At 34.2% G+C, this 219,671-nt stretch carries 133 protein-coding genes and 3 tRNA genes (1 of these 136 only partly in view); 110 read left to right on the top strand and 26 right to left on the bottom strand.

Features of this window, described 5'->3' with window-relative positions:
• From IEV84_RS12625 to IEV84_RS12380, 50 genes are all read left to right on the top strand, one after another.
• The coding region (locus IEV84_RS12625; protein ID WP_188494624.1) for a T9SS type A sorting domain-containing protein at nucleotides 1-312 on the top strand (312 nt) is incomplete at its 5' end.
• 8 nt (nucleotides 313-320) lie between these two features.
• Nucleotides 321-1,004 (top strand): glycoside hydrolase family 78 protein, encoded by a 684-nt coding sequence (locus IEV84_RS12620; RefSeq protein ID WP_188494623.1) that lies wholly within the window; start codon nucleotides 321-323, stop codon nucleotides 1,002-1,004.
• Between the two features lie 351 nt (nucleotides 1,005-1,355).
• Complete coding sequence (locus IEV84_RS12615; protein WP_188494622.1) at nucleotides 1,356-3,815, top strand: glycoside hydrolase family 95 protein; 2,460 nt, start codon at nucleotides 1,356-1,358, stop codon at nucleotides 3,813-3,815.
• A gap of 21 nt (nucleotides 3,816-3,836) precedes the next feature.
• Nucleotides 3,837-6,116, top strand: coding sequence for a glycoside hydrolase family 127 protein (locus IEV84_RS12610; RefSeq protein ID WP_188494621.1), 2,280 nt, complete (start codon nucleotides 3,837-3,839; stop codon nucleotides 6,114-6,116).
• A gap of 100 nt (nucleotides 6,117-6,216) precedes the next feature.
• Complete coding sequence (locus tag IEV84_RS12605) at nucleotides 6,217-8,274, top strand: hypothetical protein (protein WP_229732681.1); 2,058 nt, start codon at nucleotides 6,217-6,219, stop codon at nucleotides 8,272-8,274.
• A 73-nt stretch (nucleotides 8,275-8,347) separates the two neighbouring features.
• Nucleotides 8,348-9,304: a glycoside hydrolase family 43 protein gene (locus IEV84_RS12600; RefSeq protein ID WP_188494619.1), complete on the top strand. Its 957-nt coding sequence runs from the start codon at nucleotides 8,348-8,350 to the stop codon at nucleotides 9,302-9,304.
• Between the two features lie 3 nt (nucleotides 9,305-9,307).
• Entirely contained in the window at nucleotides 9,308-10,267 is a 960-nt protein-coding gene (locus IEV84_RS12595) for a glycoside hydrolase family 43 protein (RefSeq protein ID WP_188494618.1), read from the top strand.
• A gap of 8 nt (nucleotides 10,268-10,275) precedes the next feature.
• Nucleotides 10,276-11,847, top strand: coding sequence for a glycoside hydrolase family 43 protein (locus IEV84_RS12590; protein WP_188494617.1), 1,572 nt, complete (start codon nucleotides 10,276-10,278; stop codon nucleotides 11,845-11,847).
• 49 nt (nucleotides 11,848-11,896) lie between these two features.
• Nucleotides 11,897-14,491 carry a xylan 1,4-beta-xylosidase gene (xyl3A, locus tag IEV84_RS12585; RefSeq protein ID WP_188494616.1) on the top strand — a complete coding sequence of 865 codons (2,595 nt, stop codon included), beginning with the start codon at nucleotides 11,897-11,899 and terminating at the stop codon, nucleotides 14,489-14,491.
• Between the two features lie 44 nt (nucleotides 14,492-14,535).
• The gene (locus tag IEV84_RS12580; RefSeq protein ID WP_188494615.1) at nucleotides 14,536-17,142 is read left to right on the top strand and encodes a glycoside hydrolase family 31 protein; all 2,607 of its coding nucleotides are present in this window, start codon (nucleotides 14,536-14,538) and stop codon (nucleotides 17,140-17,142) included.
• A gap of 3 nt (nucleotides 17,143-17,145) precedes the next feature.
• Entirely contained in the window at nucleotides 17,146-18,486 is a 1,341-nt protein-coding gene (locus IEV84_RS12575; RefSeq protein ID WP_188494614.1) for a glycoside hydrolase family 43 protein, read from the top strand.
• Between the two features lie 47 nt (nucleotides 18,487-18,533).
• On the top strand, nucleotides 18,534-19,892 hold the full coding sequence (locus tag IEV84_RS12570) for a glycoside hydrolase family 43 protein (RefSeq protein WP_229732680.1): 1,359 nt from the start codon (nucleotides 18,534-18,536) through the stop codon (nucleotides 19,890-19,892).
• Nucleotides 19,893-20,072: 180 nt separating this feature from the next.
• Nucleotides 20,073-22,019, top strand: coding sequence for a glycoside hydrolase family 97 protein (locus IEV84_RS12565; RefSeq protein ID WP_188494613.1), 1,947 nt, complete (start codon nucleotides 20,073-20,075; stop codon nucleotides 22,017-22,019).
• A gap of 21 nt (nucleotides 22,020-22,040) precedes the next feature.
• Entirely contained in the window at nucleotides 22,041-23,390 is a 1,350-nt protein-coding gene (locus IEV84_RS12560; RefSeq protein WP_188494612.1) for a family 43 glycosylhydrolase, read from the top strand.
• 39 nt (nucleotides 23,391-23,429) lie between these two features.
• Nucleotides 23,430-25,157, top strand: coding sequence for a glycoside hydrolase family 43 protein (locus IEV84_RS12555; RefSeq protein ID WP_188494611.1), 1,728 nt, complete (start codon nucleotides 23,430-23,432; stop codon nucleotides 25,155-25,157).
• A gap of 117 nt (nucleotides 25,158-25,274) precedes the next feature.
• A complete protein-coding gene (locus IEV84_RS12550; RefSeq protein WP_188494610.1) occupies nucleotides 25,275-26,663 on the top strand; it encodes a glycoside hydrolase family 43 protein in 1,389 nt (462 codons plus the stop codon).
• Between the two features lie 73 nt (nucleotides 26,664-26,736).
• On the top strand, nucleotides 26,737-27,105 hold the full coding sequence (locus IEV84_RS12545; protein ID WP_188494609.1) for a hypothetical protein: 369 nt from the start codon (nucleotides 26,737-26,739) through the stop codon (nucleotides 27,103-27,105).
• Between the two features lie 162 nt (nucleotides 27,106-27,267).
• Complete coding sequence (locus IEV84_RS12540) at nucleotides 27,268-28,470, top strand: endo-1,4-beta-xylanase (protein WP_188494608.1); 1,203 nt, start codon at nucleotides 27,268-27,270, stop codon at nucleotides 28,468-28,470.
• A 217-nt stretch (nucleotides 28,471-28,687) separates the two neighbouring features.
• Nucleotides 28,688-29,848: an endo-1,4-beta-xylanase gene (locus tag IEV84_RS12535; RefSeq protein WP_188494607.1), complete on the top strand. Its 1,161-nt coding sequence runs from the start codon at nucleotides 28,688-28,690 to the stop codon at nucleotides 29,846-29,848.
• A 110-nt stretch (nucleotides 29,849-29,958) separates the two neighbouring features.
• Nucleotides 29,959-32,943, top strand: a complete 2,985-nt coding sequence (locus tag IEV84_RS12530; protein ID WP_229732679.1) for a glycosyl hydrolase 115 family protein — start codon at nucleotides 29,959-29,961, stop codon at nucleotides 32,941-32,943.
• A gap of 27 nt (nucleotides 32,944-32,970) precedes the next feature.
• Entirely contained in the window at nucleotides 32,971-34,569 is a 1,599-nt protein-coding gene (locus tag IEV84_RS12525; protein WP_188494606.1) for a glycoside hydrolase family 43 protein, read from the top strand.
• A gap of 25 nt (nucleotides 34,570-34,594) precedes the next feature.
• The gene (locus tag IEV84_RS12520; RefSeq protein WP_188494605.1) at nucleotides 34,595-35,836 is read left to right on the top strand and encodes an SGNH/GDSL hydrolase family protein; all 1,242 of its coding nucleotides are present in this window, start codon (nucleotides 34,595-34,597) and stop codon (nucleotides 35,834-35,836) included.
• A 63-nt stretch (nucleotides 35,837-35,899) separates the two neighbouring features.
• Entirely contained in the window at nucleotides 35,900-36,736 is an 837-nt protein-coding gene (locus IEV84_RS12515) for a sialate O-acetylesterase (RefSeq protein WP_188494604.1), read from the top strand.
• Between the two features lie 72 nt (nucleotides 36,737-36,808).
• Entirely contained in the window at nucleotides 36,809-38,092 is a 1,284-nt protein-coding gene (locus IEV84_RS12510) for a family 8 glycosyl hydrolase (RefSeq protein ID WP_188494603.1), read from the top strand.
• A 69-nt stretch (nucleotides 38,093-38,161) separates the two neighbouring features.
• Nucleotides 38,162-39,292, top strand: coding sequence for an alpha/beta hydrolase-fold protein (locus IEV84_RS12505; RefSeq protein WP_188494602.1), 1,131 nt, complete (start codon nucleotides 38,162-38,164; stop codon nucleotides 39,290-39,292).
• Between the two features lie 33 nt (nucleotides 39,293-39,325).
• Nucleotides 39,326-40,480 carry an alpha/beta hydrolase-fold protein gene (locus IEV84_RS12500; protein WP_188494601.1) on the top strand — a complete coding sequence of 385 codons (1,155 nt, stop codon included), beginning with the start codon at nucleotides 39,326-39,328 and terminating at the stop codon, nucleotides 40,478-40,480.
• A gap of 35 nt (nucleotides 40,481-40,515) precedes the next feature.
• Nucleotides 40,516-41,409 (top strand): alpha/beta hydrolase, encoded by an 894-nt coding sequence (locus tag IEV84_RS12495; protein WP_083189602.1) that lies wholly within the window; start codon nucleotides 40,516-40,518, stop codon nucleotides 41,407-41,409.
• 44 nt (nucleotides 41,410-41,453) lie between these two features.
• On the top strand, nucleotides 41,454-42,632 hold the full coding sequence (locus tag IEV84_RS12490; protein WP_188494600.1) for an alpha/beta hydrolase-fold protein: 1,179 nt from the start codon (nucleotides 41,454-41,456) through the stop codon (nucleotides 42,630-42,632).
• Nucleotides 42,633-42,685: 53 nt separating this feature from the next.
• Nucleotides 42,686-44,104, top strand: coding sequence for a Gfo/Idh/MocA family oxidoreductase (locus tag IEV84_RS12485; protein WP_066330095.1), 1,419 nt, complete (start codon nucleotides 42,686-42,688; stop codon nucleotides 44,102-44,104).
• A gap of 33 nt (nucleotides 44,105-44,137) precedes the next feature.
• On the top strand, nucleotides 44,138-44,878 hold the full coding sequence (locus tag IEV84_RS12480; RefSeq protein ID WP_188494599.1) for a 3-keto-disaccharide hydrolase: 741 nt from the start codon (nucleotides 44,138-44,140) through the stop codon (nucleotides 44,876-44,878).
• Nucleotides 44,879-45,431: 553 nt separating this feature from the next.
• Entirely contained in the window at nucleotides 45,432-49,637 is a 4,206-nt protein-coding gene (locus tag IEV84_RS12475) for a two-component regulator propeller domain-containing protein (RefSeq protein WP_188494598.1), read from the top strand.
• A gap of 457 nt (nucleotides 49,638-50,094) precedes the next feature.
• A complete protein-coding gene (locus IEV84_RS12470) occupies nucleotides 50,095-53,298 on the top strand; it encodes a SusC/RagA family TonB-linked outer membrane protein (protein WP_188494597.1) in 3,204 nt (1,067 codons plus the stop codon).
• Nucleotides 53,299-53,317: 19 nt separating this feature from the next.
• Nucleotides 53,318-55,096, top strand: coding sequence for a RagB/SusD family nutrient uptake outer membrane protein (locus tag IEV84_RS12465; RefSeq protein ID WP_188494596.1), 1,779 nt, complete (start codon nucleotides 53,318-53,320; stop codon nucleotides 55,094-55,096).
• Between the two features lie 25 nt (nucleotides 55,097-55,121).
• Nucleotides 55,122-56,291 carry a DUF4979 domain-containing protein gene (locus IEV84_RS12460; RefSeq protein WP_188494595.1) on the top strand — a complete coding sequence of 390 codons (1,170 nt, stop codon included), beginning with the start codon at nucleotides 55,122-55,124 and terminating at the stop codon, nucleotides 56,289-56,291.
• Nucleotides 56,292-56,361: 70 nt separating this feature from the next.
• The gene (locus IEV84_RS12455) at nucleotides 56,362-57,642 is read left to right on the top strand and encodes an alginate lyase family protein (RefSeq protein ID WP_188494594.1); all 1,281 of its coding nucleotides are present in this window, start codon (nucleotides 56,362-56,364) and stop codon (nucleotides 57,640-57,642) included.
• A 129-nt stretch (nucleotides 57,643-57,771) separates the two neighbouring features.
• On the top strand, nucleotides 57,772-59,169 hold the full coding sequence (locus tag IEV84_RS12450) for a glycosyl hydrolase family 28 protein (RefSeq protein WP_188494593.1): 1,398 nt from the start codon (nucleotides 57,772-57,774) through the stop codon (nucleotides 59,167-59,169).
• 476 nt (nucleotides 59,170-59,645) lie between these two features.
• The gene (locus IEV84_RS12445; RefSeq protein ID WP_188494592.1) at nucleotides 59,646-63,923 is read left to right on the top strand and encodes a DUF4979 domain-containing protein; all 4,278 of its coding nucleotides are present in this window, start codon (nucleotides 59,646-59,648) and stop codon (nucleotides 63,921-63,923) included.
• 445 nt (nucleotides 63,924-64,368) lie between these two features.
• On the top strand, nucleotides 64,369-67,158 hold the full coding sequence (locus IEV84_RS12440) for an endo-acting ulvan lysase-like protein (RefSeq protein WP_188494591.1): 2,790 nt from the start codon (nucleotides 64,369-64,371) through the stop codon (nucleotides 67,156-67,158).
• The gene (locus tag IEV84_RS12435) at nucleotides 67,155-69,098 is read left to right on the top strand and encodes an alpha/beta fold hydrolase (RefSeq protein WP_229732678.1); all 1,944 of its coding nucleotides are present in this window, start codon (nucleotides 67,155-67,157) and stop codon (nucleotides 69,096-69,098) included. The genes IEV84_RS12440 and IEV84_RS12435 overlap by 4 nt, the downstream gene beginning before the upstream one ends.
• Nucleotides 69,095-70,537, top strand: a complete 1,443-nt coding sequence (locus IEV84_RS12430) for a glycoside hydrolase family protein (RefSeq protein ID WP_188494590.1) — start codon at nucleotides 69,095-69,097, stop codon at nucleotides 70,535-70,537. Before IEV84_RS12435 ends, IEV84_RS12430 begins: the two co-directional genes overlap by 4 nt.
• 10 nt (nucleotides 70,538-70,547) lie before the next feature.
• Nucleotides 70,548-71,750, top strand: coding sequence for a BT3233 family polysaccharide utilization protein (locus tag IEV84_RS12425; protein ID WP_229732677.1), 1,203 nt, complete (start codon nucleotides 70,548-70,550; stop codon nucleotides 71,748-71,750).
• A 27-nt stretch (nucleotides 71,751-71,777) separates the two neighbouring features.
• A complete protein-coding gene (locus tag IEV84_RS12420) occupies nucleotides 71,778-73,433 on the top strand; it encodes a glycoside hydrolase family 43 protein (protein ID WP_188494589.1) in 1,656 nt (551 codons plus the stop codon).
• Between the two features lie 11 nt (nucleotides 73,434-73,444).
• On the top strand, nucleotides 73,445-74,869 hold the full coding sequence (locus tag IEV84_RS12415) for a hypothetical protein (RefSeq protein WP_188494588.1): 1,425 nt from the start codon (nucleotides 73,445-73,447) through the stop codon (nucleotides 74,867-74,869).
• 198 nt (nucleotides 74,870-75,067) lie between these two features.
• Nucleotides 75,068-77,017, top strand: a complete 1,950-nt coding sequence (locus tag IEV84_RS12410; RefSeq protein ID WP_188494587.1) for a glycoside hydrolase family 97 protein — start codon at nucleotides 75,068-75,070, stop codon at nucleotides 77,015-77,017.
• An 11-nt stretch (nucleotides 77,018-77,028) separates the two neighbouring features.
• The gene (locus IEV84_RS12405) at nucleotides 77,029-78,630 is read left to right on the top strand and encodes a hypothetical protein (protein ID WP_188494586.1); all 1,602 of its coding nucleotides are present in this window, start codon (nucleotides 77,029-77,031) and stop codon (nucleotides 78,628-78,630) included.
• A gap of 304 nt (nucleotides 78,631-78,934) precedes the next feature.
• The gene (locus tag IEV84_RS12400; RefSeq protein ID WP_188494585.1) at nucleotides 78,935-80,851 is read left to right on the top strand and encodes a glycoside hydrolase family 127 protein; all 1,917 of its coding nucleotides are present in this window, start codon (nucleotides 78,935-78,937) and stop codon (nucleotides 80,849-80,851) included.
• A 22-nt stretch (nucleotides 80,852-80,873) separates the two neighbouring features.
• Nucleotides 80,874-82,115, top strand: a complete 1,242-nt coding sequence (locus IEV84_RS12395; RefSeq protein WP_188494584.1) for a glycoside hydrolase family 88 protein — start codon at nucleotides 80,874-80,876, stop codon at nucleotides 82,113-82,115.
• Between the two features lie 25 nt (nucleotides 82,116-82,140).
• Nucleotides 82,141-83,520, top strand: coding sequence for a sugar porter family MFS transporter (locus IEV84_RS12390; protein ID WP_188494583.1), 1,380 nt, complete (start codon nucleotides 82,141-82,143; stop codon nucleotides 83,518-83,520).
• Complete coding sequence (locus tag IEV84_RS12385) at nucleotides 83,507-84,289, top strand: gluconate 5-dehydrogenase (protein ID WP_188494582.1); 783 nt, start codon at nucleotides 83,507-83,509, stop codon at nucleotides 84,287-84,289. The genes IEV84_RS12390 and IEV84_RS12385 overlap by 14 nt, the downstream gene beginning before the upstream one ends.
• A gap of 17 nt (nucleotides 84,290-84,306) precedes the next feature.
• Nucleotides 84,307-84,822 (top strand): cupin domain-containing protein, encoded by a 516-nt coding sequence (locus tag IEV84_RS12380; protein WP_188494581.1) that lies wholly within the window; start codon nucleotides 84,307-84,309, stop codon nucleotides 84,820-84,822.
• Nucleotides 84,823-84,894: 72 nt separating this feature from the next.
• Here IEV84_RS12380 and IEV84_RS12375 read toward each other — a convergent pair.
• The 3 genes from IEV84_RS12375 to IEV84_RS12365 all read right to left on the bottom strand — a co-directional run bounded on the left by IEV84_RS12375 (nucleotide 84,895) and on the right by IEV84_RS12365 (nucleotide 85,209).
• A tRNA-Leu gene (locus IEV84_RS12375) sits at nucleotides 84,895-84,977 on the bottom strand.
• Nucleotides 84,978-85,018: 41 nt separating this feature from the next.
• Nucleotides 85,019-85,091: transfer RNA gene (locus IEV84_RS12370), tRNA-Lys, on the bottom strand.
• A gap of 45 nt (nucleotides 85,092-85,136) precedes the next feature.
• Nucleotides 85,137-85,209: transfer RNA gene (locus IEV84_RS12365), tRNA-Lys, on the bottom strand.
• A 127-nt stretch (nucleotides 85,210-85,336) separates the two neighbouring features.
• Between IEV84_RS12365 and IEV84_RS12360 the strand changes: the two genes are divergently transcribed.
• The gene (locus IEV84_RS12360; protein ID WP_188494580.1) at nucleotides 85,337-85,855 is read left to right on the top strand and encodes a shikimate kinase; all 519 of its coding nucleotides are present in this window, start codon (nucleotides 85,337-85,339) and stop codon (nucleotides 85,853-85,855) included.
• Here the strand turns inward: IEV84_RS12360 and IEV84_RS12355 are convergent.
• Both IEV84_RS12355 and IEV84_RS12350 read right to left on the bottom strand, forming a co-directional pair.
• Nucleotides 85,847-86,347, bottom strand: a complete 501-nt coding sequence (locus tag IEV84_RS12355) for a phosphoribosyltransferase domain-containing protein (protein ID WP_188494579.1) — start codon at nucleotides 86,345-86,347, stop codon at nucleotides 85,847-85,849. The two genes, IEV84_RS12360 and IEV84_RS12355, sit on opposite strands and share 9 nt — an antisense overlap.
• 134 nt (nucleotides 86,348-86,481) lie before the next feature.
• A complete protein-coding gene (locus IEV84_RS12350; protein ID WP_188494578.1) occupies nucleotides 86,482-86,889 on the bottom strand; it encodes an RNA-binding S4 domain-containing protein in 408 nt (135 codons plus the stop codon).
• 78 nt (nucleotides 86,890-86,967) lie between these two features.
• Here IEV84_RS12350 and bamM point away from each other — a divergent pair, with 78 nt between their 5' ends.
• The gene (bamM, locus tag IEV84_RS12345; RefSeq protein ID WP_188494577.1) at nucleotides 86,968-87,993 is read left to right on the top strand and encodes a BamM family beta-barrel-assembly machinery protein; all 1,026 of its coding nucleotides are present in this window, start codon (nucleotides 86,968-86,970) and stop codon (nucleotides 87,991-87,993) included.
• 75 nt (nucleotides 87,994-88,068) lie between these two features.
• On the opposite strand, the gene IEV84_RS12340 is transcribed toward bamM, so the two are convergent.
• The 4 genes from IEV84_RS12340 to IEV84_RS12325 form a co-directional block, all read right to left on the bottom strand.
• Nucleotides 88,069-88,716, bottom strand: coding sequence for an alpha/beta hydrolase (locus IEV84_RS12340; RefSeq protein WP_188494576.1), 648 nt, complete (start codon nucleotides 88,714-88,716; stop codon nucleotides 88,069-88,071).
• A gap of 266 nt (nucleotides 88,717-88,982) precedes the next feature.
• Nucleotides 88,983-89,303, bottom strand: coding sequence for a DUF4870 domain-containing protein (locus IEV84_RS12335; RefSeq protein ID WP_188494575.1), 321 nt, complete (start codon nucleotides 89,301-89,303; stop codon nucleotides 88,983-88,985).
• A gap of 8 nt (nucleotides 89,304-89,311) precedes the next feature.
• Nucleotides 89,312-90,565 carry a dihydroorotase gene (locus tag IEV84_RS12330; protein ID WP_188494574.1) on the bottom strand — a complete coding sequence of 418 codons (1,254 nt, stop codon included), beginning with the start codon at nucleotides 90,563-90,565 and terminating at the stop codon, nucleotides 89,312-89,314.
• A gap of 12 nt (nucleotides 90,566-90,577) precedes the next feature.
• Nucleotides 90,578-92,506 carry a vWA domain-containing protein gene (locus IEV84_RS12325; protein WP_188494573.1) on the bottom strand — a complete coding sequence of 643 codons (1,929 nt, stop codon included), beginning with the start codon at nucleotides 92,504-92,506 and terminating at the stop codon, nucleotides 90,578-90,580.
• A 132-nt stretch (nucleotides 92,507-92,638) separates the two neighbouring features.
• On the opposite strand from IEV84_RS12325, the gene IEV84_RS12320 reads away from it, so the two are divergent.
• The 3 genes from IEV84_RS12320 to IEV84_RS12310 all read left to right on the top strand — a co-directional run bounded on the left by IEV84_RS12320 (nucleotide 92,639) and on the right by IEV84_RS12310 (nucleotide 96,281).
• Nucleotides 92,639-93,745: a lactonase family protein gene (locus tag IEV84_RS12320; RefSeq protein WP_188494572.1), complete on the top strand. Its 1,107-nt coding sequence runs from the start codon at nucleotides 92,639-92,641 to the stop codon at nucleotides 93,743-93,745.
• Nucleotides 93,746-94,028: 283 nt separating this feature from the next.
• The gene (locus IEV84_RS12315) at nucleotides 94,029-95,324 is read left to right on the top strand and encodes a hypothetical protein (protein ID WP_188494571.1); all 1,296 of its coding nucleotides are present in this window, start codon (nucleotides 94,029-94,031) and stop codon (nucleotides 95,322-95,324) included.
• Between the two features lie 282 nt (nucleotides 95,325-95,606).
• A complete protein-coding gene (locus IEV84_RS12310; RefSeq protein WP_188494570.1) occupies nucleotides 95,607-96,281 on the top strand; it encodes a hypothetical protein in 675 nt (224 codons plus the stop codon).
• A 373-nt stretch (nucleotides 96,282-96,654) separates the two neighbouring features.
• On the opposite strand, the gene IEV84_RS12305 is transcribed toward IEV84_RS12310, so the two are convergent.
• From IEV84_RS12305 to IEV84_RS12270, 8 genes are all read right to left on the bottom strand, one after another.
• Nucleotides 96,655-98,004, bottom strand: coding sequence for a DEAD/DEAH box helicase (locus IEV84_RS12305; protein WP_188494569.1), 1,350 nt, complete (start codon nucleotides 98,002-98,004; stop codon nucleotides 96,655-96,657).
• A 143-nt stretch (nucleotides 98,005-98,147) separates the two neighbouring features.
• A complete protein-coding gene (locus tag IEV84_RS12300) occupies nucleotides 98,148-98,564 on the bottom strand; it encodes a response regulator transcription factor (RefSeq protein WP_188494568.1) in 417 nt (138 codons plus the stop codon).
• A 177-nt stretch (nucleotides 98,565-98,741) separates the two neighbouring features.
• A complete protein-coding gene (locus IEV84_RS12295; RefSeq protein ID WP_188494567.1) occupies nucleotides 98,742-100,010 on the bottom strand; it encodes a YaiO family outer membrane beta-barrel protein in 1,269 nt (422 codons plus the stop codon).
• A gap of 4 nt (nucleotides 100,011-100,014) precedes the next feature.
• Nucleotides 100,015-101,442, bottom strand: a complete 1,428-nt coding sequence (locus tag IEV84_RS12290; protein ID WP_188494566.1) for a glycosyltransferase family 2 protein — start codon at nucleotides 101,440-101,442, stop codon at nucleotides 100,015-100,017.
• Nucleotides 101,439-102,476, bottom strand: a complete 1,038-nt coding sequence (locus tag IEV84_RS12285; protein WP_188494565.1) for a HEAT repeat domain-containing protein — start codon at nucleotides 102,474-102,476, stop codon at nucleotides 101,439-101,441. Before IEV84_RS12285 ends, IEV84_RS12290 begins: the two co-directional genes overlap by 4 nt.
• A gap of 363 nt (nucleotides 102,477-102,839) precedes the next feature.
• Nucleotides 102,840-105,626, bottom strand: coding sequence for a T9SS type A sorting domain-containing protein (locus IEV84_RS12280; RefSeq protein ID WP_188494564.1), 2,787 nt, complete (start codon nucleotides 105,624-105,626; stop codon nucleotides 102,840-102,842).
• 405 nt (nucleotides 105,627-106,031) lie between these two features.
• Nucleotides 106,032-106,796 (bottom strand): TIGR02757 family protein, encoded by a 765-nt coding sequence (locus IEV84_RS12275; protein ID WP_188494563.1) that lies wholly within the window; start codon nucleotides 106,794-106,796, stop codon nucleotides 106,032-106,034.
• A gap of 14 nt (nucleotides 106,797-106,810) precedes the next feature.
• Nucleotides 106,811-107,503, bottom strand: coding sequence for an ABC transporter ATP-binding protein (locus IEV84_RS12270; protein WP_188494562.1), 693 nt, complete (start codon nucleotides 107,501-107,503; stop codon nucleotides 106,811-106,813).
• Between the two features lie 150 nt (nucleotides 107,504-107,653).
• On the opposite strand from IEV84_RS12270, the gene msrA reads away from it, so the two are divergent.
• On the top strand, nucleotides 107,654-108,199 hold the full coding sequence (gene msrA, locus IEV84_RS12265; RefSeq protein WP_188494561.1) for a peptide-methionine (S)-S-oxide reductase MsrA: 546 nt from the start codon (nucleotides 107,654-107,656) through the stop codon (nucleotides 108,197-108,199).
• Between the two features lie 123 nt (nucleotides 108,200-108,322).
• Here the strand turns inward: msrA and IEV84_RS12260 are convergent, their stop codons facing one another.
• Both IEV84_RS12260 and gcvT read right to left on the bottom strand, forming a co-directional pair.
• Nucleotides 108,323-109,042, bottom strand: coding sequence for a YebC/PmpR family DNA-binding transcriptional regulator (locus IEV84_RS12260; protein WP_188494560.1), 720 nt, complete (start codon nucleotides 109,040-109,042; stop codon nucleotides 108,323-108,325).
• 57 nt (nucleotides 109,043-109,099) lie between these two features.
• Entirely contained in the window at nucleotides 109,100-110,182 is a 1,083-nt protein-coding gene (gene gcvT, locus IEV84_RS12255) for a glycine cleavage system aminomethyltransferase GcvT (RefSeq protein WP_188494559.1), read from the bottom strand.
• A gap of 172 nt (nucleotides 110,183-110,354) precedes the next feature.
• On the opposite strand from gcvT, the gene IEV84_RS12250 reads away from it, so the two are divergent.
• Together IEV84_RS12250 and nagB (IEV84_RS12245) are read left to right on the top strand one after the other, a co-directional pair.
• Entirely contained in the window at nucleotides 110,355-111,206 is an 852-nt protein-coding gene (locus tag IEV84_RS12250) for an NAD(P)H-hydrate dehydratase (protein ID WP_188494558.1), read from the top strand.
• A gap of 291 nt (nucleotides 111,207-111,497) precedes the next feature.
• Entirely contained in the window at nucleotides 111,498-113,411 is a 1,914-nt protein-coding gene (nagB, locus tag IEV84_RS12245) for a glucosamine-6-phosphate deaminase (protein WP_188494637.1), read from the top strand.
• Nucleotides 113,412-113,617: 206 nt separating this feature from the next.
• Here nagB (IEV84_RS12245) and IEV84_RS12240 read toward each other — a convergent pair whose 3' ends face one another.
• Nucleotides 113,618-114,331, bottom strand: coding sequence for a LytR/AlgR family response regulator transcription factor (locus IEV84_RS12240; RefSeq protein WP_188494557.1), 714 nt, complete (start codon nucleotides 114,329-114,331; stop codon nucleotides 113,618-113,620).
• A 61-nt stretch (nucleotides 114,332-114,392) separates the two neighbouring features.
• Nucleotides 114,393-115,451 (bottom strand): sensor histidine kinase, encoded by a 1,059-nt coding sequence (locus IEV84_RS12235; protein ID WP_188494556.1) that lies wholly within the window; start codon nucleotides 115,449-115,451, stop codon nucleotides 114,393-114,395.
• Between the two features lie 128 nt (nucleotides 115,452-115,579).
• Here IEV84_RS12235 and IEV84_RS12230 point away from each other — a divergent pair, with 128 nt between their 5' ends.
• The 19 genes from IEV84_RS12230 (at nucleotide 115,580) to IEV84_RS12140 (ending at nucleotide 145,892) form a co-directional block, all read left to right on the top strand.
• Nucleotides 115,580-117,823: a GH92 family glycosyl hydrolase gene (locus IEV84_RS12230; RefSeq protein ID WP_188494555.1), complete on the top strand. Its 2,244-nt coding sequence runs from the start codon at nucleotides 115,580-115,582 to the stop codon at nucleotides 117,821-117,823.
• Nucleotides 117,824-117,898: 75 nt separating this feature from the next.
• Nucleotides 117,899-119,776 (top strand): sodium:solute symporter family protein, encoded by a 1,878-nt coding sequence (locus IEV84_RS12225; protein WP_188494554.1) that lies wholly within the window; start codon nucleotides 117,899-117,901, stop codon nucleotides 119,774-119,776.
• Nucleotides 119,777-119,935: 159 nt separating this feature from the next.
• A complete protein-coding gene (locus tag IEV84_RS12220; RefSeq protein ID WP_188494553.1) occupies nucleotides 119,936-120,901 on the top strand; it encodes a glycoside hydrolase family 130 protein in 966 nt (321 codons plus the stop codon).
• A gap of 18 nt (nucleotides 120,902-120,919) precedes the next feature.
• Nucleotides 120,920-121,978 (top strand): sugar-binding protein, encoded by a 1,059-nt coding sequence (locus tag IEV84_RS12215; RefSeq protein ID WP_229732676.1) that lies wholly within the window; start codon nucleotides 120,920-120,922, stop codon nucleotides 121,976-121,978.
• Between the two features lie 33 nt (nucleotides 121,979-122,011).
• Complete coding sequence (locus tag IEV84_RS12210) at nucleotides 122,012-123,136, top strand: glycoside hydrolase family 18 protein (RefSeq protein ID WP_188494551.1); 1,125 nt, start codon at nucleotides 122,012-122,014, stop codon at nucleotides 123,134-123,136.
• 30 nt (nucleotides 123,137-123,166) lie between these two features.
• Entirely contained in the window at nucleotides 123,167-124,264 is a 1,098-nt protein-coding gene (locus IEV84_RS12205; protein WP_188494550.1) for a family 10 glycosylhydrolase, read from the top strand.
• Nucleotides 124,265-124,277: 13 nt separating this feature from the next.
• A complete protein-coding gene (locus IEV84_RS12200; protein WP_188494549.1) occupies nucleotides 124,278-125,297 on the top strand; it encodes an isoaspartyl peptidase/L-asparaginase family protein in 1,020 nt (339 codons plus the stop codon).
• A 70-nt stretch (nucleotides 125,298-125,367) separates the two neighbouring features.
• Nucleotides 125,368-127,674: a glycoside hydrolase family 20 protein gene (locus tag IEV84_RS12195; RefSeq protein ID WP_188494548.1), complete on the top strand. Its 2,307-nt coding sequence runs from the start codon at nucleotides 125,368-125,370 to the stop codon at nucleotides 127,672-127,674.
• 20 nt (nucleotides 127,675-127,694) lie between these two features.
• Entirely contained in the window at nucleotides 127,695-129,557 is a 1,863-nt protein-coding gene (locus tag IEV84_RS12190) for a beta-galactosidase (protein ID WP_188494547.1), read from the top strand.
• A gap of 30 nt (nucleotides 129,558-129,587) precedes the next feature.
• Nucleotides 129,588-131,072 (top strand): alpha-L-fucosidase, encoded by a 1,485-nt coding sequence (locus IEV84_RS12185; RefSeq protein ID WP_188494546.1) that lies wholly within the window; start codon nucleotides 129,588-129,590, stop codon nucleotides 131,070-131,072.
• Between the two features lie 11 nt (nucleotides 131,073-131,083).
• Nucleotides 131,084-133,327: a GH92 family glycosyl hydrolase gene (locus IEV84_RS12180; protein WP_188494545.1), complete on the top strand. Its 2,244-nt coding sequence runs from the start codon at nucleotides 131,084-131,086 to the stop codon at nucleotides 133,325-133,327.
• A 250-nt stretch (nucleotides 133,328-133,577) separates the two neighbouring features.
• Complete coding sequence (locus IEV84_RS12175) at nucleotides 133,578-136,223, top strand: glycoside hydrolase family 3 N-terminal domain-containing protein (protein WP_229732675.1); 2,646 nt, start codon at nucleotides 133,578-133,580, stop codon at nucleotides 136,221-136,223.
• 321 nt (nucleotides 136,224-136,544) lie between these two features.
• On the top strand, nucleotides 136,545-139,652 hold the full coding sequence (locus IEV84_RS12170; protein WP_188494544.1) for a SusC/RagA family TonB-linked outer membrane protein: 3,108 nt from the start codon (nucleotides 136,545-136,547) through the stop codon (nucleotides 139,650-139,652).
• A 10-nt stretch (nucleotides 139,653-139,662) separates the two neighbouring features.
• Complete coding sequence (locus tag IEV84_RS12165) at nucleotides 139,663-141,231, top strand: SusD/RagB family nutrient-binding outer membrane lipoprotein (RefSeq protein WP_188494543.1); 1,569 nt, start codon at nucleotides 139,663-139,665, stop codon at nucleotides 141,229-141,231.
• Between the two features lie 136 nt (nucleotides 141,232-141,367).
• On the top strand, nucleotides 141,368-142,093 hold the full coding sequence (locus IEV84_RS12160; RefSeq protein ID WP_188494542.1) for a copper homeostasis protein CutC: 726 nt from the start codon (nucleotides 141,368-141,370) through the stop codon (nucleotides 142,091-142,093).
• 25 nt (nucleotides 142,094-142,118) lie between these two features.
• Nucleotides 142,119-143,450: a sugar MFS transporter gene (locus IEV84_RS12155; RefSeq protein ID WP_188494541.1), complete on the top strand. Its 1,332-nt coding sequence runs from the start codon at nucleotides 142,119-142,121 to the stop codon at nucleotides 143,448-143,450.
• 12 nt (nucleotides 143,451-143,462) lie between these two features.
• On the top strand, nucleotides 143,463-144,515 hold the full coding sequence (locus tag IEV84_RS12150) for a sialidase family protein (protein WP_188494540.1): 1,053 nt from the start codon (nucleotides 143,463-143,465) through the stop codon (nucleotides 144,513-144,515).
• Nucleotides 144,516-144,550: 35 nt separating this feature from the next.
• Entirely contained in the window at nucleotides 144,551-144,883 is a 333-nt protein-coding gene (locus tag IEV84_RS12145; RefSeq protein WP_188494635.1) for an L-rhamnose mutarotase, read from the top strand.
• Between the two features lie 28 nt (nucleotides 144,884-144,911).
• A complete protein-coding gene (locus IEV84_RS12140) occupies nucleotides 144,912-145,892 on the top strand; it encodes a M20/M25/M40 family metallo-hydrolase (RefSeq protein ID WP_188494539.1) in 981 nt (326 codons plus the stop codon).
• A gap of 167 nt (nucleotides 145,893-146,059) precedes the next feature.
• Here IEV84_RS12140 and glmM read toward each other — a convergent pair whose 3' ends face one another.
• On the bottom strand, nucleotides 146,060-147,433 hold the full coding sequence (gene glmM, locus IEV84_RS12135; RefSeq protein WP_188494538.1) for a phosphoglucosamine mutase: 1,374 nt from the start codon (nucleotides 147,431-147,433) through the stop codon (nucleotides 146,060-146,062).
• Between the two features lie 436 nt (nucleotides 147,434-147,869).
• Here glmM and IEV84_RS12130 point away from each other — a divergent pair, with 436 nt between their 5' ends.
• Nucleotides 147,870-148,526: a sugar-binding protein gene (locus tag IEV84_RS12130; RefSeq protein WP_188494537.1), complete on the top strand. Its 657-nt coding sequence runs from the start codon at nucleotides 147,870-147,872 to the stop codon at nucleotides 148,524-148,526.
• A gap of 3 nt (nucleotides 148,527-148,529) precedes the next feature.
• Here IEV84_RS12130 and IEV84_RS12125 read toward each other — a convergent pair whose 3' ends face one another.
• Complete coding sequence (locus IEV84_RS12125; RefSeq protein WP_188494536.1) at nucleotides 148,530-149,570, bottom strand: LacI family DNA-binding transcriptional regulator; 1,041 nt, start codon at nucleotides 149,568-149,570, stop codon at nucleotides 148,530-148,532.
• A 300-nt stretch (nucleotides 149,571-149,870) separates the two neighbouring features.
• On the opposite strand from IEV84_RS12125, the gene IEV84_RS12120 reads away from it, so the two are divergent.
• The 8 genes from IEV84_RS12120 to IEV84_RS12085 all read left to right on the top strand — a co-directional run bounded on the left by IEV84_RS12120 (nucleotide 149,871) and on the right by IEV84_RS12085 (nucleotide 165,723).
• On the top strand, nucleotides 149,871-150,956 hold the full coding sequence (locus IEV84_RS12120) for a mevalonate kinase family protein (RefSeq protein WP_188494535.1): 1,086 nt from the start codon (nucleotides 149,871-149,873) through the stop codon (nucleotides 150,954-150,956).
• Nucleotides 150,957-150,974: 18 nt separating this feature from the next.
• Nucleotides 150,975-151,862, top strand: a complete 888-nt coding sequence (locus IEV84_RS12115; RefSeq protein WP_188494534.1) for a sugar phosphate nucleotidyltransferase — start codon at nucleotides 150,975-150,977, stop codon at nucleotides 151,860-151,862.
• A gap of 19 nt (nucleotides 151,863-151,881) precedes the next feature.
• Complete coding sequence (locus tag IEV84_RS12110; RefSeq protein WP_188494533.1) at nucleotides 151,882-152,805, top strand: SDR family NAD(P)-dependent oxidoreductase; 924 nt, start codon at nucleotides 151,882-151,884, stop codon at nucleotides 152,803-152,805.
• Nucleotides 152,806-152,916: 111 nt separating this feature from the next.
• Nucleotides 152,917-154,299 carry a sugar MFS transporter gene (locus tag IEV84_RS12105; RefSeq protein WP_229732674.1) on the top strand — a complete coding sequence of 461 codons (1,383 nt, stop codon included), beginning with the start codon at nucleotides 152,917-152,919 and terminating at the stop codon, nucleotides 154,297-154,299.
• A gap of 38 nt (nucleotides 154,300-154,337) precedes the next feature.
• Complete coding sequence (nagB, locus tag IEV84_RS12100) at nucleotides 154,338-156,266, top strand: glucosamine-6-phosphate deaminase (protein WP_188494532.1); 1,929 nt, start codon at nucleotides 154,338-154,340, stop codon at nucleotides 156,264-156,266.
• A gap of 595 nt (nucleotides 156,267-156,861) precedes the next feature.
• Nucleotides 156,862-161,418, top strand: a complete 4,557-nt coding sequence (locus IEV84_RS12095) for a polysaccharide lyase family 8 super-sandwich domain-containing protein (protein ID WP_188494531.1) — start codon at nucleotides 156,862-156,864, stop codon at nucleotides 161,416-161,418.
• 113 nt (nucleotides 161,419-161,531) lie between these two features.
• Nucleotides 161,532-164,582: a chondroitinase family polysaccharide lyase gene (locus IEV84_RS12090; protein WP_188494530.1), complete on the top strand. Its 3,051-nt coding sequence runs from the start codon at nucleotides 161,532-161,534 to the stop codon at nucleotides 164,580-164,582.
• A 7-nt stretch (nucleotides 164,583-164,589) separates the two neighbouring features.
• Nucleotides 164,590-165,723: a glycoside hydrolase family protein gene (locus IEV84_RS12085; RefSeq protein WP_188494529.1), complete on the top strand. Its 1,134-nt coding sequence runs from the start codon at nucleotides 164,590-164,592 to the stop codon at nucleotides 165,721-165,723.
• 160 nt (nucleotides 165,724-165,883) lie between these two features.
• Here IEV84_RS12085 and IEV84_RS12080 read toward each other — a convergent pair whose 3' ends face one another.
• A complete protein-coding gene (locus IEV84_RS12080) occupies nucleotides 165,884-169,939 on the bottom strand; it encodes a hybrid sensor histidine kinase/response regulator transcription factor (RefSeq protein ID WP_188494528.1) in 4,056 nt (1,351 codons plus the stop codon).
• A 469-nt stretch (nucleotides 169,940-170,408) separates the two neighbouring features.
• On the opposite strand from IEV84_RS12080, the gene IEV84_RS12075 reads away from it, so the two are divergent.
• The 23 genes from IEV84_RS12075 (at nucleotide 170,409) to IEV84_RS11965 (ending at nucleotide 211,913) form a co-directional block, all read left to right on the top strand.
• A complete protein-coding gene (locus IEV84_RS12075) occupies nucleotides 170,409-173,618 on the top strand; it encodes a SusC/RagA family TonB-linked outer membrane protein (RefSeq protein ID WP_229732673.1) in 3,210 nt (1,069 codons plus the stop codon).
• A gap of 19 nt (nucleotides 173,619-173,637) precedes the next feature.
• A complete protein-coding gene (locus IEV84_RS12070) occupies nucleotides 173,638-175,305 on the top strand; it encodes a RagB/SusD family nutrient uptake outer membrane protein (RefSeq protein WP_188494527.1) in 1,668 nt (555 codons plus the stop codon).
• A 166-nt stretch (nucleotides 175,306-175,471) separates the two neighbouring features.
• Complete coding sequence (locus tag IEV84_RS12065) at nucleotides 175,472-176,686, top strand: glycoside hydrolase family 88 protein (protein WP_188494526.1); 1,215 nt, start codon at nucleotides 175,472-175,474, stop codon at nucleotides 176,684-176,686.
• A 125-nt stretch (nucleotides 176,687-176,811) separates the two neighbouring features.
• Entirely contained in the window at nucleotides 176,812-178,377 is a 1,566-nt protein-coding gene (locus tag IEV84_RS12060) for a DUF4955 domain-containing protein (protein WP_188494525.1), read from the top strand.
• 12 nt (nucleotides 178,378-178,389) lie between these two features.
• Nucleotides 178,390-179,871 (top strand): sulfatase family protein, encoded by a 1,482-nt coding sequence (locus tag IEV84_RS12055; RefSeq protein ID WP_188494524.1) that lies wholly within the window; start codon nucleotides 178,390-178,392, stop codon nucleotides 179,869-179,871.
• Between the two features lie 26 nt (nucleotides 179,872-179,897).
• A complete protein-coding gene (locus IEV84_RS12050) occupies nucleotides 179,898-180,686 on the top strand; it encodes a gluconate 5-dehydrogenase (protein WP_188494523.1) in 789 nt (262 codons plus the stop codon).
• An 88-nt stretch (nucleotides 180,687-180,774) separates the two neighbouring features.
• A complete protein-coding gene (locus IEV84_RS12045; protein WP_229732672.1) occupies nucleotides 180,775-181,905 on the top strand; it encodes a BT3233 family polysaccharide utilization protein in 1,131 nt (376 codons plus the stop codon).
• Nucleotides 181,906-182,254: 349 nt separating this feature from the next.
• Nucleotides 182,255-183,232 carry an alpha/beta hydrolase gene (locus tag IEV84_RS12040; RefSeq protein ID WP_188494522.1) on the top strand — a complete coding sequence of 326 codons (978 nt, stop codon included), beginning with the start codon at nucleotides 182,255-182,257 and terminating at the stop codon, nucleotides 183,230-183,232.
• A gap of 1,213 nt (nucleotides 183,233-184,445) precedes the next feature.
• Nucleotides 184,446-185,417: a pectinesterase family protein gene (locus tag IEV84_RS12035; RefSeq protein WP_188494521.1), complete on the top strand. Its 972-nt coding sequence runs from the start codon at nucleotides 184,446-184,448 to the stop codon at nucleotides 185,415-185,417.
• Between the two features lie 61 nt (nucleotides 185,418-185,478).
• Nucleotides 185,479-187,044, top strand: coding sequence for a glycoside hydrolase family 28 protein (locus IEV84_RS12030; RefSeq protein WP_188494520.1), 1,566 nt, complete (start codon nucleotides 185,479-185,481; stop codon nucleotides 187,042-187,044).
• Between the two features lie 15 nt (nucleotides 187,045-187,059).
• On the top strand, nucleotides 187,060-187,977 hold the full coding sequence (locus tag IEV84_RS12025) for an alpha/beta hydrolase (RefSeq protein WP_188494519.1): 918 nt from the start codon (nucleotides 187,060-187,062) through the stop codon (nucleotides 187,975-187,977).
• A 130-nt stretch (nucleotides 187,978-188,107) separates the two neighbouring features.
• A complete protein-coding gene (locus IEV84_RS12020; RefSeq protein WP_188494518.1) occupies nucleotides 188,108-188,647 on the top strand; it encodes an RNA polymerase sigma-70 factor in 540 nt (179 codons plus the stop codon).
• Nucleotides 188,648-188,835: 188 nt separating this feature from the next.
• Nucleotides 188,836-190,011: a FecR family protein gene (locus IEV84_RS12015; RefSeq protein ID WP_188494517.1), complete on the top strand. Its 1,176-nt coding sequence runs from the start codon at nucleotides 188,836-188,838 to the stop codon at nucleotides 190,009-190,011.
• Nucleotides 190,012-190,108: 97 nt separating this feature from the next.
• Entirely contained in the window at nucleotides 190,109-193,474 is a 3,366-nt protein-coding gene (locus tag IEV84_RS12010) for a SusC/RagA family TonB-linked outer membrane protein (RefSeq protein ID WP_188494516.1), read from the top strand.
• 4 nt (nucleotides 193,475-193,478) lie between these two features.
• Entirely contained in the window at nucleotides 193,479-195,086 is a 1,608-nt protein-coding gene (locus tag IEV84_RS12005; RefSeq protein ID WP_188494515.1) for a RagB/SusD family nutrient uptake outer membrane protein, read from the top strand.
• Nucleotides 195,087-195,301: 215 nt separating this feature from the next.
• Nucleotides 195,302-196,108 (top strand): rhamnogalacturonan acetylesterase, encoded by an 807-nt coding sequence (locus tag IEV84_RS12000; protein ID WP_188494514.1) that lies wholly within the window; start codon nucleotides 195,302-195,304, stop codon nucleotides 196,106-196,108.
• Nucleotides 196,109-196,514: 406 nt separating this feature from the next.
• On the top strand, nucleotides 196,515-199,856 hold the full coding sequence (locus IEV84_RS11995; protein WP_229732671.1) for a SusC/RagA family TonB-linked outer membrane protein: 3,342 nt from the start codon (nucleotides 196,515-196,517) through the stop codon (nucleotides 199,854-199,856).
• Between the two features lie 11 nt (nucleotides 199,857-199,867).
• Nucleotides 199,868-201,889, top strand: a complete 2,022-nt coding sequence (locus IEV84_RS11990) for a RagB/SusD family nutrient uptake outer membrane protein (protein ID WP_188494513.1) — start codon at nucleotides 199,868-199,870, stop codon at nucleotides 201,887-201,889.
• 26 nt (nucleotides 201,890-201,915) lie between these two features.
• The gene (locus tag IEV84_RS11985) at nucleotides 201,916-203,508 is read left to right on the top strand and encodes a DUF5123 domain-containing protein (RefSeq protein ID WP_188494512.1); all 1,593 of its coding nucleotides are present in this window, start codon (nucleotides 201,916-201,918) and stop codon (nucleotides 203,506-203,508) included.
• Between the two features lie 155 nt (nucleotides 203,509-203,663).
• Nucleotides 203,664-204,662 (top strand): pectinesterase family protein, encoded by a 999-nt coding sequence (locus tag IEV84_RS11980; RefSeq protein ID WP_229732670.1) that lies wholly within the window; start codon nucleotides 203,664-203,666, stop codon nucleotides 204,660-204,662.
• Nucleotides 204,663-204,714: 52 nt separating this feature from the next.
• Entirely contained in the window at nucleotides 204,715-207,183 is a 2,469-nt protein-coding gene (locus IEV84_RS11975) for a glycoside hydrolase family 95 protein (protein ID WP_188494511.1), read from the top strand.
• A gap of 10 nt (nucleotides 207,184-207,193) precedes the next feature.
• Nucleotides 207,194-210,244: a glycoside hydrolase family 2 protein gene (locus IEV84_RS11970; RefSeq protein ID WP_229732669.1), complete on the top strand. Its 3,051-nt coding sequence runs from the start codon at nucleotides 207,194-207,196 to the stop codon at nucleotides 210,242-210,244.
• A gap of 40 nt (nucleotides 210,245-210,284) precedes the next feature.
• Entirely contained in the window at nucleotides 210,285-211,913 is a 1,629-nt protein-coding gene (locus IEV84_RS11965; RefSeq protein ID WP_229732668.1) for a glycoside hydrolase family 43 protein, read from the top strand.
• A gap of 227 nt (nucleotides 211,914-212,140) precedes the next feature.
• Here the strand turns inward: IEV84_RS11965 and IEV84_RS11960 are convergent, their stop codons facing one another.
• Together IEV84_RS11960 and IEV84_RS11955 are read right to left on the bottom strand one after the other, a co-directional pair.
• Nucleotides 212,141-216,517, bottom strand: coding sequence for a hybrid sensor histidine kinase/response regulator transcription factor (locus tag IEV84_RS11960; protein WP_188494510.1), 4,377 nt, complete (start codon nucleotides 216,515-216,517; stop codon nucleotides 212,141-212,143).
• A gap of 159 nt (nucleotides 216,518-216,676) precedes the next feature.
• The gene (locus IEV84_RS11955) at nucleotides 216,677-219,211 is read right to left on the bottom strand and encodes a glycoside hydrolase family 95 protein (protein WP_188494509.1); all 2,535 of its coding nucleotides are present in this window, start codon (nucleotides 219,209-219,211) and stop codon (nucleotides 216,677-216,679) included.
• Nucleotides 219,212-219,653: 442 nt separating this feature from the next.
• Here IEV84_RS11955 and IEV84_RS16615 point away from each other — a divergent pair, with 442 nt between their 5' ends.
• Nucleotides 219,654-219,671: the 5' portion of a DUF6922 domain-containing protein gene (locus IEV84_RS16615; protein WP_373282912.1), read on the top strand. It continues 120 nt past the right edge of the window; 18 of the gene's 138 nt are visible here — the first part of the coding sequence; its start codon is at nucleotides 219,654-219,656; the stop codon falls past the right edge of the window.

The following is a 219,671-nucleotide window of genomic DNA, read 5'->3' as shown; positions in this document are numbered from 1 at the left end:
AGTAACGGGGATGTATTAGAAGTTACAACTTCAAAAGAATGTGAGGGCATTTATGCCAAAACGATTACTTTGTTTGATTTGGTTAAAGCGGTTCCAAATCCTACAACTGGCCCGTTTGATATTTATTTACCAACGAATGACAGCTCAGTAGAAATAGGAATTTATACTGTCACTGGAATGCTAATTTCTAAATCGGTTTACACCATTGAAAATGGGAAAGTACATTTAGATTTAGGAAAAGAAGCTGCCGGAGTTTATTTTGTCAGAATACAATCGAATCCTTTAGAGACAATTAAAATCATTAAAAAGTAGTTTGCGATATGAAAAAAATAAGTTTAATTATATTGAGTTTTACACTATTTTCTTCTTGTAGCAGTGGTGGAGATGAGGGCGATGCCCAAACTCCACCGACTATTCCAGGTTTAGTTTATCCAACAAACAATTTGGTTTGTATAGACAATACAGTTGAATTTAAGTGGAATGCTTCATCAGATGCTCAAAATGATGCGATTACCTATCAACTGGATGTTGCCACAGATAATGTTTTTACTAAAAATGTAGTTACTTCAACGACTACCTTGCTCAGTAAGTCATTGTCTTTAGAGAAAGGGAAGTTTTATTATTGGCGGGTAAAAGCCATTGATTCTAAAAATAAATCAGATAAATACACAGCGGTATATACTTTTTTTACTGAAAGTCAGGGTATAGTAAACCATTTACCATTTATACCAGAAGTAAAGACACCAGTTTTGCATTCTAATGTTTCCGGTAGTTCAGCCATTTTAAGTTGGACAGCAGTAGATGCCGATAATGATAATTTGTCGTATGATGTGTATTTAGGAACTTCAAATCTCCCGACTCAAAAAGTAGCTTCCGATTTAATAACAGCTTCTTATGCAGCTTCTTCATTAACAACAGGAACAAAGTACTATTGGAAAATTGCTGTTAAAGATGGTAAAGGAGGAACTACAATCGGTCCGGTTTGGGATTTTATTGTTCAATAATCAAATTAATAACCACCAACCAATTTTTAAAAAACAATGAGGTCTTTGGCTTCATTGTTTTTTTAACCAACATAAGTTTTCTTAATTTAATTCAAGCTCACTATTGGGTTTTGCAAATAGTTTTATATAAAATTTATATTAAACATAAAAATGATTTAATTATTTTTTGTTTTGAATAAAAAAATAGCGCAACCGATTGTTTATTGTCATTTATCTGTATATATTTGTTTTATAAAAGAAAAAATTCCCGATATGGGTTTTTTTAAACAATTTTAAAAGTGTGATATTAACACTTTTGTTAATTGGTTTTAATGTATTTAAATTTCTCCTAAATATGGGACTAAAAGAGTTATGAAAAATTATTTAGTAAACATTCTGTTATTTTTTAGCATTTCGTTATTTGCTCAGGAAAGCGATTTAAAACTTTGGTATAATACCCCCTCTGGAAGTGTATGGGAAAATGCTTTGCCTATAGGGAACGGTTTTCAAGGAGCTATGGTTTATGGAAATGTGGAAAAAGAAATTTTTCAATTGAATGAAGGAACTGTCTGGAGCGGAAGTCCTAACAGAAATGATAATCCTAATGCTTTAGGTGCTTTGCCAGAAATTAGAAAACTCATTTTTCAAGGAGAATATAAGGCTGCTGAAAAATTGACGAATGAAAATATAATTACTAAAAAATCGCACGGTCAGACGTTTCAATCTGTAGGGAATTTAGAATTGAATTTTTCCGGTCAACAAAATTACACCAATTATTACCGCGAACTAGATATTGAAAAGGCTATTGCAAAAACGACTTATAAGGTAGATGGTGTTACCTATACCAGAGAAGCATTTACTTCTTTTTCGGATAGAATTTTGGTGATAAAACTTTCTGCAAATCAACCCGGGAAATTGTCTTTTTCAGCTGGATATTCCTCTCAACACAAGAAACAAAAAATAACTATTAATAGTACTAATGAAATCTCTCTAACGGGAACAACCAGTGATCTGGAAGGGGTTGAAGGAAAGGTAAAATTTAATGCACTTGCCAGATTTAAAGTAGAGGGTGGGAGTGTAAATGCTGATGTTAATTCTATACAAATTGAAAAAGCAAATTCTGTTGTTATTTACGTATCTATTGCGACAAATTTTATCAATTATAATGATATCAGTGGCAATGAAAATGAACTGGCAAAATCCTTTTTAGATAAAGCATTCGATACCAATTTTGATAAATTGAAAACGGCACACATTGCTAAATATCAAAAATATTTCAAAAGAGTAAAACTCGACTTAGGCAGTACAGCGGCAGCTAAACTACCAACAAATGAAAGATTGGCTAATTTCAGAAATGTTTCAGATCCCTCTTTCGTGGCTTTATATTATCAATATGGGCGATATTTATTGATTTCATCTTCACAACCTGGAGGTCAAGCTGCAAATCTTCAAGGGATTTGGAATAATAGTTTGAAACCTGCCTGGGATAGTAAATATACCATCAACATTAATACGGAGATGAATTACTGGCCGGCAGAGAAAACCAATTTGTCAGAAATGCACGAACCGCTTTTAAAAATGATTCGGGAATTAGCCGAAACAGGTAAAGAAACTGCCAAAGTAATGTATGGTGCTAGGGGTTGGATGGCACATCATAATACGGATATCTGGAGAATCAATGGTGCCGTTGATGGTGCCACTTGGGGAGTTTGGAATGCAGGTGGTGGTTGGTTAAGCCAACACATTTGGGAGCGATATTTATATACAGGTAACAAGGAATTCCTTAAATCTAATTACGAAGTTTTGAAAGGTGCAGCAACTTTTTATGCTGATTTTTTAGTAAAAGATCCAGTTAATGGCTGGCTGGTTGTAGCTCCGGGAAATTCACCCGAAAATGCTCCGGCAGCGCATCAAGGTTCAACAATAACCGCAGGTTCTACTATGGATAATCAAATCGTTTTTGATGTATTCAGTTCGGCGATAAGAGCATCGGAAATATTGGAAAAAGATAAAGAATTTGCCGATAGTTTAAGAACATTACGAAAAATGTTGCCACCGATGCAAATAGGAAAATACAATCAGTTACAAGAATGGATAGACGACATTGATAATCCTAAAGACAATCACCGCCATATTTCACATTTATATGGTTTGTATCCTTCCAATCAAATTTCTGCTTACAGGACTCCAGAACTTTTTGCTGCGGCAAAAAAAACGCTACTGCAACGTGGTGATGTATCAACAGGATGGAGTATGGGGTGGAAAGTGAATTGGTGGGCTAAAATGCAAGATGGGAATCACGCTTATACATTAATTCAAAATCAATTGACTCCACTTGGTGTAAATAAAGGTGGAGGAGGAACCTACAATAATCTTTTTGATGCACATCCACCATTTCAAATTGATGGAAATTTTGGTTGTACTTCAGGTATTACTGAAATGTTAATGCAAAGTTCAGATGGTGCTATTCAGTTGCTACCGGCTTTACCAGATGCTTTAAGCGAATATGGGGAAATAAGCGGTTTGAAAGCTAGAGGCGGTTTTGAAATAAAAGATTTGAAATGGAAACAGGGAAGATTAATTGCGGTAAGTATTCAATCTAATCTTGGTGGAAACTTAAGATTGAGAACTCCCAATGAGATTATTTTAAAGGATAATAAAAATTTGAAAAAAGCATCAGGAGTTAACTCAAATGTCTTTTATCAATTAGAGGAGATTGAAAAGCCTATTATTTCTAAAGAATCAGATATAAAATCTTTAGATATTAAGCCCTTTTATTTATATGATGTAACGACTGCGAAAGGTAAAACATATACTTTTTTAATTAAATAATTTTAGACTAATTCCTTTAAAATGAAATATAGAATTTTATATTGTTTGATTGTACTGTTTGCGGCTTCTTCTGTTTTAGCTCAAATGCAATCTTTTAACTTGAAAGAAGTAAGATTAAAAGACGGACCATTTAAAAAAGCACAGGATGTTGATCTTAAATATATTTTAGAACTTAATCCTGATAAACTTTTAGCGCCTTATTTATTGGCTTCGGGTATTCCTACAAAATCAGATCGATATGGGAATTGGGAAAGTATAGGGCTTGATGGCCATATTGGAGGTCATTACCTTTCTACATTATCGATGATGTATGCTGCTACGGGAAATACTGAACTTAAAAACAGATTAGATTACATGCTTTCTGAATTGGGACGTTGTCAGGAAAAAAACACTAATGGTTATGTAGGAGGAGTTCCTAATGGAAAAGTTTTTTGGGATCGAATTCATAATGGAGATATTGATGGCAGTGGTTTTGGATTGAATAATACTTGGGTTCCTATTTATAATATTCACAAACTTTTTGCAGGTTTAAATGATGCTTATCATTATACGGGTAGTGAAAAAGCAAAAGATATTTTAATAAAATTAGGAGATTGGTTTATTGAATTAATTCGTCCACTTTCTGATGAACAAATCGAAAAAATTTTAAAAACAGAACATGGTGGTATAAATGAATCTTTTGCCGATTTATATATCATTACAAAAAATAAAAAATACCTCCAAACAGCCGAGAAAATTTCTCATAAGGCTTTTTTGAATCCTCTGTTGAAAAAGGAGGACAAATTAACGGGGATGCATGCAAATACTCAAATACCTAAGGTTATTGGTTTTGAGAAAATTGCAACTCTTTCAGCTAATAGAGAATGGTCAGATGCAGTACAGTTTTTTTGGGAAAATGTTACGCAAAAGCGTAGTGTAGCTTTTGGAGGGAATAGCGTGGCTGAGCATTTTAATTCTATAGATGATTTTAGCGGTATGTTGAAGTCAAATCAAGGACCTGAAACCTGTAATTCCTATAATATGGAACGCTTGAGTAAAGCTTTGTTTTTGGATAAAAATGATGTGAGTTATCTTGATTTTTATGAGCGTACGCTTTATAATCATATTCTATCTAGTCAGCATCCTGAAAAAGGAGGATTTGTTTATTTTACACCTATTCGACCTAATCATTATAGAGTATATTCTCAACCAGAAACAAGTATGTGGTGCTGCGTAGGATCAGGACTTGAAAATCATACTAAATATGGTGAATTAATTTATAGCCATTCGGATAATGATGTTTTTGTGAATCTTTTTATTCCTTCAACTTTAAACTGGCAGGAAAAAGGAATACAGTTAGAGCAAACTACAAAATTTCCTTATGAGAACAATTCAGAACTTGTTGTAAAATTGAAGAATTCTAAGAGTTTTGCTTTGAATATTCGTTACCCAAAATGGGCTGAAAATTTCGAGATTTTGGTAAATGGAAAAGCACAAAAAATAACTACTAAACCTTCTACTTATGTTATCCTTACAAGAAAATGGAAATCAGGTGATAAGATAACGATTAAATTTAAAACTGCTACACATTTAGAAAGTCTGCCTGATGGCTCAAACTGGAGTGCTTTTGTCAATGGGCCGATTGTATTAGCAGCCAAAACTTCTACTGAAGGATTAGATGGATTATTTGCTGATAATAGCCGAATGGGACATGCAACAAGAGGAAAGTATATTCCTTTAGACAAAGCATACGCATTAGTGGGTGAAAAGTCAGCTTATGTTTCAAAGCTTAAGGAGTTGGGAAATATGCGTTTCAGTTTAGATTCATTAGAATTAGAACCTTTTTTTGAAGTACATGATGCACGTTATCAAATGTATTTTCAAACCTATTCAAAAGATGAATATAAAGAAAAGCAAGCATTATTGAAGCAACAAGAAATTGAGGCTATGGCTGTTGAGGCTAAAACAGTAGATAAAATAAATTGTGGGGAACAACAACCTGAAGTAGATCATTTTTATAAAGGCGAAAAAAGTAATTCCGGTTATGATGATGGTAAGTTTTGGAGAAGCACCCGTTCGTATATTTCGTATCAAATGCTGAATAAAAATAATCAGGGAAAGTTTTTAGAAATAAGTGTTTTAGATGATTTAAAAATAAATAAAATTGATATTCTTATTAATGAAAAGCCTGCTGATATAGTTTCTGTAGAAAAGAAAATGATTAGGATAAATATTGATAAACTTGAAGTTGTTGATGTTAAAATAACAGCTAAAGAAGGAAATAGTAGTCCGAGGTTTTATCAATTGAGAATTGTGAAATAAACGAATAAAATAGAGAGAGAAAAAATAACTGTGCCTAATCTATAATGGATTATAATAAATTAAAATTACTATGAAAAGTCGCAATATAATTTTTGCATGTATGGCTACATCATTACTCGGTGTAAGTTACGTTAATGGACAAAACAAGGTTACTCCAGAAAACAAGTCAGCCAAAAAGTTTGTACATCAATCAATAGGAAATCCATATCTTCCATTATGGGAGCATTTACCCGACGGCGAACCCCGAGTTTTTGAAGATCCGGATAAACCTGGAAAATTTCGCGCCTACATCATTGGTTCTCACGATTTGCGAATGACAAGTTATTGTGGGCCAGATATTCGAATATGGTCGGCTCCAGTAGAAGATCTTTCTAGCTGGAGAGATGAAGGACCTGCTTTTACGTATCAAATTGATGGACAATGGGATGTAATGTATGCTCCAGATCTGGTTGAGATAAAAAGAAAAGACGGCAAAAAAGAATACTATCTTTATCCGCACAGTCGTGGACAAAATAGAGAGGCAATGGTAGCCAAAGGAAGTCGCCCTGATGGCCCTTTTACTCCTGTCAATCTTACTCCTGATGGCAAACGTACTGTTCCGGGAAGCATTCTAGGTTTTGACCCTGCTGTTTATATTGAATACATTACTGACCCAAAAGATCCTGATTATAAAATTGGTTTTAGGGCTTATGGTTTCTGGGGTTTTCAGAAATCATCAGCAGCTGAATTAGATCAAAATACGATGTATTCACTAAGACCAGGAACTAAAATAATTGAACGACTATTGCCAGCCGGAAGACGTTACGGAGAAATTCGCGATCCTGAAGGAACTCAGTTTCCTCAAATTTTTAAGGGAGAAGATTTAGGAAAATTCAATTTCTTCGAAGCCTCTTCCATTCGCAAGATCGGTAATAAATATGTATCCATTTATAGCGGTTATTCTGGACCTGATTATGGAATAAGCAGTTCTAATTCTACCTTGCGTTATGCTGTTGGTGATTCGCCTCTAGGACCTTGGAAAATAGGTGGGGTTTTGGTTGATTCCCGCGCTCCAGTGTTGAATCAGGATGGTACTGCAATAACTACTTCAAATGCAGGTCACAATACACACGGTAGCATTGAACAAATAAATGGACAATGGTATGTGTTTTATCACAGGCCTCCAAGAGGTTTTGGATTTGCTCGCCAGGCTATGGTAGCTCCAGTAATGGTTACTTCAGACGAAAAATCGGTTGCTGAAGGAGGAACTGTATCCATTAGTATGTTCGATCCTTATTCAGAAAATAAATTTCCAACTGTAAAAGACAGCAAGGGAAATGAATACAAAGGGGCTGAAGTTACTTCAGAAGGTTTTCATATTTATGGGCTTAATCCGTATCAATATTATTCAGCAGGTTATGCTTCCTATCTTTCTGATAATAGTATTCAACAAGATTCTTGGGATATCTGGGACAACCATATGCCTATTACCAATGTGAAAAATGGTCATATTATAGGTTATAAATACTTCGGTTTTGGTGGACTCAAAAACAATAAAAACGGATTGAAAGCTTTTGAAGGAACAAAAAAAGGAAACAATACCGCATTCAATATTTTCCTTACTCCAAAAACAACAAAATCTTTTAAAGTTAATGTTTGGATAGATGGGCCTTGGGATAATGAAACTTGGAAAGGAAAAAAAATAGGCGAGATTATTGTTCCTGAAAATGCTTCACAAGACATTACAAAATATACAATTGATGTTTCAAAATTTGTAGATAATTTAGATAAAAAACACGCTGTTTATTTGGTAGCAGAAGCTAGTGGTACTGAATCTCTTTTTGATTTTACCGGTCTTGGATTCAGTTCTAATAAAAATAAAATTTCACGTCCAATTGCACCAAAAGTTAGCATTAATGTCGATGGAAAAGCAGTAACATTATCTGAAACTCCTGTTAGATCTACTGGAACAAATGGTATTGTAGGCTATGATGTTTATGAGGTAAAATACAAAATAGCATCTGGTACAACTGCTGTTCCTGTTGTTTCGGCTACAGCCAATAATCCTGTGGTAAAAATTACAGTTACACAGGCAGCTTCATTATCTGAAAATGCCATTGTGAAGTTTGATTATAATGGGGTAGTGAAAACCTATACTGTACAGTTTGTTTTAGAATAATGATTTTTAACAAAATGAAAACCCAAAAAAAAGTTGAACAATTAACAACCTGAATTAAGGATTTTTTATAAATATGGAATTTAAAGGTATAATTACAGCCATTGTAATTCTTGGGATGACTGTCATACAAGCTCAGAACCCAATTATAAAGGATGTTTTTACAGCAGATCCGGCACCATTGGTTTATAAAGATAAAGTTTACTTGTACGTAGGACATGATACAGCTTCAGTAGGGGTTGATAGTTATCAAATGCCTGATTGGCTGGTTTATTCTTCTTCAGATATGAAAAATTGGAAAAGCCATGGTCCACTTTTGGCACCAAAGGATTTTTCCTGGGCAGCCAAAGCGGCTAATGCAGCGCAATGTATTGAACGTAATAATAAATTCTATTGGTATATATCGGTTATCCATAAATCGGATCAAAATAGTAAAGGAGGAGTAGGAATAGGTGTAGCCGTTGCTGATAGTCCAACAGGACCTTTTAAAGATGCTTTAGGGAAAGCACTTATTACCAGTGATATGACTACCGATATGAAGCATTCCTGGGATGATTTAGATCCAACTGTTTTTATAGATGACAATGGACAGGCTTATATTTTTTGGGGAAATGGAAGCTGTAAATGGGCAAAGTTAAAAGATAATATGATTGAACTCGATGGTCCAATACATACGTCCAATCCTCAAAATTTTACAGAAGCTCCCTGGATTTATAAGCGTAAAGATATGTATTACTTAGTTTATGCTGCCGGAATGCCTGAGCGTGTAGAATATTGTACTTCTAAAAGTCCCGAAGGTCCTTGGGAATACAGGGGAATTATTCAGGATACCTCTGCTAATAGTTTTACTACACATCCGGGTATAGTAAATTTTAAAGGTAAAGATTATTATTTCTATCACAATGGTGCATTACCAACAGGCGGTGGTTACAGGCGTTCGGTTTGTATCGATTATCTCAATTATAATCCAGATGGTAGCATTCAAAAAGTGATACAAACTAAAGAAGGAGTGTTCTTGACTAAAACAAAATAAATTATGAAATTCAAAACTATTTTTACATGTCTTGTAATTTTTGGAATGACCAATATATTACAAGCTCAAAATCCAATTATCAGTGAAATTTTCACGGCTGATCCTGCCCCTTTGGTATATAAAAACACAGTATATCTTTATACCGGTCATGATGGAGCTACTTTAGAAGATACCAATTATAAAATGCCCGATTGGTATGTGTTTTCGTCTAAGGATATGGTAAACTGGACAAATCATGGTTCTAAATTATCACCGGCAACTTTTTCATGGGCTACAGGTGAAGCTTATGCCGCTCAGTGTATAGAACGAGGAGGTAAATTTTATTGGTTTGTTTCTACTTTTCATAAAAATGATGATAATAGTAAAGGTGGTGCCGCTATTGGTGTAGCAGTTTCCAATTCACCTTTAGGTCCCTTTAAAGATGCAATCGGTAAAGCATTAATTGTAAATGAAATGACTACCGATATGAAACATGCCTGGGATGATATTGATCCAACAGTTTTTATTGATGATGATGGTCAGGCTTATCTATTTTGGGGAAATGGAAGTTGTAAATGGGTAAAATTAAAAAAGAACATGATTGAGGTAGATGGAGGAATATCCACCTTTAAACCTAAGAATTATATTGAAGGTCCATGGGTGTATAAAAGAAAAAATCTCTATTATTTAGTTTATGCAAGTGCAGGAACTAAACCAGAAATGATAGAGTATTGTACTGCAACAAATATAGCAGGCCCTTGGACATACCAAGGAATTATTCAGGAAAATGTTACTAATAGTTTTACGACTCATCCAGGTATAGTAGATTTCAAAGGAAAATCTTATTTTATGTATCACAATGGATCGCTTCCTACAGGGGGCAGTTATAGACGTTCTATTTGTATCGATCAAATGTATTATAATCCAGATGGAACTATTCAAAAAATTATTCAGACAAAAGAAGGTGTAAAAGCTGTAAAATAAAGACTAAAATGAAAAAAAGATATAGTATTTTATTATTAGGTCTTATGACTCTTTTTGAAGTAAGAGCTCAGGAAAATAAGGCACATAATCCAATAATTTTTGCTGATGTACCTGATTTATCTATGATTAGAGTAGGTGATACCTATTATATGAGCAGTACTACAATGCACATGAACCCGGGTGTGCCTATAATGAAATCCAAAGATTTGGTTAATTGGAAATTAATCAGCTATGCCCACGATAAATTAGGAGATATAGATGAATTAAATCTTAATAATGGTAAAAGTACTTATGGACGTGGTTCCTGGGCTAGTAATATACGATTTCATAATAACATGTTTTATGTAACGACTTTTGCTCAAACCACTGGAAAAACTCATATCTACACCACTAAAGATATTGAAAAAGGACTATGGAAAGAAGTTACATTTAGTCCTGCTTATCATGATCATAGTATTTTATTTGATGATGATGGTAAAGTTTATATGGTCTATGGAAATGGAAAACTTTTTGTAAAAGAATTAAAGTCTGATTTATCAGGTGTTAAAGAAGGAGGATTGGATCAGGTTATGATTGAAAATGCAAGTGCTCCGGCAGGCGAGAATATCAATCTTGGAGCTGAAGGTTCTCAACTTTATAAAATAAAAGGCAAGTATTATTTGTTCAATATTGCCTGGCCAAGAGGAGGTATGCGCACTGTAATTATTCACAGGGCAGATAAAATTACAGGACCATGGGAAGGAAAAGTAGGTTTGCAAGATCAAGGTGTTGCACAAGGTGGACTTATTGACACACCCGACGGGAAATGGTATTCTTATTTATTTAGAGATGCAGGTGGAGTAGGTCGTATTCCTTATTTGGTTCCTGTTAAATGGGAAAATGGTTGGCCAATATTAGGAGAAAATGGTAAAGTCCCTGAATATTTAGATTTACCCGCCAGTAAAGGCTTAATTCCCGGAATTGTAAATTCGGATGAGTTTTCACGTAAAAATGGTGAAAAGGATTTAGGATTAGTGTGGCAATGGAACCATAATCCTAACAATTCTCTTTGGTCTGTTAAAGAGAAAAAAGGGTTTTTACGTTTAAAAACAGGAAGAATTGATACTGATTTTTTATTAGCTAAAAACACGTTAACACAGAGAACTATTGGTCCTGTATGTTCTGGTTCAACATCTTTAGACGTATCGAATATGAAAGAAGGTGATTTTGCAGGATTGGCTTTATTACAAAAAGATTATGGTTTAGTTGGTGTGAAAATAGAAAATGGACTTAAAAAAATTATCATGGTAAATGCTGTTAAAGGAAAAGCAGAGGAATTACAATCCATTCCATTGATTCAAAACACTGTATATTTTAAAGCAGAATGTAATTTTAAGGACAAAGCTGACTTAGGGAAATTCTTTTATAGCCTGGATGGGAAAAATTGGATAGCAATCGGTAAACCTATCAATATGCCATATACTATTCCTCATTTTATGGGGTATCGATTTGGGCTATTCAATTATGCAACTAAAAACATAGGAGGATTTGCTGATTTTGATTATTTCCATATTGAGGATAAAATTTCAAAGACAAATTAATTCCAACTTATTTTCCCGTAAAAATCACATTAGCAAATTCAGCTTCAATATGAAAATTAATTATTTATTCTTAATCGGGTTATGCTCTGTAATGAGATTGAGTGCACAAGATTTTCCTTTTAGAAATCCGTCGCTTAGTTCGACAGAGCGAGCAAAGGATTTAATTTCACGATTAACTCTTGAAGAAAAAGCGACATTAATGTGCGATCAATCGGATGCAATACCCAGACTAGGAATTAAAAAATTCAATTGGTGGAGTGAAGCTTTACACGGTTATGCTAATAATGATAATGTGACGGTTTTTCCGGAACCTATTGGAATGGCAGCCTCATTTGATGATCAGTTAGTTTATTCTGTTTTTGATGCCGTTTCTGATGAAGCCAGAGCTAAATACAACCAATGGATTAAAGACGGGAATGAGAATAAACGTTTTTTGAGTCTGTCGGTTTGGACGCCAAACGTGAATATTTTTCGAGATCCACGTTGGGGACGTGGACAGGAAACCTATGGAGAAGATCCTTATCTGACTTCTCGAATGGGAGTATCAGTTGTTAAAGGTTTGCAAGGTCCTGTGGATGCTAAATACCGAAAACTGTTAGCCTGTGCCAAACATTTTGCCGTTCATTCCGGACCAGAATGGAGCCGACACGAATTGAATTTGAATAATATAAATCCTCGTGAATTATATGAAACTTATTTACCAGCCTTTAAATCCTTAGTTCAAGATGCCGATGTGCGTCAGGTTATGTGTGCCTATCAACGTCTTGACGATGAGCCTTGTTGTAGTAATACCAAGCTTTTGCAGCGAATTCTTCGAGATGATTGGGGTTTTAAATATTTAGTGGTTTCTGATTGTGGTGCAGTAACCGATTTTTATACTACTCATAAAGTATCTTCAGATGCCGTTCACGCTGCATCGAAAGCCGTATTGGCAGGAACTGATGTAGAATGTGTATGGGAAAAATATCCGTTTAAAGAACTTCCAGCTGCTGTTGCCAAAGACTTAATCAAAGAATCGGATATTGATAAAAGTTTACTACGTGTTTTAGTGGGGCGTTTTGATTTGGGCGAAATGGATGATGATGCGATAGTTCCTTGGACACAAATCCCGGCATCGGTTCTTAATAGTAAGGAACATCAACAGTTAACGCTTGAAATGGCTCAAAAGTCAATGACGCTTTTGCAAAATAAGAACAACATTCTTCCATTGAATAAAGGAATAGACAAAGTAGCTGCTATTGGCCCAAATGCCGACAATGAACCGATGTTATGGGGGAATTATAACGGAACGCCTGTTAAAACAATTACCATCAAAGACGGTATCGAATCAAAAGTTAATGCTAATAAAATCTTTTTTGATAAAGCTTGTGATTTAGTTGAGGATAAGGTAACCCAATCTTATTTTGACCAATTTTCATTTGATGGAAAAAAAGGAATGAAAGTTACTTATTGGAATAATCCAAATAGAGAAGGAGCAGCTGTTATTTCTCAGCAAATTCTAAATCCAATAAAAATGACTACAGCCGGTCAGCATGAGTTTGCTTCAGGAGTTAAGTTAGAAGGATTTTCAGCTAAATTTGAAACAGAATATTTAGCCAAACAAACTGATAATCTTGTTTTTAAGACAGGAGCTGCGGGAGTTTTTGAATTGTATGTAGATGGAAAATCAATTGCAAAATATACTAACTGGCGAACCATTCCGAGTAATTTTCCTTTTGCGGTTGAAGCAGGAAAAAAATACAAGATTGAAATTCTTTATGCTCAATCAAATAATTGGCAGGCAAATTTGGAATTTGATTTTGGAAAAGAATATGATATTGATTTTACCGGATTAATTCAAAAATTGAAAGGAATTGACACTGTAGTTTTTACAGGAGGACTTTCTACCTTATTGGAAGGTGAAGAAATGCCAGTTTCGTATCCCGGTTTTAAAGGTGGAGATCGTACCAATATTGAACTTCCTGCTGTTCAAAGAATGTGTTTGAAAGCACTGAAAGCGGCTGGTAAAAAAGTAATTTTTGTAAACTGTTCCGGGTCTGCCATTGCGTTAACACCAGAAACTGAAAGTTGCGACGCCATTTTACAAGCTTGGTATCCGGGCGAAGCTGGTGGACAGGCTGTTGCTGATGTGCTTTTTGGAGATTATAATCCGGCTGGGAAACTACCCATTTCATTCTATAAAAACTCGGATAAATTAGGCGATTTCGAAGATTATTCAATGAAAAACCGTACTTACAGATATACCACAGATGTTTTGTTCCCTTTTGGTTTTGGTTTGAGTTATTCAAAATTTACAATTGGTTCAGCCAAATTGAGCAAAACCACTATAAAATCTACTGAAAATACGCAGTTAAGTTTTCCAATACAAAATGTTAGTAAACGAAATGGAACAGAAATCGTTCAGGTGTATGTTCGAAAATTAAATGATGTTGATGGTCCTTTGAAAACATTAAAAGCTTTCAAAAGAATTGATTTAAAAGCGGGTGAAAAACAAAATATAACCATCGATTTACCTTCTTCTTCTTTTGAATTTTATGATGCTAAAACGATGGAAATGGCAGTAACTTCAGGAGAATATGAAGTCTATTATGGCAATAGTTCAGATGCCAAAGATTTAAAAATGAATAAAATAGTTATTCAATAATACAAGGGAAAATCATTACGCCTAAATACTAAAATAGTATCATTATGTTTTTTAAATCAAAATTTTTTGCTCCCATTTTTTTAATGCTGCTATTCAGTTTTAAGAGCATCAATACGGGTTATACTTTATATAAAGATCGTATTTCGATACCTTTAAGTGAAGGAATATTGAATATAATTCCGTTGACAAACAATTCGATTAGAATTCAAATAAATGGAGAAAATATAAAGCAGGATGAAGAATTAATTTTAGTTAATAAATTGCCAGTGCCTGCTTTTAAAGTTACTGAAACTAACGATGAAATTCAGTTGAAAACAGCTTCTATAACGGTTTTGTACAATAAAAAAACCAAAGCATTGAACTTTAAAGATGGTAAAGGGAATGTTTTTTTAAGCGAAAAAGCAGAGAGCAGAAAAATGGCTGCAAGCAATGTAAATGGAAATCCGTGTTATATAGTCGAGCAGAGTTTTAATTCTCCTGAAAATGAATATCTTTTTGGTTTGGGACAATTTCAGGATGGACATTATAATCTAAAGGACATCAGCCAAAAATTAACTCAGGTTAATACACAAATTGCAGTTCCTTTTTTATACTCCAATAAAGGATATGGAATTCTTTGGCATCAATACGGACTTACCGAGTTTAATCCAAATGATAATTTGATTACACTTACCAAAAGTGAAAAATCATCGGATAACAATAAGGAAGTTGAGGTAACCACAACAGCAGGAACTCAAAAAATATCGCAAAGACAAGCATTATATATGGGGAAATTTAATGTAGATAAAGAAGGACAATATTCCATTATGTTGGATTTAGGCGATATGGACAGCCGTCATTTGGTTGTTATTGATGATAAAACCATTATCGATCAATCTAATTTATGGTTGCCACCGGCAGTTAGTGAGTTAGTGAATTTGAAAGTAGGAGAACACTCGGTACAAATCGTTTGTAATGCTACAAATAAGCCAAAGTTGTCTTTTAGAAAAACGGATAATTCAACCACTTTTCGTTCAGTAAATGCTAAAGCTTTAGATTATGTGGTTTTCAAAGGAAAAGATACAGATGAAGTAATAAAATCGTATCGAAGTGTTTCAGGACAAGCACCAATGTTACCTTTATGGGCTTATGGTTTTTGGCAATGTCGTGAACGTTATACGTCCAGCGAACATTTAATTAATACAGTTAAAGAATTTCGTGAAAGGAAATTGCCATTAGATGTAATTGTACAGGATTGGCAATATTGGGGAAGTAATGGTTGGGGTGTACCGCAATTCGATGAAAAAAACTACCCAAATCCCTCCGGTTTTATCAAAGAACTACACGATTTGAAATCTCATTTTGTAGTTTCTGTTTGGTCTAATCCGGATAAAAATTCTACCATTGGTAAAAAATATGTTGAAAACGGAATGTACATTCCCAACACCAAATGGCTGGATTATTTTAACCCTGAAACGGGAAAAGCTTATTGGAATACATTAAACCAAAATTTATTTTCAAATGGTGTTGATGGTTGGTGGATGGATGCAACAGAGCCGGAAAATGATGCTTTGGTTGGTACTACAACACATCAAGGTCCTGGCGATTTTTTCCGACTTACGTATCCATTATTTGTGAGTAAATCGGTTTATGAAGGACAGCGAAAAACAAATCCTGAAAAACGCGTAACGATATTAACACGTTCTGCATTTGCCGGTCAACAACGTTTTGGAACCATCAATTGGTCTGGAGATATTGGTGGAACCTGGGATGGTTTTAAAAGACAAATTGTTTCCGGAATGAATTTTACTTTAACAGGAATGCCGTATTGGACAACTGATATTGGTGGTTTTTTCCGTCCAGGCGGAGGACAATACAAGGATGAAAAATTTCAAGAGTTGCTAACCAGATGGTTTCAATGGGGAGCATTTAGTACCATATTTAGATTACACGGCTATCAAACTGAAACCGAACCTTGGAAATATGGTCAGAAAGTGGAAGGCAATATGAGAGAAATGTTGAATTTTCGTTACCAATTGATGCCGTACATCTATTCTGAAGCCTCTAAAATTAAAACGGGTTCCACTTTTATGAGACCGCTGGTAATGGATTTTCAAAATGATGAAAAAGCAGTGAATCAGCCTTATGAATATCTGTTCGGCAAATCGTTTTTAGTTGCTCCGGTTATTGAATCAGGAGTTGCTGATTGGAAAGTGTATTTGCCAAAAGGGACCAAATGGTTTGATTTCTGGTCTGAAAAAAGCTTTGATGGAGGTCAGGAAGTTAAAGTAAATGTGCCTTTAAACAGAATTCCATTATTTGTAAAAGCGGGTGCTATAATTCCTTTTGGATCAATAATGCAATCGACCAATGAGAAGAAATGGGATACTCTTGAAATTAGAATTTATGAAGGAGCTGATGGAGAATTTACACTTTATGAAGATGAAGGGGATAATTACAATTATGAAAAAGGGAAGTTTGCGACAATTACCTTTAAATGGAATGATTTGAAGAAAACCTTAAGTATCAGTGAGCAAAAAGGCTCTTTTTCCGGGATGATAAAAGAAAGAAAATTTAAAGTTGTAAAAGTTTCTTCAAACCTAAAGCTACCAAACACAACGACTGAAAAATATGTTGATTATAAAGGAAATAAAATTTCAATTAAATTATAAAAAATGAATACAAAAATAAATAGTATTGTAGCGATTTGCTTATTTACAATGACTGCTTTTAATGGAATGGCTCAAAGCAGTATCAAACAAAAGCCAATTATCCAAACTAAATATACTGCTGATCCTGCACCAATGGTACACAATGACACCGTGTTTTTATATACTTCACATGATGAGGATGATGCAAAGGGATTCAAAATGAAGGATTGGTTGCTATACACTTCAACCGATATGGTGAATTGGACTGAACACGGTGTTGTAGCCTCTCTAAAAGATTTTAGTTGGGTAAAACCTGATAATGGTGCCTGGGCGATTCAATGCATCGAAAGAAACGGTAAATTTTACCTTTATGCTCCCATGCACGGACAAGGAATAGGTGTATTAGTTTCGGATAGTCCTTATGGCCCATTCAAAGATCCATTGGGTAAAAGACTAGTCTATTCAGATCATAACATTTGGGACGATATAGATCCAACTCCTTTTATAGATGATGATGGTCAGGCTTATTTGTATTGGGGAAATCCAAGTTTGTATTATGTGAAACTAAATGAGGATATGATTTCTACTTCAGGTGAAGTTGTAAAAGAACCTACTAAACCTAAAAATTATCAAGAAGGGCCGTGGGTGTATAAACGCGCAGGACATTATTATTTATCTTATGCTTCAACTTGCTGTCCGGAGGGTATAGGATATGCAATGAGTAATTCCCCCACAGGTCCTTGGGAATATAAAGGCATGGTGGTGGAAGCCAGTGAAAAAACCAGAGGAAATCACCCAGGTATTATTGATTACAAAGGAAAATCGTATGTTTTTGGTCATAGTTATGATCTTTTAAAAAGAGAAACTTCCACTTTTTATGAAAGACGTTCTGTTGATATGGACGAAATTATATATAATCCGGATGGTACTATTCAAACGCTTTCTTATTGGTCAGTAGATGGTCCGAAAGCCGTTGGTACAATCAATCCTTTTAAACGGGTTGAAGCTGAAACAATGGCTTGGAGTGAAGGAGTGAAGTCAGATAAAAATGATAAAACAGGAGTCTTTGTAAATCAAATAGACAACAACGATTACATAGAAGTACAGGCTGTTGATTTTAATAAAGCACCAAAAAGTTTTCAAGTAAGTGCAGCTTCTTTGACCGGAGGGAAAATAGAAATCCATTTAGATACTAAAGAAGGGGAACTTCTGGGTGTTTGCGATATCAAAAGCACAGGTGATTTAAACAGTTGGAAAGAGTTTAAAACTAAAGTTAAGAAAGTAACAGGAGTACATAATGTGGTTTTTGTATTCAAAGGAGATGGAGCATCGTTGTTTAATTTAGATTGGTGGATGTTTCAATAATCGTGTCGGATAATCAGTAAATTTTCAATTAAAAAATACAAATTAATATGAATTTAAAAAAAACTAGCCTTTTATTTTTATTGGTAATTCCAATATTGGGAATGGCGCAAAATCCTATCGTCCAAACCAATTACACAGCCGATCCGGCACCAATGGTATATAATGGCAAAGTGTATTTATATACCTCTCATGATGAAGATGAATCGACTTGGTTTACCATGAACGATTGGAAATTATACACCACCGAAGATATGGTCAACTGGACAGATCATGGTTCGGTACTATCCTATAAAAATTTTAGCTGGGCTAAAATGAATGCCTGGGCTATTCAATGTATTGAGCGGGGAGGTAAGTTTTATTTGTATGCTCCAATAACGGATAATCAGGGTAAAAATGGTATTGGAGTAGCGGTTGCCAATAGTCCTTATGGTCCTTTTACAGATCCGTTAGGAAAACCACTAATTCAAAACAGTAATGCTGATATAGATCCAACTGTTTTTATAGATGACGATGGACAAGCCTATCTTTTATGGGGAAATCCGGTGTGTAATTATGTGAAATTAAATGAAGATATGATTTCTTATGATGGAGAAATACAAACATTTCCTAATACAATTGAATCTTTTGGAAAACGCGAAGGAAAAGAAGATGCTCGAAGACCTACCACTTATGAAGAAGGACCGTGGTTGTATAAGAGAAACGAATTGTATTATTTGTTTTTTGCAGCAGGCCCTATTTCCGAACATATTGGATATTCAACAAGTAAAACGCCTTTGGGGCCATGGAAATATCAAGGAGTTGTAATGCCTACTCAGGGCGGAAGTTTTACAAACCATCCCGGAGTTGTTGATTTTAAAGGGAAGTCTTATTTCTTCTATCACAATGGAGCTTTGCCCGGAGGAGGAGGATTTACTCGTTCAGTAGCTGTTGAGGAGTTGCTATTTAATCCAGATGGTACAGTCAAACAGTTGTATATGACCGAAGGAATTAAAAAAAGTCTCGCAACTGTTAATCCTTATACTAAAAATGAAGCGGAAACTATGGCTTGGTCAAAAGAGGTGAAATCAATGCAAAACGAACAAGTTGGTGTTTTTATCACAGCGATGAAAAATGATGCTTTTACAAAAGTGAAAGAGGTCGATTTCCGTAAAGATGGGGCGTCCAAATTTATGGCGCGTTTAGGTACCACTCATAATGGAAATGTGTCTATGGAAATACGATTAGATAGTATAGACGGAGAATTGATAGGAACGATAAAAGTCCCAATGACTGGTGGAAATGATCGTTGGGCAATAGTGAAAACGGAGGTCAAAAAAGTGACAGGAATACACGATGTCTATTTTGTTTATAAAGGAAAAGCTTCCAGCAAAATTATGTTTTTTGATTATTGGATGTTTTCTAAATAACTATTTATGAAAATTTATTTCATTCTATGTTGTTGAATTTTAATCTGTTGTTGTTTTTATTTTTAAATTAGTATTTCTTAATTAAACCTATCAAATAAAACAGAGTCTATTATATTTATATTTGTTTTTTAAGATATAAATATTTGAAATAAAAAAAATACGTTAATAAATAATTAATTTATGATAAATTCAGGGTATGTTTTATGTTTTTTTCTATTGAGTTTTTTTGCTTTAAAAGCGCAATCGGTTGTGGAAAGTCCGGATGGAAAACTTATGGTGTCAGTTGCTGTAAATAATGGGATGCCAACGTATAGTGTTTCTTATAATGCAAAAGCGTTTTTAGAAAAATCTCCTCTGGGTTTGAAAACCAATGTTGGTGATTTTACTTCGGGATTACTTTTAGGAGCCAATGTGATTCAAAACAAAATTGATGAAACCTATGAGTTGGCTAATATAAAGCAAAGCAAAGTACATTATGTTGCCAATGAAGCGGTATTTTCTTTTACTAAAGACGGTAAAGCTGCTATTGATGTAATTTTCAGGGTTAGTAATAATAATGTAGGTTTCAAGTATAAAATACATCCACAAAAAGAAGCTCGATCTTGTGTAGTTCAAGAAGAAGCTTCTGGTTTTTCACTACCAGAAGGAACTACTACTTTCTTGTGTCCGCAGAGTAAATCAATGGTAGGTTTTGCTAGAACAATGCCTAGTTATGAAACGTCCTATACTTTGGATGCTCCAATGGGAAAAAACGGAAATGGTGACGGATACACATTTCCTTGTCTTTTTAAAGTCAATAATAACGGATGGGTTTTAATTTCCGAAACAGGAGTTGACAGCGGTTACTGCGGAAGCAGATTGATGGGGCAAGAAAAGGGATTATATACTATAGGTTTTCCAATGGCAGGTGAAAATAATGGCAATGGTACAACAGTTCCCGGAATTCCGCTTATGGGAGAAACACCTTGGAGAACCATCACAATTGGCGAAACATTGGCACCAATAGTAGAAACAACCATTCCGTTTGACTTGGTTAAACCAAAATACGAAGCTTCTCAAAAGTACAATTATACTAAGGGTTCCTGGAGCTGGATTATGAAAATGGACAGCAATACCACTTTCCCGGTTCAAAAACAATACATTGATTTTAGTGCTGCTATGGGATATGAAACCGTTTTAATTGATGCGCTCTGGGACACACAAATAGGAAAAGATAAAATTACTGAGTTGGCTCAATACGGTGCGAGTAAAGGAGTTGGGTTGTATTTGTGGTACAATTCCAATGGCTATTGGAATGATGCTCCACAAGGTCCCAGAGGAATCATGGACAATACCATTATTCGTCGTAAAGAAATGGCTTGGATGAAAAGCATTGGAGTAAAAGGAATCAAAGTTGACTTTTTTGGTGGAGACAAACAAGTAACCATGAAGTTATACGAAGACATTCTGGCCGATGCCAATGATTTTGGCATTATGGTTATTTTCCACGGTTGTACTTTACCTAGAGGTTGGGAGCGTATGTACCCAAATTATGCGGCAAGTGAAGCTGTTTTGGCGAGTGAAAATCTATATTTTGGTCAGGGAAGTTGTAATAATGAAGCCAAAAATGCTTCGATTCATACTTTTATTCGCAATGTGGTAGGAAGTATGGATTTTGGAGGAAGCGCTTTAAATGAATTTTACAATAGTGAAAATACGCCAAACAAAGGTTCCAAACGAATGACTTCAGATGTTTATGCTTTGGCAACAGCCGTACTATTTCAAAGTGGGGTTCAACATTTTGCTTTAGCGCCAAATAATTTAACTGACGCTCCTGATTGGGCAATTAACTTTATGAAAGAAGTACCAACAATCTGGGATGAGGTTCGCTATTTAGATGGTTATCCGGGTAAATATGTGGTACTTGCCCGTCGAAAAGGAGCAAAATGGTATATCGCTGGAGTAAATGCTCAAAAAGAAACATTGAAACTTAAAATGAAATTACCAATGATTTCAGTAGGTTCGGAATTAAAGCAATACACAGATGATGAGCAATTAATCGGGAAAGTAAGTAGCATCAAAATGAACAAAAGTCAATTAGTTGAAATCACAATTCCTTGTAATGGAGGTGTGTTAATGGTCAATTAAGAAATAAATACTCAAAGTAAGATGAATTTTAAATCAATTTTTAGAATAGAAATGATGCTGATTTTTATGATTAGCAGTATTTCTTTTGCTCAAAACCCTCTTATTCAAGATCAATATACCGCTGATCCTTCTGCAAGAGTATTTGGTGACAGAGTCTATGTTTTTCCTTCGCATGATATAGTGGCTACCGAAGGAAAAGGGCGCAAAGATTGGTTTTGTATGGAAGATTATCATGTGTTTTCTTCGGCTAACTTAACTGATTGGACAGACCACGGGATGATAGTGCAACAAAATAAAGTGCCTTGGGTTAAGCCTGATAGTTATAGTATGTGGGCTCCGGATTGTATTGAAAGAAATGGCAAGTATTATTTCTATTTTCCAAGTACGCCAAAAGATACCATTAATTCTAAAAGAGGCTTTACGGTAGGTGTTGCTATTGCTAATCAACCTGAAGGATCCTATATTCCGGAACCTAATCCGATAAAAGGAATTAGTGGAATTGATCCAAATGTTTTTATTGACAAAGATGGACAAGCTTATTTGTATTGGTCTGGAGGAAATATTTTTGTTGCCAAGTTAAAAGAGAATATGACTGAGTTGGAATCAGAAGTAAAAACCATCGAAAATCTTCCAACCAAAGGGCTAAAAGAAGGGCCGTATCTATTTGAAAGAAACGGAATTTATTATTTGACTTATCCTCACGTTGAAAATAAAATTGAACGATTGGAATATGCCACCGGCGATAATCCATTAGGACCTTTTAAAGTTGCGGGTGTCATTATGGATGAATCGCCTACAGGTTGCTGGACAAACCATCATTCGATTATTGAATTTAAAAAGCAATGGTATTTGTTTTATCATCATAACGATTTATCTCCTGAATTTGATAAACTAAGATCCATTAGAGCCGATTATTTGTATTTCAATCCGGATGGAAGCATTCAAAAAGTCGTTCCAACTTTGAGAGGAGTTGGAATTACGAAAGCGACAAATCCAATTCAAATCGACAGGTATTCAAAAATAAGTGATAAAGGAAGTTCCATTTCTTTTTTAGATAATTCGAATTCCTTTGAAGGTTGGAAAACAACTTTCAATCAATCAGATGCTTGGATACAGTACAATAGCATTGATTTTGGAAAGAAAAAATTAAAGTCAGTATCTGTAAGAGCTATGTCAGAAAAAGGAGGAGTATTGCAAATTCGTACTAAAGGAATCGATGGTGCCGTCATTGCTGAGGTAACAGTTCCTAAAAATAGTGAATGGGTTGAAGTAAAATCACCATTATTACAATTTGATTCAGGAGTTCAAGATGTATTTGTTGTATCAAAAAACGACAATCAAGTTGAAGTTGATTGGGTAAAGTTTGAATAAATAAAAAAGAAGATTATTAACATACATATTTTTTAAAAAATGAAAAAAACGCAATTATTATTTTTATCCACCATTATGGGGTTGTTTTTTGGGACAGGCGTTAACAGCCAAACCAAGAAAAACACCTCTAAAAATCCAGCTGTATTTTCAAAGGTTGTTTATCAGGGTGATGATGATATTTATAAAAAAAATCCATTAAAGGCGGATGAATTTTATACTCCGATTTTGCAAGGATGTTACCCTGATCCTGCAATTACTAGAAAAGGAGATGATTATTATATGGTATGTTCTTCCTTTGCGATGTTTCCCGGAGTGCCTATTTTTCATTCTAAAGATTTAGTGAACTGGACTGATTTGGGAGGTGTACTTAATAATGTTAACGAATTCAATCCACACGATACAGGTATTAGTGCCGGAGTTTATGCACCGGGAATTACTTATAATCCGCACAATGATACTTTTTATATGATTGTAACGGCTTTTTCGGGAGGTCTTGGGAACATTATTGTAAAAACAAAAGACCCAATGAAAGGTTGGGGGAGTCCAATTAAATTAGGTTTTGGAGGAATTGATCCATCTATATTTTTTGATGATAATGGAAAAGGGTACATTGTTCATAACGATGCTCCGGACAAAGGAAAAGAATTATACAATGGACACCGTGTTATTAAAGTTTGGGAATATGATGTTGACAATGATAAAGTGATTCCGGGAACGGATAAAATTATCGTGGATGGGGGAGTAGATCTTTCAAAAAAACCTATTTGGATTGAAGCACCACATTTGTACAAAAAAGACGGAAGTTATTATTTAATGTGTGCCGAAGGCGGTACAGGAGGTAATCATAGTGAGGTAATTTTTAAAAGCAATAGTCCTAAAGGTCCTTTTATCCCTGCACCAAGTAATCCAATATTAACGCAACGTTATTTTCCGAGAGATAGAGCCAATAAATACGATTGGGCTGGACACGCCGATTTAGTTAAAGGACCTGGCGATAAGTATTATGGCGTATTTTTAGGAATTCGTCCCAATGAAAAAGACAGAGTAAATGCAGGTCGTGAAACTTTTATGTTGCCTGTGGATTGGTCTGGAGAGTTTCCTGTTTTCGAAAATGGATTAGTTCCTTTAGAGCCAAAATTGAAAATGCCTAAAGGTGTTACTGAAAACAAAACCGGAAAAGACGGATTTTTCCCGAATGGTAATTTTACGTTTGCAGAAAACTTTACTTCTCCAAGATTAGATTACAGATGGATTGGTTTGAGAGGACCGCGTGAAAACTTTGCTACAGTAACTAAAAAAGGACTGCAAATCAACCCATTTGCGGTAAGCATTAAAGAAGTGAAACCTACTTCTACACTTTTTCACAGACAGCAACACAATAGTTTTTCTTTCTCAACAACAGTTGATTACAAACCGGTATCTGAAAAAGATTTGGCAGGTATTACATGTTTGCAAAATGAAAAATTCAACTATGTTTTTGGTGTAACTAAAAAAGGAAATGATACTTATATTTTATTGGAAAGAACAGAAAAAGGTCAGTCTAAAATTATTGCAAGCACTAAAATTGACCTTAAAAAACCGCTTCGTTTACAAGTAAAAGCAACTGGAGATAATTATGAATTTAGTTATTCAACCAATGGTGTTGATTTTACAAATTTAGGTGGAGCAGTTTCAGGTGATATTCTTTCTACAAATGTGGCTGGTGGTTTTACAGGTGCATTGATAGGTTTGTATGCTACATCAGCTAATGATGCTCAGCCTAATTAACAAATAATTCTAAATCCTAACAGGTTTTTAAAACCTGTTAGGTGTCTTTTGGGATGCCAAATTTTTCAATCAACCTTGTATTTCCATAATAGAATAAAGTCATATAAAATGCAGCTTATGAAAAACATAAAATTTTCAGTATTCCTTTTCTCGTTTGCTTTTGTAGCTCACATATCAGCGCAAAATCCTTTTGTTCAAACCAACTTTTCTCCTGATCCCGCGCCAATGGTTTACAACGGAACAGTTTATACCTATACAGGAGATGATATTCCGGGTTTTGATTTTTACTATATGACCAAATGGCGCGTTTTTTCATCAAATGATATGGTAAATTGGACTAATCACGGAGTTCCTATTTCGTTAGAATCTTTCAGTTGGGCCCGAGATCGTGCTTGGGCGGCACAATGTATTGAGCGTAATGGTAAATTTTACTGGTACATCTGTGCGCAAAGTGATAAAAACGATATGGCGATTGGTGTTGCTGTTGCAGATAGTCCGACAGGTCCTTTCAAGGATGCTATTGGCAAACCATTAATTATAAATGGTAGCTGGTCAAACATTGACCCTACAGTTGCCATTGACGACGATGGTCAGGCTTATTTGTATTGGGGAAATGGTAGTTTGTTTTATGTGAAGTTAAACAAAGATATGATTTCATATTCTGGCGATATTGTTACCGTTCCCTTGAACAATGAAACTTTTGGAGGTAGTAGAGAAAACAGAAAACTGGGTATCGAAAACAAAGATACTTTTATAGAAGGGCCTTGGTTTTACAAGCGAAAAAATAAATACTACATGATGTTTGCCGGTATGGGTAAAGGAGGCGAAACGCTTTCTTACTCTATGAGCGATGGTGCAACAGGGCCTTGGAAATACCAAGGAAAAATAATGGAAGATCAAAAAACCAATAGTTTTACCAATCACGGTGGCATTATTGATTACAAAAACAATTCTTATGTTTTTTATCACACCGGACATTTACCTAATGGAGGAAGCTACGGAAGAGCGTCAAGTGTAGAGCAATTTAATTACAATGAAGACGGAACCATTCCTGCAGTTACCGCTACAAAAGAAGGTGTAAAACCAGTTGGATTCATCAACCCTTTCAAGCGTGTGGAAGCTGAAACAATGGCCTGGTCTGAAAAATGTTCCATTTCACAAAATGACAAGGTTGGCGTATTTGTTTCATCTGCTCGTCTAAAAGGGTATATTAAAGTTCGAGAAGTGAATTTTGAAAATCAGTCTCCAAAGTCTTTTTCAGCTTCGATTGCAGCAGGTCTCGATGGTGGTATTTTAGAAGTGCGTGCTGATAGTGTTACGGGGCCAATTATAGCTTCAATAGACGTGCCTCGAACTGGAGGTTGGGAGAAATTCAAGTTGCTTTCAACTAAAATTACATCAGAGATTAAAGGAACACACGATATTTATTTTTGCTTTAATGGTCACAACATTACTGCAGGGCGCGAATTATTTAATTTCGACTATTGGATATTCAATAAAGAGTAATCTCAAGTTAAAAAATACAATAGGAATACATTACATAATTTCAATTAGCTTAATTATTTAACATTAAAATATTATGGTCAAAAAAACAGTAACAACTTTACTTATGCTAATGGCATTTGTAACATTTGGATATACTCAGGATATTACCGGAAACTGGAAAGGAACGGTTAATGACCAATTTGAAGTCAATTATACTTTTAAAGTTGAAGGAGAGAAATTAACAGGTACCTCAAAACGCCCAGACGGGAGTGACAGACCAATATCCAATGGGCTAATTAAAGGCGAAGATCTTTCTTTTTCTATTGACATTATGGGCAATTCAATCCAAATTAAAGGCAAAATAAAAGCAAACGATGCTGATAAAACAAAGGCTGAAACGATTGAACTTTTTTTCGCAATCAATGGAAATGATGTGAGTTATGTTTTATCTCCGGTGAAATAATTTCATCAATTGCAATGAATTAGTTGTGTCGGTTATTGAATAAAAACAAAATAAGCCTAAAGTAGTTCTATTTAGGCTTTTAAAAATTCATAGGCGGCAAAAAAAAGCAAATCAACCAAAGTATTAACAGACTTATTTGTTTATAAACCAAAAAATAGAATTATGATAAATAAAAAATGGATCACAAGCTTAATCTTAAGTGGAGTGCTGACTACCAGTCTTTTTGCTCAGGATAATAACAATTCGTCATCTCTAAAAACTTTAAAACAAGCATTTAAAGGGAAGTTCTTGATAGGATGTGCCGATGATTTAAGTTCGAATTCCGAAGCCTATCAAGCAAGTATCAGAGCACAATATGATATTGTTACGCCAGAAAATTGTATGAAACCACAGCCTATTCATCCTACCGAAGATACCTACAACTTCGTAACTACCGATGCAATGGTTGATTGGAGTAAGAAGAATGGTTTAAAGGTTTGGGGGCATACCTTGGCTTGGCATGGTCAAACCCCTCAGTGGTTTTTTCAAGATAAAAGTTCAGCTTCCGGAGAAATAGCTCCAGCTGTTGCACCTGCCCCAACTGCGACTACGCCAACAACGAGTGCTAATGGCCCTCGCCGCAACAGGGGTGAGATTACAGGTCCGATCGCGAGTAAAGAAGTCGTTTTGGAACGTTTAAAAAAACATATTGCGACTGTGGCTGGACGATACAAAGGACGAGTTGTTGGCTGGGATGTCTTTAATGAATCGATTGCCGATGGCGGTGACGGCAAAACAGAAAATCTTCGCACTTTCAGTTGGTATAAATATGTTGGTCCCGAAGTTATAACAATGGCTTTTAAGTGGGCACACGAAGCAGATCCCAAAGCGCAGTTGTACTACAACGATTATAATATTGAACAAGGTGCAGTTGAAAACAAAGGGAAACACGCCAGTTCTATGTTATTACTCAAGCGACTTATTGCAGAAGGTGCTCCAATCACCGGTGTTGGAATTCAGGGACATTGGCACTTGGATACTAATTTAGCTGATGTTGAAAAAGCTATTGAAAACTATGCGTCTCTGGGCTTGAGAGTTTCTATTACTGAATTAGATGTAACTGCAACTGGAGATAATAGTGGTGCTATGGGAGTAAATCAAGGAGAGAAAAAAATCCCGGCTGAGAACTATCAAAAGCAAGCAGAGGTATATAAAAAGTTGTTCGAAATTTTTATGCGTCATTCAGATGTAATCGACCGTGTAACTTTCTGGGGATTGAGTGATACTAAATCTTGGCGTAGAGGGCAAGATGCGCTTTTGTTTGATGGAGAGTTGAACCCTAAGCCAGCCTACAAAGCAGTTATTGAGACAAGTTTGACTAAATAAATTCTGTTAATATCAAAACTAGTTTAATTAAATACTAAACTTATAATGAGTTTAAGAGGTTAATCAAAGAGTAACTTTTAAGCACATTTTCAGCAGCAAAATAGAATAACATATAGCAGGATTCTATTATTTAATATCGAATAAATGAAGTAGAATAGATAAGCTGAGCAATAATATTTTATATATTTACACAATCGGTTGTAATTTTAAAATTAATATGAAAAAAATAGGCCCTTTTTTTAGTGTAATTCTTATTAGTTTGGTTTTCTTAGGTTGTACTACAAAAACGAATAAAAGTAAAAACACTACAACATTAAAGACTTCATATAAAGATGCTTTTCTAATGGGTTGTGCTGTTAATGAAGAAGTTTCGTCAGGTAAAGATAAAGTTTCACAAAAAATTATTTTAGAACAATTTAATACCATTACACCTGAAAATGTAATGAAAGCGGAGGTAATAAATCCTGAACCAGGAGTTTATAATTTTAAACCAGCAGATGACTATGTTGCCTTTGGTCAAAAAAATCATTTGTTTACCTTAGGACATACTTTAGTTTGGCACAATCAAACTCCAGCTTGGTTTTTTCAAGATAAAAATGGAAATCCTAATACACCCAAAGCCCAAATCGAACGCTTGCGAGAGTACATCAAAACAGTGGCAGGAAGATATGCTGGAAAAGTGCAGGCCTGGGATGTGGTGAACGAAGTGATTGATAATGATGGATCGTATCGAAGTACAACGGCTTGGGTAAAAAGTGTGGGAAGTGGAGATGAATTAGTAAAAAATGCTTTTAAGTTTGCTAGTGAATATGCACCTAATACCGAACTTTATTATAATGATTTTAATGTTTGGCGACCAGAAAAAAGAGATGGAATTATGCGCCTAGTAAGAATGCTTCAAAAAGAAAAAATAAGAATTGATGGTGTTGGCATTCAAGGGCATTGGGGGCTCAATTATCCTAAAACAGAATATATTGAAGCGGCAATAGATTCTTTTGCTACTCTTGGTATAAAAGTGATGATTACAGAGTTGGATGTAGATGTATTGCCGTTAACCAAAGAGGGGCAAATTATAGGTACAGGAATGTTGCATCCGCAGTTTCAATTAGAAGAATTCAAGACATTCTTGGATCCCTATCAAAAAGAATTACCTGAAGCACAACAAAAAGCATTGGCTGACAGATATGCTGAATTATTTGAGATTTTTTATAAAAAAAGAGATAAAATAGATCGTGTTACAGTTTGGGGATTGCACGATGGTATGTCTTGGAAAAATGATTACCCTATTGACAAAAGAACGAATTATCCGTTGTTGTATGATAGAAACAAAAAACCAAAACGGGCGTTTGAAGCCGTTGTGAATGTTCCTAAAAAATAATTTGGTTTTAGTAACAACAAACAGACTTCTAAATAGAAGTGCCTTTATCACATCAATAACAATTAGTACTAAATCATCACAAATTTTAAAAAATATATAACATACATTATATGAATCTTCAATCCAGAATAAAACTTTATTCGTCTTCACTAGTATTGTTTTTAGTGGCAAGTACATTTGGTCAATCCATTAAAAAAAGCGACCAGAGAACTCCGGCTAATTATGTTTTAAATCAAATGGAAGCGAAGGCTTTTACAATTGTGGCGAATGGCAAATCAACTTCAATTTATGTTGATCCAAAGGATTGGAAAGGTGTGATTCGTGCTGCAAAAGATTTAGGTGACGATACCCGAAAAGTAACTGGAATAGCTTCTCCAGTCTTTGAAAATGGCAAACCTGAAAAAAACTCAATTGTTGTGGGAACTATTGGTAGAAGTAGCATTATCGATAAATTAATTGCGACTAAAAAAATTGATGTTTCCAGTATAAAAGGTAAATGGGAATCATTTTTAATCCAGACTGTTGATGGTCAGTTAGTAATTGCAGGCAGTGATAAAAGAGGTACTATTTATGGTATTTATGATATTTCGGAAAAAATAGGAGTGTCCCCATGGTACTTTTGGGCTGATGTACCCGCTAAAAAAGCAAAAGAGCTTTACATCAAAGCAGGTAAATATTTTCAAGATTCTCCAAAAGTAAAATACCGTGGAATTTTCATCAATGATGAAGAGCCTTCGTTTGCTCAATGGGCGAGAGGAGCTTATGGCGGAATTAATTCTAAGATGTATGCCACCATGTTTGAATTGCTTTTGCGTTTAAAAGCCAATTATTTGTGGCCGGCAATGTGGGGGAAGTCGTTTAATGAAGACGATCCGCTTAATCCGGTAGTTGCTGATGAATATGGAATTGTAATGGGAACTTCACATCACGAACCGATGATGCGTTCTCAAAAAGAATACACGGATAGAAAGAAGGAAATAGGTGAATGGAATTTTGAAACGAATGAAAAAAACATTAGTCAATTTTTTTATGATGGATTAGAACGTAATAAAAATTTTGATAACCTAATCACTATTGGAATGCGTGGTGAAGGTGATGTGGCAATGGGAGAAGGCGATGATTTAAAGAACATCCAAACTTTACAAAATGTGATTAAGAAACAAAGAGAAATTATTCAAAAAGTATATAATGATACTCCTGAAAACCATCCTCAGGTTTGGGCCATATTTACAGAAGTGCAGCGTTATTATGATGCGGGATTAAAAGTTCCCGATGATGTAATTCTTCTGTTTTGTGATAATAATTGGGGACAAATTCGTCGTACATATCCAGAAAAAGAAAAAGTGAAAAATAGAATAGGTGGCGGTGGACTGTATTATCATATCGATATGAACGGAGGTCCTTGGAACGACCGTTGGATCAATACAACTACAATTCCTAAACTACAGGAGCAATTTAATCTGGCTTACCAATCAGGACTTGATAAATTATGGATTGTCAATGTTGGTGATCTTAAACCTAAAGAACTTCCTATTGATTTTATTATGCATTTTGCTTGGAATCCAGATGCGATTCCTGCTAATAAAACATTGGATTATACAATTGATTGGGCTAGCAAAATATTTGGAAAAGAAAATGCTGTAGAAGTAGCAGATATCGTATCTAAATATGCTAAATACAATCTTTGGCGTAAGCCAGAAGTACAGGTTGCTAATGTTTTTAGCATCGTTAATAACCACGAATCGGATAGCGTTTTACAACTTTGGAGAGCAGTAGCTGATAAAGCAGATCAATTGAAATCAAAAATCCCTGCCGATGCTCAAGATGCTTATTATCAATTAGTATTGTATCCTGCAAAAGCTTCGGCAGGTGTCGCTGAAATGTATCTTGCATCCGATAAAAATATGCTTTTTGCCAAACAAGGCAGAGTGAGTGCAAATGATTTCTACAAACGTACCCAAGAACTTTTTGAGGAAGACAAAAAATTAAGTGATTATTATAATACTATAATGTCTAATGGGAAGTGGAAAAATATGATGAGCGATGTTCATATGGAATATAAAATGTGGTCAATGCCTAAATCCAATGTAATTCCTCAAATAAAAGAAGTTACTCCTTTATCAGAACCAACGATGGGAGTAGCCATAGAAGGATCTGAATTGTCTTGGCCAAATACTACCGATAAAGCGATATTGCCAGTATTTGACGGATTGGCTAAATCCAGCTATTATATTGATGTGTATAATCGGGGTCTTGGAAAGTTTGAATTTACTGCTAAAGCAAATAAAACTTGGATTAAATTGAGTCAGTCTAAAGGGACTGTAGAAAAAGAAACCCGCATTGAGGTAGCCATTGATTGGAATGCTTTAGCAGATGGTACTTTTGACGGTTTGATTGAAATTAGCCAAGGGAACAAAACGATACCAGTGCAACTTAATGTTGTAAAAACAGCAGCCCCAAAAATTAATGAACCTTATTTTGGAAGTTTAACAGGAGAATTTTCTATACCTTCAAGTAAGTACAATGCAAGTGTTCCGGGAAAATTTGCAAAATGGGTTACTTTGACCGATTTAGGAAGATCGGATGCTAGTATGGGAATCAGTCCGGTAACAGCTCCAAGTGCAACTCCAGAATCAGCACCTCGGTTAGAATATAAAGTGCTTCTTTCAAAAAAAGGAAAAGCTACTGTTTGTTTAGGGATGCTCCCAACTCAGGATATAAATCCAGCCAGAGGATTGAGAATTGCTGTGGCTTTAGACAATCAAACTCCGGTAATTATCGATGCCCGAAAAGGCTTAGTAGATACTTTTGGAGAATACACACCCAGTAATTTAGCACATTCAAAAGTGTTAAAGCCGCTTCCTCCTTTAAATAAGGATATTTATTTAAATGGAAATGCTAAACAACGTCGAAGTGAAGTCTTTGATAATTTAAGATGGTTAGATACAGAGCTACAAGTTGATGAGCCAGGAATTCATACATTAAAAGTTTACATGATTGATCCGGAAGTAGTTCTGGAGAAAATTGTTGTGAATCCTGATAATGCACATTCAAGCTATTTTGGACCGATTCCGATGCAACATAATGTGAAATAATTTTATAAAATTAATGTAATTAAAACGATGAATAAAAATTCAATTTTATTATTATTTGCTTTAGTTTATTGTGGTTGTATTGCACAACAAACAAAAAAAAGTGATAGTACACCATATACAAATCCTATGATGTGGGCTGATGTGCCCGACATGTCTATTACACGATCAGGAAGTGATTTTTATTTGATTAGCACTACTATGCACCTTATGCCCGGAGCTCCGGTTATGACGTCTAAGGATTTGGTACATTGGGAAATAGGTAGTTATGTGTTTAATCGTCTTACTGATAATTCTAAATATGATTTGCTGAATGGTACCGTTTACGGACGCGGACAATGGGCATCATCTATTCGTTATCATAAAGGAAAATATTATGTTCTTTTTTCACCTAATGATGAACCATTCAAGTCCTATATCTATGTAACAGATAATCCTAAAACAGGAAATTGGAAATTGGTCACAAGAACAAAACATTTCCACGATGCTTCATTGTTTTTTGACGACGATGACCGCGCTTTTGTTTTTACTGGAACAAAGATAATTGAGTTGAATAAAGATCTTTCGGATGTAAAACAAGGAGGAATTAATCAGGATATTTTTCAGAAAGATGCTGACGAAACAGGGCTTTTAGAAGGAAATCAGGTTGTTAAGTATAACGGAAAATATTATTTGCTTATGATTTCCTGGCCAAGGGGTAAACCTCGCCGACAAGTTTGTTATAGAGCCGATAATATTACCGGACCATATGAAAAAAAGGTAATTCTGGAGGATAATTTTGCTGGTTTCCCTTATGCAGGACAAGGTTGTGTTATTGATGATAAAAATGGTAATTGGCATGCTTTAATTTTTCAGGATCGCGGAGCTGTAGGACGTGTACCTTTATTAATGCCTGTACGTTGGGAAGAAGGCTGGCCAATGTTAGGAGATAAAAATGGAAAAGTGCCATTGACTGCCGAAGTTCCTCTAAAGCCGGTTGATTCTGGAAAACGTATTGTAGAAAGTGATGATTTTTCTAAGAAACAACTAAAAATTAATTGGCAATGGAATCATAATCCTATTGATAATGCCTGGTCATTAACAGAGCGAAATGGCTTTCTTAGATTGAAAACAGATAGAATTGTTACTAATTTATACGCTGCGCCTAATACTATTACACAACGTATGGAAGGACCAAAATGCAGTGGAATAATAGCAATGGATATTTCTAAAATGAAAGATGGAGATGTGGCTGGCTTTAGTGCATTTAACGGACATTCAGGACTTTTATCTGTTGTTATGGACGGTAATAAAAAGTATTTGACAATGTCAACGAATGTTGTTGATTTAGATAATAAAACAAAAGCAATACTTAATGTTGAGGTGGATGAAAAAGCACGTGTTGAATTAGCTAAAAACCTTGTTTATCTGCGTATTGATGGTGATTTTAATTTGAATAAAGACTTGGCTACATACTATTATAGTTTCGATAATAAAAATTGGACTAAAATAGGAGCAGAGTTTAAAATGATTTTTGATTATAAAAAACTTTTTATGGGAACCAAGTTTGCCATTTTCAATTATGCTACAAAGACTACCGGAGGCTATGTTGATGTCGATTTTTTCAAATATGATAGGAATACGAAGTAATTTTTCAATTTTAAAAAAGGTAAAGATGAAAAAAAGATATTTTAAATATTTATTATTTTTTAATCTCTTCATTTTTGTTGTAGGATGTAAATCCAATCAGTCATTAATAAAAGAGACTAAAAAAACAAGTACTCTAAATTGGGTTGGTACATGGGCTACAGCACAAATGTTGGTAGAGCCTAATAATATGCCGCCGGCTCCCGGACTTACAGATAATACACTCAGACAAATTATCAGAGTTTCGATAGGAGGAAAGCAGATGCGATTGCGTTTTTCAAATATATTTAGTGATCAGCCCACGGTTTTAAAATCGGTGAGTATTGCAAATGTTGTGGAAGGAGCTGTTATTGACGGAAAATCTCAAAAAACACTTAGCTTCAATGGAAATGCTGGTATAACAATGAATCCTGAACAGCAAGTTTTTTCAGATGCCTTTGATTTTGCTTTACAGCCTGGCCAACTTTTGGCCATTACGATTCATTATGGAGCAACTTCGCAAAAAACATCAGGACATCCGGGCTCTCGAACTACTTCTTACATTTTAGAGGGAGATCAGCTCAATAATGTAGATTTTGCTGGAGCAATAAAAACAGATCATTGGTATTCCATTATGGAGGTAGATGTAATTGCTCCTAAAGAATCGGCAACCATAGTTTGTTTAGGTAATTCCATTACCGACGGTCGTGGATCGGGAACGAATAAACAAAACAGATGGACAGATATTTTATCTGCTCGTTTATTAGCTGATAAAAGTACAGCGAATATTGGAGTTTTGAACTTAGGAATTGGAGGGAATTGTGTCGTTAGAGGAGGATTAGGACCTACGGCATTGAATCGTTTTGACAGGGATGTGTTGTACCAAGCAGGTGCAAAATGGTTAGTTCTTCTCGAAGGGATAAATGATATTGGCGGAATTAAACGGGCAGAAGATGCTCCTGTAAGAGCACAAGAACTGATTGATGCTTATAAAGTAATGATTGACAAAGCACATGCTAAAGGAATTAAAGTCTATGGTTGTACTATTTTGCCATTTGCAAAATCTTTTTATGATGCGCCATTCAAACAAGAAGCAAGAGATATTGTAAATGCCTGGATTCGAAATAAAACCAGTGGTTTTGATGCTGTAATTGATTTTGATAAAGCTATGGTTTCTGAGCCTGGTTCTAAGACTATTTTATCCAATATGCACGACAATGATTTTTTACATCCCAATGAATTAGGTTATAAAAGAATGGGGGATATGATTGATTTAGAATTGTTCAAATAACTACAGTATTAGTTTTTTGCTATCGACAAATTAGAATTTTGAAATAACAAATTATAGAAAAAGATGAAAAAAGAAATTAAAAATTATGTTTTAGTATTGGTACTAATCTTAGTGGGGCAACATTCTTATTCACAGGATAAAAATTTTCAAATTTATTTGAGTTTTGGACAATCGAATATGGAGGGTGCTGCTAAAATAGAACCTAAGGACACAGTTGAAGTTGATGGTCGTTTTCAGGTTTTGGAAGCAGTAAATTGTCCGGAATTGGGTCGTGAAATGGGAAAATGGTACACAGCCGTTCCACCATTGTGTCGATGCAAAACAGGTTTAACACTCACGGATTTTTTTGGAAGAACAATGGTCGAAAATCTTCCTAAAAAGGTAAAAGTAGGAATCATTAATGTAGCTGTTGGAGGTTGCAAAATAGAACTTTTTGACAAGGATAAATATGAAAACTATATGACGACAGCTCCTGATTGGATGAAAGGGATGGTCAAAGAATACGATGGAGATCCTTATGGCAGATTAGTTGAAATGGCAAAAAATGCTCAAAAAAGCGGAGTGATAAAAGGAATTTTGTTACATCAGGGAGAGTCAAATACGGGGGATACACTTTGGACAAAAAAGGTCAAAATTGTTTATGATAACTTGATGAAAGATTTGAATCTCGATCCTAAAAAAGTACCATTATTGGCTGGAGAAGTGGTTAATGCTGATCAAGGCGGAATATGTGCCAGTATGAATACAATTATTGCTACGCTTCCGGAAACTATTCCTAATTCTTATGTGATTTCATCTAAAGGATGTACGGATGGTAAAGATAATTTGCATTTTGATGCTGCCGGATACAGAGAATTAGGAAAACGATATGCTAATAAGATGTTGACTTTGTTAAAATAGTAGTAAGAAAAACAGCAGTACAAAGAGATTAAAATACTATTGATTACCAACCAAAATAAACCAATTAATTGAATGAAAAACCACAAGTATTTATATCCAGATATTCATAAAATAGGTTTGTTTTTAACGGCAATTTTATTCTCTTCTATGTTTTTTGCTCAAACTAAAAAATCAACGAGAACATTCGAAAATATTAAATACAGAAATATTTTTTTAGAATCAGGATATAAAAAAGAAGCTATTGACAAAAAACTTTCAAAAGCCTATTATGATATTTTTGAAGGACCTAATAGTGTTTATTTTACTGTTGGAGATACAATGGCTTATGTGTCTGATGTAAAAAATAAGGATGCAAGAACTGAAGGTATGTCATACGGAATGATGGTTGCTGTCCAGCTGGATAAAAAAGATGTTTTTGACCGGATTTGGAGGTTTTCAAAAACCTATCTTCAGCATCAAAGTGGTCCAAGAGAAGGCTATTTTGCATGGAGTTTCAATCCGGTTACAATGAAACAAAATTCTCCGGGTTCAGCATCTGATGGAGAATTGTATTATATAACCAGTCTTTTATTTGCTTCTAATAAATGGGGAAATGACACAGGAATCAATTATTACAAGGAAGCCAGACGCATATTAGACGCTATGTGGAAAAAAGATGGGACGGGAAATATTTACAATCTTATCAATACGGAACACAAACAAATAACTTTTGTCCCTGAGGGAAATAGTTACAATTGGACAGATCCATCCTATCATTTACCTGCTTTTTATGAAGTTTGGTCGGAATATGCCAAAGATGGTCATGAAGAATTTTATAAGGCCTGCGCAGATACTTCAAGAGTATTTTTTCATAGAGCAACACATCCTGTAACAGCGCTTAATTCCGATTATACTGAATTTAGTGGAGAGCCTCATCCTACACGTTGGATGCCGGCAGGATTTCGATATGATTCCTGGCGTGTTCCTATGAATATTGCTATGGATTATGCTTGGTTTGGTAAGGACAAAAAATGGCAGAAAGAATATGCTGTCCGTTTCCAAAATTTTCTAAGATCAAAAGGTATGGATACTTATGAGGACCAATTCAATCTTGACGGTTCAACACCGGAATTTATTTTACAAGCAGGTCCAGTGAAAAAACTAAGACATTCTATTGGGTTAGTTTCCACTGCAGCAACGACAGCATTAATAAATGATGAAAAGGGAAGTTTAGATTTTGTACACGCTGTTTGGAATGCGAAGTTAGAACCTTATGAGGATGGTTATTTTGACCCTTATTATGATGGTTTGATGTATCTTTTTAGTTTGATGCACTTAAGCGGAAACTATAAAATAATCACACCACAAGTGCATTAAATTTTATTACAAGGAAATAAAAGAAATAGAAAAATAGTATTACTCCAATTTAAAAAAAGAACCAAAATTATGAAACAGTATAACTTTTTGATTGTGTTATCGATGACTTTAATGAGCTCATTAATTAGTGCACAAAATGAACCAGTAAAAATAATTGAAGATTTCAAAGCTTCAACAGTAAATCAACCGGGACAAGAATACCCGCAAGTGAATTCTCAAGGCTATGCACGATTTCAGATTAAGGCACCTGATGCTAAATCAGTTGTTGTAAGTTTAGGATTGGGAGGAGCAAAAGGAGGAACTGAACTTGCTAAAGCAGAAAATGGAGTATGGACAGGAACAACTGCTGGTCCTATGGACGAAGGATTTCATTATTATCATGTAACAGTTGACGGAGGTGTTTTTAATGATCCCGGAGCATTAAATTTTTATGGTTCTACCCGATGGGAAAGCGGGATAGAAATTCCAGCTCACGATCAGGATTTTTATGCGTTGAAAAATGTTCCTCATGGCAATGTTCAGCAAATTCTTTTCCCGTCAAATAGCACTAATACTTCACGCCGTGCTTATGTTTATACACCACCCACTTATGCTAAAGAACAATCAAAACGTTTTCCGGTTTTGTATTTGCAACATGGTTGGGGAGAAGATGAAACCGCCTGGAGCAATCAGGGACGTGTGAATTTAATTATGGATAATTTGATTGCCGAAGGAAAAATCAAACCATTTATCATTGTTATGACTTATGGAATGACTAATGAAGTAAAATGGGGAGGTATGGCAAGTTTTAAAATAGAACCTTTTCAAACTGTTCTTGTTGATGAATTAATTCCGTATGTAGATTCAAATTTCCGTACACTGGCTAATCAAGAAAATCGTGCTATGGCAGGACTTTCAATGGGAGGTATGGAAACAAAAACGATAACACTAAATAAACCGGATGTTTTTTCTCATTATGCGCTTTTAAGCGGAGGAACTTATAAACCAGAGGATATTAAAGACAAATCAAAGGTTAAACTTGTCTTTTTAAGCTGTGGAAGTAAAGAGCGTCCAGATGGAGTTAAAAATGCTGTAACAGAACTTAAAAATGCCAACTTCAATGCCGTTTCTTATGTTTCAGAAGGAACCGGACACGAATTTCAAACATGGAGACGTAGTTTCAAGGAATTAGCACCACTTTTGTTTTTGAATAAGAAATAATTCTTTTTAGTAAATCAAATAAAGTATTTTAAAATGAAAGTAAATTCTATTATTGTTTTCGTTATTGCAATCATCACAAATACTTCTTTTTCACAATCAGTATCGACTGAAGTTGTTGAAGATTTTGTTCCTTCGTCAGTAAATCAGCAAGGGAAATTGTACCCTCAGGTGAATTCTCAAGGTCGCGTGAGAGCCAGTATTCTTGCTCCTCAGGCAAATAAAGTTCAGTTGGATCTTGGCGGAACTAAATATGATATGGTAAAAGATGAAAAAGGAGTCTGGACTGGAGTTTCTAATCCTCAGGATGAAGGCTTTCATTATTACCAACTCAATATTGACGGAGCATCAGTTCCTGATCCGGGAACAGTATATTTTTACGGTGCAGGTCGTTTAGGAAGTGCAATAGAAATTCCGGCATCAGACAGAGACTTTTATGCTATGAAAGACGTTCCTCATGGTTTAGTAAGTGAAAATATTTATTTCTCTAAATTAACCAATTCGTTTAGACGCTGTTTTGTTTATACTCCTGCAAATTATAATACCGATACAAAAACACGTTTTCCTGTACTTTATTTACAACACGGAAGTTTTGAGGACGAAACAGGATGGGCAGTTCAGGGAAAAGCCAATTTGATATTGGATAATTTGATTGCAGCTAAAAAAGCAGTCCCAATGATTGTAGTTATGGATAATGGTTATGCTTACAAACCTCAAAGCAATACTGCTCGTCCGGAATCAGTATTCGAAGAAGTGGTAATCAATGAAATTATTCCAATGATTGATGCCAAGTTTCGTACTATCGCTAATCGTGAAAACAGAGCCGTTGCAGGGCTTTCTATGGGTGCCAATCAGACTATGCGAATCATGATGAATAATCTGGATACTTTTTCTTATTATGGAGGATTTAGTGGAACTTCAAACTATCCGAGTGCTGATGCCATTGACGTGAACACTTTTTTAGATGGAAAATTTAAAGATGCAAATGCACTCAATAAGCAAATAAAACTTTTTTGGCTGGGATTAGGAACAAAAGAGCCTAGTCCATTTCCGGGATCAGTGGGTGCATTCAGAACAATGTTAGAAAAGCAAGGAATTAAATATGCCTATTATGAATCTCCTGAAACAGCTCATGAATGGCTAACCTGGAGAAGATGCTTGAATCAATTTGCAGCTAAATTATTTCAATAAAAAAACGAATTATCAACCAACCTAAAAATAAAAAAATGAAAAAAATTATTGTTACAGCAACAATGCTTTTTATGTGTAATCTAATTGTTGTTGCACAAAAAATCGAAAAAGAAGGACCAAAGGGGTTTGATCAGGAAAGAGCAGCCATTGCTCATGGTACAATAGATACCATCGCTTATGATTCAAAAACAGTGGGTACGACAAGAAAAGCTTTGGTTTATAAAACTCCTGGATTTTCAAAAGATAAAAAATATCCGGTTTTATATTTACTGCATGGGATTGGTGGAGATGAAAAAGAATGGTTAAAAGGAGGAACACCGCAAATAATATTGGATAACTTATTTGCCGAAGGAAAAATCAAGCCGATGATTGTGGTATTGCCAAACGGTCGTGCTATTAAAGATGACCGAGCAACTGGAAATATTATGGCTCCAGACAAAGTTCAGGGCTTTGCCACTTTTGAAAGAGACTTGTTGGATGATTTAATTCCGTTTATCGAAAAAACATATCCAACCTTTACAGATAGAGAAAATCGCGCCATTGCAGGACTTTCTATGGGTGGCGGACAATCATTGAATTTTGGTTTAGGAAATTTAGACAAATTTGCCTGGGTTGGAGGTTTCTCTTCGGCACCAAATACTAAAATGCCGGAAGTCTTAGTGCCTAATCCGGAAGAAACCAAGAAAAAATTAAAATTACTTTGGATTTCCTGTGGTGACAAAGATGGTTTAATTACTTACGGTAAGCGTTTACACGATTATTTATTGGAAAAAAACGTTCCGCACGTATATTATTTAGAGCCAGGAGGCCATGATTTTAAAGTTTGGAAAAATGGTTTGTATATGTTCTCTCAATTTTTGTTTAAACCAGTTGATGTAGCTTCTTTGAGCCAATATACAGTATTGGATACAGCTTCTGTTACTAAGTAAAAATAATCAGATATTGGATTAACAACGGTCTAAAAAAAACAATTATGAGTAAATTTTTAGAATTGCATAACATCAATATTGGCTTAACAGTAGGAGTGTTTTTCTTTTTGAATTTTGCTACAGTAAAAGCTCAAGGTTCGATAAGTCAAACCCAACAGGAATTATTAGGTGTTCCCGCTCAAACGAATATCCGCAATGCGAAGTATCCGCAAATATTACAAGACAATCGGGTTGTTTTTAAAATTAAAGCACCAGAAGCAGCAAAAGTCCAAATCGATTTAGGTAAAAGATACGATATGACAAAAGGGGAAGATGGAACTTGGACAGTAACCACTGATGTTATCAATAAAGGATTCAATTATTATTCTTTGGTAATTGATGGCGTAGCAGTTGCTGATCCGGCAAGCGAAACATTTTACGGAATGGGACGTATGGCCAGTGGTATTGAAATTCCAAATAAGGAAGGAGATTTTTATGCTTTAAACAATGTACCACATGGCGACATCAGAATCAAACACTATTTTTCAAAAGCAACTAATTCCTGGCGTGAAATGTATGTTTATACTCCACCGGGCTATGAAAAAGCTACCGAAAAATATCCTGTTTTATATCTATTACACGGAGGTGGAGAAGATCAGAGAGGATGGGCTACTCAAGGAAAGGCTAATTTGATTTTAGATAATTTAATAGCAGAAAACAAAGTTAAACCTATGGTCATAGCAATGCTGGATGGCAATTTACCAAATGCAGGTGGAATAGCAGGTTTTAATGAAAATGCACTAAAGGCTTTCGAAAATGAGTTAAAAATGGGAGTAATTCCGTTTGTAGAAAGTAATTTTAGAGTGGCAACTGATGCCAAAAACAGAGCTTTAGCAGGTTTATCGATGGGAGGATTGCAAACACTATACGCAGGAATTAAAAATTCAGAGCTTTTTTCTGCTCTGGGTGTTTTTAGTTCAGGCTGGTGGGCGAATAATTCCGCTTTATCAGAGCCACAGTATGAGTTCATGAAAAAGAATGTTGGAAAAATTAATTCGAATTTGAAAGAATTTTGGATTTCAATGGGAGGAAAAGAGGATATTGCTTTTGAAAATTGTAAAATCATGATGGGCAAATTCGACCAAATGGGAATTAAATACCGATACAGTGAATATCCTGGAGGACATAGCTGGCCGGTTTGGAGACACGATTTGTTTGCTTTTGCACCATTATTGTTTCAGTAGTGAAACAAGAATAAGTAGCTAAAAAATAGTAATGCTTTTAACACCATTTTAATATGAATAAAAGAGAGAAATCAAGACGTGAATTTATAAAGCAAGCAATGTTAGCTTCAGCAACAGTTGCAATAGCTCCGTCATTATTTGCAAGTTCTGTTTCAAAAGTTGAAAAAGAAAAGGTAAAGTTAGCCTTAATAGGTATTGGCAATCGAGGAGGGCAAATTGCTAAGGATTTGTATGCTACCGGTTTGTGTGAAATTGTAGCCCTTTGTGATGTCGATATGGGAGCTAAACATACACAAGAAATTATGGCAATGTTTCCAAAAGCAAAACAATTTAAAGATTTTCGGGAAATGTTTGATAAAGCAGCCAATGATATCGAAGCTGTTTCGGTAGGTACACCTGATCATTCCCATTTTCCTATTTGCATGTTGGCGCTGTCTTTAGGAAAACATATTTATGTTGAAAAACCAATGGCATGTACATTCTATGAAATTGAACTGATGATGCAGGCAGCCAGAAAGCATCCTAATTTAGTAACTCAAGTGGGTAATCAGGGACATTCTGAGGCAAACTATTTTCAGTTTAAAGCATGGAAAGAAGCCGGGATTATTAAAAATGTGACTGAAGTAGTAGCTCACATGAATTCGCCACGAAGATGGCATGGTTGGGATCCCAATATATATAAACTTCCAGAAGGACAGCCAATTCCCGAAGGAATGGATTGGAACACCTGGTTGATGGCCAGACCTTATCACGATTATAGTGATAAATACCATCAGGGTAACTGGCGTTGTTGGTACGATTTCGGAATGGGAGCATTAGGAGACTGGGGCGCTCATATTTTAGATACTGCTCATGAATTTCTTGATTTAGGTTTGCCTTATGAAGTAAATCCAATAAAACTTGAAGGTCATAATGATTATTTTTTTCCAATGTCTTCCACAATCCAATTTAAATTTCCTAAAAGAGGCAATATGCCACCAATGAATATTACATGGTATGATGGGGTAAATAATATGCCTCCTTTGCCATCTGGTTACGGTACTTCAGAATTGAATCCTAATATTCCAACAGTCGCGGGTGCAAAGTTGCAGGAGGCCAAATTAAATCCCGGAAAAATAATTTACAGTGATGATCTTATTTTTAAGGGAGGTACTCATGGAAGTACTTTAAGTATTATTCCAAGTGAGAAAGCCAAGGAAATCCAATCAAAATTACCGAATGTCCCTGTAAGTACTTCTAATCATTTTGCTAATTTCCTTTTGTCTTGTTTAGGAAAGGAAAAAACCAGATCACCGTTCGAAATTTTCGGACCATTAAGTCAGGTTTTTTCTTTAGGAGTAATTGCCCAAAGATTAAATACACCACTTAAGTTTGATAGAAATACCAAAACAATTACCAATAATCCGTTTGCTAATGCTTTATTAACAGATGTCCCTCCTCGTAAAGGATGGGAAGAGTTTTACAAACTATAAGGATTTAATAGAAATAATAACAGAAATCAAATCATGAAAAAAATATTATTATCAAGTATAATTTTACTTAGTACTTTTCTTTTACAGGCACAAAAAGACAATTCGAATACTTTAACCCCAAAAGAAGTGAGTGAAGGTTGGAAATTATTGTGGGATGGAAAAACTACTAATGGATGGAGAGGAGCACGAATGGATGCGTTTCCGGCAAAAGGGTGGAGTATAGTAAATGGGAGTTTAAAAGTGCATGCAACAGATGGAGGTGAATCCTCTAATGGAGGTGATATTGTTACAGTTAAGAAGTATAAAAATTTCATTTTGAAAGTTGATTTTAAAATAACAAAAGGAGCTAATAGTGGAATAAAATACTTTGTAGACTCTGATTTGAATAAAGGAGCGGGATCGGCAATTGGTTGTGAGTTTCAAATATTAGACGATGAAAATCATCCTGATGCAAAAAATGGTGTGAGAGGCAATCGTACCCTTGGATCATTATATGATTTAATTACTTCAAAGAGAGATAAAGATTTTAAGTTTAATAAAGACGATTTTAATACAGCAACAATTGTAGTAAAAAATGATAAAGTTGAGCATTGGTTAAATGGGGTTAAAATTGTGGAATATACCCGAAATAATCAAATGTGGAATGCTCTGGTAGCTTATAGTAAATACAAAGACTGGCCAAATTTTGGAAATGCAGCAAAGGGTAATATTTTATTGCAGGATCATGGAAATGAGGTGTTTTTTAAAGATATAAAAATTAAAGTTTTAAAATAGCAAAAAAAACTTCAATATCCTACTCAATGCCATACCCCTGAATTATCAATCAATCCTGAATTATTTTGATAATCAAAGTACAAATGCTTCGGCTGAAATGTAATTCATGAACACAAAAAACAATATTAAAAGCATGAAAAATCTTTTAATGATGAAATAAAAGCTTTTAGAAGTCAATATTAGAGGAGTCAGAAAAATCGATTTTCTTTTTAAACTCACAAAGTATTTACATAGTAAATTTTCACCTTAAATTGATTCAAAAATTATTAAAGAAATAAGCGATGATTCAAACCAAAAATATTATTTGGTAATTATGTACCATTAGAAACAAACCCGATACAGTTTAAAAGTATCGGGTTTTTTGTTAGAAAATTGTAATTGTTAAACCAGAATCAAATGAAAATATCACTATTTGGTCTTAGGTTTTGTGTTTTTATTGCAATCTTAACATATTTTAATTATAATATAGAAAAATATTCCCTGTTTGATTTTAATTTATAAATTTGAGGTCTTCGAAAATTACCCTCTAAACCAATCTAAATATTCCGGATTAATGAAAAAAACAATCATTTTTTGGATGCTGTTATTGTTTATCAGCCAATTAAGTCATGCACAATATTCCAATTTAAAATTTGAAAACTTTGATACAAACAAAGGACTTTCCAGTAGTACCAGTGTGGAGATTTTTCAGGATAGTGATGGTTTTTTATGGTTTGGTACAATTGATGGATTAAATAAATACGATGGCTACGAATTTGAAATTTACAGGCCCATTATTAATGATATCCATTCCATTAGTAACAACAGGATTAATGCGATTACTCAGGATGGCAAGGGATATTTATGGGTAGGAACCAGTAATGGGTTAAATGTTTTTGATAAAAAATCACAGAAGTTTTACAGAATCCATCTTTATAAGAAAAAAACAGAGGGATTAAATCTAAGAGAAGAAATAAATAGTCTCTTATTTGATAAAAAGAAAAATTTGCTTTGGGTTGGAACCAAGAATGGTTTGTTGCAACTGGATTTGGCTTCTGTCGATGCTCCTGATTTCAGTACTTTACAATATACTCGTTATATAAGTAATCCTAAAGACATAAAATCCATAGATAATAATAATGTAACTAATCTTATTCAGGATAAAAAAGGAACTATTTGGGTAGGAACAGGGGGAAATAATTTACATCGATATAATCCTAAAACCAATAATTTTGATAGAATTAAAATTGCTTTTGAAGCAAATCAATATTTGAATCATTTACCAAAACAGATTCTGTTGGATAAGGAGGGGCATTTTTGGATAGGAAACGACTTGTCGCATCTTTTTATATTTAATCCCAATAAAAAAGCGATCAAAAAGATTGCTCCTGTTAATCAAAGTATTCCTGTTTTTCATTTGTATCAGGATAAAAAAGGAACGGTATGGGCAGCGACTGATGGTAGCGGACTTTATTTATTGGATAAAAATAAAGGTTTGGTTCAGCATCTTATGCAAAATCAGGATGATCCTTTTTCGTTACCCAATAACCAGCCTTCAAAGGTATTAGAAGATAAGAATGGTATTTATTGGATTGCCAGTTATAATAAAGGAATTAATAAACTGGCTTTGTCAAAGTCTTCTTTTGGACATTATTTTTATAAACCTAATAGTGATAAAAGTATAAGTACTAAAATTGCCCAATCGGTTATAGAAGATAATAAACAGCGAATATGGATTGGTACTGACGGAGGAGGATTGGATTTGTTTAATTCAAGAGATGGTTCGTTCAAACATTTTAAGGCAATTCCCGGGAATCCTAATTCTTTAAGTTCCAATAAAATTCTATATCTGTTAGAAGGCGACAACAATGATTTATGGGTGTGTACCTGGGATGGAGGTCTTAATCGATTTGATACAAATTCCGGTAATGTAAAACGATATGAAAACAATCCAAATAATCCTTTTTCAATAGGACAAAATACAGTTTGGTGTGCTGCCAAAGATAACCAAAAACGATTGTGGTTGGGGACTTCAACAGCAGGACTGAATTTGTTTGATGTTGAAAATGAGCGGTTTTATCAGTTTAAAAATAGTATTAATAATTCCAAAAGTTTAATCAGTAATTTTGTTTTTTCTCTTTTTGTAGATTCTAAAAACCGATTATGGGTCGGGACTTCATTGGGGCTTTGTTATGTGAAATTAGGTGATTTGAAGAAGAGGATTCCTTTAAAAATTAATTTCGAAGAAGTAAAAATTAAAAATATTCAGGGTAACCGGATCAATCAAATTACCGAGGATTATAAAGGGAATATTTGGGTAGGTACCGATATGGGATTGTATCAGTTGGATACCAATTTGCAATTGAAGCATTCTTATTCTTCTAAGAATGGATTGCCTAATAACTTAGTAGTAGGCTTACAGGAAGACAATAATAAAAATATTTGGATAAGTACTAAGAGTGGTTTGTCATTATTAAACACTAAAAACCAAAATATTAAAAATTTCAATGTCCATGATGGATTACAGGGATTAGAGTTTCAGAGTAAATCGATAGCTAAAACTTTTGACGGACGAATTATAGTTGGAGGGATTAACGGATTCAATGTTTTTTATCCAAATGATATTTCATTGAATTCAGACAGAGTGAAGCCTATAATAACTGAACTTAAGATTTTTAATAAGCGGGTAAATGCAGGCGATACATTAAACGACCGTATACTTTTTGAAGATTCAGTGTCACGCCTCAAGGAAATTGAGTTAAAGTATAACGAAGGATATATCTCTTTTAGTTTTGTAGCTTTAAATTATCAAAATCCGGAAAGGGTAAAGTATGCTTATAAAATGAGCGGTCTGGATAATGATTATGTAAATGTCGATAATAACAGAGTTGCTAATTACGCTAATCTGGCTCCGGGGCTTTACACTTTCGAAGTTATGGCTTCTATAGACGGTCAATGGAAAAATGCCGGAAAAACCAGTGTTCTAGTACGTGTACTACCGCCATTTTGGCGAACATGGTGGGCTTATCTGTTGTATTTTGCATTTTTAGTTGCTTCGATATGGTATGGACTGGAATATTATACCAATAAAATTAACGAAGAAAAAGAGCATGAATTAGACCAAATGAAACTACGATTTTTTATTAATGTTTCTCACGAATTCAGAACTCCACTCACATTAATCTTAAATCCTGTTGAGAAAATTTTATCGCATTTTAATGATGGTGAAGAGGTGAAAAAATCAGCTTTGATTATACAGAAGAGCAGTAAGCGATTATTGTATTTAGTCGATCAGCTTTTGGATTTAAGAAAAATGGATATGGGAAAATCCCGTTTGGAACTTTCAAATATGGATATAGTAGGCTTTGCCAGGGATACTTTTTTTCTTTTTGAAGATTTAGCCAAAAAGAAGAACATTCGTTTTGTTTTTAAATCTACTGTAAAAGAATATTATGGTCAGTTTGATCCTGATAAAATTGAAAAAATGCTGGCTAATTTATTGTCGAATGCCATAAAATTCACCGACAATGATGGGATAATTAGCCTTTCATTATCTGAGGTGCAATTATCGGAAAGGAAATATAAAAAGTTGTTTTTTAGTCCGAAGACTCAGGTAAAAGGAATTCAAATTAAGGTAACCGATACCGGAATTGGTTTTAAAAAGAAACAATTAAAAGAAGTATTTCAGCGCTTTTTTCATGCTGATGCATCTAAAACAGGTACAGGAATTGGTTTAAATTACACTAAGAGTCTGGTTGAATTGCATAAAGGAAATATTACTGTAGAAAGTCAGTATAAAAAAGGGACAACTTTTTGTATTACGCTCCCAGCTGAATTAAAAGCAGTTGTGAAACAAAAGCAGTCCGATAATTGGAGTACACAAGGAAAAGAAATGAATGCGATCCAATCGGCTGAATATGAAATTGCAATATCAGACGAGAACAACAAACCGGATACTGTACTAAATCAAAATGAAAAAGATAATAAACCTTTATTGCTTATAGTAGAAGATAATAAAGTACTTCGCAATCATCTTAAAAATGAATTAAAAGAATATTATCAGGTAAAAGAAGCCACTAACGGAGTAGAAGGTTTAGAGAAAATTAAAAAGTACCAGCCTAATATGGTAATTAGTGATGTGATGATGCCAAAGATGGATGGTTTTGAATTGTGTCATCAGCTTAAAAACGATTTTGAAATCAGTCACATTCCTATTTTGTTATTAACTGCCCGAAATCTGGATGAAGATATGATAAAAGGTTATCAAACCGGTGCCGATGCTTATCTTTCTAAGCCATTTAACATGGCGGTACTTAAAACCCGAATAGACAATTTACTGGAAGCCAGAAAAAGATCCCGAGAGCGCTTTGCTGCAATTGGAGGAATGGTAGCTTCATCTGAAATTACGATTAACTCATTAGACGAACATTTTTTGGATAAAGCAACAAAAGTAGTGGTAGATAATGTGAGTAATATCGATTTTACATTGGATGATTTAATTGGAAATCTGGGAATGGGACGCTCACAGTTTTACAGAAAGATTAATTCTTTGACAGGACAAAATCCAAGCAATTTTATTAGAACTATTCGATTAAAATATGCTTCAGAAATGTTATTGACCAATCAATTTTCTATTAAAGAAGTGGCTCTTAATTGTGGTTTTAATTCCACAGCTTATTTTACGAAAACCTTTAAAGAAGTTTTTAAAGTAACCCCTACACAGTATATTCAGGATCAAAATATTTCTGATGGGATAGGAAAAAATACAAAAGAAGAATAGAAAGAGTTTAGAGTTTTTAACGTAATAAATTGCTAATAAGGTTCAGTTTTTAATTAAAATTGAACCTTTTTTGATATTTATTTAAGACAGTATTTGTAGCTAATCGCTGAAATAAAAAATAATAGTAAAATAATTTTCTAAATATATTACTTATCCTAAAGAGGCTGAAAGCCTTGAAAATAAAAGGGAAATTAAAAATGGTCGATAAGTTATACTGTTTGAATCATAGGTTATACACTGCTTTTTTTTTAATCTATAATATTGTAATGCTATTATAATCATTATGGTAAAATTAACGATTAAAAATTATGAGTATTAAAATTATTAACCTGTAAAAAATAATTAAATGTAAAACCAACTAAATTTCAAAAACTAATTTTAAATCACATTGATGAATGTGAAAAATGATAAAAAACTAATAACTGAATCAATTAATAACGAAAAAAAACAATTCATTATGAAAATAAATGTTTTGAATAAAACCGAATTGTGGAATAGGCTCAAACCGTCTTTGGTTTTGTCTTTTCTGGTTTGTGTTTCTTCCCAAACCTATGGAGCAAATAATAAGGATCTTAATCTTGGTGAAAAATATGCTTTAAATACTCCTCAGCAACAAATTACAATAACAGGTAAGGTAGTTTCTGCAGAGGATGGTTTAGGAATTCCCGGAGTGAATGTAAATGTAAAAGGGGGAACAGCAGGGGTAAGTACTGATATTGACGGAAATTATAGAATAAATGTAGTCTCATCTAATGCGGTACTTGTTTTTACAGCGGTGGGTTTTAAGACTCAAGAGATTAAAGTGGGTTCACAACAAGCGATTAACGTGACTATGGGATCTGATATTGGAGCTTTAGAAGAAGTGGTTGTGGTAGCTTATGGAACTCAAAAGAAAATGACTTCAACAGGGTCTATTGAAACTGTTACGGCTAAATCATTTCAAGATAGGGCAGTTACAAATCCAGCTTTAGCTTTGCAGGGACAAACTCCAGGATTGGTAGTTACGCGTAACTCATCCAGACCGGGAAGGGAAGGGCTTAATTTACAAATTAGAGGAGCTACTTCTATCAATGGAGGTTCTCCACTTATTGTTATTGATGGAAATCCAACAATTAACAGTGAAGCTTTCTATAACATGAATCCGGACGATATTGAATCGGTAACTGTACTTAAGGACGCTTCTGCTGCCTTGTATGGTTCCCGTGCTTCTAACGGGGTAATTATGGTGACAACTAAGAAAGGAAAATCCGGAAAAATGAAAATTGATCTTGCTACAACTACAAGGGTAAATACTTTAGGGATTAGACCGCAAACTCCTACTATGCAACAGTACGCAACAGTATGGCTTGAAGCAGCTGAACAAGATGGAGTAAATGCTAATTACTGGGGATGGCAATCTAAAGAGAACTTAGAGTTGATGAAGACAGGTTATGCAGGAATATATTCAACACAATTTTGGGGAGATGTTTACATTTCAAATTCTCCAAGATATGATGAGATGTTTGGTAACTCTGTTTCAACATTTCACACCGGAAGTATTTCAGGAGGTACTGATAAAACAAATTATCGTGTTTCTTATGGATATTCTGAAGACCTTGGTGCGCTTCAAACCGCTTACGATGGAAAACAACAATATAATGTACGTTTGAATTATGATTATAAGGTGAACGATTGGTTGAAATTAGAAACCAATATGTCTTATTTAAAGTATGATCTTTCTTCTCCTTCTTCAGGTTTAGACGGTTCGGTATCACAAGATCCTCCATTTTTCCCATCCAGAAATCCTTATGGACAATGGTATGCTAACTTTAATATAGCAGGTAATCGTAATCACGTAGCGGCTACAGTTGACGGAGGTAGAGATAATACGACCAGAGATCAAATTATGATGAATTTAGGGGCTACTTTTAAATTGTATGAGGGTTTAACTTTTCAAACAAAGGTAGCTTACAATAAAGATTTTTTCAATAATCTTAATTATATCATAACTGTTCCTCAATATAGCTGGTATGGTGAATTAGCACCGGAATCAGTAAACTCGGTTTCTTCCATAAGACAGGAAAAAAAGGACATAACTTATCAAAATTACGGTGGTTTCTTGAATTACGAGAAAGAAATAGGTGATCATAATTTTTCGGCTCTTGCAGGTTTAACAGCTGAGAAAACAGAAGATACCAGATTGTATGGTTATAGATTAGGCTTTGTAGATAATGGAGTTTATGATATTAATATGGGGTCTATTGAAAATAAAGTAGAAGCTACCGGTGGTAGAGGACATAAAGGATTGTATTCTTATTTGGCACGCTTTAACTATTCCTATAAAAATAAATACTTATTGGAAGTCAGTGGCAGACGAGATGGGTCTTCTCAATTTGGTCCGGGTAATAAATGGAATAATTTCGGTGGCGTACAAGCTGGATGGGTTGTATCCGAAGAAAGTTTTTTGAAAAATTTTGAAGCCTTAAGTAATTTAAAATTAAGATATACTTATGGTGAAATGGGAGCCCAATCAGGAATTAGACTTTATGATTATATTTCTAATATTAGTAATGGTAGCGCTGTTTTTGGTACAACAGCTGCGCAACAAACAGCAAGTTGGGTAAATGGGATTACTTCAAATCAGAATTCTTGGGAACGTGTAGTAATGAAAACCTATGGTGCTGATTTTAGCTTCTTTAACAGAAAGTTATTTGGAACCTATGATTTCTTTACTAAAAAGAATATAGGTATGTTGACTGATATTGTTTATCCGGATGTATTAGGAGGAACGGCTCCAAAGACAAATGCAGGTGAACTGGAAACAAAAGGTTGGGAAGTGATTTTAGGCTACAGAGGAGAAATAGGTAAATTAAAGTACAGTATTTCGGCTAATATAGGAGATACTAGAAACATTTTACTTAAAAAAGAAAATGCTGAAGCAATCAATCCCGGAGTTATGGACGGTAGTGCAGCGAAACCTCAAGTTATAGGACATCCTTTGAATGCTATTTTCTTATATCAAACAGACGGACTTTTCCAAACACAGGCTGAAGTAGATGATTATTATACAACCTACGACAATGCTACACTTCCTACAGGAGTAAATGCTTTGCGCCCTGGAGATATTAAAAGAGCAGACTTAAATAATGATGGAAAAATAGATGTCAAAGATGTTAAATTTATGGGAGATACAGCTGCACATTATGTGTATGGAATCAACTTAAGTGCCAACTATCGTAATTTTGATATTTCAACTTTCTTCCAAGGAGTTTTGGAACAAAATGTACTAAGAACAGGTTTCTTATCTTATCCTTTTAATACCTTATATGGTAGTCAGACAACTGCTTACATTGGAAAAACCTGGACTCCTGAAAATACAGACGCTGTCTATCCAAGAATGACTGCTAATACAACAAGAGCTGCGTGGAACTGGCAAAATAATGATTTTGCATTACAGGATAATCGTTATATAAGATTAAAATCGTTGATCATTGGATATACCTTGGGTGATTTTAAAATTGGAAATTTTGCTTTGGATAAATTCAGAGTTTATTTTTCTGGTAATGATTTGTTTGAATTTTCAAAAGTTAAAGACGGGTACGATCCAGAGTTTGGAGATAGTTCAAATAATATCTATCCATTTACAAGAACTTTTTCTTTAGGATTAAACGTTTCCTTTTAATTATTAAAAAAAGACTAATATGAAAAATATAGTAACAACATTAGTACTGTCTTCAGTATTATTATTTTCTAGTTGTCAGAGTGATTTTTTGGATTTAGATCCTCTGGATACACAGACGGAAGCTTCTTATTTTAAAACACCATCAGATTTTAAAGCAGCATCTAATAATTTTTATAATAAAATGGTAAGCTGGCGTGCTGTTGATGGTAGTAATATATATAACTTCATGGATTTTGGTACTGATTTAACTTCTTTAAGTCAGGATGAAGGAAGAGGGAATGCCGTTGCTCCTATATCTGATATCTATTGGAGAAATCCTTATAAATATATCAGAGATAATAATATTTTGTTGAAAGCAGCAGCGCAATATCAAGGTAATCAAGCGGATATTGCTCAATATGTAGCGGCAGCAAAGTTTTTTAGAGCCTGGCATCATTTTTTCTTATTGAAAAGATACGGAGGAGTACCAATAGTAACAACAGTGGTAGATATTAATGATGAAGTGTTGTATGGTAAAAGAAACAGTCGCTATGAAGTAATGAATCAAATTTTAAAAGATTTATCAGAAGCTATTCCTGATTTACCTTTGGAACAAAATATTTCATCAGCCGATAAAGGACACCTTAGTAAATGGGCTGCAGAAGCTTTTAAAGCCAGAGTATTACTGTATGAAGCTACTTGGGAAAAATATGTGGGTACTACAACTGATGGTGATGGTGTAACTACAGGTGCCGGAAGTGAAGGTGCTGCCTCAAATACTACTGCTTATTTGGAAGAAGTAATTACATTAGCTAAAGATGTGATGAGTAATGGAGGCTATCAGTTATGGAATTATAATTCTCAATTGAATAACAATAGTATGTACTATTTGTTTAATCTTGAAGATGCAGGTTCAAATCCAGCCGGATTGGATAAATCAACTAACAAAGAGTTTATTCTTTATAATAAATACGATTTCGGATTATTACAAGGAGGTATCAACTTAAGTCATACTGTAGGTACAAGATTGGCTCCATCTAGAAAATTCATGGATCTGTTTCTTTGTACAGACGGTTTGCCGGTTAATAAATCGCCTTTATTTCAAGGATATGTAAAAGTGGGTGATGAGTATAAAAACCGCGATTATAGATTAAATGCTTATTTTAATGATCCAACGACTGATGCAGCTCCTGCTTCTGGAGCTGTGAAATTATTTGGTCCAGGGGGAGATAGTGGTTCCGGTTATACAAACAGAAAATTTAGAGCTTATAAATATGGAACCTATAGAGCTGCTAATACTGAGTCAGCTGATTATCCTCAAATTCGTTTAGCTGAAGTGTATTTAATGTATGCTGAGGCTTTATATGAATTGAACGGAACAATTACTGATGCTCAATTAAATGAATCAGTAAATTTGATTAGACAAAGAGCGGGACTTCCAGCTTTGACAAATGCTTTTGTATTGGCTAATAATTTGAATATGTTAGACGAAATTAGAAGAGAGAGAGCTATTGAGTTGTTTGGAGAAAATAGTCGTTATGATGATTTAAAAAGATGGGGTATAGCTGAGCAAGTATTAAACGAGCCTATTCTAGGTTCAGTTGTTCAAGGAACTGATTACGAGGGTAACACTGCAATCTACAAACCAGCGTCTTATCCTTATGGCGAATTATCCGTTACTACAGGAAAAGGAAATTTAAGAGCTTTATTACTAGATCCGGTGGCTAATAGAAATTTTCAACGTAAAAATTATTTGTTCCCAATAGCAACAACACAAATGCAGTTAAATACCAAGTTGTTGCAAAATCCAGGTTATTAATTAGTACTTTTAAAATTATAAGATTATGAATCATATTATAAAAAATAAAATAAAAGCTGCAATAGTACTATTTAGTATGGTACTAATGGCTTCCTGTAGTGATCAGGAAAAGGATTTTAGCGGAGACCCTTTGGTTACGTATCCGGCAGTAACAGTAACTACTGTTTCTCCTTCAACGGGAACATCAGGTAACATAGTTACTTTAACAGGAACTAATTTTGGGAATTATCAACAAGCTGCAAAAATTTATTTTAATGGTGTTCTTGCCGATGAAATTATAAGTTATACTGATACTTCGGTTACTGTGAGAGTACCTCAAAATGCAGGTACTGGACCAATAAAAGTAAAAGTGTGGACTAATACATTTGAAACATCAGATTTTGAATATGTAGCAGGAGCTACTATTAGCAGTGTTTCACCAACTACTGGAAATGTAGGTGATCAAATTCAAATTTCTGGACAGGGCTTTGGTACAGATTTGTCAAAGGTTTCAGTTAAATTTTCAAATGGTTTAACAAAAGATGCTATTTCTGCAAAGGTTGTATCAGTTTCTGATACACAAATAGCTGTATTAATCCCAAAAGGGGCGGTAACCGGAAAAGTACGTGTTTGGTTAGAAAATCAAATTATTACCGGTCCTGAATTTACAGTTATTGCACCTCCAAAAGGTAAATATATATTTGAATTTGATGATGCTACAGATGTTCAATGGATGCCGGCTCAAAACGCTACTTATAAAATTGAAGATGGAAAATTGAAAGTAACTTTTGATCCAGCACAATTAGGAACTTCAGCAAGTAAACGTCGTGCCGATTTATATTATAGTATTAATGGTGTTTTCCCTTATCCTGGTGGAACAGCAAAAACAAAATGGGTTCAGTCACCTAACTATCCTATTCTGGCAATGAAAATTACTTTTACAGGAACCGGAAGTTATAAACCTGGAACCGGTAATATAGTATTAGATCCTGCTGTTGCCGGAGGAATTAATGCGGGTAATAATAAATATAAAACCGATTATATTTCTAAAAATGTAATTTATTATGATTTATCTGCGGATTATTTAACTGAAACGGAGTTAACTACAAGACAGTTTAAAATAGCGGATATAGTAGGTTCTGAGACTGGTTATGAAGTAGATTGGATTCGTACCTTTAAAAATAAAGCAGAACTTCAGGCATTCCTTGGTTTATAAATAGTAATTACTAGACCAGAAATAGATATAATATTTCTGGTTTAGTTTCAAAAGATAAAAAAAAACTAAAATGAAAAAAAATATAAAAACTAAAATAGCAATAGCGGCAATAAGTTCGTTAACATTTATTGCATGCAGTTATGATTATGGCTTACCTGAGAAAAAAGTAGAAGGAGGGACAGTAATAGAAGAAATTACAGTTCCAACTAATATGGTTTTTGCGCACCCTGGTTTATTACATTCCCAAGCTGATTTTGACCGAATGAAAACAAAGGTTGATAATCAGATCGATCCTTGGATTTCGGGATATAATAAAATGATTTCTAATAACCATGCTTCAGCTACTTACGTGATGAAAGGGCCTGTTGTAAAATTGATTAGAGGAGGAGGTTCATTAGAAGAACCATTACCAGATAATTACGGAGCTGCTATGGAAGATGCTCATGCAGCCTATTTAACAGCAATTCGTTGGAAAATTACCGGAGATGTAGCTTATGCCAATAAATCGATTCAAATTTTGAATGCTTGGGCTGCTACCTGTACGTCTATTAGTGGTGATTCTAATAAGGCATTGGGAGCAGGAATTTATGGTTATCAATTTGCAAATGCTGCCGAAATTATGCGTGATTATTCAGGTTGGAATGCCACTGATTTAGCAAAATTTAAAAAATGGATGGTAGATGTTTTTTATCCGGTAAACAAAGATTTTTTAGACAGACATAATAATGCTTGTATTACTCATTATTGGGCAAATTGGGATTTGTGTAATTTAGCTTCTGTTATGTCTATAGCAGTATTGAATGATGATGTTCCTATGTACACCTTTGCAATTAATTACCTGATGAAAGGAGCAGGAAATGGGCAATTATTAAAAGCTATTAATTACATACATCCTAAAACAGCCAATGATGATATTGATTTAGGACAGGTTCAGGAATCAGGTCGTGATCAAGGGCATACTTTAATGGTCATTGGATTATTGGGGTCTATTGCTCAAATGGGAGAAAATCAAGGTTTAGATATTTATGGTTATAATGACAATATGATCTTAAAAGGGGCTGAATATGTGGCTAAATACAATGTTGCCAGATTAAATGTACCTTTTAAAACTTATACTAACTGTGCTAATGTGACACATACTACAGCTGCTGATGACGCAGGACGAGGACAAATTAGACCAGTATGGGAAAGAATATACAATCATTATACAAAAGATAAAGGAATAAAGGCCCGTTATATAAAAATGGCCAAAGATGTAGGTTACCCGGAAGGAGGTAGTGGTGATTTGAACCCAAATAGTGGAGGATATGATGATTTAGGATTTGGAACTTTATTATATAGCGTAGAGTAGATTTGTCCCAATAATTTTAACTACCCATTGCTGTAATTATTTTTAAAATTACACCGATGGGTTTGTTTTTAATTTTAATTTCGAAAATTATAATAAAAAAAAAAACAGAGTCAAACTTTGATAAAGAATATGAGTAAAATTTTTTTTACAATCCTTGGGTTGCTGATAATTTTTCAATTATCAGCTCAGGAATTAATTACTTATGAAGTACCGGGAGGATATAAATATTCGGCACATAATGACGATTTTACCGTGCTTGTACGAACTCCAAAAGGAGAATGGAAAGATTTATTTGAATACAATGTAGAAGTGGATTTAGATACTAAGTCAATTGCCTCGATGGCGTATTTTGATTTTTCCGGTAAAGTGGAAGTCATGATTAAGAAGAATAATGGCTTAGTTAATAAGGTAAATATTCGTCCTGCAATTTTGGGGATTCAGTCGATAGTAAAGGGAAATACGATAACTTTTTCGTTAGACAAACCATCCAAATTATCAATAGAAATTGATGGCGACAGACTGCATAATTTACATCTTTTTGCCAATGCCCTTGAAAAAAATAAGCCGAATCCAAAAGATCCCAACGTGATTTATTTTGGTCCGGGAGTTCACCAACCCAATGATCAGCCTGGGAATGTTTATCACATACCTTCCGGAAAAACAGTTTATATTGACGGCGGAGCCATTGTAAAAGCAAAGTTTTTTATATCTGATGCAAAAGATGTCACTATTAGAGGAAGAGGTATTATTATGCAGCCCGAAAGAGGGGTGGAAATTCGGAATTCGAAAAATGTAATTATTGATGGACTCACGTTTATTAATCCTTCCCATTACACCGTTTATGGAGGGCAAAGTAACGATTTAACCATTCGAAATATCAAATCGTTTAGCAGTAAAGGCTGGAGCGATGGCATTGATTTGATGTCCTGTTCTAATGTGGAAATTGATGATGTTTTTATGCGAAATTCAGATGATTGTATCGCTATTTATGGACATCGTTGGGATTTTTATGGCGATGCTAAAAATTATCTTATTCATAATTCAGTATTATGGGCAGATATAGCACACCCTACTAATATAGGACTTCACGGAGATGCTGAAGGTAAGGGGAATCTAATTGAAAATATAACGTTCTCAGATATCGATATTCTGGAACATGACGAAGACGACCGAAATTATCAGGGATGTTTAGCCATTAGTGCCAGCGATAATAATCTGGTGAAAAATATACGTTATGAGAACATCCGAATTGATGATATTCAGGAAGGGCAATTATTTAATTTCAGAGTTTATTTTAATGAAAAATATAGTAATGCTCCTGGTAAGGGGATCCAAAATTTAGTGTTGTCAAACATTAGTTATAATGGACGTCCCGTAAATCCGTCTTTACTGGAAGGTTTTTCAAAAGATAGACTAATACAGGATGTTGAAATTAATAATTTTAAAATTAATGGTGAGTTGATTCAGGAGGATAAAACAAATAATTATGTAGTAAAAGATTTTGTTCAGGAGCTAAAGTTTAAATAAGGTAGAAGTACCAATATCCTAAACCATTACTAATTTTTATATGCCAAGGCTGCGTTTTCTTAAGCGCATTCTTGGCTTTGTTATTTAGAATTGCTAGAATTATGGGGTGTCTTTGTTCTGGTGTAAAGTGTTTTAATTCAGTGGTTTATGTTGTGTTGGTGTGTTGTAAAATTTATCTGTGTTTTTTGTAAAATAAATTGAATAATGGATGATAGTTTATATATAATGGTTGATAATTAGTATTCAAGAAGAATTCATCTAGGTATTTTTGATTGTAAATAAATGAAGATAATACAATGCTATAATCAAAAATCAAAATGCCTATGGTAAATAAAAATTAAACTTAATTGGTATGTCATTCATATTGATTTAATTTCAAAATGAGATGATGAAAATAAATACAACTTGATAATAATGAGTTGAATAGAAAACTAAAACCACCAAAAAAAATATGAATTTATATCTAAAACCAACCAATGGAAAATTTTAAACTGATAAATATTGACAAAAACTTTACTTTACCCCAATCTTTTGGGTTAGTCGCTACATTTGGAACAGTATCTGAAAAATTATATAATTTGTTCAACACTGCCATCTTGGCCATTATACTATTACTTTTTTCTTTTATAAAAGCTGAAGCTCAAACCGGACAGATAAATGATGATTTTTCTACCGGAGCTACTTTTAACTGGGTTGCTGCAACCGCAGGATCAACAGGTCAAATTTTAAATGGAAAATATAATGTGAACTTTCCGGCACCTTCAAGTGGAAAATACCGTGCTGATTTTAAAAAAAACGGAGGCATAACTTTTCATGCCGGGAATTACCCTATAATTGCCATTAAGATTAATAAACCGCCGCGTTGTAATTATTTTTTTGACACTAGTTTGGGCTCTTATAATGGTACCAATAACAACGGAACTAAAATTGTTACTGAAAGCGGTAATGTTTTTTATTGGGATCTTTCAACCGGAAAATTGGGTAGCACTACGCTTTCGACTACTCAGGAAACTACACTATCTTCATTCCAACTTAAAGTAGCGGATATTGTCTTAACTGATGAAGAAATTGCTGCAAATAAAACCAATTATCAGGTGGATTGGGTGAAGAGTTTTGCTTCTGTAGATGCCTTACGTGCTTTTTTAAATCCTTCCGGAACGACTAATCCTCAATTTGAATTCAGTGGTACTTTTGTACATCCTGGTTTGCTTCATAATGCAGCCGACCTTAACAGGATTAAAGACTTAGTAGCTCAGCAGGCGGGTCGTCCATACCAGAGTTATCAAGCTTTGGTGGCTTCGGGTAAAGCTTCTGCAACTTATACTATGAAAGGCCCTTATAGTGCTCTTACAAGAGATGCTTCCCTTACCATTGACGGAGTAGCGGGTGGGACTGTTAAAAATAATGTAGAGAGTGATTTTCTGGCGGCTTATTACAATGCGTTAATGTATAAAATTAATGGTAATGAGGCACACGCTTTAAAAGCCATTCAGATATTAGATGCTTATTCTGCTACTACTACATCGATAGTTGGTGCTGATGCGGAGCTAAATGGCTTGTACGGATTTATGTTGGTTAATGCAGCTGAGATTATGCGTTCTGTTTATCCATCATGGGCGGCAGCCAAAGTGTTGCAGTGCCAAAATATGCTGAAGTCGGTTTTTTATCCAATAATTGGAAATTTCAAACCTTGTGCTCATGGTAACTGGGATATTATTTGTATGAAAGCCTTAATGGGAATAGCCATTTTTACCGAAGATACAGCCATGTTCAACAAAACTATAAACTACTATTATTACGGAGAAGGTAATGGAAGCATTAAAAATTATGTACTTACCGATGCAGGTCAATTACAGGAAAGTAACCGGGATCAACCTCATACGATGCTGGCTTTAGGTTCTCTTGCTGAATTGGCAGAAATGGCCTTGAAACAAGGGGTAGATTTATATTCTGCTAATAATAATGCTATTATGAGAGGTTATGAATATACTTCTCAATACAATTTGGGTATGGATGTTCCTTATCAAACCAGTTATGATTATTGTGAAAAAAATTATCAGGATTATACACCAACCGCAATTTCTCCAAATGGGCGTGGGCAGTTAAGACCTGTGTTTGAAATTGCTTATAATCATTATGTGTATCGTAAAGGTTTGACAATGCCTCAAACAATGGCTGTATTAGGGAGAATGGGTGCTGAAGGTGCTCCTGTTGGTGCGGATAACCCGGGTTATGGATCTTTATTATTTTATTTGAATCCGGCTAATGACTATCCATTTGTAAATCAGGGATTAATTGATGATAATTTTACAACTTCAACTCAGACATGGAAAGCTGTAACTACCGGATCGGTTGCTACAGCAGAAGACGGGCAATTAAAAATAACAACGGTAATTCAATCGAATGGGAAAGGAAGAGGAGACATGCAGAATAACATTACTACGGTTCATCCTGGCAATTATCCAATTCTGGCAATTAAAATCAAGAAGCCTGTTAGTTGCAATTTTACTTTTGATACTAACTTAGGAAGCTATGGTAATGCTGCTAACAAATGGACAGGAAAAGTAGGAGAGGAGATTTATTATTATGATCTTACTAAAACAGGTTTTGGTGCAACGCCTACTATGTTGTCAACTACTGCAGCCACAACACTTTCAACTTTTCAGTTCAAAGTAGCCGATATTGCTTCTGGTGAAACAAGTTATACGGTAGATTGGGTTAAAACGGTTAAAACAGTAGCAGAGCTTACAGCCTTTGATCCGGCAACTGGTTTAATAAATGATAATTTTTCGACAACTGCAGACGGTTGGAGTACAACTACCAGTGGAGCTACTGCTACAGCGGATAATGGTCATTTACGGGTAGGTCTTGCTAAACAAACTAACGGTTCTTATCGTGGGGATGTTAAAAGAACAGCAGGAGCGACATTGTATCCTGCAAATTATCCTATTGTAGCCATTAAGTTGAAAAAACCAATAGTTGCCAATATCACTCTAGATTCTAATCTGGGATCTTTTGGAAATGGCAGTAATAAATGGACTGGTAAAGTGGGTAATGACATTTATTATTTTGATCTTTCTAAAACTGGTTTTGGTACAGCAGGTGTTTTAACTGTTCCAACGAGTTTAACAACTTTTCAATTTAAAATAGCTGATATTACATCAGGCGAGGCTAATTATCAGGTGGATTGGGTTAAAACGGTTAAAACTGTTGCCGAGTTGCAGACTTTAGTTGCCCCGGCTTATCAGACAATAACTTTCGCAACTATAGACGTTATGAAAATGGGAATGGCAGATTTTGGTTCGGCTACATCCAGTTCAGGATTAGCAGTAAGTTTGTCAAGTTCCAATGAAAATGTTGCAACTATTGTAAATGGAAAAATACATATTGTTGGAGCAGGAACTTCTGAAATTTCAGCTGCTCAAGTTGGGGATGCTAACTATTATGCAGCCGATGTGGTGAAACGAAATCTTGTGGTGCTTAAAAATGATCAGAGTATTACGTTCAGTAAACTATCTGAAAAAACAATAGAGGATGCTGATTTTACAGCCGGAGCTATTGCGAGTTCAGGATTGACAGTAAGTTATACAAGTTCTAATCCGGAAGTTGCTACAATTGTTGATGGTAAAGTTCACATTGTTGGTGCGGGAACAACTACAATTACAGCTTCACAGTCAGGAGATGAAATCTACAATGCTGCAACTTCAGTTACACAACCGCTAACTGTGAATAAGCTGTTTTATGTAGATGCAGATAAAGATGGATTTGGAACGGCTACAACTGCTTTGCTTACTGTGAATGATGCTCCTGAAGGTTATGCTGCAAATGACACCGATTGCAATGATAACGATGCCACAGTTCATGAGCCAATTCAATATTATGTTGATACTGATAAAGATGGATTTGGATCTACTGAAACAGTAATGTTGTGTTCGTCAGTTGCTCCTGAAGGATATGCTACTAATAACAGTGATTGTGATGATACTAAAATACTGTATGCTGATAATGACGGGGATGGATTAGGAGCGGGTAGCCCAGTAGCCTGTGGTGTAGCAAATACTAATGATTGTGATGACACGAATCCGATCCAATTAACAGCTATCATTCCAAATGTATATGCACTTAATTCAGCAGTAGATGAGAAGAATACTATTTATGTTGGTTATGGGGCAACTTCTCTTAATATTACAGCAACTCCTGCAGGAGGTACTGTACCGTACACATATCAGTGGAGTACAAACCAAACATCACAAAGTATTTCAGTATCAGCGGCAGGGACTTATACTGTAATTGTAACTGATGCTAAAGGTTGTCAAACTACAGCTTATATTGAGGTTAAAACATTAAATGTACAGTGTGGTAATTCCAATGATAAAGTTATGGTTTGCCATAATAATCAGGTAATTTGTGTGAGTTCAAATTCAGTTCAATCCCATTTAGACCACGGAGATAAGTTGGGTTCATGTGCAGTTGCTAATAAAGAAGTGAGTAAAAGTTTAATTACTGATGGAGATACAACAGAAGATGTTGTTGTTTATCCTAATCCTGTGACTTCTATATTGAATGTAAAAGTGAATGAAGTTTACAGTGGCGCAACACTTGAAGTATATAATATTTTAGGTGTTAAGTTACGTTTTCAGGCATTGACAAATACGCTACAAGCTATTTCTTTAGAAGGATTGCCTTCAGGAAACTATTTGTTATATGTTTGTAATGGTAATAGAATTACCGTTAAAAGTATTATCAAACAATAATTAATTAATACGAATTGAATTAAAGCCGGCTCTTGTAGTCGGCTTTCTCATTTATAAAATAAATTAAAATCTTAATCCTTTAAAAATACTATTGATTTTAAGTGTTATATATAAAAAAGTCAATGATCTAGATGGTTTTCGATTGTTTTTGGTTTATAATTTATAGTAAATGAATGATAAGTTATCTTTAAAAAGCCCTATTCTTACTAATATTGAAAAAGTTTAGAAACTGATTTTTTAGTCTTTCTAAACGCCTTAATAAGTTTTAAAAAAAATAACAATAAATCCATTTTTGCGTATTCCTTAAGGTATATAAAACGTGGTGTAAAATACAAATTTTGGTTAGTTTGTGTTAGTTTGATTACTGTAGTGTAGTTGCCGGGGTGGTTTTCGGCAACTGCTAATCAAATTTTCTGTAATTTTCTGAAATAAAATAATGATTAACATGCAAAATAAAATTTTGGTACTTCTTTTTCTATTGTTTTCTGTAAGCAATGCTGAATCTCAAAACTTACCCATTCCTCAAAATATAGGAACACAGCATCCTCGTGTTTTTGGGAAAGATATGTCTTTGAATCAGCTAAAAGAACTGGTACAAAAAGAAGATTGGGCTGCAGCTATTATTACAAAAACTCAAAATAATGTAGCACCCTATATTGACCATTATAAAACAGATAAAACCTGGCTGGTTTCCCGATTGCAGATGTATTGGAAAACCAAATCAACACAGGTTTACATCAATGGAGGGAAATACGACCATGCTGATGGAGAAGCTCCGGTTCCTACTGTAAAGTTTATTGGTGGACGAGGAACACCATCCAGCTATAAAACCCCAAAATTAGAAGATATTAAGCCCTACATGGATGATCCGAGAGGTTTATATCTTCAAAATAAATCTACAGATGAGTGGGAATGGGGACCAATAGCTGCTACAAGTGGTATTACTAATGCTATTAATAGACAAATTTTAAGTATTGCCAGAGATGCTGCATTTCTGTATTGGTATACTGGGGAGGAGCAGTACGCATATTTAGCATACGATGTTCTGGATACATATTTAAAAGGGGTTTACTATTTGAATGAACCTATTGATTTAAGTCATGGACACCATCAAACTTTGGTTAGTTACATTCAGTTTGAAGTCATTCAGGATCATATTTTAAATGAAATAACGCAATGTTATGACTTCTTACATGATTTCATTCGTGATAAAAATCCGGAAAGTTTAACAATTTATGACGCCACCTTGCAAAAATGGGCCGACTTACAAATTAAAAATGGGGTGAGTTTTAATAATTGGAATCTCCTTGAAGCAGCACATATTTCACATATTGCTTTGATTTTAGAAAATAATTCTGCGTATAAAAACGGAAAGGGAGCTCAATATTACCTAGATCAGATTATGAATCAAACCTCAACCCGTCAGTGGTCTATGAATAAATTGATGGATTATGGTTATGATAAAAAAACAGGAGTTTGGAACGAAAGCCCGGGCTATTCTATGAATGTATTAAGCGATTTCATATCGTTTGCCGAGTTTTACGACCGCAATTTTGATATTGATTTGTTAAAAGAAATGCCAATTTTAAAACAAGCAGTTAAGTCAAGTGCGCAATACCTGTATCCCAATAAATATATGGTTTCTTTTGGTGACGGTCATTATAACAAGCTGCGCAAAGAACCTATGCTATACCTGATTGAGAATGCTAAAAAATATGGTAAAAAAGACGATGAGGAGTATTTTACCAAAATGTATCAAACCATTTATAGCGATGAAGCAAGAGAAGGAAAGTTTATTGGTAAAACTATTCAGGATCTTTTTGCTGAAAAACCACTACAATTTGATACTAATATAAAAGCTGCTCAACTCACTGATTTTAACACACCTTTGTTTCATGTATCACATGCAAGTTGGCTGGTGCAACGTCAGGGAGAAGGCGATTCAGCTTTAATGATTAGTCAAATAGGTTCATTGGGAAATCACATGCACTCTAACGGAATTGCGATGGAATTGTATGGAAAAGGCTTGCCTTTAGCTCCGGAAATGGGGCATGGATCCAGCTATTTTTCGATTGAATATGCTGAATATTACACTCAGTTTCCTGCTCATAATACCGTAATTGTAAATGGGAAATCCAAGTATCCGGAAATGAAAAGCAACCATGCTTTCAGTTTGAATGCGGCTTATCCTAAAAGTGGGGTTAAAGAAGGTGTTTTTTCCGGAATCACTTTTTCGGATGTGTCTTTTTTAGAGCCTGAAACGTACAGTAACCAACGCAGGGTCATGGGAATTATTAAGGATACTATTGAAGAGGGGTATTATATTGATATTTTTCGTTCCACTCAGAAAGAGGGCAATAACATAAAGAATGAATATTTCTTTCATAATCTGGGGCAAAATTTAGAATTAACAGCAACAAATGGAACTCCATTAGAGCTTAAACCAACAACTAAATTGGCTTTTGGGGATGGCGATTTGATGGCCTACGATTATATGTGGGACAAAAAATCAATGGAAACGTCTCAGGATTTTAAAGGCAAATTTAATTTGGTATTAAAAGACAAAACAGTAAACATGAACCTTTGGGTTAAAGGGCAGCAAGACCGGGAAGTATTCTCAGTGTTATCGCCAAAATCCACTGCCTTGCCACATGGATTATTACCTGATGACATCAATAACAATCCGATACCGACATTGGTAGTGAGACAAAACGGTGAAGCCTGGAACCGTCCATTTGTAGCGGTTTACGAACCGGCTTTGAATAATCAAACGAATATCCAGTCGGTGGATTACTTTGGGAAAAATGAGTTTGTTGGAGTTCATGTGAATAATAAATCAGGAAAAGAAGATTTTATTTTTTCGAATACAACTAGTAATGAAAAAATGAATTATAATTCATTTTCAGTTACTGGAACTTATGGAATAATCAGTAAAAAAGCAGATGGTTTTACACTCTTTTTAGGCAATGGAAAAAACATTTCCAATGGGAATTATACGCTTGATTTGGAGAATGAAACTGCTTCAGCAGTATTAAAAAGCGAAAATGGAACAATGTATTTCAGTGCTGATACTACATCGGTTTTGACAGTTTCAGTAGACGGAAAAATCAACAACGGAATTTTAACGGATGCAGCCGGAACAAAGTATAACGGGATTTATAACAAAAAAGAAAAAACGCTTAGTTTTAAACTGCCTGCATTGTTGTATCAAAGGGTCATAATTGATATGAAATGATGAAAGCGTTGGATCAAATTTTTGTTAAAGTTTATGATGTTGCAATTTTTATTATTTTGCTAACAGCTTGCAGTAATTTATTCGGACAAACCCATCAGCAAATAAAGCATAGAGATTATAATTTCTCAGCAATAGAACATAAAATTCAAACCTGGGTAGACAGCAGCTATTATGCAGGGGCATCGATTTTAGTTTCTCAAAATGACAAGGTTATTTATGAAAAAATCTTTGGGAATTATAATAAGGGTACTCAGGTATTCATTGCCTCTGCCGGAAAATGGCTGGCTGCAGCAACAATAGCTTCGGTGGTCGAAAAGACCAATCTTTCCTGGGATGATAAGGTGAACAAATGGTTGCCTGAATTTAAAGATGTTAAAGGAGAAGCTACTTTGAGACAGCTTTTTTCACATACTTCCGGTTTTCCGGATTATCAACCCAAAGATTCGGTCACTGATAATTACCAAACATTAGAAGAGTCGGTAAAACACATTGTTAATTTACCCGCTGATACTGAGCCGGGAAGTGCTTTTCATTATGGAGGATTGGCGATGCAGCTAGCGGGCAGAATGGCTGAATTGGCTACTGGTAAAGATTTTGAAGTTATTTTTCAGGAGAATATTGCAGTTCCATTAGAAATGAAGAATACTCATTTTGTTCCTGTGGATGATAGTGGAGGTCATAGCCCAATGCTGGGAGGAGGAGCAAAAAGTACGCTACACGATTATGCTCACTTTTTAGAGATGATCAGTCATGATGGGATTTATAAAGGTAAATCAATTTTAAGTGCGGCATCTGTTGCAGAGATGCAGTCTAATCAAATAAGAGATGCAAAAGTTGCCAATCACGAATATGTGGAAAGAGTACGGGCTGAAAAGCATAATGGGATTTATGGCTTAGGAGAATGGAGAGAAGAGTTGGATGCTAAAGGCAATGTAGTTTTAATTAGTAGTCCCAGTTGGGCGGGAGCTTACCCTTGGATAGATAAAACTACAAATACCTATGGTTTTTTCCTGACTCACGTAAATGTGGCAAAAGCCAATAAAGAAGGTTTCTCCTCCTTTTATAATAGTCCCGTTTTACCCATTATAGTTCGGGATGCGTATAAAAATGCTGCCTTACCCAAAGAGGTAAAAACAGCTTTTGTTGATGTGGGAAATGCGAAATTGTATTATGAAGAATTAGGAAAAGGGGAACCATTGATATTTATTCACGGTCATTCATTTGACCATAGTGAGTGGGATCCTCAGTTTTTTGAATTTGCCAAAAAGTACAGAGTCATTCGATACGATTGTAGGGGGTATGGTTATTCGGATATGCCAAAAGAAGGAGAATCTTTTTTACATGCCGAAGACCTTTTGAAAATAATGGATGAACTGAAAATTAGAAAAGCCCATTTAGTGGGACTTTCTATGGGAGGATTTATAGCAACAGATTTTTTGGCTATGCATCAAGACCGACTTTTGTCAGCTACAATGGCTAGTGGTGATATTTTTCCGGTTCCCGGTCCTTCTCAACCCTGGACGAAAGAACAATTAGCTATTCGAAGGGCAGAAATCGAAAAAATCAAAAAAGCAGGAACCATGAATCAAAAATGGGAATGGTTAAATGCTTTGATGCGTAAAGGCGGTACTGATTTAGAAACAATAAGAAGGTCTGTTTGGGATATGATCTACAAATGGGATCAGTGGCAACCATTGCATGCTGAGCCTCGATTAGTATTAGGTAATGATGTGATTCCTTTGTTAAAGGGACAAAAAATAACAGTGCCGGTGATGGTTTTAACGGGTGAAGCAGATAAAAATAATCGCAATAAGTTGTTAGAATGTGTGCCTGCTGCCAAACAAGTAATTGTACCTAATGCAGGTCATGTGAGTAATCTGGAAAACCCAATTGATTTTAATCGATTAGTATTTGAATTTTTAAAAAATAGTAGAAAATGATATTTAAGAAAGGATATATCTCAATAGTATTTTGTCTTTTGGTTTTTAATGTTTTTGCAGTTAGCAAAGACAGCGTAGTAGTTTATAATCCTTCTGTTGACATTATAAAAACAATGCATAATAATGACTTTTCTGTAAAGGTTCGAAAACCGGGAGGCGATTGGAAAGAGTTATTTGAATACAATGTAAAAGTAGATCAGGTCATTGGTACAGGTCATTCGGTGCAAAATGCTTCGATGGCATCTTTTGATTTTTCAGGAACGGTTGAAGTAGCTGTGACTTCAAATAAAGGAAACATCAATTCAGCAAGAGTTCGTCCGCTATCGAAAGGAATTAAGACTCAAATCGAGAAAAATATCTTGTATTTTACTTTAACAAATCCTGCGAATCTATCGGTAGAAATCAATGATGATATTTTTCATAATCTGCATTTGTTTGCTAATCCAATTGAAAAAAATCTACCTAATCCTAAAGGTAAAAATGTAATTTATTTCGGTCCCGGAATTCACGAGATTCCTAATCAAAAATTGATAGTACCTTCTAATAAAACAGTTTACTTGGCTGGAGGAGCAGTATTAAAAGGGCAAATAGTAATTGACAATGTCGAAAATGTTAAGATTTGTGGAAGAGGAATAGTTGATCAGGAAGTTAGATTGGGTATTAAAGTAGCATTTTCGAAAAATGTAACGATTCAGGATGTTTTCGCTTCCCAATGCTTCACAGGTGAATCGGATCAGGTAACTATTCAAAATGTAAAAACTATAAGTTTTTTTGGATGGGGAGATGGAATGAATATAATGGCAGCTAGCAATGTCTTGTTTGACGGAGTGTTCATCCGTTCTTCAGACGATTGCACTACTGTTTACGGTACACGAAAAGAATTTAAAGGAGGGGCTACAAATATAACCATGAAAAATGCTACCCTTTGGGCCGATGTGGGACATCCCATTTTAATCGGGACACATGGCAATAGTGAAAAACCGGATGTGCTGGAAAATCTAAACTATCAAAATATTGATATTTTGGATCAAAAAGAAAAGCAACTTGATTATCAGGGTTGCATGAGTATCAATGTTGGGGATAATAATCTGGCTAAAAACGTGCTTTTTGAGAATATCAGAGTAGAAGATTTCAGAGAAGGACAATTACTGAATATAAGAGTGTTTTATAACGCCAAGTATTGTACAGCACCCGGTTTAGGAATAGAAAATGTAGTGTTTCGCAATATTGAATACAAGGGAAAGAATGCAAATACTTCTATAATTGCCGGTTATAACGAAAACAGAAAAATTAAAAATATCAGTTTTGAAAATCTAAAAATAAACGGTGTTTTAATTTCTGATGATATGCAAGGAAAACCAAAGTGGTATAAAACTTCTGATATGGCTAACTTTTTTGTAGGGGAACATGTGGAAGGAATCACTTTTAAAACGAATTAAAATAAATATTATGAAATACAAGTATTTTAAAAGTAGCCTACTGGCAATAAGTTTCTTCCATTTGATGTCGTTAACAGCCTGTACAAAAACGGATAAACGTGAAGAAATTAATATTGAAATAAAAAATACATTGGGGTTTAGCCGTAATGAAATTATTAGCCTGCAACGTAATAAATTGCAAGCCCTTTTAGATAAAAACGACCAAAAAAACATTCGTATCAAAGAGCAGGGAGCTGATCAATATTTAGTAACGCAATGGGTTGATAATGATGGAGATGGATTAGGTGATGAGTTGCTTTTTCAGGCTAATGTAGTCGCAAATGCAACGTCCAAATATGTTGTTTTAATAGATACTGTAGCCGTAGCTGAGCCAAAGGCGAAAACCTATTCGCGTTTTGTACCGGAACGAATTGACGATTATGCCTGGGAAAATAATAAGGTGGCATTCAGAGCTTATGGTCCTGTCGCACAGCAATTAGTAGAGCAGGGCAAAGAAGGAGGTACACTTTCCAGTGGAATCGACTTATGGTTAAAAAAAGTAGATTATTCCATTATTGATAGTTGGTACAAAAAGAACGTAGCCAATCCGGGATATTACCATATTGAGCATGGTGAAGGTTATGACCCTTACCATGTAGGTGCCAGTCGTGGTACAGGTGGTACAGGACTTTGGGAAAAAGATAGTTTACAGGTATCTAAAAATTATGTGAGTTACAAAACCATTGCTACCGGACCTTTGAGAACTGTTTTTGAATTGACTTATGCGCCGTGGAGTAGTTACGGTGTTCAGGAAGTAAAAAGAATTTCACTGGATTTGGATTCCAATTTTTCAAAATTTGAAATTAGTTATCGTTCAAATAAAAGGATCCCTAATTATACCGTTGGAATTACGCTTCATGATAAAAAAGGAGAAGTGAATATCAACAAACCTAAGGGATGGTTTCGTCATTGGGAACCTATTGATAGTGCTTTTGTAGGAGAAGGGATTATTTTAAGTCCTAAATTGATTGATACTGCTTTTGTTCATGATTCCAAAACAGCCGATCAAAGTAATTTATTAATATTAACTAATCCAGATAACAAAATAACTTATTATGCTGGTTTTGCCTGGACAGGAAGTAAACAGATTAGAGATGTTATGGACTGGGATGAAATGCTTGATAAACAAGCAAAAATTATAGCTAATCCTTTAGAAGTTAAGGTAATAAAATAAGGGAGGAATTCGAAAGAAATTAAGAGAATGATTTTTAAAAATAAATATACATATATATTAGTGTTAGGCTTGTCTTTTGGTGCCTGTACATTGGTTAAAAAAACCGAATCGCAGGTACAGGAAGGCAATTATACTTCGCAAGTTTGGCAATCTGATAGGGGTGATGGTACGTACACCAATCCAATTTTGTATGCCGATTATTCCGATCCGGATGTAATTCGGGTAGGGAAGGATTATTATATGACGGCCAGTAGTTTTAACTGTATTCCGGGTTTGCCCATTTTGCATTCTAAGGATTTGGTGAATTGGCAGATTGTCAACTATGCTTTGGAGCAACAAATTCCTGAAGCAGTTTTTAATATTCCTCAACATAGTAAAGGCGTTTGGGCTCCTGCAATTCGTTACCATAAAGGTGAATTTTATATCTATTGGGGAGATCCTGATTTTGGTGTCTATATGGTTAAAACCAAAAATATTTATGGCAAGTGGTCAGCACCAGTTTTAGTAATGGCAGGAAAAGGAATCATAGATCCCTGTCCGCTTTGGGAAGGAGAAAACACCTATTTGGTTCATGCCTGGGCAGGAAGTCGTGCTGGTATAAACAGTGTACTGACCATCAATAAAATGAATCCCGAAGGAACAAAAGTACTGGATGAAGGGCAAAACGTTTTTGATGGACACGACCATCATCACACTATGGAAGGGCCTAAATTGTATAAAAAAGACGGCTATTATTATATTTTTGCTCCGGCAGGAGGAGTAGAGACAGGTTGGCAGGTCGCGATGCGTTCCAAAAATATTTATGGGCCTTATGAAGATAAAATAGTGTTGGAGCAAGGAAGTACAAAAATAAATGGACCACATCAAGGAGCTTGGGTTACGACTCCTGATAATAATTCTTGGTTCTTGCATTTTCAGGATCAGGGAGTCTATGGGCGCGTATTGCATTTGCAACCGATGCAATGGAAAGATAATTGGCCTTTAATCGGAAAAGATTTTGATGGAAATGACGTAGGAGAACCGATACTTTCTGGGGTGAAACCAGTAAACGACAATAGTTTACCAATTATGCATCCTGTTGAAAGTGATGAATTTAGTAATGGGAAGCCTAGTTTACAATGGCAATGGTATGCTAATAGTTCGGTAAAATGGAGTGCTCAAATTCCGGGAACAGATTATTTGAGACTTTTTACAATAAGCCAGAAGGAGGAACCCAACCTTTGGAATGTGCCCAATCTTTTATTGCAAAAATTACCAGCACCTAATTTTACAGCAACAACCAAAGTGAAATTGACTACAGAATGGGATACGCCAGGTAAAAAAGCAGGCTTGTTGTTAATGGGGAAATCGTATGCTTATGCTGCAATTGCCTATCATGATGGGAAATATTGGGTGCAGCAAATCAGTTGTATCAATGCCAATGAAGGGACATTGGAAAAAATAATTGAAGAGAAGCCTTTGGTATCGAACGAAGTGCAATTGCGAATGAAAATTTCAGCTCCCAATGCTGCCTGTAGGTTTAGTTATAGTGAAAATGGAATTGATTTTATTTTCATTGGGCAAGAAGCTATAGCTGAAAAAGATTTATGGATTTCTGCCAAAATTGGAGTTTTTGCCATAAGTCAACCGAATGTACGAATGGGAGGCTATGCCGATTTCGACTGGTTTAGAATAACAAAATAAAAATTGGAGTAATGAAAATAAAAAGAATTGATGTTTTATGTGTTTTGTTGTTTTTTTCTACTTTGATTACTGTTCAGGCAAAGAATAGAATTAAAGAAATTGAAACTCTCGAAGCTTTGGTACAGCTTGCGTCTAAAAATGGACAACAAATTCGTATGAAACCCGGAGTCTATGATTTAGCCGATTTTTTGAATAGTGACCGGATTGCTAAATTATTAACAGAGCTACCTGTACAAACAGAGCAGCAAAAGCGTCCGCCTCGCTGGTTTTTAAGATTTAGTGGAAACAATAATACATTTGACTTTACAGGAGTTACAATAGAAATTGATACTAAATTATACAAAGAATTGCCTTATGGTTATATGCGCTGCCTTTTTATTGATGGGAACGGTAATACTTTAAAAGGATTGACAATAAAAAATACCGGATCTCCTGATATAGGTAGTAACGGTAATATTCTCTCTGTTTTTGGTAACAATACGGTATTAGAAGACGTTATGTTGTATGTAAGTGGTTCTACCTATGGTTATGGTGATTTGTTTGGAAAAGGAGGGCCAGTGCTGACTACACTTCAAAAACAAAGCGGTATAATGGTTGCCGGTCAAAACAATATTTTAAGGCGATGTAAAGTATTTAGCCGTGCATTTGGGCATTGTTTTTACATTCAAACCCAAGGTCATGATACAAGAGATATTGTCTTGGAGGATTGTTATGCTGAGGGGGCAATGCGAACCACAGACGATATTTTAGCTGAAAAAGGGGGGCTTGCAGAAAAGTTAAATTACCGCAGCGTGTATGAAAACCGTGATGGATATTATTTGATAAGTCCTGGATATACAAAATCATTGAGCGAGGATGGTTTTCGTACCTATGGAGGGGTTGGTAAAGTGACACTTCGTAATTGTATTGCAAAAAACACGCGTTCAGGTTTCGAAATTGGAGGTACTAATGATGCTGTAAATCGTACAGAACTTCAAGGATGTCAGGCCATTGGTACAGAACGTGCTTTTTTACTGGGATCAAATGTACTTGTGCGAAATTGCAGAGGTGATATTCAATACGGACCACTGCTATATCTTCGTGAAAATACCATAGGCACTGATGTCGAATTAGAACTAATACCTTCTATGCCTAAATCTTTAGTACATACTATTGCAACTATTGCAGGTAAAAATCATCGTATAAGGCTTTATACTAATGATTCAAAAATAAGTACACCAGCCTTACCTATTATGCTGGGATTTGGAATGCCGGCTCATGCAGAAATGAGTTCTGCCATTCGACCTATGGAAGCTGAAAATATCATGTTAATTAATGAATTAGAAAATAAACTGATTATCAAAAACGATGAAGCGAAAAACCTTGATATAAAATCAATATCTCCAGAGTTAAAAAATAGTGAGGTAAAAATGATGAGTGGAAGAGGTAAATGGTAGGTGGATATTAATATTGAATGGGTTATTAATTCAGTTTTGGTCAAGTTAGTGTCAATTTTAACGTTGAGCCTTATGGGACAACTAAGGAGCCTACGAATTTTAACCAAAACAGAATTATTATCATAAGTGAACCGAAGGTCAGAATAGGTGACTATGCCGATTTTGACTGGTTTAGAATAACAAAATAAAAAAACAAAAATGAAAACAAACAAATTTTATCATTTACTGGGGTTACTCCTGTGTACTCTAACTATTCAGGCGCAGTCTATTATTGAAGCAACCGTTCAAAAACTGAATTCGCCAAACGGTGCTTATGAATTTGCTTTTTATCAAAAGCTGAATAATGCGGGAGAGAAACAAATGTATTATACGCTTTTTTTCAAAGGGAAAAAAGTTGTAGAGGAGTCTGAACTGGGTGTTTTGATAGAAAATCAGACTTTCGAATCGGCATTGGGTATTCCTAATGACAGTTGTAAAGTATGGGGTGAAAATCTAAATTTCACAGGAATTCAACGAGAGGAGATAAATTCATCTTGGAAACCGGTATATGGTGAAAATTCAACCATAAGCAATAATTATAATGAAATGACCATCGCTTTTCGAAAAGGAGATTTGGATAATCAAAAATTAACAGATGGTTACGATAAGAACAAAAGCTACTTTATGAATGTAGTGGTTCGCGCTTATAATGAAGGTGTAGCAGTTCGTTATCATTTTCCAGAGCCTTCAAACGGTTTATTTCTCCATATTGTAGGAGAACAAACCCAGTTTACGATGCCCGAAGGAACTTTGGCTTATTACGAACCTTGGGCACAAGGCCCTTATTCGTTATTGCCGCTTAAAGATTGGAAAGGGCAAAGTGAACGCCCTTTAACTATGAAACTGACAAACGGCTTGTCAGTAGCCATTGCTGAGGCACAAATGATTGATTATGCCCGAATGAAATTTAGTTTAAATGCAACAAAACCAAATACCTTACAGGCGTCTTTATACAGCAGTGTGGATGTAATTCCTGCCTACAGTACACCTTGGCGTGTGATTATGGCTGCAGATAAGGATATCGATTTGATTAAAAACAATACAATCATTTTGAATCTTAATCCGGAAAATCAAATTAAGGATCCCTCTTGGATCAAACCAGGGAAAGTGATTCGTGTGGCTAAATTGACTCAGGAAGATGCTAAAAAATGTGTTGATTTTGCTGCCGCACATGGTTTACAATACATCCACTTAGATGCAGGTTGGTATGGACCGGAGATGAAAATGAGTTCCGATGCGACAACGGTTTCTGAAACTAAAGATTTCAATATGCCTGAATTGACAGCTTATGCCGCTTCAAAAGGAATTGGACTTTGGGTGTATGTCAATCAGCGTGCCCTGATTCAGCAATTGGATTCGATTTTACCATTATATAAAAAATGGGGATTGAAAGGAATTAAATTTGGATTTGTGCAGGTAGGCAATCAGCGTTGGTCAACTTGGATGCATGAAGCGGTAAAAAAATGTGCAGAATACGGTTTAATGGTGGATATTCATGATGAATACCGTCCAACAGGCTTCAGTCGTACCTACCCTAATTTAATGACGCAGGAAGGAATTCGTGGAAACGAAGAAATGCCCGATGCAGATCATAATACTATTTTACCTTTTACACGTTTCTTAGCAGGACCGGCTGATTATACGATTGCATATTATAACCAGAGAATAAAAAATACACATGCTCACCAATTGGCATTAGCAGCGGTGTATTATAGTCCGATTCAATTTATGTATTGGTACGATCAGCCTTCTGCATATCAAGGAGAACCGGAGATTGAGTTTTTTGATCGAGTAAAAGCGGTTTGGGATGAAACCAAAGTACTTAATGGGGAAGTGGGTAAATACATTAGTGTAGCCAGAAGAAGTGGAAAAGAATGGTTTGTAGGCGGAATTACGAATAATGAAGGACGTAAAATAACTATTCCAACAGCCTTTTTGGTTAAAGGGAAAAAATATGTAGTGAAATCATTTCAGGATGATGACAAAGTAGCAACGCGTACTAAAGTAGCTGTTTCAGAACAAAAGATTAAAGGAGGAGAAGTTTTGAGTTTTGATGTTAAAGCTTCCGGTGGTGTAGCCTTAATTATTACTGAAGTTGTCAAAAAGTAAATATGGTCAAGGTGAAAAAAATATATTATCTCATTTTTTGTTTCAGTTTATTTTGTCTGAACAGTTATGCGCAGGTTTGGCAATGGAGTATTCCGGTAAAAGGAATGATTTCTGATGAAACCAAACAGCATCCACAGGCTTATTTATGGATTCCTGAGAATTGCAAACAGGTCAAAGGAATTATTTTCGGACAACATAACATGATCGAAGAAGGGATTTTGGAGCATGCCTATTTCAGAAAAGTAATGGCCGAATTGGGTTTTGCCGAAGTTTGGGTAACACCGGTGGTGAGTTGGATGTATGATACGACCAAAGGAGAGGATAAGATTATCTCAGAAATGTTTCAGGAATTGGCTAATATTTCAGGTTATCAGGAATTAGCTAATGCACCTATTGTACCCATTGGACATTCTGCAATGGCGAGTTTTCCCTGGAATTTTGCTGCTTTTAATCCCCAACGCACATTAGCTTTAGTTTCAATTCATGGGGATGCCCCACAAACGAATCTGACCGGAAGCGGTAAGCCTAATCCCGACTGGGGAAATCGAAATATAGACGGAATCCCTTCTTTGTTTATAATGGGAGAATATGAATGGTGGGAGAAAAGGATAGAACCGGCTTACGCTTATATTCAAAAGCATCCAAAAAGTGTGATTACCTTATTTGCCGATGCCGGACATGGTCATTTTGATTATTCGGATGCTATGGTGAAATATGTGGCCAATTATATTCGTGAAGTGGCTAAAAGAAGGCTTCCTGCTAAAAATTTATTTACCGAAGTTCCAAAACTTAAACCTGTAAAGCCGGAATCAGGCTGGTTGATGGACAAATGGAGTCAGGATTCTATTCCGCAGGCAAAAGCCGCTTCATTTGCTCATTTTAAAGGAGAACGAAAAACCGCTTCCTGGGTATTTGATAAAAATATGGCAAAAAATACGGAACAATTTTATGCGAAATCCAGAGGCAAGAAAATGCAATACATTGGTTTAATACAAGACGGAGAAATAGTTCAGCCAGATAAGAGTCATGCTAATTATGCTTTAAAGTTTAAGCCTTTACAAGATGGTATTTCTTTTACTTTAAAAGCTTTTTTTACAGATAGTTTAAGGTTAAAACCGGTTTCTGATTTTGCAAAAACGCCACTTTCAATTGATAGAATTTGTGGCCCGGTCAAAAAAATCAATGATTCCACATTCCAAATCAGATTTGATAAACTGGGTTTTAATAATAGTAAACGAAGTAATGATATTTGGCTTTTGGCGCACAATGATGGTGATGCCGTTTATAAATGTGCCGTACAGCAGTTGCATTTGCGATTTCCAATTAAAAATCAAGATGGAACACCCCAACAGATTGATTTTGCACAGATAAATGATATTGCAATTGGAATAAAAAAAATAGCATTAAATGCAAAATCAAGTGCGGGGACAAAAGTAAATTATTATGTAAAAGAGGGGCCGGCTTATGTAGAAGGTAATGTACTATATTTTACTAAAATTCCACCTCGAACTCATTTCCCAATCAAAGTAACAGTAGTAGCTTGGCAATATGGAATTGCGGGTCAATTACAATCGGCTGAACCTGTCGAGCGATGTTTTTGGATTAAGAAATAGTTCGCTCCGGCGTCTAAAAAAGAAAAGCAGTTAAGCAGTAAAGTTTAGCTGCTTTTTTTATGATGGTGTGAGATGAATGGATAAATGGCTGTATTTGCGCGCTTTTATAGAGTATAAGGGCGATAATTTATACTGATTGCATTATAATTTATCGCTTAAAATTATTTTTCTGGCTAACATTGGATATTCTTAGCAGGGATGTTTTTTGCTGATGAAAATAGAGTAAATATATTGTGAAAGAACTTTTGTGAAGAAGAGTTTTTTGTATAAAAGAGAATGGATTTTAATATAAAAAGAGAATTGAATGATTAAGTATTTAATCTTAGTAGCAGGCATGTCAATTAGTATGTATGGGCAATCTCATTATCCGGGACAGCATCAGGGGAAATTGAAATTAGATGATACTAAAAACGTAAAGGTTTTGGGTTTTGATCTTCATGATGTGAAGTTATTGGATAGCCCGTTTAAGGATAATATGGTGCGTGAAAGTAAGTGGATCATGAATATTAATGCTAATCGATTGTTGCATAGTTTCAGGACTAATGCAGGGGCATTTAGTAGTCAGGAAGGCGGTTATTTTACGATGAATAAATTAGGAGGTTGGGAATCGCTGGATTGTGACTTAAGGGGACACAGTACAGGGCATATCCTTTCCGGTTTAGCTTTATTATATGCTGCTACGGGAGAGAAAATGTACAAAGTTAAAGCGGATAGTTTGGTTACAGGCTTGGTTGAGGTTCAAAAAATACTGAATCAAAAAGGCTATCTAAGTGCATTTCCACAAAATTTAATAGATCGCGCCATTGCAGGAAAAAGTGTTTGGGCACCTTGGTACACGCAACACAAACTGTTTTCAGGTTTAATAGACCAATATTTATATTGCGACAGTAAGCCGGCATTAGAAATTGCTAAAGGAATGGCCGATTGGGCTTATGAAAAGTTAAAGCCTTTAACTGATGAAGAGCGTAAAAGAATGCTTAAGAATGAATTTGGGGGTATGAATGATTCTTTTTATGCTTTATATGAAATTACAGGAGAAAGCAAATATAAATTTCTTGCCGAATTTTTTTATCACGAAGAAGCGTTGAATCCGTTAATGGATAAGGTGGATAATCTGAATAAAAAACATGCCAATACTTATATCCCTAAGTTAATAGGTCTTTCTCGTGATTATGAATTAGAAGGAGGAAATAAAAATCGTGAAATCCCTGAGTTTTTCTGGAATACCGTTGTCGATCATCACACATTTGTTACGGGGAGTAATAGTGATAAGGAGAAATTTTTTGAACCGGATCATCTTTCAGAGCATTTGAGTGGTTATACAGGAGAGTCTTGTAATGTGTACAATATGTTAAAACTAACCCGTCATTTGTATGGCTATAATCCGCAAATAAAATATGTTGATTATTACGAAAAAGCACTTTACAATCACATTTTGGGGCAGCAGGATCCAAAAACAGGGATGGTAGCTTATTTTCTACCGATGAAGCCCGGTGCACATAAGGTTTACAGTACGCCTGAAAATTCATTTTGGTGTTGTGTGGGAAGTGGTTTTGAAAATCAGGCAAAATACGGGGAGTTTATTTATTACCATGATAAAGGGCTTTATGTAAATCTTTTTATTCCGTCTGAATTAAATTGGAAAGAAAAAGGAATTACTGTAAAACAGGAAACCAATTTTCCAAATGAAGGAAGTACCAAGCTGACCCTTAGTACTTCAAATCCGGTGAGCATGCCAATTCATATTCGATATCCGTCATGGGCAATTAGTGCCGAAGTGAAAGTAAACGGAAAAAAACAGATGGTTAAAACCAAACCAGGAATTTATATTGTGTTAGAGCGTAAATGGATGGACGGAGATACAATTGAAGTTTCTTTTGGAATGGAAATAAGTGTAGTGCCAACAGTTGATAATCCTAATATAGCGGCAATAACTTACGGACCTGTAGTATTGGCAGGAAAAATGGGAACGGAGGCTATGGCTGAACCTGCACCTTATAGCAATCCAAAGTTGTATAATGATTATTACACTTACGATTATAAGGTTCCAAATAGTCTTTCGAATAAGCTGCCGTTTTCGGCAAAAAAACTTGAAAATAATATTTTGAAGGATAAAGAGAAGGTCCTTGAATTTAAAATAAAAGGAACAGAGAATACTTTGAGTCCAATTTATAATATACATGGAGAAAGGTATATCATCTATTGGAATTTGACAAAATAATAAAGATTTAGCGGTATATATTATGAATTTAAAAAAACAAATTGCAGGCTCCCTTTTTGCAACTTTACTATTGGTAGGTTGTGGAAGTACTATTACAAATAATAAATCAGATAAAGCATTTGATGTGGATGCACAATTAACTTATTGTGTAAAACAATCTTCAGATGCTTTGAAATTAATACCTAATAATGGAGCGATTCCCAGGAATATTGCAGTGGATAGTAAACAATGGAAATTTGTGGATTATACAGACTGGACCAGCGGTTTCTGGCCCGGTGAACTATGGTATTTATACGAATCTACAGGAGATCAAAAATGGGAAACAGAGGCTGATAAATATACCGCTTATTTGAAACCGCTTTCAGTTACTCCGGCTCTGGATCACGATTTAGGTTTTCAGGTTTTTACTAGCTATGGTAATGGGTATCGTTTAACTAAAAATCCGGAGTATAAAAAGGTAATTTTAAAAACAGCCGATACATTGGCAACACTTTTTAATCCCAAAGTAGGAACCATTTTGTCCTGGCCAAGAGAAGTGCCTAATATGGAATGGCCACAGCATAATACGATTATGGACAACATGATTAATCTGGAATTATTGTTTTGGGCTTCTAAAAACGGAGGAAGTAAAAAGTTATACGATATGGCGGTGAGTCATGCTACAGTTACGATGAACAATCATTTCCGACCAGACTATACTTCATATCACGCAGTAGTGTATGATAAGGAGACGGGTAAGAAAATAAAAGCGGTTACCCATCAGGGCTATAGCGACAGTAGTATGTGGGCACGTGGGCAGTCCTGGGCTATTTATGGTTATACTATGGTTTACAGAGAAACCAAAGATCCTAAATTCTTAGATTTTGCACATAAGGTTACAAGAGTGTATTTAGACCGTTTACCCAAAGATTTAATTCCGTATTGGGATTTTGATGATCCAACAATTCCTAATGCGCCAAGAGATGCTTCGGCAGCGGCAGTGGTGGCTTCGGCACTCTTGGAATTATCAACTTATACGCAGGATGCTGTTTTAGCTAAAGAATATTTAGATAAAGCCGAAGGAATGTTAAAAGAACTTTCGGATAATTATCAAAGCAGAAATAAAAATACGGCTCTTTTATTGCATTCTACGGGACATAAACCGGCAGGTTCAGAAATCGATGCTTCTATTATCTATGCCGATTATTATTATGTAGAGGCTTTAATGCGATATAAAAAGATGAAGAGGGGGGAACAACCTTTGCTGACTTATAAATTCAATTAACAAATAACTAATCAATAAAAACGCAATGAAAAATAAAAAAATAATATACTGGTCTATCGTGGTCGCTTTAGCAGGTTTTCTGTTTGGTTTTGATACCGTAGTAATTTCAGGAGCAGACAAACAGTTACAGCAATTATGGGGGTCTTCTGATTTGTATCATGGATTAGTAGTGATGTCATCAGCACTTTGGGGAACAGTAATAGGTGCTATTTTTGGTGCTATACCTACAAATGCATTAGGTAGAAAGAAAACTTTAATTTTGATAGGAATTTTATTTTTTCTTTCCGCAGTGGGTACCGCACTGGCTAATGACTCCATCATTTTTTCAATTTTCAGATTCTTAGGAGGATTAGGAATTGGAGCTTCCACGATTGCAGCACCAACCTATGTTTCGGAGATTGCTCCCGCTAAAGACAGAGGGAAATTAGTAGCCTTATATCAATTTAATATTGTGTTTGGTATTCTAATCGCTTTTTTGTCTAATTATTTGTTGCAGGATATAGGAGAGAATTCCTGGCGATGGATGTTGGGCGTTCAGGCTGCTCCGGCTTTAATATATACCTTATTGGTTTTTGGAATTCCCGAAAGTCCACGTTGGATTTATCAATATAAAAAAGATAAGGAAAAAGCGGTTGAGATATTACGTATGGTCAATACAGATGATGAAGTGGCTGAAGAGATCAAAGCCATGGAAAATGAAAAACAACATGAGATTTTGGATGAATCTATTTTTATGAAAAAATACAGAAAACCATTGTTGTTAGCTTTTTTTATTGCACTGTTCAATCAGTTTTCCGGAATAAATGCTTTTTTGTATTATGCACCGCGTATTTTTGAATTGGCAGGTTTGGAAAAATCAGCTTCGTTTTTCAGCAGTATTGGGATTGGTATTGTTAATTTGATTTTTACCTTAATCGGAATTTCATTAATTGACAAATACGGACGTAAAACTTTGATGTATTTAGGCTCTGTCGGTTATATCATTTCCTTAGGTTTGGTAACCTTGGCTTTTTATTTTGAATGGCAAGGAATGGCAGTACCTGTATTTTTCTTTTTATTCATCGCTTCCCATGCCATTGGTCAGGGTTCAGTAATCTGGGTATTTATTTCCGAATTATTTCCAAATAAATTAAGAGCAGCGGGAACTTCTTTTGGAACGTCTGTTCACTGGGTTTTAGCAGCCTTGATCCCTTCTTTTATTCCATTTTTGTTTAAAGAAATTGGAGCAACAACTGTTTTTGCTATTTTTTGTTTGATGATGGTTTGGCAATTGCTTTGGGTTTTCTTTAAAATGCCTGAAACTAAAGGAAGAACCTTAGAAGAATTATCAGAAAGTCTAACGGCAGAAAGTGAATTAAATAGTAATCAAAATAATTTTAAAGTAAAACAAAATGAATTTATTTAACCTTGAAGGTAAAACAGCGTTAATAACAGGAGGGATTCACGGATTAGGAATGGCAATGGCTGAAGGATTGGCCAAAGCCGGAGCCGAATTGATCATTACCAATAACGTACAGGAGCCCTTGGATGTGGCGATTGAACAATATAAAAAATCAGGTTTTAAGGCTACAGGTTATGTTTTTGATGTAACTGATGAAGTGGAAGCTGAAAAACAAGTAGCGACTATAGAAGCTAATCATGGTAAAATTGATATTTTGGTTAACAATGCCGGAATTATTATGCGTGTTTTGGCTATTGATATGCCGGTTTCTGATTTTAGAAAAGTAATTGATGTTGATTTAGTGGGGCCTTTTATCATGTCTAAGTTGGTAGCCAAAGGGATGATTGCGCGTCAATCAGGAAAAATTATTAATATCTGTTCGATGATGAGTGAGTTAGGTCGTGATAATGTAAGCGCTTATGCTTCCGCTAAAGGAGGATTGAAAATGCTTACTCGAAATTTAGCTACGGAATGGGCAAAACACAATATTCAGGTGAATGCTATTGGTCCGGGTTATTTTGCTACTTCACAAACAGCGCCAATTCGTGTGGATGGTCATCCATTTAACGAATTTATTATTAGCAGAACTCCGGCAGGTCGTTGGGGAGATCCGGAGGATTTAGCGGGAACTGCTGTTTTCCTGGCATCTGATGCCAGTAATTTTGTGAATGGTCAGGTGATTTATGTAGATGGTGGTATTCTTGCGACTATTGGTAAACCTTCAAATGAGTAATTTTTAAAAGAGAAAAAATGAATTTCAATACAGCTAATGAGATTGATAAAAAAGTAATCTTTGAACAAATTGAAGCCGAATTACAAAAGGAGAATTTCACGATTGTACAAAAAGATGAAACTCGTCCTTGGGGAGGTTTTTTCGTAATTGATGAAGATCAGGCAGCAGTTTTTGCAGCTAAATTTTTCCCGCATCTTGAGATGGATAAAATTAAAATTACCAATAAATTAAGTCCTAAAATTTTGTTGGTAGCACCAAATAAGAGATTGTCCTGGCAATATCATTTCCGTAGAGCTGAAATTTGGAAAATACTTGCAGGTATTGTTGGCGTAAAAACAAGTCCAACAGACGTAGAAGGAGAGCTTCAGGAGCTCACGGCTGGCAATTTTATCCAAATGAATAAAGGAGAACGCCATCGTTTAATAGGTTTGGATTCATGGGGTATTGTTGCTGAAATTTGGCAACATACTGATCCCGAAAATCCTTCCGATGAAGAGGATATTGTGAGATTACAGGACGATTTTGGGAGGTAGAGTAATATAAGTTTGGTACAAACTTATATAAAAATGGGTGAGCTATGTTTATCATATCTCACCCATTTTTTGTGACCATGGAGGGATTTGAACCCTCACGCCCTTGCGAGCACCACCCCCTCAAGATGGCGAGTCTACCGTTTCTCCACATGGCCTAAAAGTAAAAAAGGTTAAGTAAAATTTACTTAACCTTTTGTGACCCGACTGGGGCTCGAACCCAGGACCCCATCATTAAAAGTGATGTGCTCTACCAACTGAGCTATCGAGTCATTGCATCAGAGAACGTTTGTTTTTCAAGTGAGTCACTTAATTTGTGACCCGACTGGGGCTCGAACCCAGGACCCCATCATTAAAAGTGATGTGCTCTACCAACTGAGCTATCGAGTCTTGCATCGTTCCCTGATTGCGGGTGCAAATATAAGGACTTTATTTTAAGTTTTCCAAGCATTTTTATTATAAATTTGTCTTTTTTTAATAATAAATTTTAACACATTAGTTTATAGGCTTTTATTCTATGAAGAAAATTATACTGTTAGGTTATATGGGTTGTGGAAAGTCAACTATAGCCAAAGAATTGTCAAACAAAATAGGAATTCCTTTTATCGATTTAGATGAATTTATCGAAAAAAAGGTAAAAATGGCTATCAAAACTATTTTTGCCGAAAAGGGGGAAATCCATTTTAGAAAGGTGGAACACGAATGTTTTGTAGAATTATTAAATTATAAAGAACCAATCATTATTGGTCTGGGCGGAGGAACACCTTGTTATGCCAATAATCATGAATTATTGAAAAGAGACGATGTACAGTCTATTTATTTAAAAGCTTCTATAGAGACCCTGGTGGGTAGATTGTCGTTAAATAAGAGCAATAGACCCCTTATCGCCAATAAAAACGATGTGGAGATGAAAGAGTTTATTGCTACTCATTTATTTGAAAGAAGTTATTATTACAATCAGGCGCAACATACTGTTGTTGTAGATCAAAGAACCATTGCGCAGACGGTAGAAGATATTTTGGCAATTTTAGCTTAACCAGGCGTAATTTTCGTTGTCTTGGTCAAATTCTACTCTGACATGTTCCAATAAAGAAGTAGAAAGAGAAATTCCTTTAAAATCGGCTTTGACAGGATATTTTTTATGATTGCGATCGACTAAAACCGCTGTTTTGAATTTTTTTAACGGCACATCCAAAAAGTGTTTTACCGCATAAATTAAGGTTGTGCCGGAATTCAATACGTCATCAATAAGAATTAAGCCTTTATTTGCGTATTCTTGGGCTGCCAGCGAAGTTTTTATTGGTTCGTTAGGATTTTGTTTGTCAATATGCACTTCACACAAAAGTACCTTTAAATCGGAAATAGCTTTTAATTCCTGAGCAATTTTTTCAGCAAATACATAACCGTTACTGGCAATACCGGCAAGTACTACTTCCTCTTCGTCTATGAAGGTTTCATAGATTTGGTAAGCAATACGTTTTGTTTTGTGTTTTATTTCCAGGTTTGTTAGAATGATATTTTTGCTCATAAATTTATTTTTTTGCTAATATAATTGAATTTAAATTCCAAAATATAAAAAATCCAAATTCCAATTTGGAAACGTATATACAACTTTGATTTTTTATCCCGAAACTTCAGGATTGGAATTTGTGATTTGGAATTTTAAAAATTGGAATTTAAATTATCTTCATCGTCGTCTTCGTGAATCTCGTTTCCATAATCATCAATATCCCTGCGGTCTTTTTTTGTTGGTCGTCCCGTTCCGCTTTTTCGATAATGTTCTTTGGATAATTTTAATAATTCCAAATGCTGATAAACTTCGGCAGGCGTATCATTTCTTCGGTAGATATCAACCAATTTTGCACCTACACGATTTTCAGGAATGTCTAATACGGTAATGGTTTGGGTAATCTGGTCTTTTCTAAAAGTAATTTTATCGCTAGGAAAAACTTCTTTTGAGGGCTTTGCAACCACGCCATTTACGGTTATGTGATTTTTTTTACAGGCTTCCGTAACCATATTTCGGGTCTTGTAATATCTTACACACCATAAATATTTATCTATTCGCATAAAAATTGTAAAATCAGAGTTAAATAGTTTACAAAAATAAATCAATATTGTATCTTGCGCACTTAAAATTCAGTTATAATGAACAAATTTAGGTATTATTTTATTTTAATAATTACAAGCCTCGCGTTATTTTCATGTTCGAAAGACGATAACAATTCTATTGAAGAAGTACCCCTTAGAGATTTTCAAGAACAGTTTACAACAGATAGTATTGCTATCAAAGAATATTTGGAGACTTATTATATTGATATTGAAGATCCGAATTTTGCAGATAATGATGTAATAATAAAAAAAATAACCAATTCGACTACTCAACCGTCGATAATGTCTTATTTGAATAACAGTACTTTTCCAAAATTGTTAAAAAAGAATGTTGAATTACATGGAATAACATACGAACTTTATTATTTAGTTTTGAGAGAAGGAACAGGCGAAAAACCTTGTAATGTGGATGAGGTTTTAACATCCTATAAAGGAGAATATTTGTATCGCACCGTTGCCAAAGATGCTGTGCCAGCTTCTGGAGATACTCCGGCACAACCAGCAGTGCCTTCTGAGCTGTTAGCAAATCAATTTGAAGAATTAAAATACCCACAATCTTTTTTTGATTTAACAGGTGTTGTTACGGGCTGGAGCGAAGTTTTTCCGGAATTCAAAACAGGCGATACACCTGTTTCAAATGCTGATGGAACAGTATCATATTCTAATTTTGGAGCAGGAGTGATGTTTTTGCCTTCAGGATTAGCTTATTACAGTTCAGGACAAGGTTCTATCCCAAGTTATTCGCCTTTAGTGTTTAGTTTTAAGTTGTATGCTGTTAAGAGATCCGATTTAGATAATGATGGTATTCCTTCTTATCTTGAAGACGTAGATGGTGATAATTATATGAGAAGATTAGCAACAGGTGTTGAAAATCCGGATGATTCGGATGGGGATGGAATTCCTAATTATTTAGATATTGATGATGATGGTGATAAATTTACGACCAGATCAGAAATAACAATTAATGGTGTTGTGACTCCTTTTGCATCAATTCCTGATTGTAGCGGAAATATACCAACAGATACAAGCAAAAAGAAACATTTAGATTCAGCTTGTCATTAATCTAAGTTTTATCAAAATAGAAATCCCGTCTTGTTCAGTACATGACGGGATTTTTTTATGCCAATGATTATAGAATTATTCTTTTATCAACCAATTTTTAAAATCATGAAATTCCTGAGGTGAAACTCCGTGACCAATTGGGTATTCGTGATAAACGGATTTTACTGCTAATTTGTCTAAAAAAGGTTTGGTTTTTCTAGCCCATTCCACCGGAATAACCTGATCGACTGTTCCATGAGCGGCAAATACTTTCAGATTGGAGAAATCATTGTTTTTATAGTTTTCTTCAAATATTGGTTCGCTAACATAACCGCTTAAAGCAATGACTTTCTGAATTTTTTCAGGATGAGAAAGTGCAATTGCATAACTCAAAATCGCACCCTGGCTAAAACCTAAAAGACTTACATTCTTTTCATCAATAGGATAATTAGCAACCAATTCTTCGATGAATTTGGCAATTAAATCTCTTGATAATTTGGCTTGTTCGTGGTCGGAAAATTTATTTTCGTTAGCGTCAAAATTAATCGCATACCAGGCATAACTTCCATATTGTAAGTCATAAGGAGCCTGTGCCGAAATAACATAATATTCTTCCGGTAATTCGGTGGCAAAGGAGAATAAATCAGCTTCATTGCTTCCGTAACCGTGTAATAGCAGTAATAATGGATTTTTAGCTAATTTTATTTTAGGTTCTCTGATGAGGTATTCTAAGGATAGGTTCATAGTAAGTATTCAGTTCCCGATAGCTATCGGGATAGTTTTTAGTGTTCAGTTTAGGAATTCGATTTATGTTCTGATTATGCCCAGAGTGTTTGCTTTTAAAAAAAGTTGGACACGAATTACACCAATTGTCACTAATTCTAATCAAATTAAAATCGGATGACACAAATTTTTATCTGCCTTTGGCAGATTTGTGTAATTTGTGGTGAAAAAATTTTAATTGCGAATGCCCTGACAAACCCGTACTGGCATTGAAATTTACTATCAGGCTAAACGTTTTTAAATATTTTTTGAAATTGTTCTCCTAAAATTGGAATTGGTTTCATTTGCCCTTGTAAGGCTCCTAAAAATCCGTATATCCAAAGGATGAAATAAAACAAATAAAAAGCTGAAGAAATGGTCCAGCTGTCAAAATATCCAATAAAATACCCAATTAAGAAAAAAGACAAAAAGATACCTAATGCCTGACGGATATGGAAAGACGCAAAAGGACTTTTTTTATCGGCGTTCATAAAAAGAGCAATGATGGCTCCTATGATTGTGAAATAGCTGATGATAGCTATGTTTTTACCTTCTTTATCTGAATTCATGATATTTATTATCTTAAAATTAATTGGTCTTGATTGATAATCCCGTATGCTTTACCTTTTGTTTCCATTCCTAAAAAAGCGGAGTTTTTAGATTTTGATAAAATGGATTCTTTGGTAAAAGTACTTTCTCCTTCAGGATTAAATAAACTCAAATTAGCTACAGCACCTTCATTAATAGCAGAATTTTCGATTCCAAAAACTGATTTTCCGGCAGTTAATTTTTCGATTACTTTTTCTAAAGGCAAAACTTTTGTCAAAGAACCAAAAGCACTTTCTAAACCAATAGTTCCGTTTTTTGCCATATCAAATTCCATCTTTTTATGCTCAATGTCAATTGGATTATGGTCAGAAGTTATCATGTCGATGGTGTTGTCCAGAATTCCGGCTAATAATGCTTGTCGGTCTTCTTCGGTTCTTAGAGGAGGTGTCACTTTATATCGAGTGTCAAAACCATCTAATTTCTCATCAGTCATGGTAAGATGATGAACGGTTACGCTGCAACTTACATTTAATCCTTTGGCTTTGGCTTCTCTGATTAAAGCTACCGATTTGGCTGTAGAAACGGTCGGAATATGTAATTTTCCGCCGGTATATTCGAGTAAGAATAAATTTCGGGCTACTTGTAACTCTTCGGCAAGATTAGGAATGCCTTTTAGTCCCAAGCGGGTAGAAACGATGCCTTCATTTACAACTCCATGTCCTTTTATATTGGAATCCTGAGAATAAGCAATCACCAATCCGTCAAAATCCTGGGTGTATTGTAAAGCAATTTTCAGCAAATTGGCATTTTCAAAACTTCGGTTGTAATCGCCAAAAGCAATTGCGCCAGCTTGTTGCATATCGTACAATTCAGCCATGTCTTTTCCTTCGGAATTTTTGGTTAAAGCACCAATAGGATAAAGTGTTGTGGCATGACCAATGGCTTTAGTTTTTACAAAATTAATTTGAGATTGGTTGTCAATTATGGGTAATGAATTGGGTTGTAAAGCAATTCCCGTAAAACCACTTTTTGCAGCAACCAGCAATCCGTTTGCAATGGTTTCGCGGTCTTCAAAACCAGGTTCGCCAAGAGAAACACTGCTGTCAAACCAACCTTGTGAAACGTGAAGATTATCCAGTTTTAGTTCTTCGGCATTGTGAGTATTAGGTAAATTAGTCCCAATTTTTTCAATTAATCCATCTACAATTAAAATATCTACCGTTTGATTGTGAAAAGAACTTTGAGGATCGATAATTTTTGCGTTTCGGATAATTAGTTTCATATAGAGAATGTTTTATTTCAGGAATTTTATAATTGCCATTTCGCATAGCAAAAAGAGCAGTGCAAAGATAATAAACCATTTCCAAAGTTGATTGTCCATTCGGTCGGTTTGTAGGCTTTGAAAAACACTTTTAATAGACTCGGCGGTATTGTAGTCGGATAGGATGTTGCTATCCGATGCGTTTAGATTGCTTTCTTTTCGATTGTAATTAAAGCTAATATTTTCTATCCATTGTTTTTGATTGTAAATTTCAAAATTGCCTGCTTCCTGTGGCAAATCATTAAAAGTCATTTTGACTTTTGTGTTTCTAATTTGCTGAATAGGAATAAAATGTTCGTTGGCATTTTTAACTTCCAAAATTCCGTCTTTTGACAGCGAAGCATCTACAATAAAAGGATTTTGATTTCCAATTGTCAGTGCAGTTACACCATTATTTTGGTTGAATTGAGCCATTTTGTAAAAAACAGGAACAATTAATGGCGATTGTTGAAAGTTAGAGTTTTCGGTATTGATAGGTGCCGAAAAAATACAAACGGAAGAAACAGCAGATTGCAAAGCAGTTAAAAAAGTACTTTGGTCATTATACAATAAAGCTGCCGGACTGGAGTCTGAAACTGTAAAAGAAGCTTTGGTTGACGGGTATTGGAAATTAGAAATTTTGTTTTCAAAAACTCCCGAAAATAAAGGGTGATTGAAGTTAATCTTGCTAATTAGCTTTTCTGTATTATCAAATGATTTGAATTGGATTTTTCCAAAATTTGCTAAAAAAGAATTTAGTGTTGCAATCGAATTCTTAGCCGATGGAATGATAATTAAATTGCCTCCTTTTTCACTAAACGCTTTTAAGGTAGTTTGCAAAGCCTGCGGGATTTCGTCTAATTCGTTCAGGATTACAACGTCTTGTTTTTCAATATTGTTATAGTTGAGTTCAGCCAATTCGGAATTGCTGTAACTGAATTCGTCATTGGTGTAAATGCGTGCTAAAAAGTTACTTTTTGCTGCTTCGCCAATACTGATTGCATTTGTTTTTCGAACTTTAGAAATACTAAAATAATAGTTATTGTCATAAGTCAAACCATTATCGCTAATGGAAACATATCCATGAAAAGCTTGTTTTGGAATGCTAAATTGCAATGTTTTTTTAGGAGTTTCCAAATTAGAAACTGTTTTAGCAATCAATTTATTTTGGTTGTAAATAGCAACCGAAACAGGCTTCGTATCATCGCCATAGCTTGATAATTGGACACTAATATCATAGAAATCGGTAGTGGTTTCATTGATAAAAACACTGTCAACAGCTACATTGTTTTTTTGCTCCGATTTTGGAATTATAAAATAACTCACATCCTCTTTAGGAATGCTTTTCAGTTGTTTTGGTTCAATTCCTATTCCGTCTGTAATAATGATAATGTCCTTTTTTGCAGTAGTTGGATGTGCATTTATTTTGGCTAACAAATGATCTAATTCAAACGGAATGGCACTGTATTTTAAATTTTGCAGTGTACTTCTAATTGATTTAATATCAGTGTTCCAATAGGTTTCGGTATTGGTAAGTAATGAAAAATTAGTGTTTTCGGGTGTTTCTTCCAGTAATTCCTGAATAGCCCTTTTTAGTAATTCGCCTTGTTTTCCTTTGGCCTGCATACTAAAAGAATTATCCAGAATTATATACATTTCGTTCGAACTATTCTTGTTGTCTTTGGCTTCGAAAAAGGGTTGGGCGAAAGCAAGAATAATGGTAATGAACAACAATGAACGGCAGCAAAGCAATAACCATTTTTTAAGTTGGGAGCTTTTTCGGGTTTGTATGGAAATCGATTTTAAGAATTGAACATTGGTGAAATATTCTTTTTTAAACCGACGAAACTGAAACAAATGAACCAAAACAGGTACAATCAATAAAAAGAGAAAGTATAAAATTTCAGGATGTTTGAATTGCATTCTTGTTTTGGGTTAATTTAGTACTCAAAAATACAAATTTGTACCTACTAACGATGTAGATAAGCATGTTTTTTCAATGTGAAATGGTATGATTTTAATATGTATTTTAGCAAGGCTCAAAAAACAAAAGAAATGAAAAAAAACATCTTCATTACATTACTATTATTATCCTGTATTTGCATTCAGGCACAAGGGAAAAAGTTTAACCTGATTATTGGAACTTATACAAAAAGTTGTGAAAGCAAAGGGATTTATGTTTATGATTTTAATGCTGAAACCGGGGATTTTCAATTTAAATCTTCCACTGAAAATATAATCAACCCTAGTTTTGTAAGTGTTTCAAAAAACAACGATTTTATTTATTCTGTTAATGAAGACGGGCCTAAAAGCACTGTGAGCGCTTTTAAATATGACGCTTCAAATGCTAAAATTGAATTTGTAAATAAACAGGAAATTCATAATCCCGGGCCTTGTTATATAATCAATGATGATAAAAATGTCATAACGGCTAATTATACAGGAGGAAGTGTGGCGGTTTTTGGAAAAAATAAAAACGGAGGTCTTACGGAATTAAAGCAGCTTATAAAGCATTCAGGAAAAGGAGTAAATCCTGCCCGTCAGGAAAAATCGCATGTGCATTCGGTACAGTTCTCTCCAGATCATCAGTTTGTTTTAGCGACTGATTTAGGAACTGATAAAATGTATTTGTATCAATATAATCCTAAAGTAGCTAAACCACTGGAACTTAAAGACAGTATCAAGGTAAAAGCGGGGAGTGGTCCAAGACATTTTGCTTTTAGCAAAGATGGGCAACAAATGTATTTGTTACAGGAATTAGATGGAACTTTGACGGTTTATAATTATAAAAAAGGAAAATTACAATTGCTTCAGGAAACCACTGTGCTTGCCCCGGATTTTAAGGGAACTTCTACAGCAGCTGATATTCATATTTCACCAGACCAACGTTTTCTGTATGCTACCAACAGAAAAGAAGCCAATACCATCAGCTGTTTCAAAATTTTGAAAGACGGCAAATTAGCATTGGCTTCCAGAATAAGTACTTTGGGCGATGGTCCTCGTAATTTTGCGATTGACCCAACGGGTAATTTCTTGTTAGTGGGACATCAGTATACTAATAATGTGGTTGTTTTTAAACGTAATAAAGAAACAGGAGCATTGACTGATACCGGAAAAAGAATCGAATTGTGTGCTCCGGTTTGTTTGATTTTTACAAAGTAAAGCAGATTTTATAAAAATAAAAGGCATAAAAAAACAGATTTCAGATGAGAGGTTAATCCTTAATCTGAAATCTGTTTTTTGCTTTCTGCAAATTGAAGACTGCTTTTTGAAAGCAAAAGTTTATTTCTTCTTTTTCTTTTTAGCAGCTTGGTTTTTCAACATGTTTCTATTGAGAAAATTATGTTATAATATGAGGATTTTTAAAAACATTAAAATTGTAATGCTAAGATTATTAAATTGGCATTATTAATGTTATGCAATTTAACATAATTACACATAATCTATGAAAAATCTATTTACACTATATTTTGTTTTCTTATCACTTTTTATTTATGCGCAAAAAGAAGTAACTCCAGCTATAAAAATTTATCTGGAAGATGCCGAAACTGGAAAAAATATTAGTGATGCGAAAGTTACTTTAGAAGGATATGAAATACCTGCTATAACAGGGAAGTATGATAAAAAGAATAGGTGTTTTTATTTTAGTAATATAAATTACAGTCAGTACGATCTGATATACATCGATTCCAAAAAGAAGGAGCCACAAGTATTTAAGAAAGCAAAATATTTTCCTTCTGAACTTAATTTCAAATTATATAAAAAAGGGACTATTGTAAAAATTGATACATATTACAATAAATCTCCTGTAATGAATAGTACAAGGGAAGGGGATTTTGTCAAAGAAGATTCTACAACTTCCTATATAAACAAAGAAATATCAACGTTAGATCATCATAAAGTATTGATTAAGTTAGAAAATTCCAGTAGTTTAACTTATTTAGAAATTAAAGCTAAAATAGATTCATTAGTAGAGCCTTACGGATTAGAATATATTGATGATCTTGTTCCTGAAATATATTTTATACAGTTTTATGGTTTAGAATTTCATGGAACTTTTGCTGGTGAAAATTCTATAATTTGTAGCATTGATGAAAAAAAATCTGTAAAAGATTTTTTCAAAGAAAATCCGGATAGAATAAATTTTATTGAAAACCACCCTATGGGAGAAGATGAATATACTGCTACTGATTTTTTCAGCGAGAATAAAGAATTTTATAATAATGTCTATGACTGGAAAAAGAATTGCTATGTTTTGCCTTATAGGAAGAAAAATAAAACTTCATTTAGATTAGAAAATGATCAAATTATAAATAGAATTAAGAAACATACAAACCAACTTGAATTTGGGAAAATCATATACGATAAGTTTCAAATAACTACATATCCATCTCAAGACAATTATGAAGAGAATAAAGACATTACTCAACAATTGGATTCTAAAATATTAGACGAATTAGATTCTCAAATAATGAACTACAGGTTTCTAAAAGAATATGATAATGATTTTACAAGACTCATGCTTATGGATTTTGATATCAGAGATTTATATTTAAATAAAGACGGTTTAAATGCACCTAGAGATTTTGATATACAAATGGTTCATTGGAGTCAGGCTAAATGGAAACATTCCTTTTTACTTGATGAAAAATCTCCCTACTCCAAACAAAGTGCAAATATTAATAACAAAACACAATGTAATCTTCAAAGAAATATAGGTTACAGGTTCTTATTTGAATAAATTAAAAAGATTATGAGAAATTGGCATACAAAAGTAATTAAATTAGATAAAGCAAGAACATTTATACTCCCAAAAAGGTATAAATCAACTAGAAAATTCTAATCTATATGTAGGTTTAATGATATAGTTTGTAATGAATAATTCATTATCTGTAGGTGAAAATAATGATCACTAATGATCCATTGATAATATAATGATATAACATAGAGAAAAAATCATTACGGAATTGGTAAGAAAAAATAGCAAAAGAAGCCTCAAAAATAGAAACTTAATCTTAATTATATGAAACGCTTAATTAAAATAATCATCATCCTATTAGTTTTACAAGGATGTGACGTACAAAAAAATATTAAAATGATAAAACCAGAAATAAATAATACATTTGAAAAATTTGAAATTTCAAAACTTTCAAATAAAAGAGAAATAAATAAAACAAAGGGAGAAGATATTTACATAACTAAAACGGATTATTCATATGAAATTCGCGATATAGAAGGTAAAAATCTTTTATACTATTCTAAAGGTATGGAGAAAGGTAGTGCCTTTTCAGGGTATGATTATACTTTAAATCCATTAGTTGGAGTTTATAAAGAATTTTATCCTAGCAATAATATAAAAACTAAAGGTGTTTATTGTTGGTTTGGATTTAAAATAGGTAAATGGTATAATTATTCCGATGGTGGAAATTTAATCTCAGTAGAAAATTTTGATAATGGTTTTTTTTATGATATGGATGATATTTTTTCATTTTGTCAAAAAAATGGAATTTCATTAGAGAAAAAAGATAGTGGCTATAGAACAACTATATCTAAATATAAATCTCCTTTAGATAATAAAAATTATTGGTTTATTCAGTATCCTAATTATGAAAAACAAGTTTACAAAAATATTCAAATAGACGGGGTAAGTGGAAATATTGTTAATATAAAAGAGATACCTTTTCCAACAGATGAATAAAAAAGCATTAAATAATTTTTACAAGGAGAAAAAAGCTAGTAACTTATCTTCTAGCTATTCCCGAAGTTTTGTTGAAAATAATTACTACGTTAAGTTTACCGATACATATCTTAGCAAATGTAATCATTAAATAAGGAATTAAATTGTTAGCATAAGTTTCAAAAACATTATAAAATCGTAATTTTAGCTATACAGCACAAAATATCTCTAGAAAATATCAGCAAATATCTTTTGAAAGTTTAAAGTAAAATTATCTCCCAGATTTTTATAAAAATAAAAGGCATAAAAAAACAGATTGCAGGTTAAGAGTATAAACATCTAATCTGAAATCTGTTTTTTGCTTTCTGTAAAACTGCTTTCTAAAACCTACAGTTTATTTCTTTTTCTTCTTTTTAGCAGCTTGGTTTTTCAGCATATTTCTATTAACAGAACCATGTGTTTTTTTCTTTGTTTTTGACGGACCACCAAGATTAACTTTAGTATTCTTTTTGGCTTTATCATGAAAAGCCGCTCCGCCTTCAATCTTAGGTTTTTTCATTAAGAATTTAATAGGCTGTCTGTCTTTTTCAGGACCAATTAACTTTTCGGAAATTTCAACATCTTCAGGAAAATCTTCAATTTCCAGTTCCATATCCATTAAGACTTCGGCTTCTACCTTTGCTTCTTCTTCGCGAGGTGAAATGAAACTAATTGCTGTTCCTGTAGCATCGGCACGACCGGTACGACCAATACGGTGCATGTACAATTCGGCAAATTCAGGCATTTCAAAATTGATTACATGGGTAATATTTGAAATATCCAAACCTCTCGCCATAATATCGGTAGTGATTAATCCGCGAAGTTCGCCTTCCTGAAAAGAAGCCATCGTATTCAAACGGTAATTTTGAGATTTATTAGAGTGAATGACACCAAATTGACCTTCAAAATCTTCTTCAATGCGTTCGTGAAGCATGTCGGAAATTTTTTTGTTATTTACAAAAATCAAAACGCGACTCATGTCTTCGTCTGTATTTAGTAAATGTTTCAGTAAATTAACTTTGGTATTAAAATTTGGAACGTTATACGTAATCTGTGTGATGTTCTCTAATGGTGTTCCCGATGCTGATAAAGTGACTTCTTCAGGATAATCAAAATAATCGTTCAAAACTGCATCAACTTCATCAGTCATTGTTGCTGAAAATAATATGTTTTGACGTTTTTTGGGCATCATAGCCAATAGTGCGGTAAGTTGGGTGCGGAAACCTAAATTCAACATTTCGTCAAATTCGTCAATCACCAATTTTTGCGTATCTTCAAAACGGACTACGTTATCTAGCGCCAAATCCATCGTTCTGCCGGGAGTTCCCACCAAAATATCCGAACCTTCGTAAACCGTTTTCTTTTGAGTATTGATATTGACACCACCAAAAATTCCGATGGTTCTGATTGACATAAACTGGGTTAACTTTTCAATTTCTTCGACAACCTGAACCACAAGTTCTCTGGTAGGGACTAAAATGACAATTTTAGGGGTATGTGTGGTGCTAAACTTGTACTGTTTTAGTAACGGTAATAAGTAGGCAAAGGTTTTACCAGTACCGGTTTGTGCAATTCCCATCATATCCCTTCCCGACATAATTACAGAGAAAGATTTCTCCTGAATAGGAGTAGGAGTTGTAAATCCTAATTCATCAATTGCTTTTTGTAATGATTTAGGAAGATTGAATTGCTCGAAAGTAGCCATAAAACGTATATTTTCTGCAAAGATAGTCTTTTTGAAAAGAATGAGATAATTGCCTAAGCTAATCGTTTTTTTATAAATTCATTTATAAAAAAAAAACGAGCAGAATTTTAATCCTGCTCGTTTGTATTTATTTTGAGTTGAAGTTATGCGCTTATGGCATTTTTGATAGAATTTTCAAAAAATTGGTTTTTAGCAAATAATCTTTTTACTCTCAGTTTTAATTCGTTTGGATTAAATGGTTTTGAGACAAAATCATCAGCACCTAGGTTGAATGCTTCCATTACAGTTCCTTCTTCCTCTCCCATTGCTGATACAACGATTACAGGGGTATGTAAGTAATTTTCTTTTGCAAAACTTATTATTTCTAATCCTGATTTAAAAGGAAGTATAATGTCAGTAATAATCATTGCAGGATTTACAGTCTTTAATTTTTCAAGACCTTCAATACCATCTTTTGCAACTACTATCTCGTATCCTTCTTTTCGAAGTACGAATTCTAAAATTTTCACCATTAAAATATCGTCTTCAATTACTAAAATTTTTTTTGCGCTATTTTCCATTTGTATGATGTTTTTTAAGTAATCATTTAATTACTGCCTCTTGAATTGTTTTCCAAAAATTATACAAACAAATATAGATGTAAATATTAAATTTATCGATAAAAAGTAAAAATAATCGACAAAATACATATCATGTTTGTTTTTTGTAGGTTTAGGTTTGTTTATTTGTTAGGCTGTTTAAAATTTATATTGAAACATTAATGCTATTTCTATTTCATTTTGTTTTAAATCTGGTGCGTACTCTTGATTATTGAGTGTTAATTGTAAACCTGTTAGGTAATGCTTGTTGATTAATTTAAAATATCCGCCTCCAATTCGATAAGAATTTAATGAAACTCTATTTTCATATTGTCCCAAAGTTGATCTCTCGTCTGGAGATGAGCCATAACCCGCAATTAAGCTTAGGTAATCAAACTGTGTGTCAAAATAATATCGGGTAGTAAGGGTAAATGCCGGATAAATGGTACCGCTGTCATTTTGAATGTAAGATTTTAGGTTAATCCAGTATGAACCAACGTATTTTCCGATTCCAACAACAGCAGTTGTAAAATCAGAGTCAAGAGTTTTGACATAACGTATTCCTAAATCGGCTTCCCATCCATTTGAAAAATTTTGAAAATAAGAATATCCCAATTTTAATTTTGGAAAAACAGCTTTTTCACTGTAGGCCGCATTCAGATAAGAATAGCTCTTTTTTCCGGTAAAGAAATAAGATTCAGCTTCATATTGCACACCATCAATAACACTCTCACCGGAAGCGAATCTGTTAGCGTAACTTAGCCGACCAATTAATGATCCCCATTTACGTTGGCGGATATATTGCATGCTTCCTAAATGCCATGGTCCATAATTTCTTCTGTCAAAAGAAGTGTGACTGTAATTAACCCCAATTCGTTCAGAATTGTTTTTTGTTTCTAAAATAAAAATGCGTTGTTTTAATTCGGCATCATTTGGATATTGTAATTCCAGAGTTTTTAAATAGTCGTATTCTTTTTGTTCGTTATTTTCTAATTGGTAAATAAGTAATTTTTTGTAACGAAAATTTTTATTTTCAGGATGGCCCAGCAAGGCTTTGTTTACGGTATTTTCGGCTTCAGAGTATTTTTTGTCTTCTAAATCCAAATTGATTAAATATGAAAAAGCTTCCTCGTATTTCGGATTTTTATCAATTACATAATTGTAATAGTAGCGGGCACTGTCTTTTTTTTGAGTTAATTGGTAAATTCTTCCGGACAATAAATAAAAGTCTAAATAATCCGGAGCAAGTTGGATACCTAATTGCGATTTTTTTAAAGCCAAAGGGTAGTTTCTTTCTACATTAGCTTCGTGAAGTGCTTCTTTTAATAAATTATCAGTATCGATTTTTTGTGCAAAAGCACTATAATTAAATAGAGGAAGCAAGTAAATGAATGCGATTAATATTTTTTTGATATTATTGTATTTCATAAGGTTAATTATTATTTTGAGTGTTAAATCCTTGTCTTTGCATGTTTCCCCAAGCTTGTTCTTTTTGTCTGAAAAAATGATAGTATCCTTTTAGAGACGCATAAACATTTATAGGATGATAAAAAATAGGTTCTATAATTGCCGTCAAAATTAGAATTAATATTTCTTTTACGCTGGAGTAGTGTTTGTATAATATTTCATCTAATAAAATCGATATTATTGTGAGATTTAAATAGAATAAATACACTGCAATGGTTAGGTAGAAAAAACTCTCATAGTTTATATTCAAATAAAAAAATGAGATGATTAAAACAATAAGGCCTATTACTTCTAAAATAGGAACCAGAAATTCGAATGCGAAAAAATAAGGAAAAATCAAAAAACCAGTTCTTCCATATTTGGGATTAAAGAAGATATCTTTATGTAAATTGAGTGTTTGAATTAAACCTCTTGCCCAGCGTACACGCTGACGAATTAATATTTCTCGATTTCCCGGTACTTCTGTCCAGCATAAAGATTCCGGAATGTATTTAACCGAAAAATCAAGTTTGTTTTCATACATGTATTTTCGCATTCTGGTGATGAGTTCCATATCTTCACCTAAAGATTTGTGCCAATATCCACCGGCTTTGACAGCAATTTCTTTGTCAAACATTCCCAGTCCTCCTGAAACTAATAACAGGCTGTTTAATTGACTCCAGGCCATTCTTCCAAAAAGAAATGCCCGTACATATTCTAATTCCTGAAATCGTGGATACCAGCCTTTAGGGAATCTTATTTTTACTAAAAATCCCTCTTTTACTTCACATGAATTTGAAATTCGAATTCCTGCACCCGTGGCGATTACTCTTTTTTTACTTTCAATGAATGGCTTTGCTAGTTTTATGATAGTATCATTTTTTAATATACAGTCAACATCGGTGCAAAGAAATAAGGGGTATTTTGATGAATTTATTCCTGCATTAGACGCATCGGCTTTACTCTTTCCGTTTTCTTTATCTACAACTAACAATTTAGAATAAACAGGATTGGTTGATTTGTAATGTCCTCTTACAGTTTTTGTTGGTATTTTTTCCTGATAATAAAAATCAATTTTAACTAATTCAAATTCTTTGATAAGTTTTTCTAATGTATCATCCGAACTACCGTCATTTACTAATACCACTTCGTATTTTGGATAATTCAAAGACAGCAAAGATTTTACGTTGTAAACTACGTTAGCCCCTTCATTAAATGCAGGAGCCACAACAGAAACTCCGGGAATATAGTTTGATTTTAATAATACATCATCATGAATAAAATATTTTGCATTAATGTGTTTTTTAATAGCATAATAGGATAATCCTGCTAAAAGCATGTAAAAAAGAATATAAGTAGAAGAAAAAACAGCTACAAATATTTCATAATATTCGATAAAGTTTTTTAGTATCATATAGAAGGGATTTTTACATGTTGAATCATTTTTATAATTTCATGATTACCGATAATGTTTTCAATATAAGTCGAATTCATTTTGGATAGGCTTTTAACGGCTCTTAATTTTATGTCAGAATCAATGGATTCTTTTAATAAACTATTGATAAATTCTTCGGCATCTTCTCCGCCAATTACAGCTAATGTTTTTAGAATTTCAATTTGGTTTGTCTTAGTTTCTGAACTAAAAAGTTCTATTAGATTTTTTTCCGTATCAAATAGGAACAGTTGTCTTATGGCACCAATAACTGCAAACCTTATTTTTTCATCGTCTGATTTTAAATGTGCTGCGATAGACTGATTTTCATTGGTATAATTGTAAAAAGCCATCAGTTTTATTCCCAGTCTGACAACGGAAGGATTGGGAGAATGTATCCAGTCTTTTAGGTTAGACGGAACAGGAGGTTTTTTTTGATGGACAATATTCATTATATTAATCTCTCCGGCTAAATAAATTGGCTTTTGATAGTTGTATAAAAGGCCTAAATTTTCTGGTTCTAGTGAGATTATTGTTAGATAGGCACTAGAGTTTAAAATTCTGTTTTTATGATTTAAAAATGGAGTTACATAGTTTTTTCCTTTATGGTATTCTAAGGCTTTTAAATGATACATTCCAAGGCAATTCAAATACTTTTTTTTGCTTTTTAATAAAGAAATACTATAGTTAAACAAGTCAAATTGCTCGTAAATGAAGTGCGAAATTTTGACTATATCTCCTTTTAAATTTCGTTTGAGAAAAATGATTTTATTTAGGACTATTTTTTTACACCACCTTTTATCAAAAGGAATTTCTTTTTTGAAATTTTCAATTTCTGATGCCAGCTCAGTATCATCATAAGATGAAAATACCAGAGTGGTTAAAAAATCATCAATTTTAGTCTTTACAGCATTGATCTTTGGTTCACGTAAATTGATGAAGAATCTGTTTAGGATTAATAATATGGTTAAAACTAAAAATGCAAGTCCTAAAATGGGTAAAATAATATGAGTCAAAGTGTAAGTAAGATTCATTTTGCGTAGGTTATTAGTTTTGTAGTTGGAGCGATTTTACGGTATAAATGTAATAAATAAATCATAACAATATCGATAAAGTGTATAAAAATATCGATAAAAAGCACTTTTTGTGTTTTTTATAGGTTTTTATTTATAATATTGAAATTTGGCAGTACTTTTTTATACTTTGGTAATTGTTGACTAATCAGAAACCTTTAAAAATACCAAGCTCAACAGAGCAAAATCATATTTTATGGGATTGTTTGGGACTTAGTAATGCAGTTAGAAAATTTAGGATTGTTAGATTCTAAAAAAAATGGCAACTTAAAAAAGTTGCCATTTGAAGATGTAAATAAAAAAAAATTATTCTAAAATGATTTTTTGTGAATGTATTATTTTTTTACTTGAAATATCTGAAACATTTAGAACGAAAATTCCTTTTGCCTGTAAATTAACGTTTTCCAGACGATCTGATTTAAGAATTCCTTTTTTGACTTCTTTTCCAAAAATATCATAGATTTTATATTCAGCAATACTTTTGTCTTCGGCGTCATCATTGGTCATTAATATCGAAAAAGAACCATTATTTGGGATAGGCCAAACATTAACCTGAGTAGTGATTTCCGGATTCTTTTTTGTTGCTGACAAAGAATATCCGTTAACTATATTTACCCTGCGGGTCATTGTTGCTCCGGTACTATCAGTAACGGTAAAATCGAATGAACCTAATCCGTTGGCTGTTGGTCTGTATTCTACTATGTTCGCAACTAAAGTAGCATTTCCTTTTTCTACATTAGATAAGGAATAACTAACTCCATCGGTAAATCCTCTCGAAAGTTTTTTGATGTCAATATTTACTTTATGTCCTTTAGGAGATTCATAATGAGGTAGAGACATCCATTGTAAATATTCATCCAGATTAGTGTAACCATCAGAATTTGCATCTTCATTAGCATCTGAAAAATCTCCAATTGCAGAATTTAGATTGGTTCCTTTGATGGCTTCCCACCAGTTAGGTAAACCATCCTGATCAGTATCCCAATCAATATCTCTGTTCACAACCGGATATTCTTCATAACCTCCCACATCTGATTCATTATCAGGGAATCCAGGTTTGCCGGTTACACTTCCTGTGTAGGTATAGGTTCCATCCAGTGTTTCAGTAATAATTCTTTGATCGTGTTCGTCAAATTCAGGCTGAACACAACCAACGTCAGAAAGCACAATTTTGTAAGCATGACCAGCTGTTTGTGTTGTTACATAAGACGGGAAAAATGGTGCGTTAACAAAGTTGTCGTATTGATAAGTAGCTCCATTTCTAAAGGTAGCTCTTCTACCAATAATTTGATTTGATTCATCAAAACGACCAGGCATCACATTTCCGTTAAAATAACATCTTTGCATTCCTGTTCCAACATTTTCGTTATCAGCACTAAAAGCAACAAAAATTTTAGAACCTGCTCCCGGTTTATAATAATTATTGACAAAATTGACTTCTTTCGTTCCTCCGTCAGTTGTTCTGCCACCCCAATTGTATACTACATTGTTAGTAATATCCATTCTGCCGGAATAAGCTCCGCTACCATCTAAACCACCTCCAAGACTCCAGTTACGTCCATAATTGTGTGCTAATAAATTATGGTGAAAACTTCCAATATCTCCACTAATTGTTCCTGCATAACCATGTTCAGTTCCTGCCGGATAATTTTGATGTCCTGCCGCGTTTAATGCTTCTGAAATTAATGTTCTTTGTAATGTAATGTTTTTACCTGAGCGTGAACTAAATGCTTCATCTATTGTCCAACTGATAGAGCAGTGGTCTATAATACTATAATTAGCACCGGTTAATCCCATTCCATCATAAGTAGGACCTGCACCTAATCGAACTCTTATATTCTGAACGATAGCATCGTTTCCTGTAATACCAAAAGGAGCAGAGCGAATACAGATTCCTTTTCCAGGAGCAGTTTGCCCCGCAACGGTTACATAAGGCTGGCTTAAAACTAAACGGGAGTTCAATTGGATAATTCCCGAAGTGTTAAAAACAATCGTTCTTGGGCCAATATCATTAGTAACAGCTTCTCGTAAACTTCCGGGACCACTGTCATTTAAATTGGTTACTGCAACTACTTTTCCGCCTCTTCCTCCACGGGCAAAACGACCATATCCTTCAGCTCCCGGGAAAGCAAGCTGAGCCGGTCGCAAACGCCAAATATTTCCTTTTACTACTTCACCATTTGCTAAAACTTCATCAATTCTCCAATAATAGGTTGCTCCAGTGTATAGTCCGCTTACCGGATAAGAGGTATTTGCTTTTGGTTGATTTCCTTTATATAATGAAGAAGATGTGTTTGCTGTTTCAATCGATGCCAAATCACTTCCAAAATAAATATTATGGGATACAGCATTTATGGCAGATGTCCAGCTTAAAACAGTACCTCCTGAATTTAATTCTACGTGTTCGTCATTGTGGCTCGGTTTCGGATTAGTAGCCTGATTAAAAATATTAGGCGTATTTAATTCGAATCCGTTTATCATCACATTTTTATAAGTTTCATTGCCTGATCTTTCGGCAGCAAAAAGAATAACCACATCGTTTCCGGTTGTGGCCTGAAAACTTAAATAAGCAGATTTTGCATCAGCTGTTTTCAGTGCTCTTATACTTGGAATCAAATTGTTGACTACTAAATTCCCATCTATAGATATGTCAATTGGACTAAAAGTAAAAACTGGACTATCAACTGCATTTAAAAAAGCAAGCAGCGTATGTGTACCTGTTTCTAATCCGCTGATTCGTAATTCTATTTGCCCGCCTTGATTTGCGGTTCCATTTTTTACAGTAAGTCCGTCGCTGACTAATCGGGCATAACTGGGAGCCTGTATTCCGGCTTTATACCAATTGGTACCTAAAATATCTCCTTTGTCGCCAACTCTGGTTACTGTAAATGTAACTCCTTTTTCGGTTTTAGAGGCTGTATTTGTGGTGACTACCCACGGAGTGTATCCGGATTCATTTACTTCAGCAGCACTTCGTCCTGATTGATCAAAATCAATTTTTACTACTGGATTTTGCGCAAACATTGCGCCGGTTGTCATTGTAAGACAGGCTACTGCCTTGACCAATGATGGTTTTAAGTAATTTTTTAGCATTAATGGTTGGTTTTAAGTTATTTAATAGACATATTTATTTAAATGTTATGTTTTACGCATAGGTTACTTTTGGTTAAAAATTAATTGTTTTTTAAGTCTTTATTAGAGTATATTGTGATTAACATTTCAGAGTGTAAACGTTTACATTTTTTAACATGCTTTTCTAAGTTATTATTTCCTAATCAATGTTAAATAGCTAAGATACTTTAAAAGATTTTATTTTTGTTCGGGTATAAAATTAGATATACAAAAAAAAAATAGGGGGTAAAAATTGCTTTTAAAACAGGGTCAAATCGCAATTCGATGCTAAAACAGTACTAAATTGAGAAAAAAAACTTATTGGCTGGTGCTATACTTTTAATTTACTTTAAATTGTGACTAACGATGGTGCATAGTAAATTCTGTCTAAAAACCTTCAAAAACACCAAGTCCAAAAAGTGCGAAATCGTATTTAACCGGATCATTGGCATCTAATTCCCTAAGTTTTGTGTCCAGTTCTAAAAGTGCTTTCCCATCATTTTGTTTACGATTTAGTAATTCCAGTTTTCTGGCGACGTTTCCTGAGTGAACGTCTAAAGGGCAGGAAAGTTTTGATGGAGAAATGGATTTCCAAATGCCTAAATCGACTCCTTTGTTGTCCTGGCGACACATCCAGCGCAAATACATGTTAATACGTTTGGCTGCCGAATTATTCAAAGGATCCGAAATATGTTTTTGGGTTCGGGCTAAATGAGGGATTTCGAAAAAGATTTTTTTAAATTCGGAGATGCTTTTTTGCATCGAATGGTCTTCCTGATTTTTTGAAAAAACAGTTTCTAAACCACCGTGGTTTTTGTAAATGTTTTGCAAACTTTTAATGAAACCAACGAAATCCTGACCATTAAATGTGCGATGTACAAATGATTCTAATCTTTCTAAATCCGTTTCACTGTGGGACATCACAAAATCATAAGGAGTATTGCCCATCAATTCCATCATTTTATGGGAATTTTTGATAATCATTTTTCGATTGCCCCAGGCAATGGTTGCGCTAAGAAATCCTGCAATTTCAATATCTTCTTTTTGACTAAACAAATGCGGGATTTGCACAGGATCACTTTCGATAAAATCTAAGGTGTTGTATTGGAGTACTTTTTCGTCCAGAAAATCTTTGAGTTCGTTAAAATTCATATAAACACAGATGATTAATGGTCGCTAATCATTCCGTCCACCATCACTAATTTTCGGTCGGCCATATTGGCGAGTTCTTCATTATGAGTAACAATAACAAAGGTTTGACCAAATTCATCTCTTAATTTGAAGAATAGTTGGTGTAAATTTTCAGCCGAATGAGTGTCTAAATTCCCGGAAGGTTCATCGGCAAAAATTACTGCAGGTTTATTGATTAGTGCTCTGGCTACAGCCACACGTTGTTGCTCACCACCCGAAAGTTCGCTTGGTTTGTGATTAATTCGATGCGAAAGTCCTAAATAAGTAAGTAGTTTTATGGCTTCTTCTTCGGTTTCTTTTTTAGATTTTTTAGCAATATAAGCCGGGATACAAACATTCTCAAGAGCCGTAAATTCAGGTAATAATTGGTGAAACTGAAAAATAAACCCCAAGTTTAAATTTCTGAATCGCGATAAATTTTTGTCATTCATAGACAAAATATTTTCATTGTTGATTCGAAGCTCAATTTCGTTATTAGGATTTACCTCCCCTTTAGAGGCGGAGGTATTAGGTCTGTCGAGTGTACCTAAAATTTGTAAAAGTGTTGTTTTTCCTGCTCCCGAAGCGCCTACAATCGAAACGATTTCTCCTTTTTGAATATGTAAATCAACACCTTTTAAAACATGGAGTTGGTCGTAATATTTATGTAAGTTTCGGGCTTGTATCATGGTTTGCAGTTTGTACAAAGAAACAAAGATTTTAATGATTATAAAATGGCTAAGACTGTTTTTTTAGCGTAAAAATCATAAATTTGGGTTAATAAAATGGCTGCCATTTTTTGCAGCTGAATTTAGTTGTTTAACTTAGAAAACGCGATTATGGAAAAAGAAGTGAAAATGGAAATGGCAACTTTTGCCGGTGGTTGTTTCTGGTGTACTGAGGCAGTTTTTTTGGAGTTAAAAGGAGTGGAGGCCGTGGTTTCGGGTTATATTGGAGGCAAAACAGTAAATCCAACATATAAAGAAATTTGTCAGGGAGATACCGAACATGCCGAGGCAATCCGGATAAATTTTGATGCCAATGTGATTTCGTTTGGAGAGTTATTGGAATTGTTTTTTGCCACTCATGATCCTACTACTTTAAATCGTCAGGGAAATGACGTAGGAACGCAATATCGGAGCGAGATTTTTTATCATAATGAAGAGCAACAATTGATAGCGGAGGATTTTATACGGTTTTTGACTCAGGAAGCGGTTTTTGAAAGACCAATTGTTACTAAAGTTTCTGCTGCAACTATTTTTTATCCTGCCGAAGATTATCATCAGAATTATTACAATCAAAATAAAAGTCAAGGCTATTGCGCCTTTGTAATCACTCCTAAAATTGAAAAAGTAAGGAAATATTTTGAAGAAAAATTAAAATAATTCCAATTATTAAAAAGTGCTCCCGAAAATTTTCGGGATACGCAGAAACAAATTTTAGATCCAAAAAAAAGAGAGTTTAACGTAATGCTAAACTCTCTTTGATAAAATATTTTGTTGAAGAATTTATTCTTCGTTTTCTTCCATGGTGTGATAAACGTTCATTACGTCATCATCCTCTTCGATTTTCTCGATTAATTTTTCAACATCTGCAATTTGTTCTGCATTTAGTTTTTTAGTAATCTGAGGAATTCTTTCAAAACCTGAAGAAAGGATTTCAATATTTCGGTTTTCTAATTCTTTTTGGATAGTTCCAAAGCTGTTGAAAGGAGCGTAGATTAAGATTCCGTCTTCGTCTTCAAAAACTTCTTCGGCACCAAAATCAATGAATTCTAATTCTAATTCTTCGGCATCTAAACCTTCTTTTGGAATTCGGAAGTTACAAGTGTGATCAAACATGAATTCTACCGAACCCTGAGTTCCCATTGTTCCGTTGCATTTGTTGAAATAACTACGAATGTTAGCTACGGTTCTGTTGTTGTTATCAGAAGCCGTTTCAATCAGGATAGCAATTCCGTGAGGAGCGTATCCTTCAAATAAAATCTCTTTATAGTTAGCCGTATCCTTGTTAGAAGCATTTTTAATGGCACGTTCTACGTTGTCCTTAGGCATATTAGCCGCCTTAGCATTTTGAATTACGGCTCTAAGTCTGGAGTTGGTTTCAGGATTTGGTCCTCCTTCTTTTACGGCCATTACAATATCTTTACCAATTCTGGTAAATGTTTTGGCCATAGCAGCCCAACGTTTCATTTTTCTTCCTTTTCTAAATTCGAATGCTCTTCCCATTTCTGATTCTTTTTTTTAACAGTGCAAAAATATAATTATTCTGTATTTATTTAAGTTTTAGTTTTTATAAAATGGCATTTTTACCACTTTAGCCGGAACGTCTTTTTTTCTGATTCGAATAAAGATCTCACTGTCCACAGTACTATTGTCAACAGTTACATATCCCATTCCAATTCCTTTGTTCAATGAAGGCGACATGGTTCCCGAAGTAACAATTCCAATAGGATTTCCATTGGCGTCAACAATCTCGTAATCGTGTCTTGGTACAGCGCGTTCCTGCATTTCAAAACCGATCAATTTTTTGCTTACACCAGATTCTTTTTGTTTTGCTAAAGTATCTGAGTTTGTAAACTCTTTATTGAATTTTGTAATCCAACCCAATCCGGCTTCTATTGGCGAAGTAGTGTCGTTGATATCATTTCCGTAAAGACAGAATCCCATTTCTAAACGTAAAGTATCACGAGCCGCTAAACCAATTGGCTGAATACCAAAAGGAGCTCCCGCTTCGAAAACCTTGTTCCAAATTTGTTCTACTTCTTCATTTTTGCAGTAAATCTCAAAACCTCCGGCACCGGTATATCCTGTAGCCGAAATAATCACATTGTCAATTCCTGCAAAATCTCCAACTTCAAAATGATAATATTGTATCGAAGATAAATCTACTGAAGTCAAAGATTGTAAGGCTTCTACAGCTTTAGGACCTTGTATAGCCAATAATGAATAGTCATCGGAAAGATTTTTCATTTCAACTCCTAAATCGTTATGAGACGAAATCCAGTTCCAGTCTTTTTCAATATTGGAAGCATTCACGACCAATAAATACTGCTCTTCTTTCATTTTGTAAACCAATAAATCATCTACAATTCCGCCTTCATTGTTAGGTAGGCAGGAATATTGCACTCTTCCTATTGTCAAAGTAGCGGCATCATTAGAAGTTACTTTTTGGATTAACGCTAAAGCATTTGGACCGGAAAGTAAAAATTCCCCCATGTGCGAGACATCAAAAACACCAACAGCCGTTCGCACGGTTTCGTGTTCAGCGTTTATTCCTTCATAAGTTATAGGCATATTGTATCCTGCAAACGGTAGCATTTTTGCTCCCAGGGCTTCGTGTATGTGCGTTAGCGCAGTATTTTTCATTACGATTGTTGTGTAAATTTTGATGGCGCTAATTTATTGCTTTTATTTTGAGTAGCAAAGGAAGTTTTTAGTGAATAAAAAGGAGTTTGTTTTTAAGAAAATAATCGATAAAAGCCATTTTCTATTTCTAAAATAAGACTAAATTAGAGGGAACTATTCAAAAGCAAAAGTTATGGAAAAGTTTATTGCTGTTGATCGAAAAGAAATCCTAAAGTATTACAAACCCATTGCTGTCGATACACACAAAGGGATTCAGGGACATGCGTTGATTATTGGCGGAAGTTATGGCAAAATAGGGGCTGTTTGTTTATCATCTAAATCTGCTTTGAAAACAGGCTGCGGATTAGTGACGGCTTTTGTTCCTAAATGTGGTTATGAAATTCTTCAAATAGGCATTCCCGAAGTAATGATTCTGACTGATGTAAAGAAAAAATGTATCTCCAATATCAATTTTGATTTTCAGCCCAACGCTATTGGAATTGGTCCCGGAATAGGGCAGAACGAAGCGACTCAAAAGGCTTTTTTGAAATTTTTAAAAAGCAATAAAATACCTTTGGTTATCGATGCGGATGCTTTGAATATTTTATCTAATAATAAAGCATGGTTTCTTCTTTTACCGTCCGGAAGCATACTTACACCTCACCCTAAAGAACTGGAACGATTGATAGGGAAATGGGATTCGGAGCAGGAGAAGTTTGAAAAGACGATTTCTTTTTCTTTACAGTATAAAGTAATTATAGTAATGAAAGGCGCACCTACGCATATTATTGATGGTGAAACTATTTATAAAAACACTACCGGAAATCAGGCTCTGGCAACTGCCGGAAGCGGCGATGTATTAACCGGAATCATTAGCAGTTTACTGGCACAATTGTATGATGCAATTGAAGCAGCTGTTTTAGGGGTTTATCTGCACGGACTAACGGCTGATATTGCTGTTCCTAAAACCGGATTTCAATCGTTTATCGCTTCCGATATTATTAATCATATTGGTGAAGCTTTTTTGAGTTTGGAATCAAAATAATAGGACTGTTAGCTAAGCAGACCAAATTATAAAATACCATACCGATAATAGGGATTGACACAGATTTTAAATTTTAATCTGTGTCAATCCCTATTGTTTTTCTCTTCAGAAAAACAATAGTATTAATCGATGTAATAATACAGTTCAGTGTGTAATTATGGTTTTCAACACAACTTTAAGTTTATAATTATGTCTTTTGGCGAAGACCAATAGTTATTAGTCGAATTTTTAATTCTAACGAATACTAAAGTTTTAATTTTATCCTATAATAATAAACCAATGACTGTTAAAATGATAAAAGAAGGTATAAGTTATAGAGAAGCGGGAAAGTTTGAAGAAACACGTTTTGAGAAAATTCACAATGTAATTTTTGATTCCTCTAAAGAAGCTTCCGTATTAGTAGCACATGAAATTGCCAACTTAATTCAGCGAAAAGAAGAATTAGGCGAACCTTGTATTTTGGGATTAGCAACAGGATCTTCTCCCATAAAAGTATATGAGGAATTGGTTAGACTACACAAAGAGGAAGGCTTGAGTTTTGCCAATGTGGTTACTTTTAACTTAGATGAATATTATCCAATGGATAAAAGTAATATTCAGAGTTACCATTATTTTATGCACGAGCATCTTTTTAATCATGTCAATATTCTTCCGGAAAATATTAATATTCCCGACGGTAATGTAAGCAGTGAAGAATTGCAACAATACTGTATTGATTATGAAATGAAGATTAAATCGTATGGAGGATTGGATTTTCAATTGTTAGGAATTGGCAGAACAGGACACATTGGATTTAATGAACCGGGTTCGCATATTAATTCAGGTACCCGAAGCATTACACTAGATCATTTAACACGTGTGGATGCTGCTCCGGCATTTTTAGGAATTGATAATGTTCCCAGAAAAGCCATTACCATGGGTATTGGTACCGTAAGAGCCGCTAAAAGAATCGTTCTGTTGGCCTGGGGAATCAGTAAGGCCGATATTTTAAAAAGTACTATTGAGGGCGAAATGTCATCTCAGGTTCCGGCTACTTATTTGCAAGAACATAACAATACCACTTTTGTTTTAGATACCGAAGCTTCGTCTGAATTAACCCGTGTAAAAACACCTTGGTTAGTAAAACCTTGTGTTTGGACTGACGAATTGAAGTTAAAAGCGGTTGTCTGGTTGAGCGAATTGACTAAAAAACCAATTTTGAAATTAACCGACAAAGATTATAACGACAACGGAATGTCGGGTTTATTAGCAGAAGAAGGAACAGCATATAATTTGAACATCAAAATGTTCAACCAATTGCAGCATACCATTACGGGTTGGCCGGGAGGAAAACCGGATGCCGATGATACTTACAGGCCGGAACGTTCCAATCCTTCAAAAAAGAGAGTGATTATTTTTAGTCCGCATCCTGATGACGATGTGATTTCGATGGGAGGAACTTTTGACCGATTGGTAGAACAGGGGCATGAGGTACATATTGCTTATCAAACCTCAGGAAATATTGCTGTTTCTAATGAAGAAGCGTTGAAATTTGCTGAAGTTTCATCAGTTTTAAATTCAGCATCAAATGAGTCCAATAGTATTATCAATTTCTTGAAAAACAAGGGAAAGAATGATATAGATTCTATCGAAGTGAGACAGTTAAAAGGATTAATCAGAAGAAGCGAATCATTAGCGGCTACACGTTATTTAGGGGTTCATGATTCTAATGTACACTTTTTAAATTTACCATTCTATGAAACCGGAACGGTAAAAAAAGGCAATCTTACCGAAGCCGATATTAAAATTATGTGTGATCTTATTGATGAAATCAAGCCGCACCAAATTTATGCCGCAGGAGATTTAGCCGATCCGCACGGAACACATAAGGTGTGTTTGGACAGTTTGTTTGAAGCTTTAAAACAATTAAAACACAATAGCTACATGGATGATTGCTGGGTTTGGTTGTACCGTGGTGCCTGGCACGAATGGGAAACCTACCAAATTGAAATGGCAGTTCCTATGAGTCCGGATCAGGTACTTAAAAAGCGTCATGCTATTTTTTACCACCAGTCTCAAAAAGACGGTGTAATGTTTCAAGGCGATGACAGCAGAGAATTTTGGGTTCGAGCCGAAGATAGAAACAGAGCCACCGCAAAAAAATACAATGATTTAGGATTAGCTGAATATGCTGCAATTGAAGCATTCAAGCGTTATCATTTTTAAGATTAAGTTGATGGTTGAGTAAATTAGTTTATTTTTGGTTATTTACTAAGTTACCCTGAAAAAAATGCAACCTTTTTTGGTTGCATTTTTTGTTTTTAATAGTCGTTGACTTTAATCAACGGAATTTATGTTTACTATTGAATTGGCTTTAGCCAAAAGTGATGTTATTTGGTTAAAGCCAATAAATGGAATTTATAAAAGCAGTATTAAATTGCCGAATTTAATATTCGTTGTTTTACTTCATCAATATACGATCTTCCTATAACGTATCTTAAACCTTCAATTTCGATGCTATTTCCTTCTACAGCGTCAATTTTATCAATAGCTACAGTGTAAGAACGATGGATTCTGATAAAATCTCTTTCGGGTAATAGATTAGTGAAATCAGATAAGGTGCTGTGGATGATGTATTTACCGGAAAGGGTGTTGATTTTTAAATAATCTTTCAAACTTTCGATAACTAAAATTTCATCCAGAAAAATCTTTTTCATTTTCTTTTTGTCAATTTTGACAAAAATAAACGGATGTTCTTTACTGTTATCCTGAGGTGTTTTATGGCTTGTATCGAGTCTTTTGTTGATTTTGTTGACTGCTTTCATCAGCCTTGGAAACTCGATGGGTTTTACTAAGTAATCCAAAACGTCCAATTCGTAAGTTTCTATCGCAAATTCATCATAAGCACTTGTGATGATAAGCAACGGCGGATTTTCCAGACTTTTTATAAAATTAATACCATCCAAAACCGGCATATTGATGTCCAAAAATATAGCATCGACAGTATTGTTTTTTAAAAAATTCAATCCTTCTATGGAATTGCTGAATGAATTAACTAATTCTAAATCTTCAATTTGTTCGATATAGTTTTTAATTACATTAATTGCTAATGGCTCATCATCTATTATCAGACATTTAATTTTCATTTTATTATAATTTTATAAGAGTCAAAACAATTCAAAAAAGAGGGAAGGGGAATAAAATTATTTAAGAAACTCTAATTTTAAGCTTAATCACAAAAATATTGTTTTTATTTTTAATTGATAGCTTATAATCGTTTTTGTTGTACCCTAATTCGAGTCTTTTTTTTACATTTTCAATTCCTATACCACTTGACTTGTTAAAATTATCTACATGTATAGTTATGGCAGGCATGGGGTTTGAAACCGAGAAATAGAGAAAATCTCCTTTGATTTTGAAATTGATGTCTATTTTTACATGTCCGACATTTTTATTGACACCGTGCTTGAAAGAATTTTCAATAAATGTGAGTAATAACATTGGTGAAATTTCTTTATCCTGTATATCACCTGAAATGTACATATTGACTTCCAGTCTTTCATCATGTCTGATTCGTTCTAAGTCTAAGTAGTTTTGAATGCAGAGAATTTCATTTTCTAAGGTTTGTTTTTTACTCTGCGTTTCATAAAGCATGTAGCGCATTAACTCCGATAATTTCAGGATAATTTTAGGTGTTTTATTCGATTTTTCGACCGATAACGAATAGATATTATTCAATGTGTTAAAGAAAAAGTGCGGGGAAATTTGGGATTTTAAAAATAATAATTCGGTTTCCAAATTGGATTTTTCTAAATCCGTAACTCTTTTATGTTCTTTTATAAAGTCTAAAGTGATTTTAATAGCAGTTACAAAAGTAATTACATAAAGTTCGCCTATCATCATGTCCACGGTATAGTTTAGTGATAGTTCTTTTATATTTTCAGGACCTTCCGGCCATACATTGTGACTAATTAATAAATAGGTAAGATTGAATTTTATTAGCACCATGCTAAACAAGGCAATCAATAAAATAATTACATAAGAAATATACTTTTTTTTATAGACTAAATTAGGCATGAGCACTAAAATATTCAAATAACACAATGTCATGTGAATAGGAAAACCGAGTAAATTAGATTTTAATGAATACAGATAGTCATTAAAATAACTTCCCCATCTAAACGTGTTAAATACAAAGTAGCTTAACCAAAAGATAACATGGTAATGCAGCGGGATTTTATGAAACTTGCTTGAATTGAAAATCATTGTTTGGATTTTTAGGTTTCTAGTACCTTTTTGTGGTGTTTAGCTTTGTTTTTTTGTTGTCCGTCTAAAAATATTTAGACTGCGGTCAAATTTATATAAATTTAATGTTAAATTTAAGAATATCGTTTATGAAGAATATTGCTTTGGTTGTTTTAACTGCAGTTTTGCTCTCGAATTGTAAAACAAAAAGTGAGAAAATTAACAGTAACAATGAAGATTTAATAAATTTTGTTGATCCATTTATAGGAACAGGAGGCCATGGACATACTTATCCGGGCGCGACGGTTCCGTTTGGAATGATTCAGCTGAGTCCTGACAACGGAATTTCCAGCTGGGACTGGTGTTCCGGATATCATTATTCGGATGCTGTTGTTGCCGGTTTTAGTCATTTGCATTTAAGCGGAACAGGTATTGGCGATTTAGCTGATATTCTTTTTATGCCAACCAATAAAAAATTAGATCTCACTACAAAAACAACTTCAAGAGATCAATTCCCTTATAAATCATCTTATAGCCATACTAACGAAAAAGCAAGTCCGGGATATTACCAGGTTTTTCTTGAAGATCCTAAAATTAATGTCGAATTAACGGCTTCACAACGCACCGCTTTTCATAAATATACATTTGCAAAAAATGACAAACAATCCGTAGTTATTGATCTTGGTTTTGCTATCAATTGGGATAAAGCCTTAAAAACCGGAATTACAATTGAAGACCAATACACTATAAGCGGATATCGTTTTAGCACGGGTTGGGCAAAAAATCAGAAAGTATTTTTTGTGGCTAAGTTTTCAAAACCAATTTCAGAAACTGTTTTATTAGCCAATAAGCAAATTGTTACAGCAAATAAAACGGAAGGCGAAAATACATCAGCCCAATTATTTTTTGACGCGAAAAATTCAGAAGAATTATTGATAAAAGTCGCTTTATCATCGGTAAGTGTGGCTAATGCCAAAGATAATTTAGATGCTGAAAAATTGACTTTCGACAACACAAAATCGGATGCAGCTAGCATTTGGAATTCAGCTTTAAACAAAATTGAAGTCGAAACACCAATTGATTCTCTTAAAACTATTTTTTATACAGCTATGTATCATGCACAAGTTGCACCGGTTACTTACAGCGATAAAAATGGACAATTCAGAAAAGAAAATGATGAGATAGCTACAGCAAAAGATTATACGGCTTATTCTACTTTATCACTTTGGGATACTTTTAGAGCCGAAAATCCTTTATTGACTTTGCTGGCTCCGGACAAAGCTTCAGACATTGTAAACTCTATGTTAGCGTATTACGATACCAAAAAAATATTACCTGTTTGGACATTATATGCTAACGAAACCAATACTATGACAGGTTATCATTCGATACCTGTAATTGTCGATGCTTACTTAAAAGGAATAAAAGGTTTTGATGCCGAAAAAGCATTCGAAGCTATGAAAACGACCATGATGCAGGACGAACGCGGATTGAATTTCTACAAAAAATACGGCTTCATTCCTTATAATTTATTAGACGAATCAGTAACAATTACTTTAGAATATGCTTATGATGACTGGTGTGTAGCGCAAATGGCAAAAGCCTTAGGTAAAAATGAAGATTATCAGTTTTTTACAAATCGTTCTAAAGCGTATCAGCATTTATTTGATTCTAAAACAGGATTTATGAGAGGAAAAGCAGCAGATGGAAAATCCTGGAATGAACCTTTCGATCCTAAACATTCCAATCATAGAGAACATACCGATTATACCGAAGGAAATGCCTGGCAGCACAGCTGGTTTGTACCTCATAATGTAGATGAATTTATTGCATTGCACGGAAGTAATGAGTTGTTCTCAAAACGTTTAGAACAGCTGTTTACAGAAAGTTCAGAAATTACAGGAAATAATGTTTCGGCAGATATTTCAGGATTAATTGGTCAATATGCTCACGGAAACGAACCGAGTCATCATATTGCTTATATGTTTAATCATGCCGGTCAGCCTTGGAGAACGCAATATTGGGTACGTCATATTTTAGATACGCAATACAATACAACGCCCAACGGTTTAAGCGGAAATGAAGATTGCGGACAAATGTCAGCCTGGTATGTTTTCAGTTCTATGGGATTATATCCGATGAATCCTGCTTCCGGCGAGTATGAAATAGGAAGCCCAATTTTCGAAAAAGCAAAAATCAATCTTGAAGGAGGAAAATCATTTGTAATTGAAGCAGAAAATGTTTCTGATAAAAACTTTTATATCCAGTCAGCAACACTTAATGGTGTTCCATTTAATAAAACAGCAATCTCACACCAACAAATAATACAAGGCGGAATTTTACATTTTGTAATGGGATCAGAACCTAATAAAAGTTGGGGATTAAAAAAGTAAACAGAAAGCATTAAAAAACTAAGGACTAACAGCTAAGGACTAAGCACTAAAACTAACTAATAAAAACTAAAATTAATGAACATCATTGACGTATCAATAATCGTAGCCTATATTTTCCTCTCGGTAGGAATAGGAATCTGGATTTCCAGAAAAGCATCAAAAGGACTTGATGATTATTTCCTTGGTGGAAAAACAATCAAATGGTATTTCTTAGGTTTGAGTAACGGATCAGGAATGTTTGATGTTTCGGGAACTTCATGGATGATTGGGGTATTATTTTTATACGGAGTAAAAAGTTTCATGTTTATGTGGCTTTGGCCAATATGGAATCAGATTTTCGTGATGATGTTTCTGGCTGTCTGGATCAGAAGATCAAAAGTAATGACCGGTTCAGAGTGGATTTTAACCCGTTTTGGAAGTGACAGAGCCGGAAAAGCATCGCATATTATCGTGGCTATTTTTGCTATTATTTCGACTATTGGTTTCATCGCTTACTTTTTTGAAGGAATCGGAAAGTTTGTAACTATTATTCTTCCGTGGGATTTAACGCTTTATTCCGGCGATTTAATTTTACTGACCTCTGAGCGTTCTTATGCTTTAATCATTATTCTTTTAACTACCATTTATACTGTAAAAGGCGGAATGTTTTCTGTTGTAGCTACAGAGGTTGTTCAATATTTAATTATGATTGTAGCAGGAGTTTTAATTGCGGGTTACGCTTTTATCAATTATACGGATGTTCAAATCAACTCGGTTATAACCGAAGAGTGGAAAAATGTTTTCTTCGGATGGCAATTTGAAACCCAGTGGAGTGATAAGTTTCAAACTTTCAATAATTTGATAGATTCTGAAGGTTATAAAATGTTTGGTGCTTTTATTGGAATGACCTTATTCAAAGGTTTCTTTGCCAGTATCGCAGGACCAACACCGAGTTATGATTTACAAAGGGTACTTTCTACTAAATCAGTAAAAGAAGCGGCTTACATGAGCGGTTTTACCAATCTGATTTTATTCATTCCAAGATATTTATTGATTACTGGAATTGTGGTAATTGCATTGGTAAATTTAGCACCGGAATTAAACGCTAATGCGGCTTTAACCGGAGCCGATTTAGAATTGTTAATGCCAAAAGTGGTGAATCTATATATTCCAGTTGGAATAAAAGGAATTCTATTAGCTGGTTTATTAGCAGCTTTTATGTCCGGATTTTCAGCTTTCGTAAATGCAGGACCCGCTTATATTGTAAATGATATTTATAAAAAATATTTCAAACCAGTTGCTACAAACGAGCATTACATTAAAGTAAGTCAGATTTCATCTTTCCTTGTAGTTGGTTTGGGAGTTTTTATGGGATTCTTTGCTGATTCTATTAATTCCTTAACACTTTGGATTACGAGTGCCTTATACGGCGGTTATGTAGCAGCTAATTTCCTAAAATGGATTTGGTGGCGTTTTAACGGCTGGGGTTATTTCTGGGGAATGTTCGCCGGATTAATTGTAGCTTCTTTACAATTTGCTTTAGGTCAGGCCAAAGGAAGTTTATCCGAAGGATCATTTTTATATGATTTAGCACAAGTACAAGCTATTTATCTATTTCCAATAATATTTGGTTTCTCTATTTTGGGGTGTCTTTTAGGCACTTTTTTAAGCAAACCAACAGATATAGAGGTACTAAAATCTTTCTACACTAATGTAAGACCTTGGGGTTGGTGGAATCCGGTTTACAAAACATTAAAAATTGAAGATCAGTCTTTCGAAAAAAATAATGATTTCTGGAAAGATATGTTGAATTGTGTAATCGGAATTGTGTGGCAGTCCAGTATGATCTTGCTTCCAATATTTTTCATCATCCGAGATTATCCAAAAGCAATTGCAGCCTTAACAGTGTTTTTAGTCACCACTACAATATTAAAATTTACCTGGTTAGACAAGGTGAGAAGAATTGAAGATTAAACAGCAATTTGTCATTGCGAGGAACGAAGCAATCTCATCCAGAAACTCGACAAAGATTGGCGAATTTCTAGGAGGAGTTACTTGTGAAGATCCTTCCTTCGTCAGGATGACCAGGTTAAGAAAATATAACAAAAAAACAATAAACAAAAAACAAATAAAATGAGCAGTATTCCTTGGCAAGACAGACCCGAAAACAGTAATGATGTAATGTGGAGATATTCTGAAAATCCAATTATTGACAGATACGCTATACCATCATCAAATAGTATTTTTAATAGTGCAGTTGTTCCTTTTGAAGACGGATTTGCTGGTGTTTTTAGATGCGATAACAAAGCAGTCCAAATGAATATTTTTGCTGGTTTTAGTAAAGATGGTATCAATTGGGAGATCAATCATGAACCCATTGTAATGCAATCTGGAAATACTGAAATGATCGAATCAGCTTATAAATATGATCCTCGTGTGGTTTTTATTGAAGATCGCTATTGGATTACCTGGTGTAACGGCTATAACGGACCAACAATTGGAATTGGATACACATTTGATTTCGTAGAATTTTTTCAATGCGAAAATGCCTTTTTACCTTTCAATAGAAATGGTGTTTTGTTTCCACAAAAAATAAATGGAAAATATGCGATGTTGAGTCGTCCAAGTGATAATGGACATACACCTTTTGGAGACATTTGGATTAGTTACAGTCCGGATATGAAGTATTGGGGAGAACATCGTTTGGTTATGAAACCAAGTCCTTTTGAACAAAGTGCCTGGCAGTGTACCAAAGTAGGAGCAGGACCTATTCCAATTCTTACCGATGAAGGTTGGTTAATGATTTACCACGGTGTAATTAATACTTGTAATGGTTTCCGTTATGCCATGGGTTCAGCACTTTTAGATGTTGATTCGCCAGATCAGGTTAAATACAGAACACAGCCGTATTTATTAGGACCAGCAGAAATTTATGAAATGGTTGGAGATGTTCCTAATGTAGTTTTTCCATGTGCCGCTTTGCATGATACAAAAGAAGATAAATTAGCCGTATATTACGGTGCAGCAGATACAGCAGTAGCAATTGCTTTTGGGAAATTAAGTGAAGTAATCCAATTTACAAAAGATAACAGTTTATAGAAAAGTATGGTTGTAAAAATGAAATACTTAGCACTTGTATTCGGATTAATTTCTGTAATTGGTTTTGCCCAATCCAAAAAAGGAATTGTGCCAAAAAACTATGTGGCTTATAAAACTACAGAAAAAATTACAATCGATGGCGACGATTCGGATGCTTCCTGGTCAAAAGTAGATTGGTCAGAACCTTTTATTGATATCGAAGGAGTTGAAAAACCAAAGTACAATACTCAGGTAAAAATGCTTTGGGACGAAACCAATTATTACATCTTAGCTAAAATGGAAGAACCACATGTTTGGGCAACTTTAAAACAGCGCGATACTATTATTTTTTACAACAATGATTTTGAAGTTTTTATTGATCCTGATGGTGATACTTTTAACTATTACGAATTAGAAATCAATGCTTTAAATACGGCTTGGGATTTGTTTTTAACCAAGCCTTATCGTGAAAAAAATGTCGTTCTAAATGATTGGAATAATACAGGATTACAATCGGCGGTAAAAATTCAGGGAACCTTAAATAATCCTGCTGATACTGACGAAGGTTGGACTTTAGAAATTGCAATTCCATGGGCTTCATATCAAAAATCTTTTGGAGAAGATAATGTTCCAAGAGATAAATTTTGGAGAGTTAATTTTTCCAGAGTCAATTGGCAACACGATATTGTAAACGGGAAGTACGAACGTAAAAAAGATGCTTCAGGTAAATATTTACCGGAATACAATTGGGTTTGGTCACCACAGGGAGTTATTAACATGCACGAACCTGAAAAATGGGGTTATGTATATTTTACTTCTCAAGAAATTGGAAACAAAGTAAGTTTTATAATCCCTCAGGATGAGAAAATTAAATGGGAATTGTTTCAGTTGTATAGAGCTCAAAAACAATATTTAGCCAAAAATAAAAAATGGGCAGTAACAATTAATCAATTAACAAAAAGTGAGATTAAAGTTGGTACAAATGTTATAACTCCTAAATTAGAGAACCATAGTTTTGGTTGGAATATATCAGTAAAAAGTCCTTTTTCAAGTAAAACTTTTATCATCAAAGAAGATGGTCAGTTTATTGAAAAATGATATCGTTAATGAAAATTAAAGCATAATAAAAGAATGAAATTAAGTCTTTACATAGTGATTATCAGTTGTTTTTTTGCTTGTTCTACTTTAGAAACTAAAAAGAAGAGCAAAGCAGAGGATACTAAAATTATTGGGTACGTGGCAGGTTATGAGGATTTTGATCCAGCCAAGGTTGATGCAACTAAATTAACTCATGTTAATTATGCTTTTGCAAATATTGTAAATGGCAACGTTCAATTTGAATTAGCTACTGATGATGCTAAAATCAAAGCATTGATGGGACTTAAAAAGCAGAATCCTTCTTTGAAAGTTTTATTTTCAATCGGTGGATGGGTTTGGTCTGATCAGTTTTCTAATGTTGCTGCTTATCAAAATTCGAGAGAACAATTTGCAAAAAGTGCAGTGCAATTGATGAAAAAATACGGTTTTGACGGAATTGATATTGATTGGGAATTTCCGGGACAAAGGGCGGAGGATAATGTGTTCAGACCATCCGATAAAGAAAATTTCACGCTGTTACTTGCTGAATTAAGAAAGCAATTAGAAATACAAACCACTTTAGATAAAGTTCATTATTTATTAAGTATTGCTTCGGGAGCTGACCAAAATTATTTGGATCACACCGATTTAAAAGCGGCTCAAAAATACCTGGATTACATTAATATCATGGGCTATGATTTTTATAACGGTTGGATGTATCAAACCGGTCATCATGCTAATTTAAATGTTTCAAAATTTGAAAAATTCGGTGGAGATAATTTAACTAAAACAGTTGATGCCTATTTGAAGACAGGAATAACTGCCGATAAAATCGTTGTTGGGATTCCTTTTTACGGAAGAAAATGGTCTAAAGTAAATCCACAAAATAACGGTTTGTATCAATCGGCGCAAACGGGTGCTGAGATTATTGCTTATTGGAAAATTAAAGAAGAAATAGCTACCGGAAAATACAAACAGCTTTATGATGAGTCGGCAAAAGCTTCTTATTTGTGGAATGAAAAAGAGGGCATTTTTATATCTTATGAAACACCAAATGAGATTGAATTGAAAGCAAATTTTATTAAAACTAAAGGTTTAGGTGGAGCCATGTTTTGGGAATATAGTCTGGATAATAAGCAGGAATTACTGAACACGCTTTTTGAAAACATGAAAAAATAGTTTTAAGACTAACATACAGAAAAATTAATTATGAAATATATTCAACTATTATTTTTAGGATTAATCATCACGGCTTGTTCGAATAAAATAATCCAAAATTCAGAAGTGAAACATAAAGCAAAAGATTTTGAATTTGGAGTTTGGATTTCGGCCGATGCTAAACGTAGTGACGAATCTTATAGTGTTGAATTTAAAAAATACCATGAGGCCGGAATTGACGAAGTTTTAATTAATACAGGTACAAGTCCTGAGTTGTTAAAAAGATTAGTTCCATTGGCTAAAAATGAAGGATTACGAGTTCATGCCTGGATTATGACGATGAACCGACCAGGAGATCAAGTTGCCTTACAACATCCGGATTGGTATATGGTGAGCCGCAGCGGTAAATCCTGTTTTGATGATCGTCCGTATGTAGATTATTATCAGTGGTTGTCACCAAGTCATCCGGAAGCTCGCCAGCATATTTATGATTTATTAGAAGGACTGGCTAAAGTAGAAGGAGTAGAAAGTGTCCACTTGGATTATATCCGTTACCCTGATGTGTTTTTACCAATTGGTTTGTTGCCAAAATATAATTTGGTTCAAAATACTGAATTACCAGATTATGATTTTGATTATTCAGATGCCAGTGTCAATGCATTTATAAAGGAATTTGGTAGAGACCCAAGAAAAATCGAACATCCTGAAATTGATATGGAATGGAAGCAATTTCGTTTGAACCAAATTAAAAATGTGGTCAATCATGCTTATGAAATTGCACACAAACACGGAAAAAAATTAACGGCAGCGGTATTTCCTTATCCGGAAATGGCTGACCACATGGTGCGCCAACGTTGGGACAAATGGAATATCGATGAAGTGTATCCCATGATTTATCATAATTTTTATAATGAAAGAATGAATTGGATTGGTTTTGCAACCCAACAAGGTGTAACCGATTTGAAAGGGAAAAACACTAAACTGAATACAGGGATTTATGTTCCGGGAGTAGAAACAGAAGATGAATTGAGAAAAACGATTCTTTTGGCTAAAGAAAATGGTGCTTCAGGAGTTACTTTTTTTGATGGACCAGCTATTTCTGATGCTTATTTAAAAGTGATTGCAGCAACTAAAGAAAGTTTAAAATAAAAAAATCATAGTCATGTCAAACAGAAGAGATTTTATAAAAAAGACAACTTTAGGTACACTGGCAGTTAGCTCTGTTTTTGGATTAGAAGCTGTAGCTCAAAATACAGAAAATCAAAAGGAAACTTTGGCTGTAAAAAAAACTAAAAAACCTGTTGTCATTTCAACATGGAATCATGGTTTGCCTGCTAATGCTGAGACCTGGAAAGAATTAAAAGCCGGAAAATCAGCTCTGGATGCGATTGAAGCCGGAATGAAAATCCCCGAAGCTGATCCAAAAGTAAGAAGCGTAGGTTATGGAGGTTATCCGGATCGTGAAGGAAAAGTTACGCTGGATGCTTGTATTATGGATCACAACAGCAATTGTGGTTCGGTATCTTTTTTACAAGGAATTAAACATCCGCTTTCGGTTGCAAAAAGAGTGCTCGAAAATACGCCGCACGTTATGTTATCTGGTCAAGGCGCATTGCAATTTGCACTTTCAGAAGGATTTAAGGAAGAAAATTTATTAACTCCCGAATCAGAAAAAGACTGGAAAAAATGGTTGGAGGAATCTAAATACAAACCTGTAATTAATATTGAAAATCATGATACCATTAGTATGTTGATGATTGATGAAGACGGAAATCTTTCCGGAGGATGTACCACAAGTGGTGCCGCCTGGAAAATGCACGGTCGTGTAGGCGATTCGCCTATTATCGGAGCCGGACTTTTTTTAGATAATGAAGTTGGTGCAGCTGCGGCAACAGGATTAGGAGAAGCCGTAATCAGAACAGCTGGAAGCGCAATGGTGGTCGAATTAATGCGTCAGGGAAAATCACCTTATGAAGCTTGTAAAGAAATCACTGAACGTATTTATAACAAACATAAAAACCATAAAGACATGGAATATCTGCAGGTTGGTTTTATCGCTTTGAATAAAAATGGTGAGCACGCTGGGTATAGTTTGCGCTCTGGTTTTAACTATGCCATTTGTGATGACGAAAAAGGGAATCGCATGGAAGATGCCAAGTTTAAAATGAACTGGGATAAATAATTTAATTCGATTTATTAAAACAGAAATAATAGCTATTTAAAATATACAGAAGCCTTTAAATAAATGATTTATGAAAATAATTAAAACTACGATTGTCTTTTTTTTACTTTTGATTACAACTTCGGTTGTGGCTCAGGAAGAAATAGCTATTATACCCAAACCTGCCCATACAGTAGTTAAAGAAGGAAAGTTTCAATTTTCTTCAAACACTAAATTTATAGTTAAAGGAGATGCGCAAAAAGATATCGCCACAGCTTTGATTACTAAATTTGGAATGGCTGCCGGATGGAAACCTCAAATAACGAATAAAAAGCCTAAAAATAATTACATCGAATTTAAAGTTGATAAAAACTTAAACAGAGAAGCATACAAATTAGATGTTTCTTCCAAAAGTATTGTAATAATAGCTAAGGAAAGTGCCGGTTTTATTTATGCTTTGGAAACAGTTCGACAATTATTACCAACAGCTATTGAAAGTAAAAAAACAATTGCTAATGTAAACTGGTCAATTCCAAATGTTACTATAACTGATGAGCCTCGTTTTCAATGGAGAGGACTGATGCTGGATTTATCGCGTCATTTTTTTGATAAATCGTATATTAAAGCTACCATTGACCGTTTGGCAATGTTAAAAATGAATGTTTTACACCTGCATTTGGTTGACGATCAGGGATGGCGAATGGAGATTAAAAAATATCCCAAATTAACTGAAATAGGAGCCTGGAGAGTCGATCAGGAAAATGTGATTTGGAACGCACGTTTAACGGTAAATCCAGACGAGAAAGGAACTTACGGCGGATTTTTAACTCAGGAAGAATTAAAAGAAATTGTAAAATATGCGGCAACTAAAAATATCCAAATCATTCCGGAAATTGAAATGCCGGCACATGTAAGCAGTGCTATTGCGGCTTATCCGGAATTAGCCTGTTTCAATCAAAGAATTGGTGTGCCATCTGGAGGGGTTTGGCCTATTACCGATATTTATTGTGCCGGAAAAGAAAATACGTTTGCCTTTTTACAAGATGTAATCGATGAGGTTGTTGCTATTTTTCCTTCGAAATACATCCACATTGGAGGAGATGAGGCTACTAAAACCAATTGGGAAACCTGTCCGCATTGTAAAAAAAGAATGCAGGAGGAAGGTTTGAAAAATGTACACGAATTGCAAAGTTACTTTGTAAAACGAATGGAGAAATACATCAATTCGAAAGGTAAAAGAGTAATTGGTTGGGACGAAATCTTAGAAGGCGGATTAGCTCCTGATGCTACTGTAATGAGCTGGCGGGGAACCGAAGGCGGAATTGAAGCATCTAAACAAGGGCATGATGTAATTATGACACCCGAATCGCATTGCTATTTTAATATTTATCAGGGTCCGCAAAATGAAGAACCTTTGGCTTTTGGAGGATTTATTCCATTGACTAAAGTGTATCACTTTGATCCTGTAGTGGACCAAATGACTCCGGAACAAGCCAAACATATTTTAGGTGCCCAAGCTAATTTATGGGCTGAATATATTGAGAGTACACAAGAATCGGAATACATGATTTTTCCAAGATTAGGAGCAATGGCAGAGGTTTTATGGAGTCCAAAAGCAGCCCGAAACTGGAATGACTTTACTACTCGATTACCTTCTTTATTAGTACGTTTTGATTATTTGGGAATCAATTATTCTAAAAGTGCTTATTTGGTATCGGCAGCTTCAAAGGCAAATTTGGGTAAAAAACAGATAAAAGTAGCTTTGAAAAATGAATTTCCAAATGCTGATATTCGCTATGTTTTGGATAATAAAAATTTGGACAATCAAGCCATAAAATACACCGATTCTATAGCTGTTACAGGAACAACTATTCTAAAAGCTTCTTTGTTTAAAGAAGATAAACCAGTAGGTAAAGTTTTTACCGATAGTATTCAATTCCATAAAGCAGTAGGGAATCAATTGATTTTTAAAACTCCGTATCATCAAAATTACAAAGCAGATGGTCCGTTGGGCTTAGTTAATATTATTCGGGGAAGCAAAAATTTTCATGACGGACAATGGCAGGCCTGGTTGGTGGATGATATGGAAGTAGTTATTGATTTAGATAAAAGTCAATCGATTCATCAGGTAACTTTAGGTGCTTTAGAAAATCAAGGTTCGGGGATTTATTTTCCAACAGAAATAAAAGCTTTTATTTCTACCGATGGAAAAACGTATAAAGAAGTTGGAAAAATAATACGTCCGTTTGCTATTAATTCCAATTCAGAATTGAAAGATTTTAAAATTAGTTTCGAAAATACCAATGCGAGATTTGTAAAAGTAATCGCGACTAATTTAAAGAAAAGCCCAAAAGGAGAAAGTTCTTTTATGTTTTTTGATGAAATTTTAATTGATTAATTATAATCTGGAATAAAAAAATGAACAAGATATTATTTAAACTCGGAATAGTATTAATTTGTTTGATGCCAATTTTTAATCAGGCGCAAACAAAAGGATTTTCTATTGCTAATGGTGAATTCAACCAAGACGGGAAAGTTATTAAAATACATTCAGGAGAAATGCACTACGAACGTATTCCAAAAGAATATTGGAGACATAGACTGCAAATGCTCAAAGCTATGGGTATGAATACGGTGGCAACTTATGTGTTTTGGAATTATCATGAAGTCGCTCCGGGCGTATGGGATTTTAAAACCGGAAATAAAAATTTGGCTGAATTTATACGCACGGCTAAAAGTGAAGGATTGTATGTCATTCTGAGACCGGGACCTTATGCCTGTGGAGAATGGGAATTTGGAGGTTATCCTTGGTGGTTACAAAACAATTCTGATTTAGTAATTCGTACTAACAATAAAGCATTTTTAGAAGCTTGTAAAAGCTATTTGGAACATTTATCTGCAGAGGTAAAAGGACTTTTTTCTAATCAGGGAGGCCCAATTATTATGGTTCAGGTTGAAAATGAATTTGGGTCCTATGTTTCTCAGAGAACGGACATCAATCTTAACGATCATTCAGCATACAAAACAGCGATTTACAATATGCTGAAATCTACTGGTTTCCAAGAGCCTTTTTTTACTTCGGATGGAACCTGGTTGTTTGAAGGTGGTTCAGTTGAAGGGGTATTACCCACTGCAAATGGCGAGTCCAATATTGAAAATTTAAAGAAGCAGGTTGATAAATTTCATAAAGGTCAAGGACCTTATATGGTAGCTGAGTTTTATCCGGGCTGGTTGGATCATTGGGCAGAACCATTTGTAAAAATTGGTGCTGAGGAAATAGCAAACCAAACAAAAAAATATCTTGATGCAGGAGTGTCTTTTAATTATTATATGGCTCATGGAGGGACTAATTTTGGATTTACTTCCGGAGCTAATTATAATGAAGAAAGTGATATTCAGCCAGATATTACAAGTTATGATTACGATGCACCTATTAGCGAAGCAGGTTGGGCAACACCAAAGTTTATGGCTATTCGTGAAGTCATGCAAAAGTACTCTAAAACAAAATTGCCAGCTATACCTGAGAAAATAGCTGTTACAAAATTCCCTAATCAGCTTATTAAATCCAGTATGGATGTTTTAAGCTGGATAAAAAAAGAAAAAGCAGTTGTAAATGATCAACCGTTGACTTTTGAGAAACTGGGTCAGGGACATGGCTATGTTTTGTATCGAAAAAGATTCACACAGCCTATTTCTGGTACTTTGAAAATACAGGGATTAAGAGACTTTGCTACTGTTTATGTTAATGGATCAAAGGTGGGTAAACTGAACAGAGTTTTCAATAAATATGAATTAAATGTTACTATTCCTTTTAATGGTATTTTAGAAATTTTGGTTGAAAATATGGGACGTATCAATTACGGAGCAGAAATAGTACACAATACCAAAGGAATTATTGCTCCGGTAATGATAAATGAATACGAAATTAGTGGTGGATGGGAAATGTATAAAATGCCAATGAATGAAGTTCCGCCTGTTAAAAATGAAACGATAAAATCAGGTCGACCTGTTTTATATGAATCCATTGTAAATATTGATAAACCTGCTGATACTTTTTTGGATATGTCAGCCTGGGGCAAGGGAATTGTATTTGTAAACGGACATAATTTAGGACGCTATTGGAAAGTAGGGCCGCAACAAACCCTTTATGTACCGGGTTGTTGGCTGAATAAAGGTGTAAACAGCATTGTTGTATTGGAGCAACTTAATGAAAATACTCAAACACAATTAACATTTACTGACCAACCAATACTTGATAAAGTAAATATTGAAACAAACTAATATAAGATTTAAGAATTAAAATACGAAAGAATGAAAAAAAGCATAGCAGTAATAGCATTATTATTTTCAGTACAACTCTTTTCTCAAGCCATTTATGAAGACGAAAGATATGTGCCGGAAACCGACCCATTGGTATTGAAAAACTTAGACGAATGGCAAGGTAAAAAGTTTGGTTTACTAATGCACTGGGGAACTTACAGCCAATGGGGAATCGTAGAATCATGGTCTATTTGCCCTGAAGATTACGGATGGTGTGAGCGTAAAAAAGGAAGTAATCCTGCTAGTTACAATCAGTACATTGCAGATTATGAAGGTTTGAGAAAGACTTTTAATCCGGTAAAATTTGACCCTGCAAAATGGGCCAAAGCGGCAAAATATGCGGGAATGAAATACATGGTTTTCACCACAAAACACCATGATGGTTTTAACATGTATGACACTCAATATTCGGATTATAAAATCACGAGTAAGGACGTTCCTTTTCATACCAACCCTAAGGCAGACGTTTTGAAAGAAGTTTTCAATGCTTTTAGAACTGAAAAAATCTCAACCGGAGCGTATTTCTCAAAACCGGATTGGCATAACGAGAATTACTGGGATCCTTATTTTCCTCCATTCGACAGAAACGTAAATTATGACCCAGCTTTATACCCTGAAAAATGGCAAAAATACGTTGATTTTACGCATAACCAAATCATGGAAATCCTGACTAATTATGGTAAAGTAGATATTTTATGGTTAGACGGAGGTTGGGTTCGTAAAAGAGATCAGGTAAACATCAAAGAAAACTACGACGAGAAATTTACAGAAAACGAATCTAAAAACGGTTTCATCAAACACAGAGTGGTTGATCAGGATCCTAAAATGGACGAATTAGTTGCCAAAGCACGTGCAAAACAACCAGGTTTAATTGTGGTGGACAGAGCCGTTCATGGTAAAAACCAAAACTACTTAACTCCGGAAGGACGTGTTCCTGCTAAAACCCTGCCTTATCCTTGGGAATCTTGTATTCCTTCAGGTGGTGGATGGTCTTACACCCCGGATGCACAATACATGACTGGCAGGCAAGGTATTCACATGTTAATTGATATTGTGGCTAAAGGAGGGAATTTGTTATTAAACGTTGCTCCAAGTCCGGAAGGAGAATGGCAACAAGGCGCTTATGATTTGTTACAAGCTTATGGTGATTGGATGAAAGTAAACAGCACAGCAATTTACAACACCAAACCGATCGAACCTTACAAAGAAGAAAATATTTGTTTTACACAAAATAAAGACGGGAATGTTTTCGCTTTTTATTTAGCAAAAGATGGAGAAGATAAAATTCCGGCTGAAGTTACAGTGAAATCAATCAGTCCAAAAAAAGGAACAAAAATCACCATGTTAGGTTCTAAAACATCTTTAAAATGGATTAAATCAGACAACGGATTTACAGTTACAATTCCGGAAAGTTTGAGAAATAATTTGCCTGCAAAAGAAGCCTGGACTTTAAAAATTGAAGCGATTAACAGATAGAATATTCAATTATGGTTTTATATAAAAGGATAACAATACAAACAGCCTGTTTTTTTTGCGGGCTGTTTTTTAGCATAAGTATTTTGGCGCAGCAGCCAGCCGATTTTGTCAATCCGTTTATTGGAACCTCTAATTTTGGGGCTGCTTTTCCCGGACCAATTGCTCCTAGAGGAATGGCCAGTATCAGTCCGTTTAATGTTTCAGGTCCTCAAAACCGACCTTTGGAAAAAGACAGCCAATGGTTATCAAATCCTTATGTGAATGAAAATACCTTTCTAACCGGATTCAGTCAGGTTAATTTAAGTGGCGTAGGTTGTCCCGATTTAGGTGTTATTTTACTAATGCCAACAACAGGAACTGTTGAAACCAATCACTTAAAATACGGATCGACGTATTCTAATGAAGTTGCAAAAGCCGGATATTACAGCATAAACATTAATAAATATAAAGTAAAAGGCGAATTTACAGCTTCAAAACGAGTGGGAGTCAGCCGATTCACTTTCCCGAAAGGACAATCGAATGTTTTATTAAATCTGGGGGTTGGTTTAACCAATGAAGAAGGAGCCATGATTAAAGTGGTTTCGAATACTGAAATTGAAGGAATGCGCAGCGTAGGTTCTTTTTGTTATAACAGTCCGGAAGATGCGTATCCGGTTTATTTTGTAGCGAAATTTTCGAAACCTGCAGCCAAATTTGGTGTGTGGAAGAAACCAGCCAAATACAATGGTGTTGAAGGACAATGGATGGGCTACAATGGAAAAGCAAGGGTGATGGAAAATACCATCAAAACCGTTGTAGGTGATAGTATTGGAAGTTATTTTACCTATAAATTCGACAAAGAAGAAACCGTTGAAGTAAAAATCGGAATTTCGTATGTAAGCATCGAAAATGCACGTGAAAACTTAGAAAAAGAGACTGGAAATAAATCTTTTGATGCCGTTTATAAAGAAACCTACAACGAATGGAATGAGGAATTGTCTAAAATTTCAGTAGAAGGTGGTTCTAAAGACGATAAAACGATTTTCTACACCGCATTGTACCACACTTTGATTCATCCTAATACTTTGAATGATGTCAATGGTGAGTTTCCGGAGATAAAAAGAGGTAAAATTGGTAAAACCGAAGGTACCCGTTACACGGTTTTTTCACTTTGGGACACCTATCGCAATGTACACCAGTTGATGTCTTTGGTGTATCCCAAACAACAATCAGATATGGTGAAAAGTATGCTCGAAATGTATGATGAAAACGGCTGGTTACCCAAATGGGAATTGAATTCTACAGAAACTTTTACCATGGTGGGCGATCCTGCAAGTATTGTAATTGCTGATACGTATTTGAAAGGAATCCGTGATTTTGATGTTCAGAAAGCCTATAAAGCCATGTCGAAAGGAGCCGATCAAATGGAGAATAATCCGTTGCGAAACGGACTAAAAGATTATATCGAAAAAGGATATCTAACTACCAGCGAAAAAGGTCCTGTTTCAACTACGCAGGAATACAATGCTTCGGATTATGCTATTTCACTTTTAGCGGATGTTTTAGGGAAAAAATCAGATGCCGAGCGTTTTAAAAATCGTTCCTTATCCTACCGAAAATTATTTGATAAAAAACTAAACTTACTTCGTCCAAGAATTGCAAATGGAAACTGGTACGAACCTTTCGATCCAAATTCGGGAGCTAATTTTGAAGAAAATGTTGGTTTTATCGAAGGAAATGCCTGGCAGTATAATTTTATGGTTTTACACGATATGAACGGACTGAAAAAAATGATGGGCGGTGATAAAGCCTTTTCGGCGCAATTGCAAAAGATATTTGACAGCAAACAGTTTGATATGGCAAACGAGCCGGACATTGCCAATCCGTACTTGTTCAATTACGTAAAAGGTGAAGAATACAAAGCTCAGGAAAGTGTAAAAAGATTGGTTCGTGAATATTTCCAAAATAAACCAAAAGGATTGCCAGGAAATGACGATACAGGAACTATGTCGGCCTGGTTAGTGTATTCGATGATGGGAATTTATCCAATCGTGCCGGGAGAACCAATTTATACGATTACAACACCAATGTTTGATAAAGTAACGATTAAATTAGATCCTCAATATTATAAAAGTGACAGAATTGTAATTGAGAAAGAAGGCAATCCTGATGAAAAAATTAAGACAATACAATTGAACGGAAAAGAATATAAAAGTTATTTTATATCTCACGATGATTTTGTGAATGGAACAAGGCTGAAAGTGATTCAGAATTAAGAAGATTTACCGCAAATTCGCAAATTTTAAAAGATATAATTACTACTATAAAATTGGTCTGTAAAAATCAAACCATTAAGAAATTAAGTTTTATGAAGACTTAATTAAACTTAATTTCTTAATGGTTTAAAAAAGCAAACTATTTTGTAATCATAATTTGCGAATTTGCGGTAGAAATATTGGCTTTAGCCAAATTATCAAAGCTGTTTTCGGCTTAAAAAATGAAAAGCAGATAATAAAAAAAAATAAAATGAAAAAAATAACAATTGCTTTGGTGGTATTTTTTGGTTTAATAAACCAAGGATTTGCTCAGAAAAAATATCCGTATCAGGATGCTAAATTAGGAGTTGAGGAGCGGGTAAATGACTTGCTAAGCAGAATGAGTTTAGAGGAAAAAGTACGCCAAATGGATATGTACAAAGGCGAATTTTTTAAAGAAAAAGAAGATTTTTCTAAATCGAAAGCCAGTGCTAAAATTGGAAAATTAGGCATTGGAGCCATTCATGATATTTATCCGCGTTCGGCGAAAATGATTAACGATCTTCAAACCAATGTAATTAAAGGTAATCGTTGGGGAATTCCAGCATTGATTATGTGCGAGATGTTGCATGGTTATTTAGATGACGGAAGTACAGCTTTCCCTATGAATATAGGACTTGGAGCAACTTGGGATACCAATGTTATGGGCAAAGTAGGTCAGGTAATTGCGACAGAAGCCAGAGCGCACGGAGTTCATTTTGGTCTTGGACCAAATTTAGATTTGGGGCGTGAACCACGTTGGGGAAGAGTTGCGGAGACTTTTGGCGAAGATGCGTATTTGAACAGCGAAATTGGTCTGGCGATGATCAAAGGAATGCAAGGCGATGATTTGACTTCGAATCGTTCGATTATTGCTGAACCTAAACACTTTGCCGTTCACGGTATTCCGCAGGCGGGAGGAAATTCTTCTCCAATTTTGGTTGGAGAGCGTTCGGCTCGTGAAGATCATTTGCCTTCTTTTGAAAAAGCGTTTACTAAGGGAGGAGCATTAGGTACCATGTGTGCTTATTCTGAATTAGACGGAATTCCTTGCGCTGCTAATAAGTGGTTATTGACGGATGTTTTGCGAAAAGAATGGGGTTTCAAAGGAATTGTAGTATCTGATTTAGGAGCTATTAAATACCTTCAAACGACACATTATGTGACTAATTCTCCAAAAGAAAGTATCAGAGAAGCCATTGCAGCCGGTGTGGATATGCAGTTTTATGATTTTACTAATGAATTTTGGCAAACGAGCATTATTGAATTGGTAAACGAAAAGAAATTGAGTATGGAGCAAATTGATCGTGCGGCTGGTGGTGTTTTACGATTGAAGTTTTTATTAGGTTTATTCGAAAATCCTTATACTGATAAAAACCTGATTAAAGAGCGTTTTCATACTAAAGAAAATCAGGATGTTGCTTTAGAGGCCGGACATAAATCGATTGTTTTATTGAAAAATGAAAACAACATTTTACCTTTAAAGAAAGATATTTCAACTATTGCGGTTATTGGTCCTAATGCCGATGCTTCCAGATTGGGTGGTTATTCGGTAAAAAATAAAGTAGCCACAACTGTTTTAGAGGGAATTAAACAAGTGGTGGCTAAAAACAGCAATGTACTTTATGAAGAAGGTGTTCCTTTGATTGTAAAAGGACAAATTATTCCGTCTAAATATTTATTCACACCGGATGGATCTCAAAACGGATTAAAAGGAGAATATTTTAATAACCGAAACGTAGAAGGAACTCCGGCATTGACAAGAATAGACAGTCAATTAGAATTTGACTGGCCTTGGAATCCGGGTGTAGGGGTGAATGATGATGATTTTTCTATTCGTTGGACAGGTTACATTCAATCAGAAAAATCATTTGACGGTTGGTTAGGCTTAAGTTCTGATGACGGAATCAGAATGTGGATTGACGATCAATTGGTAATTGACAACTGGACAAAAGGAGCAACAAGTATTGTCACTACTCCAAAAAATATTGAAGCAGGAAAAAAATACAAAGTCCGCATTGAAATGTGGGAAGGTGGCTGGGGAGCAAGAGCACATTTGCGTTGGAACTTAGATAAGATAAACTTCCAACCAGCAATTGATATTGCTAAAAAAGCCGATGTTGCGATTGTGGTTTTAGGAGAATCAAACGAACTGGTAGAAGAAAACAGAGATGTGGCTTCATTAGACTTGCACGGAATGCAGCAGGAATTGATTGAAGCCATTCAAAAAACAGGAACTCCTGTAGTTTGTGTGTTGTTAAACGGTCGCCCACTTTCTACCAACTGGATTGCTGAAAATATTCCAGCTCTAGTAGAAGGCTGGTTTCCGGGAGAAGCGGGAGGAAAAGCAGTAGCTGATGTTTTGTTTGGAAATTACAATCCAGCGGGAAGATTGCCAATTACTGTTCCAAAATCAGTGGGACAATTGCCTATTTATTACAACCAAAAACCATCTGCGATTCACAGATATGTTAGCGAAAGCGAACATCCTTTATACACTTTTGGTTATGGCTTGAGTTATACCACTTTCGAATATTCGAATTTAGCTTTAAGTACTTCCGAAATAAAAGCTGACGGAAGTTTGAAAATAAGTATTGATGTTAAAAATACGGGAAATTATGATGGTGACGAAGTGGTACAATTGTACATTAATGATGTGTATAGTTCAGTAACAACTCCCGAAAAAACATTGAAAGGTTTTAAAAGGTTATTCATCGAAAAAGGCGAAACAAAAAAGGTAGAATTTACTTTGACAGCTGATGAATTATCCATTTGGAACCGAGAAATGAAAAAAGTGGTAGAACCGGGCGATTTTGAAGTTATGGTAGGAGGAAATTCAGTAAATTTAATCAAAACAAAGTTTAAGGTTTTGGAGTAAATGGCATTGTTTTAAAGAAGTTTTAAAACTCATTTTTTATAAAAACACTAAAAACATTAATCTTTAAAAAAAGGTTAATGTTTTTTATTTACTATAAGTTTGGTTTTGTTGAGAAATCATCAAGTCAAAGTTTAATTAGTTGTTAATTGTTTATCAAAGCTGCTTTTTGTGTAAAAAAAACAAGAAAATAGACAAACACCTTTGCAAATATGTCATTGGTCGAAATTATATTCCAGTAAGGATTTATAGTGATAAATTTAACAAAGTATTAACCCTCGGGTTAATTCGGATAAAAAGAAATTAATAACTAAACACCAAATTATGATTCAAAATGTATTAAAACTACTGTTTGTATTTTGCTTGTTCGGATTCCAACACGCACAGGCTCAAATCACAGTTAAGGGAACAGTTACAGATGCTAAGAGCGGTTTTCCACTGCCAGGAGCAAACATCGTTGTTAAGGGGACAACAAACGGTATATCATCTGATATGGATGGTAAGTATAGTATTAGTGTTCCAAATCAATCGGCAATTTTAGTCTTTTCCTATATAGGATCAGCACCAAAAGAAGTTGTTGTAGGGAACCAGACTATTATAAATGTATCATTAGCAGAAGATGCTGAACAACTAGGGGAGGTTGTTGTAACAGCCTTAGGTATTAAAAGGGAGAAAAAATCGTTGACTTATTCGGCACAGACAGTTTCTACCAAAGAACTTTCGGAAGCCAGATCACTTAACGTAGCTAATTCACTTTCAGGAAAAGTAGCGGGACTTAACTTTTCGACTACAGGAAGTGGAGTAGGAAGTTCTTCCAGAATTACATTAAGAGGGAATCGTTCTCTAACCGGGAATAACCAACCTTTATATGTTATTGATGGAGTTCCTATGGATAATAGTGTGACTTCTCCAGCTACAGATATTGGAGGAACTACAAGTTTTGATGGGATTTCTAATATCAACCCTGAAGATATTGAAAGTATCACTGTATTGAAAGGTCCTTCGGCAGCAGCTTTATACGGTTCACGAGCTAGTAACGGGGTAATCGTAATAACAACTAAAAGTGGATCTAAAGAAGGAAAAGCAAAAATTTCAGTTTCTTCAAATTTCATGGCATCAAATGCTTATAATTTGTTGAATCAACAAAATGTTTATGGTCAAGGAGCGGGAGGAGTTTATAATCCTTTATCCAAAACTAGTTGGGGACCAAAAATGGAAGGTCAATCCGTTGCAGCATGGCAATTAAGTCATAATCCTAATTATGATGGTTCTTCTACTTATGCATTTACACCACAGCCTAATAACTCTTCAGACTTTTTTAAAGGTGGTTATAACTGGTCTAAAAATTTAACTGCCTCTATGGGTAATGAAAAAACGCAAGGATATTTTTCATACACAAATACTACAGCTGAGGGAATTGTTGTTGGTAATGAACTTGAGAGACATAATGTGAATTTACGTTTGACTAGTAGTTTAACAGACAAATTAAAATTGGATGTTAAAACCAATTACATTAATCAAAAGATTGAAAATGCTATTGGTGTTGGTGAAGGAGGAATTGGAGAAGCCGTTTACACAATGCCTAGAAGTTTACCTTACAGTCAATACAAAGATTTTGAATATATTGATGATGCCGGGCAAATCAGATATAATTATCCAGACGCTAATACTTTAAGTACTTTGGGAGCAAACCCTTTTTGGTTAGCTAAAAGAAATTTAAGAACTGATGAAAGAAGCAGAATTATCGCTTTTGGATCTTTGACTTATGATTTTACAAAAGAATTAAGTTTAATGGTTAGATCCGGTTTAGACCAGTCTACTAATAAATCTAAAAGTTCACGTTATGCAGCTGTTGCTATCTTAAATCAGGATTATGGAAGTTATTCAGAGTCGATTGGAGATGTTTTAGAAATGAATACAGATTTCCTTTTGTCTTACAAAAAAGAATTAGGTGATTTTAAATTAAATGCCAATTTTGGAGGAAATGCCAGAAATCAAAAAAGTACAGGTTTAAGCAGTGGCGGAACTTTAACTAAGAGAAATTATTTTACATTGACTAATTTACAAAGCACTACTGTGACTCCTGAATATAGTCATAAAAAAGTGAATTCTTTGTATGGTTCAGCACAATTAGGATATAAAGACTATTTGTATTTAGATGTTACAGCACGTAACGACTGGGATTCAACATTGCCAGCAGATAACAGATCTTTCTTTTATCCTTCTGTTGGTTTATCAGGTATTGTTACGGATATGTTAGATATTAATTCTGATGTGTTGTCTTTCTTAAAAGTGAGAGGTTCTTTTGCTCAGGTAGGTAATGCTACAGATCCTTACCTTTTAGCTAATCAATTGTATTTTTATGGTTTTAACGGAGGTGTTGTACAATCTTCAACTTTAAAAAACAACCCAAATCTTAAACCGGAAATTTCAAGTTCAACAGAATTTGGTTTAAATACAAGATTATTTAAGAATAGAATTGGTTTAGATTTTACTTGGTTCCAAACAGATACTAAAGATCAGATTTTTACAATTAACTTACCAGAGTCATCAGGATATTCTAAACAAGTTATTAACGGTGGAAAAATTCAAAATAAAGGTTTTGAAATGGTCTTGAATGCTAAAATTTTCGATGATGAAAAATTTACTTGGGATGCAACAGCAAACTTTGCAACTTACAGAACAAAAGTTTTAAGTCTTTCTGAAGGACAAGATGAATTAAATCTTTCTACAGGTTACGAAAGGTTAGCACAAACAATTGTTAAAAAAGGTGGAGGTTACGGAGATTTGTATATTAAAGGATTTAAACGTAATGATGCTGGAGAAATTATTGTTAATGCTACAAGTGGATTACCTGAATTTACTTCTGGATTTGATGTGTTGGCTGGAAGTTTTAATCCAGACTGGACAGCAGGTTTACAAAATACATTTACTTATAAAGATTTTAGACTTAGTTTCTTGGTAGATTTCCGTATGGGAGGAAAAACGATTTCTTACTCTCAGGCAAGAATGGCTGGAGCAGGTGTTAGTGATATCACTTTAGCTGGTAGAGATGGTTTTGTAGTTAATGGTGTTAATGATAATGGTAATGGCACTTATTCTCCAAATACAACTTCTATTACTGCAGAAAATTATTGGTCACAAGTAGCTAGTAGGGATCCAAAATCAGCAGAGGATTTTGTTTTTGACGCTACGAATATTAGATTAAGAGAAGTTGTTTTAGGATATTCACTTCCAAGTAAATTCTTGAAAAGATCACCATTTACAGCAGTTGATTTCTCTTTAGTAGGTAGAAATTTATTCTTCTTTGTTAATAAAGCGAAATATTTTGATCCAGAACAAGGAGTAAGTGTTGGTAACCTTCAAGGAATAGAATCTTATAACATTCCAAGTACAAGAGACTTTGGATTTAATGTAAAATTCAACTTTTAATAAATAAATTATGAAAAACAATATAGTTAAATTTTTAGCAGTAGCTTTCTTGTTTCAGTTAACAGGGTGTACAGGTGATTTTAATGAAGTAAATACAAATCCGAATACACTTACTTCTGATCAGTTAGATGCAACTATGGCAGGACCATCATTTGCAAATGCTTTATATAAAGGAATTGGTAATGCTTCATGGAGTTTACCTGGAGATGATTATGGAACTTATGGATTAGCTACAGCCCTACATTCAATGGTGTTTTCACATTATATGGCTTATCCTGGTGGTGCTACTGATGCAAATGGTGTTAATGATGGATGGAGAAGTAGAGGTTGGTTGCGATTTTATACAATTGCCGTTCCATCTCTTTTAAATACTTATAAAGCAGCAGCTGGAAACGCAGAAGCCTTAGCAGTTTTAGATATCTGGAAAGTGTATATGTTTCACAGATTTACTGATGAGTGGGGACCAATTCCTTATTCTCAGGCAGGTATTGGAGGTAAATCTGTAGCTTATGATTCTCAAGAAGCAATGTATACTGATTTCTTCAAACTTTTAGAGGCTGCTAATGCTACTTTGAGCGCTAGTTCAGCAACTACAGTTGGTGTATTTAAAGACTATGATGCTTTGTATAGCGGTAACATTGAACAATGGAGAAAGTTTGGAAATTCATTAAGATTGCGTTTAGCTTTAAGAATTTCTGATATTGATGCTGCAAAAGCAAAAACGCAAGCAGAAGCAGCTGTTACTGCCGGAGTAATGGTTTCAAATACTGATAATGCTTATTATAAAGTAACAAAAGATACTTATAATAACTTTGTGGATATTATGAAATACTGGGGTTTTTATATGACTGCAGATATGGAAAGTATTCTTAAAGGTTATAACGATCCTCGTATGGCAAAATGGTTTAGTCCTGTATTAGATAATACTTCTACGTACAAAGGACAATATGTAGGTTTACCAAATGGTATTGGATCAACAATTCCATATCAAGGTAAAAACTTTAGTGGAACGAATCAGGTAACTACATTTTCAGATAATGTTACAAAAGACATCGAAGTAATGATGGCTTCTGAGACCGATTTCAATCGTGCTGAAGGTGTTTTGAAAGGTTGGAGTATGGGAGGAACAGCGAAAGCATTATATGAAGATGGTATTCGTTTGTCTCTACAACAATGGGGTGTAACAGATGAAAGCCAAATAACTGCCTATATTGCAGGAACTACTACTGGTGCTGTACCTACATTTGGAAGTTTGTATACTGATTCTACACCACCTGTGAATGTACCAGTAGCATGGTCAGGAACTGTAGCAAATCAAAAGAAACAAATTGCAATTCAAAAATATTTAGGTCTTTTCCCAGAGTCATGGGAAGCTTGGTCTGATTTACGTAGAACAGATGCAAATATTTTATATCCTTTATTAACTACTGAGGATGCTACAATTGGAAAAGGAATCATGAAACGTATTACTTATTTACCTAATGAATATAGTACTAATGGTGATGCGGTTAATGCAGCAGTTCAATTGTTAGGAGGTGCTGATAAAGGAAGCACTAAACTTTGGTGGGACGTTAATTAATCCTTTTTTGAGATAATTTTTTAGTCTCTTTCATTTAATAATAAGAATAAAAGGAGAAGAAATTCTCCTTTTATTTTTTCTAAGTGTGCGAAATAAAATTTTCGCAATTCATTAGAACTCTTTTAAAAGTTATTTTATGCTTCTTGAAATTTGTGCTTCCTCTTATCAATCAGCAATAAATGCGCAAAATGCAGGAGCGCATCGAATCGAATTGTGTTCAGAACTAGCAGTTGGAGGAATTACACCTTCTTATGGTTTGATAAAAAAAGTGATAGAAAATCTTTCAATTCCTGTTCATGTTTTGATACGGCCGCGTAGTGGAAATTTTACGTATTCAGAAGAAGAGTTTGAAATTATAAAAACAGATATTAAGCTTTGTAAAGAATTGGGTTGTCATGGAATTGTTTCAGGCGTTTTGAAAGCCGATAATACAGTTGATGTTATCAGAACGCAAGAATTAATTGAATTGTCTAAACCTTTATCATTTACCTTTCACAGAGCTTTTGACTGGATAGAAAATTCTTTAGAAGCAGTTGAACAGCTTGTAATTATCGGTGCAAACCGAATTTTGACTTCTGGAAAGGAGCTTAAAGCCGAGGAAGGCATACAATTGTTACAAAATTTAGCAAAAAAGACCCAAAACAAGTTACTAATTCTTCCGGGAGGAGGGATCAATAAAGAGAATGCACTCTTGTTTAAAAATAAGGGATTTCAGGAAATTCATTGTTCGGCTTCCAAAATTGAACATCTAAAAGATGAAGGAAAAATTCCAATGAACAGTAGTACTTTTTTTAATGAAAATAGTATAGTTCATTCCGATTATGATAAAATTAAAAATATAGTTGATTTGATTCGTTCATGAAGAATCAAATTTTAAAAAATTAAATATGAATAGTAATAGTATATCGTCTTCTCAAACAAAAAATACAGCATTAATTCCAGTTATAATTATAGCGGGGCTATTCTTTATTTTTGGTTTTGTAACCTGGATTAATGGCGCTTTGATTCCATTTATGAAAACCATCAACGAATTAACGTCGGCTCAGTCGCTTTTAGTGGCTTCGGCATCTTATATTTCTTTTGTAGTGATGGCATTACCGGCATCTTTTATTTTATCCAAAGTTGGATATAAAAAAGGAATGTCCTTAGGTTTATTTATAATGGGAATTGGTGCTTTGGTATTTATACCCGCTGCCGAGGCAAGAACCTATTGGATGTTTTTGACGGGTATTTTTATTCAAGGTGCCGGAATGACTTTGTTACAAACAGCTTCTAATCCTTATATAACCATTTTAGGACCAATTGATAGTGCTGCTAAACGTATTGCTATTATGGGAATTGCTAATAAGGTGGCAGGAGCTTTGGGTTCTCTTATTTTTGGAGCTATTTTGTTATCCGGAATTGACGAAATCAACGAAAAATTAAATACAGTAAGCGCCATAGAAAAAGCCAAATTATTAAATACCATGGCCGATAGTGTGGTGATGCCTTATATTATTATGGCAATAGCTCTGTTTGTTTTGGGAATTTTAATTAGAAAAGCACCTTTGCCGGATGTTGAAGCTCAAACAGAAAGCGAATCTAAAGAAGGAGAAACTACTAAAACGAGTATTTTTCAGTTTCCGCATTTATGGTTGGGAGTGCTCACCCTTTTTATGTATGTAGGGGTTGAGGTTATTGCCGGTGATACCATTATTGCCTACGGAATTGCATTGGGTTTTCCGGCTGCTGATGCCAAATTTTTTACCACATTTACCCTAATGGCTATGGTGGCTACTTATGGTTTGGGAGCATTTTTAATTCCAAGATACATTAGTCAGGCATTTGCCTTAAAAGCGAGTGCTGTTTTAGGAATTCTGCTTTCTTTTTGTATTGTATTTTCTTCAGGACTTGTTTCCGTGTTGTTTGTTGCCGCTTTGGGTATTGCAAATGCTTTGGTTTGGCCTGCGGTTTGGCCATTAACATTAAAAGGTTTGGGCAAATTTACTAAAACTGCTTCGGCCTTATTGATTATGGCAATTTCAGGTGGTGCAATTATTCCGCCTTTGTACGGAAAATTAGTTGATGGAAATAAAGCGGAATATTTGGCACAAGGAATGAATGAAGCTTTAGCAACTGCAACCGCTTCGACTAAAGGTTATTGGATTTTGCTGCCATGCTATCTTGTGATTTTGTATTATGCTGTAGCAGGACATCAATTAGGATTAAGAAAAAAATAAATTAAAAATTTAATGATTTTAAAATTGAAATATTCCTCTTTTTTATTGTTTTTGGTTTGCGTTGGCTGTTCTTCGTTAAAGCAGTCACCAAAAGTAAATACTATCAGCAGTACTTTTATAACCGATCAGCCTATTACAAACAATAGTCATGCTGTTACATTAGCAGAAGTAAAGCCAAATGAAATCATGGCAGCCTGGTTTGGCGGAAAATACGAAGGAGCTAAAGATGTAGGTATTTATTTTTCTAAATACAAAGATAAAAGCTGGTCTGCACCGCAAAATCTGGTTTCACCTCTTATTCAACAGGGAGATACCTTGCCTTGCTGGAATCCTGTTTTATTTAAGAGTAAAAGTGAAAAGCTGTATTTGTTTTATAAAATTGGAAAAAATCCAAGAGAATGGTTTGGAGCGATGCTAATTTCGAAAGATAACGGAACAACATGGAGTAGTCCCAAATATTTGCCCAAAGGTATTTTAGGTCCTATAAAAAACAAACCAATCGAGATAACTTCGGGTGTTATTTTATGCGGAAGTAGTACTGAAAGTATTGAAAATAATGAATGGCGGAGCCATGTGGAAACTTATAATGAGACCACAGAAAAATGGACAAAAATAGCCATTGAAAACAAGCAGCATTTTGAAATTATCCAACCCACTTTTTTAGTGCATTCGGATAAAAAGGTGCAAATGTTGTTTAGAAGTAAACACAATAAACTCATAACGAGCTGGTCAGAAGATTATGGTAATAGCTGGAAAAATACCGATAGCATTGCTGTTGTGAATTCCAATTCAGGTATTGATGCCCTTACATTGAATAAAAAATCTTTTTTATTGGTTAACAATCCTTTGCCACAAGGAAAAGACTGGTTTTATGGACGCAATGTGTTGGATGTAGAGCATTCAAAAGACGGAATCCATTGGAAAAAGTTATTTGATTTGGAATACCAGCCTGAAGGCGAATTCAGTTATCCTGCAATAATCCAAAGCAGTGACGGAAAGATTCATGTTTTATACACTTATAATAGAAAGTATATTAAACATGTGGTATTTGAATTAACCAAATGATAGAGAAACGATAGTTTTATAAATAAGAATAAATGATGAAAAAATATTGTCTCGCATTAGATTTAATAGACGATCCCAATTTAATTGAGGAATACAAAGCCTTTCATAAAAATGTATGGCCTGAAATTATTGAAAGCATAAAGGAATCAGGAATCAGAAATCTGGAAATTTATATTGTCGCAAATCGATTGTTTATGATTATTGAAGCTGATGCTGCTTTTTCTTTTGAAGAAAAAGGAAAATTGGATGCTGCAAATCCAAAAGTTCAGGAATGGGAAGCATTGATGTGGAAATTTCAAAAAGCACTTCCGGGAGCTCAACCCGGTGAAAAATGGTTGCTGATGGATAAAATTTTCGAACTCAGCTAATTTTCGTTTTCATTTAAAAGATTCAAAGATGTTGTTTTTTAAAAAATCAGGTTTTACGTTTTTTTTAGTACTTTCAGTATGCTTTACGCTTAGTGTTGCTGCCCAAAATAACCGTTTGGCAAAAACATTTTACAAGCATGACAAATACCTTTCATCCGATAAAATGGAAGGTCGGTTTCCGGGAACAAAAGAGAATAATCATGCAGCCGTATATATTAAAAAATATTTCAGGAAATATGGTTTAGCAAAATTTGGAGCCAATTATTATCAGCCTTTTCAGTTGTTTGTAAAAGAAGGAATCAATAAGATGAAATCGGATACAGTAACGACTCAAAATGTGGTAGGTTTTATTGAAGGTTCAGATGAAAAATTAAAAAAGGAATATATTGTTATCGGCGCTCATTACGATCATTGGGGTTGGGGAGGAGTTGGTTCAGGCAGTAAAAAAAAGGATACTGTTGCCATTCACAACGGAGCCGATGATAATGCTTCGGGAGTTGCAGCTTTGTTGTGTATTTTGGAAAAAGTTGCAAAGTCTAAAGAAAAACTGAAAAGGAGCATCATTTTTGTCTCTTTCAGTGGAGAAGAAGAAGGTTTATTAGGGTCAAAATATTTTGTAAATCATTTACCAATACTTAAAAAAGCGGTCAAAGTAATGCTCAATATGGATATGGTAGGAAGATTGAATGCTGAAAAACAACTCTACATGGGCGGAGCAGGAACTTTTCCGGGAGGTGTTGCATTGATGAAAAAAATAGCAAAAAACAGCGATTTAAACCCGGTGATTCATGCCGGTGAAGTAGGAGGCTCGGATCATGTTTCGTTTTACAAGGCTGGGATTTCAGCAGTAGGTTTTCATACGGGAGGACATCCGCAGTATCATACTCCCGAAGATGATATTGAACGGATTAATTTTGAAGGAGGTGCTTTGGTTTCTCAGTATATTTATAATGCCTTAATTGCAATTGCAAATGATTCGCAACCATTGTATTTTATAGAACAGGACTAATTTGTAATAGGATTAGTTTTCTTATTATTAGTTAGATTTTGAATGCTGGTTTGATATAGAAAGTAGATTTTTGTAGTCACCGGTGTATAAAAAAATATTTTAATCCGCTGAATGTAATCATGAAAATAACCTAAATACATTCAACGGATTTTTTGGGTTTTAAAGATTTAAACTACCAAATCACTAATCTCTAACGCAATTGCCTTAGCTTTTTCATAGGTATTGGCTTCTGAATAAATTCGTAAAATAGCTTCAGTATTTGATTTTCTTAGGTGAACCCAACTGTTGCCTATTTCGATTTTGATTCCATCGATAGTGATGATAGGATAATTTGAGAATTTTTCTTTTATTTTTTCCAAAATTTTGTCCATTGATAAGTTGGCAGGAAGATCGATTTTGTGTTTGTACATGGCATATAATGGCAATCTTCCTTTTAATGCAGATAATGAAAGATTAGATTCAGCCATATAGCTTAATAAAAATCCAATGCCAACTAAGGCATCTCTTCCGTAATGCAGTTCAGGATATATTACTCCGCCGTTTCCTTCTCCGCCAATTATAGCATTTACTTCTTTCATTTTTTCGACCACATTTACTTCTCCCACAGCGGCCGTATAATATTTTCCTCCTCTTGCTTCTGTAATATCTTTTAGAGCTCGGGTTGAGGATAAGTTAGAAACTGTATTTCCTTTTTGATGTGATAATATATAATCAGAAATTGCAACTAAGGTATATTCTTCATTAAATGGTTCACCATTTTCGCAAATAACAACCAATCTGTCAACATCTGGATCTACAGCAATACCAATATCAAAGTTCCCCTCTTTCATCCTTGCGATTAATTCGGTTAAGTTTTCTGTAAGTGGTTCTGGGTTATGTGCAAATTGGCCTGTAGGTTCACAATGCAATAATTCAACCTGATCTACTCCCAGGCTGTTCAACAATAAAGGAACTGCAATTCCGCCGGTAGAATTTACCGCATCGATGACTACCTTGAATTTTCTTTTACTGATTGCTTCGGTGTTGATTAAAGGCAAGACTTTGATTGCTTCAATATGATAGTTAAAATAATCATTATTTACTGTGTAACTGCCTAAATTATTTACATCGGCATATTGATAATTTTCGGACTCGATGCTTTCTAAAATAACCGTTATATCTTTGGCCGAAATAAATTCTCCTTTTTCATTCAGTAGTTTTAAGGCATTCCATTCTTTAGGATTATGACTTGCCGTTAAAATGATGCCTCCTAAAGCTTTTTCGGCAACTACCGCCATTTCTACTGTTGGCGTTGTTGATAAGCCTAAATCGACAACATCTAATCCCATTGATTGTAGTGTACCACTCACAATCTTAGATACTATTTCACCCGAAAGGCGGGCATCTCGACCAATTACTATTTTTTTTCTCGTAGCATCTTTAGATTTTAACCAATAGGCAAAAGCTGCTGTAAAAGTTACTATATCATTTGGAGTAAAAGCATTTCCGACTGTTCCGCCAATGGTTCCTCTTATTCCTGAGATGGATTTTATTAGAGTCATAATTACTGATTTTATTAAAAATTAATTGTTTTTAGATTTTTTGAAGCAAAATTGGTGTTGGTTAAATAGTTTTATTTACACAAAAAGATATTCGTCAATAAGGAAATATTTGATTTTCTTTTTTGAAAGATTTTGAAATAATTTTGGAACTAAAAACAGAAATAAATAAATTGTTTTTTTTATCTATTTTTTAGTTTAACTATCTTAAAATCAGTTTTTTATTTGTTGTTTTTTGTAGCGGAAGTAGTCTTGTTATTGGACAAAATTAACGATATGAAATTAATATTACAAGAAAACGTGTTGAAAATGTTCTCGAGCACACTATATTTGTATTTCAAATAATAAAAGCTTATTTGAACTATTTAATTATCAAAATAAGAAGTTGTAATTAATAATATGATATAGTATTTGTTTTTAAATTTTTAAAACTGATAACATGAAAAAAGAGAATAATATTTATAAAGTCAATTTGATTGAGAGTGCTAGTGCTAAATTAAAAATCACAGGAAAAGGGGAGAGTGAAGCTTGGGGAAGATCGGAGGTGTTGACTCAGTTTCTTTCACCTTGGGACACAAAAGAGCCTTCACGAATAGAATTTAGAGCCTTATGGGACGGAATACATTTCTTTTTTTGTTTTACTGTATTTGATACAAATATCCATATTGATACAAAAGACAATAGTGTGGATAGTATTGGGAATTCTGACAGAGTTGAACTTTTTTTTAGACCAGATGATTCGTTAAATCCCTATTATTGTTTGGAAATTGATACTTCGGCAAGAATAATGGATTTTATTGCCTATCCAGATAAAAAATTTGATTTTAACTGGAATTGGCCAAAAAAAGATATTACTGTTCAATCCTCAAAAAATGAGAAAAGCTTTACTGTAGAAGGAGCGATAAGTCTGGATTCGCTTAAGAAATTGAATTTAATAAAAGAGAATAAAATTGAAACTGGAATTTTTAGAGCAAAATACAATTCGGAAAATGGAATTAATTTTGAGCCAACTTGGATTTCCTGGGTAAATCCTAATACAGAGACTCCTAATTTTCATATTTCATCTTCTTTTGGAGTGTTACATTTAATGTCTTAAAAATTATTCCATGTAATAACTTGCGTTTTCTGAGTTAACAATATCAATAGGTAAAAGAGTTGTATTGTTAATTTCTTTTCCAAAAACGAAATAATCTACTAAAAAACTTATCCCCAGATAAACTTGTTGTTTTGGATTTTGATTAATCAAGAAATCAATGGTGCCTTGGTTTAGATAATTTATATTTTTGTCTAATAAATCATATCCAATAATTGAAATTTTATTTTGGCTTGTTTCTTGAATGATTTCGGCTATTTGATATGCTTTTGATGTTGTAATAAATAAACCTGTAAGGCTAGGGTTTTCTTTGAGAAAGTCTGTAAATTTTATTTCGTAATTTGTTCTTTTTAGATTTAAAGTAATTATGTTATAATCTGCATTTTCCTTTTGTGCAAAATAATTTCTAAATCCTTTTTCTTTTTCCTGCATGTGAATGGCATTCTTGAATTTTTCATCAATATGGATAATGGCAATTTGTCCCTTTTGAGCAATGACTTCCATTAATTTAGCAGCAATTCTTCCGCTTTGTTGTAAATCCTGACCCACGAAATTTTTAACTTCGCCTGATTCTACCTGGTTGTTAAAGGTGTTAACTAATATATTGTGTTTGTTGTATTTCTCTACAGCATTTTGAGCCTCTTTATAAAATATCGGAGCTAATAAAACCGCATCAGGAGCTAAATCCAAAACCGTTTTATTTACAGCTATAAATGATTCCGTGTTTTCGGGATCAAAATAATAAGTACTGATTGATAAGTTAAAGGCTTTAAATTCTTTTTTAGCTTCTTCTATTCCTTTTATACAAGGTAGCCAAAAAGAATCACTAGCTGGATCCGGGAGCACTACACAAACAGTGTAGATTTTATTGTTTTTAAGATTTCGGGCAATTAGATTGGGTTCATAGTCTGCTTGCTCCAGCACAGCATTTATACTGTCTAGTGCTTTTTGTGAAACTTTTCCTCTTTTATGTAATACTCTGTCAACAGTTCCTTTTGAAACACCTGCTAGTTGAGCAATGTCTTTTATCGTAAGTTTTTTATTCATTTTGTACAAATATATAAAAGTTTGAACTTTTCCTGATTAACGGAATCCAGCAATGAGTGTTTTCATTATGAAATAGGGTCTAATTCAGATTCCAATATTACACTTTTTTTTTTGTTTTTTCTTTTATTTGTGTGCTCGAGAACATTATTTTAGTGTGTTCGAGCACATTTTTTGGTTTTTTCCTTGTTTTAATAAAATTAAATCTATAGTTTCGCAATGTGAAATATAATTTTGATGTTGGTTTTAGTAGTTGGTTTGTTGTTTAAGTAGTTGTTTAGTAGTGTTTTAAATAAAGATAAAATGAAAAAAATTATATCATTAGCACCTGGAAGAACATGTCTGTTTGGAGATCATCAGGATTATCTGGGATTACCTGTTATTGCCTGTGCTATTAGTAGAAGTATAAAGCTTACTGCTGTACAAAATTGTACAGGAGTATTTAAGCTGAGTATGGTGGATATTGACCAGATAAGAATCATTGATATTAATGAAATTTTTTCGGAATTAGAACCACGTGATTATTTTGCTTCTGCACTGAGGGTTCTTAGAAGATATGGTTGTATTCCTAATGTAGGATATGATATTACTGTGACAGGAGATATTCCGATAAATTCCGGTACCTCAAGTTCATCGGCTTTGTTGTTGGCATGGATTAATTTTTTAGTAACAGCTTTTGGTGTAAATGAAGAAGTGACACCTGAATTTATTTCTAAAATGGGATACTTGTCAGAAGTGGTGGAACACGGTGAACCTGGAGGGATGATGGATCATTATAGTATTGGTGTGGGTAACGTGGTGTATATAAATACCGTGAGTCCTTTTTCTTTTACAGTGATTGGGAAACAGCTAGATGGTCTTGTTACAGGAGTATCAGGAGTACCAAAAGAGACCATTGGTTTAATAGGGGAATTGAAAGGAAATGCATTATTGGCAATCGAAATTTTAAAAGAAAATTTTAAAGATTTCGATTTGAATACGACTGAAATCGAAGATTTAAAGAAGTATTGCGACTTTTTGCCAGATCGATTGATTCCTTATTTTAAGGCAGCAGTTAAAAATCATCATTATACTAAAATGGCTCTGATTGAATTTCAAAAAACTTCTCTTGATTTAAAAAAGATAGGCGAATTAATGAACGGACATCATGCGGTTTTGAGAGATTTATTAAAAATAACTGTTCCAAGAATTGATGCCATGATTGACGCAGCACTAAAAGCGGGTGCTTATGGAGCTAAAATAGTGGGTTCAGGAGGAGGAGGTAGCATCGTTGCTATGGCCGAACCAGGAAAAGAATCTCAGGTGGTAGAAGCAATGTTGGCTGCAGGAGCTGTTGCAGCTTATGCCGTAAATGTGGATCCGGGAGCTAGAATAGTAAATACATTTTAAAATTTTAAATAAAAAAATATGCATGACAATTTAATAATTTTAGCAGGAGGAGCTTCTTCGAGAATGAAAAAAGAAGCGATAGTAGAAAATTTGACCAAAGAGGAAATTGCACAAGCTAACGAAAGAAGTAAAGGCTTAATAGGTGTAGGGCCTAATGGAAGACCATTAATGGATTATCTTTTGTTAAATGCTAAAAGGGCTGGATATAAAAACATCTATATCATCATAGGAGAGCAGGGAGATTTATTTAAGGCTTTTTATGGTGATAAAGACAAGGATAATGATTTTTATGGTCTAAATATTTCTTTTGCTGTCCAATATATTCCAGAAGGAAGAGTGAAACCATTTGGAACTGCCGATGCGTTATTTCAGGCAGTAGAACAATATCCGGAATTAAACACTCAATTTTATTCGGTGTGTAACAGTGATAATTTATATTCATCAGAAGCATTGTATGCACTTCGTGAAACGAATAGTCCTAATGCTTTTATTAGTTACGACCGTGATGCAATGGAGTTTCCTTCAGAGCGTATCTCACGTTTTGCAGTTGCAAAATTAAATGAAGATAACTTTCTTCTTGATATTATCGAAAAACCAGAGGCCGCCATTGTGGAATCTTTTAAGGATGCTAGCGGGAAAATCAGAGTAAGTATGAATGCCTTTAAGTTCAAAGGAGATACTTTATATCCATATCTGAAAAATTGTCCTGTTCACCCTGAAAGAGACGAAAAGGAATTGCCAACAGTGCTTTTGAATTTATTACAGGATTTCCCTAATACTGCATTGGGAATCCCTTTTTCAGAACACGTTCCTGATTTAACTGCAAAGGAAGATATTGTAGAAGTGAAAGCCTATTTGAAAAAACATTTCCCTGTATTGGATTGGAATAATCCAGTTTTAATTTAAAATATTTAAAGAAAGCAAAATGAAAAAATATGTAATCACAGGAGGTGCCGGATTTATTGGGAGTCATATTGCAGAACACTTATCTGCTGAAGGGCATCAGGTCATTGTTTTAGATAGCTTAAGAACCGGATTCGAAAAAAATCTCGAAGGACTAAATGTTCAATTTGTTAATGGAGATATCAGAGATAAAAATCTTGTGGAAGAACTGGTACAAGATGCGAGCGGTATTTTTCACTTAGCTGCTTTAGTTAGTGTTCCCGAATCCTTATTGCGTTTGGATGAATGTATTGATATCAACACCATCGGAACAATTAATATTCTGGAAGCTGCAAGAAAAAACAATGGTTGTAAAGTAGTGCTTTCTTCTTCGGCTGCTAATTATGGTAATAACCCGGTTTTGCCTAAAGTAGAAACCATGATTCCCGAACCAATGACTCCTTATGCAATCACAAAATTAGATGGCGAATTCTATTTGAAGATGTATCAGGATCAATGGAATGTTCCAACAGCTTCATTGCGATATTTTAATGTCTTTGGACCAAGACAAAATCCTCAATCAGCTTATGCGGCAGCGGTGCCTATTTTTATTAATAAAGCACTTCAAAACCAGCCGATAACCATTTATGGTGATGGTTCTCAAACTAGGGATTTTATTTATGTAAAAGACGTGGTAAAAGCAAATATTTTGGCTTCTCAAATTGGGAATGAAACCTATAATGTTGCTTTGGGTTACAGCACTTCTATTTTAGAATTAGCAGAAAAAATAATTGAAATCACTAATTCTAAATCTCAAATACGATTCTTAGAAGAACGTTCGGGGGATATTAAGCATTCAAAAGCAGATCCATCAAAATTCAATGATTTAGGATTTAAACCGGGACATTCTATCGAAAGTGCTTTAGAAGAAACGATTCGTTTTTATCATCAGGAGTTGTTAAAATAGTAAAGAAAATTTTTAGGCTACTAAGCTCCTTTATCCAAATAAGAAGAAAAAGTGCTAAAGATATTTCAACGAATAAATGCAATAAAAATATTAATTAATCAAGATAAAATCATGGTGCAAGCTGAAAGTGTATTACAAACGAGCCGAAGTAACGTCTTTGTTCCGATGGCTATTTTAACCCTATTGTTTTTTATTTTAGGGTTTGTTACTTGGTTGAATGGGCCTTTAATTCCATTTTTTGAAATAGCCTGTGATTTAAGTGGTTCACAAGCTTATTTTGTAGCTTTTGCTTTTTACATTGCCTATTTTGTAATGGCTATTCCGTCTTCTTGGATAATAGAAAAAGTAGGTTATAAAAATGGTATTTCGCTTGGACTTATTGTAATCGCTATTGGGGCATTTATGTTTTATCCAGCGGCTGAAATGAGAACCTTTCTTTTGTTTTTAGTGGCTTTATTTATTATGGGTTCGGGATTGGCTATTTTGCAAACGGCTGCAAATCCTTATGTTGTTGTTATCGGGCCTAGAGAAAGTGCTGCTGCAAGAATTAGTGTGTTAGGTATCGCTAATAAATTAGCAGGTTTTGTTGCACCACTAGTATTGACAGCCTTGGTTTTGTCAAATATGAAAGACTATACTAAGGAAAAAATAGCTATGCTTGATGAGGTTGCTAAATCACAAACCTTAGATTTACTGACACTTCAATTGCAAACCCCTTATGTTTATATGGGAATTGTAATTGTTGCTTTGGCCATTTTAGCAAAATTGTCTCCTCTTCCTGAAATAGATTTAGATGAGGATGGGCATGTAGCCGATTTGAGTGTTTACAAACAAATTAAAAACGCATCTAGATATCCACAACTTGTTTTGGGAGCAGTAACTTTAATGTTATATGTTGCTGCTGAGGTTATAGCGGGAGATACTATTGGAACTTTTGGAAAACAACTCGGAGTTTATGGCGAAAACGGGGATTTTTATCTTAAGTTGACCTCGTTTACCATGACAGCAATGTTGGTTGGTTACATTGTTGGAATCACATTAATACCAAAATACTTATCTCAGGTTAATGCATTAAAAATTTCCGGTATTTTGGGCGTGATTTTAGTGTTTTCAATTGTATTGCTGTCTCCGAGTATTATGATCCAATTACCTTTAATTCCCGCTTTACCTTTAGTAATTATTTTAGTCGCTTTATTTGGTTTGGTTAATGCGCTTTGTTGGCCTGCAATATGGCCACTGGCTCTTCAAAACTTAGGAGGATACACAAAAATTGGTGGAGCAATACTTATTATGGCCATTATAGGTGGCGCAATTTTTCCTTTATTATATGGGCTTTTAGCAGAAAGTATCAATGTGTCTAATGAAGCTACAGCGGCTTTAGCAACAGCAAAAACGGGAAATCAAATAGCTTATTTAATGCTTTTACCCGCTTATTTAATGATTTTCTTTTTTGCCCACAAAGGACATAAATATACCAGCTGGTCAAGAAAATAGACGAATTACTACAATATAAATTTTAAAAATAAACTAAAATGTTAAAAAGTAATATAGACAAATCTACAGGATTTGAGAAACGATTTGAAAATATTGATACAGTCGTTTTTGAAAATTCAACAGAAGCTTCTAAGGCTGTTGCCCAACAAATAGCGACACTTATCAAATCGAAACAAGAAAATAATGAGTTATGTGTTTTAGGTTTAGCAACTGGTTCTTCACCTAAAGGATTATATTCCGAATTAGTGCGTCTGCACAAAGAGGAAGGTTTGAGTTTTAAAAATGTGGTTTCATTCAACCTGGATGAATATTATCCAATGGAACCCGATTCGATAAACAGCTACGTGCGATTCATGAAAGAATTACTGTTTAATCATGTCGATATTCTACCTGAAAACGTACATATTCCCGATGGAACTTTGTCAAAAGAAGAAATAGCCGATTATTGTGCCAATTACGAAGCTAAAATTGAAGCTTTGGGTGGAATTGATTTGCAAATTCTTGGAATTGGAGGTAATGGTCATATCGGATTCAACGAATCAGGTTCTTTACAGAATTCAAAAACCAGATTAGTAGCCTTAGATCATATTACAAGAGTAGCAGCCAGTAATGATTTTTCAGGACTAAGTAATACACCAAGGACTGCAATTACACTGGGAGTGAAAAAGATAATGGAAGCCAAACAAGTAATCTTAATGGCTTGGGGTGAAGGAAAATCAAACATCATTCAAAAATCGGTTGAAGGTGAAGTGACTAATCAAATACCGGCTTCTTTTTTACAGGAACACAACAATGCTGTTTTTGTTTTAGATAAAGAAGCTTCTTCAAAACTAACAAGAATCAACACACCTTGGTTAGTTGAAAAAATTGTTTGGACTGACAAATTAATTCGAAAAGCAGTTTTAGGATTGGCATTAAAATTAGAGAAACCTATTTTGATGTTGACAGACGCGGATTATATTGAAAACGGAATGAGTGATTTATTGGCCGATTCGGGACCGGCTTACGATATTAATATTAAAATCTTCAATAAACTGCAAAATACTATCACAGGATGGCCTGGAGGAAAACCGAATGCAAATGACGAAAACCGACCTGAAAGAGCCGAACCTTCAAGAAAAAGAGTATTACTTTTTAGTCCGCATCCTGACGATGATATCATCAGTATGGGAGGGACTTTTATGAGATTGCAAGAACAGGGACATGAAGTACACGTAGCTTACCAAACTTCCGGAAATATTGCCGTTGCTGATGATGAGGCACTTCGTTTTGCCAATTTTGTTTGCGATTACAATGAAAAATTTGGAATTAAAAGCCCTGAAGCTGAAACCATTTTTAAAAAATCCATTGCCTTTCTTAAAAATAAAAAGAGCAGTGAGATTGACATTCCCGAAGTTCGTTATATAAAAGGTTTGATTCGAAAAGGGGAAGCCCGTGCAACCAGTCACTATGTTGGTTTATCTGATGATCAAATCCATTTTATGGAGTTACCATTTTATGAAACAGGTGCAATTAAAAAGAACCCTATTGGTCAGGATGATATTCAAATTACGATGGATTTGATTGAGAAAATTCAACCACATCAGATTTATGCTGCCGGTGATTTAGCCGATCCACACGGAACACACAAAGTATGTTTGGATGCTATTTTTGAAGCAGTAAAAAATCTAAAACCTAAGGATTTTATGAAAGATTGTTGGTTGTGGTTGTACAGAGGAGCCTGGCAGGAATGGGGAATTGATGAAATTGAAATGGCAGTGCCTATGAGTCCTGATCAGGTTTTAGCCAAAAGACACGGGATTTTCAAACATCAATCTCAAAAAGACGGTGTGGTATTCCAAGGATCAGATGCCAGGGAATTTTGGCAAAGAGCCGAAGACCGAAATAAAGAAACAGCAGCGTTATATGATAAGCTAGGACTTTCCAGTTATGCTGCTATGGAAGCTTTTGTGAAATGGGAGTATTAATTAATTTCCACTATAATCTAATAAACAAATTGCTGTAATAGTGAGACGTTTTATACAGCTATCTAAGCATTTTTTTGGTTGAATGGATTAGATTTGTTTTAAAAACAATAATCTTTTGGTTTATTTTTTAACCTCAAAAGTGTCAACTTTTGAGGTTTTTTTTGGTTTCAGTTTTAAGTTTTTATTTTTTGTCAGTCATGTTTACAATGAGCACTTTACAGGGAGGATTTGTTTCTTAATCTGTTGATTCTTTTATCAAAGAATAAATTTAAAGAGAAGTTCTCAAACTAGCTTTTATTTTAATGTTCTGTAGTTTTATTCTTTAAAAACATCTATTTGTGGACGATTTTCATGGAAGTTTGGACAATATTGCGAATCGTTCACTATCGAATAAAATAATTTTGGGTACATACTAATAACCCTAAATATGCTTTAAAGCAATGAAACTAAAATTATACTGCCGTTTATTTATTTTTTTTCAAAGTCCAATTAAAGCAACTAAGTGGATGAATTTGTCTTATTGTTTTTAAATTAATTACATGATTTAAAGAACACATTTACTTGACTATTTTAACTAATCAAAAACCCTTATAAAATGAAAACTAAAATTACTTTGCTATTGATTTATTTGGTTTTAATATCCCATGGAATCAATGCCCAGATTACAATCGACACTAATAATTTTAATTGGTCCAAAATTGAAGATAGCAGTCCGGTAACTTTAAATTATACCGATGCCGATAATGGAGATGGACTTAATGATGGTGCGATGCTTCTTAAATCAAGTGCTACTACGCCAGCATTACAAGGATTACAATATTCACTGGGCGGAAATCCGCAAACAGCTGAACAAATTAATCTTGAAGTAAAATATTTTCAAATAGGTTCTTCGTTTTTAAAATTCAAAATTCAGGTTTATAATGCAACCGATAATCTTGTTTTGGGAGAATCAGCTATTTTCACGACTGCGGCTGGAGTTGTTGGAACCGCTACATTTGCTTATACGTTTACTGCTTCAAGTGTAGGGGACCAAATCATCGTTAGATTTGTTCGAGCAGATGACCTGAATCCCGTGCGTCAAGCAGGAATTGATTATTTAAAAGTAAGCGGACAATTCATTAGTATGCAGGCGCCACTAGTTCCTTTTGATACAGATGTTTACAATTGGACTAAAATTGAAAATAGTAGTGGAGTAGTTTTTGTTACAAATGATGCCGATAATGGTGATGGTCTTAATGATGGGGCAATACAAATTAAAGGAACTGCAAATACGCCAGCTTTACAAGGTGTTCAGTATTTGTTAACAGGAAATCCTATTAGCGGTGGGCAAATTAGTATAGAAACAAAGTATTATTCAAATAGTTCATCATTTGCAACATTCAAAATGCAGGTTTATAATGTAACTGATAATATTGTTTTGGCAGAATCAACAGCGATTACAGTTTCAGCAAATTCAGCTCCTGCATCCGCTTTACTTTCTTATATATTTACTGCTTCTAGTGTTGGTGATCAAATAGCCGTACGATTTGTTCGTGCAGATGACCTAAATCCCGTTCGTATAGCTGCATTAGATTATGTGAAAGTAAACGGTAAATTTGTTACTATGGAACCGCCAGTGCTATGTTCCCCAACATTTAGTTTTGATTTACCGCTTACAACTGCCACTCCTTCAGAAATAAATGATTTGGTTGCAATCCGTGCTAGTTTGTCAAATCAACTTTTAGGAACAACTCCTCCTTCAGCAAGTCAAATGACTACTGCTATTAGCCAGTATAACGCTTTGAATATTATGGTTACAGGGAATAAAATAACTGGAAACCCAATAACTGACGATGCTCAAATTAGTTTTTTGAAAATGTTTGCCCGTTATTTGAAATTTAACCCAAATGATACTAGTGTAAGTGATATGGCAATGAAAACGGTTTGGTATGCAACTGTTCAAAATTGTAATAAGATAAATTCAGCTTTGACTTTTTATAACTATCCTACGCTTTCACAGGGCGCTATCTTTTTAAATAGTTACCTTCCTGATAGTGTGAAAGATTTATTTGGGAATACACTTCAAACTGAAACAGAGTCATTCAAATATCTTTTTGAACCCAATTACGACTTTAATACCACTCAAAGTAATGGGGCAATCAATACTGATACAATGTACCTCAATATTGATATTTTGTTAGCTTACTCAGATTGGTTTAAAACCAATGACGAAAAAATACGTTTTTTAAAAACGGTTAAGAGATATATTGACCGTTTCTTAATCTATACTTATGGTCAAAAAGATGGCTTGAAAAAAGACGGTTTAGGAAATCACCATAATAACAGTTATGATGGTTATATGTATGCTTATGCAACTGTTTCAAGAGCTATAAAATCTATGGAAGGAACTGGTTTTCAAATTGACCAGCCTTCATATATGAGATTTAGAGATGCAGTTTATGCACAAACTATGTATTCTAATGATGCAGGTGTAAAGCCATTTGCACTAGCGGGAAGAAATCCGCAAACTAAAACTACTTCTTTAGCGTCAAGTACTCTAGCTAATACTGCTATATTTGGTGGAAAAATTTTAGGATTAGAGAGTGCTGATCCTGCATTAGCGGGAATTTACAATAGAAAATATGGAGTTAATAACAATTTCAATAATAGTACCGTTGCTCCATTTGAAGAAGCTTACATCCAATTTAACTACGCCAATTTAGGTATATATAGAAAAAACAATTGGGTAGCTTCGATGAAAGGACAATCAGATATATTGTGGGGTTCTGAGATTTATATCAATCAAAATAGATTTGGAAGATATCAAAGTTACGGAGCATTGGAAATTATATATCCTGGGAATGCCACAACAGGAAATGGATATAGCGATATAGGATGGGACTGGAATTACAATCCTGGAGCAACAACTATAGTATTGCCTTGGGACAAGTTGCATGCAGAAAAAGAACGAATTGATGAAACCAATACCTATGGTTTTGCGGGTTCTTTAGCATTAAATCAATTGAATAAAAGTGTTTTGTCTCATACTACAGGACAATCCGGATTGTTTGCAATGAAATTTAAAGAAAAAAGTAGCACAGGATTTGGAGGTACTTATGGACCAAGTACCCATAATGGCACTTTTGAATTTACTAAAACTTATTTTGCTATTGATGATTTCATTATTTGTTTAGGTAACAGTATTAAGAATAATGATACTGCTAATCCTACCGTAACGACTTTGTTTCAAAGACTGAATAACAATACGATTGATGTTTTGGTAAATGGAGAGGTAAAAACGAACCAAAGTGAGGATTCGTTTACTGATGCTTCGGCTAACTGGATTATTGATAATTACAACACCGGTTATTATGTTTTACCCAATTCCGGAATTTTGAAAATCAGAAATTCTAACCAAATTACACCTTATCAAAATCAAACTACGCCATCACAAGCTACTATAGATAGTAATGTCGGAAACAACTACCATCTTGCATATTTGGATCATGGAACTTCACCAACGAACAGTTCCTACGAATTTGTTTGTATTCCTTCAGCTAATACATCCAGAATGACAACATTTGCTCAACAAATGCAATCTGCTGAAAAACCGTATGTTGTACATCAAAACAATGCTAACCAACAGATAATCGAGCACAAAGTATCAAAAACCTGGGCTTATGCTTTGCCGTCTGCGAATGCTTCAATTACTGATGGAGTGCTTAAAGCAAATGATTTGCCATGTTTGGTGATGTATAAAGGATTGAATGCAAATTCTTCTGAAATAATTCTTTCGGTTAGTAATCCTGATATGGGAGCTAATCCTTCTGAATCAAAAGTAATTACTTTAAACTTAAATTATGAGTGGAATATAACACAGGCAAATCCTAATGCCAATATTGGTTCTGCTTCCGCAAATGGAACGACAATTTCATTTACTGTTGCTGATGGTTTTCCGGTTGAAATAAAATTGACAATGGCGAATCCTTGTGTTTTGCTTAATGCAACTCCTGTGACTCCAACGGTAGAGATTGCTCAGCCAACTTACACTGTAGCAACCGGAAGTATCACTGTAACAAGTGCTATAGAAAACCTGAGTTTTAGTTTAGATGGAATTACATTTGAAAATACGACAGGTATTTTCGGAAATTTAGCTTCAGGAGATTATACTGTGTATGCAAAAAATACAGATGGTTGTATTTCTGTTGGAGCTAACGTTACAATAAATCCACAACCCCTTGCTCCAACAGTATCAATTAGTTCGCCTTTGGCAAATACCAGTTATACTTCACTTGCAAGTATTACGATTACTGCCGATGCTGCCGATGCTGATGGTAGTGTTACAAAAGTGGAATTCTTCAATGAAACCACTAAATTAGGTGAAGATTTAACTGCTCCTTACAGTTTCAACTGGAATAATGTTAGTGCAGGTTCTTATAGTATAACAGCAAAAGCTACTGATAATGATAATGCTGTAAAGGTTTCTGAAACTGTAAATGTAAACGCAATATGTCCTTCAGTACAAGTAAGTATTCCGGATGTATATGCTATGAACCCGGCTATAGATGATAAAAACACAATCTATCTGGGATACGGACCTACATCGATTACCTTAAATACATTAGTGCAAGGTGACCAAAATGTTTCCTATAACTGGAACACTGGAGCAACTACACAATCTATTTCGGTTTCTCAGGCTGGTACTTATACAGTAACAGTTTCGTATGCTGGTGGATGTCAAACTACAGCTTCAATTACAATCGATATTCTTGATGTAAGATGCGGGAATGACAATACGAAAGTACAGATTTGCCATAACAACAAGCTTATCTGTGTGGCTCAGTCTGCAGTTCAGTCTCATTTGGATCATGGCGATAAGCTAGGTTCTTGCAGTGAGACATCAAAAACAGCATCTAAAGAAGAAGTAGCAAGTTCGTCTAACTTTACTGTGTATCCTAACCCTGTTGAGGATTATTTCAGCATTAGCCTATCATCTCTTTTAGATCCAAATGCAAAGATTAGTATCTATAATAGTGTTGGTAATAAGCTTCGTGAGCTTCGTTTTACAACTCTACCGCAGCAGGTTTATGTCGCGGATTTGCCATCAGGAAATTACATTGTAGTAGCTCAAAATGGTTATGAGACTTTTAGAAGCACAATTGTTAAACAATAAAATTAAATAATAGTTGACTTAGTATATTCCTAATCAAAAAGACTCTGGAAGTTTTGATTGGAAGTTAATATTAAAATATATTACTTACCTTAATTCCTTAGAATTGAATAATAATGAAAAAAGAGATTACAACAATTAGCAAGTTTTTTACAATCGGTATGCTTTTTACAGGATGCCTTACTTTTTCACAAGTAAAAGACGGCAGGCCAGCGAAAGAATCGTTTGAAAACGAAACTTCAATCATTAATTTTAAAAAAAATAAATCCAGCGTATTATCGATAAACGGGAAACACCATCAATCAGGGAAATCCTCCTTACAATGGGATTTTATTGGTGGTGGTTTTTTTGAAACTTCCAATTTTAGAATTCTGACTAAAAAAGAAAGTCCGTTAGCGTATGGCGATTATTTTCCAGCGAGTCCTACTTTAGTGATGTCGCTGTATAATGATAAAGCACAGAATGAAACAATCAAAATATCTTTTGAAAAGCAAGGCAAAGAAGAAGTTTGGTTTCCAATTAAATTAAATTTTACAGGTTGGCGCACCATCAGAGTTCCTATTTTTGAAATGAGTGGCAATGCTCCTAAAAAAGGTGATGCTATTGCTTATGATACTTTTAAAGTAAGCGCCACTTCAGAAAAAAGTAAAGGAAAATTATTTTTTGATGACATCGTGTTTTCTCAATATATGGATGATCGTCACCCTTATCCTGATGCTATGGTTCCTTTTATTAAAAAGGACAAACAAAATGGTGAAGATCATTGGATGCCGCTGATTAAAAATATGCAGCGAATTCATGATTTATCGTTGAAATCAGTTTCTGATAGCGAGAAAAAGGATTTGTCTGTTATTGAAAAACGTCTTGATAAAACTTTCAATAAAGAGGGGAAAAAGAATAATAATTTATCAAAAGCAAAGGAAGAGTATGCCAAATTAAATTTGATAAAAAGCGAGACGGTTTTAGGTGACCCTTTAGTATTTAAAGTTGATGAGGTTTATTTTGATGAAGAAGATGCAAAAAAGAATCACACACTTGATGTCCAGAGTTTTGGTAAATCGATAAAGAAGATTGCCGTTTTTTATCTTCAAAGTACTGATGCCGATAAATCTCAAATTGAAGAAATGTTTATTAATGCAAGCCGATATTTTCTGGATCAGGGTTGGCAGGATGGAGCATCTGGGGGAACAAGACATCATATTGGTTACAATACAAGAGAGGTAGCAGAAGCTTTTTATATGATGAAGGAACCACTAAAAAAAGCGGGTTTATTGAATGAAATAGGAAATAGTTTGCAATGGCTTTTTAATCTTGGTAAAGTTTTAGGACCGGAAGTTGAATATGAAGCTAATATTGATTATTACAACACCCAATCTTTCTATCATTTGTTGCTGATTTTTATGTCTGATAATGTTGATAAACAAGCAGCTTTATTAGATGCATATTCTAATTATATATCAAAAACGTTAGCTCTTGATAATGAAAAAGGTGTTTTCAAAATTGATGGTACTTCATGGCATCACGGAGGGCATTATCCGGCTTATGGAATGGGTGCTTTTGCGAGTATTCCTCCTGTAATTTATACGCTTTCGGGAACTCAGTTTAGAATTGATGAAGCTGGTCATAAAAACTTTAAAAAATCATTATTGACAACAAGAATTTATAGTCAATTGTATGATTATGGTTTTGGAAATGCGGGGCGTCATCCTTTAGAAGAAAATTCTATTAAAACATTAAAAAGTTCATTTTTGTTAATGGCACAATCAGGAAATCCAGAGGGAAATTCGAAAATTGATAAAGAAGTAGCATCCGCTTATGTAAGATTATGGGGTGACAGCGATAAATTAAAAAGTGAAGTTATAGAAAAAGACCAGTTACCAGGCTATCATGTGCTTCCGTATGCGGCAACGGCAATTCACAGAAGAAATGACTGGGCAGCAACGATTAAAGGTTACAGCAAATATGTTTGGGCTTCAGAAATTTACGTTGACGCAAACAGGTACGGAAGATATCCCGCAAACGGAAGTATTCAGATCATGAACATTGGCGGGGATTTAGGCAGCGGCTTTAAGCAAGATGGCTGGGACTGGAACAGATATCCAGGTACGACTGTAATTAATCTACCACTTAAAGAATTAGAATTAAATACAGAATTACTAATGTTCAGGTCAGAAGAAACTTTTGCAGGGGCTGTTACTTTGGGAAATAATGGAGTTTTCGGAATGAAATTAAATGAATCGAAGGGTTCAGATGCAGAAGAGTCGAAGAAGAATAATGGATTCCCAGGGAAATTGAAAGCCAATAAATCGGTTTTTTCTTTTGGAGATAAATTAATTTGTATTGGAACAGGAATTTCGAGTATTGATACGATAAATCCTGTGGAAACTAATTTATTTCAAAATTTTATAAGCGATAAATCGATGCCAATTTCTTCTTCAGAGAGCAAAAATATTTCAACTTTTCCTTATCAATCCTCAATGGAAGTAATAGGTAAATCAGGCAAATGGCTGATTGATGCGTATCAAAACGGATATTATATTTTATCTCCAAATACTATTGAAATTAGAAGGCAGTCTCAGGAATCTTACAATAATGCTTATTCGGTTAATACAGGTAAAATGAATCCAAAAGCAAAGGATGAAACGATTACAAAAGGCGATTATGCGTCTTCGTGGATAGAACATGGAAAAGCGCCTAAAGATGCTTCCTATCAATATGTTATTTATCCGGGACTCCAAAAAGATGCAGCTACTTCATTTGAAAATAAAGTGAAAAATGATAAATCATATCAAATTTTAAGAGCAGATAATATTGCCCATATTGTAAAAGATAATGAAACAGCAACAACTGGATTTGTAATTTTTAATTCGGAAAAAGAATTAGACGATGCTATTTTAAAAAGTGTTTCAGTTCCTTCACTTTTAATGATCAAGAACGAAGCCAAAAACATTACAATAAGTGTTGTTCAGCCTGATCTTAATTTTCAGACTAAGGATAAAGGATTTGATAATTATAGTATGCCTGTTGAATTGACTATTACGTTGAAAGGAAAATGGAAATTAAATCAGAATTCGGCAGTAAAATCTATTGTAGTTATAGGAGGTAATACGGAGATAACTCTGGAATGCAGACATGGATTTTCTAATCAGATTAATTTAAAAAAATAAGCTATCTATGAAAAAAACAGTTTTTTTATGGTTGCTGTTAATCGCAGTTCAATTAGTGTCATCTCAGGAAAAGTTAACCAATTTGTTAGAATTAAAGAAAAATTCCAAAAATGAAATTTTCCACAATCTGGGGAAAGCCGTTAAAGATGGTGGTTTTTATATGAAAGGCTATTGGGTTTGGGATAATTCAGTTATAAAAGGAGATGACGGGAAATACCATCTTTTTTCATCCCGTTATTCGGATACTATTGTTTTTCATCCGGGCTGGATGGTTTCTTCAGAAATTGTTCATGCCGTGGCCGATAGACCCGAAGGGCCATTTCATTTTGTAAACAAGGCTTTATCAGCAAGAGGAGCGCAGTATTGGGACGGTAGATCTACTTTCAATCCTCAAATTTTTAAGCATAAAGGAAAGTATTATATGTTTTATGTAGGATCCACTCATCCGTTTGAAGAAGCAAAAAAAGGAGAGCTTACTACGGAGAGTAAATGGTGTATTGTAGGTAGAAGTAATAAACGTGTTGGTGTGGCAGTGGCAAGTAGTCTTGATGGACCATGGCAAAGAATGGACAGGCCAATTCTAGAGACAGAACCCAATACTTTCTATAGCTTTCTGACTTCGAATCCAACAATGGTAATCAATGACGATGATTCGGTTTTAATGATTTTTAAAGCACGAGAATACGAAGGTAATGTTCACGGGCCAATGTCGCTTGGAGTAGCTTTTGCCAAAAATATTATGGGACCTTATGAAGTTCTAAATAACAAAAAAGCTGTTTTTGATGCCAAAGTAACTGGTGAACTTGAAGATCCTTTTTTATGGAAGGACAAAAGTGGATATCATGTTACTTTCAAAGATCATAAAGGAAAATATACAAGTGAATGGGGTGGAGGTGTTTTGGCTCATTCTGTCAATGGAATTGATTGGAAAATGGATAGTGACCCAAAAGCCTATTCCAAGACAATTCAATGGGACGATAATACATTAGAAAAAAGAGGACAAATAGAAAGACCTTTTATCCTTTTTGAGAATGGAAAACCTCGTTGTATGTATTTCTCAACAATGGATGGGCAAGGCGGTTTTGAAAATGGAACTTATTCAGGTATCGTAACAGTACCTTTTACTAATAATAAGCAATAGATTTTATAGACTATTTCTAATCTCTCGCAAAGGAAAAATATAAAAAGGGCTGTTTAAAAGTTTGAACAGCCCTCCTTTTTGTGTCTTGGTTTCAATCTGAAAAATTTCACAGTGTAGTCATCATGAAAACATATCAGGTGTTTTATTAAAATATTCTAAATCAATTAGTAGTTCCATTTGATTTATCCATTCCCTTGTTTTTAATATAGTCTGTAGGGGTAATTCCATATACTTTTTTGAATTCCCTACTAAAGTAGTTAGGATCATTGAAACCTACTTCCAATGCAACTGATAGAACTGATGTTTCACCTTTTTGGAAAAACTCGACAGCATGTTTTAAACGCTGGTTTTTAATGAATTCATTTAAAGAAAGGTTAGTAAGTGCACTAAATTTCTTGTATAAAAGTGATTTACTCATTCCAATTTCTGAAGTAATGTAGCTGACATCTAAATCGACATTGGCAATGTTGTCTTCAATAATTTTATGTAGTTTTTGTAGTAATATTTCATCCTGTGATGATTCTGTGTTTATTATAGCGGGTAATGTTAATAGTTGTTCACTATATTTTTTTTGCATTACCGCTCTTAAGGTTAAGAGATTGTGTATGTTAAGCTGCAAAATTTGCTCACTGAATGGTTTGGTAATATAAACATCGGCTCCATGCTGTAAACCATGTATTTGATGTATAGGTGCCGATTTTGCAGTAAGCATAATAACTGGAATATGTGAAGTACGTATGTCTGTTTTGAGCTTTTTGCAAAGTTCGAGCCCATCCATAATTGGCATCATCACATCGCTAATGATTAAATCGGGAAGGATTTGGATGGCCTTTTTCCAGCCTTCCAAGCCATTTTCGCTTTCATAAACACGATACTGATGTTCTAAAGATTGTTTTATAAAATCCCTTACTTCATCATTGTCTTCAACAATTAAAATAGTTGTCGTTTTATTTTTATCATTAATAACCGGACTGTCAATAAAGTTTTCGGAAGAATAGTCTATGATTTCTTCGTAAACAGTATTTTCAATTTTAGGTGTTGAAGTAAAATCACTTTCGTTTAAGTGTTCTTTACCAATTTGTAATTGGACCTTAAAAGTAGTTTTTCCATTTTGGTTTGCCGTTGCAGGAGTACTTTTTACACTGATTTTTCCTTTATGAAGTTCTATCAAACTTTTTGAAAGTGCTAAACCAATACCTGTCCCAAAGTGTTGTCCCACCTGATAAAAGTTTTTGAAAATAAAATCAATATTTTCGGAATCGATACCTTTGCCATTATCTGTTACACGAATGTTTATTTTTTGTTTTTTTAAGGTGATTTCAAGGTTTATACTACCATTGTTTGGGGTAAACTTGAAAGCGTTTGACAATAAATTGAAAAATACTTTTTCCATTTGGTCTTTGTCAAAATAGACCAAAATTTGAGGATGACTGCTTTTAAAAGTGTATTCAATATTTTTTGATTCGGCAAGCGTTTCAAAATGGTTAAAAATTTCTTTTAAAGCGCTTACAATGTCCTCCTCAAAAAAATACAGACGCAAATTACCGGAATCTGCTTTTCTGAAATCTAATAATTCGTTTACTAATCGGTATAATCTTTCGGTATTGTTTTTAATGCTGACAGCATATTTATTGGCTTGGGTATTTTCTATGGTTAATTGTTCTAATTTTTCGATAGGTCCCAAAATTAGGGTCAACGGCGTCCTGATTTCGTGTGATACATTGGTAAAAAAGTCTAATTTCATTTTTTCAAAATGGAGCTCTTGTTTAAGTACTGCTCTGGCTTTGAAAAATTTAATTATATAATTAGCTATTATAGAGATTATTATAATGTAAATTAAATAAGCCCACCAGGTTTTCCAAAAGGGAGGGAGTACCACAATTTCAATTTTTTTGACATTCTCGTTCCAAATTCCATCGTTATTGGCGGCTTTAACTAAGAAATGATACTTTCCTGCGGTTAAATTAGTATAGGTTGCCGATGGAACATCAACATAATTCCAGTTTTTCTCAAAACCTTCAAGCCTGTAAGCATATTTGTTTTTGTTGGACTTAATGTAATTTAATGCTGAAAACTCGATTGTGAAATTATTCTGATTATGATTGAAAGTTATTGTTTTGCTGAAGTTGATATCTTGTTCCAGAAGTTTGTTTTCATCTTTAATTTTAACAGGAATGTTAAATAATTTGAGGTTAGACAGTACAACATTTGGTACTATTTCATTTTTTTCTATATCGTGCGGTATAAAGCTAATTAGACCGTTGTAAGTTCCAAAAAATAACCTTCCATTACTATCTTTTAAAACTGAATTGGTGTTGAATTCATTGTCAGGCAAGCCATCCAAAATATTAAAACTTCTAAACTTTTTTGAAATGCGGTTGTATTTTACTAGGCCATTATCGGTTCCTATCCATAAGTTGGTGTCGTTGTCTTCTGAAATGGCTAGTATATTGTCATTTGGTAAACCATTTGTAGTGTTGAAAATTTTATATGTATTGTTTTTAAGATTAAGTAATGCTAATCCATTATGATAAGTTCCTACCCAGATATTTCCTTTGCTGTCTTCCAGAAAACAGTTAATATCGTAATTGAATGGCGTGTTTAAGCTGTCTTTAAAATTTTTATACTGCAGTTTGGAGTTTTGAAAAACGTGAATTCCGTTAGGAGTACCTATCCAAATAGTCCCTTTTTTATCTTCAAATAAAGCATTAATTGATTTTCTTCTGAATGTTTTTCCGCTGGTATTAAAGAAACTAAATTTTTTCTGGGCAATATCATAAATATTTAAACCGGTATCAGTTCCAATAAACAATTTGTTTTGTTTGTTCACCACCAAGCAGTTTACGTTATCTGAAGCAATGCTATTACTATTACTTTTGAAGACTTTGAAACTTGAAGTTTTAGGATCAAAAAGATTCAATCCTCCTAAAGTTGTTCCTATCCACACATTTTGGTTTTTGTCAATCGCTATAGTTTTTACTAAATTGGATCCTATACTGTTTTTGTTACTGATACTATTTTTATAAGCTGTAAATTGTTGGTTGCTCCTGTTAAAATAGTTTAAACCTCCGGCTTCTGTCCCAATCCACAAATTGTGGTTCTTGTCTTCGACAATAGCACTAATTATATTACTACTGATACTATTTTTATTGATGCTATTTTTATAAACAGTGAAAGGAGTATTGACAGAGTATACCACATTTACACCTCCAAAATAGGTACCAATCCAAATAGAACCACTTTTATCCTGAAAAATATCATAAATAGAATTTTGGCTTAAACTATTTGGTTTTGTAGGGTCGTGCTGGTAATTGGTAAATTGATGAGTGTATGGATTTAAAATTGACAAACCATCTTGGGTGCCTATCCAAAGAGATCCATTTTTATGGAGTAAAATTTTTCGGATATTATTGTTGACCAATGAGTTTTTGTCGGTAGTGTTTTTTACAAAGTGGGTTAACTGATCGTTTTTTTTGTCAAAAAGATAAAGACCGCTTTTTTTTGTACCAATCCAATATTTTGAACTTTGATCCTGAACAATGCTGGTAATTTGATCAATATTTTCAGTTTTTTTAAATTGGGAACTGAAATGTCTTTTTGTAATTAGTTTTTTATTTGCAAAAAATACTTCGAATAATCCATCAGATGTTCCCACCCAAATGTGATGATGATTGTCTTCAAAAAGTTCGGAAATTATTATGTTGCCCTTTGCAATTTTTATAGGGATTATTTTTTCACTGTTAGCTGCTTTAAATTTGAGTTGGGTTAATGAACCTATCCATAAATTTTCTTTGCTGTCCCGGAATACCTTCAAAATGTTTTCACTTTGTGGAATGATTGATTCAAAGGAATTATCTTCTGAATGGTATAAATCCAATCCGTCTGATACCACCCACATTTTATTATTTGGAGCTAATGTCAGTTTTTTGATATAATCATTTGAAGATATACTGCTTTTGTTTTTAGGGTCGTTTTTAAAAATTTTAAAATTACGTCCATCAAAACGATTTAAACCATATTTTGTTCCCAACCAAATAAATCCGGAAGAATCCTGATTGATTGATAAAACAGAATTATTTGAAAGACCATTTGTGATATCTAAATGATTAAATAATATTTGTTTGGTTTGGGCGAAGTTTTTTGAAGCAGAAAAAAATAAACTCCAAAAGCAAATTCCTAAAAAAAGAAATCTCCGGTTGTGATTTTTAAAAAGCATTAAAAGGTCTTAAGGGTTAAATAATGAAGTATCCATCGATACCGTTAAAATACTTTAACTTTATTACTAAAAATAAATAAAGATTGAGATGTAATAGGTTATACTGTTATAGTATTAGATATTGTTCAAAAATAAGGGAAATTAATAAGTCTAAAAAATAATAAAATTACTTAATGTCAAAATAAATTTTACCAGAATATTAAATTTGACATCATAATGGACTTAGTATTGAATTTAAAAGGGGATAACTATTATTTATTATGTTTATTTTGCTTGAAAATTCTTGAATATATTTAGTTTGAAATTAATGTTAAAGAATCTTAAGAGTATTAAAGTCGTGGTTAATTATTTGGTTTTTAGGTGATTGGATTATTTTCCCTCATAAATGGAAAATAATCCTGTTTAAAAAAAAGATTGTCAGATAGCTTTGTATATGAATTATTTCTGACACCGGTTTCGTGATCTTAAAATGACCAAAATTATAATCAAAACTAAATTAATGACTATGAAAAAATTGAAATTAAAATACCAACCTTTAGATAAGGTTTTAAAACAATTATTTGTTGGTGTTTTCGTGATGATGGCTCCAGTTATTGTACAGGCACAAAGCAAAACAATAACAGGTTCTGTAAATGATGACAAGAAAGATCCTCTTCCCGGAGTTACAGTTTTAGTAAGGGGAACTAAAATAGCTGTTACAACTGATTTTGATGGAAAATTTAAAATCAATGCAACTCCCACAGATCAATTGGCTTTTAGCTACATTGGTTTTGAAAATGCTACAATTACTGTTGGCGATAAAGCAACTATAAATGTTACATTGAAATCTACAACGAGTTCTTTAGATGAAGTTGTTGTTATTGGTTATGGTTCTGTAAATAAGAAGGATTTGACGGGTTCTGTTGCTTCTGTATCTATGGCAGATATTAATAAAGCTCCTGTTCGTTCTTTTGATGAAGCTTTAGCTGGTCGTGTTGCGGGAGTTCAGGTAACTTCCGATAGTGGTCAGCCGGGAGCAGGTGTGAATATTGTGATTAGGGGGAATAATTCGGTTACACAGGCTAATAGTCCTTTGTACGTAATTGATGGTTTTATTGTTGAGGGTGCAGATAATAATGCGATCAATCCTAGTGATATTGAATCGATGCAAATTTTAAAAGACGCATCTGCTACCGCAATTTATGGGGCAAGAGGTGCTAATGGTGTAATTGTAATTACAACTAAAAAAGGAAAAAAAGGGAAGACCGTTTTTAGTTTTTCCAGTTCTATAGGTGTACAAAATAGTATTAGTAAAATGGATTTAATGAATCCTTATGAATTTTTAAAATACCAATTAGAACTGAATCCTGCCTTAACTTCAGTGCCTCGTTCTCCAACAGAAATATATCTTTCAGATGGCAAGACACTGGATTATTACAAAACACAAAAGGGTATTGATTGGCAGGGCTTAGTAACTCGTCCTGCATTATTTCAAAATAATGATTTTTCTGCAAGAGGGGGGACTAATAAATTGAAGTATTCTTTTTCAGGATCTACTAGTAATCAGGATGGTGTTTTGTTAAATTCAAATTATAAGAGATATCAAGGGCGTGCCGTTATAGATTATAACATCACTGATAAATTGAAAATAGGTGTTAATGCTAATTATAGTCACTTAGAGCAATCTGGGATTAACCCAGGAACCTCAACTAATAGTGCTACTACTAATATTATGGTGTCGGTTTGGGGGGCTAGACCAATACTTACAGATCCTTCAGTACTTGATTTACTTCAGGATCCGGATATTAATGGGGCGAATGATTATAGAGTAAATCCAACTATCAATTTAGAGAATTTATATCGTTTAAATACAACTAAAAGTACCATTGTAAACTCTTATATCGAATATCTTTTTACAAAAGATTTGAAGTTTAAAACAACTTTTGGTATTAGAGAAAACCGATTGAGAGTAGAATCTTTTAATAATTCGCAAACCCAGTATGGATTTCCGGGAAACACAAATGGAGTGAATGGATCAATTTTACATAGTAATTCCAGTAACTGGCAAAATGAGAACACCTTAACCTGGAATAAACAACTATCTAAAAAATCAAAACTAAATGTTTTAGGAGGGTTTACAGTTCAAAAAAATGATAGTTGGAGTTTTGGGCAATCAGCAACCCAATTACCTAATGAGGATTTAGGGTTAGCAGGACTTGATCAAGGAGTACAACAAAGGGTAGATTCGCTTGGATCTGTGTGGACAATGAGTTCTTTCTTAGGAAGGGTTGATTACAATTACGCATCTAAATATTTCTTAACAGCTTCATTCAGGGCTGATGGTTCGTCTAAATTTCCTTCTAAAAATCATTGGGGATATTTTCCTTCTGCTGCTGCTGCTTGGAGTTTTGGTAAAGAGAATTTTATCAAAAACAGTAAAACAATATCAGAGGGTAAATTAAGAGCAAGTTACGGTGTAACAGGTAATAATAGAGTAGGGGATTTTGATTATTTAACTAATTATTTTAATCCATTAATAAATGCTTACGTCTTTGATAATGACTATGTTCCTGGAGTGGTACCTACAATAATTGGAAATTCTGATTTAAAATGGGAAACTACTGAGCAGCTTGATGCAGGTGTTGACTTAGGTTTTTTTAAACAACGAATTACTTTAACAGCAGATGTATATAGAAAAATTACTAAAGATTTGTTATTGAGGGCTCAACTTCCGCCTTCTTCAGGATTTGGTAGTGCTTTCAAAAATATTGGTAGTGTAGAGAATAAAGGTTTGGAATTAACCCTGACTACTAAAAATATTCAGACTAAAGATTTTAGTTGGACCTCCAGTGCTAATATAGCTTTTAATCAAAATAAATTATTAGCCTTGGCCGAAGGACAGGATAGACTTGAAAGTACTATCAGATGGGATAACAATTGGCAAAATACCAGTGCTTACATTGCAAAAATAGGGCAGCCTTTGGGATTAATGTACGGATATGAGTGGTTAGGCACTTATAAAGATGCTGATTTTGATATTACAGTAGATGGTAATGGCAATAATGTTTATACCCTAAAAGCTGATGTCGCTACTAATGGAAATACAAGAGCAAATATTCAGCGAGGTGATATTAAATATAAAGATCAAAACGGTGATGGTATTGTTAATGCTAGTGATTATACCGTAATAGGGAGAGGGTTACCAAAACATACAGGTGGATTTTCTAACAACTTTACTTATAAAGGTTTTGATTTGAATGTATTTTTCCAATGGTCTTATGGTAATGATATTTTAAATGCTAACAAACTTTTGTTTGAAGGGAATACTAAAGGTCAGCAATATTTAAATCAATTTGCCAGTTATGAAAATCGCTGGACACCAGAGAATTCTAATTCTGATATTTTTCGTACTGGAGGTTATTTTGGAGGTGGCTATTCCTCTGCTGTTGTTGAGGATGGTTCTTACCTAAGATTAAAAACAGTTTCTTTAGGTTACAATGTAAATTCCGATTTGGTTTCAAAATGGCATCTTAAATCATTAAGATTCTATGTTTCAGGACAAAATTTAATTACCTGGACAAAATATTCAGGACCAGATCCTGAGGTAAATGCTTATAGTTCAGCATTAACTTCTGGTTTTGATTTTTCAACATATCCTCGTGCCCGTACTATTGTTTTTGGAACTAATATTTCATTTTAATAACATTAATTCTTTTCAGATGAAAAATATATATATACTATTAGTTTTAGTGGCGGTAGTCACTAGTTCTTGTGAAGATTTTTTAAATACCGAACCAAAAAATAAGATTGCCTTAGAACAATATTATACTGATGAAGAAGGACTTACTCAGGCTTTAGCAGGAGTTTATGATCCATTGGGTGCAGAAGCATTGTATGGTAATAATCTGTTCTACAAATTAGAAGCCTGTACAGATGAAGGTTTTTATGCTCGATCTGCTCAAAAAATAGGGGTAGAGGTATATAGTTTTGATTTTACAAATGTAGATATTGCTAATATGTGGAGTACACTCTATACTGGAGTGAATAGAGCTAATGATTTAATAGCGCATATTGATGTTCCCCAAATGGACGAAGATAAACGCCAACAGATATTAGGAGAAGCTTTGTTTTTAAGAGGCTATTACTATTTTATGCTGGTAAGCAGATTTGGAGATGTTCCTTTAAAAATGAAACCCACTACAAGCCCTAACAATGTTCAAATACCTAGAACACCAACTGCTGAAGTATATGCTCAAATTTTAAAAGACATGACAGAAGCCGAAACAAAGGTAAGTACAATTACTGATTTGGGATACCCAAGCCGTATTTCGAAAACGGTAGTTCAGGGAATTCTTGCCAGAGTATGTTTGCAAATGGCAGGTTATCCTTTAATGGATACTGCAAAATATGCAGATGCTTTATCCTGGTCAAAAAAAGTGATAGATTCAGGAGAACATGCTTTGAATACAACGTATGATACAGATCCTGCTTTGGCATCTTTTAATCCAACAATAGCAATTAATACCTCTAATAATGCATACCGTCAAATTTTTATAAACATGGCAAGAGATGTTTATGATATAAAAGAGTCTATGTGGGAAATAGAGTTTAAAGGAAATCGTGCAGATGGACTTCAAGAAACGGGGCGTTTAGGTAGTCAAAATGGTATTACTATGACAGGAGTTAATTTTGAATCAACATTGGGGTATTGTTATGGTTTTATAAGAGGAACAAGCCGATTATTTAATGTTTACAATAAATACGGAACGGGTACAATGGATTTGCGCCGAGATTGGACATTAACAACTTATACTTTTAACGGTTCAACAGGAGCTAAGGTAGCTATTACTAATAAAACTACACCTTATGGCAGGGATTGTGCAAAATGGAGAAGAGAATACGAAGTGTTACAGCCTAAGAATAAGAATCACACGCCAATTAATTTCCCTGTTTTAAGATATGCTGATGTTCTATTAATGCATGCAGAAGCTGAAAATCAGGTAAATGGACCTACAAATGCTTATCAATATGTTAATCAGGTGCGCCGTAGAGGGTTTGGACTTCCAATTAATACTACCAGTTTAGTAGCTGATTTACCTGCAGGTCTTTCTAAAGCTAATTTTCAATTAGCTCTTGAAGATGAACGTATGCGTGAATTGTGTTTTGAAGGAACAAGACGTTTAGATTTAATTCGTTGGAATAAATTTGTTTCTACCATGAATGCAGTGGGAGCTGAAATGAGTGCAGCACCAACACCTGCAAACCAACAATATGGTGGTTTTGGAGGTGTAAATGTTACTCAAAAACATTTACTTTATCCAATTCCTTCTTCAGAAATACTATCTAATAAAGCAATACCTGCGACTGATAATAACCCAGACTGGTAAAATTAATTAATCTATAATCTAAAAGTTGGTAAAAATACTTTAAATCTTTTTACCAACTTTTTTATCACTGAGAAAAATTCATGTAATGAACATGATGAGTTAGTTGTAATATAATTGCATCAATGCTAATTGCTTATGACTAAGTAAAAAACAATAAATATTCCATATGAAAACAATTAAGTATTATTTAATACTATTGTCCTTTTGTAGCTTATCCATTTTTGCACAAAAAGACAATAGCAAGGATCGTTTTGTCATGAAAAAAATGATTCAAGACAATTTTGAATTTGCAGCAAAGCAATACCAATTTTTAGAGAAGGCAACTCCACAGGATTCAATGCCAAAAACATTTGATAAAAATCGTAATATTAGTTCCGATGTTTATTGGTGGTGTAGCGGTTTTTATCCGGGAACACTTTTGTATATTTATGAATATACTAAAAAGCCATCAATCCTTGATGACGCCAAAAAAAGACTGGCAATTTTAGATACGGTAAAATATTATACTAAAAACCATGATTTGGGTTTTATGATGTACTGCAGTTTTGGAAATGCTTATCGATTGACAAAAAATGAAGAATACAAAAAAGTAATTCTTGAATCGTCTAAGTCATTGGCAACAAGATATCGTCCAGATGCCAAAGTGATTCAGTCTTGGGAAATTACTGATGGAGGTTTGAGGCAAAAAGGTTTTGTAGGTCCAGTTATTATTGATAATTTGATGAACCTTGAAATGCTGGAATGGTCAAGCCATAACAGTACAGACAAAAAATTTGCAAACATAGCTGAAAGTCATGCCAATACAACCATAAAGAATCATTTTAGACCAGATTACAGCAGTTATCATGTATTGGATTATGATTTAAATACAGGGGAAGTTCGTAAGAAGGTAACAGCTCAGGGATATTCTGATTCCAGTGCCTGGAGTAGAGGTCAGGGATGGGCATTGTATGGCTACACTATGATGTACCGTTTTACAAAGAATCCTGCTTACTTAAAACAAGCACAGGGAGTTGCTAAATTTATATTGAACAATCCTAATTTGCCAACAGATAAGATTCCGTATTGGGATTTTGATGCTCCAAATATTCCTAATGAATTGCGAGATGTATCGGCTGCATCGGTTTACGCATCGGCATTGTTAGAATTAGGACAATATACATCAGGAAAGGAAAAGCAAAATTATATTAGTGTAGCCAAAACCATTTTGAAATCATTATCCAGTTCAAAATATAGAGCTGATTTAGGTTCTAATGGAGGTTATTTATTGAAGCATAGTGTAGGTTCAATTCCGCATAACAATGAAATTGATGTTCCGCTTACTTATGCCGATTATTATTTTGTGGAAGCATTATTGCGTTACCAAAAATGGTATTTATGATCTAATAGGTTATAATTATTTAAGCACATAGAAACGTGTTTTTTTAAAATTTATGTTTCTATGTGCTAAATACAATTTTGCTAAGAGTTAAAAGTAATATTGCTATCATATTAAAATAGATTACAATGTATAATTACAATAAAATACAGATTCAAAAGGGATTAGTTGCTATTTTTAATTTGCTGGCTGTAGTAGCTGTTTTTGCTCAAAAGGAAGCCAAAATATTTGACGATTATAAGAAGGATAGAAGTATCTTACCTGATTTCTCTTATGTGGGTTACCATCAGGGTGAAAAGAATATCCCTAACATAACCGATTATAAATATTTTGATGTTACCGATTTTGGTGCAAAACCAAATGATGGAAAATCAGATAAAATAGCAATACAATTTGCCATTGATGCCGCTAATAAAAATGGTTCCGGGATTGTTTATTTTCCTAAAGGGCGATTTTTAGTTAATGAAAACGGCGATGCTACGAATTCTATTATCTCAAAAAAAAGTAATATTATTTTCAGAGGAAGTGGTTCTGGACCAGGTGGTACTGAATTGTATATGAAAAATGCACTTCCACCTGCAAATCCTGCTCAAATGTGGACGGTTCCACCTTTGTTTATTTTTGGAAGTGGCGGCAGTGATAAGAAAATAGGCGTGGTTACCGAGGCAGCTGCTATTGGCAATTTGACTATAAAATTAAATACCACCGAAGGTTTAAATCCGGGTGACTGGATTATGCTAAGTTTATTGGATAACAATAAAGATTTAATAGCATCCGAACTAAAAAATTATAAAGCCGAACCTCAGTGGACTTATTTAGTAAAAAAAGGAATTGATGTCAAAGTTTTTTATCAAATTAAGAAGATAAACAAGGAGACACTCACACTTAATGCACCCATTTCCTATACTATCGACCCAAAATACAAATGGGAAGTTTCTAAATTCGCTAATAGTGAGGAGGTTGGGATAGAAGATATTGCGTTTGTGGGTAACTGGACAGAAAAATTTGTTCATCACCGTTCCTGGAAAGACGATAGTGGTTATACGATGTTGAATATGAGGAGAAACACTAATTCGTGGATAAAAAATTGTCGTTTTACCAATTGTAGTGTTGCTGCAACCATTGCGCAAAGTGCTAATATTTCGGTCTTAAATTGTAAAATTGATGGAAACGCAGGTCATCAGGCTATTAACTCTAATGGTTCAACTAATGTATTGATTGCTAATTGCGTTGATGAGGCATCACAATGGCATTCTTTCGGTTCTTCACATGGATCTATGAATACTGTAATTTGGAAATGTACCTATCCTGCTACTACTTGTTTTGAGTCACATTCAAGCCAACCCAGAAATACATTATTTGATGAAGTTGAGGGTGGTTTGATGAACGGACGAGCCGGTGGAGCAACAGAAAATATGCCCAATCACATGCAGGGTTTAGTGTTGTGGAATTATAAGCAAACTAATGAACCAGTAAAAGATTTTGAGTTTTGGCCACCCACAGCGGTTTTCGAATGGTGGAAAATTCCTAATCCTGTAGTTGTTGGATTTACAAGTAAAGGAAGCACTTTTAAAATGGAACAGATAGGACAGTCAGAGTCACTGGATAAGGCTGTAGTGCCCGCTTCTTTATATTTGGCACAATTAAAATTAAGGCTGAATAAATTTCCAAAATGGATTAAGGAATTAGAATAAAAATAGAATATTATGAAACATATAAAATACAGTATTTATACTAATTTTTTTCTTTTATTTTCCCTATCAATAGGGATTTTATGTAATGCTCAAAACAATACAAAATCTAAAAAGTCCCCAAACTTACTTATTATTATTGCTGACCAATGGCGGGCTCAAGCTGTAGGATTTGAGGGGAAAGAACCAGTTATGACTCCTTATTTAGATCAATATGTTAAGGAAAGTTTGGTTTTAGAACAAATGGTAAGTAATTATCCCGTTTGTTCGCCAGCTAGAGCTATGTTGATGACGGGGCAATACCCTATTAAGAATAAGGTTTACAGTAATGTAAATTCTGCATCAGCTCCTTTTGGAATCGAATTGCAAGAAGATGCAATTTGTTGGTCGGATGTATTAAAGGAAAATGGATATTTTAACGGTTATATTGGCAAATGGCATTTAGATTCACCATATAAACCTTACATACCTACCTCTAACAATATAGGTGCAGTTGCTTGGAATGAATGGACTTCACCAGAAAAAAGGCATGGTTTTGATTATTGGTATGCATATGGAACTTATGACGAACATGATAAACCAATGTATTGGGATACCAATGATAAAAGAGAAAATTTTAAATATGTAAATCAATGGGGACCAATTCACGAAGCGGATAAAGCATTGGCATATTTGAAAAATGAAGAGGGTAAAATTCGTAACAGTGATGCTCCATTTTCTTTAGTAGTATCTATGAATCCACCGCATTCAGAATACCAAAGAGTTCCTGAAAAATATTATCAGCTTTATAAAGATATTCCCTTGGAAGATTTAGTAAAAGATCCAAATATTCCTCCAGCGGGGACTGTTATGGGGGATACTTATCGAAAAGATATTCGTTATTATTATGCAAATATTACAGGAGTTGACGAACAAATTGGACGTATTTTGAATGGTCTTAAAGATTTGAAATTAGACGACAATACTATAGTAATGATTATGGCTGACCATGGTAATTGTTTAGGGAAACATTCAGAAATTTCAAAAAACAACATCTTTGAGGAATCATTAAGGATACCATTTATAGTTCGATGGAAAAATCATATTGTTCCTAGAATAGATAGAGAGTTTTTAGGAAGTTTGCCAGATATTTATCCAACACTTTTAGATTTAATGGGCTTAAAAAGTAAAATTCCAAAGAATATAGACGGTAAAAGTTATGCACAATATTATCTAAATAGTAAAGGAAAAAAACCAACGGAACAATACATTTTAGGAGCTATTATTAGTGATAATGTTGATATGAATACTGGTTTTAGGGGAGTCCGAACTAAAGATTATAAACTTTCTTTTGTAAAGAAAAAAGGGAAAGGCGAATATGTATTATACGATTTAAAAGCAGATCCTTTTGAATTGACAAATATTTACAAACCGGATTTACCTATAGTGAAAAAATTACAGCCAGTTTTAAAACAATGGCTGCTAAAAACAAAAGATGGTTTTGTTATCAATCAATAAAAATTCTAACTATAAATTTAAAAATAATGTCAATTAACTTATTTGATTTAACAGGAAAAACAGCATTAATTACAGGAGGAGTTCATGGTTTAGGAATGGCTATGGCCAAGGGACTGGGATATGCAGGCGCTAAAATTGTAGTAAATGATCTTTCACAAGAAGCATTAGATAGCGCTATTGCAGAATATAAATCGGTAGGAATTGAAGCTTACGGATATGTATTTGATGTAACTGATGAGGCAGCTGTAATTGCAAGTATAAACAAGATTGAATCGGAGGTAGCCCCAATTGATATATTAATTAATAATGCCGGAATCATCAAAAGAACTCCTATTATCGAAATGGAGGTTAAAGATTTCGCTGCAGTAATTAATGTGGATTTGATAAGTCCTTTTATCGTTTCAAAAAATGTTGCCAAAGGAATGATCGAGCGTGGTGGTGGAAAAATCATCAACATCTGTTCTATGATGAGTGAATTAGGCAGAGATTCAGTAAGTGCTTATGCTGCTGCAAAAGGAGGTTTAAAAATGCTAACTAAAAACATGGCTACCGAATGGGCAAAATTCAATATTCAAACTAACGGAATTGGTCCAGGTTATTTTGCAACAAGTCAAACTGCACCTATTAGAGTAGATGGACATCCGTTTAATGAGTTTATTATTAGCAGAACACCAGCAAATCGCTGGGGAGACCCTGAAGATTTACAGGGAGCTGCAATATTTTTGTCTTCAAAAGCCAGTGATTTTGTAAACGGGCACATCCTTTATGTAGATGGAGGAATTCTTGCTACCATTGGAAAACCTTCTAATGAATAATAAATATTTTAAACAATTTTCTACTGATACTGTTATTTGAAACAGTATCAGTAGAAACAATATCTCAGAATTATACAGCTCAGCTATTATGAAATACATTAAACACATTTATTTGTTTTTTCTTTTTTTACCATTACTACTTTTGTCTCAGGAAAAAGGGATTATTGAAATTCAAAATAATTCGGATATTGCAAGAAATGAGGCTATTGTGGCTATCAAATGGGAGACTATTTTATCATATTATCCCCAAATAGATACTACCAATTTTATTGTAATCAATTCATCGACTAACAAGCAAATCCCTTATCAGTTAGAACATAAAGGACTGCCGGAAATTCAAAATTTATTGTTACAGCTAAGCGTGAAAGCTAAAAGTACAGTTCGTCTTTCTATAAAAAAAGGGAAACCAAACCCTATTGAAATTAAAACATATGCTCGTTTTGTACCAGAACGTAAAGACGATTTTGCCTGGGAAAATGATAAAATTGCTTTTCGTACCTATGGCAAAGCCATCGAAAACACCAATGAAGATGCCTATGGTTTTGATGTTTGGGTAAAAAGATCCACTAAAATGGTGATTAATGAACGTTATAAATTAGGGAATTACCATAAAGACAATGGCAACGGAATGGACTATTATCATGTTGGACATTCGTTAGGTGCAGGAAATATGGCTCCTTATGTTAAGGATACGATTCGTTATTCTGCTAATTATCATGGTTGGAAAGTATTAGATAATGGTCCTTTACGTTCTAGTTTCCAATTAATTTATGACACTTGGAATGCAGGAGGAATTAAAGTTAACGCTACAAAAATAATTTCTTTAGAAGCTGGTTCACAATTGAATCGCGTAGAGAATGTCTATACCTTTGAAGATTCAAAACCAATGCCAGTAGTGGTAGGAATTATCAAAAGACCAGAAGAAGGTGTTATTTCTTTAAATGAACAAAAAGGTATTATGGGGTATTGGGAGCCTACTGTTAAAGAATATGGTACAACTGGTGTTGGTGTCATTTTGACCACTACTATTAAGAATATGCTGGTAAATAAAGATCAATTATTAGCTGTAGCCGAAGTAAAAAATGATGAGCCAATTGTATATTATACAGGAGCTGCTTGGGATAGAGCCAGTAAAATCACTAATTCAGAGCAATGGCTTGAATATTTAAATCGTTTTTATAAGGAAGTAAAAAATCCTTTAGTAGTAAAAGTAAAATAACATCAATTAATTTTCCAATTTTTTAAAAATGATTTTCTAAACATTAAAAAATATCAAAGCCCTTAATCTACTTATATTTTACAAGAAAACTTAACTACTAATTATTTTTTGGTTTTTTTATAGCTTGTAGTAAAGATGAAGAAAAAGTTAGTCACATAACTATTTCTTTTAGTACAGATCAAAATTCTTCTTTGATGTTTAGAATGAGGAAGTATTAGGATTTAACTGAGGAAAATGTGCTAATGTATCCGGTTTAGGTGGAGGTTAACTATTAAAATCATATTTGTGATATGCCAAAAGGACCTTTGTTACTTTAGTGTATTTTTTAATCTTTAAATAATTAAAAAAAATGAAAAAGCAATCCTTAATTATAGATCAATTATCGAGTTTTAAAATTAGTAATGTACAAAAAGTGATTCCACTTTATGATAAAAAAGCACCTAATTCTAAAGACATAAATGCCACTGACATTTTTTTGAATGAAACAGAAGATTTTCAATTTATTACAACTGTTCATACTCCAGATTTAACCGTTTTTTTACCTGAGAAAAGTCTATCTACAGGAATCGCTGTTGTAATTTGTCCAGGTGGAGCTTATGTAGGTTTATCGATAGATAATGAAGGATATGATATAGCTAAAAAATTAAATGAAAAAGGAATTGCTGGTTTTGTTTTAAAGTATAGATTACCTAAAGCGGAATATGTAAATAATAAACAAATTGTTCCTTTACAAGATGCCCAGCGCGCCATTCAACTAATTAGGGAAAATGCTAAAAAATGGGGAATCAATCCCAATAAAATTGGTATTGCGGGAAGTTCTGCAGGAGGTCATTTGGCTTCTACTGCTGGAACTCATTTTCATAAAGAATATATCGATAATCCTTTAAAGACAAGTTTACGTCCCGACTTTATGATATTAAATTATCCTGTTATCAGTATGGCTGATAGTCTAACTCATGTTGTTTCAAGGTATAGTTTGATAGGAGAGGGATTGGCACCAAAAGAATTAAATTTAATTGTTATGGACAGGAAAACTTCAGTGCAAAAATTAGTGAATTTACCAATAGATCTTGAAAAGATTAAAGAATTTTCTAATGAACTTCAAGTAAGTCCCAATACACCTCCTACATTTATTACTCATTCTGTGGATGATAATTCGGTTAAAGTGGAAAATTCAATTTTATTTATAGCTGCTTTGCAAAAAAACAAAGTGCCAGTTGAATCTTTCTTTTATGTAAGTGGAGGTCATGGTTATGGTACAGATAATCCAACAAGTGATGTTGATTGGATAGATTCCTGTGTGACTTGGGTTTTGAAAATGTTTTGATCATTAAAGAAATAAATAACATTCCATATAATCTCTTATCTGGTAGGTCTCTACATTAGTTTCTAGAGATTATTAAAACAGTACTAAATTATCGAAATCAATCAATTGTAATTTTTTTTAGAATTTTGATTTGGTTTATTTTTTAGTTTTGACTAGGAAAGTATTTGTATCTATTTATTATTTTTTTCCTCTAAAAGAATTAGGATAAAGTTTTCATTGCTTGTTTTGTATTAGATAAAAAAAAATCTATCGAAAATAGTTAGTAAAAGTGTTCGACACTCCCGCTCACTTATTATTGGTTTTAGGTATTTAAGTGGCTTTTTTGTGAGTGTTTCATGTTATTTTATAAAATTAACTCTTATTTGTTGAACACCTCGTTAAGTCCTGATTTTACTAAATTTTTTACATAAAAAAAATCCAAAAATCATTGATTTTTGGATTTTGTGGAGTCGAGGGGATTACAATCGAACACCTTATACCGATATTAATGTTCTTGGATAACTTAGAGAAATAGTTTGTGAAACCTTATGCTTATTGAGGATTTTGAAATTCTTTATGTTGTTTTTGTATCTCATTTTTTAAATAATAATTAGGAGTTTTTTATATTTAATTTTAAATATATAGTTTTTTGCAATGCAAATTGGTCCGTTAAAAATGCCTTGGAGTGTTCGACTGTTGAACACCTTAAATTTTTGTATAAAATCTGTTAAAAGTTATTATATATGATATCTAAAGAATAGTTTTAGAGAAAAGGGAATTGTATTTTTCGTTAATGTGTTAACACAAAAGAATTATATATTTTTTACATATTTTAAGGTCTCGCTTTTACCCCTCAATGTAAATCTTCAGTAAAAAGTGGACTAATCTAGGTAAAATCTAAGGGAGTGTTTACATAGAAATTGTACTATTTAAGTTTGGGATTCAAAAAACAGATTCTAAATATTTCTTATTTTTTGTTAATGTATCAGACGATATTTAATTTTTAGGTAATTGTTACTTTGAAATTGTAATTTACCCCTGTTATAATTGTTAAAAAGCCTCCTTGTTAGCATTACAAAATAATTAAGTTTGCTGTGGTTAGTAATTAAATTACACTTAAAAAAATTATAACTGGTAATTATAGTTTTTATAAAATTAGTTTTGGTTTGTAATAAAAGGAAGGATAATGAATTAAATTTTATTATTCTTTCTTTTTTTAATGTAAAAGTAAAATATGAGAAGTGCCTGTTTTTTTTGTTTGCTTATCGGAATGATGTTGATTCCTATAAATTCAGTTTTTGCAAATAAAGATAAAAATACGTTTATCGTTGCCTTAGACGGTACGGGAGATTATAAATCGATTCAGGAAGCCGTTACGGCTTGTGGTGCTTTTTCTTCTACTGAAAAAAAGATATTTATTAAAAATGGAGTTTATAAAGAGAAAGTTTTAATTGATTCCTTTCATGCTAATATCAGTCTGATAGGAGAGAGTAAAGAAAAAACGATTCTAACTTATGATAATCATGCAGGGCAGAATTTTATAGGCACTTTTACCAGTTATACACTAAAGATTTTAGGGGATCATATCAAAATTGAAAATTTGACAGTTGAGAATTCAGCAGGCAGAGTAGGTCAGGCTGTAGCGCTGCATGTTGAAGGAGATTATTTTGTGGCATCCAAATGCAGGCTGTTAGGCAATCAGGATACCTTATATGCTGCGGGTAATAATAGCCGTCAGTATTTTAATGAATGTTTTATTTCAGGGACTACCGATTATATTTTTGGATCGGCTACTGCTGTTTTTGATAAATGTGAAATCCATAGTACTACCGATTCGTATATAACGGCAGCCAATACTCCTAAAGAAAGTCAATTTGGATTTGTCTTTTTTGATTGCGTGCTAACGGCAGAACCAGATGTTAAGAAGGTTTTTCTGGGAAGACCGTGGAGAGAATATGCCAATGTAGTTTTTATAAGATGTTTTATGGGAAAACATATCGTTCCCGAAGGCTGGCACAATTGGGATAAACCCGAAAAAGAGAAGACTACTTTTTTTGCTGAGTTTGGAAATACGGGACCAGGTGCCGATGTTTCAAAACGGGTAAAATGGGCTCATAGTTTAACTAAAAGTCAGCTGAAAGAATATGTAATAGACAAAATTTTTAAAGTTGAAAGCAAATGGTCATTCGATTCAATTGAACTTTAATTTTCAAAAACACCAATTTTTACAATTCTCCAAAAATAAAACCATACCAAAAAATACAATAATGAAAAAAACCACGATTCAAAAAATATGTACTTTGCTAATACTGTTCTTATCTTTTACAGGATACAGTAAAAGTTATGATATCAGAGCATTAGGTGCCGATAATACAGCTAAAATAAAATGTACGGATTTAATCAATAAAACGATTCTCCAGGCGGCAAATGAAGGAGGCGGAACGCTCTACTTTTCTTCAGGAACCTATCTAACGGGACCAATTACCTTAAAAAGCAACATTACTATTTATCTGGAAACCGGGGCAACGCTAAAGTTTTCTTCTGATTTTAAGGATTATCTGCCATTTCAAAATGTACGATACGAAGGGGTGTTTATGAATACATTCGCCCCTTTGATTAATGCATATAAAGCGGACAATATTACTATAAAAGGTGAAGGTACTCTTGATGGTAATGGCTTTGATTGGTGGAAGGAAGAAATGAGAATTTTTCAGGAAATTAAATTGAAAAACGGTATCGAAAAACCAAATGATTTCCAAAAAATGTGGACAGAGGCCAATAAAGATTTAAAAGTAGAACCTTATTACCAAGGAATATTTAAGAAGCAGTTTTTCCGTCCTCCATTTATCCAGTTTTTAGAGTGTAATAAAATAAGAATTGAAGGAATACGTATTCAAAATTCTCCTTTTTGGACCATAAATCCTGAAGGATGTAATGATATTGTGGTACATGGCGTTACGATTTTTAATCCTGCAAAAGATCCGCATGGTCCTAATACTGATGGGATTAATCCCTCGTCCTGCAGTAATGTTAGAATTTCAAATTGTTTTATTAGTGTAGGAGATGATTGCATTACTATAAAATCAGGACGGGATTTAAATGGTAGAAATTATGGTAAGGCCTGCGAGAATATCACGATAACTAATTGTGTAATGCTCGCCGGACATGGAGGTGTCGTGATTGGGAGTGAAATGTCAGGTGGTGTAAAAAATGTAACGATTTCTAATTGTGTTTTTGATGGTACAGATGCCGGAATTCGTATGAAAGCATCCAGAGGAAGGGGAGGTATTGTTGAAAATATCAGGGTTTCTAATATTGTAATGAGAAATATTAGTCGCAATGCTTTTACCTTTGATTTGTTTTATGATAGAGTTTCTAAACCGGAAGCTGTTTCTGAGCGGACTCCAATATTTAGAAATATTCATATAAGTGATGTTTCAGGTGTTGGTATAAATAAAGCCGGAGAAATAAAAGGGATTGAAGAAATGCCTATAAGTGAGTTGTCTTTTACCAATATTAATCTGGAAGCCAAAGAAGGTTTTAGTTCCGATATTACTTCAAATTTGACTTTTAATAATGTTGACATCAGTACTCAAAAAGGCTCGGCTCTAGAATTCAAAAAATGTGATGGTTTAGTTCTAAATGATATTCGATCTAAGAAACCTTTGCAAAATCAGCCAATAATAAAAGTAACCGATTCTAAAAATGTCTTATTAAACAATTGTTTTCAAAGAGTGCCTGCTGATGTATTTTTAGAATTTAAAAATAGTGAAGTAATTCAAGGTAATAATTTCCTTTCTTTGGTAAAAGAACCCATTAGAAAAATTCAATAATTAGGAATATTGATTATGAAAAAGAAATATATCATACTGAATTTATTATTTGTATTTGTGTCAGCTTCTGCCTTGGGGCAGGATTATATACCGCTTTGGCCTAAGGGGAAAATGCCCAATTCTAAGGGAATGAAGTTAGAACGTATTGAAGAACGTGAACGGGTGACTCAGGTTGATGTGCCTGGAATGTATGCTTTTTTTACTTCAAAAGAAGAAAATACAGGAGCTGCGGTTTTAATTTTTCCACCGGGTGGATATCAAAAACTGACTTACAATATTGCAGGGCTTCAACTGGCCAAATGGTTTAATACAATGGGAATAAACGCATTTGTGGTGATGTACAGAATGCCAACTTCGCCAGATTTAAAAAATCCAGCTTTTGGTCCTTTAACGGATGGACAAAGAGCCATTAAATTAGTTCGGGACAATGCTGAAAAATGGGGAATTGATAAAAATAAAATTGGAGCAATGGGGTGTTCTGCAGGAGGAGGTTTGACTGTAAATCTGGCTACTATTAATGAGGATTATTCGAAAATAAATGATACATTAGATACAACTGATTTTAAACCGAATTTCCAAATTGTGGTTTCGGGAGCAATCAGTATGAAACAAAATGCACACAAAGGAAGTCATAATCCTCTGTTGGGAGAAAATCCTTCTTTGGAGATGGAAAAGCTTTTTTCAGGAGAATTAAATGTAAGTAATACTACTTCGCCCGCTTTTATAGTTTGTGCAGCTAATGATCCAGTGGTTAATCCGTTAAATAGCATTTATTATTATGAAGCACTTTTAAAAGCCAATATAAAATCGGCTTTACATATTTTTTCGCAGGGAGGACATTCCATTGCTTTAAGAAACAATCCCGGATCTACTGAACTTTGGACAAGTTTATGCGAAGCCTGGTTAAAGGAAATGGGGTTTTTAAATAGGTGATATTTTCTTTAAATATTTTAACACTATGATTATTATTAAAAAAAGCAGGTATAATTATGCATAAATATTAATCAAAACAGCTTATATTTATATATTTGCAATTGTTAAAATTATTTTAAAAATTAATCTATTGGTAGCTGAACACAATATCATTGTTAAAAGTGAGTTACGGAAAATGTTTGACACATATTACGAAGCACTCGTAAAATATGCGAATCGATTTTTGATTTTAACAGATGAATGCGAGGATTTGGTTCAAGATGTATTTGTTGGTCTTTGGGAAAAAGAAAATACATTTCCAGATGAAACAGCTCTTAAAGTCTTTTTATATAAATCTGTACGTAATAAATGTTATAATGTTATTAAGCATAATAAGGTAAAAGATAATTATGCTGAGAATATAGTAATGTCAATCGAAGATGATAATTTGTTTTTAAATCAAATTCTTGAAGAAGAAATTGTTAGATTATTATATCGGGCTATTGATGTTCTACCCGAGAGAAAAAAAGAGATTATTAAGTTGAGTCTAAAAGGACTTACTAACAGCGAGATTGCTGAAGAACTCGATATTAAACTTCAAACCGTAAAAACTTTAAAGTCTCAATCATATACAATTTTGCGGGAACAATTTCGTGATTTGAGTACTATTATTTATTTTTTATTGATTTAAATTATTTTACAGTACTTCAATTTTTACAAGCTTTATATTATTAATTTGAAATCATAAACAACAATTTTAAAAGGTGTTGTTTATGATTTTGTTGTTTTTTTAAGTTATTTTTTTTATTAATGAAAAAAAAACAACTTTTTAATAGTACCATTACAAAATTGAGTTGTTATATATAAAACGCTAGAACTATGAATGATGTTTTTTATATAGCAGTATTAAAAATTAAAAAGAAATTAAATGTTTTATCATATTCTGAGAAAACGGAATTAGAAAAATTTCAAGGCAAGTATTCTTTTATAAATAAAGTTAAAATTAAAAATGTAATTAAAGGATTTGATATTTATTCGAAATTAGATAAAGATAAAGCTTGGGAATCAATTGAAAATAAAATTCAGGAAGAAAAGGATAAAGATGTTTTTATTTTTTATCGAAAGACTATGTATAAGTATGCAGCCGTCGCTGCAATTCTAGTTGGAGTTTTAATGACTATTTATTATTTCAAAGATATAATGTTTCAAAATGCAGTTCAGGTTTCTCCTTCAATAGTTAATTCAAATACAGTAATTCTTCCCGGAACAGATAAAGCAACTTTAACCTTAGAGGATGGTTCCGTTGTTGCTTTGGAAAAAGGAAATTCATATCATACACAAAATGCTCAAAGTAATGGTGAAGAAATTGTATATAAAAATAAAGAGGGTGTAGATAAAGATAAATTTAATTATTTGACTATTCCAAGAGGAGGACAGTTTTTACTTAATCTCTCTGATGGTACGAAAGTTTGGTTAAACTCAGAAACTCAACTTAAATTTCCAGTGAATTTTGTAGAAGGTAAAACAAGAAGTGTTGAATTAGTTTATGGTGAAGCTTATTTTGATGTTTCTCCAAGTTCAAAGCACAAAGGAGCTGGTTTTACCGTGTTACAAAAGAATCAGCAAATTCATGTTTTGGGGACAGAATTTAATTTGAAAGCTTATAGCGATGATTCAAATATCTACACCACTTTGGTTGAAGGAAAAGTAGAAATGCAATTTAATAATAGTAAACAAAATTTAATACCAAGTCAGAGAGCTGATTTTGATCTTAAAACAAATAAAGTTAAAATCGCCAAAGTAGATGTTTATAATGAGATTTCTTGGAAAGATGGTGTTTTTAGTTTTGAAGAGAAACCCCTCTATGAAATTATCAAGGTTTTATCCCGATGGTATGATTTTGAAGTTGTTTTTCAAAACCAGAATATCCGAAACCAAAAATTTAATGGTTCATTGATAAAAGATAGAGGAATTGATGAAATCATGGTCTCTATTAAAAACTATGGAATAATAAATAGTTATGAATTTAAAAATAAAACTTTAATACTAAGGTAAAAAAAAAGAGGGGTAGTAGTTTAGATGTTTAGCGGTGTCCTAACTACCTCCCTCTCCTACATTAATTAAACAATTGTCTAACTAACCCAACAAAATTATGAAAATTAATTTTACGAATGGCCGTTTTGTATATCAAAAACGGCAGCTGCTTATTATTATGATGAGAACATTTTTAATTTTATTCTGTACAACTGTTTTTAGTTTTAATTCAGCTACTACTTTTTCGCAGGAAAAAATAGCTATTGAAAAAGATCAACTAGTATCAGTAAAAGAGGTTTTTAAAATTATTCAAAAACAAACGGACTATAGTTTTCTATATCCAAATGATTTTTTTAAAAATACTCAAAAGATTCAATTGAAAAAAGGTATCATTGAAGTATCTAAATTATTGAATCAAATTGTTCTATCCGGTAATTTGAATTTCGAAGTTACGGATAAAAAAAGTATTATAGTCAGACAGGTTCCTGCACATAATATTATTGTAAAATCTGTTCAGGAATTAAAAATTTCAGGAAAAGTAACTGATGAGAATAGTCTTCCTGTTCCCGGTGCTAGTATTCTTGTTAAAGGAACTCAAATTTCTACCCAAACGGATTTTGATGGGAATTTTACAATTAGAGTGCCATCTACGGAGAGTTTTTTAGTGATTTCCTATATAGGCTATGGTACTAAAGAAATAAAAGTAAATAATCAAATAGTTATTAATTGTCAACTTTCTCCAGAAACCGCTAAATTAGAAGAAGTTGTAGTTGTAGGTTATGGAACTGTAAAGAAAAAAGATTTGACAGGTTCTATAGTTTCGATAGGGAATAAAGATATTAATAAAGTTGGAGCAACTAGTCCTATGCAGGCTTTGCAGGCTAATGCTGCCGGCGTGAATATATCTCAAAAAACAGGTTCAGTGGGAGCTGGTTTTGATATTAATATCCGTGGAATTAATTCTTTTGCAGGTCAGCAACCTTTATTTGTTGTTGATGGAATTGTTACAGAAAGTATAGATTTTTTAAATCCACAGGATATTCAGCAAATTGATATTTTGAAAGACGCTTCTTCAACAGCTATTTATGGTTCCAGAGGATCTAATGGTGTAGTAATTGTAACCACTAAATCGGGAGAAAGTGTTAAAAATAGAAAGCCATCTATTATTTATTCTGGTTTTGTAGGGGTTAGAAAAGTAGTTAACATGCCTGATTTTTTAAATAGCTATGATGAAAGTGTTTTATGGCAAAAAGATAGACAGGTAGCCCGAGATTTAGTTCAAGGTGTGCCAATTGTGGATTCGCCTACTTATGGTTTTCCAAACGTTATTGTAAATGGAGAAAACTACTGGGCAAAAAATTTAGCAGAACGAAATGGAACAAATTGGTTGGATGCGTTTTTGAAAAATAGTACACAGCAAAATCATTTTATTTCTGCTAATGGTGGTTCGGATATGGTTAATTATGTAGTAGGTTTTGGTTATCAAGGAGATAATGGGAATGCTGTAGGACAATGGTACAAAAAATACAATTTTAAGGCAAGTGTGGATGCTAAGGTAAATGATAAATTTTCAATTGGTACCAATATTAATTTAGCATTTTCAGAGCAAGAATTGGTTTCAAGACAAGGCTATACACATCAATTGTTTAGAATGCCAACATTTGCCCCTGCTTTCAATACTGACGGGAGTGTTATTCAATCTCCAATGCTAGGAATCTCAAGTAATGTAAGTCCCTATACGTTTTCTGACGGTAAGTCGGGATGGAATGTTGAGCAGTTTAATATTATCTCAAATTTTTATTTAAAATTCAATCCTATAAAAAGCTTGACATTTAAATCAACATTTTCTCCAAATGCAAGAATTCAAAGAGATGGTGAGTATAAAGATCGATTTGCTACAAGATCGATTTCAATTGCCAGATTCTGGACGAACAATAGGCTTTCTTATGTTTGGGATAATCAGATAAATTATACTAAGGAATTTGGAGAACACAATATTTCGTATGATTTTGTACAGTCAGCAACTTTTGATCGTATGGAAAGATCTTTTTCTTTCGGTAGAGATGTTCCTTTTAATTCTTCCTTTTATAATGTTCAAAGCGCACCACAACGTGATGCCGAAACAGGATTTAGTAAGAGTACTATTTTGTCTTATACAAATCGTGTGAATTACTCTTATAAAGGAAAGTATTTGTTGACTGGAACGATGAGATGGGATGGTGCTTCAAGGTTAGCCGAAGGTAACAAGTGGGCTTCTTTCCCTTCTGCAGCAGCTGCATGGAAAATGAATGAAGAGTCGTTTTTAAGAAATGTTTCGCAAATTGATAATTTAAAGTTACGATTGAGTTATGGTTATACAGGTGGATATGGACCGATAGGTGCTTATGCAACTCAGTCATCGTTAAATAGACAAAAATATTATGATTGGGATGGGACAATTGCTAATGGATTTGTGCCAAGTGAATTAGCTAATACTGACTTGACCTGGGAGCGAACAAGAGAATGGAATTTTGGTACTGATTTTGGTTTTTTTGGAAATAGGGTGACCGGAGAAATTAATCTTTACGACCGATTGTCAAAAGGGACTATTTTGAGTAGAAAGTTGGCTGTGCCAACAGGTTGGACTTCAATGTTTGATAATGTAGCTTCAATTAGCAATAAAGGGCTTGAGGTTCAGTTGAAAACGGTAAATGTTGACAAAGGAGATTTTAAATGGGAAACCAGTTTTATTTTCTCTTCAAACAAGAATAAGATTGTTGATTTGTACGGTAAAAAAGAAGATGATGTTCCTAACAGATGGTTCATTGGTCAACCTGTAAATGTTGTTTATTCAATGGTATTTGATGGGGTGTGGCAAAAAGACGAATTGGCTCCGACAAATCAGCAGGCATTAGAAGGTACAGCCAAAGTAAAAGATTTAAATGGTGATGGGGTGATTGATATTGATAACGATATGAAAGTTTTGGGTTCTCCAAATCCAGATTGGATAGGGACTTTTTCAACTACATTTACTTATAAAAATTGGGACCTCTCGGCTACAGTATTTACCAAGCAAGGTGTTTTTCAGTACAGTCCATTTCATCAGGAATTTACTGACTTTAACAGTAAGGTGATTTTGGACGTACCTTATTATGTAAGAGAAAATCCTATTACACCAGCGAGAAAATCAAATACATATCCTCAGGCTTCTTATATGGGGCAATATTGGGGTGAAGATGCAGAAGATTATGGCTATCCGGGATTTAGTAAAGATGCTTCTTTCGTCCGTATTCAAAACATCACATTAGGATATAATTTAAATCCGGAGTTGTTATCTAAAATAGGTTTGGCAAGCATGCGTTTGTATATGAACGCATTAAATCCTTTTACGTTTACTAAGTATGATGGTTTTGATCCGGAATGGGCAGGAGCTGATATGTCGGGTGTTGATGCTTCAAATACTGGTTATGCTATTTATCAACTTGGTGTAAATATTAAATTTTAAGATTATGAAAAGTATAAAATCAAAAATATATGCAATCTTTTTAGGGTTATCAATTATAAGCTGTTCAGGGTATTTAGAAGAAGAAAATTTAGGGAATACAACTGCGGAAAATTTTTATAGAACAAAAAATGGTTATGAAGGTTTGGTAAATGCTACTTATGCTACTTTACGTGATGTTTATGAACCAACTCCTTATGTTTTTTGCGCGGGAACTGACTTGTTTTTTGCAGCTCATGCAGAAGTCCCTTTAGGATTAGCATCTTATCAAACCTTGACACCCGGAGAAGCTAATGTCGAAAGATTGTTCAGAAGCTTGTATCAAAGTATTCAAATTTCCAATTTAGCTTTGTATCATGCAGGAAAAACGGAGGATTTTCCTGAGCTAGAAAGCAGAATTGCTGAAGTTAAAACTTTAAGGGCTTATTATTATTTCATGTTAGTTCAGGAATTTGGAGATGTTTCTATTGTTGAAAATTTGGTAAATGAACCAATTACACATTTTGAAAGAAAACCAGCCAGTGAAGTTTATCAATTTATTATTGATCAATTGAATGAAGCTATAGCAACATTGCCGGCTACCCAAACAAATTTCGGGAGAGTTACTAAACGTGCTGCACAACACATTTTAGCAAAGGTATATTTGACAAGAGGTTATGAAGTTTATGGGAATGGAACCGAAGATTTTGAGATGGCTGCTTCTTTGGCAGACACAGCTATAAATGGACAAGGACTTAATTTACCATATGGAGATTTGTTTAAATATAAGAATGATAAAAATGAAGAAATTTTATGGTCAATTCAGTATAATAAGTCTCTTTCAGGAGAGGTTTCTCATAACTGGGATTATCCTTGGGGACCTTTAGTTCAGGGAGCTAATGATGGAGTTGTGAAAAAAAATGCATTGCATCCAACAGAGTATTTATTTACTTTATTTGAAGATAACGATACCCGTTTTGAGGGAACCTTTTTAAATATAAAAACGGCACCTTATAGCGGTTATATTTTAAATCCGACAACTACTCCAGTTGAATATTATTATCCAAGAACTGCTGCACAAATCGCAGCAGTGCCAGCCTGGAGAGCAGCCGATCCTGCTAATAGAACGAATACTATCATTTCTCCAATTGGTGCACATTGGTGGGATGGTTTAAATCAGGTTGATTATCCTGCTTTGAAGAAATTTGACAGAGTGCAAACTGCTACGCCTTCTGTACAATATACGCATGATATTTACTTGGCAAGATTAGGAGAAACTTATCTTATAGCGGCAGAAGCCTATTTGCAATCTAATAATTCTACAAATGCTGTTGCCCGAGTAAATACAGTAAGACAGAGAGCAGGAGCTTCAATAGTAGCCAATGTCACACTTGATTTTATTTTAGATGAAAGAGCTCGCGAATTGGCTGGTGAGGGCTTTAGATGGCTGGATTTAAAACGTACGGGAAAATTGATAGATTATACTAAAGTTAGAAATCCGGATATTAAAGCTCTTTTTGATGGAGGCATGAATCCGTTTATGGGTGTTGGTGGACAATTAAAAATTTTGCGTCCGATACCTTTGGCAGTTATTTCATTAGATAGTGGTGATTATCCGCAAAATCCTGGATATTAAATTGTTTCTTTGGTTAGTTTGGTTTCGAAGGCAGATCGTAAGATCTGCCTTTGATTTTTTGTATTTTATTATTTTGATAGAAAAAGAAGTGGAATTTACACCGAAGCGCATAAGTTTGATATTCAACTCCATACCTTCTGGCTGTTTCACCCTGGATTGATCCGACGGCTGATTACATCAATGATTTTCTAACTAAAGTTTTTAATAAATAATAAATGAGAAAATTTATAATCCCTGCAGTTTGTGCGATAGCCAGCGTAATTATTATGGCTTTTAGCATAAAGAAATCAAATGCAACTACTGTTTATTTAATCGGCGATTCGACTATGGCGGATTATGCCAATAATTACGAACCGGGTAAAGATTACATGAAAACCCGATTTCCAGTTACGGGATGGGGACAGGTTTTTCAGCAGTTTTTGGTTAAAGACAGCTTGCAAAAAGTAAATAAATTAATAAAAACCCAAAGTGCTGTTGTGGATGACCGCGCCAGAGGAGGTCGCAGTACACGAACGTTTTTTCAGGAAGGAAGATGGCGTGCGGTATTTGAAAAACTTAAAAAAGACGATTTGGTGCTGATGCAATTTGGACATAACGATGGATCAGAAACCATGACCGAAAGATATGTTCCTATAGAAGGGTACAAAGAATTTTTGAGATTGTTTGTAAGCCAATCCAGATCCAAAGGAGCACGACCAATTATTTTGACACCGGTTGCCAGAAATTATCCTTGGAAAGACGGGAAATTACAAAATGTACACGGATTATATGATCAAGCAGCAAAAGATGTTGCTCAAGAATTGAAAGTTCCTCTTATAGATTTGAATAAAAAATCAATGGATTTTTTCACTAAAAAAGGAGAGACTTTTTCAGCCGAAAATTATTTTATGAATTTCCCGGCCGGTAAATATGAGGCTTATCCGGAAGGTCAAAAAGACAATACCCATTTTCAGACTAAAGGCGCGGTTGAGGTCGCCCGAATGGTTTTTGAGGGGATGAAAGAATTAAATTTGAATAATTAATTTTAATTTAAAAACACTTTTGATATTGTCTGTAATTTGCTGATAACCTCTTATAATTTGTTTTGAAAAGAGCTATAAATTTCGATTTGTAGCTCTTTTTTTTTGTGAGTATGATTTTTAATACATATTAAATAAGCTGTTGGAATTTTTGAAAATGTTCTTTACCTGTTGATTCTGATGCGTTGAAAAGATTGGTGTTTGTGTAATATGTCCCCTTTCAAATTGTGTTTTGACCCTATGTATTGAAAGACATAAATCTAGTTTTGTGTATTACTAAACGAACTAATGTTAAACCTTTTAAAAAAGTATTTATGATTATTTAATAAACATGTCAAAAAGAACTGATCGAATAATTCGATTCAGGGAAAAACACAAAAAAAAAATTAACTAACTAAACCAAAAAATTATGAATAACAAGTTGTCAAGGAAAAACTTTGGCTCTGCTAATGCTTTGATAGAAAAAAAGCATTTAGCTTTATTAGTTATGGTAGCTTTTTCATCTATTGTTTATGGAAAAACTAATACGCTGTTGAATGATGCCGTTTCGGAAAAATTTAAGGAAAAGAAATCTGTGTTAGCTGTTCAACAACAGACAAAAATATCAGGAAAGGTTTCCGATGATAAAGGACTTGGAATTCCGGGAGTGTCGATTCTTGTTAAAGGAACTAAAAAAAGCACAATTACAGATATGGATGGAAATTTTGTACTACCTGATGTTTCTTCAAATGCTGTTTTAGTCTTTACTTATATCGGGATGGAAACTCAGGAGATTCCTGTATCTGGAAAGAAAATAGTTAATGTACTCATGCAGGAAACCTCCAGCAAACTTGAAGAGGTAGTAGTTATTGGTTATGGAACTGCAAAACGAAAAGATTTAACGGGCTCTGTTGCATCTGTAAACATGAAGGATTTAAAGGATATTCCGGCTACCAATGCTTTACAGGCTATAGCAGGTAGATTAGCCGGAGTTAACGTAACTATTACTGAAGGAGCTCCAGATGCCCGAATTAATGTACGTGTAAGAGGGGGAAGTTCCATCACTCAGGATAATTCTCCTTTGTATATAGTGGATGGTTTTCAGGTAAACAGTATTAATGATATTCCTCCTGGTGACATTGAAACTATCGATGTACTTAAAGATGCTTCATCAGCAGCTATCTACGGTTCTCAGGGAGCTAATGGGGTAGTGTTGATAACAACCAAATCTGGAAAAAAAGGAAAAGTTGAGATTACAGCAAATGCTTATACAGGTTTAAAAAAGACTTATAATCTAACGGATGTTTTATCTCCTTATGAATATGTATATTTTCAAAAAGAGATTGATCCGGGATCAAGTGTTTCGGGTACCAGTTTTTATTCTGCTTATGGTTTGTGGAGTGATATTGATATTTATAAATCAAAAAAAGGATTCGACTGGCAGGAAAAATTATATGGTAATACAGGTTTTCAAACCCATACTGATTTAGGTTTAACCGGAGGGGATGAAAAAACACAATATAAGGTTAATTATACTCATGATTTTGAGGATTTTATAATGATAAATTCTTCTTATAAAAGAGATTATCTGAGTTTTAAATTAAATAAAGAGATTAGCTCAAAATTTCGTTTGGATTTTAACTCCAGATTTTCAAATACAATCATTACCGGACCTAGTGTTTCCAGTGGAAGTAAACTAAGAGACGGAATCAAATATGCGCCAGTTAGAAGTTTAACTTATCTGGATCCGGGTGCTTTTTTGGGTACTAGTGATAATATTACTTCTGCTGAGGCTTTAAGTAGTTTGAATGATCCGATTTATAATATTTCAAACGAATATAAAGAGCAAAACAATCTTAATATTACAATGAATGGAGGGTTAACTTATAAACCATTTAAAGGAATTACTATTGTTTCTCAGGGGAGTTATGCTGTAAATAGAAATTTTACCGATAATATTTGGTTAAAAAATACAGGTGAGGCCAGTGCTAATGGAGGTCAGCCGGTTGCTCGACGTCAGGATGTAAAAGGGGTTGATTGGTCTATGCAAAATACGATAAGTTACGATGGAAGCTTTAGTAATTCAAATCATCGATTGAATGTTTTATTAGGTCAGGAAGCACGTGATTCACACACTAACGAAACATTAATACAGTCAAAATTTTTTCCTGATGATTTTAATGCTAAAGATGTATTGGCTATGTGGAATTATGGAACTCCATTACCAACTTATACCACGATTAACGAGCCTACCAGAACGGCTTCTTATTTTGGACGTATCAATTATACATTACTGAATAAGTATATTTTTAGTGCGACTTCAAGATTAGATGGTAAGAATGTATTTGCACCAAAAAACAGATGGGGCTTCTTTCCTGGAGCTGCTTTTGCCTGGAAATTATCGGAAGAGAAATTTATGGAAAAAACGAAAGACTGGTTATCTAATGCTAAGATACGTTTAAGTTATGGTGAAGTAGGGAATGCCCGAGTGGGATCTTACTGGAGACAAGATTATACTTTTGAATCATCTGCTAACAGATTGATTTATATAGGTAATAATGCTCAGAGTACTTTAAAACCTTCGACAACTTTAAAGAACGAAAACCTGACCTGGGAAACTACAGTTTCAACTAACTTAGGTCTTGATTTAGGATTTTTTAATCAAAGATTAAATTTGAGCGTTGATGCTTATCAAATAGATACTAAGGATTTAATTCTTGCAGTTGCATTACCTTCTAATTCAGGATATACATCACAATATCAAAATATAGGGAGTACTTCTAATAAAGGGCTGGAGTTTACTTTAACAGGAGATATTATTGATGCAGATCAATTCAAGTTGTCAGCTAATTTTAATATAGCATTTAATAAAAATGTAGTAAAAAGTTTGGACGGTTCTAATGAAATGATTGCTGCTGCAAATTGGGCTCCCAATGTAGGACGTGATGATTACAGAGCCAGAGTAGGACAACCGGTGGGATTAATGTATGGCTATGTTTCAGATGGTTTTTACAGTTTTGACGATTTTACGTATGATACCACTCAAAAGAAATGGATTTTGAATCCGGGAGTAGTAGATGCTTCTAAAGTAATCACAACTTCGGGGAATTATTTTGGGCCGGGACACATGAAACTTAAAAAATTAAGTGGTACAGGTACGGTTATTAATCCGGATGAAGACCGTAAAGTTATTGGTAGAGCACAACCAAAACATACAGGAGGATTTTCAATCAATACTTCGTATAAAGGATTTGATTTGTCGGCTATGTTCAATTGGTCGTATGGTAATGATATTTACAATGCCAATAAAATTGATAATACTACTTTCAGCGGTTCTAAGCGTTATAATAATGCAAGTTCTATTATGAGTTTAGAAAATCGTTTTACAACCATCGATCCAACTACAGGAAACAATATTATGTTTGGTAACGATGCCAATCCGCAGTTGTTACAAGATATTAATCAAAACGCAACAATATGGCATCCATTATCCAATTCTACTATAATTACCGATTGGGCAATTGAAGACGGTTCTTTTTTAAGGCTTGGTAATTTAACATTGGGCTACACGCTTCCTGAAAGTATTGCAAAGGGAAAATTTGTTCAAAAAATCCGATGCTATGTAACGGGAAATAATTTAAAAGTTTGGACAAAATATTCAGGACAAGATCCAGAGGTAAGTACAGGCAGTTCCCCATTAACACCAGGATTGGACTGGTCAGCCTATCCAAAAGCCAGAACAGTTTTATTTGGAGCTAACGTAACATTTTAATTAAAAAGATTATGAAAAAAATAATATACTATTCTTTCATTATTGTTGCTTTGGGATTGTTCTCCTGTAGTGATGATTTTTTGGAAACAACTTCACCTTCTAAATTAAGTTCAGAAACGGTTTTTAAAACACCATCAATGGCTAAAGCCGCTATTATGGGAATTTACGGAAAGATGACCGACACGTACATTTATGGTCAAAAGTTATCGGTAAACTGGCAGGGAGTTTCAGATATCGAAACCAATTCAGGGTTTTCTACTACAGGTTATAATTCGACCAGTAGTGATTCGGGCGCAGGTAATTTTTATGATGATCCTTATAATCAGACGACTAAATGGCAAACTTTGTTTGAACTGGCTGAATTGGCTTCTACAGCTGTAGATGGAATTAGGAATTCACCAATCTTCGAGACCAGAGCTGCCGAAATGAAACCCTTATTAGGAGAAGCCTTAACACTTAGGGCATTGGCTTATTCCGAATTGGTAAAATATTGGGGAGATGTACCATTTAAGAGAGAAGCTTCAAAATCAGATCTTACTAATGTTTATATGGGTAAAACCGACAGAGATACTATTTATGCGGGTTTAGTTGAAGATTTGACAGAAGCTGTTCAATATTTACCATGGTTAAAAACAAATGCCGAATATTCAACTGTTGAGCGTATTTCAAAAGGTTTCGCAAAAGGACTTTTGGCTAAAGTGGCACTTTATGCAGGAGGATGGTCTCTAAGAGATGGAAATTTGTTTCCAGACGCCAATTTAGAACACCATCCAACTATAGTAGAAGAAAATGGTTATTATGTAGGGAGAGTTAAAAACTGGCAGGATTATTATCAAATTGCGGCTCAACAAACAGCTGAAATTTTAGGCAGCACTGAGAATCCACATACACTAGATCCGAGTTATGAAAATATTTGGAAAACGGTATGTAGTTTACAGCAAAATGCCAGTAATGAAAATCTTTTTGAAGTGGCATTCGGTCTTGGGAACAATGGAGATATTGGTTCATTGATGGGCTATGAAGTAGCCGGAAATACAAAATATGGAACCAGAGGTTTTGGAGGTAGTTATGTGTCTTCTCAAGCCTATTACTTCTATTCTTTTGATCGTGATGATAGCCGTCGTGATGTTACTTTAACCTGGACAAATTATACTAGTGAGAATAAGGAAGGTCTAAAAAATGATCCTTTAAGTGTAAGTTTTGCAAAATGGCGAATTTATTGGATGGCACCGTCTTATTTAGCCTTGCATAAAACAGCTAATTCCCGCATTGCTACAGGGGTAAACTGGATATTAATGAGATACTCTGATATATATCTAATGTTTGCCGAAGCACAAAGTCAGTTAGCCAGTCCGGATGCCGTTAATAGTACTGCAGGAATGTCTCCGCGTCAGGCTTTGGAGAAAGTAAGAGAGCGTGCTTTTGGTGCTGGTTCTCCAAAAATTAAACAATATGATGCTGATTTTTTTAATGCAATTGTAAACGAGCGCGCTTGGGAATTTGGTTGTGAATCCATTCGTAAAGGGGATTTATCACGTTGGGGTTTATTATACGATAAGATCGAAACAATGAAAAAAACATTGTGTTTAATGCTTGATAATAAAGTGCCTGTAACTATTTTTGATAAAACCTATCAACCGTCAGATTTCCCGCAAACGGTGTATTATAAGTTTAAAAATTCCGAGTTTATAGACCAGAGTTCCATTAATTTCTATACCAATCTTGGAGCAAGTCCGGGTCCGGAATATTTATCTAAATCATGGTTTCCTAAAGATGCGATTAAACCAATAAGTGGAACCAATACGAATTATAAAGAATGGCCAACTAAAGTTTTACTGGCAGCAACAGGTATAAATAAACAATATGATTATTCCGGTTTTCTGAGTTCAATGACAAATGGTGGTGACATTCAGGCAAATCTTGCCCAATATACGATGGGTAATAAGAGTTGTAATTACCGACAATATTTTGCCATCTATTACGAAGATATATTTGAGTCGAAAGGATATTTAGTAAATTCTTTTGGGTATTAGACTTTAAAAACTAAATTTTAATTTAAATGAAAAATAGTATATTAATTTTTGTGTTTTCCATACTCGCTTCTTTTATGATGAGTTGCGAAAAAGATTATAACGATTGGGTAGTAGAGTCCGGTCATGACCGATTATTTAAGTCGTTGATATTTGAGGTTTCAAAAGTGCAGTCCACTTCGGTTGAACTTAAATTTACAAAAGGAATTGGGGCAACTAAATATATTTTCGAATTTAGTAAAGACAATTTGGAATTTAAAGAAATCGTAAAAACGGTTGAAATTTCTGCAGCTTCCTTAGTTCCTTTTGCCACTTCTCCTAATCAGGCCAAAGTGGAGTACAGGGAATTATTCACCGAATTGGATGGAACTACCGGTTATTCGGTTAGAATGAAGAGTATTGATGAAACAACCGGATTAGAATCGGGTTATAACCAGATTTACTTTGAAACTCCTGCAGAACAACTTTTTACTAATTATTTTCCAACAACCAGCAGTATAAAATTACAATGGACAGTGACTCCCCGGGTTACTAATGTAGTTTTATATGATGAACAAATGCAGGTAATTAAAGATGTTGTATTGTCTCCAGAGCAGAAAACTACAGGAATGGTAACTTTTGATAATCTGACTATTGGAACAAAATATATTGCCAAGATTTTTAATGAAACAAATAATCGTGGAACTTTAAATGTACGTACTTCCGGAATTGCTAATAGTACTGTTTATAATGTATTAACTACTGATGACGCATCAGCTATAGGAACAGCTCTTTCCAATTTGGTTGTAGGAGGAGCTACTAATATTACTGTTGCTTTTGCTGAAGGAACAACATATAATATCGGTGGAGATATTACAATTCCTACCGGTGTTAATGATATTGCTTTTGTGGGTACTGCTGACAGTAATGGAAATCTGCCAGTATTGTCAAATGCAAGGTTTAGAGTCCAAACTCAAATTAACAATCTTATCATTCAATATTTGCAAACAACATCTTCCGGTTCTTTTTTCGTTGAGTTAAACGGAAAAACGGCCAAAGATATTTTTATTGAAGGCTGTAAAGTTTCCAATATAAATTCTATTGTCAGAATAAGCAGCGGTACCATTTTGAATGATATAAATGTCACAAATACATGGATTTCAAACACAGGAGGCTGGGGAGTATTTAATGTTGGTTCGGGAACTACAGTAAATTCAATCAATGTGTCAAATTGTACATTTACCGAAATCAGTACAAGATTTGCCGATGTACGTGTGGCTACTAAAGTTAATTTTAGCAATATTACCTGTGTCAATATTACAATGGCAATGAGTCATTTGTGGCTTTTTGATAACAATAAACCAGCTCAGGTTTCGCTGCAAAATTTAATTTTGGCCGGTCCAAATGGCGGAGCTAAAATTAACAGTACAAACGGGAATTATGGTAATATTCCGATGTCTTATGCAGGAAGTTATAAAACAAATGATTTAATTGTAGATACAAGACCATTTACTGGAATAACAGAAGTTCCTTTAAATATTTATGGATTGTTTGTTGACCCTGCTAATGGAGATTTCCATATCAAAGAAGGAGTAGGATTTGCAGGAACAGGTGTAGCCGGTGATAAAAGATGGTTTGATTAATGATGAATTAGTTATTAATAGGGGAGAATTCCTGAAGAATTCTCCTCTTTTTTAAAAAAGAATTAGTTCAAAATTTGTATGAAATGTTTAGTGTTAATTGTTGTATTTTAATCACAATAAAAAAATACTACTAATGATTAATAAAAATAAAAATAATGATTGCAAAATTTTTAATGGCTTCTGTGTTTTTAATGAGTAGTTTTTCAGCAGAAGCAGCTAATGATTCTCTAAGTACTAAAACTCCAATCAAAAAAGTTAAATACGATATAGTAGTTGCTCAGGACGGAAGTGGTGATTATAAAACGGTGCAGGATGCTTTGAATTCGGTAGCATCTCTTAAGACAACAGAGACCAGAATTTTAATAAAAAATGGCATTTATAAAGAGAAATTGGAAGTAATCAAAGATAAGAATAACATTAGCTTAATTGGAGAAAGTAAAGAAAATGTTATCCTTACTTATGATGATTATGCTTCCAAGAAAAATAGTGAAGGAAAAGAAATTGGAACATCCGGATCAGCCAGTTTTATTGTTACAGCCGATAATTTTAAAGCTAAAAATATCACCTTCGAAAATTCATCAGGACCTGTTGGACAGGCAGTGGCGGTAAGGGTTGATGGTGATAAAATTATTTTTGATAATTGCAAATTTCTGGGTTTCCAGGATACCTTGTATCCGCGAAGTACAGCCAGCAGCCAGTATTATAAAAATTGCTATATCGAAGGAACAACCGATTTTATTTTTGGTGCTTCAACGGCTGTTTTTGATCAATGCGAAATTTTTGCTAAAAAAGGAGGTTCCTACTTAACCGCAGCCAGCACTTTGGAAAACACTCCTTATGGCTTGGTGTTTTTAAATTGCAAATTGACTACAAATTCAGAAAATAGCAGCTATTATTTAGGAAGACCCTGGCGACCTTATGCTAAAACAGTTTTTATTGAATGCGAAATGGCTGCACATATTAAACCGGAAGGCTGGCATAACTGGAGTAAACCGGAAGCAGAAACTACCACTTTTTATGGCGAATATCATTCTACAGGAAAAGGAGGAAACACCGCTTCACGTGTGAGTTGGTCTCATTTGTTAACATCAGAACAATTTTCTAAGGAATATACACTTGCAGCTATTTTTAAAGATTGGGTTCCTGTTTTGTAGGTTTTAGAAATTAGGAATATCAGAAACTTTCATTAAACATAAAGAATAGAAAATGAATCGAATTAAGATTATTGCCGGCTGTTTAGTGCTGTCTATAAGTGTTTTTCAGGGAAATGCCCAACAAAAATTAAAATTGCAATACAATACGCCAGCGACCAATTGGAACGAAGCTTTGCCTTTAGGAAATGGCCGTTTAGGTGCTATGGTTTTTGGAAATCCTCAAAAAGAGGAACTGCAATTAAATGAGGAAACCGTTTGGGCTGGTGAACCGGGGAATAATGTGCCTAAAAATGTTTATCCAAATATTGAAGAAATTAGAAAATTACTTTTTGCGGGTAAAAATAAAGAAGCTCAGGATTTAGCTAATACAACATTCCCGAGACAGGCACCTGCTAATCTTAATTACGGAATGCCGTATCAAACCGTGGGGAGTTTATGGATTGAATTTCCCGGTCATGAAAGTTTTACAGATTATAAACGAGACTTAGATATAGAAAAAGCGGTTTCGTCTGTGAGTTATAAAGCAAACGGAGTAACATATAAAAGAGAATTTTTTGCTTCTTTTGCAGACGATGTTATTTTGGTAAAATTAACTGCCGATAAGAAAAAAAGCATTAGCTTTTCGTTGTCGGCAACAACTCCGCAAGTGGTTCATAATTTTAAGACAAAGGATAACAAACTATTTTTTGAAGGGACAACGGCAAGTGTTGATAATAAAATAGGTAAAGTGAAATTCATTGGAGAAGCGGCCTGTACTTTACAAGGAGGAAAACTAACTGCAACTTCTGATAAGTTAACCGTTAAAGATGCTGATGAAGTTATCATTCGTATAGCTATTGCGACTAATTTTAAAAATTACAAAGATTTATCGGCAAATCCTTCTGAAAAAAACGCTGCAACTTTAGTTAAAGCTTCTAAGAAAACTTATGCCAAATCTTTTCAAGATCACGTTATTGCCTACCAAAAATATTTCAACAGAGTATCTTTATATTTAGGCAATTCACCTCAATCCAATAAAACAACTGATGTGAGGATTAAGGAATTTGGAACTTCTTATGATCCGCAACTAGTAGCGCTTTATTTTCAGTTTGGAAGATATTTATTGATTTCAAGTTCACAGCCGGGTAATCAGCCGGGGAATCTTCAGGGAATTTGGAATCATAAATTATCGCCTCCATGGGACAGCAAATATACGGTGAACATTAATACTGAAATGAATTATTGGCCGGCGGAAATAACCAATCTGAGCGAAATGCACCAGCCGTTGTTTAGTATGCTGAAAGATTTGGCAATAACAGGGAAAGAAAGTGCTTCAGAAATGTATCACGCCCGAGGCTGGAATATGCACCATAACACTGATTTATGGCGAATGACAGGAGTGGTTGACGGTGGTTTTTATGGTCTTTGGCCAATGGGAGGCGCCTGGCTTACCCAACATTTGTGGCAACATTATTTGTACACCGGAGACAAAGCATTTTTAAAGGAATATTATCCTGTTTTAAAAGGCGCGGCGCAATTTTATCTGGATGTACTACAGGAAGAACCGGAACACAAATGGTTGGTGGTAGCGCCATCAATGTCTCCTGAGAATACCTATGAGAAAAGTGTAGGTGTTTCTGCCGGAACAACAATGGATAATCAATTGGTTTTTGATACTTTCAATAATATCGTTAATGCTGCTAAAGTTTTAGAAACCGATAAATCTTTTGCCGATTCGGTTGCGGTTGCCTTAAAAAGATTACCACCAATGCAAATAGGACAATATTCGCAATTGCAGGAATGGCTTCACGATTGGGACAAACCCAATGACCATCACAGGCACATTTCGCATTTGTACGGATTGTTTCCATCAGGACAAATTTCACCATTCAGGACACCACAGTTAATAGAAGCTGCTAAAAATACCCTGATTTCCAGAGGTGACGTTTCTACAGGATGGTCAATGGGGTGGAAAGTCAATTGGTGGGCGCGATTATTAGATGGAAACAGAGCTTTTAAACTGATAAAAGACCAACTGAGTCCGGCACCTATGGAAACTAAAGGTCAACAGGGAGGAACTTATCCGAATCTTTTAGATGCGCATCCGCCGTTTCAAATTGATGGTAATTTTGGTTGTACAGCCGGAATTACCGAGATGTTATTGCAAAGTTATGATGGTGCGATTTATGTGCTTCCTGCTTTGCCTGATGATTTTAAAAGTGGAAAAGTTTCAGGTTTAAAAGCTAAAGGTGGTTTTGAAGTAGCTATCGAATGGGAAAATGGCAAGGTAAAACAACTAACAGTAAAATCGGCTTTAGGAGGAAATTGCAGATTGCGTCTCGCATCCAATGTCATGTTAGTAGGTGATGTAAAATTAGAGGAAGCCAAAGGAGATAACCCGAATGTTTTCTACAATGTAACAACTATTAAAGATCCTTTAATTTCAGAAAAAGCTGCTTTAAAAGGCTATAAATCTCCTGAAACTAAGTTGTATGATTTTAATACAGTGGCCGGAAAAACCTATGTTTTTAAAGTAAAATAATTGAATTTTTATGAAAATCAACCCCTATCAGATGAAAATTGTAGTGGCAATTTTGCTGGCTAATTTAATCAACGTAGCATCTTTTGCTCAACAACGGCTAGTGCAGGATATTTCCAATAATGACTGGAAAATGTGGCTCGATCCGGCTGCAAAATGGCAAAATGATGTGTTATTCACACCTCCTGTTGTTATAAAAAAAATGCCTGTTAATATTCCATCCGGAGGCTGGCAGGCACTTGAAAAAGGAGAAAGTAAAACAGTACATCTTCCGGCAACGGTGGAAGAATTTCATTGGGGATGGAATACGAATTCTTTTGGAGTTTCAGGAAATTATTTAGGGGTTTCCTGGTTTTCGACTCAGGTGAATGTGCCTGCATCGATGAAAGGGAAACGAATTGTTTTGCATTTTGAAAGTGTTCGTTTCAGAGCTGAGGTTTTTGTAAACCAGAAGTTAGCAGGCTATGATTTAATTAACGGGACTCCTTTTGATGTTGATGTTACTAATTTCGTAACTGTTGGAAAAACAAATTCGATAGCAGTTAGAATTACTGATCCGAATGGTAATTTCGACTGGAGAGACAGTTCCAATTATATGTGGGGCGATTACCGGACTAATCCAACACACGGTTTTGGCGGAATTACCGGAAAAGTGAGCCTTGTGGCAACAGAGAATATTTTTGTGAATGATATTTTCGTCAAAAACAAACCAACATTGAATGAAATCGATGCCGAAATTTCATTGACTAATAATACTGCAACAACTTTTAAAGGAAATGTTTTATTAGAAGTAACTGAAAGAAAAACAGGAAAATTAGTTTTCGAAAAAAGTTTTCTAATAGAAGCTGCAAAAGGAGAGAATGCACCACATTCTTTTACCATTAAAGTGGATAATGCCAAGCTTTGGGATGTTGATAATCCGAATTTATATGTATTGAAAGCTTCGCTTAAAAAGGATGATGATGTAAAAGATGTTGTAGAGAAAAAGTTTGGTTTCCGTTGGTTTGAAGTCAAAGAAGTGGATGGAGACAAGCAGTTTTATCTGAACAACAAACGTATTGTGGTAAGAACGGCCATATCCTGGGGTTTTTGGCCGATTAACGGAATTGCACCAAGCGATGAACTGGCCAAAAAACAAATTGCCGATGCCAAAGCTGTTGGTTTGAATATGCTTAATTTTCATCGTACCATTGGTCAAACTAATGTTTTGGATTATGCAGATGAAATGGGCTTGCTGTATTTTCAGGAGCCGGGAGGAAATCAATTTCCTGCGAACCAGTTCAATCCTAAAAACGAATTGGAAAAGAAACAGGCTGATTTCTATTTTGCCGCCCGCGACGAGAAGTTTTTTAGAATGATAAAACGTGACCGAAGTCATCCATCATTGGTGATTTACAATATGCACAATGAAAGAGGGGCAGAGCCACAAAAGAAAGACAGCTTACAGATGTTGGCTGGACACAAATTAGATCCAACCCGAATTATGACTTATAATTCCAGTAATGGTCCAATAAAAAAAGGAATTGATCCACGTTTTAAATTACACTTATTGCCGTATAGCAATCAGTTTTACAATATTGGTTGGTTTGATCAGCACCATGCAGGAGGTCCCGGAGTGTATCATGATAACTTATACAGCAATCCTAAAAAGTATGCAAAATACACAGATAACAAAGAGGAGATTGTGTATTACGGCGAAGAAGGAGCTATTGGTACACCGCCAAGATTGCAATTGATTAGAGACGAAATCCTGAAAAGAGGTAAGGACATTGGTTGGGAAAGCGACGATTATTTGAAATGGTATGATGCTTATGATAATTTCTTGAAGAAAAATGATTTCGAAAAGTCATTTCCTAATGTGGACAGTCTGACCAGAAAAATGGGGAATGTGTCTTTTTATTATCAGGGTCGAACAATTGAAAACGTGCGAATCAATAATACAATTGATGGTTATGCAGTGAATGGCTGGGAAAGCATGAAATTGGAAAATCATTCAGGTATAGTTGATAATTACCGAAATCTAAAGGGTGATGCCGATTTAATTGCCCGTTACAACAAACCTTTGTATGTGGCTGTAAAATTGACCAATAAGGTTTTATCGGTAAAAGATACAACGATAGTTGATTTTTTTATTGTGAACGAAAAGGATATAAAAGGAAATTTTGATTTACGGGTTAAAGCAACAAACAACAAGCAACAAACAGTCTGGACAAAAACAATTCCGGTTACAGTTACTGGTGGAATTAAATATGGCGAATTATTGTCTGCTAAAAACACTTTTGTACCTGAAACAGAAGGATATACGAAGATTACAGCTGAATTAGTTTCGAAAGATAATACTGTTGTTGCTACAGGCAGCGACGAATTATTTGCCGTTAAACTGAATAAAGACAAAATGGCTTCTAATATTATGGTTGCCGATACGACGGGCGTTATTGGAAACTATTTTAATTCTGAAAAGATTGCTTTCAAAGATTATAAAAGCGGAACTCCGTCCGGGAATTGTTTGGTTATAGGTGGTTTTAAACCGCAGCAAACAGGAAATCCATTGGTTACTGACCTTTTGGAATGGGTGAATAACGGGAATACAGTGGTTGTTGTTAATGATACCGATACCTGGGCAACTTATTTTGCCAAGAAAGAAGCCGCTGATTATAGAGGTTTTAAAATATTGGGAACATCCTGGTATGGCGGGAATTATTTTGTAAAAGATACCAAATGGTTTGAAGGCCTGCCACAATCCTGTGTTTTTAATTGGGAGTACCAATGTTTTGCAACTTATAATAAAAACCGATTAGGGCTTAGAATGTTTAACGGTGAAACTATTGTTGGTTGTGTTTCTGATCACAAACAGGAAGTCTATTCTGCGTTAAGTGTAATTCCGCACGGAAGAGGGAAAATCATTTTTTGTGCACTGGATATTTTTAGTTGTATAAAAGAAAATGCAGTTGCTAATAAAGCTGAAGGTGATGGAGAAAACGCCTCTATGAAAACTTTTAATGTGTCTGCTAAAAATAAAGCCAATATTGTAGGGCAACAACTTTTGTTGAATTTGTTAAAATAGCCTTTCAGTTTAGTATGTGTTAAATAAAAAAATATAAAAAGTGAGAAAATTTAAGTTTGCTTCGGTATTTATTCTTTCTGTTTTAGGAAGTTCATTTGCCCAGAATGATAAAAAAAATATTTCAGAAGTCTGGGTTTCAGATTTAGGAAATGGCAGTTATAAAAATCCTGTTCTTTATGCCGATTATTCTGATCCGGATGTTTGCAGGGTGGGTAAGGATTACTATATGACGGCCTCCTCATTTAATTGCATTCCGGGTTTGCCTATTTTGTATTCTAATGATATGGTCAACTGGGAGTTGGTTAATTATGCATTGCCAAAACAACCGCCTTTTGAAGTGTATAATAAGATCCAACATGGTAATGGAGTTTGGGCACCTTGTATTCGTTATTACAAAGGTGAATTTTATATTTTTTACCCAGATCCTGATTTCGGGATTTATATGATTAAAACCAAAGACCCCCGCGGGAAATGGAGTGAGCCTGTTTTAGTAAAAGCAGATAAAGGTATTATTGATCCGGCTCCATTTTGGGATGAGGATGGAAAGGCTTATTTGGGGTACGCTCTTGCCGGAAGCAGAGCAGGATCTAAAAGTGTGCTTATGATTTGTTCTATGAGCGAAGATGCCACAGCAGCTTATGATGATGATAAGATATTATTTGATGGTCACGAAAAACACCAAACGGTAGAAGGACCTAAATTATACAAGAGAAACGGTTATTATTATGTGTTTGCCCCAGCAGGTGGTGTGGCCACAGGCTGGCAGTTAATTTTGCGTTCCAAAAATATATTTGGACCTTATGAAGAGAAAGTGGTTTTAGAACAGGGTAAAACCAATATCAACGGTCCTCATCAGGGTGCCTGGGTTGATACGGTAACCGGCGAAGATTGGTTTCTGCATTTTCAGGACCAGGGAGCTTATGGTCGTGTGGTACACCTTAACCCAATGTCATGGAAAGACAACTGGCCAGTTATGGGTGTTGATTATGATAAAAATGGCATTGGCGAACCTGTGTCGACTTACAAAAAGCCAAATGTTGGAGCGCAATATCCAATAGTAACTCCTCCGGAATCAGACGAATTTAATGAACCTTATCAGGGATTGCAATGGCAATGGCATGCTAATAAACAATTAGTCTGGGGTTATCCATCAACAGGAATGGGCTATTACAGAATGAATTGTATTACTAAGCCTGATAATTATGTGAGTTTATGGCAGGTGCCGAATATTTTGGCTCAAAAATTCCCGGCAAATGAATTTACCGCCACCGCAAAATTTGATTTTAAACCCAATTTTGATAATGAAGAATTTGGTTTCCTAATCATGGGAAGAAGTTATAGTTATATTGCAGTAAAACAAATTAAAGGAAAGTTGAAGTTGGTTCAGGCAATAGGAGACAAAGCCGATAAAGGAAAGGCGGAAATTAGTACCGAAATAGCCGATTTGACCAGTGGTTCACTGTATTTCAGAGTAAAGGTTGAAAATGGAGCCAAATGCCAGTTTTATTACAGCTATGATAATAAAAAATTCATGAAAGCAGGTGCTGAATTTAAAGCTTCAGAAGGAACCTGGATTGGCGCCAAAATGGGATTTGTGGCTTTAAGAGAAGGCAAAATTAATAATGCTGGTTATGTAAATGTGGATTGGTTTAGAGTGACAAAAGACTAAATTAGAATATCGATATAAAATTAAAAGGCTGTCTGAAAAGTAATTTTCGGACAGCCTTTTTTGGATTAAATGTAAAAATGTAAACTTTTTTAGGACGAGACAGTATCTACCTACTCAGCTTGGGTCTCGACTCCGCTCGACCTGACAATAGGAGTCGTATAATTGATTATTTTTGTCACCTCGAGCGTAGTCGAGAGGCGGAGTTTCTTCCCTTTAGTGTTAGACTTCTATTTATTTTCCTTACGATATTCACTCGGAGTTAGATGGTATTTGTTTTTAAAAGATTTAGTGAAGTATTTCATGTCTGAAAAGCCGGTCATATAGGCAATTTCTTTGATTAATAACTGACTGTTCATTAGTAACTGGGCAGCTCTTTTAATTCGTACATCTCGGATGAATTCAACAGGAGTATAACCCGTAAGACTTTTTATTTTGTAATAAAAAGAAGTGCGATTCAGTCCCACGACACTGCCTAAATCTTCTACCGAGAAATCATTGTTATCAATGTTTTCTTCAATGGCAAGCATTACTTTTTGCATGATTTGTTCGTCCTGATCCGTAATTAAATAAGGCTTAGGATTGTACTCTTTTGGGTCATCGCTTTTTTCGTAGGAATCAAAAATGCCCTGCAGTCTTTTTCGTTGTTCGAGTAAATTAACGATTCGCGCTTTTAAGTAGGAAACGCTAAAAGGTTTAGTGATGTAATCATCGGCACCATAAGAAAGTCCTTCCAGTTGACTTTCTATCGTAGTTTTTGCGGTTAAAAGGATAACAGGAACGTGACTGGTTTCGATATTGTTTCTTATCTTCTGTAAAAGTTCCACGCCGTTGAGTTTAGGCATCATAATATCACTGATAATAAAATCAGGAGTGGCTTCCAGAATTTTTAGGTACGCTATTTCACCATCTTCGGCTTCCAGAATTTCATAATCATCTTCGAGAACATTTTTAAGGAATGTACGTAGTTTAAGGTCATCTTCAACAACTAATATTTTTATTTTTTCCTGACTGTCTTCCGGATTATTATAAAGTGTTATCGGCTGTGTTTTGATTAATTTATTTTCAACTATTTCTTTAGATTCTTCTTCGGTAATAATTTCTACCTCGTCAGTAAAATGGCTGTATCCTTGTTTGAAAAACACAGAAAAGCTGCTGCCTTTATTGGTTTTACTTTCAAAATTAAGTTCACCATGATGTTTTTCAACCAGTTCTTTTACCATCGATAAACCAATACCGGTGCTTGGGTTATTGCTGTTTTTATTGAAAGAAGAAAAGCGGTTAAAGATGCTGTTGTGGTGCTCTTCGGAAATCCCAATACCTTCATCGATTACGGTTAATCCTATTTTTTTATCGTTTTTATAAATGCGAAGACGTATTGCTTTTTCATCAGGAGTGTATTTAAAAGCATTCGATAAAAGATTCATGATGATTTTTTCCAAAGCATTTCGGTCAGCCCATAATTTGATATCATCATCTAAAATTTCTAAGTTGTAGTTAATCTTTTTTTCCTGGGCAATTTCAATGAAATTATTAAAAATATCACTGGCAAATTCGGTTAAGTTTATTTCGGAGATTTTTAATTTCTGATCCTGAATTTTTCTGAAATCCAATATCTGATTAACGAGTCTTTGAAGTCTGCTTGTACTTTGGGATACGTAGGATAATTGTTTTTTTATGATCTCAGGTGTTCGGTTATCGTTTATTAAATATTCGATTGGGCCGGATATCAAAGTTAAAGGCGTGCGCAATTCATGAGAAATATCGATAAAAAACTTCTGTTTCATATCAAACATATCTTTTTCAATTTTGGCATTCGTTTTTAATTGGTAAATGGTAATCATTGTACGATTTATCAGAAGGATACACCCTATAATTAACAGCGCATAAATAATGTAAGCCAGCGTTGTATTCCAAATAGAAGGTTCAACTTTAATGCGTAAACTTCTTTCGTTTGCTACCCAATTTCCCTGACTGTTGGTCGATTTTACTTTAAAGGTATAGCTTCCCTTAGGTACATTGGTATAAAATGCTGTTCTCTGATTGTTGACAAAATTCCATTTCTCATCAAAACCTTCGAGTTTATAGGCATATTTGATGTTTTTTGGGTTTTTATAATCCAGGGCAGCAAACTCGATATTGAAAAAGTTTTGATTGTGTTTCAAAACGATTTTTTTATTGTTGTCCAAAGAAAGAATTAAAGGCGAATTATTACTATTGATTTCTACTTTCTTATTAAATAGCCGAAGATTAGTAAAAGCTAAATAGGGTGCATAATCATTGGTTTTTATTTGATTAGGAAAGAAGCGTACAATTCCTTCTGTATAGCCAAATAATAGTTCACCAGATTGTAGTTTTATTTTTGTTGCTTCAGAAAAATTTGTGTTGGAAAGAATCCACTTTAATTCAGGGAAAACTTCAAAGTATTCCTTTTTGTAATCAAAACGGGTTAATATATCATCAGTTGCTGTCCAGATTTTATGGTTGTTATCCTCAACTATAGAAAGCATATTCGCGGAGGGTAAACCTTCATTTCTTCCAAATGTTTTAAATTGAAGGGGAAATCCCTGATGATTTTTTGAAATCACTTTACTGATTCCGCCATCTGCTGTTGCTAAGATTGTTAGGCCTTTTTGGGTAATACAAATATCCATAATGTCATTACTCATTAAGCCATTTGGTTTATGGGAACTGATATTATAAGATTTTAAATTTCCCAGATTATGAAAACGATTTTTGCTTGATTTTATCGCTACTAAGCCTCCAGTACTACCCACCAGAATCACTCCTTCTTTAGTCTCTTTAATGCAACGAATCTTATTAAACGAATCTAATGGGTAATTTGTCCATCGATTTTTGTGGTTAATAAAACGAAGTTTCCCGAATTTATCCTCTTCAATAAGATTCAAACCATTGAATGTACCTATCCATATTAAACCATTATGATCTTCATATACCGAATAAATATCATTGCTGCTAAGGCTATAGTTATTTTTATTGTTATTTAAATAATGTTCAACTTTATAATGATATGCTTCTTTCAGAGGTGTCAATTTATATAGGCCGTCACCTCTTGTTCCAATCCAAACTGTTTGGTCTTTATCTTCAATAATACTATAAGCCGTTTTTGACCAGCTTGCAGATTGATTTAGCATTCCTGTTGGTGCAATCATGCCCAATTGATTTAAATTTTTATCAAAAAGTATGATTTGTTTTTGTTTTGTACCAACCCAAATATTTTGTCTTTTATCCTGAAATAGGGATCTGACGTTTCTGGGGGGATTTTGTAAAGGAGAATTTATAAAATTATAGTCGCTAAATGTAATTTTAGATAGACCAGTAGCTTCGATATTATACCATAAACTACCTTGGCGATCAAAAAAAGCGGTATGCAAACCATTTGATATTGAGCTGTTAGGTAGTTTAAAAGGAATAAGTTTTTTTTGAGCATTGTTAAATTTAGAAAATACACCTCCATATGGTTGAACCCAAATAGTTCCCTTTTTGTCAGTAATGACAAAGGCATTTAGAGGTGTGGTAGTATTTACCGGATCATTTTTAATTCCAGGAAAATTAAAAAGTTTTTTTAATTTAAAATCAAATAAGTAAATCCCCTTTTCTTTGGTAGTATTAAACCATAATTGATGTTGTTTTGTAAAGGCTATAGGTATTAAATCGTTTGTTTTTAATTGAGGTAATGTGTTTGAATCGAATTTAGTAATTACAGCAGTAATCAGATTGATTGTACAAAATCCTTTTTGGTCAGTTATTGCTAAAATAGTTTGAGGATCTAGTTTTTTTAATTGTATAATATTAGCATTTAATGGAAGGTTTTTTATTTTTAGTTTTTTGTTTTCTTTTGAAAAGATAACCAAGTTACCATTTGAACCCCCAAAATAAATTTCATCTTCCAATTCAATTGCACTATAGAATTCAAAATTTTTCTGATTCTTCTTTTGAAATGTAATTGATTGCTGTGCAGGTTTGAATGTATTTATTAAGGTTATTCCATTGTTAGTTAATATCCATGTTTGTTTTTTAGAATCTTCAAAAACATTGTTTATTTTGTTGTTTTTTAAGTTGTTATGTTTTTTGTGAAACACCTTTGTAGAGTATTTCGAATTGGAGACTAAAATACATCCATCATCATTTTTTGAAAGTAACCATACATTCCCGGATTTTGTGATTTTAATTTGTCCAATATTAAATTTTTTATTGACTAAGTTTGTTATAAGTTCCGGACTCCAAAAAGATTCTGTTCTAGGGTCGAAACAATATACTCTTGAGTCTATTGCTTCTGAGGTTATCCAAATTCTTCCAACAGTATCTTCAAGAATTTTATCAATACGATTATTTTTCATGATAATTTTATCTGAAACTTTGGGCTTGAAATTAGCAAATGAATAACCGTTATAGCGACTAAGTCCATTGGTAGTGGCGATCCAGATAAATCCCTTTTTATCCTGAATGATCCTGTTAATAATATTATGCGGAAGTCCGTCTTCTACGTGATATTGTTCGAATGCGTAGTTTTCCTGACTGAATATTACGGAGTGATACAGCAGATTTAGAATTAATATTAAATGCTTTCTTAAAAAGGTATTCATTGTAATTTTAGTGAGATTAAAACAAAATTATACAATAATAATTTTATTAATTTTCTTTTTGGCTTTACTTATTTAAAGTTTGTTTTTTTTTAAGTGTTTATTGAAAATGATTTCTTCCTAATAGAATACATCTGTTTTTTGAATAAACTTTTAATTTTTTTATTTTTCTGTTATTTGAAAAGTATAGCTCTTTCCTTTTTCGGTGGCAGTGTCATATTCAAAAACTGGAGGAGCTTTAATTTCTCCTAATTTAGCTTGAGAAGAAATTTTTGCTTTTTCTATAGGTTGAAATTTATAAAAATGGTTAGAATTGTCTCCCTTAGCTTTTGTTAAATTTTTTCCCATTAGTTTATTGTAGCTTCTTAATCGAAGGTTTCCACCCAAATTAGATTTAATCGTTACACTATACAATTTGTTGTTTTTCCATTCCATATTTTCAATTTCAAATCCTCCTCGAGCTCTTAAACCTGATACAGAACCGTCTTTCCATGCATCCGGTAATGCTGGTAGAAAACTTAGGGCACCATCATGGCTTTGTATCAACATTTCTGAAATGCCTGCTGTGCAGCCAAAATTACCATCAATCTGAAATGGAGGATGAGCATCAAACATATTGCTGTATGTTCCTCCGTCAGGCTCTTTTATTGTGGCACTTGCAGGTTTTAAATTCAACTGATTTTGAATTAATTTGTAAGCATGGTTACCATCTAAATAGCGTGCCCACAAACATACTTTCCATCCCATTGACCATCCTCGGCTGGCATCGCCTCTGCCAATCAAAGAATTTCTTGAGGCTTCAAAAAGTTCAGGTGTTTTAAAAGCTGATATTTGGCTACCCGGAAATACACCCCATAAATGAGAAAGATGGCGATGAGAATCATTTTTCCGATCCCAATCTTCAATCCATTCCTGTAATTGGGAGTGTTTTCCAATTTGCATAGGGGGTAATTGGGAACGAAGATTTTCGAGTTGTTTTGAGAAATCTTTATCAATTTCCAGAATTTTAGATGCTTCAATAGTATTAGATAAAAGATCGAATACCAATTGGTTATCCATTGTTACACCGGCAAAAACGTTGCATCTTTCTTTAACGACGCTACCATCAGGTTTTGTTTCTTCATAGTTATGCAAGCCTGGTGTGTGCTCAGGGGAAATGGATGGTGATACTACCAGATAACCTGTTTTTTTATCTTTAATTAAAAAGTCCTGATAAAATTCAGAGGCACTTTTTAGTATAGGATATATTTCTGTCAGATAATTTCTGTCACCTGAAAAAAGATATTTTTCCCATAGATGCGAACTGAACCAGGCATTACAGGTAGGCCATATTCCAGCTGTTTTGTCAACAGCTCCAGTCATTCTCCATAAATCAGTATTATGATGAAGCGTCCAGCCACGGCTGTTGTACATTTCTTTAGCAGTTTGTTTTCCGGTAATGCTCACGTCTTTTACCAGTTGTATAAAAGGATCGTGACATTCTGTTAGATTGGTAACTTCTGCCGGCCAGTAATTCATTTCGACGTTGATGTTTGTGGTGTATTTACTGTCCCATGCAGGGTATTGTCCTGAATTTGGATTCCAGATTCCCTGTAAATTGGCTGGTTGTGTTCCTTTTTGCGAAGAGCTAATTAGTAAATATCTACCAAATTGAAAATAAGTTGAAACCAGTCCGGGGTCATCATTAGTTGCAAATTCTGCAATTCTTTGGTCAGTAGGTTTGTTTTTCTGAGAAGATTGCCCAAGATTCAATGTAACTCTTTTGAATTGTTTTTGGTAAGCTGTTATATGGTCTTCTTTGGCTGTTTCATATTTTTTTGAAAAATTAGTCAAATATTCACTTGCTTTCTTTTCGGCATCTCCGGAAATATCTTTATAGTTTATAAAATTAGTTGCAACCGAAATATAAATAGTCACTTCGTCAGCATTGGATACATTGATATTGTTATATTCCGCATTTTGTATTCCGCCTTTGGAGTTAACTTTAATTTGGCAGTTAAAATGGAGTAAATTTAAAATGTTTTCTTCTTTTTCCCGGGTACATTTTCCTGTAGCGATAAGGAGTTCGTTTTGTTCTGTTGGTACAGTTGTAGCTACTATGGTCATATTTTTCTTTAACGGACCAGAAAAGGAAGTGCTGAAACTAATGCTTCCTTTTTTACTGGATGTTAGATGAATAATAATTAACTGGTCAGGAAAAGAAGTGAAAATTTCTCTTAGGTATTCAATATTACCAATTTTATAACTAGTAGTTGCTATTGCTGTGTTTAAATCTAGTTTTCTATTAAAATGACTGAAATTTTCATGTCCGGGAAAATTTAATATGAGATTGCCTATCGATTGATAAACCTGTCCATGAGAAGTGCTGTTTCGATTGGCTATGATATCGGTTAATGCCAGTTTTTGAGCTTCTACATAGTTTTCGTCTTCCAAATATTGTTGTATTTTATGGAGACTTTTTGACGCATTAGGATTGTTGTTTTGGTATGGACTTCCTGACCAAAATGTATCTTCGTTAATTTGAATAGTATCACGTTGAGGAATACCATATAGCATAGCTCCCAATCTTCCGTTTCCCAATGGTAAGGCATCAGTCCATGCTTTTGATGGAGTACTATACCATAAAGTTAAGTCATTTTGAGCAAAAGAATATGAATAGCCAAATAATAGTATTATGAGGAATAGCGTTTTTTTCATTTTTGGTTTTTAATTGAAATAATTCTTTTGTTCATTAAGGGAATTAAGATTTTGATTTGTTTTTTTTGTAGTCAAAAACATACATAAATAAACAGCAAGGTAGAGCAAAATTATTATTTAAATAAGTAAATAAGAGGGCTTATTTACATTTTTAATAGGGCTATTTAACAATTTATAAATTAGAAAATAAATTTAATCACATGCAAGGTGCTGGAAAAGAGAGTTTTTTGTGTGTAGTCTTCCCTGAAAATTTAATTATCAAAAATAAAGGTTTTCGAGCCAATTCCCTCTTTAATTTGATTTTGAAATATAACTAATCTAAAATCAAAATCCACCAACTATTTTTGACCACATTACCAAAAATAAAGTAAAAGAAATCCCGTACAGATTTACCAAACTTAAGACAAGTGTTGTTTTGTCGTACTGAAATAACTACAATTGATTGGGAAAAACACAAAAA

The organism is Flavobacterium palustre (genome assembly GCF_014639535.1).
Taxonomy (GTDB): Bacteria; Bacteroidota; Bacteroidia; order Flavobacteriales; family Flavobacteriaceae; genus Flavobacterium; species Flavobacterium palustre.
The sequence above is the reverse complement of the archived record's forward strand: the minus strand, read 5'-3'. Positions and strand labels throughout refer to the sequence as shown.

What these genes read in the sequence shown, in the direction of transcription:
- IEV84_RS12340 (WP_188494576.1), bottom strand. Translation starts at nt 88,716, where the DNA reads ATGAACCTATCCTTAGAATACCTCATCAGAGAACCTAAAATAAAATTA.
- IEV84_RS12305 (WP_188494569.1), bottom strand. Translation starts at nt 98,004, where the DNA reads ATGGCTACTTTCGAGCAATTCAATCTTCCTAAATCATTACAAAAAGCA.
- IEV84_RS12350 (WP_188494578.1), bottom strand. Translation starts at nt 86,889, where the DNA reads ATGCGAATAGATAAATATTTATGGTGTGTAAGATATTACAAGACCCGA.
- IEV84_RS12215 (WP_229732676.1), top strand. Translation starts at nt 120,920, where the DNA reads ATGAAATACTTAGCACTTGTATTCGGATTAATTTCTGTAATTGGTTTT.
- IEV84_RS12515 (WP_188494604.1), top strand. Translation starts at nt 35,900, where the DNA reads ATGAAAAAAGAAATTAAAAATTATGTTTTAGTATTGGTACTAATCTTA.
- IEV84_RS12105 (WP_229732674.1), top strand. Translation starts at nt 152,917, where the DNA reads ATGGTGCAAGCTGAAAGTGTATTACAAACGAGCCGAAGTAACGTCTTT.
- IEV84_RS11970 (WP_229732669.1), top strand. Translation starts at nt 207,194, where the DNA reads ATGAAAATCAACCCCTATCAGATGAAAATTGTAGTGGCAATTTTGCTG.
- IEV84_RS12290 (WP_188494566.1), bottom strand. Translation starts at nt 101,442, where the DNA reads ATGATACTAAAAAACTTTATCGAATATTATGAAATATTTGTAGCTGTT.
- IEV84_RS12395 (WP_188494584.1), top strand. Translation starts at nt 80,874, where the DNA reads ATGAATTTAAAAAAACAAATTGCAGGCTCCCTTTTTGCAACTTTACTA.
- IEV84_RS12110 (WP_188494533.1), top strand. Translation starts at nt 151,882, where the DNA reads ATGAAAAAATATGTAATCACAGGAGGTGCCGGATTTATTGGGAGTCAT.
- IEV84_RS12320 (WP_188494572.1), top strand. Translation starts at nt 92,639, where the DNA reads ATGAAAAAAAACATCTTCATTACATTACTATTATTATCCTGTATTTGC.
- IEV84_RS12275 (WP_188494563.1), bottom strand. Translation starts at nt 106,796, where the DNA reads ATGAATTTTAACGAACTCAAAGATTTTCTGGACGAAAAAGTACTCCAA.
- IEV84_RS12410 (WP_188494587.1), top strand. Translation starts at nt 75,068, where the DNA reads ATGAAAACAAACAAATTTTATCATTTACTGGGGTTACTCCTGTGTACT.
- IEV84_RS12575 (WP_188494614.1), top strand. Translation starts at nt 17,146, where the DNA reads ATGAATACAAAAATAAATAGTATTGTAGCGATTTGCTTATTTACAATG.
- IEV84_RS12490 (WP_188494600.1), top strand. Translation starts at nt 41,454, where the DNA reads ATGAGTAAATTTTTAGAATTGCATAACATCAATATTGGCTTAACAGTA.
- IEV84_RS12450 (WP_188494593.1), top strand. Translation starts at nt 57,772, where the DNA reads ATGAGTAAAATTTTTTTTACAATCCTTGGGTTGCTGATAATTTTTCAA.
- IEV84_RS12455 (WP_188494594.1), top strand. Translation starts at nt 56,362, where the DNA reads ATGAAAAAAAATATAAAAACTAAAATAGCAATAGCGGCAATAAGTTCG.
- IEV84_RS12485 (WP_066330095.1), top strand. Translation starts at nt 42,686, where the DNA reads ATGAATAAAAGAGAGAAATCAAGACGTGAATTTATAAAGCAAGCAATG.
- IEV84_RS12155 (WP_188494541.1), top strand. Translation starts at nt 142,119, where the DNA reads ATGAATAGTAATAGTATATCGTCTTCTCAAACAAAAAATACAGCATTA.
- IEV84_RS12130 (WP_188494537.1), top strand. Translation starts at nt 147,870, where the DNA reads ATGAAAAAAGAGAATAATATTTATAAAGTCAATTTGATTGAGAGTGCT.
- IEV84_RS12150 (WP_188494540.1), top strand. Translation starts at nt 143,463, where the DNA reads ATGATTTTAAAATTGAAATATTCCTCTTTTTTATTGTTTTTGGTTTGC.
- IEV84_RS12330 (WP_188494574.1), bottom strand. Translation starts at nt 90,565, where the DNA reads ATGAAACTAATTATCCGAAACGCAAAAATTATCGATCCTCAAAGTTCT.
- IEV84_RS12050 (WP_188494523.1), top strand. Translation starts at nt 179,898, where the DNA reads ATGTCAATTAACTTATTTGATTTAACAGGAAAAACAGCATTAATTACA.
- IEV84_RS12030 (WP_188494520.1), top strand. Translation starts at nt 185,479, where the DNA reads ATGAAAAAAACCACGATTCAAAAAATATGTACTTTGCTAATACTGTTC.
- IEV84_RS12430 (WP_188494590.1), top strand. Translation starts at nt 69,095, where the DNA reads ATGATATTTAAGAAAGGATATATCTCAATAGTATTTTGTCTTTTGGTT.
- IEV84_RS12545 (WP_188494609.1), top strand. Translation starts at nt 26,737, where the DNA reads ATGGTCAAAAAAACAGTAACAACTTTACTTATGCTAATGGCATTTGTA.
- IEV84_RS12040 (WP_188494522.1), top strand. Translation starts at nt 182,255, where the DNA reads ATGAAAAAGCAATCCTTAATTATAGATCAATTATCGAGTTTTAAAATT.
- IEV84_RS12535 (WP_188494607.1), top strand. Translation starts at nt 28,688, where the DNA reads ATGAAAAAAATAGGCCCTTTTTTTAGTGTAATTCTTATTAGTTTGGTT.
- IEV84_RS12615 (WP_188494622.1), top strand. Translation starts at nt 1,356, where the DNA reads ATGAAAAATTATTTAGTAAACATTCTGTTATTTTTTAGCATTTCGTTA.
- IEV84_RS12610 (WP_188494621.1), top strand. Translation starts at nt 3,837, where the DNA reads ATGAAATATAGAATTTTATATTGTTTGATTGTACTGTTTGCGGCTTCT.
- IEV84_RS12300 (WP_188494568.1), bottom strand. Translation starts at nt 98,564, where the DNA reads ATGGAAAATAGCGCAAAAAAAATTTTAGTAATTGAAGACGATATTTTA.
- IEV84_RS12000 (WP_188494514.1), top strand. Translation starts at nt 195,302, where the DNA reads ATGAGAAAATTTATAATCCCTGCAGTTTGTGCGATAGCCAGCGTAATT.
- IEV84_RS12045 (WP_229732672.1), top strand. Translation starts at nt 180,775, where the DNA reads ATGAAATACATTAAACACATTTATTTGTTTTTTCTTTTTTTACCATTA.
- IEV84_RS12005 (WP_188494515.1), top strand. Translation starts at nt 193,479, where the DNA reads ATGAAAAGTATAAAATCAAAAATATATGCAATCTTTTTAGGGTTATCA.
- IEV84_RS12540 (WP_188494608.1), top strand. Translation starts at nt 27,268, where the DNA reads ATGATAAATAAAAAATGGATCACAAGCTTAATCTTAAGTGGAGTGCTG.
- IEV84_RS11975 (WP_188494511.1), top strand. Translation starts at nt 204,715, where the DNA reads ATGAATCGAATTAAGATTATTGCCGGCTGTTTAGTGCTGTCTATAAGT.
- IEV84_RS12465 (WP_188494596.1), top strand. Translation starts at nt 53,318, where the DNA reads ATGAAAAATATAGTAACAACATTAGTACTGTCTTCAGTATTATTATTT.
- IEV84_RS12035 (WP_188494521.1), top strand. Translation starts at nt 184,446, where the DNA reads ATGAGAAGTGCCTGTTTTTTTTGTTTGCTTATCGGAATGATGTTGATT.
- IEV84_RS12475 (WP_188494598.1), top strand. Translation starts at nt 45,432, where the DNA reads ATGAAAAAAACAATCATTTTTTGGATGCTGTTATTGTTTATCAGCCAA.
- IEV84_RS12270 (WP_188494562.1), bottom strand. Translation starts at nt 107,503, where the DNA reads ATGATACAAGCCCGAAACTTACATAAATATTACGACCAACTCCATGTT.
- IEV84_RS12280 (WP_188494564.1), bottom strand. Translation starts at nt 105,626, where the DNA reads ATGCTAAAAAATTACTTAAAACCATCATTGGTCAAGGCAGTAGCCTGT.
- IEV84_RS12600 (WP_188494619.1), top strand. Translation starts at nt 8,348, where the DNA reads ATGGAATTTAAAGGTATAATTACAGCCATTGTAATTCTTGGGATGACT.
- IEV84_RS12085 (WP_188494529.1), top strand. Translation starts at nt 164,590, where the DNA reads ATGAAAAAAACAGTTTTTTTATGGTTGCTGTTAATCGCAGTTCAATTA.
- IEV84_RS12580 (WP_188494615.1), top strand. Translation starts at nt 14,536, where the DNA reads ATGTTTTTTAAATCAAAATTTTTTGCTCCCATTTTTTTAATGCTGCTA.
- nagB (WP_188494637.1), top strand. Translation starts at nt 111,498, where the DNA reads ATGATAAAAGAAGGTATAAGTTATAGAGAAGCGGGAAAGTTTGAAGAA.
- IEV84_RS12240 (WP_188494557.1), bottom strand. Translation starts at nt 114,331, where the DNA reads ATGAAAATTAAATGTCTGATAATAGATGATGAGCCATTAGCAATTAAT.
- IEV84_RS12510 (WP_188494603.1), top strand. Translation starts at nt 36,809, where the DNA reads ATGAAAAACCACAAGTATTTATATCCAGATATTCATAAAATAGGTTTG.
- IEV84_RS12590 (WP_188494617.1), top strand. Translation starts at nt 10,276, where the DNA reads ATGAAAAAAAGATATAGTATTTTATTATTAGGTCTTATGACTCTTTTT.
- IEV84_RS12190 (WP_188494547.1), top strand. Translation starts at nt 127,695, where the DNA reads ATGAACAAGATATTATTTAAACTCGGAATAGTATTAATTTGTTTGATG.
- glmM (WP_188494538.1), bottom strand. Translation starts at nt 147,433, where the DNA reads ATGACTCTAATAAAATCCATCTCAGGAATAAGAGGAACCATTGGCGGA.
- IEV84_RS12560 (WP_188494612.1), top strand. Translation starts at nt 22,041, where the DNA reads ATGAATTTTAAATCAATTTTTAGAATAGAAATGATGCTGATTTTTATG.
- IEV84_RS12530 (WP_229732679.1), top strand. Translation starts at nt 29,959, where the DNA reads ATGAATCTTCAATCCAGAATAAAACTTTATTCGTCTTCACTAGTATTG.
- IEV84_RS12195 (WP_188494548.1), top strand. Translation starts at nt 125,368, where the DNA reads ATGAAAATAATTAAAACTACGATTGTCTTTTTTTTACTTTTGATTACA.
- IEV84_RS12260 (WP_188494560.1), bottom strand. Translation starts at nt 109,042, where the DNA reads ATGGGAAGAGCATTCGAATTTAGAAAAGGAAGAAAAATGAAACGTTGG.
- IEV84_RS12310 (WP_188494570.1), top strand. Translation starts at nt 95,607, where the DNA reads ATGAAACGCTTAATTAAAATAATCATCATCCTATTAGTTTTACAAGGA.
- IEV84_RS12520 (WP_188494605.1), top strand. Translation starts at nt 34,595, where the DNA reads ATGAAAAAAAGATATTTTAAATATTTATTATTTTTTAATCTCTTCATT.
- IEV84_RS12230 (WP_188494555.1), top strand. Translation starts at nt 115,580, where the DNA reads ATGAAGAATATTGCTTTGGTTGTTTTAACTGCAGTTTTGCTCTCGAAT.
- IEV84_RS12225 (WP_188494554.1), top strand. Translation starts at nt 117,899, where the DNA reads ATGAACATCATTGACGTATCAATAATCGTAGCCTATATTTTCCTCTCG.
- IEV84_RS12295 (WP_188494567.1), bottom strand. Translation starts at nt 100,010, where the DNA reads ATGAAATACAATAATATCAAAAAAATATTAATCGCATTCATTTACTTG.
- IEV84_RS12170 (WP_188494544.1), top strand. Translation starts at nt 136,545, where the DNA reads ATGATTCAAAATGTATTAAAACTACTGTTTGTATTTTGCTTGTTCGGA.
- IEV84_RS12425 (WP_229732677.1), top strand. Translation starts at nt 70,548, where the DNA reads ATGAAATACAAGTATTTTAAAAGTAGCCTACTGGCAATAAGTTTCTTC.
- IEV84_RS12180 (WP_188494545.1), top strand. Translation starts at nt 131,084, where the DNA reads ATGGTTTTATATAAAAGGATAACAATACAAACAGCCTGTTTTTTTTGC.
- IEV84_RS12570 (WP_229732680.1), top strand. Translation starts at nt 18,534, where the DNA reads ATGAATTTAAAAAAAACTAGCCTTTTATTTTTATTGGTAATTCCAATA.
- IEV84_RS12380 (WP_188494581.1), top strand. Translation starts at nt 84,307, where the DNA reads ATGAATTTCAATACAGCTAATGAGATTGATAAAAAAGTAATCTTTGAA.
- IEV84_RS12210 (WP_188494551.1), top strand. Translation starts at nt 122,012, where the DNA reads ATGAAATTAAGTCTTTACATAGTGATTATCAGTTGTTTTTTTGCTTGT.
- IEV84_RS12445 (WP_188494592.1), top strand. Translation starts at nt 59,646, where the DNA reads ATGGAAAATTTTAAACTGATAAATATTGACAAAAACTTTACTTTACCC.
- IEV84_RS12400 (WP_188494585.1), top strand. Translation starts at nt 78,935, where the DNA reads ATGATTAAGTATTTAATCTTAGTAGCAGGCATGTCAATTAGTATGTAT.
- bamM (WP_188494577.1), top strand. Translation starts at nt 86,968, where the DNA reads ATGAACAAATTTAGGTATTATTTTATTTTAATAATTACAAGCCTCGCG.
- IEV84_RS12140 (WP_188494539.1), top strand. Translation starts at nt 144,912, where the DNA reads ATGTTGTTTTTTAAAAAATCAGGTTTTACGTTTTTTTTAGTACTTTCA.
- xyl3A (WP_188494616.1), top strand. Translation starts at nt 11,897, where the DNA reads ATGAAAATTAATTATTTATTCTTAATCGGGTTATGCTCTGTAATGAGA.
- IEV84_RS12335 (WP_188494575.1), bottom strand. Translation starts at nt 89,303, where the DNA reads ATGAATTCAGATAAAGAAGGTAAAAACATAGCTATCATCAGCTATTTC.
- IEV84_RS12200 (WP_188494549.1), top strand. Translation starts at nt 124,278, where the DNA reads ATGTCAAACAGAAGAGATTTTATAAAAAAGACAACTTTAGGTACACTG.
- IEV84_RS12355 (WP_188494579.1), bottom strand. Translation starts at nt 86,347, where the DNA reads ATGAGCAAAAATATCATTCTAACAAACCTGGAAATAAAACACAAAACA.
- IEV84_RS12075 (WP_229732673.1), top strand. Translation starts at nt 170,409, where the DNA reads ATGACCAAAATTATAATCAAAACTAAATTAATGACTATGAAAAAATTG.
- IEV84_RS12440 (WP_188494591.1), top strand. Translation starts at nt 64,369, where the DNA reads ATGCAAAATAAAATTTTGGTACTTCTTTTTCTATTGTTTTCTGTAAGC.
- IEV84_RS11990 (WP_188494513.1), top strand. Translation starts at nt 199,868, where the DNA reads ATGAAAAAAATAATATACTATTCTTTCATTATTGTTGCTTTGGGATTG.
- IEV84_RS12220 (WP_188494553.1), top strand. Translation starts at nt 119,936, where the DNA reads ATGAGCAGTATTCCTTGGCAAGACAGACCCGAAAACAGTAATGATGTA.
- IEV84_RS12505 (WP_188494602.1), top strand. Translation starts at nt 38,162, where the DNA reads ATGAAACAGTATAACTTTTTGATTGTGTTATCGATGACTTTAATGAGC.
- IEV84_RS12060 (WP_188494525.1), top strand. Translation starts at nt 176,812, where the DNA reads ATGTATAATTACAATAAAATACAGATTCAAAAGGGATTAGTTGCTATT.
- IEV84_RS12415 (WP_188494588.1), top strand. Translation starts at nt 73,445, where the DNA reads ATGAAAATAAAAAGAATTGATGTTTTATGTGTTTTGTTGTTTTTTTCT.
- IEV84_RS12470 (WP_188494597.1), top strand. Translation starts at nt 50,095, where the DNA reads ATGAAAATAAATGTTTTGAATAAAACCGAATTGTGGAATAGGCTCAAA.
- nagB (WP_188494532.1), top strand. Translation starts at nt 154,338, where the DNA reads ATGTTAAAAAGTAATATAGACAAATCTACAGGATTTGAGAAACGATTT.
- IEV84_RS12250 (WP_188494558.1), top strand. Translation starts at nt 110,355, where the DNA reads ATGGAAAAGTTTATTGCTGTTGATCGAAAAGAAATCCTAAAGTATTAC.
- IEV84_RS12420 (WP_188494589.1), top strand. Translation starts at nt 71,778, where the DNA reads ATGATTTTTAAAAATAAATATACATATATATTAGTGTTAGGCTTGTCT.
- IEV84_RS12325 (WP_188494573.1), bottom strand. Translation starts at nt 92,506, where the DNA reads ATGCAATTCAAACATCCTGAAATTTTATACTTTCTCTTTTTATTGATT.
- IEV84_RS12055 (WP_188494524.1), top strand. Translation starts at nt 178,390, where the DNA reads ATGAAACATATAAAATACAGTATTTATACTAATTTTTTTCTTTTATTT.
- IEV84_RS12115 (WP_188494534.1), top strand. Translation starts at nt 150,975, where the DNA reads ATGCATGACAATTTAATAATTTTAGCAGGAGGAGCTTCTTCGAGAATG.
- IEV84_RS12065 (WP_188494526.1), top strand. Translation starts at nt 175,472, where the DNA reads ATGAAAACAATTAAGTATTATTTAATACTATTGTCCTTTTGTAGCTTA.
- IEV84_RS12525 (WP_188494606.1), top strand. Translation starts at nt 32,971, where the DNA reads ATGAATAAAAATTCAATTTTATTATTATTTGCTTTAGTTTATTGTGGT.
- IEV84_RS12175 (WP_229732675.1), top strand. Translation starts at nt 133,578, where the DNA reads ATGAAAAAAATAACAATTGCTTTGGTGGTATTTTTTGGTTTAATAAAC.
- IEV84_RS12565 (WP_188494613.1), top strand. Translation starts at nt 20,073, where the DNA reads ATGATAAATTCAGGGTATGTTTTATGTTTTTTTCTATTGAGTTTTTTT.
- IEV84_RS12390 (WP_188494583.1), top strand. Translation starts at nt 82,141, where the DNA reads ATGAAAAATAAAAAAATAATATACTGGTCTATCGTGGTCGCTTTAGCA.
- gcvT (WP_188494559.1), bottom strand. Translation starts at nt 110,182, where the DNA reads ATGAAAAATACTGCGCTAACGCACATACACGAAGCCCTGGGAGCAAAA.
- IEV84_RS12015 (WP_188494517.1), top strand. Translation starts at nt 188,836, where the DNA reads ATGAATGATGTTTTTTATATAGCAGTATTAAAAATTAAAAAGAAATTA.
- IEV84_RS11955 (WP_188494509.1), bottom strand. Translation starts at nt 219,211, where the DNA reads ATGAAAAAAACGCTATTCCTCATAATACTATTATTTGGCTATTCATAT.
- msrA (WP_188494561.1), top strand. Translation starts at nt 107,654, where the DNA reads ATGGAAAAAGAAGTGAAAATGGAAATGGCAACTTTTGCCGGTGGTTGT.
- IEV84_RS12070 (WP_188494527.1), top strand. Translation starts at nt 173,638, where the DNA reads ATGAAAAATATATATATACTATTAGTTTTAGTGGCGGTAGTCACTAGT.
- IEV84_RS12185 (WP_188494546.1), top strand. Translation starts at nt 129,588, where the DNA reads ATGAAAAAAAGCATAGCAGTAATAGCATTATTATTTTCAGTACAACTC.
- IEV84_RS12555 (WP_188494611.1), top strand. Translation starts at nt 23,430, where the DNA reads ATGAAAAAAACGCAATTATTATTTTTATCCACCATTATGGGGTTGTTT.
- IEV84_RS12460 (WP_188494595.1), top strand. Translation starts at nt 55,122, where the DNA reads ATGAATCATATTATAAAAAATAAAATAAAAGCTGCAATAGTACTATTT.
- IEV84_RS12550 (WP_188494610.1), top strand. Translation starts at nt 25,275, where the DNA reads ATGAAAAACATAAAATTTTCAGTATTCCTTTTCTCGTTTGCTTTTGTA.
- IEV84_RS12090 (WP_188494530.1), top strand. Translation starts at nt 161,532, where the DNA reads ATGAAAAAAGAGATTACAACAATTAGCAAGTTTTTTACAATCGGTATG.
- IEV84_RS12205 (WP_188494550.1), top strand. Translation starts at nt 123,167, where the DNA reads ATGAAATATATTCAACTATTATTTTTAGGATTAATCATCACGGCTTGT.
- IEV84_RS12480 (WP_188494599.1), top strand. Translation starts at nt 44,138, where the DNA reads ATGAAAAAAATATTATTATCAAGTATAATTTTACTTAGTACTTTTCTT.
- IEV84_RS12435 (WP_229732678.1), top strand. Translation starts at nt 67,155, where the DNA reads ATGATGAAAGCGTTGGATCAAATTTTTGTTAAAGTTTATGATGTTGCA.
- IEV84_RS12385 (WP_188494582.1), top strand. Translation starts at nt 83,507, where the DNA reads ATGAATTTATTTAACCTTGAAGGTAAAACAGCGTTAATAACAGGAGGG.
- IEV84_RS12235 (WP_188494556.1), bottom strand. Translation starts at nt 115,451, where the DNA reads ATGATTTTCAATTCAAGCAAGTTTCATAAAATCCCGCTGCATTACCAT.
- IEV84_RS11985 (WP_188494512.1), top strand. Translation starts at nt 201,916, where the DNA reads ATGAAAAATAGTATATTAATTTTTGTGTTTTCCATACTCGCTTCTTTT.
- IEV84_RS12160 (WP_188494542.1), top strand. Translation starts at nt 141,368, where the DNA reads ATGCTTCTTGAAATTTGTGCTTCCTCTTATCAATCAGCAATAAATGCG.
- IEV84_RS12605 (WP_229732681.1), top strand. Translation starts at nt 6,217, where the DNA reads ATGGCTACATCATTACTCGGTGTAAGTTACGTTAATGGACAAAACAAG.
- IEV84_RS12500 (WP_188494601.1), top strand. Translation starts at nt 39,326, where the DNA reads ATGAAAGTAAATTCTATTATTGTTTTCGTTATTGCAATCATCACAAAT.
- IEV84_RS12495 (WP_083189602.1), top strand. Translation starts at nt 40,516, where the DNA reads ATGAAAAAAATTATTGTTACAGCAACAATGCTTTTTATGTGTAATCTA.
- IEV84_RS11960 (WP_188494510.1), bottom strand. Translation starts at nt 216,517, where the DNA reads ATGAATACCTTTTTAAGAAAGCATTTAATATTAATTCTAAATCTGCTG.
- IEV84_RS12315 (WP_188494571.1), top strand. Translation starts at nt 94,029, where the DNA reads ATGAAAAATCTATTTACACTATATTTTGTTTTCTTATCACTTTTTATT.
- IEV84_RS12010 (WP_188494516.1), top strand. Translation starts at nt 190,109, where the DNA reads ATGAAAATTAATTTTACGAATGGCCGTTTTGTATATCAAAAACGGCAG.
- IEV84_RS12165 (WP_188494543.1), top strand. Translation starts at nt 139,663, where the DNA reads ATGAAAAACAATATAGTTAAATTTTTAGCAGTAGCTTTCTTGTTTCAG.
- IEV84_RS12620 (WP_188494623.1), top strand. Translation starts at nt 321, where the DNA reads ATGAAAAAAATAAGTTTAATTATATTGAGTTTTACACTATTTTCTTCT.
- IEV84_RS12125 (WP_188494536.1), bottom strand. Translation starts at nt 149,570, where the DNA reads ATGAATAAAAAACTTACGATAAAAGACATTGCTCAACTAGCAGGTGTT.
- IEV84_RS12080 (WP_188494528.1), bottom strand. Translation starts at nt 169,939, where the DNA reads ATGCTTTTTAAAAATCACAACCGGAGATTTCTTTTTTTAGGAATTTGC.
- IEV84_RS12120 (WP_188494535.1), top strand. Translation starts at nt 149,871, where the DNA reads ATGAAAAAAATTATATCATTAGCACCTGGAAGAACATGTCTGTTTGGA.
- IEV84_RS11980 (WP_229732670.1), top strand. Translation starts at nt 203,664, where the DNA reads ATGATTGCAAAATTTTTAATGGCTTCTGTGTTTTTAATGAGTAGTTTT.
- IEV84_RS12025 (WP_188494519.1), top strand. Translation starts at nt 187,060, where the DNA reads ATGAAAAAGAAATATATCATACTGAATTTATTATTTGTATTTGTGTCA.
- IEV84_RS12360 (WP_188494580.1), top strand. Translation starts at nt 85,337, where the DNA reads ATGAAGAAAATTATACTGTTAGGTTATATGGGTTGTGGAAAGTCAACT.
- IEV84_RS12145 (WP_188494635.1), top strand. Translation starts at nt 144,551, where the DNA reads ATGAAAAAATATTGTCTCGCATTAGATTTAATAGACGATCCCAATTTA.
- IEV84_RS12095 (WP_188494531.1), top strand. Translation starts at nt 156,862, where the DNA reads ATGAAAACTAAAATTACTTTGCTATTGATTTATTTGGTTTTAATATCC.
- IEV84_RS11995 (WP_229732671.1), top strand. Translation starts at nt 196,515, where the DNA reads ATGAATAACAAGTTGTCAAGGAAAAACTTTGGCTCTGCTAATGCTTTG.
- IEV84_RS12595 (WP_188494618.1), top strand. Translation starts at nt 9,308, where the DNA reads ATGAAATTCAAAACTATTTTTACATGTCTTGTAATTTTTGGAATGACC.